Raw genomic sequence first — 174,057 nt, 5'->3', positions numbered from 1 at the left:
TTCTCGCACGTCACCATTTGTGTTTTTTCACAACACCCCCGAATAACCACACAACGCATTTGTAGGGGACGGCGCCCTCGACGTCCCGACCCCTCGACAGCCTTTGTCCCCCTGCATGGCTTGTGAAAAAAATACAAACCTCACTCCTTCGAGCGGGACGCCGAGGGCGTCGTCCCCTACAATCCTGAATTTACAGCAAACTCCAAGCACAGGCGAACAATGTTCTCCCCTACATCTCATTCGGGCAAGTTCCTGCCGCCGCAAAATCGCTCCGCTCTTTGCGTATCTACATTGCGCTTAGGGCTAGAAAGACGGTGCAGATTTAATTCTCCGATATCACTTTCATCTGATATCCTATTTCTATCTGCTTTTGATACTACAATCTGCACCTTGTCGGCTTACGCCGAATGAGGCTCTGCCTCATACTCCGCTAGGGGCTTTGCCCCTAGACCCCACAATGGGTTTCACCCCTTGACCCTGACCAGGGACGTGTCCCTGGACCTTTTGCTCGCTTCGCTCGGTGTTGGGTACTCTACTTTGTGCGGCACTGTCATTCCTCACTCCTCACTCCTCACTTAACTTCACTCCTCATTTAACTCCGCTCCTCACTTAGCCTCGCCCCTGATTTATTCAAATGTAATCGTTTTATACCTATTGCATTAATTTGCTTTTTGTTGTATAATATATTTGTTAATATATACAGCCATTTGGCAAAATCAAGATAAGAAAGGACCTTATTACTATGAAGAAATTCCTTGCGGCGGCTCTTGCTCTTTGCATGACAAGTGCTGCTCTCACAAGCTGCGGTGATTCAAACAGCTCTTCTGCTGCTGACTCAAACTCCGCTGCGGCAAACTCTCAGGCTTCCGATTCAAGTGCGGCTGATACCGAAAGTGTTTCAGACAAGCTTCTTGCTGAATACCCTGCATCTACGGAAAAGATAGATGTTAAAAATGGTGCTACTGAGAACATGATCGCCAGAAGCGTTATCAACGAGGGCGACACTTCCCGTCTTGCGGCTAAGCTCGACTACGCTCTGCAAAATCCTAAGGAGACAACAAAGATCTGTTTCATCGGCGATTCTATCACGGCAGGTTCGGGTGCTAACTCCTCAACTAATCAGTATGTAAACCAGTTCAAGAGCTGGTGGGAGGAAAACATAAGCTTCTATGTTGATGTTACTAATGCCGGTATCGGTGCAACTGACTCATACATAGGTGTTCACAGGGCACAGCGTGACGCTTTGGAGGCTAAGCCTGACATTATCGTTATCGAGTTTATCAATGACGCTGATGATGAATTTTATGAGTCCTGCATGGACAGCCTTGTAAGAATGTGTCTTGAGCAGGACAACAATCCTGCAGTTATGATACTTGAGCCTTCAACTGAGGGGGGTACATCTCCACAGGCTGCACATTTCAAGGTAGCGCAGGCTTACAACATTCCTATGATATCTTATCATGACGCTGTTATGCCTGAGATAGAGGCTGGCAACTTCACATGGGCTGACATTTCACCTGACAACGTTCACCCTAATGATGACGGACACGTTATAATGGCTTCACTGCTCACAAAATTCGTTGGCAACATAAAGGACAATATTGACAGCGTTGACAAGGAAGCAAAGGCATTTGACACAAGCACTGTTGCACCGACGGGCGATGTATTCGCTGACGCTACTATCGGAAGCCGTCAGACAGAGGACATTGTAAAGACAACTGATGAGGGAACATTCACAGATGTTACAACATTCCAGAAGTTCACAGACGGTTGGGGAACGACAACAGGCGGCACTATCAAGTTTGAGATAACTGCAAAGAACATTGGTATGATATACTACATGACAGTTGACGGCAAGTCCGGCGTGGCTGCGGTAAAGGTCGATGGCGAGGACGTTGCGACTATCAACGCTGACTTCACAAGCGGCTGGGGCAACTACGCTAAGGCACAGCAGATATACTCATCTGACGAGGTGGCTACTCACACTGTTGAGGTAACTGTCGTTGATGACGCAAAGCCTAACTTCCAGATACTTAACTGGCTTATTTCATAAGGATCTATAATAATATTTTGGCGGATACGAGAGTTCGTATCCGCCGAAGTTTTGTTTTCATTTATGTTATATGAATTAAATAGGACACAAAATATTTAGTGAAAACTAAGCAGCCAGCTTAACAAAAACGAAAATAGATATGATATAATAAATATGCTGAAAGAAACAAAAACAGCGATAACTTATTGATCCCCTTAATAAGACTTCTCCCGACAGGTTTTCCGACTGTCGGGAGTTTTTTTGCATATTAGTTTTCTTTTTGTTCTGTGATAATATCCGAAAGCTTATTTATCAGATCTTCAGGCACGTTATAGTAACACTTATTTATCTTTACGTTATACGCATCTGCCGTTGTTTGTCTGACAATTATGCTATATTCTTTACCGTCTGATACTTTCCACTGAGCAGTACCCTTTGAAAGCATTCCATTTTTTGCTGTATTTTCATCGACCGCATAGCTTAAACTTTCGTTGAGGAGCTGGCGAAATTCTGTTATAGCCGTTTCATCTGTTATATCCCAGTTTTTCCCCTTTGCATATGGATCGCCATACTCGGCGGACACACCAAAGCCATTTATATTGCTGAAATCAAGTTCTGTGATACTATCATTGTCCACCGAAGCTTCACTTTGTTCAGTGCTTTCACCGAGCACAACAGAGCTGTTTGCAGGCGTTGGGGCGGCACTGCTTTCTGTGGTATTTCCGCAGGCTGTCATTACAGCTATTCCTGACAAGGTGAAAATAAATAATATTTTATATTTCGTTTTGTTCATAATATCGCCTCCTGTAATAATTATACTCGAATTGGATAATTACCACAATTGACAATTTTAACATATTACTTGTTTATGTTTTGTACAATTTACTAAATAAATCTAAATATTATTAAAAATCGTCAAAAAAATCGGCAGCAGGCACATGATAGCGTCTGCTGCCGATAGTTTTATATTGTTTTAAGCATTAAAGCAATTATCCAAGAACAACAACGATGTTTGTCTGCTCTGTCATCTTGCACTCGCATACGAAGTTGCCTTCAACTGCTTCGCCGTTGACTGTCATAGACTTTACGCCGCTCTGAACGTGGTCTGGGTTCTGAATGTCGATAGAAAGGTGCTTGCCACGGAAGTTCTTTTCGATCTTGAAGCCGTCCCATGTGTGTGGGATAGATGGGCTTATTACAAGTCCCTCTGCGTTTGGTCTCATACCGCAGATACCCTCTACGCAGCCTACCATTACTGTTGAGCCTGTACCTGTCAGCCAATGAACGTGTGAACGTCCTGCATATGGTGAACGTGTTGACTCTGTAAACTGACCGTGAACGTATGGCTCAAGTATTCTTACTTCTGCCTTATCGTTCATGTTAGCAGGTGAGGACTCGAGGAAGTACTCGAATGCTCTGTCACCATGACCGAGAAGTGACTCTGCAAGGATAGCCCAGCCCTGTGTCTGTGAGAAGATACCACCGTTCTCCTTTGTATCAGGGTTAAAGATGTGCATAAGTGCACCGTCAAAGTAATGATCTACATAAGGTGGCTCCATGATCTTTACGCCAAATGGAGTATTGAGTATCTCGTGTACCTTTTCCATAGCAGTTTCAGCCTGCTTCTCAGATGCGAAGCCTGAGATAACTGACCAAGACTGTGGGTTGAGCCACATTGAAGCCTCTGGATCCTTCTTAGCGCCAACGATCTCGCCGTTCTCTCTGTAGCCTCTGATAAATCTATCCTCGTCCCAGCAAGCTTCAAGGCTCTTGCCGAGTTCAGGCTGTACCTTGTCGATATAAGCAGCGTACTCATTATCGCCTCTGTCAAGAGCATAGCCCTTGATGATGCTCATTGCATAGTAGAGCTGGAATGCAACGAATGTTGACTCGCCCTTCTTACCAAGTCTGAGGCAGTCGTTCCAGTCAGCATAAAGACCTGCTGGCATTGTATGAGCGCCAAGTCTTTCCATTGAGAAGTTGATAGCTCTCTTAAGATGCTCGTAAACTGTATCTTCGCCGCCGTTTGCGTATACGATAACTTCATCGAGGAACGCCTTGTTTCCGCTCTCGCCGATATACTTATTAACTGTTGGGAAGAGCCAGAGAGCGTCGTCTGCTCTATAGCATGGGTGGCCTGTTTCCTTAGCGTAGATAGAGTTCTCATCGTTCTCGTCCGGGCAAGTTTCATGGCCTGCCTTGTGGTCGAACTTAACAAGTGGAAGTCCGCCGCCGTTATCTACCTGTGCAGAGATCATAAATCTGATCTTTTCAGCAGCAAGCTCAGGATTGATATGGATAATACCCTGGATATCCTGAACTGTATCTCTATAGCCATAGCCGTTTCTCAGACCGCAATAGATGAATGACGCAGCTCTTGACCAGATAAATGTGATGAAGCACTGATAAGCGTTCCATACGTTTACCATGTTATTGAACTCGTCAGAAGGAGTTTCGATCTGGAAGTTATTAAGCTGACCATGCCAGTAAGCGATAAGCTCCTTTACCTCAGCGTCTACCTTGCCAGGCTCGTTATATGCAGCGAGTATCTCGTCTGCTACCTTTGGATTCTTCTGACCAACAACATAGATTATCTCCTTTGTTTCGCCAGGAGCAAGGATAATGTCAGACTGGAGAGCACCGCAAGCGTTTGAGTTATAGTTGAGCTTGTTATCGCAGAAGCCTCTTTCAACTGCAACAGGGTTGCCGTATGTTCTGTAAGAGCCGATAAAGCTGTCCAGATTACCGTTATAAGCGGAAACAGGAGCGCCAACTACGCCGAAAAATCTTTCTCTCCAGTTAGAGCCGTTCTCGTCCTTACCGCTGTTCTCATTGATGTGCTGAACGATCTTGTTGCCCTCAAAGCTTGTTCTTGTGATGAACAGTGTATACTGGAGGTTTACCTGATCCTGCTCGTAGTTGTTCTCATTTGTGAACTCTACAAAGCCGAATGTTGAAAGGTTTCTGTATCTGTCAGAGTTATTTGTGATCTTAGTTCTCCATACCTCATATGTTTTGTTCAGAGGAACATAATATGTAAGCTCAGAGTGGATATCTGCATAGTCAGACTTGATAGTTGTATAAGCTGTACCATGGTGGCACTCTGTCTTATACTGATCGAGAGGCTTGCCTACAGGCTGCCATGTGCATGACCAATAATCCTTGGCGTCGTTATCTCTGATGTAGATATATCTGCCAGGGAGACCGATATTTGAGTTGAAACGGTAACGGATTATTCTTCCGTTAGCACCGCTCTTTACAAAGCTGTATCCGCCGCCGTTGTTGGATACGATAGCACCGTACTCTGGTGAGCCGAGATAGTTAGCCCAAGGTGCAGGTGTGTCAGGTCTTGTGATGACGTATTCCTTGTGTTCAAGGTCAAAATAACCATACTGCATATTTTTTATACGCTCCTTTTCAATATTTTAAAGTTGTAAACGTTTCACCAAAATAGCGTAAACGTTTCCCTCATAGATCCCGTCATTATTCATAACGCTTATATTATTTTAGCATACTTCCGATAGCTTTACAAGGGGGTAAAGCCAAAAAAATGGGCGTATTTTCAAAAAACTTTTTCGGGATTGTAGACTTTTGAAACTTAAACGTTTGAAAATCGTCATGCTTTTTGTCATTGTCCAAAACGCACTAATAACTGATAATTATTTATATATATTGGATATTGACAGCAGTGTCGAAAATATGGTATATTGTGTATATAATAAATTATAGGAGGTTTACCATTATGAACATTAAAGGAAGAGTTTTAGCTATGGTTTCTGCTTGTGTTGTGATTTTCTCACAAAGTTCAATCGCAACGTTTGCTCTTGATAACCAGGAGGTTCTTACATTACCAACTTCTGTTTCAGATTTAACCAGCGCTGAAAACATGGGACAAGTGGTTAAAATTCACAACTTACATGGAGCAGATGAAGTAACCATTGCTTTCTGCGCTGAAATGGAGTCGGGATATGTGATATATGATTTGTCAGGAAATACAATAGAGTATAGTCCTACATCATCATCTCCATATAGCGACTTACAAGGCGATTTATATTATGCTGGTCCACTTGAATACTTGACTAAAACAAGCACTGATTACAAAAATTTGCGAACAGGTGAGATTTTAACAGACGAGCAATTCAACGAAGTTACCGAGAGTTTTACTAATGAGAGCATAAAACTTTCATCAACTAATTTTATGAGTTCAAGTGCTTCCAGGGCTAATTCAGGATTTCGCACAGCAGTTTCAAAAGTATCTGGAACACCTAGAAAACTAAACTACAACACATCTAATCAATGTGGGGCGTTAGCAGCTGTTATCAACTTATGCTATATTGATGACTACAAAGACAACAATTGTTTGAGTGATTCTTATTCTAATAATCCCAGAAGTCTTTTCAACACCCTTAACAATTATATTCCGAGAGAAACAAGCCGAAATGGAATAATAAATGGACTTAGTAACGCAAAAAAGGATAAAATATGTAGTTTTACTTCATCGCCTGATGCTTACTATGGCGGTGATTCATGGGGATTTTGTTTTTACAGGATACTCACGTCAAATTCTCCAACCATATTACTTATTATAAAGCATCCGAATTATGGCGGAAAAAATGATAAAAATCATTGGGTACTAACATATGGCATTGTTCAATGCTTCGATAATAATAATAAATTAGTTGATAAATATTTTATTGTTAACGATGGGTATGGAAAAAATGATATACGGATTCATTACACATATCAGGACGACTGTGTTTACATTTAAGGGTAGGTGACAAAATATGAAAAAGACAGTTTATTTGGTTTTAGCGCTCTCACTGCTTCTTTGCTCATGCTCGCAGAAAACAGACAATGATGACAAAAGCAAGGTCAATGACAGCAGTACAGTTGTGACAACAGCTTCTACAACAATGACAACTACCACAAATTCATCATCAAAGGTTGATGAAAATGCTGAAATTTCGGCATATTATATTCATCACTGGTATGGAGAAGAACCATATGAGATAACAGACAAGGACACTATCGAAAAGATAACTGCGTGGATAGAGAATGCTAAATCGGTATGCAAGGATTATCCTTACATTGACGGCTTAGAATACGGTGGCGCAGACGCTTATGGAATCTCTCTCGAAAAGGATGAATCAAGTGATGCGTATGAGAGCATTTGTGTTATCGATGTTTCACAGTATTCGTGGGACACCTCAGACGGTATGCACTCTGAAAGTAAAATATGCAATTTTAGCATAAAAGATGATGCAGGCGAATTTCAGGATTACAATTTGCCAAAGGAAATGATAGATGAAATAATGCCCCTTATAACAAGACCTAATGTTGAATAGCAAACAACACATACAAAACCGGCGTGTATCTTCGTGATACACGCCGGTCGTTTCTATTATGTTTTTATGATACCTTGAGCCATGCGCAGGCAAAATCAAGTGCTTCATAAAGGCTTGATTTTTCTGCTACCTTAACGATCTGCTTATTCGGAGGCAGTGTGCTGTCTGTTGCAACTTTTCTTATTCTTACCTTATTTGCAACGTCGATACCGCCGACCTTTTCTGTAGAAAGTATTTCTATCATGACTACGAACTCGTCATACATATTTCCAAAATAGATATTATTCCCTTTTCTCACCAGAGGAACGCCCTTATAGGTGAAAAAAGCTTTCTTTTCTTCTGCCATTTATCTCTCCGCCTTTCTCATAATATATTTCTCTTTTTGTTTACTATTTTATTATACCATACTTTTCACATAATTAAAAGAGCTTTTGACAACTTTTTTGCGCAGGTTTTCAGCCTCACTTTATGTGGGATACATATTGTATCACTTATTCTTTGTGAAAGCTGTCGAAACATGACCGTAGGGGCGAACGCTGTTCGCCCGTCAGATCATATGCTTAGCATGGGGTATGCGTTTTAATAGTTATCGTCCACAGCCTCGCCTTTAAGAAGTCTGTCCATATTTGCAACGAACGTATCTACCCAAGTTGACTGTATTCTGAATGAGGTTTCACCATTTAGCTTGACTACAGAACGTCTTGAAGAATCCTTATAAATCTCCATAACGTCCTTTTTGCCGTCCTTGCGGTCGAATGTTACAGTCAGATAGCTTTCGCCCTCAGGGTCTGTGAAGTATATCTCATTTGTCGGGCAACCCATAAGATACTGATAGAAGGTCTTAAAGTTGTCAACGTCAAGCTCCTTGCCGTCTGTTGTGACCTTTGTTACCTGTGCAGTAGTTTTGCCGTCAGAATCTGTATCCGTGCTTGCGCCTGAGCTTTCCACCTCATAGACTGTCTTTTTGCCGTTATATACTACCTCAACGTTCTTAAGGTCAACAAGGTAGTTTGAAGTCATAAGGCTTGTGATAACGTCCTCTGCTTTGATCGTTGCCCATGGGAGGTTATCGGCTGAAACGAGGTATATAGCGTCAACGCCCTTTACGCCCTCAAAGTAGCAATAATATGCAGACACTGTATCTGTTGTTTCACTGCTGTCGCCTGCTGTTGCATAGACAGGGTCGCCTATTTTAAGGGTATAGTCATAGCCGTCTCCCGAGAGTCTTACTGTTGCGAACGGGTCGGAAAGTCCATGCTCCTTCATTGCAGTTTCATCAGGTGCGATGACCTCACAGCTCTGTGCTGTAAGTCCCCACATACCATGGGTAGTTGCTGAAGAATTTGTGATGTTCAGGTATGAGAAGATAGGCTCTGTCATTACCTGACCTGAAAGTCCCTCTATCTCGTTCGGGTTATTTTCAAACGCCATTTCATAGTCCAGATCTTTTCTTGTAACTGTTTCCTTGCCATAGTCAGGCCAATCGTCGTCAGCCGGCTTTGTGAGCAAAGTAAGGTTCGCATATGCGGTCACTGGATCTGTATAGTATGAAAGCTTTGTTCCCATTACCATATAGACGGTCTTTTCATCGTCAAGGCTCACATAGCTGTATCTTTCGTTGCTTGGTGAAACAGAGCCTACATGAAGGGTAGTGGCAGTGCCGTCGCTGTATTCAACTGTGAGATCTGCTGTGGGCTTATCAAGACCGTATTTTGACATATCCTCAACGTTTTCTTCAACGAGCTTTTTCGCCTTGAAGCCGTCAAGATTCGATATCATGGAAGCTTCTGCGGTGGCATTTGCATTGAGAGTGCCAAGCTCAGGTATGCTCCATGTGGATTTACCTGACTCGGACTTATTAACGGAATACTCGCCATGTTCGTTTGAAACCTTTACGCTTGTTATATCGTCGCTTGACTTTGTAAGGATAACAACGCTCTCGTCCTGACTTGAAACTGCCGCTGTTGACGATGAGCTGGAGTCTGCGTCTGATTTGCCTGAGGTGGAGTTGAGAAACGCCATTACTCCCACCAGACAAGCGGCTGTGACTCCGCAGATAATGATACCCTGCAATTTACCATTCATTTGTGATTACCTCTGTGTTTTACTTATTCTTTCTTCTTGCCCAGATAACGATACCCACTATAAGAACTACAACAGGTACGCCAAGGCAGAATGTCCATTTAAGAACTGTTTTCTGCTGCTGAGTGATATCGAAAACATTGCCTGTGATAGTTTTTGGTGTGATAGTGATACCTGCGGTCTTTCCGGTAAGGCCGTTTATAACGCTTATGAAATACTCGCTGTTCTGATACTGTGAATACTGCAAGTAGGTATCAGACAGCATACCCTCTGAACCTACTGCGATAACATTGCTATAGAGAGTTTTGTTATCGTCTGTAAATTTTGCCTTTGAGCCGACAGCCATATAATTCTGCTGACCCTTTACCAGAGCGTCGCCTATATTCACCTGACCTGTGGTCTGTGATATATCAACATTTGCGGTATAGGCAGAATCTGAGGACTTGAGGTAGGCGTCTGTAGACACCATATCCTGCTCGTCAAAGAGTGTGTTTACAGGACGGCAGAGTGCTGAAAGGATAGCTGGGTTCTCTGTAGAAACGTCCTGAGTGAAGTTATCAGACACATCTGACGCAACTGTTACGCAAGGCGAGTTATAATACTTGCCTGAATCGCTTTCGCAGATAACGCCCTTGCCGACAGAAAGTCCATACTCTGACAGGAACTCATCAAGATTCGGTGTGTCCTCCTGACCATAAGAAGCGATATAGAGGAGCTGTTTGCCAAGATTTCCGTCATTATTGAGGAAGTCGCTGACCTTTTTGATATCCTCCGCCAGATAGTCAGTCTTAGGAGCAGGGATAACCACAACGTCTGTATCGGCAGGGATATCCTCGGAGGTTATATCCACTGTGTTCACGTTATAGCCGTTAGCTGTAAGAAGCGTCTGGAAATATGTGAGCTGTGTAAGCTCGCTTCTGCCTGTGAGGATAGAAACATAGACAGGGTTAGGGTCTGTTACTGTCATAAGTGCAGAAGTGAAAGCCTGCTCTGCGTTTGAGGACTCAACATAGCTGCCGTAATAGGACAGGAATGAAAGGTCGCCGCCTGCCTGCTGGGCAAGGGTATCTATGCTGTAGCCTGACTGTGAAAGCTTCTGCTCGAACTCGTCTGTGAATGTAAGGAGGTCGAGCATACCGAGCTTTCTTGTTCGGCTTATCTCTTTGCCGTCAACCTTTGTTTTTGTTTCAAATATCATATCGAACTGGCTAATAGTATCGGTATACTCCTTAACGATCTCAGGGTGTGAGTCGATATCAACGAAACGATATGTGATATGGTGATTGAGCTTACAATAGTTTTTCAAAAGCTCAACAGCCTGCTTATTATAAGAGCTGTAATTTGTATAAGTATTCTCGTCTGCGAAGATAGTTACCTGAACGTCTACGTTCACTTTCTTTACATAATCCTCTGTATCGTTTGAAACTGAATATATCTTATTTGTAGTCAGGTCGATAGTGATAGGATATCTGTCAAAAAGCATTGTTGTGACAACATTCACCAGGACAAGCAGAGCGACAAAAACGCAGGTGAACACTGTTGCCATTGTTCCATGCTTGAGCTTTTTGGCATTGAACTTTTTGCCGTCCTTTGTCTTTTTCTCTTTTTTATCTTTCTTTTTGTCTTTATCTTTTTTATCCTTTTCTGTATCCTTTGGAGCGGTCTTTGCTGCCTTTTCGTCTGCTACAACGTCTTTAAGCAGGTCTGCTCCTGATACAGAGATCTTTTCGTTATTATTCTCTTCCATTTAAACAGCCCTCCTTTAGCCCCAGCGGCGTTTTTCAAGCACTCTCACCGTGAGGAAAAGAAATGCCACTATTGCACTCAGAAAGAACACAACGTTAGAAAAATCAAAAAGTCCATAGGTGAATGAATAATATCTCTCGCCGAATGACACCTTTTCGCACACTGTTGTGAGCCATTCAAAAGGCAGAAGATTGCCTATAGTTGACAGGAACGACACGAAGATAAGTGCGATAAAGCTTATTACTGCGGCAACTATCTGGTTTTCTGTGAAAGATGAGCAGAAGATACCGATAGCGATATAAGCGCCGCCGACAAGTGCCAGAGCGACGATATTGCCCACAACGACGTTCCAGTCAGGCGTACCGAAAGCGGATACGACAACTGCAAAAACGCCTGTGATAGCGATAGCTATGATATAGATAAGGAAAGCGGCAAGGAATTTACCTACAACTATGCTGCCAAGTCCCACAGGGGCGGTGAGCAGACACTGGTCTGTTTTTGTTCGCTTTTCCTCGGATATGGTCCTCATGGTGAGGACAGGTATAAGCACTATTATGATTATAAGAAGCGCACTGAAAACGGAATCAAGTCTTGTATAGCCGCTTTCAAGGCTGTAGTTTGCAAACATTACGCCTGAATAGGCATAGAATGCCGCAAGGAAAATATAACCGATAGGTGAGGTAAAATAGCTTCTTACCTCTCGTCTGAATATTGCGCCCATTAGTCATTTCCCTCCTTATCGGAAGTATTTTCAAGGGCAGGCAAAGCCTCGCCCATTGTGAGCTTGAGGAATATATCTTCAAGTGAAAGCTCAGAGGTCTTAAGTTCAAGCATATACCAGCCGTTTTTAACAACTGTTTCAAAGACGTCACGTCTGATATCCACGCCCTCTTTTGCCTCTATTCTTATATCGTTCACGCCGTCTTTATGGCTTGCGTCGCAGATGACTTTTTCAACGCCCTTTATGCCCTGCATTGCTCTGACGATCTTATCCTTATCGCCCTGTATCTTTGCAGTGAGCTTATGCTCGCCTGAGAGCTTCTGTGAGAGGTGTTCCTCTGTATCGTTTGCGACGACCTTGCCCTCGTTGATGACGATTATCTTATCGCAGACAGCCTGCACCTCAGAAAGGATATGAGAAGAAAGGATAACGGTATGATTTTTGCCGAGCTTTCTTATAAGAGTTCTTATCTCGATTATCTGCTTAGGGTCAAGACCTACTGTAGGCTCGTCCAAGATAAGAACCTTTGGGTTGCCGATAAGAGCCTGAGCAAGACCTACTCTCTGTCTATAACCTTTTGACAGGTTCTTGATTATTCTGTTATAAACATGGTCTATCTTTACAAGTCCGCATATATCTTTAAGATGCGACACCTTTGGAAGCTTACACTTTTTAAGGTCATAGACAAAATAGAGATATTCTTTTACGGTCATATCCATATAAAGGGGCGGAAGCTCAGGGAGATAGCCTATCTGCTTTTTAGCCTTGATAGGGTCTTCAAGGATGTCTACGCCGTCTATAAGGGCTTTGCCGTCTGTACAGGATATGTAGCCTGTAAGGATATTCATGGTGGTGGATTTTCCCGCTCCGTTAGGACCGAGGAAGCCGAGAACTTCGCCGTCCTCCGCTTTAAAAGAGATATTATCGACAGCTTTTTTGTCGCCGTATCTCTTGGTAAGGTTTATAACCTCTATCATTTTATTTCCTCCTCTTAGGAAAAGCATTCATAAGTCTTTACAATTTTATAATACTTATGTGACAGGGGAGTGATAGCTGTACGAAATACAGAGCATTTTAAGTAAATTTAAAGTAGCAAATACTCAAAATGCTCCGCTGTTGAATTATTTATCTGTCTAAAAGCGATGTATCTATGTAATTTGTAGGGGAGCGGTGCAATTTCTGCTTTGCAGAGATCCGACATCCCACTTGTTTGGAAATTATTTCGCCCCTACACTTGTTCAACATTTTCGTAGTTTTTATTATGACAGCTTCTCAATGCCCTTTCTTATTCTTGCAAGAGTATCCTCCTTGCCGATGAGATATGATATCTCAACACCGCCGCCCGGAGTGAACGCCTTACCTGAAACTGCAACTCTAAGAGGCCACAGAACGATACCGTTCTTTACGCCAAGCTTGCCGATAAGGTCAAAGAGTGCGTCATGGATATTTTCCTCTGTCCAGTCCTCAACGCCCTCGAGAACAGGGAGAACTTCTTTGAGAGATTCCAGAGAATTTTCAGGATTCGTTTTCATCTTCTTATGTGTATAGAGAGCTATATCATACTCAGGGAGAGCGTCGATAAAGTCTACCATTTCAGGTATCTCTGTGAAAAGCTCTGTTCTTGCCTGCAAGAGCTTTGCGATCTCGTTAAGGTCAACGTCCTCTCTATGAACGGACTGCTTGATATAAGGGATAGCATACTCAGCAAACTTCTCAGGGGTCATAGCCTTTATATACTTGCCGTTGATAGCTTTAAGCTTAGCAGGGTCGAAGATAGCAGGGGACTTAGAAAGTCCGTGGATATCGAATTCCTTAACAAGCTCTTCAAGTGAGAATATCTCGTTCTCGCCCTTTGGCGCCCAGCCAAGCAGAGCGATATAGTTTATAACAGCTTCTTTAAGATAGCCCTTTTTCATAAGATCCTCATAGGAAGCGTCGCCGTCTCTCTTTGAAAGCTTATGCTGTTTATCTTTCATGATATGCTCAACATGGATATAGGTTGGTATCTCCCAGCCAAAAGCCTTATAGAGCAGGTTATACTTAGGTGCAGAAGCAAGGTACTCGTTACCTCTTACAACGTGGGTGATACCCATAAGGTGGTCGTCAACGACGTTTGCAAAGTTATAGGTAGGCATACCGTCTGTCTTTATAAGTATCTGGTCGTCGAGGGTAGAGCAGTCAACAGTGATATCGCCGTAAAGCTCGTCATGGAAAGTAACTTCGCCCTCTGTAGGTATTTTCTGTCTGATAACATAAGGAACACCTGCGTCAAGCTTTTCCTTTATCTCTTCAGGCGAGAGGTTACGGCAATGTCTGTCATACATTGGAGCGATACCGCTTGCTTCCTGAATGGCTCTTACTTCCTCAAGTCTTTCCTTGTCGCAGAAGCAATAATAAGCCTCGCCCTTTTCAACGAGTTCCTCGGCATATTTCTTAAACATACCCATTCTCTGTGACTGGATATACGGACCTACAGGTCCGCCGATATCAGGGCCTTCGTCCCAATTAAGACCAACGTCTTTAAGTGTTTTATAGATGACCTCAACAGCACCGTCAACATAACGCTCCTGGTCTGTATCCTCGATACGGAGAATAAAGTCTCCTCCGTTCTGCTTTGCAATAAGATAGGTAAAGAGTGCTGTTCTCAGGTTACCTATGTGCATATAACCTGTTGGTGAAGGTGCAAATCTTGTTCTTACCTTGTTCATTTATATCTTCCTTTCAAAATTAGAGTCTTATTTCATATCCTGCTCATCAAATGCAATTTTTACATATTTCGCAGGATTATTTGCAATATACTGCCTTATTTCTGCGTGTTGCTTTCTGTTTTTGATTATCGTATCATAAAAAGATTTTTGCCATATGGAATAACCTAGTTCTTTTGTGACAGCCTCTTTGAAATGTTTTATGACCCTTGAAAGTGTCGGTGTTTCACTTGTAGGGGCGAACAGTGTTCGCCCGTTTTTCGGCTGTTTTTCAATTTTGATTATAATATGCACATGGTCAGGCATGATACAAGACATCTCTACAAAAACGTCGGGATAGTGCTCAGATATCTCTGTGAGTTTTCTCTTTACAAGTTTTCCTGTAACAGAAAGTTTTGGGTGCAGAATTTCATTTGCAGTCAGCGGGCGAACACTGTTCGCCCCTACATTCTCCCACAGGACTTGGTATTTTTTAGTAACACATATCGTCACAAAATACAAGCCGTTCGCAGAATAATCATAACCCTCAAGACGTATTTTCTTTCGTCTTGGCAAATCTTCACTTGTCATATTTTATTTTCCTCAAAATATCTGACCGCCTGCTCTTTGTTTTTTGCTATCTCCTCACGGAGGCTGTCAAAGCTGTCAAACATTTTTTCGGGGCGGAGAAATTCATGCAGTTCAAGTTTTAGCTTTCTGCCGTAAAGATCCCCATGATAATCCATGATGAAGGTTTCTGCAAGGGGAGCTGTTTCAACATGGACGGTAGGCTTTACGCCTATATTTGTCACGCCTGCATACTTATTTCCGTCTATTTCAACAGCGGAGCAATAAACGCCGAATTTCGGCATTACCCTGCCCTTTGGTATCTGCTGATTTATCGTGGGGAAATCCCACGTTCTGCCACGTTGAAAGCCGTGTTCCACTTCAAGGCAGAATCCAAAATGATAACCCAGCATTTCATTTGCTTTGGCTATCTCGCCCTCACGGACGCATCGTCTTATCTCAGTGGAACTTATGACCTCACCGCCCATGAGCAGTGGACTTACTATTTCCACATCTATATCATATTTTTCACCGAGCCTTTTAAGGTCAACAGCCTTGCCCTGTGCGCCTTTGCCGAATGTAAAATCGTTTCCGCACACTGCGCCGCTGCAATTGAGCCTTTCTTTCAGCACCTTTTTCACAAAATCCTCCGGTGACATACCTTTGAACTCTGCAAAATCAGGTGAGAAAAGCACTTCGACCCCAAGCTCTGCCATTTTTTTATGCTTTTCCTCGTCGCTCATAAGCATTTCTATCCTGCCGTCATGACCTTTTGAGGTCACTGTGTCGGTCTTAAAACAGAAAACTGCCGAATGTCCGTCAAGGCTCTGAGCCTTTTTCACAGCCGTTGTTATTATGAGCTGATGTCCTCTGTGGACTCCGTCAAAAAGTCCAAGAGCGCAAACTGTCCTTTTTTCGGGGATAAACCCGCTGTTTGTTATATCCGTCAAAATATCCCTCCGAATAAAACAAATTATCAGAAATTTTTGAAGCTTCTGAAACTGCCCTCATGAAAAGCGCCGATACCGAGGAAGCTGTTATCACTGCCGTAGACACGGTAGAGCTTGTCCTCTGACAGATCTTTTATCCCTGTCTGCTCAGGTCTGAGCTTTACTCCGTTTCTATAAAGCTTTGTTTCCCACTGCCCAAGGGTGGTTTTTTCATAGCTTACAAAGGCTCTGTCAAGTGGGATAAGCATTTGTGACAGCTTATCCTGCTCACAAATTTCGGCTATCTCCTCTATGGTATAACAATCTTTTATATCAACGCCCCCTGAATAGGAACGCTCAAGAGAAGTCATCATTCCGCCACAGCCAAGCTTTTCACCTATGTCGCTGATAACGGAGCGTATATAAGTACCTTTTTCGCAATCAACTTTCATTACGCCCCTGCGTGAAGCTTCGTCATATTCTATTATATCAATGCTGTCGATATGGACAGCTCTCGGCTCACGCTCTATTTCTTTGCCTGCTCTTGCAAGCTCATAGAGCTTTTTGCCGTTCACTTTTATTGCAGAATACATAGGCGGCACCTGCATGATATCGCCTGCAAAACTGCTTTTTGCACATTCAAGGTCGGCTCTGGTAACTGCCTTATCGCTTGTTTTTAACGTCTTTCCTGTGCTGTCTAAGGTATCTGTGCTTACCCCAAGCTGAAAGCCTGCAGTATAGACCTTTCGTCTGTCGGGGATAATATCGCAGGCTTTTGTGGCTCTGCCAACGAAAACAGGCAGAACGCCTGTTGCCATAGGGTCAAGGGTCCCTGAATGACCCAATCTTTTTATCCTTAGAACGCCTCTGAGCTTTGCGATAACGTCAAAAGAAGTCCAGCCCTCGGGCTTTTTTACAGGCAAAATGCCGCAGATATTATCATTGCTGTTATCCAAGCTCATCAGCCCAAGACCTTTTCCGCTTGCTTGAGAAGCTTAGCCTTGACTTCTTCAAGGCTTCCTGTTATCTCACAGCCTGCGGCTCTTATGTGTCCTCCGCCGCCAAACTCACGGCAGAATGCAGAAGCGTCTATCTCATCGTCGCTTCTTACTGATATTTTAAAGACGTTCTCGTGTCTTTGCTTAACTGTTATGCCTATTTTCACGCCCTCAACGGACAATGGTATAGAAGCAAGTCCCTCGAACTCGGCAGCGTCAACGCCACTTTTCTCCATAAGCTCTTTTGTAAGCACTATCATAGAGCATTTGCCACCGCAGTAATACTCCATATTCGCTGTAACGGACTGCTCCACCATAAGTCTGCCCTTGCTTTTTACATCAAACATTTTTCTATTGATATAAGCAAAATCTATGCCATATGACATAAGCTCTGCACAGGCGATGTGAGCCTGCGGAGTTGTGTTTTCATACTTGAAGCAGCCTGTATCCGTTGCAATGCCTGTATAAAGGCATCTCGCTATCTGACGTGATATATTTCTGCCTGAAGCTTTGAATATCTTATACATTATAAGTGCTGCGGCAGAAGCGTCTGCTTCTACATATGACTGCTTTGCAAAATACTTGTTTGAGATGTGGTGGTCGATGCAAAGGTCGATCGCACCCTCCTCGGCATACTTTGAAAGGTTGCTGCCAAGAAGATTTGTGTCTGCGATATCCACTGCGATAACGTACTTCACATCAAATTCCTGAGGGTAATAGCTCTCATAGATAAGATCATATCTTTCGGGAAAGCTGTCGGAATTTACAACGTTAGCCTTTTTCCCCATATCTCTCAGAAAAGCGCACAGGGCAAAGCCTGAACCAAGCGTATCGCCGTCGGGACTTTTATGAGTTAAAATAAGAAAATTGTCGTTTTCTTCAAATATTTTAAGAATATCCTGAAATGTCATAATATCCTTTCTCCTCTATTACTCTTCGCCGTCTTTCTCTTCTTTTTCTTCTTCGGGCAGAACTTCTTTAAGAAGCTTGTTTATCTTTGCTGAATGCTCGATAGAATTATCTGCGATAAATTTAAGCTCAGGGCATTTTTTCAGCTTCAGCACGTTTGATATTTCTCTTTTGAGAAATCCTGTTGCCGACTCAAAGCCTTTAACGGCTTCCTTTGCCTTTTCATAGCCCTCAAAGCTTGAAACATACACTTTACAGAATGAGCCGTCGCCTGCCACGTCGCAGCGGACGATAGTGAGCATATCTCCTCCGTGTATCCTTGGGTCTTTAAGGTCTCTCATTTTGCCCGATATTATTCTTCTTATATCTTCGGACATACGTCCTGCTCTGTAACCTGCCATAATATCTTTATCTCCTGCTTAAATATGCTCTTACGGGGCGGCTGTCCGTCCCGTAAGCATCATTATCAATCTCTGTATTCTTCCATATAGAACGCCTCGAAAATGTCGCCCTCCTTGATATCGGTGAACTTTTCAAGAGTGATACCGCACTCAAAGCCTGCGGCAACTTCCTTGGCGTCGTCCTTAAATCTCTTAAGGCTTGACATCTTATCCTCGGCGATAACGATACCGTCTCTTACGACTCTTATCTCGTTATTTCTGCCCACCTTACCGTCAAGAACGTAAGAACCTGCTACAGTACCAACATTGGATATCTTGTAGACCTGTCTTACTTCGATACGGGCTGTTTCCACCTCTCTGTACTTAGGAGCAAGCATACCCTTCATAGCGTCTGTTATTTCTTCTATTGCATCATAGATTATTCTGTAAAGTCTGATATCAACGCCGCTCTGCTCTGCATTCTGCTTTGCAACAGGGTCAGGACGAACGTTAAATCCAACGATGATAGCGTTTGAAGCGTTTGCGAGCATAACGTCGCTTTCAGATACAGCGCCTACGCCGCCGTGGATGACCTTAACTCTGACCTCGTCATTTGAAAGCTTTTCAAGTGACTGCTTAACGGCTTCAACTGAGCCTTGAACGTCAGCCTTGACGATGATAGGAAGCTCTTTCATTTCTCCCTCAGCTATCTGGCTGAACAGATTGTCGAGAGTTACCTTCTGATGCTGCTGGAACAGTTCTTCCTTAGCTTCATGCTTTCTCTGCTCAACAAGCTCTCTTGCAAGCTTTTCGTCTGCAACTGCGTTGAAAACGTCACCTGCACTTGGAACTTCGCCCAGACCTGTTATCTCAACAGGTGTTGACGGGCCGGCTTCCTTAATGCTTCTGCCCTTATCGTTTGTCATCGTTCTTATACGTCCGACAGAAGTGCCTGCGATTATAACGTCGCCTGACTTCAAAGTACCGTTCTGAACGAGAAGTGTAGCAACAGGGCCTTTACCCTTATCAAGTCTGGCCTCGACAACAGTACCTCTTGCAAGTCTGTCAGGGTTAGCTTTAAGCTCCTTGACCTCTGCAACGAGGAGAATGTTTTCAAGAAGCTCGTCGATACCCATACCGGTCTTTGCGGAAACAGGCACTGCGATAACGTCGCCGCCCCATTCCTCGACAACGAGGGACTGCTCTGTGAGCTGCTGCTTAACTCTGTCAGGATCTGCGCCTTCTTTATCCATTTTATTGATAGCAACGATTATTGAAACGCCTGCTGCCTTTGCGTGGTTGATAGACTCGATAGTCTGCGGCATGATACCGTCATCAGCGGCAACAACGAGGATAGCGATATCTGTAACGTTCGCACCTCTTGCTCTCATGGCTGTGAAAGCTTCATGACCCGGAGTATCCAGGAACGTTATCTTCTTGCCTTGATACTCCACCTGATATGCACCGATATGCTGTGTGATACCGCCTGCCTCAGTGTCAGTAACGTGAGCGTTTCTTATTCTGTCGAGGATAGATGTCTTACCATGGTCAACGTGACCCATAACGACAACGACAGGGCATCTTTCCTGCAGGCTCTCCTCTGGATCTTCGTCAGTTTCGATAAGTCTTTCTTCTATTGTAACGTGTACTTCCTTTTCAACCTTTGCGCCAAACTCTTCTGCAACAAGTGCGGCGGTATCAAAGTCGACCACCTCATTGATAGAAGCCATTACGCCAAGACCCATAAGCTTTTTGATGACCTCGGTAGCTGTTACTTTAAGTCTGCTTGCAAGCTCTGAAACAACGATCTCGTCAGGTATCATGACCTTGAGCTGCTGCTTTCTTGCTCTTTCAAGCTCCAGTCTGCGGAGCTTTTCGCTCTCAGTTTCCTTCTTATGTGAGAACTGCTGTTTCTTTCTCTGCTGAGATTTCTGAGTGAGCTTCTGCTTCTTTGTGAAGTTATCCTTGCTCTTGTTCTGCTTTGAGTTTGCAAGGTTATCATACTTCTCGTTATACTTATCAAGCTCTATATAGCTTCCTCTTGTGTCGATAGTTCTCTGTGTGCCGAACGAATCGTTATCCTCAGAGATAGTATATCCGCCTGAAGCTTCTTTCTTATCAGAAAAACCGCCAAGCTGCTGACGAACGCCATGCTCTTTCTTCTTTGCAGGTTTCTGTGGAGCTGGCTGCTTTTTCTTCTGTTCAGGTGCAGGCTGTTTTGTTTCGACCTTGACCTCCGGCTTCTTTTCCACCTTTGGCTCTGCCTTAGGCTCAGGCTTTGCTTCCGCCTTTGGAGCCGGCTTAGGCTCAGGCTTTGCTTCTGCCTTTGGAGTCGGCTTAGGCTCAGGCTTCTTTTCAGCCTTTTTCTCCTTTTTCTCAGCCTTTACAGGCTTCTTATCTGCCTTCTTTTCTTCCTTGACAGGCTTTACGTTATTTGCATAGAAAGCATCAAAGCTGTCCACCTGATTGTTCTGTGTATAATACTCCAGAACATAAGAGATCTCCTCAGGGGTAAGCACTGACTGTGTTTTCTTTGGCTCTCCGCCGAGCTTGCCAAGACACTCGATAAGGTCGTTATTTGTAACTTTCAGATCCTTAGCCATATCGCTAAGCTTATATTTAGTTGTTTTCATACTCATAGGCTGTAAAATACCTCCTCAATAAATGCTAAATGCTATAAAACTCATTTTCGTCTATAGGGATCTCCTCAAGCCCTTTGGCGCAAGCCTTTGCGAAGCCTCCCTCGCAAATAGCGACAACGCCTGTTCTTTTGCCAAGACCAAAATGGATATCGTCCATTGTCATGCCAAGACTGTAAAGCTTTATCCCGTTTTTGTAGCAGTTGAACTTTATCTCTTTAAGAGATTTAGGTGAAAAATCCGTTGCCGCAAACACTGCGCAGGCTTTGCCTGTATTGCAGGCGTCCTTCACCATATCCATACCCATTACAAGCTTTCCTGCTTTTCTGCACATTGTAACAAGCCCTATTTTATTATTCATTTTCCCTAAGCTCGCCCTCCATGCTGTTATATATATCCTCGCTTATCATGCAGGAAAAGCTTCTTTCAAACTTTCTTGCCTTTCTTGCTTTTTCAAAGCATTCGACGCTTTTGCATATATAAGCGCCTCTGCCTGATTTTTTGCCTGTGAGGTCAAGGGAGATATCCCCCTCTTTTGACTTCACCACTCTGATAAGCTCTCTCTTGGGTTTCATTTCGCCGCACCCAAGACACATTCTCATTGGTATCTTCTTAGTTTTCATCATCGGCAGCCTCAGCCTTTGCAGAGCTTTCGGATACGATATCTATTTTATAGCCTGTCAGACCTGCGGCAAGCTTTGCGTTCTGACCCTTATTACCGATAGCAAGTGAGAGCTGGTTGTCAGGAACAGTAACACGGCACTCTCTTACGCCCTCCTCTTCGCTGAGAACAACGTTTATTACCTCAGCCGGAGCAAGAGCCTTTGCGATAAACTGTGCAGGGTCTTCGCACCAATTGATAACGTCTATCTTCTCGCCCTTAAGCTCGTTCACAACAGAAGTTATTCTTGACTTTCTAGGACCGATACAAGCGCCAACGGCGTCAACATTAGGGTCCTTTGAATAAACCGCTATCTTGCTTCTTGCACCTGCAACTCTTGAAATAGCCTTTACTTCAACAGTGCCGTCTGCTATCTCAGGAACTTCAAGCTCAAAAAGTCTTTTAACAAGCTCTCTGTGAGTTCTTGATATCTTGATAGAAGGCTTTCTGTCAGGATTTGCGATACCCACAACATATACCTTGATGATATCTCCTGCCTTGAGTGTTTCGCCTGGTATCTGCTCGTTTCTTACAAGATAAACTTCGTTCTTGTCGATAGTAAGTATAGCGTTCTGAGTAGCAGGCTCGACCTTCTGGACTGTGGCAGAAACGCACTCATGCTCCTTATCGTGATACTGCTCGATAAGTCTTGCTCTTTCAAAATCCTTGATATCGTGCTTGATAGACTGCTTTGCATTCTGAGCGGCAACTCTGCCGAACTTTGCAGGGTCGAGAGGTATCTCCACCATATCGCCCACCTTGATGTTAGGGTCATAGACCTTTGCTTCGTCAAGGAAGATCTCGTTGTCAGGGTCGTCAACATACATAACGTCCATAACTTCCTTGAGTATCCTTATATCGAGCTTTCCTGTAACAGGGTCGATATCCACTCTGATATTCTCGCAGTAAGGATAATCCTTCTTGATAGCCTTTTCAATACCTGATTTTATTTTCTCAATAAGTATATCGCTGCCAATATTATTTTCCTTTTCCAAATCTGTCAGAGCTTCAAAAAATTTGCTGGTCATTTCCTTATTCATTTTCTGATCAATCCTTTCACACTTGATTCGGGCTTTGCCCATATTTATTAAATTTCTTCATTCAGAACAGGTCTGCGTCATCATTGAGCTTTACATAAGCACAATCTGCAAGCTTAAACTCTACATTCTCCACGCCGTTCATATCCTCGTCCAGCTTCTGACAAAGTATCTTATCCTTGTCATATCCCACAAGACCCACAACGAACTCTTTTTCACCGTTTTCGTCAGGTCTTATGAGCCTTACTCTTATAACGTCGCCTATGCAGACCTCAAAATGCTCGGGCCTTCTAAGCTCTCTGCCAAGTCCGGGACTTCCGCACTCCAGCACATAGCTCTGAGCTATAGGGTCTGCCTCGTCAAGCACCTTGTTCATCGGTCTTGTGAAAGCCTCGCAATCGTCCATATCTATGCCGCCGTCCTTGTCGATAAGCACCCTGAGGTACCACGTTGCTCCCTCCTTTTCAAACCTTACGTCCCAAAGGAAAAAGCCAAGCTCGTCTGCGATAGGCTGTGCAAGCTCTCTTACTTTTTCTACCGTAGTTTTCTTTACTTCCATACAGCACCTCCGTTAATGCTTCCCAAAGCAAAGCCATTAGGCTTTGCCATGAAAAAAAAGCCCCATACAAAACCAAAAGACCGGAAGTCAAGTTCCAGTCTTTCATTAAAAGCCTATTGTGATTATTATACCACACAAAACAGTTTTTTGCAAGGACATTCAAAAGTTTTTAATGAAAAGAATTAAATATTATGTTAATAGTCTGTAAACATTTCGTCAACTGACGTTCTTTTCATTCTCCTCAGGGATATCCTTAGGTTTTGCTTTTTCTTTATCCACGGGTTTCTTCACTGTTCCCTCGACGAAATCCAGCGGAACGGTGAACATTATTCCCGTATTGGGCTGAGATAGATCGCCCACAGTATTATAAACTATCTTTCGTGCGGTATCGAGCTGATTATTTTTTATTACTGAGAGGATAGTTCTGTTATCCTCTTCACCGCTGAAAAGTCCTCGGATAGAGGCGCTGAGAAAGCTGCTGTCAAGTCTTGAAAGGGTCATTGCCATACCTGACGACTCGATTATAGTCGCACCCTTTATGCCTGCTGCTGAAAGTCCCTCCAGCAAATAGTCAAGCACGTCTGTTTTATTAAGGATTATGACCAGAAGTTTCACGTTATATCGCCCCCTGTTAAAATTTCAGCCTTTACGTTTTTACTTCTCCGCTGCTGACGGTGCAGTATCTTTGAGCATTGTCTGAACGCTCTCCTTGAACTTATCAGACACCTTAAAGTGAGAATCGTCCGTCCACTCGCCCTCCGGCACAAGAGCTTCTGCAGGAGTAAGGTTCTGATCCAGCATATCCTTGAGATACGACTTTTCTTCCTTATACTGTGCACTTGTCCAATCGGTATCGCTGTTTGCGGTGAATATATTATAGAAGTTATCAAGATTATCCTTAGTGATATTCGTCTGCTGGAAAGCGTTGTTTATAAGCATTGTCACCGCAGTTCCAAGAAACTTCATATTACCGTTCCTGCCCTCTTTGAAAACAGGATACTGACAGATAAGTCTTATCTGATGACCGCTGAGGTTAGTCAGATCGCCGCTTGGGATAGCGATATCGTTCTCGTCATTATCCTGAGAGAGATAGTAAAGCTCCTCATCAGGAGTATATGTAATTCCGCCCACAATATCCGCCGCATTCTCGAATGCGTCATTTGTGAGAGAAACGTAATTGTCTATAGTGATACCGAAAGTGTCTGCAACGGCTGCTTCAAGCTTCACCATGCCGCCCTCTTCGTGTATCTCACGCATTGTCTGGCTTCCGCTCACTGTGAACGCTGAAACAGGCATTATGATTATCTTCTTTGCGTCCGGTGCAACTCTTATGACTGTTGCGTCTGCAAGAACGCCCTTGCTGTTCACTCTTGCAAAAAGGGTATTATAAACCGGGCTTTTTATGCCTGCGTCGCTGTCGCTGTCATCATTGCCGATAACACCAAACTCTCTGAGGGCATACAGTGCAAGCATGCCGATAACAAAGAGGAATATTATCATCGTTATGAAGTAGACCAGAGCGATAGGAGCCTGAGATCTTCTTTTTTTCTTGTGAGCTTTCGTCTGAGCCATGTTATTGATCTCCTTACTTTCAAATATATACAGGCAGGCATACTGTCCGCCATATTTTCATATATAAACTTTTTCGGAAAAATTCTCGAAAACTATTGAACAATTTGCAATTTAGGTGTAAACTAAATAGGACGGCTGTCTGAGTCTGAGTCGATATAAAAAACAGGATTATCGTCAAGGCATATGATGTTCAGCGTAAGGCCTGCACGCTTTGCCATGTTTATGGTCTGCAAAGTGCCTGAGCCTTTGGCTTTCTCTTTTATGACCCCGATTAAACGAGAGGAATGTTCCACCATAAAGCTGTTTCGCTTTTTATAACAGCCGCTTTCATACTTGGGGCTTGTTATCACGACCGCACTGCAAGAGTTCAGAATAAGCGAATATGTATAGCTGTCCAAGGGTGTTTTCATCTCTGTACGCTGACCTGCATAGGGCAGAACGCACACGAGCTTCATATCCTTATATTCGGGCTGAGCCGAAAGGCTGTGGACTATCTCAGCACAGCGCAGGTCGATACCTTTTGACATACCTGATATAAAAGTACGGCAGCCTTCGCTATATGCTTCCTTTATCATAAGGACGAGCATACTCAGGAGATTTTTCATACCCTGCTTATGGACATCGCCGCCGAAAGGCAGATCCCTGTCCCTATGACCTGTAAAGCAGCAAGAGGTATCTCGGTTGCAGAAAAATTCTTCTGCGGGGACGATATTACTCACATCAAAGCCTCCTGAAAGATTTGGCGACACAATGCCCATGATAAGAACATTATAACACATTGATTTATCTTTTTCAATAGAAAATGACAAATATTTTGTGCAAAGGCACAATTATAAAACCGAAAGGGAAGAAAAATAAAATGGATTTTTTGAAGAGAGCATGGGCTGAGGTAGATCTTGACAGCATTGAATACAATCTGAAAGAATACCGCAGGCTCATAGGGGAAAAAACAGAGATAATGTGCGTTGTAAAGGCGAGCTGCTACGGACATTTTGACAACGGGGTAGTTCCGTTTCTTGAAAACGAAATGGACATTCGCTGGTTTGCGGTATCGAACATACACGAAGCCCACAGGCTCAGGGATATGGGCATAAAGGGCGAGATACTCATTTTGGGCTACACACCTCCTGAGAATGCGAAGTGGCTCACAAGGCTTGACATCATTCAGGCTTGCACAGAGCTTTCATATGCTAAAGCACTTTCAGAAAACGCTGACGGCAAGGTACGCATACATGCCGCTATCGACACGGGCATGACGAGGATAGGTCTTCACGGGGAAACCGACAAGATATACGGTGAGCTTAAAGAGATATCAAAGCTTGAAAACATTGCGCTGGAGGGCATTTTCACCCACTATGCGGTGGCTGACAGCCTGAGAGAGCAGGACGAGAAATACACAAAGGCACAGACGGAGAAGATACTTGCCGTTGCTGACAAGTGCGAAGCAGAGGGACTTCACCTTGACAAGGTGCATTTTCTCAACTCAGCCGGCGGAGTATACTATTATAATGAGAGAAGCTCTCTTGCAAGGCTTGGAATAATACTTTACGGACTTTATCCTGACCCTGCAAAGGCTCTGCCTTTTGAGCCAAAGCCAGCTATGGAATTTAAGGCGGCTGTTGCGCAGGTAAAATACATAGACAAGGGAACTGACGTAAGCTACGGCAGGACTTACACTGCAAATGGCAAAGTAAAGCTCGCAACTGTTACGGCAGGCTATGCAGACGGCTATCCAAGGGCGCTTTCAAACAAGGGATATGTGCTTATCAACGGAAAGAAATGCCCTATCACAGGCAGGATATGTATGGATCAGTTCATGTGTGATGTAACTGAGGTAGAGGACGTAAAGGCAGGGGACGAGGCTGTCCTCATAGGCGCACAGGGAAATGAAAAGATAACCGCCGACGATATCGGCAAAATGACAGGAACGATAGGCTACGAGATAGTTTGCGGAATATCTGCAAGAGTGCCGAGAGTTATCTCACGCCATGGAGAGCAGACGGCTGTTCTTGAAATAGAGTAAGGGAGGATAAAGAGCCATGATAAGATTTTTCGGCGGCAGGGTAATGACCCTTGCCAACGGCATAGAAACGCAGGATATAGAGGTCTGGACGGAAGGCTCAAAGATAGTTTTCGTTGGCAAGCCTAAGGCTGAGGAGCTTGACGGAAAGGTTTTTGAACGTGAATATGACCTCAAGGGAAATCTCCTTATGCCGTCATTCAAAAATGCGCACACTCACTCGGCAATGACTTTTCTGCGATCATATGCTGACGATATGCCTTTGCAGGACTGGCTTTTTAAGCAGATCTTTCCAATGGAAGCAAAGCTTGACGGAGAGAAAGTTTACTGGCTCACAAAGCTTGCTATACTTGAATATCTCACAACAGGCTGTACGGCGGCATTTGATATGTACTTTGAGCTTGACGATTATGTAAAAGCCTGCACGGAAAGCGGTTTCCGCTCTGTGCTTTGCGGTGCGGTGAGCGGTGACAAGTCTAATCTTGAAAGGCTTGAAAACAACTATCTGAAATACAATAATGTTGACCCTCTTATAAGCTTTATGCTTGGCTTCCATGCAGAATACACCTGCGAAAAGGAGCTTATGGAGGGCGTTGGCAAGCTTGCGGCAAAATACAAAGCGCCTGTTGCAATGCACAACTCGGAAACCGCAAAAGAAGTCAGAGAGTGCATAGAGAAATACGGCATGACGCCAACTGAGCTTTTTGACAGCTTCGGAATTTTCGACTTTGGCGGTGCAGGCTTCCACTGCGTTCACATGAGCGACAAGGATCTTGAGATATTCAAAAACAAGGGCGTATGGGCTGTTCACTGTGCAGGCTCTAACGTAAAGCTTGCAAGCGGCATTGCGCCTATCGTAAAAATGCAGGATATGGGCATAAACATTGCTATAGGTACTGACGGCCCTGCAAGCAACAACTGTCTTGATATGTTCAGAGAAATGTTCCTTATGACAGGCTTGCAGAAGATAGCTTGCGATGATGCTTCTGCCTGCCCTGCTGACTCGGTGCTGAAAGCGGCAACTGTAGGCTCTGCAAGGGCAATGGGGCTTTCTGACTGCGACATTATCGCAGAGGGCAAGCAGGCTGACCTTATCGTCATCGACCTTTTTCAGCCTAATATGCAGCCTCTTAACAACATAGGCAAAAACCTTGTTTACAGCGGTTCAAAGCAGAATGTAAAGCTCACGATGTGTGCAGGAAAGGTGCTTTACGAGGACGGCGAGTTCAGGATAGGCGAAGAACCTGCGGTCATTTACAAGAAATCTAACGAGATAATCGAGAGCATGAAAGACTAAAAGTAGGGGCGACCTTGGGTCGCCTTTATCTTTTACGCAAACACTGTGTTGATACACAAAAAAGGGACGCTTTGAAACGTCCCTTTTTACATTATATTCTATTCTTCAAAGAAAAATGCTTCGTTTGCAGGATAGTCAGTTTCGTCCGTGAGAGTTACCACCGCACAGTCATTTGAGCTTTCGTCCTTTTTGCCGAATATCTGATCTCTGAAAAGCCAGAAAACGTCAACGCAGATAACAGCAAGTATAAGAATGATAAGTATTATCGGCACAAGTGCGCCTGCACCCTTTCCAGGTGTAACGCCGTTCATTTGATTCATCTGATTTGGCTGGATAGGCTGTCCACCCTGATTCATCTGTGGCATTGCATTGTTTACAGGCTGAGCAGTCTGCTGATAGCCCTCTGGTGTAAGAACTCTTTCAGGCTGTGGCTGTGGTGCAACGTTTGGAGTTTCCGCAACTGTAGGCGTCTGAGGTATTTCCACAGTTCTTGAAGCCATTGCAACTTCCTCGGCTGTCGGCTGTGCAGGCTGAACAGGCTTTGCAGGCTCTTGTCCTGGCAGATAAACGCTGTCCATAGTCGGCATATCAGGAGTCGTTGGCGGAATAGTTTGATTTTGCACGGGAGTATCGTCAAAATGCAGCTCAGGCACTTCGATAGACTCCATTTCAGGATTTCTCTCGTCCACTACAGGCTCGTCGGCAGGCGTTTCGTCCTGCGGCACAGCTGTTCCGCAGACGTTGCAGAACTTAGCCCCCGCATTAAGTGTATTTCCACACACTGAGCAGACCTTGCTCTTTATAAGCTTCTGCGGCATTCTTGTTCCGCAGGCAGCGCAGAACTTTGCACCGTCGGCAACAGGCAGACCGCATTTTGGACAATTTTCCATATTAATACCCTCTTTTCATATTATTATTGATCCCCTCAGCCCTTTTGGCTGAGATCAAATTTTTCGATAACTTTTCCGAAAATATACCAGTTGTTTTCTATTTTGACCACTGTTATCTCACGGCTGGCAGACAGCTCGCCGCTGTCAGTAGTCTCTGTGAGCTTTGCTGTCATTGTAACAGCTTTTTTGATAGTCACATTTTTGTGATAGCTTTCCTTATAGCTTTTTTCAAGGTCTTTCAAGCCGTCGCTGTCAAGCTCTTTTTTACTGCTGAGCTTATAAGAAAGCTCCGTTTTTTCCTCGCCCCTTGTGAGAAGCGTTTCCGCAAGGGCTTCGTTATAGCTGTCGCTGTTTTTATACTCCGCCTCCGCTTCTGGGGTAAAGCAGGAAAGATATGACTGCGTATCGCTATACTGCGCCGCTGTGATAAGTGTCGCCACGGGCTGTTCATATCCCAGGACAGCTCTTTCTTCCTCTCCGCAGGAGCAAAAGAGCATTGCCACACACAAAAGCATACACAGCACTGATAATTTTTTCATTGTGCAAACACCGCATTTTCAAAAACGGGCGGAAATTTCTCCGCCCGTTACTGATCGTTTATATATCTTAGAAACCTGTGCTTATTGGAAGGTCGCCCTCGTCCAGAAGCACCCATGTACCGTCCATCTTGCCAACAATAACAGTTGTCTTGTCGGTCTTATCAGCGTCTTCACCTTCGATAGTGTACTTGATCTTTACCTTGTAAGCCTTTGTAAGCTTATACTTCTTAGCCTTTTTGCTGCTGAGTATTGACGCAACGTCTGAAACTTCGTTATAGCTGTCGATATCGTCTGAGTCTACCTTAGTCTTTTTAACTACCTCATAGCTTATCTCAGCGTCATCGCCGTATTTCTTTGTAAGTCTATCTCTTTGATTTTCAGCCTCTTCGTCAAAATCTTCGTCGCTTATATCAATGATACCGTCCAGAGCGTCTGCCATATCTTTATAATAAGGAGGCATAAGCTCTTCATAAGCCTTACCGTCACCGTCATTGAGAACGTCCATAACGTTATTGATAGGAGTTTTCCAGCTTCCGCCGCCGAATATCATGCAAAGGATAACAACTACCAGAATAACAAGCACGAGCAGAACTGCCAGAACTGCGATAGTGAGCTTATTAGGCTTGTTTTTCAGATTTTTGATGTTTTCAACAGAAACAGCGTCCTTTATAGCGTTCATGTCGATATTCTTGGCTGCCTGCTGAAGATTTGCCATTGGTGAAGCGGTCTGCTGTGCAGGCTGCTGAGGTGCTACTGTTGCACCGCACTGAGTGCAGAAAGTCGCATTGTCATTAAGCTGAGCTCCGCACTGTCCACAAAATTTTGCCATATGATTATCTCTCCATATTCTTGATATATTTTTTGAAGATACTTACTTCATAATAATATATTAAACTAAAGCGTTAGATTTGTCAATAGTTTTTCACAAAGTTTAGCAAAAAAGTACACATCATCAGCCCTTTTCGCACATTTGTTACATATTATTTTGAAAAAGCTGTTACAAAACCTTAAAGCTGTTTACCTATCCTTATGATGCTTTCAGTGATAAGCTTTTTGAAAAGGGGAGCAGCCTTGTCTGCACATTCCTGAACTTCAGCATGAGTGAGAGGATTTTCCGTCATGCCTGCTGCAAGGTTTGCAACGCAGGATATTCCGCAGACTTTCATGCCTGCATGATTTGCGGCGATAGCCTCGCAGGCTGTTGACATTCCCACTGCGTCAGCACCGATAGTTCTTGCCATTCTTATTTCCGCAGGGGACTCGAAAGACGGTCCGGTGAGCTGGAGATAAACGCCATGACGGAGGGTTATGTCAAAATCTTCTGCCGCACCTGAGATGATATCCCTGAGCTTTTTGTTATATATCTCACTCATATCAGGAAATCTTGTTCCAAGCTCGTCGATGTTCTTGCCAATAAGAGGATTAGGAACAAAGCTTGAGATATGGTCGGTTATAAGCATGAAGTCGCCTGCCTTGAAGCCTGCGTTCACTCCGCCTGATGCGTTTGTAAGGAAAAGCACCTTTGCGCCCAACATTCTCATAAGTCTTGCAGGAAGCACAACGTCCTCCATTGCATAGCCCTCATAATAATGCACTCTGCCCTGCATTATAACAACAGGCACTTCGCCAACATATCCGAAAACGAACTGACCCTTATGACCCTCTACCGTTGATGTAGGGAAGCCCTCTATATCCTTATAGCTGAGGGTGTATTTCACGTCTATGGAATTTGCATAATCGCCAAGACCTGAGCCAAGCACAAGGGCTACCTTTGGCTCAAAGTCTATTTTACTTTTTACGCACTCATAACATTTTGTAAGCTTTTCATAAGCTGTCATAAAATTTCCTCCTATCAATCCTCACCAAGCTTTAACGCCTGACTTATCTTTATCTTCTTTATAAGTCTGCCAAGCACCACAAAGGCTGTGAGCAGCATTACTCCTATAACTGCATAAAGCTTCAGATAGTCGCTGCGTTCAGGTATCACTGCAAACGGCGGCACTGACTGGCTTGCGTCGAAGATGCTCTGGAACAGCGGTACGAAAAGGTCGCTGGTTATGCCACCGATAAAGATAGCGGCGAATATTGCAACGCCTGACACCAAAAGCTGTTCATAGACTATCATCATTATTATCTCTCTGAACTTCATTCCCATTGCTCTTAGGATACCAAACTGCAAAGTCCTGCTCTTTATGGAGAGTATCCAATAGATAAGGAAACCTATTATGCACATCACCATGATGATGATAAAGCCGAGAGTGAGAGCGCCGTTCATGCCCTGGAGCATAGGGTCGTTTTTCTTTTCTATGGTCTGCTGGCTTGCAGATTCAAGGGTGAGGGGTTTAATGCCTGCTTTGTCTATTGAGTCATAAAACTCCTGAACGGAAGCTCCGTCTTTGAGCTTGAACCATACCTCATAAGGCTCCATGCTTGTCTGAACGTTCACATAATCGTAGTTCATAACGGCAAAGTCCATATAACCGCCGTTTTTCGCCTCTTTATAAGGGCTTAGTCCCGGCCAGTAGTCAACAAAGGCAAGGACGGTCACTTCAAAGGGCTCGTTTCCGCCCCACTTACACTCTACAGTATCACCAAGCTCCAGACCGTAGCTCTTGAAGCTTGAAGAGAGGATAACTCCCGGGGTATACTCTGCGAGGGCGTTCAGGTAGTTATTTAACTGAACTGGCAGAAGTCTGTCCTCAAATTTGCAGACCTTTGAGAAATCGCTTGGCACTATGGTCATAAGCTGGACATTGCTTGTTGAGCTTTTGCCTGAGCTTGTGTCAACGCTTTGGTCAAGGAAATCGTCACGGGTCTTTTCCTCATCGTCAGACTTTGTCTGCTGTCTTGGAACGTTCATTTTGTTTGAAGATATGGTCACGTCGTCTTTTCTGAAAACCTTTGTGACATTTTCCACTCCTGCGAGCTTTTCAAATCGCTCAAAAACAGGCTCTACATATTGTATGGTAGTTTCTGTATCTTCTTCGTCGCTTTCCTCGGAAGTCTGCTTTGTGCCTGATTGAGCTGCCTGAGATGCGCTTTGAGGAGTGGTCTGCTGTGCAGATTCTATTTTACTGCTATACCACTGCTCTGTAAGAACAGCGTCGCAGCCAACCCCATAGGCAACGCTTTCCTCGGCATTTCTGTTCAAAGCTCTTGCGGTATTTGCAAAGAACACGCCCAATGATACAGTAAGAACAAGGAACAGCATCAAAAATCTTTCCCTGCCCGTTGAGGAGCGACCGATATTAGTCAGTGAAACATACTGTGCAGGCGACCACACTCTTCTGCCTATTCTTGCGAGAAGCCTTATTATATAAGGATATATCCTTATAAGAAACAGACCAAGGCCAAGTATAAAGGCAGTGGAAGCCACGAACATTATAGGATTTACTGTTGCGGTGGTGTCTGTCACACCCTCTGCAACAAGCTTTTCCTGAGTTTTGTTGTAATAATAAAGCCAGCCAACTGAACCGCCCACAAGGATAAAATCAAGGCAGACCTTTTCCCACAGAGCGTGCTTTTTCTTTTTGGCTTTTGACTGCTTATGCTCAACAATAGTTGTTTTTGTGGCAGGAACGATCGGTATCATAGTTGTGACAAAGAACACTGCCACGGCTATTGCCGCATAGACGACAGCTTCTATTGTCATATGAACAGGGAGCGAACGCCTGTTGACAAACTCCAAGAATCCGTTTGACGCACCAAGCACCTTGCAAAGTCCAAGACCTGCGAAAGGTCCTATTATAACGGTCAAAACGCCAAGTACGAGGGATTCCAGAGCATAAATGCCCATTATCTGCAAGCGGCTTGCTCCACGGCTTTTGAACACCGCTATCTCGTTACGCTCCTGCTCAACGTTGAGCTGTGACACCATAAAGAGATAGAATATTATCATAAGTATGACAGGTATCTGCAAAAGCCACAAAACAAGCTGGAGCTGTGATGAACGGCTCTCATAGTCCTTGAGGATATCTGAGGCAGGCATCGAAAAGCCTATGGAATTTTCACCAAAATAGGTCTTTTGCTTTGCTATCATCTCGTTTGTGCTTGCAAGGTCAGTCATATTCATGGAAGCATAATCCACCGCATAGTTATGGACAGCCTTTGTGATATTCACAACGCCAGTATCAACGCAATCCCCGAGCATTGTGTCATAATCTGTAAAGACAACGGCTGTATACTGAGAATCAAGACCCTCTGCCCAATATGCGTCATTTTCGTCCTTAACGTCAAAAACGCCCACGATCTCTATTTTTATTGACTTGTTATCATCAAACACGTCGGCTATCTCATATACTGTGTCTATAGCAAGCTCTGTGCTTTTCATGGCTTTTTCTGTGGCAACGCACTCGTAAACGCCGTCTGAACGCTTGCCTGCAGTGAACATTCTGCCCTGCTTTATGCTGATATGGTCGGAAATATCCGTCATACCGCCGAGAGTGAATCTTGCCTGCGAATTGCCATCTGAAACGGCAAGTGAACGCACATAGAGATACTCGTCACTTATATACTTCTTATCAAGCTTTTCAGGCAGACCAAGCTCCTTGAACTTAGCCTCCACTTTGTTATTATAATTTTCAACAGCTTTCTGCTGCTCACTGCCTGAGATATCCATTTTCAATCCATAGCTGGTATTATACGCACCTGGATAGATCTCATATTCTGTCTGGAACGACTCAAGATCCTTTACAAGCATTCTTTGCAGAGAAGCGTTCATATAAATAGGGATAGTGCTCATCATGGCAGACGCCATAACAAAGCCTATCAGCAGGCAAAGCACCATCCATTTGGTGTTTCGCATTTTACGGAACAATAAGGTGAACATAAGCTTATCCTTTCAAACCTATCTGATAACAATTTCGTCGCCCTCTTTAAGGCCCGATTTTATCTCGGTCTGAGAGCCTGTAGAAAGTCCTGTTTCCACTTCAACGGCAGTTTTTTCACCGTTTTTCAGCACATAAACTACCTTTGTGCCGTCAACCTTTTTTATCAGATTATTTGAGATAACGATAGCGTCCTTTACGCTGTCAAGGACAAGTATCGTATCTGCAAGCTGACCCACTGTTTCCGCAGGGGCGGTATCCTTGAAACGAACATAGATAGTATCCGCCTGATAATCTATACCTGTATCGTCAACATTATTGTGATCCTCTTTCTGCTCTTCCTGATAATCAGCAAGCTTTTTAGGAGTCATAAAAACAACACCGTCATAATAATCCTCGCCTATCCTTATCTGCACTTCTGTGTCGATATCATACTGGGTGAGGTCGTCAGGCTGTATTGCGATATAAAGAGCCGAAGTATCTATAACAGTTGCGATAGTCTGACCCGGATTTACGTTGTCGCCTGCTCTTACGTCAGAGAGTGACGAAACAACGCCGTCTATAGGTGATTTCAGGCTTGAATCCTCCTTCTGAGCCTGCAATTTTTCAAGCTCTTTTTCAAGGAGCTGAACGTCAACATAAGCAGAGTCTATCTCTGCCTGGGAGCCACCGCCCTCATAAATTATATCAACATTAAGCTTTGCTTTTTCAAGATAAAGCTGTTTTTCTTCTATCTGATAGTCAAGGTCATATGTATCAAGGTCACAGATAACATCACCCTTTTTGACCTTATCGCCTGCTTTTACATAAAATTTTGACACTGTGCCACTCTGCTTTTCATAAGAAAGAGTATACTGATTTTCCGCTGTGACAGTGCCTGTTGCGACTATCTTCTTTTCAAGGTCTTTTTTCTTTGCCGTCACTGTGGAATATGTAACATCGCTTGCCTTCACGGTCGGCGCATCGAGGACTTCCTCCTCGTCAGGAAGCAGATAGCAACCCCCTGCGGAGAGGCACATTATCGCTGAAACTGCGGCAGCAAAAAGCTTTTTTAAATCAACTTTTATATTCATGTTCAGACTCCTAACTGAATATTTTTATAAACAACTTACCATGGGCAATAATACCCAAAGTAATTATATCAAAAAAAAGATGTTTTTTCTATACACGATTGTACTAAATTAACCTGACATTTCAAAGCAATATGCACAATTGCGTTGCTTTATATATGTACAAATTTAATAAGCCTTAAATATATGAACATAAAAAGGGCTTCACGCAAAAAAAAGTCCCGCACCGAAGTGCAGGACTTTTGATAAGCTTATTTGCAAATTAGTTTGCAAGACCTGATCTTTCAACACCCTCGATAAAGTATCTCTGGAGAAATACATACATAATAAGGATAGGTGTGATAGAAAGCAGACAACCTGCTTCAAGCCATACGATTATCTGTCTTACAGATACCGCCTGACCGTCGAAGAGCTGCTGAGTCAGGTTTGTATTCAGGTTCTTCAGCATAAGAGCAACAGTGTCGTTCTGTGTGAAGAATGATGATGATACATAGTAGTCGTTCCAATACCAAACGATAGAGAACAGGAATACTGTCAGGAACGAAGACTTTGCGTTAGGACACATGATAACAAGGAATGTTTTCAGTGGGCTGCAGCCGTCGAGGTATGCAGCATCTTCAAGCTCCTTAGGAAGTCCTCTGAAGAACTGACGGAAGATGAAGATAAACAGACCTGCACGGAGTCCGTTTGCAAACAATGCAGGAAGATACATTGTCCAACCGCTGTTGATAAGCGATGTTGATTTGCCAAGTGTGAATACCTTAGCGAGCCACGCTGGCTTGAAGTAAGCATACTGGAGGTAAAGAGGGATAGTTGTGATCTGTGGTGGTACGATGATCATAAGAACAACGATACCGAACAGGATTCCCTTACCTTTGAACTTAAATCTAGCGAAGCCGTAGCCTGTGATAGAGCAGGTGATAACCTGAAGGACAGATGCCACGAGGTTAAGGATAACTGTGTTTACAACAGTATCTTCAAACTTCATTACTCCCCAAACGTCCTTGATGTTATCAAGTGTGAAGCTCTTAGGGATCCAAACTACTGACGGGTCGTTCATCTGCTCATTTGGTCTGAACGCAGTTGAAAGCATGAATATCAGTGGATAGAGGATTACGAAGCACAGACCAAACAGGATAAGGAACCTGAAGAACGGCCAAACCATTCCGATCGCTCTTCTTCTTCTGTTATAACTGATCTGCTCAGGGGTGAGATATTTCTCAAGACCCTCCTCTTTCATCTTCTTATAACGGGCTTTAATAGCAGCCTTTCGTTCTTTTTCGAACTCTTTTTCTTCTTTTTTAGTTGCCACTTAAATCCCCCCTTATTCTACTTCATAGTAAACGAACTTATTAACAAGTGCTACGACAAGTGCAAGGAATACTGCTACGATAAGGAAGTATGCCCAAGCCATTGCCGCTGAGTAGCCATGCTCCCAGTTGCTTGCCTTGTTAAGAACGATCGTCATAACTTCGTTCTGTGGATCGACGAATGAGTCAACGATTGTATAAACCACGCTTGAAAGTATCATTGGGCTGATATAAGGAATTGTGACTTTCCAGAAGAACTCCCATGAAGTTGCACCCTCGATCTGGGCTGCTTCCTTAGCTGAGAGCGGGATACCCTGAAGTGCTGAAAGCACCAGAAGTATCTGGATACCTGAGTTCCATACAAGGTTCAGGATGTCGGTGGTCAGCGAGTTTATTATCATAGTGAGCTTATCACTGATGTTGTAGATACCGAGGAAGTTCAGCAACTGGTCAACGAGGTCAGCCTCGAACATTGAGCTGAACTGCTCAGATCCGCCTGCGTATCCGCCTGTGCTCATGTTACCGTTGATGATGTCGATAACAGGACCTGTAGCGATGATAACAGGGAGGAAGAATACTGATCTTGCGAATGTTCTTCCCTTGAATTTCTGATTAAGGATAACTGCGATAAAGATAGAGAATATGAGGATAAGAGGAGTTCTCAAAACCGTATTCTCGATCATTGCTACCAGAGCCTTGGAATAATCCTGATCCTTACGGAAAGCGTTTACATAGTTTTTCCAACCGATAAAGGTCATTTTCATTCCGCCCTGAGTTACCTCAGTTTTGTTGAATGAGTAAATGAGAGATTCTATAAGAGGCAGGATAAAGAAGTAGATAGTACCCAGCGCCCAGATCGCTATAAATCCGTAGCCGTAAAGTCCTTTTCTTTTTTCATAAGAAAGTCTGTGCTTCTTTTCCTTCATCACAGGTGCAGGAGCGACTGCCTCAGCGGCAGGCTCTTCTGTGACTATCTCCTCTGTTGAAATATCTTCTGTAACAGCCTCAGCGTCATTTTCCTTTTCGACTGTATCTTCAAGATCCTCAGCCTTAACAGCCTCGATCTCTTCAGGAGTGTTTTTGATCTCTTCGCTCATTATTCTGTCAAACCTCCTTCTATACAATCTGCAAGGTCATAGACCTCTGTGCCTACGGTAGCTGTTGCGTTCTTCTTATCAACACTGATAACAACGTCTGAAGCTCCGTCCTTTGAATAAGTTGTGGTAAGAACGTTCTTGTCATCGCTCAGCTCATACTTTGTGATCGTATAATCTGAAACGCCTGAAAGTATGCTGCTTACCTTTTTGTACTGATTAGCCGCAAGATCTGTCCAGCCTGCATAGTTTGAATAATACAAGTCGTCATATTCTGTATCCTGAAGCGTATCAGCGTCAGCGTATGTCATATCATAGTGTATCTGTGAGCCTGAAGCCAGTGAAAGCAGGAATGTTTCATCTGAATTTGAGCTCTTATTGATAGGTGTTGAAGCGTAGTCAACATATCCGTGAATGACCATCTGATAGAACGGGATATCGAAATCTGTTACGTTGAATCCACTGGAGTAAACAGGAACGTTTGAAACGTTTGTTACATATGGGAGAACGTAAGAGTTCGCACCGTCTGCGAATACTGTACTGATCTTCTCGCTCGCACTCTTATAGCCGTCAACGATAGTATTCATGGTCTTGCTTCTGCTTGAAGGATCCTTCTTTGAATAGTCAGAAACAAGCTTTGTTGAATAATCACCGAAGCCGATAGAAGTGAGCTTTTCATCAGTATAGCTCTCGAGCATTTCTGTGAACACATTCGAGTACTTGTTTGGTGTGAGCAGAGCAGGTGAAACTCCCTTTTCTGCAACACCGAAGGCTGGGCTGTATGATGACTGTCTTGAATAAGCATTTGAAACTCTGATAGCTGTGCTTGTAAGAGTCATATATCCCCATGAACCACTGTCCATCTTGAAGTTGTTCATTGAAGGAACGATCTTCATATTATCGTCCTTTGAGATAAGCTTATCGAATGCGCTTGAACCACCAAGCTTGCCGGACGGAGATACCTCTGTGGATATCTTGTTCTTGATAGAGTCATTTGTCCAGTCGTTATAGTTGACAGTTATGTTGTCAACTCCGCCGTCCTTGAGGATATCAAGTATGTCGGAAGCCTGATCGAAGCCAGTGATCTCTGTTTTAAGATTGAATGGGATACCGAGAATAGAAGTATCCTTCATAACGCCGCCATAAAGGTCAACGTAAAGATCGCTCTTATTTGCCTGAGCCTTAGCTGTAAGACCCTTATTATTGATAAGGTAGTTTCTGTAGACCTCAGCGCAGTCAGCGTAGTTAAGATCCTCGCCGTTGTCTGAATCAACAGGATAATAACGAACTCCAAATCTCTCGGTCTTTATTCCGTTTTTCTCGAACACTGTGATCTTGTTTGAGTTATCACCGCTCATGAAGAATGAGTCTGAGCTTCTTGTTTCAAACTCGAAGTAACAAGTGTTGTAAGCCTGCTTTTCCTGTCCGCATACCTGAGCGTGAGCATAAACGTTTGACTCACCGTCAGAAGCAACGCAAACAAGTCCAGATGAACCGCTTACTGTTGCAAGGACCGGCATATAAGCCTGCTGAGTGGTTCTTGGAGCTGTTATTGGAACGGCTGTATAATCTCTGCCGAATACCTGCTGATTATAGTCAGCGTACTCGGTCTTGCCGTTGTTGTAGTTTATTACAGCACCGCTTCCGTCAGGAACTATCATATAGCCTGTCGCAGTTGAATCAGCAGCGCCGAAGTTAGGGCAGAACTCGATCTTTGTAAGCACCTTTCCGTCTACCTGAGAAGTGTTTTTCTCCTCGATCTCATCTGAATCGCAGTAAACATAGAGGTTATCGTCCTCAAGAACATAGTGTATCTTGAGCTTCACACCATCAGAAACGTAGTTATATGTAGCAACAACGCCGTCTGAATTTTTCTGCCATTTTACTTTTGCCTTGTTGGAGTAAACCGGAGCAGGGGACTCTGTTCTCTTTTCCTGTCTAAGGTCACCGACTCTGATAGCGGCACTTGCAGCGATCTGCTTTCTCTGGGCATTTTTCATTGCTGTGCCCTTAACTGTGTCGATAATTGTCTGGTCAGCCTGAACATTTATAGGCGAAGTCCACCAATACTTACCTGAAGCCTTTACATAAAGACAAAGTCTTTCGTTTTCTTCGTCAAGATAAAGAGCTATCTTGTCGTTCTCTGTTATCTTTTCGCACATTGCAAGAGCTTCTTCGTCAGTTATAGGCTGAACCTCGTCGTCCTTGCTTGCTGTAGTAGTTGTTTTCTCATCGGCTGCCGAGTCTTCAGCAGCTTTATCGCTGCTTTCGTCGGCAGTAGCTGCTGCGTCGGAAGCGTCAGCTGAGCTTGTATCATCAGCCGCTGAATCGACACTGCTGTCAGTATCCTTTACTGCGGCGCTTGAATCAGCCTGGCTTGAACTCTCGTCAGTGGAAGAAACCACCATTGACCCCAGAGGCATCAGCATTGTAAGGCAGATAGCAAAGACAACTGCTTTCTTGTAACTTTTGTTATGCATTTATTATTTACACCACCGTTTCTGTTTTAGCCTCTGATCCTGTACATGATCTCAGTATAAACTGAGTACCCGAATACATATACCTGCTGGAACAATGAAAGGAGAAGTATCGCAAGGAACAATATAAGAAGCATTGCGATGATCGTACCAATAATTGAAGCAAGTGTTTTTCCGAATGAATACTGGTGAACGGCTCTCATTGCCTGCACCATAAGGATAACAGACCAGCCGATGCCAAGATACTGGATTGCTGTGATCCAGATCGACTCGTCCTGTACCAGAACGTTTGAGAAGATCACTGCGATAAATGTGCAAACGATGTAAGGAACAAGAGAATATGCAGAATAGATGCAGATCTTTTTAAGTGTACCTTCACCGTCGAGAAGTGTGCATATTGCCCAGTTGCCGAGTACCCAAGTGAAGAAGTAAACTACAGACTGAACGATAAGCGGAACAACGTTGAATACTTTAACGTAGCTGTCATTGAACTGGAAGCCTGTGAGCTGTCTGTCAACGACCATTGCAATAAAGAGGAAGAGAACTATGAGCATCGATATTTTCATTGAGCCTTGTTTCTTCCATCTCAGGTCCTCAAAGCCCTCAACAGGGTGGAAAACACAATGCTTGAGCCAACCTACCGGAGTAAATTCATACATATCAGTTTCCCTCCTTCTTTTTGCGCTTGATGAGCTTTATGCCCTTTTTCTTAAGAACTGCTTTTACAATGAGAAGGGCGATCAAAACGATAATAACTATCATTATCACTGTGAAGTTATCTCTAAGCCATTCTTCTCTTGCATACTTGAACGCCTTATCGTAGTCGTCCTGATCGTAAGCTGTTTTGAAGTAATCCAGAGCCTTCATATACTCGCCGTCGTTAAGGCAAGCCTTACCAAGTCCGACATAAGCCATTGCATAGCCGCCGTCTCTCTTTATAACTTCTTCCCAGTCAGCTCTTGCGTCTGAATATCTACCCTCGTCATAGAGGAGAACTGCTCTGTGAACGACATTACCGAAAGTTGTTTCAGTATAAACTGTGATATCGTTCTTTGTTCCGTCAAGGATATAGACCTCGTTGCCTCTTGCTTCGATAGCGTTTGGTCCAAGGAAGCTTCCTGCCTGATCAGAAGTGGAGTTCTTTGTACCAAAGATGCAAAGAAGATTACAGAGCTTATCATACTGGAACACTCTACCGTTCTCATAGTCAAGAACATTTATTGTTCCGTTGTCAGAAACGCAGATATCTGTAAGTCTGCACTTATAAGTTTTATTTGTTGTTGAATCATACTCTGAAGCAACGTCACCAAATGAATACTCATCGCCGACTGCGTTATCCCAGATGTTATAACCTGCTGGGTTAAGCTTCTTAACAGCGTCGGTCGTAGTATTTGCAGCCTCAGTAACAGTGTAGATAAATCCGTCTGCGTCGATATCGAAGTTTGCATACTCGACTGGAACGTTTCTTGTCATTGCTGAGATCTGCTCGTTTGAAGCGATCTTTCTCCACAGCTTCTGAGCGATAACGGCAGCTGTTACCTCAACTCGGTTCGCACCGTAGAAGCCCTGGAACTCGCCGTCCTTATTGAACTGAACAGAACCTGTGTTTACTGACTTACAAACAACGTAGATATTCTCTGCCTTATCTGCAAGTATCTTTGAAGGGTTGAATGTTTCGGAATCATAAAGCTTTGTGTCAGGCTTTGTGTATTCCTGCACCAGAGTCATTTCTGTGCCTGACTCAACAGTACACTTAACAGCCCTTGAATTGTCTGTATCTGCGATGTAAACATAAAGCTTATCATCAAAGATGCTCTTTTTGACATATATGCCGTTAGGATTAAGGAAGGTCGATTTTCCGTCCTCGCCTACAGATATTTCTGTAGAGCCTGTGAATCCGGTATAACAGCCTGTTACCTTAAGATCAGTATCAAGACGGAGTATTCTGTTGTTGCCTGAATCGCACACCCAGAAAGTATCGTTGTCCTGATCGTAAAAGAGGTCTTTTGCATCTGAGAGCTTTGCAGGAGCGTCATCGCTTATATAAAGCGGGTCGCTCGGATCTGAAAGCCTGTCAAGACCCATATCTGCACCTGTTACAGTCTTTTCTACACGGTAGGCACTCTGCGATGGGATCGCATCGTCCCAATAGTCGTAGTTATAGGCTGTATAAGGCTCATCTGCGAAAGCAGTCACGGTCATGGTCAGCGCCAGACCTGCTGCAAGTGCCGCAGAGATCATTCGTTTTAGAGAGATTTTATTTCTCGACACTACTTATCACCTTTTTTCCTTTTCTATAATCTAAGTTCAAATTAATCCTTCATACCTGAGTTAGCCATTGTTTCCATGACGTTGCCCTGAGCTACAAGGAATACGATCAGTGGTGGTATCAGAAGTACAACTGCTGCGGCAAATGTAACGCCCTGACGAGCAAGACCTGCTGCTGTGATCTGCTGTACAACTGTAGGTAGTGTTTTGAGCTGCTCGGAGTAGATAAGTGCTCCGCCCTGAATGTTCCATGCTCCCTGGAAAGCGAAGATGATAAGTGTCATCAAAGCTGGCTTTGAGTTTGGAACGACGATCTGCCAACAGATCCTGAACAGACCTGCGCCGTCCACCTTAGCCGCTTCCACCATGGAGTCGTGGATGGTTGTCATGCTCTGACGCATGAGGTAAAGACCCATTGATGTTGAAATGCTTGGGAGGATCAATGCCCAGTATGTATCGATCATATGGAGCTTAGCCATTACGAGGAACTGCATGATCCATGTTGCATTTGAGGAGAACAGGAGGGCAATAACGATGATCTGGTTAATGACCTTGTTTCCTGGGAATTTACACTTTGCAAGAACGAATGCTGCGCAGCAGCAAACGAAAAGGTTGCAGATACAAATTACTATTGTAATAAAGAAGCTGTTGAAGATATATCTTGACAGCGGTACCTGCCATGAGCTTGCGGCTACCTTGAACATATCTGAGAAGTTGTTGGTAGTCGGATTCAGTACATAAAGCTTTGGAGGGAACACGAACAGCTCCTCAACAGGCTTCATAGACTGGATAACTGAGTAATACAGCGGGAACACCATGAATGCACCAAGGAGACAGAGGAATACGAAAATAACTATATCTCCGCCAAGAGAACCATTGACTCTCGCCTTTTTCTCTTTGACCTTCAGCTTTTCAATAGACTGCTGCTTTTTTCTTTTTCTAGCCATTTTATATACTCCCCTCCTTTAGTCAAGATACTTGCCTAAGAGCCAGTTGATACCCTTATTGGCAAGGAGCATTGCAGCGAACAATACGAAACATATTGCTGACGCATAACCCATTTCGTAACGAATGTTACCGTAGTCTGTTGCGTGGTTCATGATTGTGTGAGCTGCATAGTCTGTTGAAGGCAGACCTACGAGGTTCTGACCAACAACACCGACTGTGAATGATGCTGAGATCTGGATAACGGCAGCAAACAGAAGCTGTGGTCCCATTGAAGGGATAGTGATGTAGAAAAGCTCCTGCCATCTGTTCTTGATACCCTCGATAGCACCTGCTTCGTACATTGACTTATCAATGTTCTGGAAGCCTGCACGGATAGCAAGGAAGCCTGCACCCATTGACATCCAAAGCTGAACGATGATAACAACTGTAAGGATATAGTTTGTATCTGTGAGCCACTGTGCAGGTTCGTTCAGGATACCCAGATCGATAAGCACAGCGTTCAGGTAACCGTAGGAGTCACCTGACAGGATAAGCTGCCAGGTAACATATACGGAAGTTGTCATAGAAGGTGCATAGAACACGAATGTGAAGAAGGTTTTGAGGAATGCGTTCATCTCGTTTATCAGCCAAGCAATGATAAAGCTGAGGATATAAGAGAACGGTCCTGTAAATATCGCAAAGATAAGAGTGTTTCTTACTGCGATAAGGAATACGTCGTCGTTAAGGAACAGCGTATAGAAGTTTGAAAGTCCTACGAACTTAGGAGTTTCGATCATGTTAAAGTTTGTAAAGCCCATTGGCAGCGACATTACGACAGGCACTACCGTGAAGATAATGAACAAAGACATGAAAGGCAGGAGCATTGCATAGCAAGCCTTGTTGGTTTTCATCATGTGCCATGTGTACTTCCACTTGCCCTGTTTTATCATAGGCGCTTCAGGATTGGTTTTGGCCATTAGTTACTCCCCTTTCATTAATTGTCGTACAGACCAAGATCTTCAAGCTTACGAGTGATCTCGTCATTGATATCCTTATTGTACCAGAACAGTGTATCACGAGCGTTGTCGTAGTCATTAACTACAGCTCTGAATGCGTTCATAACGTTTCTTGTTACACCGTAAGATGCAGGAATGATCGGGATCTCTACCTGTGAATTAAGCTGGTCAAGAAGAAGATTTACTTCTGAAGTTGTCCAAGACAACTGCTGAAGAGCTTCTTCGTTAGCTGTTGCATATCTACCCATTGTACCAAGGATAGACTCGATGTTGTTACCGTACTTGACCTGAGCGTCAGTTGAGGTGAACCACTTGATGAAGTCCCAAGCGCCCTCCTGATCCGCTGCCTTTGTGAAGATAATAGCACCTGAACCATTGGAGTTTGCTGCGTGGTTGATAGTTCCGTCTTCCTGAACAGTACCAGGAACTGGCTGGAATCCCCAGCAGCCCTTGATCTCAGGAGCGGCTACAGAAAGCTGGTTATAGAATGTGTAGTTCTGGATAACTACTGGCATATCACCTGTTCTGAAACGTGTGAATGCGTCATATGTCTGCTGGAAGCTGTATGTTGTATAGAACTTTGTCCAAGTATCGAAAGCGTTTACAGCCTCCTGAGTATCGAATGTTGTCTTTGTCTGCTCTTCGTTGTAGTAGTTAAGACCCTGCTGGAGAAGGAGCATTGCGAATGTGTTACCAGGCTCTGTGATAGCAGATACCTGAGTTGTTCCGCCTGTACTTGTCATTACAGGGAGGATAAGACCAACTTCAAGGTAGTTTCTCTGAAGTGTTGGCAGACAGTTAAGAAGTCCGTCCCAAGTGTTAAGATCTGTTGCTGGGTCGATATCGTACTCACTGAGGATATCAGAACGATAGAACAGCATTGGGAAGGTCTGGTCACATGGAAGACCGTATGTACCGCCGTTGTACTGATAAAGAACAGTAGCGTCGTCTGCAAAACGTGTCTTTACCTCGTCAAAGTCGCTGAATGTGGTGAGATCTGTAAGAACGCCACGGGCTGCAAGCTGGATAGGGAAGTCGCCGCCCATGAAGAGAGCGAGGTCAGGACCCTTGCCTGCAAATGTAGCCTCAACGATACCACCCTGAACGAGCTTAAGATTGATCTTTGTTTTAGCTGTTGGATTGTATTCACTTGAAATGAGCTGCTGGAGAGCCTCAGCGTTATCACGACCGAGCATTACCCAGCACTCCATAGCGCTTTCGTCCTCATCGGACAGTGCGTTGTAGTCCTCGAAGAAAGAACCGATAAAGCCCTTGAAGCCGAAGCCAAGTGAGCCAAAGAATGACTTGTCACATGAAGTGAAATCCTGATCGGAAGTAGCTACCTCGATCATATCGACCTCAAGAGGCTGCTCACGATACTGGTTTACGAAAGAAGAAACCGATGTGATGTTATCCTTGATCTGTGACATCATCTCAGGGATAAGGTCAGGCTTCTTTATACACTTATCAAGAACGATAGCCATTTTCTCAAGAGTTTCAGCCTCAGTTCCGCCTGAACCTGAAAGCTTCTCGATCTCAGCCTTCTTATCTCTCAATGTCTTAGCATATTCCTTGAAATCAGGAACGATAGACGGGATAGCTGTGTCGATCATGTAGTTGTTGTATTCATCAGGATCAGGACCTGTGATCTGTCTGATCTGTCTATAGTAGCTGTTTATGTTATAAACAAGCTCGTCCAGATCACCCATGATCTCACCGATCTCACCAGGAACTGCTTCCAGAGAAATAGTGTTTGTGCCTGCCTGGAGGTAGAAATAAAGATCGTCGCCATTTTCAGACTTTGGCGTTGTGATGCTCCAGTCTGTATCGTAGTAGAACTTTATCTGATTAGCTTCAAGGCAAGGTACTTCGCCATTGACATAAAGACGTCTGTTGGAGTACATACCTCTCATCTGATCCTGTCTGCCTCTTATACCTATCTTATAGTAGCCAGCCTTGTCAACATTGAACTCCCATGTTACTGTCTGAGTTGACTGCGTCCAGCTTCCTGAACCGATAGTATTATATCTTGTTTTAGTAGGGCTTGAGCCGTTTGCGCTCGATGTGAGATAAGAGCTCTTATCTGCTGTAGGATAAAGAGTTCTTGATGACTTGTAGGCAGCAGTTTCACCCTCAAGAGTGATCTTCTGTCCCTGAGCCTGTGTCAGATCGCTGTCTGATGGTGCTGTGTAAGCAGCAGGTGCTTCATACTGATAGAAAGTAAAGCTCTTGACAGCAAACTCAGCCTTTTCAGATTCAAATGTTATCGTATGTTCGCCAGCCTCCATATAGAACTCCAGCGGCTCGTTAAAAAGTCCGTCGATGTCCTCCAGAGGAGTTTCCTGCCAGCATGGTGTCGATATCTGTCCAGGACGGATATCGTTCTGTCTTGAATCCTGTTTGATCTCAGATTCGTTGATCCATCTCTTGCTCAGCGTGATTCTTGACGCTGTTGCATATGGGCTTTCGCCGTCGATAAGCAACGAAAACTCAACGTCGTTTGTGTTGCTTTCAAGTGCCTCATATATCATCTTGATATTGTAGACGCCTGTTTCAGGAATGTTCACCGTCCAAGAAACTGAACCCTCCTGATTTGCCCACTGCATAACATCATTCTCTCCATCTACTGTAGTTACAGTGATCTGAGCGTCTGTTACTGAAGCAGGATCGTAATCCTTTCCCAAGACCTCGACTGTCTTATCAGGTCTTGCGGCGTCGGTATACTTCTTTACATAGTTAGTATAAGAAGTCTGACGGATCGAATCGGTACTCGTCGTGGCAGCGGAGCTTCCGTCGCCTGTTGCAGAATCATCAGCAGTTGCCTGCGTGCCTAGAGTGCTGTCGTCCGCCGCTTCACTGTCTGCAAATGCTGGAACTGATGCGCTTGCACACAGAGCAAGTGCCAATGCGGAAGCAATAACACGCCTAAACATTGTGTCTTTCACTATGAATCCACCTTTCTAAATAAATTGCTTTTGGTTTTGCGAGAATCAAGCCTACTTAATTACATTCTAATATAAATAGTATAGAACCTCTTCATTATGTGATCCCCCACGGGAAATAAAGAAAATAAAACTTACGTCCCCCCCGATCTGAACAGCACGAGCTTTTCGCCGTTCTCATCAAGTTCGACCTTGACCTTATCGCCGCCTTTTATCTCAAGAGCGTCCATAAAGTCCTTCGGGAGCTGCAGCCGTCCGGATCTGTCGAGGACGATAAGCTCTTCATGAGCCGTTTCCTCGCTTTTCTCAACCAGCACGATATCTCCCATTTCATTAAGCTCCTCCACATAAGAACGCTTTCTCACGATCTCAGAGCTTGTTCTTCCATCTCTGATAGCCACCACTCTGTCGATATGATCGGCAAGCTTAAGGTCATGGGTAACGATCACTATAGTGATCTTCTCATCTTTATTAAGCTCCTTGAATATATCAAGTATCATATTGGAAGTCTTTGTATCCACCGAGCCTGTAGGTTCATCAGCCAACAGTAATCTCGGATCGTTTGCCAATGCAATAGCTATTGCAACTCTTTGCTGTTCGCCTCCCGACATCTGGTCGAGCCTGCTGTTTTTTCTTTTCAGCAGTCCCACTCTGTCAAGCAGCTCCAGTGCTTTCTGCCGTCTTTTATGCTCGCCGTTGAGCAGCATAGGAAGCTCAACATTCTGCACAGCCGTAAGATACGGCACAAGATTTCTTGCATTATTCTGCCACACAAAGCCTACGGTGTTCCTTTTATACTCCATATAATCCTTATCAGTAAACTTCAGAAGATCCTTACCGTCCACATAAAGGTTTCCCGCCGAAGGCTTATCAAGTCCTCCAAGCATATTGAGCAGCGTCGATTTACCACTTCCTGAGTTTCCGACGATTGCCATAAGTTCTCCACGCTCGACATCCAGGTCAAGTCCTTGGAGCGCCACCACCTCAACATCAGAAGTTTTGTAGATCTTCACCAGATTTTCACACCGTATCATATATTTATCATTGTCGGCAGCTACAATAGTATCAAGTTCATCACTCAACTATCTCACCGTCCTCTAATGTATAGACCTTATCAGCTATATCTATCATGCTGGGGTCGTGAGTGGTCATTATGATAGTCATCTCATCTCTCGCCACCAGCTCTTTGAAAAGCTTTACAACATGGAGCGCAGTTGCCGTATCAAGCTCGGCAGTAGGCTCGTCCGCAAAAATTATGTCAGGCTTATGTGCGATAGCTCTTGCTATAGCCACACGCTGCTGTTCACCGCCGGACATTTCCCCCGGTCGGTGGAACATTCGCTTTTCAAGTCCCACGCTTCGCAGACATTCCCTTGTGCGCTTATCCCTTTCTTCATATGGATATTTCGCAAGTCTTAGACCAAAGTCAACGTTTTCATAAGCGGTCATTCCCGACATGAGTGCCACAGATTGGAACACGAACGCCATTTTATACCGTCGTATATCATCTCTGGCTCTTTCAGAAAGCCTTGTAATATCCCGTCCACCAAACATGACCTTGCCCTTTGTTGGCTTGTCAAGCGCTCCAAGAATATTGATAAGAGTAGTCTTACCGCTTCCTGAACGTCCTCTAAGGATCGTCAGCTTGCCCTTTTCTATTTCGATGTTGATATTTTTCAGCGCATTCACAACGCTTCCGTCGCCGATCTTAAAATCACGGCACAGATCTTCAGTTGAAAGTATAGTGTCCATGCCGCATGGCTCCTTTATCACATCAAACAGGATCTTCGCCCTCATCTCATCCACTGTATTGGTCATTTTGACCTATGTAATATACTCAAACAAAGGTTAAAATATTTGTGCATTATTCACATATCGTGTCAGAAGCACACAACGACCACAACATATTGTATTTCTTGTACAATATGTTCAAATTTCGGGCAATAAATTATGCAAATCAGCCCACAATTTTATGTAAAATGCCAAAATGGGTTCATTCAGCTAATCTTAATTATATCAATTTCTCTGTATTTTGTCAAGGATGTTAAACGTTTAAGATAACATAAAAACGAGGCTTGCGGAGGATTTAGTCACCTTAAACAAACTATAAAATCATTTTTTGTGCATTTCGCAATAAATCTTGTCAAAAAAGGTTGAAAACTCTGTAGCCGTCAAGATTTTAGCTTTCAATTAATAATAATTTTACATTTTGAAGAATAAAATCCGAAAAATTTCTACCGATATGCACAAAAAACATTTGATATATTTATTTAAAATATGCAAAAGCAAAACTGTTCTTAACATTATGTAAAAGGAGGCAAAAAAAACTATACAAAAAGGCATTTGTGCAATTTGAACCTATAAAAAAAGCCAAATATGAAAGAAATAAGCCTGCAATATGACGTAATATTCCCGTAAAAAACATTAAACATTGTCCTATTTATCATACAGTTTTCACATAGACAAGTATAATATTAGATAACGAAACAAGAAAGCCCCACAAGGGGCGGTTAAAATTGACTACCACGGCTCACGCCGCTGACATACCAGGAGGTTTTCATCATGAATGAATACAGAAACAACAACTTAAATGATAACAATAATAACAATTTTGAGAATAGCTATACACAGCAAAACGGATATAATCAATATCAGGCTCAGGCAGGCAGCGTGAATGAGTTCACATACAATCCTAATAAGAAAAAGTCAAAGGGCAAGAAGGTGCTTTCAGGCATTATTGCAGTGCTTTGCGTTGCAGCTATCGGAACTACTTCCATTGTAGGCTACAATCTTGTTACAGGAAAGAACGCTGTAGGCTCATCAAACAGCGGCACCGTTGTTTCAAAGGACGACAGCTCATCAAACAGTGCAAAAAGCACTGTTGACCGTTCAAATCTGCCAACTATCCAGCAGCTCTCAACTCCGTCCGACGCACTGACTATCCCTGAGATAGTAGAGAAAGTTTCACCTTCTGTTGTAGGCATCTCCTGTATCCTTTCAAACGGCACTGCAACAGGTTCAGGTATCGTAATGAGCGAGGACGGCTACATCGTAACCAACGCACACGTTGTTGACGGTGCACAGTCTATTTCAGTTGTGCTTCCTGACAGCTACAACGATACTTCAAGCAAATCAGATGACAGCAAATCAAGCTCTGACAGTAGCTCTGATGACGATGAGGACAACCTCACATACACAGCTACCCTTGTAGGCAAAGACACTCAGACTGATATCGCAGTTTTGAAGATAGACGCAAAGGGACTTACAGCCGCTGAGTTCGGCACATCTGCAGATCTTCAGGTAGGTGAAGCTTCTATCGTAATAGGCAACCCACTTGGCTTCTCACTTGCAAACTCTGTAACAGCAGGTATAATCTCCGCAACAGACAGAACGCTCACTGTTGAGGACAGGACAATGAATCTTATCCAGACAGACGCTTCTATCAACAGCGGTAACTCAGGCGGACCACTCATCAACGCATATGGTCAGGTAATAGGCATCACCTCTGCAAAGGTATCATCATCAGTGGGCGAGGGACTTGGGTTTGCTATCCCTATCGACGAGGCGCTCCCTATTGTTGAGGACCTTATGAAGAACGGTTACGTTACAGGCAGACCTAGCCTTGGAATTTCAGGTACAGACATCACAAGCGCATATTCATCTTACTATGGTATCCCACAGGGCTTCCTTGTAAAGAGCGTTACTAAGGGAAGCGGCTCTGAAAAGGCTGGTATTCAGGAAAATGATATCGTTATAGGCATAAACGGAACTGTTATATCAAACATCAGCGAGCTGAATGAGATAAAGAACAAGTGCAAAGTCGGTGACACTGTTCAGCTTACTATATACAGAAACAAGAAAATGATAAATGTTGACGTTGTTCTCGGCGAGTCCACAGAGGACACTTCTGAGTCAAATGACAACGACCAGAACAACAATAACAATAATAATAACAATAACAACGACGACTACAACGATTACTATGGAAACTATGGCAATGGTCTTGGCGGCTATAATTACGGCTACGGTTTCTAAATAACAAAGCTTTCTTCATATTTTTCATATTCTTTTACTTCAGGGAAAGAGCTGTTCCGAGAGATCGGGACAGCTTTTTTCTTGACTTTCTTCTTGACAGAGGGTCAAAGCAGTGTTATTATAATAAGGTATACTATTAAGGCAACACCGCACAAAGCCCACCTGACGGTATTGCCTTAAACGAGTACACTTCTTTATTTTGCAAAGGTCGGTGATTTTATGACAAAAGAAGAATATCTTGACTTTTGCGGTTCTATTGCAGGTGCGACATATGACCAGCCTTTCAACGAGGACTTTCAGTCCACTGCACTGCGCCACTGGGACACGAAAAAGTGGTTCGGGCTTTTGATGCTCCACAATGACAGGTGGATAGTAAACTTAAAGCTAAAACCCGAAGAAGTGCTGTTTTACAGGGATATCTACAAGGGCGTGACGGAAGCTTATCACATGAACAAGGTCCACTGGATAACATTGTATCTCGACAGCGACGTGCCAACAGAGGAGATAGAAGATCTTACCCTCAGAAGCTTTGAGCTTACAAAGAGTAAAGATAAAAAGAAAACCAAAAAGCGAAAGGAAGCTTTATAAAATGAGAACTTTTTCAAAATCAAGCAAGCTTGATAACGTGTGTTATGATATAAGAGGTCCTGTTATGGACGAAGCAAATGAAATGATAGCAAAGGGAGAAAAGATATTCAAGCTCAATATCGGAAACCCTGCTCCGTTTGCATTCAATGCCCCTGACGAGATAATACAGGCAATGACAGACAATCTGAGAAACGCTCAGGGCTATTCCGACTCAAAGGGCATAACAGAAGCAAGACAGGCTATTTATGATTATGCACACTTTAAGGGCATACCTGTTGAAAGTCTTAACGACATCTACACCGGAAACGGTGTTTCCGAGCTTATCACAATGGTAATGCAGGGTCTTCTCAACAACGGCGACGAGGTTCTTGTTCCTGCCCCTGACTATCCGCTGTGGACAGCTTCCGTTACTCTTGCAGGCGGTACTGCCGTTCACTATATTTGTGATGAAAGCTCCGAATGGTATCCTGACCTTGAGGACATGGAAAAGAAGATAACAGACAAGACAAAGGCTATCGTTATCATCAACCCTAACAACCCGACAGGTGCGGTATATCCAAAAGAAATACTTGAAAAGATAGCAGACATGGCAAGACGTCATGAGCTTATCATATTCTCAGACGAGATATATGACAGACTTCTTATGGACGGCGTTGAGCATACTTCTATCGCTTCACTTTGCCCTGACGTTTTCTGCATCACTCTTAACGGACTTTCAAAGTCACATCGTATCGCAGGCTTCCGTGTAGGCTGGATGACCCTTAGCGGTGATAAGAGCAGAGTAAAAGGCTACATAGAGGGTCTTAATATGCTTTCAAGCATGAGGCTTTGTTCAAATGTACCGAGCCAGTATATAATCAAATATGCTCTTGGTGATTACACAAAAACTGACGATCTGCTCCTGCCGGGGGGACGTATCTACGATCAGAGAGAGTATATCTACAACGCACTTAACAGCATTGACGGTCTGTCGGCTGTAAAGCCTAAGGCGGCATTCTATATCTTCCCTAAGATAGACGCAAAGCGTTTCAACATCACAAATGACGAGCAGTTCGTGCTTGATTTTCTCCGTGATAAGAAGATACTTCTTGTTCATGGCGGCGGCTTCCACTGGGAACAGCCTGACCATTTCAGGATAGTTTATCTTCCTAAGCTTGAAGATCTTGAATACTCCATGAATGAAATGAGAGATTTCCTCAAAGACTACAAGCAGAAATAAAACTGTAGAGCGGACAGTGTTCGCCCAATATGCTTTTATGCTCATACCATACATCTACAAACACAGACACGAGGTACAAAAATGTCAAAACTTTGCAAATCATGTGGAAACTATTATGAGGGAGATCACTGCGACAAGTGCGGCTATGGCGACCCAAACTTAAAGACCCACGCCGCCGACAAATACAAAAAGCCCACAAAGCCTGAACGTTTCAGGACGGAGGAGGAAAAAGAGCTTTACGCCGAGTGGGAAAAGGAGAAAAAAGAGGACACTGAGATAAAGCGTCACTATGATCCCAACGCAGGCAAAAAGACCCTTGCCATTGTGGCGGTAGTTGTTATAGGCGTTATCGTGGCTGTGCTATACAAAAGCGGAGTTATTTTCAGCTCCACAAAGACAGAGGTAATAGAAAAATACTTCAAGTCCATACAGACAAGCGATTTCGACTCATTCGTGGAGTGCTTTCCAAAAGAGATGAAGAACGAATACGAACAGCAGCGAACCGAAGGCGGATATGGCAAAGAGCAGGTCATGAAAGAAGTCCTTTACGGTGATTTCATTGAAAGCTATGGTTCTGATTACACTATTGACGTATCTTTCGGAAGAGAAACAAAGCTTAAAAAATCTGAATATGACCTGAGCGAATACAAAAGCTTTTACGGCTCTGCACCGAATGTTTCAGAGGCTTATGAGATAGTAACGAACGTGACTTTCAAAGGCTCAAAGGGCAGTGAGGACGCAAAGCTTTACATCTACGTTGGAAAATGCAGCGGAAAATGGTGTATTTTCAATATCACGCAGGATAACGGCATTGTTGACGAGGACACGGGGCTTAAAACTTCAGAAAATTAAATAGCACAAAGCAAAACCGCCACGGAGAAAGATCCGCAGCGGTTTTTTTGTTTTGCGATAAAACCTATATGGTGGGACGTCGTATTTCTGTAAAACAGAAATTGAGTCGCTCCCCTACATATAAGTAGGGTAATTATACGCTTCTATGTGATATTATCTCTTCTTAAAAGCAAATGACTTTCTTGTTCTCTGCTTTCCGCCTATTGACATTGTGAATATCTTGTCGCTCATGAAGATTTTCAGTGCGACAGTCATGCACACTACAAGAAGTACTATCTGATAGATAAGTCCCCCTGCATAAAAGCTGTAGTTGCCAAACATCACGTTCTCGCTTGCCATAAAAGTATGGGTGAACGGTATAGCATAGACGATATACTTTATAACAGGTGAAAGCGTTCTGATATCAACTACCATTGCAAGAAGATATGGTATCATTGCGGAGAAGGTTATAGGCAAAAGCATTGTCTGGGCAGATTTTGCGTCTTTTGCAAGTGCTCCTAATACCATCGAGAGTGACAATGAGATAAGGATAGACACAAACATCTGTATTCCCACAAGAACATACTGTCCGATGCTCATAGTAAGGCCAAGGTTTTCCATTGCAGATTCATATGCTGAGGTATCTCCCATGCCCTCAGTAAGACCGCCTGTCATTTTGCTCATGCCGAACATATAGACCACAGCCTGCAAAGCCGCAACAACACCTGCGGCAAGCATTTTTGACGCAAGGACTGAAAGTCTTGAAACAGGTGCGGAAAGAAGCGTCTCAAGGGTCTTGTCTATTTTCTCGGTAGAGATCGCGCTAAGTATCATCTGAGCCGAGAACATTATAAGAACGAACATTATTATAGGCACTACCATGCTCTGTGCCGAGCAAAGGGACATCACTACAGAACTGCTCACTTTATCTGCCTTGTCGCCAACAACCGTTGTTTCAGAAAGCAGTACAGGGTCTTCAAGCTGATTCATTTCGTCCTCTGTCATTGCGCCGCTTGAAAGCTTATCCTGATAGATAGTTGATTTTACTGCCTGCTGTATAACTGCAAGGGCAGTGTCCGAGCCTGTGTTTATATTTGACATGGTTGCAAGAGAGGTCATTCTCTGAACATATCCAACGTCTGCCTTTTTATGCTGTTTTACCTGCTCTGTAAAGCCTTTTGGTATTATCACAACGCTGTCCTGATCGAGCCTTTTAAGCTCTGCGGCATAGTCGTCAGACTTTATATCTACAACTGTTATCTTACCGTCACCAGCCTTTGCAGTAGCTTTCAGAGAGTTTAAAACGTTTTCTGTGAACTCTGTTTTGTCAAGGTCGCAGATAGTAAGGTCGGAAGCCTTTTCGGCACTGTCGCTTATTGCCCCTGACATTGCCTGACCCGCCATAACAAGCACCACTACTGTGACTATCATTGTTATAATAGTTTGCAGGCTGAGCATTTCCTTTAATTCCTTGCGGAAAAGACTATAAAACTTCACGGTCAAGCACCACCCTTTCAAAGACTTCTTCAAGGTTCTGAACGCCATATTTTTCAATAAGCTCCGCAGGCTTGCCGACCTCCAGCAACTCGCCCTTTGCAATTATACCCACTCTGTCTGAAACATACTCTATTTCAAGCATATTGTGGGAAGAAAGCAGAAAGCTCATGCCCTCAGAAGCAAGCTTTTTTATCATTCTTCTTATTTCAAGGGCGTTTATAATATCAAGTCCCGAAGTCGGCTCGTCAAGGATAGCCAGTGCAGGCAGTGGCATTATCGCCCTTGCAAGGAGAAGCTTTCTTGCCATACCACGGGAATAATTTGATATTTTATCATTAAGCCTGTCACCAAGCTCGCATATCTCACAGCCACGCTTAACAAACTCGTAAGCCTGTTCTCCGTTGTCGGCATAGATAGAAGCCATGAACTCCAGATATTCTCTGCCTGTCATGGTCTTATACGCACCAGCCTCGTCAGGGAGGTATGTAATGCTTTTTCTTACCATATCAGGTTCGGTGAGAATACTATGTCCTGCCACGATAGCGTCGCCCTCTGTTGCCTGCAAAAGTGTTGATATCATTCTTATGGTCGTGGTCTTTCCTGCACCGTTTGGACCTATCAGCGCAAATATCTCGCCCTTTCCAACGTCAAAAGTGACGTTATGGGAGGCGTAAATGCCTTTTTTGTACTGCTTTGAAAGCCCTTTGACCTGTAAAACGGTTTCCATCGTTTCCCCATTCCTTTCTTTGTCTGTATCATTGTATTTTTTTGTGAATAAATCAAGTATAGCACACCACGTTCCAACTGTCAATTGACATTTGTCATGTACTGCTATGTAAATATGATTTGCTAATAGTATACACTGTCTACGGCACGATGTCAATAGCGGTTTTCACCAAAACAGGCATGATTTTTATTATTTATGCGTTAGAATGTAAAATTCACTTACTTTGTGAGATAAAGTAAACCACGTTACACAATGATTACAAATCAAATAATATTCTGTACATTTTCAACTCTTTCAAGTACGTTTTTTTGGATATCACAATGTAATGATTTGATTACATTTTGGTTACAGACAAGGGTAAAAAAACGGACGATTGTTGAAAACTTTATAATTTTCAACACCAAATTGCTGTTATAGCATGAGTTTTAAACATTTTCAACATAGTTTTCAACATTTTCAAAAGTTTTCAACTGTAGTTTTCAACTGTCCAAAAAAGCTCTTGTTACCGTTTTTTAATCATTTGTAATTTATTCATTTTTCGTACTTCTATAGTAAATAGGGAGGATTTATTACATTTTCACCAATGAACGAATTTAAAATTTGTGAAGTATTTAAGTTTTAAAATAGGCTTTTGCTGTTTACAAATGAATGAAAATATGTTAAACTTATAATAAATATGAATGAAAAGTTACAATATTCATTATAGGAGGAAGATTATGGGAAAATTAATCGACCTGAAGAAAGCCGCCGCTGTGCTGCTGACTTCGGTAACACTCATGTCGGCTGCGGCGGCACTGCCTGTTGTGGACGAAACACCGCTTCTTTCGCAGACGGCGATAACTGTTGAGGCGGCAAGCATCGGAAAAGTCACAGGGCTTACTTCAAAAACACTTAGCAACAGCGAGATAAAGCTTAGCTGGAAAAAGGTCAGCGGAGCTTCGGGATACTCAGTTTGTATGAGAAAAAACGGTAAATATCCGCAGATCGCAGACGTAAAAAGTGGCTCGACCCTCACATACACTGTGAAAAATCTGCCAAATGCTACCCGTGAAAACTTCAAGGTAAGAGCCTACAAGACCGTGAAAGGAAAAAAGGTATACGGTGCATATTCCGACAACTGGAACACCGCCACGAACCCACAGCCTGCAAAGGGTCTTAAAGTATCAAGCGTTTCCTATAACAGCGTAAAGCTTTCATGGACAAAGATAGGATGCACAAATTACAGAGTATTTCAGCTTAAAAATGGTCAGTGGAAAGAGATCGCAAAGACCACAGGCACAAGCTACACTGTAAAAAATCTCAGCCAGAAGACCACATACAAGTTCAAGATAAGAGCCTGCAAGACAGACGACAAGAAAGCCAACCACTACGGAAAATATTCTGCAGAGGTATCGGCTACCACATCTAAAGCTCCTGCTGTTTTGACCCCAGTTTCACAGCATGGTCAGCTTTCTGTAAAGGGTGCGAATATTGTTGACAAGAACGGCAAGGTATTCAAGATAAAGGGTATGTCAACTCACGGCATCATGTGGGAGGATTTTTCCGATATCCTTACAAAGGACTCACTTAAAGTTCTCAGAGATGACTGGAAGGTCAACACCATAAGAATCGCAATGTATACTTATGAATGGGGCGGCTACTGCACCGAGAACGGCAAGTATCAGGCGCAGGCAAAGCAGAAAGTCAAGACAGGCGTTGAGAATGCAAAATCTCTTGGTATGTATGCTATAATCGACTGGCACGTTCTCAACGACAGAAACCCTAACAACCACAAAAATGAAGCTATCAAGTTCTTCACAGAAATGGCTAAGACCTACAAGGACTACAATAACGTTATTTACGAGATCTGCAACGAGCCTAACGGCGGTGTAACATGGACAGGCGGCATAAAAAGTTACTGCCAGAGCGTTGTAAGCGCTATCAGAAAATACGACAGTGACGCTATCATAATTTGCGGTACAGGCACATGGAGTCAGGACATAGATCAGGTACTTGGCAACAAGCTTTCAGACAAAAACTGCGTTTATGCTCTTCACTTCTATGCAAACACTCACACTGATTGGCTGAGAAACAGACTTCAGAACTGCTACAAAAAGGGACTTCCTGTTCTTGTATCTGAGTTCGGAACTTGCGATGCAAGCGGAAACGGCGGATATAACTCAACAGAAAGCACAAAATGGCTCAAGCTTCTCGACTCACTAAAAGTAGGCTACATAAACTGGTCAGCCTGCGGAAAGAGCGAAACGGCTTCCGCATTCAATAGCGGTACGAACCTTAAAGCTATAAAGAGCGGCACTTCACAGCTCACAGCAAGCGGCAAGTTCGTTCGTGATTGGTACAGAAACCACTGATAACACAAAAGACCTCTCTTGGTGGGAGGTCTTTTTTTTGCACAGAAACTAACGATAAGCGGGCGACCCAAGGTCGCCTCTACACTATAAAAACACAGCCGAGGGGCATTTACCTCTCGGCTATTGTTATTTTATATCATATCACAAAGAACAGTGCCGTTCTTATAACTGCTGTAAAAAGCATAGCATAGAACGATGTACCAAGCAAAAGCTGATTTGCCCAGAATATATCGTTAGGCTCGCATGGCTTTAGATTTCTGCCTATAACAGGCTTTCTTACAAGCTGTCCGCCGTAATACTCATCACTGCCAAGCTGTATACCCAATGCACCTGCACACACCGACTGAGTTTGCGCTGAATTAGGACTAGGGGATTTTCTTCTGTCTTTTTTGTATACCTGAGAAGCGTTCTTGCTGTCAAGGTGAAGATAAGAAACGTTCATTTTCATAAGCAGGGCGGCTATTCTTGCAGGTATAAAGCTGAGAACGTCGTCTAGCTTTGCAGGGAATTTGCCGAAGTTTATGTATGTGTCTGTTTTATAGCCCACTGTGTTGTCGATAATATTCACTGTTCTGTAGAGTATTCCGCCCAGACCTCCGAATATCGCAGACCAGAAAATAGGTGCGACCGCCCAATCTGTGGTGTTCTCTGCAACCGACTCCACCGTACTTTTTATAACAGCGTCAATGTTCATATCGTCGGTGTCACGGAAGGTCACTTTTTTTACCTTGCGCTGTGCCGAAGAAAGATTGCCTGCCCTTGCAGCACGCATCACTCCCCCTGCCGCAGTTTTAAGGGACTTTACAGAAAGTGCTGACCAGCACATTATGCCCTCGAGGAAAATGCCAAGTGCGGCATTTAGCTTATAGCCCACAAATAGAAGAAGCAATGCCACAGCGGCAACTATAAGAAGCACTATCACTGTCATCATAAGACCTGCCATGCGCTGTGCTTCAGGAGTATTTTTATAGCTGTTTCTGAAAGACTTATCAAGCTTTGCCACAAGTTTTTTTATAAAATACTGAGGATAGACCACTACTTCAGGGTCGCCAAGGAGCATATCCAGCGCAAAGCCAAGCGCAAGCGCCGCCAGTGAATTTATCAACATATATACATATCCTTTCTTCAGGCAATAATTACTTATGATAATTATATCACAACATTTTCTGATTTTCAATACCTTTATGCTCTGATTTTAAGGGATAAGGCACAAAAAAGGGCGGTCAGAGCCGCCCAAATAAAAGTCTTTCAAAAAAATCATAAACTAAGATGCGAACACTTTTTGCCCCTACACTGAATAGATATATCCATAAGCTTTTGTGATAACTGTATTATTTGCATATCTCCGAAAGCTTTTCAAGCATAAGATCCATTTCCTCGTCTGTGCCGATAGTGATTCTCAGGAAGTTATCTATTCTCGGCTTGTTGAAATATCTCACGAAGATACCATTTTCACGGAGGTATGTGAAGATCTCCTTTGCGGAGAGCTTTTCATGTTGTGCAAAAAGAAAATTCGTTTCGCTGTCAAGGACGTTGAAGCCCATTTCACGCATTTTTTCCGCTGTTCTATCCCTTGTTGCCTTGACCTTTTCAACTGTCGCCTTGAAATAATCCTCGTCAGAAAGGCTTGCAACGGCAGTTTCTATGGCTATCTGGTCGAGAGGATAGGAATTGTATGAGTCCTTTACAGCCCGCATATAGCTGATAAGCTCAGCACTTGCAAAAGCCATGCCCACTCTCATGCCTGCAAGGGAACGTGACTTTGAGAAAGTCTGTGTTACAACGAGATTATCGTACTCTTTCACAAGCTCCACGCAGGAATATCTGCCGAAATCCACATATGCCTCGTCGATTATAACAATGCTGTCCTGATTGTTTTCAAGAAGTTCTCTTATAAATTTCTCACCCACACCAAGGCTTGTCGGAGCATTAGGGTTTGGTATAACAACGCCGCCGTTAGGCTCTTTGAAGTCCTCGATATTTATTACAAAATCATCGTCAACGCTCTTAGTCTTGTATGGTATTTTCAGAAGCTCACACCACACAGGATAGAAAGAGTAAGTTATATCAGGATAAAGTATAGGCTTATCAGAGTTGAAAAATGCTCTGAAAGCTGTGGCAAGCACATCATCTGAGCCGTTTCCGCAGAAAACATTCTCGCTTTTAAGCCCAACACGCTCCGCAAGCGCCGCCCTAAGAACAGACGCGTCAGCACTAGGATATTTTCTAAGCTCCGCTATGGTCTTGCCTTCCAATATCGCCTTTACCTTTGGTGACGGCGGATAAGGGTTTTCATTTGCATTGAGCTTTATTATCTTATCGTTTTTAGGCTGTTCCCCTGCAACGTATGGCTCTATATTTATAAGGTTTTTTCTCCAAAGCTTTTCGCCCATTTTACATTATCCTCTCTATATTTTATCATAGTAAAGTATTAATATAAAATATTATAGCACATACCGCTTATGTTGTCAAATAAAAGCCGCCTAGCTTTCAAAGTAAGCCTGTATAGACTGCAAAACGCCGTCATAGTAATATGCGTTCACGCTCATGGAATCGCTCTTCCAATCAAGAAACTGATCTTTGCCGTTTCTGTCGCTGACCTCAGGTGTGCCGAGAATCGCAGCCATCTCCTCAGGAGTTGAATTTTTTGTTATACCGAATATTGAGCAGTCGCTTTCGGTGGTGAAACTCATTCTTATCTTATGGAGGGTATGATCGCTGTTGAGCCAGAAGTCGAAGATGATGATATTATCCACAGTCGAGCTTGTTTTTCCGTAGCAAAGAGCAGACTCGTATTCATCGTCAGGGGTATCCACCATTTCTGCTCTTACATCATCAATAAGCTCATTGCCTGTGAAAACGTGGTCTATGCCCTTATAGCTTACGCTTATATCCTTAGGCAGAACAGCGTCTGAAGTAAGGTCAAGTGCCTTGAGGTCATCATATACCTTTACTCTGTTCTCATCAGTGTTTACAGTGCTCTCGCCCGGTGTTGTTATGCCTGTATACTCAGATGTGAAAACCGCCTCTCCGTCTTTTTCGTGTATTTCTTCCTGCGGATAGTTTTTGCTGTAGTATGTGAAATCGGAAGCCGAGAAGTAATCAAGCACTACGTCATACTCTTCGTAATTACTATATGTTTCCACCACGCCGAGTGAAATTGTATAGTCAACGTTCTCCCAATACATTGTATAGCATTTATAATCGTCCATGCCGTCATATTCGCTGTCCATATAAATGCTTGTAGGGCAGCCCATTTTGTCGATTATTTTATCAAGATCTTCTTTATTGCTGTAGCAGCCGTAGCTTTCATACTCCCAGTCGGAGGTATCCACAGCCTCTTCTAAAGGTATGGTAATGCTCCAGCTGTTTTCCTTGAGAATGTCAGCCACACTTGCGTCACGGTCAAATGGGTTTGCACCGGTAAGGTCGTAGTTTGTTTGGCTCTCATCTGATGAAACGAAGGTTATCTCAACGTCACTGTTTTCACCTATCATTTTATCAATGCTCATAATATCACTAGATCTGCCAATATCGTCGCCGTACATTTTCATATTGGCATTGCCGCCGTCTATGGCACTAAGGTCAACAGGCACTGATATTTTGTTGCCGAAAATATCCTGCGGCAAAGTATCTGACGGCGTACCACCATTAAATCCGTCTATCCAATATAGATTGCCGTCTTTGTTATCGTTAGCGGTATCAGACAGGGTCTTATCGCCCTTTGAAGCTGTGCTGTCATTTTGTGAAGAAGCAACAACAATATCATTATTATCATCGTCATCACTATTATTTGAACTAAGCATTACCGCCGCTGTGATACCTCCGCCCACAACTGCCACGGCACAAACGCCTGCTATTACTTTTGCTTTTACTGTTGAAAACATTCCTTTTCCTCCCGATATAGTTTTTGTTGATGTTACGCTATCGGGAACTGCATTAGCGGCTGAGGCTGAGCCTGTGAAAACGGTAAGTTTCGGAAGAACGGTGTTTGAAGCCTCTTTATTAAGAAGCTTTGAAAGAATAAATACAGGCACGACAGCATGAAGTCTGTCGTTGTTGTTTTCCTCGTATATAAGCACCGCCTCCTTTATCTTTTTTCTTGCGGCACTAAGACGGGAAGTTACTGTACCTGTGGTGCAGTTCATTACCTCTGCTATCTCAGGCACTGTGAGCATATCAAAATAATACAGTATCACCGAACGCCTTTGCTCCTCTGTGAGAACAGTGTCGATAATATCCATTATTATCTTTCTTTTAGCGTCATTGCTCACATATTCCTCCGGGATAAGCCCTTCGTCAGGGATCTCCTCTATTATCTCCTCTGAGTTGTCCTCAGGGGCGGAATTGTTTCTAAAGTGCATTTTGCAGAGATTTATCCCTATCCTGTTTACCCATGCTGGAAAATTCTCAGGCTGTGCAAGAGTGCCAAGCTTTTGAAGGGCTGTAAGATAAGTTTCCTGAGTGATATCCTCTGCAAGCTGTGGGTCGCCAAGAAGCTTCAGGCAGCTAAAATACACTGTTCTGCCCGTTTCTTCATAAAGCGCACCGAACGCCGCCTTGTTTCCCTGTGCCGCCTGCAATACAAGCTTTTTGATATCATCTTTTTCCATGTTTTTGACCTGCTCTTTCTTTCCGAATTGCCGTTTTCTCGTCCGCTGTTTTATCAGTCCCGACATTAGTTAGATGCAAAACGCAGACGATTTGTTGAGCAAATTCAAAATCTTCATATATAATTTACTTATGGTTAATATTTGTTATTATAATATTACAGAAATAATTATATCACATAACAAAATGCCTGTCAACGAGCAAAAAAATATCCCCCACAGATGTGAGGGATAGGTTTTTTTAGAACATACCTGCAAGATACATTCTGCTTTCATAAAGCTTTTTTGAATTTGTATCGAAGGCAAAATGATATCTGTAGAGAGGTGTAAGCCCTGCGGCATTTTTCTCACCTGCAACATATGCAACGAAAACATCAGGGTCAGTGTCGCTGTTCACACAGTATGTTCCGCTCATTGACATATCGCCCTGTGAGTAAACATAGGAAAGATAGTTTCCTGAAATGCTGTTCTCGCCCTTTGAGATGCCCTGAGAAGCAAGCATATCCTGCACTGATTGTGCTGAATAATCATCTATGTTGTCATATATCTCATCAAGTTTCTTTGTGCTTGTGACATCATAGCAAAGCCTTGTTGGCATAGCGGTCGGTATCCAAGCAGGGGTGTAAATATCGTTTGACATAGGCGTTTCCTCTGCCCATACCACATAGCTGTCTGCAAGAGATACCTGTCCGTCAGGGTTTGTTAGATTTGCAACATAGACCGTTATCTCATCTCCCTGCGGCTCGACCTTTGGGATAAGGGTCATGTAATAGCTATCCCACCATTCACCGCCGAAATAGTTGTCAGCACCTACACGATAATTGAGCATTTCGCCCTTTTTATCCTCATAGTGACCTCCATCGCAGTATACAAAGCTATACTCGTCAGCATATTTTGCATAGAAATCAGACGTCTTTATATATCCGCCCACCTGCATGATGTCACCGTTGAGCTGAACAAGACCTGACGAAAGATCAGCATTTTTTATCTCGTCAGACACAGTGTAAACAGCCATTTCAAGCTCGCTGTTTGAATTTGTACCGCTTGCATCATCGTCAGTAACATTATCTTCATTATCAGCATTTTCATCAAGTTCGTTTAGGTTGTCCTCTATCTCCTGCTCGTTCACTTCCCCCTGTGCGTCTGTCTGAACGGCTGTGTTTGGCTTATCAGCATCTGCTGTCTTATCTCTGTTTGCAAGCACCACCGCTGTGATACCTCCGCCAACTACTGCCACTGCGACCACACCTGCTATTACTTTTGCTTTTACTGTTGAAAACATACCTTTTCCTCCCGATTTACTCATTGTAGTATTTTTATCGGGAACAACTTCCGTGGCTGACGCCTTGCTGAAAACGGATAATTCAGGCAGCTTCAAATGCTGACATTCCTGCATAAATATCTTTGACAGAACAGGTATAGGCATAACAGCATGAAGCCTGTCATTGTTTTTCTTTTCGTAAATAAGCACCGCCTCCCTTATCTTCTTTCTTGCAGCGCTAAGACGGGAAGTGACAGTGCCAACAGAACATTCCATTATCTCTGATATCTCAGCCACGCTCATCATATCAAAATAGTAAAGTATTATTGTCTGACGCTGTTCGTCAGTGAGAGCGATGTCGATAATGTTCATTATTATCCTGCGTTTTTCTTCGCTGTCGGCATAATCGTCAGGGATAAGCTCGCTGTCGGGCGTATCGTCGATTATCTTTTCCGACTCATCCTCCGCAGTGCGGGGATTTTTCCTGAAATACATTTTGCAGTTGTTTATGGCAATGCGGTTTACCCATGCTGAGAAATTCTCAGGCTCTTTAAGGCTGTCAAGCTTTTCAAGAGCTTTCATGAAAGTGTCCTGAGTTATATCCTCTGCCTGCTGAGCATTTCCAATAAGCTTCAGGCAGTTGAAATATACGCTCCTGCCCGTTTCTTCGTAAAGCTCGCCGAAAGCTGCTCTGTCACCCTGTCCTGCCTGCAAAACAAGACGTCTTATCTTTTCCTTTTCCATTTTTTCTACCAAGCTTTCTTTTTATTATCGAACAAAAATATCCGTTTTCAGCACTCGGTTATTGTTCCGACATCACTTAGATGTTTGCTGAAAACGGAATATTGAGCAAATATAAAACTTAATATATTGTTTACAAAATATTAATCAACATATTCTCTGACTCTGAGATGTATACCCACGCTGTCAGCAACCGCTTGAGATTTTTTTATCTCCTCTTCGCCGATTATATCAACCACAGTGAGCATTACCTCAGGCACGAACTCTTTCACTCTTTTTGCAAAAGAGAGCATTTCTTCAAAGCAGTTCACGCCCTTGAATGACGGTCTTGTTATCTCGTCATAAGCCTTTGCGTCAGAAGCGTTAAGGCTTATTGAGATTATATCAACAAGTCCCTTGAACTCAGCAGGAGTTTCACGCTTGTTGATAAGGTCGCTAAGACCATTTGTGTTGATCCTTATAGGTGTCTTTGTAACAGACTTTATATACTTTGCAGTTTCTTTGAGTATTTCAAGCTCACAGGTAGGCTCACCATAGCCGCAGAAAATAATTTCCTTGTAGCTGTCAAGGTCACGCTTTTTGATGTTGTCTATTACCTCTTCGGCAGTAGGCTGATGTTCAAGCCACAGTGGGTCAGAGCCATAAGCACCGTCGCCGTTGTGACGAATACAGAATGTGCAGTTGCATGGACACTTGTTTGTGATGTTGAGATAAAGCTTATCGCCTATCTCATAAGAAATATTCATAGCTTTTATCATTATAATTACCTCTTTTTTGTAATATATCAAAGTATCAGAGCAGACAGGCGACCAAAGGTCGCCCCTACAGAGAAATCATCGCCGCAGGCGATACCTTAATTCCTCATTCCTCACTAATATCTATTCTCTTATCTGTCCGTTGCCTGAGATAAGATACTTTGTGGTGGTCATTTCTCTAAGACCCATAGGACCTCTTGCGTGAAGTTTCTGTGTGGAAATGCCTATCTCAGCACCAAGACCGAACATTCCGCCGTCTGTAAATCTTGTTGAGCAGTTTACATATACTGCCGCTGAGTCAACACGCTTTTGAAATTCCTGTGCCGCAAAAAGGCTTTCCGTAACGATACACTCAGAATGTCCTGTGGAAAATCTGTCGATATGTTCAAGGGCTTCCGCCATGTCGTCAACGACCTTGATAGAGATTATATAGTCAAGAAACTCTGTTGCATAATCGTCATCATCAGCAGGAGTAACGTTTTCAGGACCAAGTATCTGCCTTGTAAGCTCACAGCCTCTTATCTCAACGTGGTGCTTGTCAAGTCTTTCTTTAAGCTTCGGGAGAAAATCCTCTGCGATATCCCTGTGAACAAGACAGCTTTCAACTGCGTTGCATACAGACGGACGTGAGGTCTTGCCGTTATCAACAATGTTCACAGCCATTTTTATATCCGCACTTGCGTCAACATAAACGTGACAGTTTCCTGTGCCGGTCTCGATAACAGGCACAGTGGCAGACTGTACAACAGCCTTTATAAGCTGTGCGCCTCCCCTTGGGATAAGGACATCAATATAATCATTAGCTTTCATCATATCAAGAGCGATGCCTCTGTCAGTATCCTCCACAAGCTGAATGATATCAGGACTGAAGCCTGCCCTTTCGACAGCCTTTCTCATTAGGTCGGCAAGCATTTTGTTTGAGTTTATTGCTTCCTTTCCGCCCCTGAGTATAACAGCGTTTCCACTTTTAAGGCAAAGTATAGCGCCGTCTACAGTAACGTTAGGTCTTGCCTCGAAAATAATTCCGATAACGCCCATTGGCACTCTTACCTTTTCGATCTTCATGCCATTTGGTCTTGTTGAGCCTGAAACTACCTCGCCCACAGGGTCGTCAAGCTGTGCAAGCTCCTCGCAAGCCTTTGCCATGCCCTCTATACGGCTGTCATTGAGTGCAAGTCTGTCAAGCATTGCCTCAGACATTTTCCTCATTCTGCCGTTTTCAAGGTCCACCTTGTTTGCTTCGATAATATCGTCCTTGCAAACTCTCAGGATATGTGCGATTTCAAGAAGTGCGTCATTTTTCTGTGTTGTTGAAGCGAAGGCGATATCCTTTTTGCAAGCTTTTGCTTTCTGTCCCAAAATATCGATATAACTCATTTTTACTATACCTCCCCGTTAGCTGTAAAAAGTGTTCCTATAGGTTTATTTTCAAATACCTTATACAAATGTCTTGGATCACGTCCGTTCATGATGATAAGATCTATTCCGCCATTTTTGCATATCTCAGCGGCTTTTATCTTTGTCGCCATTCCGCCTGTACCAAGTGAAGAACCTGCACCCCCTGCAATAGCCTTTATCTCCTCCGTTATCTCAGGCACAACAGGGATAAGCTCAGCGTCATCATACTTATGAGGATCTTTGTCAAAAAGTCCCTCGATATCAGACATTATTATAAGAAGGTCTGCATTAGCAAGCACCGCAACATTTGCCGCAAGAGAATCGTTCTCGCCCATTTCAAGCTCCAGCTCATCAATAGACACCGTATCGTTCTCGTTCACAATAGGGATAGAACCAAGCTCTATAATGCGGTTAAGGGCGTTCTGCACATTTATGCGTCTGTCCTCAAGAAGAATATACTTTGTAAGCAGAAGCTGAGCCACATTAAGACTGTATTCAGAGAAAAGATTATCGTAAAGATACATAAGCTCACACTGACCCACCGCCGCACAAGCCTGTCTTGTGGGAGTGTCCTTGGGTCTTTCCTTTATGCCCAGCTTTGCTCTGCCAAGACCCACCGCACCGCTTGATACAAGGATTATCTCATGTCCTGCATTTTGCAGATCGGCAAGAGTTTTAACGAGCTGTTCCACACGGCGTATGTTCAAAAGCCCTGTGCTGTGAGTAAGAGTAGAAGTTCCTACCTTTACCACAACTCTTTTCTTTTTTGTCATATCTATCATTTTCATCATGTCCTTATTGTTATTTTCCGTTGACAACGTTCTGCGGCGTACCCTCTATCCACATTTTCAAGTTCTGCGCAACAGTTTCAAGAAGCCTTTCTCTCGTCTGCTTTGGCGCCCACGCTATATGTGGGGTAACAGTGCAGTTTTTCACGTTTCTGAGCGGGCAGTTCTCACTCATTGGCTCGTTTGTGAGAACATCAATTCCTGCCCCTGCAATGACTTCATTTCCAAGAGCCTGTGCAAGAGCCTTTTCGTCCACAAGACCGCCTCTTGCAGTGTTGACGAAAAATGCTGACTTTTTCATCATGCCAAGGCTTTCGGCATTTATCATTTTCTCATTATCCTTTGTAAGAGGACAATGGAGCGTCACTATATCAGAGGTCTTTAGAAGTTCTTCAAGGCTTACCGCAGGCGTGCCGTCAGTTATTTTCTGAGGTGAGCGTGTAAAGGTGATGACCTTCATGCCGAACGCTCTTGCTATCTCAGCAACTTTCTTTCCTATGTCGCCATAGCCTACTATACCAATGGTTTTTCCTGCAAGCTCATAGGTAGGGATACCAAAATATGAAAACAGCTTATAATTCACCCAGCCACCCTCGTCAACTTTCTCGGCATATTCTCTTATCTTGCTGAAATAGTTGAGGATAAGTGCAAAAGTATGCTGAGCAACTGCGTTTGTAGAATATGCAGGCACATTGCAGACCACTGCGTCATGCCTGTCTGCGGCGGAGAGGTCAACATTATTATATCCCGTTGCAAAAAGACCGACGTATTTCAGGTTTTTGCACTTTGAGAATACCTCCTCTGTTATAAGGCACTTGTTACATATAACGGCGTCAGCGTCGCCTATCTTTTCTGCGACCTGTTCATTTGGTGTAAAACCATAAACAATGCTTTCACCAAGGACTGTTATTTCCTCCAGCGACACATCGTTTCTTGAAACTGTTTCAGAGTCAAGTATAACTATTTTCATTCTTCATCTTCCTTTTGAGCAGTTTCCGACTTTTCCTCGGCATTCTCCAAAGCCTTTTGCTTTTTAGCAAACCTATGGGAAATAAAAGCTGTTGCCGCAAGAAGCGCTACCTCTGCACCGAAAAGCATACCGATAACAAAGCTTTTTGTGGTAAACTGAGTAACTATAGTAAGGTCGATAGCTATCATTAATGTAAGATAATGATAAGAACCTTTCCTTATGAACTGAGTTATATATAAAAGCGTAGCGATAACGCAGAATATCATATGCACCTTGAAAGGCAAGGGGGCATAAACGTTCTGCAAGGTCGCAGTTTCCGCCGCCAGTGTTTCTATCACACTATCATCTCCTAAAGCATTTTTTTATCATACTAAGATATTATACCACAGTTTTACGTCATTTGCAATAGATTTGAGCCTTTATAACGGCTTTATAAAACAAAAAGACAGAAGTATTTTTTCAAATACCTCCGCCTTTTTCGGGAAAAATTCGTCGTAATCTTTAATTTATACTATTTTAAGATAAATTACTTGTTAGCGAAATATCTGTCAAGCAGACCCTTGAAGCCGCATCCATGTCTTGCTTCGTCCTTAGCCATTTCATGAACAGTGTCATGGATAGCGTCATAGCCAAGCTCCTTTGCTCTCTTAGCAAGCTTCATCTTGCCCTCACAAGCACCATTCTCAGCCATATATCTCATCTCGAGATTTTTCTTTGTAGAAGGTGTTACTACCTCGCCCAGAAGCTCTGCGAACTTAGCAGCATGCTCAGCCTCTTCATAAGCAGCCTTCTCATAGTACATACCTACCTCAGGATAGCCTTCTCTGTAAGCAACCCTTGCCATTGCAAGATACATACCTACCTCAGAGCACTCGCCGTTGAAGTTCTCTCTAAGACCTGCAACAACTTCCTCATCAAGACCCTCTGCAACGCCTACCTTATGCTCGTCAGCCCATGTGATAGCTGTTTCTTCTACTTTATTGAACTTTTCTGCTGGTGCATGGCAGATAGGACACTCCTTTGGAGCAGCCTCGCCCTCATAAACGTAACCGCATACTGAACATACAAACTTTGACATAATTTTTGTCCTCCTTATTTGAATATCATTTTTTACTTTTCCACAGACCAGCGTTTTCGCTTTATCTGCGTTATTCTTTGCAGCTTTTCCCTTGCTGTGATTAAAGTATACCACATTAGTGTACATTTGTCAATAGGTTAGTTTTGTCTAACAATATAAAAATATTGCAAAATTTTATGGCAATTTTTTATGCAATTTGACGTAGACTATACTAACCAATAATACGTCTTGAAAAAAACTTAAAGCTGTGCTATAATGAAGATCAATATATGACAAAAAAGGAGTTTTTTTAAAATGAATAAGGAAAAAGCAGCGGCAGCAAAGGCTCTTTTCATGGAGGGCTACAACTGTTCACAGGCGGTAGTAGGCGCATGGGCTGAGGATATCGGCCTTGACAGCGAAACTGCATACAAGATAGCTTCGGGCTTTGGCGGCGGAATAGGCAGAATGAGAGAGGTCTGCGGAGCATTTACAGGTGCAGTCATGGTGCTTGGATTGAAATTTGGCAACACCATAGGCAGTGACAGGGCGGCAAAGGGCAAGGATTATGAGCGTGTTCAGCTTTTTGCAAAGCGTTTCAAGGAAGAGCTTGGCTCTGACACTATCATCTGCCGTGAGCTTCTCGGTCTGAGCGGACCTAGTGACCCTGACCCTGCAAAGCGCACAAAAGAATACTATCAGAAGCGTCCATGTCCTGAAACTGTAGCAATTGCAAGTGGTCTTTTGGGAGAATTTATGGAGTAATATTTTTTGCAAAACAACGCAAAAAAGAGCAGAGAAACGAGATCTCTGCTCTTTTTTTGTATATAAATTCTATTAGATACCTGCGGAATAGTTTGGAGCTTCCTTTGTGATATAAATATCGTGTGGGTGTGACTCCTTAAGACCTGCGCCTGTTATCCTGATGAACTTAGCCTTTTCGCCAAGCTCTGCAATAGTATGACAACCGCAATAGCCCATACCTGAACGGATACCGCCAACAAGCTGGAAGATAGTATCTGAAACTGGACCCTTATAAGCCACACGACCCTCAACGCCCTCTGGAACGAGCTTCTTTGAGTTTGTCTGGAAATATCTGTCCTTTGAGCCTTTATTCATAGCGGCAAGAGAACCCATGCCTCTGTATACCTTGAACTGTCTGCCCTGATAGATCTCAGTTTCGCCTGGAGCTTCGTCACAGCCTGCGAGGAGTGAACCAAGCATTACAACGTTTGCACCGGCAGCAAGAGCCTTAACGATATCGCCTGAATACTTGATACCGCCGTCAGCAATAACAGGAATGCCATACTCAGCAGCAGCGCAAGCAGCGTCATAAACTGCAGTGACCTGAGGAACACCTATACCAGCGACTACACGGGTAGTACAGATAGAACCAGGGCCGATACCGACCTTTATAGCGTCAGCACCTGCTTCGCAGAGCGCTCTGGCGGCTTCAGCAGTAGCGATATTACCTGCAATAACCGGTGTATCAGGGAAAGCGGCCTTAACTTTTTTAAGACAATTTATAACGTTCATAGAATGGCCGTGAGCAGAGTCAAGAACGAGGACGTCTACCTGAGCTTCAACGAGAGCGGCAACTCTTTCGAGAATATCGTTAGTCATGCCGATAGTAGCACCGCAAAGAAGTCTGCCCTTTTTATCTCTTGCGGAATTTGGATACTGAACAGCCTTTTCAATATCCTTGATAGTGATAAGACCCTTGAGAATACCGTTTGCGTCAACAAGAGGAAGCTTCTCAATCTTATGCTTCATAAGTATCTTCTGAGCGCCTTCAAGATCCGTATCAACAGGAGCAGTAACGAGGTTTTCCTTAGTCATAACGTCACCGATCTTGATATTTTCAAAATCAGTGATAAATCTAAGATCTCTGTTAGTGAGGATACCCTCGAGCTTGCCATCCTTATCGACTATAGGCACGCCGGAGATCTTATACTTGCCCATGAGCTTATCAGCTTCAGCAACAGTTTTATCGGCTGTAAGAGAGAAAGGATTAACGATAACGCCGTTTTCAGAACGCTTTACCTTATCCACCTCTTCTGCCTGCTGAGCGATAGTCATATTCTTATGGATAATACCGATACCGCCCTCTCTTGCGATAGCGATAGCCATTTTTGACTCTGTGACTGTATCCATAGCAGATGTCATTATAGGTGTATTGAGGACTATATCCTTAGTAAGGTGTGTATGGATATCCACCATATCAGGTGTACAATCCGACTCGCCTGGGATAAGGAGAACGTCATCAAAGGTAAGACCCTCTTTACCAAACTTATTGTTTACATTAGTATCCAGCATAAATTAACCTCCCGCAAACATTTTGAATTCTTAATTTATTATTCTTATAATCATACAACATTTAATTAAACTTGTCAACATCATTATTGAGAACTTTTTTTTAATTTAGTCTTTGCTAATCGGAGTTACGTTGTTTTAGCCAAGGTTTGCAGTGCCGCAAAATCGCTGCGCTCTTTGCGGATTTTACTTTGTATAAAGATATAGTATAAGCGGTGCAGTTTTGTGCTTCGATATTAGCTTTGTATCAGATTGCAACTCTGCAATTTGTCTTTTTCTCTCTGCACCGCTTAGTAGGCTTGCGCCTATTGAGGCTCTGCCTCAAACTCCGACAGGGCTTTGCCCTGTACCCACAATGGGTTTCACCCCTTGACCCTGACCAGGGGCGTGCCCCTGGACCTTTTGCTCGCTTCGCTCGGTGCTTTATTTTACTTTATACTTGTAATTTGTTAGGTTGGCTTTGCCAATTCCTCACTCCTCACTTTGACCGTTTTTCATCACTTTCACTCTCGCAAACACCACTGACAGCACTGTTGACACAAGCCAACCTATCGGCCATGACAGCCATATTCCCGTTGAGCCATATGGTCTTGCCAACACGAACGCAAGCACTACTCTGAGTATCAAGTCCGTAAAAGTTGATATCATAAAATACTGCATTGCACCTTTACCACGGAGTGCTCCGTCTGACATTATTTTTATGCCCACAAACACATAGAAAGGCGATATTATTCTCAAAAATGTTGTGCCTATCTCAACGGCTTTTGTTCCGCCGTCGTCAAGAAACAGATTTATCATAGTTTTTGGCATACAGAAAAAGCAGAGTATAAAAGGCACTGCCACGATAGCCGAGATAACAAGTCCTGCTTTATATCCGCTTTTTATCCTATCGTTCCTGCCTGCACCATAATTCTGTGCAACAAAGCTTGAAAGCCCGTTTGAAAGCGTTGTAAAACTTGTTATAGCAAAGGTATTTAGCTTTATTGCAGAAGAATATCCTGCGATACAAGACGAGCCGAAGCTGTTTACAAGATACTGCACAAAGATATTTCCCACTGAGATAAAACTCTGCTGTAAAATACTAGGTATAGAATAAAGGGTTATCTTTTTAAGTATTTTTCCTGAAAACAGCGGTGGTTTATCCTCTGTTTTAATTTCTGCGGTTTTCTTCACCAAAATAAGCAGTGAGAACACGCAAGCCACTCCCTGAGCGATAAAAGTAGCCCATGCAACGCCTGCCACACCCCATTTAAAGAACTTCACGAACACATAGTCGAGAACAACGTTTCCAACTGATGAGCCGATAAGGAGATACAATGGTGTTTTCGAGTCGCCCATTGCGTTATAAATACCTGTACCCACGTTATAAAGAAACAGGAAGATAAGACCTGCGATATAGATCTTCAGATAAAGCTCACCGTCACGGAAGATGTTATCGGGCGTGTTTATCATTCTCATAAGAGGAGTAGAGAACGCAAGTCCAAAAACTGTAAGCACTGTTGCAAGTATCGTACATGAAATTATAGTAGTAGTTGACGCAGTTTTTACCTTTGAGAACTCTTTTCCACCAAAAAATTGAGATATTACCACACAACAGCCAACATTGCTTCCCACTGCAAACGCCATAAATATCATTGTTATAGGATAAGACGCACCAACTGCCGCAAGAGCGTCTTCGCCTGCGAATTTTCCTGCTATGATACTGTCGAAAATGGAATACATCTGCTGAAATATTACGCTCACGAACATAGGCAGGGAAAATTTCCACAGCACTGTCCACGGTTTTCCCACCGTCAGGTCTGTCATAAAAACATCTCCATAATATAATAGTTACCATTTCATTATATCATAAAAAAACAACCTTTTTCAACGTCATTTCGCACAGACACTTTTGATATTTCTGAAGGTTTTTTTAGCATTTTACGCTATTTGCGATTTATTAATAAAATTTTCTAAATATTATTAGCTTACCCTCTTGCTGAAATTATCTGTAAAGAATAAAGTCACAATGTTTTTTATTGACAAAAAAGTGCGGATATTTTATACTTGTATAAGAGGTGATAAAATGAGCAGTCAAGCAGACCACGGCGGTCACAGAGAGAGAATGAGGAAGCGTTTCAAAGAATCGGGAAATTTCAAAGGCTTTTCCGAGCATGAGATACTTGAAATGCTTTTATTTTACATTGTGCCGAGAAAGAACACCAATGATATTGCGCACGAGCTTATAAAAAAGTTTGGAAGCTTAAACAGCGTTCTTAACGCTTCTGTGGAGGAGCTTTCTTCGGTAAAGGACATGGGCGAAAGCTCTGCAAACTCACTTTTATTTTTCAGAGAGCTTATAAACTACTGCTCCACTGTCACAGACAGCAGGATAGACATTAGAAACATATCTGCGGCGCTGAGTTTTGTAAACAACTGTTTCAGAAACGAAAAGCAGGAGAAGTTCAAGGTAATTTGTATCGACTCTGGCTTTCACATAAAGAGCGTAACAGACATATCCGCAGGCGGTGCGAGATTTACCCCTGTTGATTTTCGTGAGCTTACAAAAGCCGTTCTCAACAGCGGCACTGATATTGTTATCCTTGCCCACAATCACCCTGACTCACCCAACACCCCCTCTCAGGAGGACGTTACTCTCACCCGTGAGGTCATGAGATATATGAGATGTTTAGGTGTGACAGTTCTTGACCATTATATAACAGGCAATAACGGAACTATCTCCATGCGAAACTGCGGACTCATCCATGATATGGAGTGTTAAAAATAGAATATCACAAAAAAAAATGGACGATATGTTTATCATACCGTCCATAAAATTTTATCTTCTTGAAGCCTTTTTCTTTGCGCTGCCTGTTTTTGAACCTGAATGTGACTTCTTTGCCTGATGTTTTTTCCAATGTACCCACAGTGTAGGTGCGATACAGTTAGAAGAATAAACACCTGATATCATACCGATGATAAGTGGGAAAGCAAAGCTCAGGATAGATGTTACTCCGCAGATTATGCAGACGATACAAACTGTAGCCATAGCAAGAACTGTTGTAACAGTTGTATGGATAGAACGTCCCATTGTCTGTGTAATGGAGAGGTTTACAAGATCCTCAAGCTCCATTTTGTTGCCAAGAAGATTTTCATTCTCTCTGATTCTGTCGTAAATGATGATAGTTGCGTTGATAGAATATCCAAGGATAGTCAGCAGAACTGCCATAAAGTTTGCGTTGATGTCAAATCTGCATATTACAAAGCAACCGTATACCATGCACATATCGTGTGCAAGGGCAACTACTGAGAACACACCTGCTGAGATACCGCCTATCTTTTTAAATCTGAATCCGATATAAATGATAGTGATGACCATTGCCAGTGCGCAAGCAGCAAGGCACTTGAAGAAGAAGTTCATACCGCTTGAAGCTGCAACGTCGTTTGACTCATAAACTTCTATGTTATTATCAGGAAAGTCCTTTTCAAGGGCTGTTTTCAGGGTGTTCTGCTTATCATCGCTTATACCCTTTGTTGATGAGAATTTTATCTCTACTGTCTTTCCTGCGTTTCCTGTGTTTTCGCCAAGAGTTACTGTACATTTATCTCCGATACTGTCAGAAACGGTATTTGAAACGTCAGAAGTCTTTATATCGCCCTCATATGTATAAGTCAAAACTGTACCGCCTTTGAACTCGATAGCCACGTTAAGACCTATAACGAATGTAAGAATGATAAAAATTGCGATAAGTGCGCATGATATGGAATAAAATAACTTGCTGTGACCCACAACATTCAGGGTCTTTTTTTCTTTACTCATTTATTTCAGCACCTCCGTAAAGCTTGCGTTTCTTAAAGCACTTGAACTTTGAGAGGGACGAAAGCATAAGTCTTGAACAGAAGATACCGAATACAAAGTTCAGGAGAATACCTACAAGGAGAGTATATCCAAGTGAATAGATAGTACCTGCTGTGCTTGCGCCGAATACTGAGAATACAGGACTGAGAAGTGTTCCGAAAACGCTGTCTGTAGGTCCGAAGGCACCCATAAGGATTATTGCAACGAATACTACTGTGATGTTTCCGTCGAATACTGCGCTCCATGCTCTCTTATAGCCAAGCTCGATAGCTCCGTTAAGGGTCTTGCCGTTGTTAAGCTCTTCCTTTATTCTCTCGGCTGTGATAACGTTAGCGTCAACGCCCATACCGATAGAAAGGATAATACCTGCGATACCAGGGATAGTCAGCGTAAAGCTGTCGATATTTCCAAAGAAGCCTGTGATACAGGCGATAGAACCTATTACCTGACCTATAAGTGCGATAGACGCAACAAAGCCCGGCAGCTTATAGATTACGATGATATATGCAGCAATAACGATAAATGCGATAATTCCTGCAAGCACCATTGCGTTCTTTGCACCCTCACCAAGTGTAGGTGAAATGATGTTTGTGCTTGTTGTTTTAAGGTCGAATGGGATAGAACCTGCATTTATCTTATCTGAAAGAGCTTTTGCAGAATCATATGTGAATTTGCCCTCGATAACGCACTCACCGTCAGTGATAGCTGAATTTACGCTTGGGGCAGAAATGCACTTATCGTCCATCCAGATAGAGATAAAGCCTTTTCCGGCAAGCTCAGTTGTAGCGTCAGCAAAAGCTTTTTTACCGCTGTTATTGAGTGTCAGGCTTACTACATACTTGATATTTCCTGTAGTTTCGTCCTGAGTTTGTCTTACCTCAGCCTTTTTAACGTCATTTCCTGTAAGCACCTGCTCGCCTTTTTCTTCTTTACCCTTTCTGAATACAAGCTTTGCAGTTTCGCCAAGCTCAGAAACGGCAGCCTCAGGGTCAAAGCTTTCTTCGTTAGCCTGCCATGGGAATGAAACCATTACCTTATTTTTCTTATAGTCTACATAGACCTCGCTGTCTGTGATATTAAGGCTTACAAGTCTTTGCTCGATAACAGCCTTTGCAGCGTCCATTTCTTCCTTTGTGGCGTCGTAATTATCGGCAGGTTCAAACGTAGCATTTACGCCACCCTGAATATCGATACCCCAGCGGATATCTTCAACGCCCTTGATATAGCTTGTTTTTATATCTCCGTACTGAGTATGTATTCCTGCATAAGTAAGATATCCAAATGCAATTATACACAAAAGCACGATAAAAAACACGGGTTTTTTAACTTTTCGCACCTTTAATCCTCCTGATAAATTTATTAAGCCCAGAGGCTTTTCTGCCGTCAGGGCACAATACGCCCATAACGAACACATTCACCTTATAATTATAAAACGTTTGATACAAAATGTCAATAGTTTTTATGAAATTCGCACTGTTACTTATATCATGATAGTATTTTATCTATGAAATAATTTCTCTCAAAACCTGTTTCAAAAGCCTGTTTTAAAGGGGCTTTGTCTTGACAAAATCTCCTTTTAGTGATATTATTAAAAGGATAAATATTGCGACGTAAGGAATTTTTTTTGCGTCAGCTAAAAGGAGTATGTAAAATGATAGATATTAAGCTTATCCGTACAAATCCTGAGCTTGTCAAGGAAAACATCAAAAAGAAGTTTCAGGACGAAAAGCTCGTTCTTGTTGACGAGGTAGCTCAGTTTGACGAGGAATACAGAGCAGCTAAGACAAAAGCTGACGAGCTGAGAAATAAAAGAAAGGTAATGAGCAAGCAGATAGGCGGTCTTATGGCTAAGGGTCAGAAGGACGAAGCTGAGAAAGTAAAGGCTGAGGTTTCCGCTATCGGTGCTGAGCTTGACACTATGGCTGAAAAGGAAAAAGAGCTTGAGGGCAAGATCCGTGAGAGAATGCTCGTTATCCCTAACATAATCGACCCAAGCGTTCCTATAGGCAAGGACGACAGCGAGAACGTAGAGATTGAAAAATTCGGAGAGCCTGTTGTTCCTGATTATGAGATCCCATATCACGTTGACATTATGGAAAGCTTTAACGGCATTGATCTTGACAGTGCAAGAAGAACATCAGGAAACGGCTTCTATTATCTTATGGGCGACATTGCAAGACTTCATTCTGCAATTCTTTCATATGCCAGAGATTTCATGATAGACAGAGGTTTCACATATTTCATTCCTCCTTACATGATACGTTCAGACGTTGTTACAGGCGTTATGAGCTTTTCTGAAATGGAAGGCATGATGTACAAGATAGAGGGAGAAGATCTTTATCTCATCGGTACTTCTGAGCATTCAATGATAGGTAGATTTATCGACACTATCATTCCAGAGGGTGAGCTTCCAAAAACTCTCACAAGCTATTCACCATGCTTCAGAAAAGAAGTTGGCGCACACGGCATCGAGGAGAGAGGCGTTTACAGAATACACCAGTTTGAAAAGCAGGAAATGATAGTTGTCTGCAAGCCTGAAGATAGCATGGCATGGTATGACAAGCTGTGGCAGAATTCTGTTGATTTCTTCCGTTCACTCGATATTCCTGTAAGAACACTTGAGTGCTGCTCAGGCGACCTTGCAGACCTTAAGGTAAAGAGCTGTGACGTTGAGGCATGGAGCCCAAGACAGAAGAAGTATTTTGAAGTTGGTTCATGCTCAAATCTTGGCGATGCACAGGCAAGACGTCTTGGCATAAGAATAAAAGCAGAGGACGGCACAAAGTATTTTGCTCACACTCTTAACAACACAGTTGTTGCACCTCCAAGAATGCTTATCGCATTCCTCGAGAACAATCTCAATGCTGACGGAACAGTTAATATCCCTGAGCCACTGAGAATGTACATGGGTGGCAAGGACAAGATAACAAAGTAATTTTGATATGCAAAAAGGTGAACGGTCATGTGCCGCTCACCTTTTTTTGTTGTCTGAAAAATCATATAGATACAAAAAACGGACGGTTTTTAGCCGTCCGTTAATTTTTTAGTCAATGCAGGTGCGAACAGTGTTCGCCCGTTTATTTTGTCTTTACTTGATTTTTATATTATTCTTCCGTGTTTTCAGAATCCTCATTCTCAACGCTTTCGGTATTATCTTCAATGACCTCAGCATTTTCCTCAGCCTGAGCCTCTGCTATCTCCTCGGCAGTAGCCTTTTCCACCTCAGCCGTTTCAACATCATCGTCATGCTCAGTTCTTGTGAATGAAACCACTCTGCCGTCCTCGCCGACTCTCATAAGTCTTACGCCACGGGAGTATCTGCTCATCATGCTGATATCGCAGGCTCTTATTCTGATAACAATGCCGTCTGTGGATATCATGATGATATCATCTTCATCATCAACGACCTTTATTCCGCATACTCCGCCGCTCTTATAGTTCATAAGACCGTAGCCGCCTCTGTTCTGTACCTTATAAGACTCCAGCGGAACACGTCTGCCAAGACCGTTTTCTGCAACAGTGAGAACGCTTGCACCCTCTCTTACTCTTGCCATTGATACAACATAGTCGCTACCCCTGAGTTTTATAGCCTTTACGCCGTGAGCAACTCTTGACATCTCTCTTATGTCAGTTTCTCTTATCCTGATAGCATAACCATTATGCGTTGCAACGATAACCTCATTGTCGCCAAAGGTCATTCTTACTCCTGCTATTTCATCGCCCTCATCAAGACCAATTGCAATAAGACCGTTCTTTCTTACATTTCTGTAGGAAGTCAGCGGAGTTCTCTTTATCTTGCCGTTCTTTGTTACCATGACGATATACTTGCCCTCGTCAAAGTCGGCAGTTTTTATCATTGCGGCTATCTTCTCGCCCTCGCCCAGTTCAAGAAGATTTACTATATTTGTGCCTCTTGAAGCCTTTGAACCCTCAGGCAACTCATAGCATTTGAGCTTATACATTATGCCCTTATTGGAGATAAAGAGTATATTGTCATGTGAAGAACAGGTCTGAAGCTCGTCGATATAATCGTCCTCACGCTGTTTCATACCCGTTACGCCACGTCCGCCACGCTTCTGAGCCTTATACTCTGAAACAGGCATTCTCTTTATATATCCTGCATTTGTATAGGTAACAACGCTTTCCTCAACAGGGATAAGGTCTTCGATATCAACTTCACCGCTGACATTTTCTATCTGAGTTCTTCTCTCGTCGCCGAACTTGTCCTGAATAGCCTCGACCTCTTCAATGATTATATCAAGTATTCTCTGATGATTTGCAAGAATATCTTCAAGGTCAGCTATCTTGACTTCAATCTCAGCCAACTCGTCGATTATCTTCTGTCTTTCCATACCGGTCAGACGTCCGAGGGTCATATTTGCAATATGGTCAGCCTGAATATCTGTAAGACCAAAACGCTGATTAAGTCTTTGCTTAGCCTCAGGGATATTCTTTGAAGTTTTCATTATCTCGATAACTTCATCGATATTGTCAAGTGCGATAACAAGACCCTTTAAGATATGCTCTCTTTCCTTAGCCTTGTTAAGGTCAAACTTAGTTCTTCTTGTGATAACATCGACCTGAAAGTCTATATACTGTTCAAGCATTTCCTTGAGAGTCAGCACCTTAGGAATACCGTTCACAAGTGCGAGCATTATAACGCCCACAGTATCCTGAAGCTGTGTATAGCTGAACAGCTTGTTGAGCACCACCTGCGGATTAGCGTCCTTTTTAAGCTCGATAACGATCCTCATTCCGTCCTTGCCGGATTCATCGTTTATATAATGTATTCCGTCAATACGCTTTTCCTTAACAAGGTCAGCGATAGACTCAACAAGTCTTGCCTTGTTTACCATGTAAGGTATCTCGGTGACAATAATGCAGTTTCTGCCCTTTATCTCCTCGATAGAGGTCTTTGAACGCAGTGTTATCTTTCCTCGGCCTGTACCGTAAGCCGCTCTGATACCGGACCTGCCCATGATGATACCGCCTGTAGGAAAGTCAGGACCCTTTATGCTCTGCATAAGCTCATCAAGTGTGCAGTCAGGGTTTTTCATGACAGTTTTCATTCCCTCGATAACTTCATGGAGGTTATGAGGAGGTATATTCGTTGCCATGCCCACAGCGATACCTACTGAGCCGTTACAAAGAAGATTTGGAAATCTTGACGGCAGCACAACAGGCTCTTTCAGTCTGTCATCATAGTTTGACTGAAAATCAACAGTTGTTTTGTTTATATCTGTCAGCATATTTACTGACATCTTAGCCATTTTAGCCTCAGTATAACGGTAGGCAGCCGGAGGGTCGCCGTCAACGGAACCAAAGTTTCCGTGACCGTCAACAAGAGGATATCTCATTGAAAACTTCTGAGCAAGTCTTACAAGTGCGTCATAAACTGATGCGTCACCGTGTGGGTGATATTTACCGAGCACAGATCCGACCGTATCTGCACATTTTCTGTAAGCTTGATCAGGTGTAAGACCATTTTCATACATGGTATATAAAATTCTTCTGTGAACAGGTTTAAGTCCGTCCCTTACATCAGGTAAGGCTCTGGATACAATTACCGCCATTGAATATTGAATGAAAGATTCTTTCATTATCGCTTCAACATCAGTGTCAATAACGTTATAATCGCTCACTTTATCCACTCCTTTTTAACCTTTCGGTTTACTTTGAAAAGAACATATCCTGTTCTTATTTATTATCTATCATTTCATAATCGCTATCAAGCAGCTCTGAAAAAGTTTTTCTCAGTGTTTCCTGCTGCTGCTCGTTCATAACTCTTTTTGCAAGCACATAAATAGTTTCTTTTTTGAGTATTATAATAAACATCTCGTCATTTTCCAAAACGTTCAGTGAGATATCCTCAAAACCAACTATCCTCGGTGGAACAGGAGTAAAGTCCTCCTCCTGCTTTTCCTCCTCTGTCGGCAGCGTTTCTATTTTGAAGCTGTCGTCATAGAGGGTGAAAACATACTTGTCGTCCTCAAGAGGTTTAAGTGCCTGCATAAGATATTTTCTTATTCTTCTGGTGTTATACCATGTGAGAACGATTATTGCAAGGCATATGAACGCCAGCACCCAGTTAAGATATCCCGAAGGGTTTCTCACTATGGACACTATAAAAAGCACCGCAACAACGCCAAAAGCCGCTGTTATCTTCCAGTTATGCGCATAAACGAATTTCTTCTGAAAGGCTAAAAAAGCTCTTTCCTCTTCCTCGTTTTTCACATCATACTCAAAGCTCAAAACAGGCTCTTTTTCTATCTTTGCTTCTTCCACCTCATCAGCATTATCAACAGCTTTCTCAGCCGTTTCAACAGCTTCCTCTGTCTTTACCTCTTCAAGCTCTGTTTCCTGATTTTTATTTTCGTTGTTATCCAAAGCAGTATCCTTTCTTTAAACGTCAAGATTCTTTACATACTCTGCATTTTTCTCTATAAATTCTTTTCTCGGTGCGACCTTATCGCCCATAAGAATAGTGAATATCTCGTCCGCCTTAACAGCGTCCTCCATTGTCACCTTTATCATAGTTCTTCTTTCAGGATCCATGGTTGTTTCCCAAAGCTGTTCAGGGTCCATCTCACCAAGACCTTTATATCTCTGAACGTTTACCTTCAGGTTGTTCTCTCCTGAAAGCTCAGAAATATACTGATCTCTCTCTGCGTCTGAAAAAGCATATCTGACCTGTTTGCCCCTTGCAACCTTGAAAAGCGGTGGCTGAGCAAGATAGATATGACCATCCTCGATAAGAGGACGCATAAATCTAAAGAAGAATGTAAGCAGAAGTGTTCTGATATGAGAACCGTCCACATCGGCATCGGCCATGATGATAACTTTGCCGTAACGGAGCTTTGATATATCAAAGTCCTCGCCAATCGAAGTTCCTAATGCTGTAACAACAGGCATAAGCTTTTCATTGCCGTATACCTTATCTATCCTAGCTTTTTCTACGTTGAGCATTTTTCCCCACAAAGGAAGTATAGCCTGATATTTTCTATCTCTGCCTTCCTTTGCAGAGCCACCCGCAGAATCTCCCTCGACGATATAGATCTCGGTGAGTGAAGCATCTCTCTCTGAGCAATCTGCAAGCTTGCCAGGCAATGAAGAGGATTCAAGAGCAGATTTTCTTCTTGTAAGCTCTCTTGCTTTCTTTGCGGCTTCTCTTGCCTTTTGTGCCTGAACGGACTTATCAAAAATAGCCTTTGCCACAGTAGGGTTTTCCTCAAAGTAGTTCATAAGCTTTTCGGTAACTATCTTGTCAACGAAAGGTCTTACCTCAGGATTGCCAAGTCTGCCCTTTGTCTGTCCCTCAAACTCACAGTTTGTGAGCTTAACGGATACTATAGCCGTCAGACCTTCTCTTACGTCGTCGCCAAGAAGTTTATCGTCGTCTTTAAGATAGCCGAACTTCTTACCGTAGTTATTTATTACCTTTGTAAGAGCATTTTTAAAGCCTGTTTCATGAGTACCGCCGTCAGGAGTATGGATATTATTAGCAAATGAAAGTATAAGGTCATTATAAGTATCGTTATACTGCAAAGCTATCTCAGCAAAGGTATCGCCCTCCATGCCGTTGACATAGATAACTTCCTCAGAAAGCGGAGTAACGCCTCTTGTTTTGTGGATATGCTCCACAAACTGTCTTATACCGCCCTCATAATGGAGAGTTTCGCCCACAGGCTCTGATTCATTTCTCTTATCAGTGAATATTATCTTTATACCAGCGTTAAGGAATGCCTGTTCTCTAAGTCTTTTAAGCAGTGTTTCATAGTCAAACACTGTTGTTTCCTGAAATATCTCAGGGTCAGGCTTAAAGAGAACGGAAGTACCTGTTTTATCAGTATCGCCGATTATTTTCAGCGGCTCTGAATAATTACCTCTGTCAAACCTCTGAAAATGAATATGTTTTCCGTCATAAACTGTAAGCTCAAGATATTCCGAGAGGGCGTTTACTACAGACGCACCAACGCCGTGGAGTCCGCCTGCTACCTTATATCCGCCGCCGCCGAACTTTCCGCCTGCGTGGAGAATGGTATAAACTACCGTTGCAGCAGATATTTTCTCCTTTGGGTGTATACCTGTAGGGATACCACGTCCGTTATCGGTAACTCTGATAATGTCCCCGGGAAGTATCTCTACTTCTATCTCAGTGCAATATCCTGCCAATGCCTCATCGATAGCGTTGTCAACTATCTCGTAGACAAGGTGGTGAAGTCCCTTAGGACCTGTTGATCCGATATACATACCAGGTCTTTTTCTTACCGCTTCAAGACCCTCCAGCACCTGTATCTGATTTTCATTATAATCATTTTGCTTATCCACCATGGATATTTCCTCGGTGTTCTGGATCTCGATCTCGTTGTTATTTTCCAAAAAATAACCCCCTCATCACTTGTTTTTTATCTTATAATCTTATATCTTTGATTCATCATTCAGGCATTCTTTTGCTTCTTTTCAAAAGTGTGGCACAGCTCATCTGACTTATATACACAGTTTCCGTAAAGTCTTTATCAAGGCACACCACAAAGCTTTTAGGCATTTCATATGTGCAGTTCACAACACGTCTGTTTTTTGCCGCAAAATTAAGAAATTCCTTTGTGTTGGCAGAAACAGAGGTGTTCTCTATATCGAAGATCCCTATGATATCTTTAGTATTGACTAAATAGTTATTTCCTAAATGCAGAAACATCACTTATTCTCCTGAACTATCATTCCGTTTTCTATATTGAATATCTTTCCATGGCTTTTCTCGTCAAAGGGGATATTCCTGTCACAGCAGGTTATAAAGACCTGCATATCGTGTATTTTCGAAATAACGAACTTCTGCCTTGATAGGTCAAGCTCACTCAAAACATCATCGAGAAGTATACACGGGCTGTCATCTATTTCCTCGGCAAGTATATAAGCCTGCGAAAGCTTCAAAATAAGAGCAAGAGAGCGGTGCTGTCCCTGAGAAGCGAATTGTCTAACTGCCAGTCCGTTTATTTTTCCCGCAAGATCGTCTCTGTGAACGCCTTTCTGTGTAAATCCTGCTCTTATATCGTCATCAAGATTATTTTGCAGGCAGCTTAGATACTCTTCAGCCATTTCTCCTGCATAATCTTTTCTGCCCTCCAGATTTGAATACACAGTGGAATAATATTCAAGCTCCAACCTTTCTCTGCCCTCTGATATATCCTCATAAAGCTTTTTTGCGAACATATCGAGCTTTTTGGTATAATTGTATCTTAAAAGCGAAATATAAGCCCCAAGCTGAGCAAGCTGGATATCCCACACTTCAAGCTCTTCTCTTTTTGATCTGCCGTAACAGATATTTTTTAACAATATATTTCTCTGCTCTATAAGATCATCATATTTTGAGATAACAGAGCTGTAGGAATTTTTTATCTGTGACACTGAAAGGTCAAGAAACTGCCGTCTGTTTTCGGGAGAGCCTTTTGAAAGCTCCAGATCCTCAGGAGTAAAGATAACACAATCAAGGCTTCCGAAAAGCTTTGAGGGAGTTTTCAGCTTTACGCCATTCAAGGTGACGTTTTTTTCTCTCACATTAGGTCTAGCCATTGCAAAATGTATATCCTGACTGCGAAAGCTGTTTTTAAATGAAATGTCGATATTCATGAACTGTCCGTTTATATCTATCATTTCTCTGTCTTTTGTGTTGCGAAAAGACCTCACTCCGCTGCAAAGCCATATAGCTTCTATAAGATTTGTTTTGCCCTGAGCATTCTTTCCGCAGAAAATATTCATTTTTTCATGAGGATATATCTCGACTTTTTTGAGATTTTTAAATCCGTCTGCGGAAATTTTGGTTATCACCATTTTATTTTACCACTATCTCTGTAGCTATCTCGTCTATCTGCACCTTATCCCCGGGGCGGATCTTCTTTCCCCTCATTGTACAGACTTCACCGTTTACTTTGATTCTCTCCTCGAGGATTATCTCCTTGCCAATGCCGCCTGTTTCCACAACGCCTGCATATTTAAGCAGAGAATCAAGCTTTATAAACTCTGATTTTATATTTACATCTATCTGCTGATATTTCATATTCTTATTCCTTTGCTAGTCTTACAGGGAGAACGAGGTAAGTATAAGCGTCGCCCTCACACGGAACTATCTTCATAGGCAGCAGACTTCCGCTCATCTGCAATTTGACCTTATCTTCCTTTATGACCTTCAGAGGGTCAAGAAGATATTTGCACTTGAAGCCTATCTCGATAACAGGACCTGCTATATCAGCCTTTATCTCGTCTGTTATCTTTCCAACGCTTGTTGAGCAGTTTATTTTTATAGAATTATTTTCAAAATAGCATCTTGCAGGTGACGGCGTTCTGTCACTTATAAGTATCAAACTTCTTTCAAGAGCGGCAATAAGCTCTTTCCTGTCAACAATGACCTCAGTTGTGCAAGTAGTCGGTATAGCTGACTTATAAGGGTGGAACTCGCCCTCGATAAGTCTTGAATAAACAAGATAGCCGTTTAATTCAAACACAACATGATTTTTTGAGAGATAAACGGAGGCTGTTTCTTCGTCATTATCTCCCAGAAGTGCTGCTATCTCAGAGAGAGTTTTTGCAGGAACGACGAATTTAAGACTTCCGTCATACTTTATAGGCTCATATCTCACAGCAAGTCTATATCCGTCAAGGGCAACAAGAGTAAGAGTACCGTTTTCGATCTCAAAAAGCTCGCCCTTAAGAACAGGCTTAAGGTCTGTAACAGCCACGGCAAACTTTGTCTGATTTATCATATCCTTAAGAACAGGCTGAGAGATAGTTATCTTGTTTTCTTCCTCTTTCTTAGGTAGTGCAGGATATTCCTCTGCTGATGTTGCAGGGATATTGAATGTGGTAACTCCTCCTGAGATCGTCACCTGAAAATTTTCAGAAACCTCTATCAGGATCTCTTCAGAAGGCATTTTCCTTATCATTTCAGCAAAAAGTCTTGCATTAAGTATAAATTCTCCCGAATCGTCGCTCTTTACTGGTATAACAGTTTTTATACCTATCTCAAGGTCATAGCCGGTAAGCTCCAGCATTGAGTTTTCAAGCTTGAATTTTATTCCCTCAAGAGATTTAAGTGCAGCACGTTCTGACACTGCTTTTGAAACATTTGTTACTGCTCCGCAAAGTGAAGCATTATTACACAGAATTTTCATAGCAATTTCCTTTCTAAAAAATTACATTTATCTGACTTTTGTTTTTTCAACATATGAATTTCTCAAATTTATATTTTTTGCTCTGATAATATATAAATAAATCAATATTAAATTAGTATTAGTAGTAGAGTGTGTTGAAATGGTTGAAAAGTCATTCAAAGCCTTTTGCAGACTTGTTTTCCTTTTCAAGTTTATTTTAACATCACTTCAACTGTGTTTTCAAAAACTTTTTTTGTGTTTGAAAAGTTGAAAAAATGTTTGTTGAATGTTTATTATTATCGCAAAAAATGTTGAAACCTGAAAATCGGTGTTTTATTTTATAACACCATTGTTTAAACTTCATTGTGCAAAGTTTTGAAAAACATTCCGCAAAGCTTTATATATCCAAGTCCGGATATTCAACAAAATTGTTGAAAACTATGTTGAAAATGTTGAAATAGTCCGTTTAATTGTCCTTGAGGTTTTTGATTATGTCGTCAACGGTATCTTTTAGCTGTTTGTTCTCTTTAAGATTTTTAACAACGTCCTGATAGTGTATGGTCATAGTTGAATGGTTTTTGTTAAGCTCATTTCCTATCTGTATAAAGGTCATGCCCTTTACGTCCTTGAAGAGATAGATCGCTATTTTTCTTGCAAGGGATACGTTTGCACGTCTGTTTGTTGATTTTATGTCGTCAGCAGTAACGTCAAATGCCGCCGCTACCTCCTGAAGTATCCTGTCAACCGTTATCTCAGCAGGGTGATTTTCAATGATTATTTCCTTGATTATCCTCTGAGCCATAGATATGGACGGGCTTTCATTCGTATAAATGGTAAGAGCCTTTATTTTGTTTACAGTTCCCTCAAGCTGACGTATGTTCGTCTTTATCTTCTCTGCTATTATCCTTACGACATTGTCAGAAAGCTGTAAGTCCAGCATATCAGCCTTTTTCTTTACGATAGCCATTCTTGTTTCAAAATCAGGCGGTGTAACGTCTACCTGAACGCCCAGTGAAAATCTGGTAAGTATCCTATTTTGAAGCTTCGATATCTTTGACGGTGCAATATCCGATGTGAGAACTATCTGCTTGCCTGCATTGTAAAGATCGTTGAAGGTATGGAAAAATTCCTCCTGCATACGCTCCTTGCCTGCAATGGTCTGTATATCGTCTACCATAAGATAGTCGGCATTCCTGTATTTATCATGAAATTTATTAGTTTCCTTTGACTCGATAGCTTTAACGAGCTGGTTTATAAAAGATTCACCTGTGGTGTAAATAATTTTCAGCTCAGGGTGATTTTTCTTTACCTCATGCTCGATAGCTTTCATAAGGTGAGTTTTTCCAAGCCCCGAATCACCGTATATGATGAGAGGGTTGAATATAGTATTTGTGTTAGACGGTGTTTTCTGATCTTCGTCATACTTATGTGCGACAGCCGTGCTGAAAGCATAGGCAAGATCATTCGATTTACCTTTGATAAAGTTATCAAAGGTAAGATTGTTGTTTTCTTCATCAGAAAAGTCAGCCACCTTGACTTCTATATCCTTTTCCTCAGTTTCATTAACTTCTTCTTTGTCTTTAACAAGTATTTTTATATCTACCTCAAAGCCCAAAGTGTTGAGAAAAGCTTCTTTTAAAAGATTCTCATAGGCGTTCATAGTGATATCTCTTGAAAAATCAGAATCAGTGAGAAGATAAGCCACATTGTTTTCAAGCTTCATCGGTTCAAGTATCTTTATCCATTTGTTATATCCCGGCTCGCTGATACTTTTGCAGTTTCGGCAATATTTCAGGACCTCCTGAAATACGTCATTAAAGGAATCCATTGTTTCTCCATAACCTCCTAGAAAATAGCTCTGCCTGTGCGGTGTTTCCGCTGTCCGCCGTGACCCCTGTCAAACAGACGGCAGGTCAGAGTTAAAAAAAAATATAAACAGGCATAATTAATCAATTCTATACTATTATAGCACACTTGACTTAAAATTTCAAGTCCTATATATTATATATAAGGAAAGAAATAAGGATAAAAAGTATGTTTTTCAAAGATAAGAAAAAACACTTAATACAGATAAAATTTATATTTGGCACACAATATATTGTATGCTCATAAAAAATGAGGACGTAAGCGGCAGGTTTTTCGGACAGTAAGCCCTCCAAAGCAAAGAAAAATAATATCAAAAAAAATATAAAAATATTATGAACAGGCTTGACAAATGGTGTGTGAATGAGCTATAATATTAAATTACAAGGGCTTTTTTCATAGCGATATTGTAATTTGCTGTGACCCTATAAGTTTAAACATCTCCGAGGACGTTTTTTTGTATAAAATGACGGAGTGTTGAAAGCGGAAGGAGGAGAATTCGATGAAAAGAACATATCAGCCTAAAAAGCTTCAGAGAAAGAAAGTTCACGGCTTCATGAAGAGAATGTCTACTGCTAACGGCAGAAAGGTACTCGCAAGAAGAAGAGCAAAGGGCAGAGCTAGACTCAGCTACTAAGAGATACAGGCAGTTTCTGATGATAAGTCTGACAGGCATTATTCAGGCGGTTAGTTACGCCTGAATCGATGTCCCTAGGCAGTTGTATTTAAGCGTCGTTGGACGCTGCCTCAGATGACCTATATACCATTCATTGATTTGCATGGTATTGGGTCTTTATCTTTTTTTGGCAAAATTGCCGTGAAAAGGCGAAAAGAGTAAAAACAGTACACAATGGGGAAATGAAGATGCTGTTCACAACGGTTTTAAAGGATAACAAGGCATTTTTAAGGTGCTATAAAAAGGGAAGATTTTGTGCAGACAGTTTTGTAGCAGCATATTTTTATCCCAACGGCAGCCCGTATAACAGGCTTGGCATAACGGCAGGCAAAAAGCAGGGCTGCGCAGTAACGAGAAACAGGATAAAGAGAATAGTTAGAGCCGCCTACAGACTTAACGAGGCGGAATTTCCGCTGGGCTATGATATAGTTTTTGTGGGAAGAAACGATATAGGGGAAAAGAAAACTCAGGATATTGAAAGATTTATAAAAAAAAGACTCATAAAAGAGATGAATAAGCCTGTTCCAAATAATAACAGGTCAGGCAGGGCAAAGAGAAAGTAAAATGAGTAAACTGGCTCAGCTGCTGATAAGGTTTTATCAGCGATTTATAAGTCCTCTTTTCGGACCAAGGTGCAAGTATTATCCAAGCTGTTCGGCATATGCGCTGGAGGCTTACAGAAAACACGGCTTTTTTAAAGGCACGCTGCTCACTGTATGGAGACTGCTTAGGTGCAACCCGTGGAGTCTGGGAGGGGTTGACTATGTTCCTGACAAGCTTACCACTGAGTATTTTAAAATCAGAAAAAAATAAGCCTGAGAGCTTAATCAGATATATAGGTTATCAATATGACAAATAATTGATCTGGAGGATATTAAATGGGTATTATTGCGACCCCTTTGGGCTGGATAATGAAGGGCTGCTATTTTGTATGCAAGAACTACGGAATAGCACTGCTGCTTTTCACTATCCTTACAAGACTTATAGTATTTCCGCTTAACGTCAAGCAGCAGAAGAGCATGGCAAGAATGACCATGCTTCAGCCTGAGCTTGAAAAGATAAAGAAGAAATACGCTAAAAACCAGCAGAAGATGCAGGAAGAGCAGATGAACCTTTACGCCAAGGCTGGCGTAAACCCTATGGCAAGCTGTTTGCCAATGGTCATCACAATGGTAATTCTGTTTGCTCTTATCCCTGTTATTTACGGACCTCTTACCTACGTTTCAAACGCAGATAAAGAGGAGCTTACAGACTCAAACAACATGATATCAAATCTTTATGTTGTCAGTGCTGAGGTAAAAAGCAAGGATACTACAATAGAAAAGCTTATTGAAAAGTTTGAGAAAGACGGTGCTACTGAGGACGAAGCTTATGATAAGCTTGAAAAGCTTTTTACAGATAAGGACAAGTATCCAAAGTCTGCAAAGGCACTTTCTAATGACAACAAGATATCTAACGTTATGGATGCTATCAAGGCTCATAATGATATAGATACTTTTATTCTTAACGAGAATTACTTCTCCACAAACCTCATTCAGTCAAGACCTGAGCTTATGACTTTCGTTTTCACTGAAAAAGAGGGCGGACAGTATGCAGATGTGCTTCCAACAAGCGTAAAGGCTGCGGCTGAAGATTTCAACTACAGCATTTTCGGACTTTTCCTTGGAAAGATACCAACAATGAAGGATCTTTCATGCATTATCCCTATTGTATCAGCACTTTTGCAGCTTATAGTGACATTCGTTTCACAGCATTTTGCAAAGAAGAACAATCCTGACGCCGCTAATATGGGCGGAATGGGAATGAAGATAATGCTTTATGGTATGCCTATCTTCTCACTGTGGATCGGTTTCAGCTATCCGGCAGGTCTTGGTCTTTACTGGTGCTATTCTTCACTGTTTGCACTTGGACAGACTATCGTACTCAATAAGATCTATACACCTGAACACGTTGCAGAGCTTGTTCAGAAGGATATAGCAAAGCAGAAAAAGAAGGGCAAGCCTACTCTTATGGAGAAAATGGCTGAGGCTCAGATGATACAGGCTGGTAAGGATCCTGCTGAGATCAGAAAGTCACTTTCTGACGATGAGGATTACGATGAGCCTAAGAAGAAAACAAAGACGGAGCTTAAAGACGAGCAGAGAAGACGTCTTAACGAAGCCAGAAAGAGAATGGCTGAGAAATATGGCGACGAATATGACGATTCACAGGATTGACCTGTTGTTGACTAAACTTTTTTAGCGAGAGGAGCAGAAAAAAATGAAACAGATCTTTACAGCCGCAACTGTAGACGAAGCAAAGAACAAGGCGGCAGTTGAATTTGGAACAGAAGTAGAAAAGATCACTTTCACAGTTCTTGAAGAGCCTAAAAAGGGCTTTTTCGGAAAGATCAAGGGTGAGGCAAAGGTAGAAGCTGAATATGAGCCTGAAACAAAGGTAGAAACTGTAACTGAAAAAACAGAGGCTGTTGAAGAAAAGGCAGAAGTTCAAGAAGAAGTCAAGGCAGAGGCAGAGTGGAGCGACACTTTGCAGAAAAAGGCTGACTGTGCAAAGGAATATATACTCAATGTTATAAAGGCAATGGGTATAGAAGACACAGAGATCGAGGTAACAAAGCTTGAAAACGGCGCACTTTTTGAGATAAAGAGCGAAGAGTTCGAGAAGCTTATCGGCAAGAAGGGCGATATCCTCGATTCACTTCAGTATCTTGCATCACTTGTATGCAACAGGATAGACAGAGAATATTTCAGAATATCCACAGATTGCAATGGTTTCAGGGCAAGAAGAAAGACCCAGCTCGAAGAGCTTGCAAAAAAGATAGCAAACAACGTAAAGAGAAGCGGTCATTCATCAGCTCTTGAGCCAATGAATCCATATGAGAGAAGAATCATTCACGCTGCTGTATCAGAGATCGAGGGTGTAACATCTCAGTCAAAGGGTGAAGAGCCATGGAGAAAGGTAATAATCAGCTCTACAACACCTAGAAAGTATGACAACAGAGGCGGCTACAAGAAGAACGGCGGCAGAAGAAGAAACAATAACAATCGCCGCTCAAAGGGTTTTGACATCACAACAAGCTTTGAAAAGGACTACAAGAAGCCAAAGCCAGAGGACACAATGAAGGATTCAGGTCTTTACTCAAAGATAGAGTTCTAAATTAAAAATGACAATAAGAAAACACGCTGAACAAAAATTCAGCGTGTTTTTTTGTGCATATATTCGTATTATAATTTTTTCTTTTTCATTTGACCCTTGTTGCGTGGATATTTTTCAGGCGTTTCAGATACTTTTCTTATAAGGATAAGCGTTCTGCCGTCGCCTGTTGGAAGTTCATAGTCAAAGACCTCTTCGACCTTTCCTCCCAGTATCTTAATAGCATTTTTAGCCTCTTTCAGCTCGTCATTTCCTCCTGAGCCTTTCAATGCAACGAAATATCCGCCGACTTTTACAAAAGGCAGGCAATACTCGCATAGGTCGCTGAGGTTTGCCACTGCTCTTGCTGTGGCAATGTCAAATTGTTCACGGCACTCTATGCTTCTGCCAAGCTCCTCTGCTCTGCCGTGTATGCAGGTCGCACCAAGGTCAAGACTGTCTGAAAGCTGTGCAAGAAAATTTATCCTCTTATTAAGGCTATCCAAAAGTGTAAGCTTTATATCGTCACGGACGATTTTCAGTGGACAGGACGGAAATCCTGCTCCTGTGCCGACATCTATTACCGTTGCATTTTCTTTTACCTCGAAAAGTGTGAAAGGATAAACGCTGTCAAAAAAATGCTTTATTGAAATTCCCTCAGGGTCAGTGATAGCAGTAAGATTTATTTTCTCGTTCCATTCACAAAGCAGATCTGCATAAGCTTCAAAGCGTGAATAATCGCTGTCAGATATTGTTATATCATAATTATCAAAAAGCTTTATAAAATCGTCCTTAGAAATAAGCTTTGACATACTATTCCTCCCTATGGTCATTCTTTGATGAGAGCCATACCAAAAGCACACCCACGTCAGCAGGGTTTACTCCGCTGATTCGGCTTGCCTGACCAACTGATACAGGCTTTATCTTATTGAGCTTTTCAATTGCTTCAAGTCTAAGACTTTTTATATCATTATAGTCAATATCAACAGGCAAAGCCTTTTTCTCTAGCTTTCGCATAGCCTCCACCTGTTCAAGCTGTATCTTTATATAGCCGTCATATTTTATCTGCAATTCTACCTGCTCTTTTACCTCTGCTGAAAGCTCAGGTCGTTCCTTATCGAAAGGTGCAAGACCGTCATATGATACCTGTGGTCTGCGGATAAGCTGAGCAAGTTTTATGCCGTTGTTAAGAGGGTCAGTGCCTACAGATTCAAGATAGGCATTTATCTCAGGATCTGGCGCAATATTTATCTTTGAAACACGCTTTATCTCAGCGGCTATCTGTTCATTTTTGTCAAGCAAATGCTGATATCTTTCGTCTGAGATAAGCCCTATCTCATGTCCTATAGGCGTGAGCCTTATGTCAGCGTTATCTTGTCTTAGCAAAAGTCTGTATTCGCTTCTTGATGTGAGCATTCTGTAAGGGTCTGAACAACCCTTTGTAACAAGGTCGTCAATAAGAGTGCCTATGTATGATGACGCTCTGTCAAGAATAAGCTGTTTTCTGCCGAGAATTTTCAGTGCGGCATTTATGCCTGCGATAAGACCTTGTGCGGCGGCTTCTTCATATCCCGAAGTGCCGTTGAACTGACCTGCGCCGTAAAGACCGTCAAAAGCCTTGAACTCCAGCGTAGCAGAAAGCTCTGTAGGGTCGCAGCAATCATATTCTATGGCATAGGCATTTCGCATTATCTCAACGTGTTCAAGTCCTTTTATAGTGTGCAAAAATTGGAGCTGAACGAACTCAGGCAGTGATGACGACATACCTTGCAGATAATATTCGTCAGTGTCAAGACCCATTGGCTCAATAAAAAGCTGATGCCTTGGCTTATCCGAAAATCTCATTATTTTGTCCTCGATAGACGGACAGTATCTAGGACCAATAGCGTGTATCCTACCCGAATATATAGGTGAAAGATGTATGTTATCTCTTATTACCTTGTGTGTTTCTTCATTTGTATAAGCCACATAGCATTTGACTTTATTTTCAAGCTTTTCATGATTATCAAAAGAAAATGGCGTTATATCATCGTCACCGCACTGAACTTCAAGCTTGTCAAAATCTATGGAACGCTTGTGTACACGGGCAGGAGTGCCTGTTTTGAAACGTCTTATGGTCATGCCTGCCTTTTTAAGACATTCTGTCAGACTAAGTGCAGGCAAAGTTGCGTCAGGACCGCTTGAATATGATACCGCACCCACATGGACAGTGCCGCCAAGGTAAGTTCCCGTTGAGATGACAACAGCCTTGCAGTCATACTCAGTGCCAAGCTTTGTACGCACACCACGGACAGTTTTGCCGTCCTCCTCAAATAAAATATCAGTTATCTCAGCCTGCTTCAGATAAAGCCCGTCAGTATCTTCGATAGTTTTTTTCATAAGCTTATGATATTCAACACGGTCTATCTGCGCCCTCAGACTATGAACGGCAGGACCTTTTCCACGGTTGAGTATCCTGCTTTGCAGAAAAGTTTTATCCGCCGCCTTGCCCATTTCTCCGCCCAAAGCGTCTATCTCACGAACAAGATGTCCCTTTGCAGTTCCGCCTATAGAGGGGTTGCATGGCATATTGGCAACACCGTCAAGTGTTATGGTAAAAAGTGCCGTCTTTAGTCCAAGGCGTGCCGCCGCCAAAGCCGCTTCACAGCCTGCGTGACCTGCACCTACCACAATAATATCAAAATATTCCTTTTGCATAATAAAACCACCTGTCTGAAAATAAGACCATATAAATTACTTTCCTACGCAGAATTTTGAAAATACCTCGTCTACCACCGCTTCTGTAGCTTTTTCTCCTGTCAGCTCCAAAAGTGCATTTGCGCCATTGTCTATCATCACAGTAACAGCGTCCAAAGTTTCTCCCATATCAAGGCTTTCAAGAGCCATGGCAAGATATTTTCTTGCACGTTCTGCACAGGCTGTTTGACGCTCGTTTGCAAAAATCGTGCTGTCAGCGTCATATCCGCCAATGCCCAAAAGCTTCTCTGTGGCTTTTTGCAGCTCTTCTCTGCCCTCGTCAAGTTTCGCAGATATCTCTATCACATAGTCTGAATATTTTTCAAGCTGCGACCTTTCAACAACATTTTCAAGGTCAGATTTGTTGAGAACTATGATAACTTCCTTTCCAAGCTTTTTCACATATTCAAGCAGTTCTTTATCCTCCTCGTCAAGCTCTCTTGAAATGTCGAAAACTTCTATCACAAGCATAGCGTTTTTAAGCTTTTTCTTTGCAATATCAACGCCTATTTTTTCAACCTCATCATCAGTTTCATGTATTCCCGCAGTGTCGGAAAGCTTCAAAATAAGCTCGCCAAGCTTTGCACTTTCTTCGATAACATCTCGTGTAGTGCCTGCCACATTTGTGACTATGGAGCGGTCATATCCCAACAGCATATTCATGAGGGTCGATTTTCCAACATTCGGCTTGCCTGCGATAACAGTGTCAACACCGTTTTTCAGTATCATACCGCTGTCATGATCTGCTATTATTTTATCAAGCCCTGCCAAAGCGTTTTTAAGGCTCTCTCTGAGATTATCCTCAGATATCTCAGGCAAGTCCTCCTCTGGATAATCCACCCATGCCGCAAGTTCACCTAGTATTGTGACAAACTTTCTTGACATATCAGAAATAAGCCTGAAAAGCCTGCCCTCTTTTGTAAGATTTGCAGAATTAAGTGCATATTCTCCCTGAGCGGAGATAGTTTCCATTACGCCCTCAGCCTGAGTAAGTGAAAGCTTTCCGTTGAGAAAAGCCCTTTTTGTGAACTCACCCCTCTGAGCAAGCTCTGCACCTTGTTCAATGCAAAGTCTGAGAACTTTTTTTGTAACATATATTCCGCCATGGCATGATATCTCGCAGACGTTTTCACCGGTGTATGACTTAGGCGCACGGAAAACCGTAAGGACACCGTCATCGACTTCTCTGCCGTTTTTGTCAACTATTTTTCCGTATGCACAGGTATAGCCTGCCATGTTTTCAACACTTTTGCATGACAGCGGTTTAAAAACTTTTGCACCTATGCTTACGGCATTATCACCGCTTATTCTTATTACAGATATTCCCCCCTCAGCAAGGGGTGTTGAAACAGCACATATATCTTTCATTTTTACCTCTTTTTACTCCGACAGAGCCTTTCCCTGCCATGAATTTCTTCTTCCCATTTCCTTGTCTATCTCGTTCATAACGCAGAATTTTTTCAAACTCCACAAAGGTGCAACAAGGTCGTCCTTTGCACCGTCACCTGTCACACGCTGTATTACTATCTCCGCAGGCAGAAGCTCCAACTGGTCGCAGACGATATTGACATACTCGTCCATATCCAAAGCCCGAAATTCTCCACGCTTGTACATCTCAGCAAGTGCAGTGCCTTTTAAAACGTGCAGAAGATGTATCTTAATGCTTTGTATATCAAGCTGACCGAGAGTTTTAGCCGTTTCAAGCATCATATCCCTATCCTCACCGGGAAGTCCGTCGATGATATGCACGCACACATTCACATTGCGTTTTCTCAGCATTTCATAGCCTTTGAGAAAATCCGCAAAAGTATGACAGCGGTTCATTTTCAAAGCCGTTTCATCATGGATAGTCTGCAAGCCAAGCTCTACAGTAAGAAAAGTCTTTTCCGCAAGCTCACCGAGCAGGTCGGCTTTTTCTTCGTTGATGCAATCCGCCCTCGTTGCGATAGAAAGCCCTGCCGTATTTTCAAATGACAGGGCTGTATAAAACATTTTTCTCAGCGTTTCAACGTCAGCATAGGTGTTTGAGCCTGCCTGAAAATACGGTATGCACAGACCCTTGCTCCACTTCTTGCTCATTTTCTCCCTTATCTCTCTGTACTGAGTAAGGATATCCTCATGAGGGTCGCCTGCAAAATCTCCGCTCATTTTTGCCGAGCAGAACACACAGCCCCCCACACCTTTTGTGCCGTCTCTGTTCGGACAGCCAAGGTCAATATTAAGCGGTATCTTGAAAACCTTAGTGCCGAACTTGTGCCTTAGATAATAATTGTAGGTATGATATCTTTTATTGTCATCAGAATAGGGAAAAGGGTTATCAAATCTGCTATTCATCTGACGGTCCCTCAGTTTGCTCGGTGGTAGGTTCTGCAGTTTCTGTCGGCTGAGTTGTGGTCTCAGGTGCCTTTGTTGTGGTCGTGGTAGTAGTAGGACCAGGCTGTACTATAGGCTCAGTTTCGGTGACAGTATAGTAAGGCTTGTCATTATTTGTGGTAGTGGAAGCCGTTGAAGTCGTTGTGGTGCTTTTAGTTTCCTCTGGTCTGTCAATAGCAGTGGTAGTTGTTGTTTTTTTCTTGTCCTCTTTTTTCTTTGTGGTAGTTACTTCACCGTCCTGCGGTTTTGCAGTGGTGGTGATAACATTTTCGTCAGGATCATCACTGTCATTATTAGTCGGATGATCGAAGCTGTTGTGGTTAGAATCAGTATTGTCAGGGGTTTCCTTTATAGGGTCAGTGACCTTATTGCCGATACCATAAATAAGAGAGATACGCTCCTCAACAGCTTTCATGGCGTCAGGAAAAGGTATACTATTATTATAAGAGTCCTCCAATGCCTGAGTGTAATCCCCTGAAAAGAAAGTCTTGAATGTTAAAGACAGATTGTTGTCCTCCACAATGTCGCTTCCTGAAACTGAAATAAAGAATATGCAGGCAAATAGCATTATGACCGCTATGGAAAGAAGATTTATAAAGCTGTAATGCTCCTCCAAATTCGTTTTGGCAAGCTCTTCAGCCGCTTCCTCCGCAGCCTCGCATTCCTCCGGTATCTCATATTCATCATCACCGTGAACGATATTGAATCGTGTAGTTTTCTTATCCATTAGTATTTTCCTCTTTTTATGCCGCATATTCCGCCGCAAGTGTTATAACGCTCACTGCAAAAACAAGCACTGTCATTATGGTCTTTGTTATCATAACTCTGCCATAAGCCGCCTGAGACTTCTGTGAAAGCTTTTTAAAAATCTTGCAGAAAGCCCTTTTTGCAGGTGGGCAGACAATAAAGAACGATATTACTATAAGGGTGATATTTTTCAGCACTGCACTTTTTACAGACACGCTCAAGGTGTATTTCACATTTACTCCTGCAAGTGCAAAGAGCCATTTTTTGTAGCCGTAGAAGCTGTCAAAATAAAGTCCGCCAAAAATAACGAGAGCTGTCAGCAAAAGATAAATATACTTCACAAGGTCAGGCAGCTTTGAAAGCGGTCTTTCAAGAAACAGCTTTTCAAGGATACAAAGCACTGCCGCACAAAGTCCGACGATAATGAAATTCACCTTTGCCTGATACCATATAGAAAGTGCCAGACCGCAAAGTATATAGCACACAAAAGTAAAGACCTTGTTCATGTTTTTTTTGCAGCAGAAAACCTCACTGAAAAAGTCAACAACAGTTGTATTGAAGCTTTTTATCATACCAGTGAAAAGTCCGTCAGCTTCAATGTTTGTGTAGTTGTCAGGATAAACAAAGCCGTTTGTAAGACCAAGTCCCATTGCCATATCCGAAAGTCCTGTGAAAAGAAAATAATACTGAGCCAAGAATGACAGCATACCAAGCCAACAGCCAAGGGTAGTTATCTCTTTGCCGTTAAGTCCTGCAAGCTTTATCTGTTCAAAAACACCTGCAAGAAGCACCACCTTGCCAAAACCGAAAACTATCTTATTAAGTCCCTGGTTGAGCTTTGCTCCTGTGATCTCACGATGCCTTATCTGTGGCTCAATATCACCGTATCTCACAAGAGGTCCCACAAGCATGAAATGCAGTGACACCATATAAGTCAAAAGGCAGAAAATGTTTTTTTCTGCTTTGCAGTTGCCCTTGAAAACGTCATAGACATAAGAAATTCCTCTGAGCATATAATAACCCATACCAAGTGGAAGTATGGCGGCGTCAAAACTGAGCTTTTTTACCTTATTATAAAGGATATTCTGACCGAATATTAGCATAAGAGATACATTCATTATAATATCCAGCACTAAAAATATCCTGCAAAGTGCTTTATTTTCACGGTTTTTTGAAATAATAAGACCAAATATCCAATCGAGGATAACTGACAGGAAAATAAGACAGAACACAAAAGGTCTGCCCCAACTGAAAAACAGCAGGGAACAAACTATCAGAATGAGGTTTTTATATTCTGCACTTCTGTCGAAAAGCGAAATAATGGTCATTATCGGGAACATTCCCAGTATAAATATAAGATCGGAATAAACCAAAATAAATTGCTCCTTAATATTTCTATATGTTAAGATATTTTTATATTTCTTTTGCTTATGATTTATACCTATAATTTTATCACAATTCACTAAATATAGCAAGCAAAATTATAAAGAAAATCTAAATTTTTCAGTTTTCTTCAAAAAGTATTTGCAATTAATAAAAACTGTGGTATAATTATAGTAAATAAATGTGCAATTCTACTTGGGGAAGGAGTGGCAGAGTTGGCTTCAATTTTAGTTACAGGAGCAAGCGGAATGATAGGCTTGTACCTTACATCCAGCTTACTGCACAAAAAGCATCGTGTATTCGGTATAGATACACGCAAAAATGAGTTTATTGGAACTGATCCAAACTATACTTTTATCCAGTGTGATATTACAGATAAGGACGCTATTACAAATGTAATCGATAGTAACAAGATCGACGTTGTCGTGCATCTGGCAAATTCTGTAGATAACGATATAGATCCATATGTAACAGACGCTGAGATGAAAAAGAGCAAGATATGTGATAAGTTCATATATGCGGCTGCAAACAAGGCTGAGGTAAGGAGCTTTATCCTGCTCAGCACAACAGCAATATATGGTGTACAGAAAGGCAGAGAACCAATAAGGGAAACTGCTCCTGAAAAGGGAAATTCAAACTATGCAGATCTTAAGATGACATCTGAGAAGATAATGCAGAAGGAATTTAAAAAGTCTGAAACTATACCTGTTATTGCCAGAGTAGCTCCTATTTATGACGCTGAGTATACACAAAATCTGAGAGACAGAGTATTTGACGCAAAGGAAAATGTTGCATACATATTCAATGATGGAGAATACGGTTTTTCATTCTGTTGTGTATTCAATCTTATCGACTTTATAAATGGTATCATCAATGTGCCGACAGGAAGATATGAGGGAATCTACAATCTTGCTGATTCAAGGCTGATAACGGCAAAAGAGATAATTGATTATGAAAAGGAACATCACCGCATAGGTGCAGTTATCCAGAAATCACCTGGAATGGGACTAAGCATCAACAAAGGTAAGATGAAAACTGATTATCGCTATTTTGACCCATCTATCACATTCAACAACTGGAACATAGACAACACAAGGGCAAAGAGAATAGCACCTTTCAGATGGACACTTTCAAACACAAAATAAACTCACAAAGGCAGTCCCAGGGCTGCCTTTTTTGTATTGTTCCATGTGGAACATTTGAAAAAACAGGAGAACTAAGATATCATGGAAAGCAATAGGTTAGTTAAAATATTATGTGTTGTCTGTGCGGCAGGCTGTTGTCTTTCCTCTTGCGGAAGCACAGGGGAAGAAAAGCCCAAAAAGCTTTCAAGCGTCAGCACAGGAGTCACCACAACTGTGACCACAAATAAAAAGTCTGCCGAAACTATCACGGGTTCAGTGACTACTATACAAACAGCAGCGACTTGTACAAAGATAGTTTTTGATGGCGGCTATACCCTTTTTGCAAATGTGCAGGGTGGATATACTCTTATAAACAGTTCAAATGAGATAGTGAACTCTTTTGAGATAACCGATGATAACGGTGATAAGCTTGTACTGACTTGTGACGGAAATACTGTCACTGTCACTAAAAACGGAAAAAAGGTCAACTCGTTCAGTTATAAAGGCACAAGGATAATAATATCAGCCAACGAGGTCTACTATGCAAACACAAAGGTGACATATATTGACGAAAGCTTCAGCAACTTTAACGTAACTGACAAGGTGACTATAAGGTGTATCGCAGAGAATAAGTTTGAGATTGTAAAAGACGGCAAGACAGTAAAGAAAGCTACTGTAAAAGATGTGAACGGCTCAAAGTATGTGCTTGAAGCCATGGATAAGGGCATGGAGATAACGAACACTGATAATGAGCTTATGGAATCCATAGTGGTAGGCAATAACTACATAAGCGTGTCAGGGGATAAGGTTATCATAAACGGAAAGACCATGCGGCCACCTCACAGTGCAGATATAAAAGCTGTGACTACAACTGTTACTACAACAACGACAACGGCTACTACTACCACAACGACTTCAAAGAAAACTGAAAAGAAAACAGAAACGCAAACTGAAACTGTTACCGAGCCTGTGCAGGAAGAACAGCCCTCTGCTCCTCAGCCTGCCGAGCCTACTGAACCTGATTCAAGCACGAATATGTCAAATAGAAATCTTTCTGCTGAAACATCTGAAATGCTTGGCTATGTAAATGAAGTCAGAAAACAGTATGGTTTAAGAGAGCTTGAGGGACTTGAACTTCTCGACTCTGCGGCAGATGTGCGAGCGAACGAACTTCTGGAAAATTATTCTCATGACAGACCTGACGGCAATTCATACATCACAGCTATAGAAGAAACTGACCTTCCTGAATGGCGTGCGGCGGCTGAAAATATCGCATATGGTATGAACAGCATGACCACAGTAAAAGAAGCCTTTGACGCATGGATGGACTCGCCGCCTCATAGAGAAAATATCCTCAACCCTGATGTGCATTACATGGCGTGTGCAAAAGCCACAAAGTCAGAAAACGGGGAATACACCTATTGGGAACAGCTTTTTTACAGCGATATATAAAAAAAATTTGGACAGACTTTTGAGCCTGTCCAATTTTTTTGTTCCATGTGGAACATTTTATTCTGCCTGCTTCTCCGATGGTATCTTTATAATATATTCGATATAATCCTCGTGGTCAATACGTTTTGCGTCAGCGTTCACTCCTGCCATTCTCATAACATCTATCGCCTTATTGACACTGTTGAAAAACAATCTAACATCTTTTAACATAGCCGCTCTTTTGTGATAGCTTGCACGCTTTTCATCATCTTTCAGAAGCTTGGCAATATATTTTTCCAATGTGTCAACTGTCCACCCACTTTCAGCCGCTTTGTTCAACACAGCGAGCCTGCGGTCACTATCTGTGATCTTTAGCAAAGCCCTTGCGTGACGTTCTGACATATTGTTATCGAGAATTATTTTGCGTTCCTCAGTGTTAAGTTTCAGAATACGAAGTTTGTTTGCAACTGTGGATTGAGCAAGTCCCAGACGAATAGCCGCAGATTCCTGAGTCATGCCATATTTTGTGATGAGCTGAGAGATCGCTTCGGCTTCTTCAAAAAAGTTCAGGTCACAACGTTGGATATTCTCTATAAGTGCAATGACCTGCGAACGTTCCTCTGTGGCATTGATAAGTATACACGGCACTGACCTTAGTCCTGCAAGCTTTGCCGCACGCAAACGTCGCTCACCTGACACAAGCTCAAAAGTGCCTTTTACACGCCGCACTGTGAGAGGTTGTATGATACCGTCCTGAGAAATGCTTTTTGCAAGGCTTGTTAGTTCGGCAGGTGAGAAATATCGCCTTGGCTGAACAGGGTTCGGCCTTATCTCTCCTATGGAAATGTCGATTATTTTGCCTAACGTCTGATAGGGTGAAGCCCTTTGTGATTCGTCAGTTTCTTCGCTGAAAGCTTTTGTTAATGTTTTTGGGAAAATGCTCATATTTTATACCTCCGTTTCGTTTTATAATAATCATAACACTTCACGATCCTCAATTCTATATTTTATTCAGAAAACTTTTCTGCTCTTTATGACCTTGATTTTGATATTGATACTTTATTCTTTGTATTATTTTCTAAATTGTCATGGGCTTTGTCGGATAAAGTAAAAATCTGATTTGTTCCATGTGGAACATTTTCAAAAAAATTTGTAAAAGGGTCTTTTCAAAAGTGAAAAATTGTAGTATAATAAATATGATATAATTCTACTAAGAAAAGAGGTCAAGAATATGGGGAAAATAATTGCCGTTTCAAATCAGAAAGGCGGCGTTGGAAAATCTACTACTGTTGTAAATCTTGCAGCGGTTTTTGGACTAAAGGGCAAAAAAGTCCTGATCGTTGACTTTGACCCACAGGGCAATACTACCACAAGCTTTGGTATAAAGAAAAAAAGTATCAGAAATACAGTGTTTGATGTAATATTTGAAGAATGTTCGATATTTGAAGCTGTCGTGCCAACTTCCTGCCGTGGAGTTTCAGTTGTGCCGACAACTCAGGATCTTTCAGGTGCTTCTGTGTCACTTGTGAACGAAAAGGACAGGGCAATGAAGCTTCGCAACGCTCTCATACCTGCAAAAGAATTTTATGACTACATATTTATAGATTGTCCCCCAACTCTCGATATGCTCACAATAAATGCACTTGCGGCGGCTGATTCTGTACTTATCCCTCTCCAATGCGAGTTTCTTTCTTTGGAGGGTCTTGTTGAGCTTCACAATACTATCAACAGAGTAAAAGTTTCTTTCAATCCTGACCTTGATATTGAGGGCATTTTGTTTACAATGTGCGTTGAAAGATACAAGATAACAGGTCAGATAATAAGCGAGGTCAAAAAGCACTTTGCAAAGGAAGTCTTTGAAACTACCATACCGAGAAACGTTGCCTTGTCGGAAGCCCCAAGCTTTGGTGAGCCGGCTATTTATTATGATAAGAAGGCAAAAGGCTCAAAGGCATATGAAAATCTTGCAAAAGAAATAGCTAAAAGAGAAAAGAAAAAAGCGGTAAAGAATAAAGAAAAATAAAGAAAAAATAATGTTCCACATGGAACATTGTATGTTATAATGTGAAAGGAAAATACAATGGCTAAAAAAAGCAAAATGGACAGAGGCTTGGATAGCCTGTTCTTTGATAATTCTATAGATGAGGTCACACGATCTGATAGTGAATCGGTAAAAAATGATGATGGCGATAATGGCATTTTCACAGTAAGAATATCTCTTATTGAGCCTGACAAAAATCAGCCGCGTTCTGAGTTCGATGAGGACGCTCTTAATGAGCTTGCGGAAAATATCAGACAGCATGGTGTTTTGCAGCCTATACTTGTAAGACCTCTTGACAATGGGGGATATAAGATAGTTGCAGGCGAGCGCAGGTGGCGTGCGGCACGTCTGGCTGGACTTGATGAGATACCTGTTTATATAAAGGAGCTTACCGATCTTGAAGCCGCTGAGATATCCCTTATTGAAAATATCCAGCGTAAAGACCTTACACCTCTTGAAGAGGCCGCAGCTTATCAGACTCTTATGGAAACCTATGGTCTTACTCAGCAGCAGGTAGCAGAAGCTGTTGGACGTTCACGTTCCGCTGTGGCAAACTCTATCAGACTTCTTTCCCTTAGCGAAAATGTGCAGAAAATGCTCCGTGACAAAAAGCTCACCGAGGGTCACGCAAAGGTGCTTGCAGGCGTTGCGGATAAGGATACTCAGGAGAAGCTTGCCACAGAGTGTATAGAAAAGGGCTGGACGGTAAGAGAGCTTGAAAAAGCTATCGCCGCTTTGGAAACAAATAAAAAAGCTGAAAAGAAAATAAAGCGTACTATCACAAATCCTATGTATACTGAGTTTGAGATAAGAGTAAATCAAGCTACCGATAAGCTTCGTGTAAGTTTAAGCGAGGATAAAAAAGGCGGCTCAAAGCTTGATGTAAAATTCAGCTCTGATGTTGACGTGGATAAGATACTCAATGCCCTCGCCGAACTTCTTATGAACTGCTAGTTTTATAATTTATATATATAAAAAATGTCTGTTTCGGCAGGCATTTTTTTTATCTCCGTAATACAGCACGTCTGAAATATGAGGAAGTCATAACTAACCGAAAATAGGGGGTTTACAGCGTATAAATCAAGAAAAAATGTGGTAAAAGGTCTTTACAAATTGAAAAATAAGTGGTATACTATAAGAGTTAAAACAGATGTATCCTGAGAAAGTTTGTTATAGCTTACTTTTGAAGAAAATATCTGCTGTCCTTAAACAGACGTGCTTGAAAAAGTACGCTAAAAAGGAAATTTGAGTTTTGAGCTTTTGCTTGAAATATCGAGAAAGGAATGATTCTAAAATGGCAAGAAAAATGAAAACCATGGACGGAAACAACGCTGCTGCTTGGGCGTCATACCCATTTACAGAAGTTGCTGCTATCTATCCAATCACACCATCATCTGTTATGGCAGAAGTAACAGACCAGTGGGCTGCCAAGGGTAAGGAAAACCTGTTTGGCACTCCTGTAAAGCTTGCAGAAATGCAGTCTGAGGCAGGTGCTTCAGGTACAGTACACGGTTCACTTGCAGCCGGTGCGCTCACAACAACATATACAGCATCACAGGGACTTCTTCTTATGATCCCTAACCTGTATAAGATCGCAGGTGAGCTTCTCCCTTGCGTTATCCATGTATCTGCAAGATGTGTAGCTTCACACGCACTTAATATTTTCGGCGACCATTCTGACATCTATGCTTGCCGTCAGACAGGTTTTGCTATGCTTTGTTCTTCAAATGTACAGGAGGTAATGGACCTGGGTACTGTTGCTCACCTTTCAACTATCGAGGGCAGAGTACCATTCATCCACTTCTTTGACGGATTCAGAACATCTCACGAGATCCAGAAGATCGAGACATGGGATATGGAAGACGTAAGAGATATGGTTGACTTCGAGAAGGTGGAGGAGTTCAGAAAGAGAGCTCTTAACCCTGAGCATCCTGTACTTAGAGGTACAGCTCAGAACCCTGATATCTTCTTCCAGGCAAGAGAAGCTTGTAACCCATACTATGACGCTATCCCTGGCATCGTAGAGGATTACATGAACAAGGTAAACGAAAAGATCGGCACAAACTACAAGCTGTTCAACTACTACGGCGCACCAGACGCTACACACGTTATCGTAGCTATGGGTTCTGTTTGTGACACTATCGAAGAAACAATTGATTACCTCAACGAGAAGGAAGGCACAAAGCTCGGTCTTGTTAAGGTTAGACTTTACAGACCTTTCCGTGCTGACAAGCTCGTTGAAGCTATCCCTTCAACTTGTGAGCAGATCTCAGTTCTTGACAGAACTAAGGAGCCAGGTTCTGAGGGCGAGCCTCTTTATCTTGACGTTGTTGCTGCTCTTAAGGGTACACAGTTCCATGATGTAGCTATCGCTTCAGGCAGATATGGTCTTGGTTCTAAGGATACAACTCCTGCACAGATCAAGGCTGTTTACTGGAATGCAAGCTGGAAGGATACATATAAGCCAAGATTTACAATTGGTATCGAAGATGACGTTACAAACCTCTCTCTCGAAACTGAGGGCAAGCTTGACTCTGCTCCAGCAGGCACAACTGCTTGTAAGTTCTGGGGTCTTGGCGCTGACGGTACTGTTGGTGCAAACAAGAACTCTATCAAGATCATTGGTGACCATACAGATCTGTATGCTCAGGCATACTTTGCATATGACTCTAAGAAGTCAGGCGGTGTAACAGTTTCTCACCTGAGATTCGGTAAGACACCTATCAAGTCAACATACCTTATCAATCAAGCTGACTTTGTTGCTTGCCATAACGAGTCTTATATCACTAAGTACAACATGGTACAGGATATCAAGCCAGGCGGAACATTCCTTCTGAACTGCCAGTGGGAGCATGAAGAGCTGGATAAGCACCTCCCAGGTCAGGTAAAGAGATATATCGCTGAGAACAACATCAAGTTCTATACGATCAACGGCGTTAAGATCGGTAAGGAGATCGGTCTGGGCAACAGAATAAACACTGTTCTTCAGTCTGCATTCTTCAAGCTTGCTAACATCATTCCTATCGACGACGCTATCAAGTACATGAAGGACGCTGCTACAGCTTCTTATTCTAAGAAGGGCGACGCTATCGTTAAGATGAACCATGACGCTATCGACGCTGGATGTCAGCAGGTTCACGAAGTTAAGGTTCCTGCATCTTGGAAGAAGTGCAAGGATACTCCAATGGGTATGCCTGCCGCTAAGTGCGCAGATAAGACACTTCAGGACTTCGTAAACAACATTCAGATCCCTTGCAATGCTCAGGAAGGCGACAAGCTCCCTGTTTCAACATTCACAGGTATGGCAGACGGCACATTCCCACAGGGCTCTGCTGCATTTGAGAAGAGAGGTATCGCTGTTGACGTTCCTGCATGGAATGGCGACAACTGTATCCAGTGTAACTTCTGTTCATATGTATGTCCACACGCAGTTATCAGACCTGTTGTAATGACAGACGCTGAGCTGAAGAAGGCTCCTAAGCTTGCTCAGGAGAAGGCAGTAGCTATGACAGGTATGCCTGGTTACAACTTCGTAATGACAATGTCTGCTCTGGACTGCACAGGCTGCGGTTCTTGCGTAAATGTTTGTCCTGGTAAGAAGGGCAACAAGGCTCTCAGCATGATGCCACTTGAAACTCAGCTCGCTGAGCAGGAAGTATTCAACTATGGTCTTACACTTGCTGAAAAGCCAGAAGTATTCGAGAAGTTCAAGGCAACAACAGTTAAGGGCTCACAGTTCAAGCAGCCACTGCTTGAATTCTCAGGCGCTTGCGCAGGCTGCGGTGAAACACCTTATGCTAAGCTCATCACACAGCTCTTTGGTGACAGAATGTACATTGCTAACGCAACAGGCTGCTCATCAATTTGGGGTGGTTCTGCTCCTTCAACTCCATACACAGTAAACAAGGACGGCAAGGGTCCAGCTTGGGCTAACTCACTGTTCGAGGATAACGCTGAGTATGGTTACGGTATGTACCTTGCACAGTCAACTATCAGAAACAGAACTATCGCTAAGGTTCTTGAACTGTCTAAGACAACTAAGGTAGCAGCTCTCAAGAAGGCTTGCGAAGAGTATCTTGAAACAGTAGACGACGGCGAGAAGAACTCACCAGCTACAGATAACCTTATCGCAGCTCTCAAGAAGACAAAGAATAAGGCTACTGAGGAGATCCTTAAGGACGCTGACTATCTGAGAAAGAAGTCAATGTGGATCTTCGGCGGTGACGGCTGGGCTTACGATATCGGATTCTCAGGCGTTGACCACGTTATCGCTCAGGGCGAGGACGTAAACATCTTCGTATTCGATACTGAGGTTTACTCAAATACAGGCGGACAGTCATCTAAGTCAACTCCAACAGGTGCTATCGCTCAGTTCGCAGCAGCTGGTAAGGAAGTTAAGAAGAAGGATCTCGCAGGTATCGCAATGTCTTACGGCTATGTATATGTAGCTCACGTTGCAATGGGTGCTGATTACAATCAGTGCATCAAGGCTATCCACGAGGCAGAGTCTTATCACGGTCCTTCAATCATCATTGGTTATGCTCCATGTATCAACCATGGTATCAAGGGTGGTATGTCAATTGCTCAGACAGAGGAGAAGAAGGCTGTTCAGGCTGGTTACTGGCATCTGTACAGATTCGACCCACGTCTTAAGGCAGAGGGCAAGAATCCATTTATCCTTGATTCTAAGGCTCCAACAGCTGACTATAAGGACTTCATCATGGGCGAGGTACGTTACAACGCACTTGCTAGACAGAATCCTGAGAGAGCTGAGAAGCTCTTTGGTAAGGCTGTTCAGAACGCTAAGGACAGATATGATTATCTGCTCAGATACGCTAAGCTTTACAATACTGAGGAAAAGTAATCTAAGTTACTATAAAAAAGACGCTCATGCACTTCGGTGCGTGGGCGCTCTTTTTTTTCACCACAAAAAAAGGGTACTGCCATGTTGACAGTACCCTTTATATATGCAGTGGCGAACAGCGTTCGACCGTTTCTTTTATCGCATGGTTAAAATATTATGGACTACATATCCTTTTTGATAAGATAAGTTTTCAGTATAGCCGCAGTTGTCTTTGCGTCAGGGAGCTTGTTTTCCATGACCATTTTGTAAGCTTCTTCAAGAGGCATTTTTGTTACATCAAGGAACTCGCCCTCGTCAAGGTGCTGCTCACCGAAATCAAGTCCCTCTGCCATATACATATGGATTATCTCGGTATCATAAGCCACTGTAGGATAAATACAGCCAAGATAAGTCATTTTTTCTGCCGTTGCACCTATCTCCTCTTTAAGCTCACGCTTTCCGCATTCCAAATGATCTTCACCGTATTCAAGCTTTCCTGCAGGTATCTCCATAAGTGCGGTCTTGAAAGGATAGCGGAACTGCTTCACAAAATAAACATTCTCGTCCTCGTCAAGAGCAACGATGCAAACTCCGCCAGGGTGATGAATGACCTCTCTGAGCGTCTTGTAGCCGTTTTCAAGCTCCACTTCATCACAAGTCAGGTGAACGACCCTGCCCTTGTATATCTCTTTTTCACTGATAGTTTTTTCGTTCTGATACATTTTATATCCTCCCTTTCAGGTTTATGCGTTCTTTTCAACAGGCTGAGCTTCTTCTTTTTTCTTTCTGCCTGTAAATCTCACTGCGCCAAGGTAAACGATAAGCGAGCCGAAGCCAACGGCTGTTATTACCTTGCCCCAGAAAAGACCCTTTGTTTCGTAGGTGAACTGGATATCGTTTGAACCCGCAGGACAAAGAACAGCCATAAAGCCGTAATCCACCTTTTCTATTTCCACGTCCTGACCATTCACCTTTGCGCTCCAGCCGTCATCATATGGAACTGAGAAGAACACAAGGTTATCCTTGTCAAGGTCGATCTTGGCGTTGAAGCCGTAAGAATCATAACTGAATGATGAACAACTGTTTGCACGTCTGTCAAGGCAGTTCTGATAATACTGATCTGTTGAGTAGTCAGTACCCTTAAAGCTGTAGTAGCTGAGAATATTATTGTATTTTGCAGCCTGCTCAGGGGTAAGCACAAGGGCTTTCATGAGCATTGATGTCTTGTCTACCTCTGAAGCCTTCTGAATGTCGCTGTCAAGGCAGTAGTAATCATATGTGAAGCCCATTGGTACATAATATTTGTTTTCGTAAATGTTGAAACCGTTCTGAGTATCAACATATTCAAAGCCGTAGAGATTTGCAAGAGTTTCAGGCTTCGATACCTCTGTGATACCTTTTCTCTCACTTTCAGTAAGTTCATTGAAATAGTATTTTACGGAAAACAGGCTTCTTAGCGGATAGACCTTAGTTTCCATTCTTGATGCAACATCTCTCGTTTGTCCGATAGAGCTGTAGAAATCCATGATAGATGTTGAAACAACGCTGTGGAAGCATCTCATTGATGAAAGCTTCCAGAACATACACCAGTTGTCAACATTTTCTGAGGTATCTATTCTGTAGAAATTGTTGTCAGCATTGTAGTTCTCTGATCCAGACTCCAGCTTATCCATGTTGATGTTGTCGCCACCGTTTATTGCTCTGTTGATGTAGTCGGTGTTGTCAGTACCCTGACTTACGCCGTATACGATAGAAGAAGTCATGCAGATGACCACCGCAACCGCCGTCATTGAAGAAGCGATCTTCATGTAGTCGAGCTTCTTCTCTGCGACCACATATATAAGCGTGCCAAGCATTATTATCATTACTATGGTAACGATAGCCTGAATGTAGTAAAGTTCAATATATTCAGGGACTTTGCCATAGGATACAACGCCGTTTTCGCTTGTCGGAAGCAGACCTATGCCAATAAATATCGCACATACTACACAAACAGGCACAAATCCCTTTTTCAAATCGTCCTTGTTTTCTGCGATGACCTTTGCTGTCATAAGGCACATAAGCAGTATAGGCATATAATACCATCTTGCATAATATGACGCATTGAAAAGGACGAAAGAGGAGTTCAATATAGGCACGCAAGCCATTATGCCGAACACGATAATAGCCTTTGTAAGCCAACTGTCTTTGCCTTTCTTTCTCGTTCTCATAAACGCTATAACGCCTGCCATTGAGAACATAGGCAGATAGCCTGCCATTGAAGCCCATCTTGCCTTGTCTGAGTTAAGGATATTAATTCTCGCAGGCATATCGGAAAGCATAAAGAACGATTGGATAATTCTTGGTATTCTTACATTTTCACCGTATATAACAAGGTCAAGTCCATAAAGTCTTTCGTTCACACGGTAGTTGCCCATTACGCTAAGCGCTGACGGCAGGAAGATAACAGCGGATATCATCACACCGATAACAGCCTCAAGGATAAGCAGACCGAACTTCTTCATGTCAATTTCAAAATCCTTGTCAAGGCATCTCAGGAAGAAGTAGATAATAACGAATACGACCTCACAGGCAAAGAAGAAATAGCTTATGGTCGCACATATAGCTACCGCTACCGCAAACGGACCCTTCTTGTTCTTTTGAACCAACAGTTCAAATCCTAAAAGCATGAGAGGGAAGAAAGCAGTTGCGTCGTGGAAGTGGTTGAAGAAAACGTTGTAGGTCTGGAAGCCTGAGAAAGCGTAAAGCAGACCGCCTATAAAGCAGGCGCTTGTGTTGTCAACAAAAAATCTGATGTAAGCGTAGGCTGTTATTGCGGCGATAGCCGTTTTCAGCGCAAGGAGCCATGGTATCAGATAAGGCACTGCACCTGACGGGAAAAGTGTAGTGAGCCAGAAAAATGGCGAGCCAAGGAGATAGAAAGCATATGAGCCAACAAAGCTCGAGCCTAAGTCCGTTCCCCAATCCCAGCCCATGTTTCCGCTGCGAACAGCGTCATGACAGTGCTGATAGAACATCATCTGCTGTGAGTTGAAGTCGCCATAGTAGAGAAAGATGCCCTTGTTCACTATCATAGACGGAATGAACGAGATCATCATGCCGATAAAAGCCACCGCAAACAGCAGCAGATACTTTTCTTTTGGCTTGCTGTCAGGGCTTTTTAGAAGTCCGTTTTTCTTAAACATTGTCTTGTCCTCTTTTTCTTTACTGATAATATATTGGTAAAAAACCATACACAATTCATTATAACACAGCTACATATAAAAATCAACATTTTAAACAGTCTTTAGAACGATTTTGAATAAAAAAGCTCATATGCAATAAGCACATGAGCCAGTCTGTTGCAAAAATGTCAAATCAACGGGCGAACACTGTTCGCCCCTACATACAAACAACGTGAATATGCAAAAGCATATGAGCATAGTTACAATATTATTTATTCCCTTTTCTCTGAACAATAAAGATACCCGAGCATACAAGGATAAGTGCGGCTATCCCCTGAACGCCAAAAATGCCTTTTTCATCAAGCAGGATAGTTGAAAGCAGCACTCCGCACACAGGGTTCATAAAGCCGAAAATCGCCACCTTTGAAACAGGGTTGTGCTTCAAAAGCACTGCCCACAGCGAATATGCCGCCGCTGATACAAAGGCAAGATACAAAAGCATCAAAAAAGCCTTTGCGCTCATGTGACCAAGCCTGCCACCCATTAAAAAGCCTATGACAGTGAGAACTGCTCCACCGAAAACGAACTGCCAGCCGCTAAGCATAACAGGGTCTTCTGTTTCGGAATAGCGCTTCATATACACCGATGAAAAAGCGTATGCACAGGTGCAAAGAAAAATAAATCCGTCCCCGAGAAAATTGAAGCTTACCCCCGAAAGTCCCCCGAGATTTATAACAATGATACCCGAAAAACCAAGTATACAGCCTGCTATTTTCACAGCGGTGAGCTTTTCAAGCTTGTATAAAAGCGATGACACAAGTATCGCAATAAAAACGTTCGCCCCAACTATTATCGCTGCCTTTACCCCCGTTGTGTGGGCTAGACCTATGTAGTAGAAAAAATACTGCAAAATTGTCTGAAAAAGGCTTATTATCATGATCTTTGGTATGGAAGTTTTTGTTGGCAGGAGAATTTTTCTCTCCGCTGTGCTTCCCATGGCAAGAGCCATTAGCCCTGCCACAAAAAATCTTATGCCCCCAAACACAAGCTGAGAGCCGCTGTCATTGGTGGTTATGTTCATAAGGCTGTAGCCTATTTTCACGCAGGAAAATGCACTTCCCCACAGCATACAGCATATGGACGCAAGGACAGCCACTACCCATGTTTTTGTCAGAATATCTTTTTTCTCGTTCATACATTATCCTATCTATAGCAAATTGTGGATCTTCACAGAAAGACCGCAGCGGCGTAAAATGCTGCTGCGGTCGAAAGTTACTTTTTGTCTTTTTTTGCTTTCTTTTCCTTCTTGCGTTTCTTCTTGTTTTCCTTTATTATCTTCAAAGGGTCGCCGAAACGTTCCTTATCGTCCTTGACAGGCTCTATAGTTTCGCTCTTTGTCATGATATCCGTCATTTGCTGTAAAAGCATCGACTCCTCGAACATATCCACAGCTTCCTCGCAGGTGTCAGCCTTGCCGTCCACAAGAAACTGTTTTATCTGCTGAACGTTCTTCATATAGTCAAGTGACATGAAAGGCACTCTCTTTTCAAGAGCCTTGTAGTAATCATCTCTCTGACGTTCTACCTGCTTTATTCTGTCATCAAGCATTATTATCTGTTCGTTTATGCCCTCGTTCACTTCAACCTGCTTCTGTTCAGCAGCAGTAAGTCTGTATTTGTTCAGTGCGATACCGAAAACGCCTGCACCGATAAAAATAAGTGCACCTGCAATAATGCCCACTATAATAAGCTTTGTGCCAAGGAGCAGCCACAGCAGCAGAAAAGCCACCAATCCAATGCCGATGCTTATGCCTAAAGACTTAATTATTTTATTTTTTATATTGAAGTTTTTAACAACATAATCGTTGTCATGGATATAAGTTTTGAGGTATTCTTTATTTTCCTTGCTGACCGTTACAGCGTCCTCAAACTCAAAATATCTTTCAAAGTATTCGGCAGCACGGTCAATTTTTTCAAGCTCAGTTTCGTTAGCCATATATACTCCCTCAGATCACGAAAAAATTTCTAAAAGCAGAACCTTTTAGTCTTTTGCGTGGTGCGTGATAGTGAACACTGCACAAATAACACGCTTTATTTCCCACCATATTACTACAATTATAACACACGGCATGATTTTTGTCAACCATATTAAGCATAGTTTTCGTAAAAATAAGACACGGACTTCTGTAATTAGATTTTTATAGACAGGTAAAAAAAGAGGACGAACACAGTCCATCCTCCGATATGCTTAAGTATCTTACTCTGCTGTTTCGTTGTTTGTAACAGCAATGTCAGGAGCTTCGCCATTTTCAGCAGCTTCTTTAGCCGCCTTGCGCTCCTTTGCTACTCTTATGAGAGTCTGCTTGATAGACTCAAGCATTTCCTGAGTGAAAGGAAGGTTCTCGCCAAATGGGTTTACAACAAATCCCTGTACCTTTGGCGTCTGCTCAGTGAGAGCAGCTATATCCTGAAATCTCATTGCAAAGCTCTGGAATGGCTTGTCATACTGGAGCTTCTTAGCTTCCTCCGGGGAAGTGAAAACAGGGAAAAATGTGCCGTTTGTTTTGTTGTTGTTGAGAAGAATGAACTTAGCCTTGCTCTTGTCCTCAAAATTAACATGGTTTTCAGCGTCGGCAACAAGCTCTGTTGTCTTTTCTACCATTGCAGGCACGAGAAATGTGCAGGCAAGTGCTGTGTTTATTACCTTGTTTTGAGTTTCGGCACAGAAATTCTTTCTCATTTCTGCGATAGCTTCTATAAGCTTAGGGTTGTTGTCGAAATTTGGTTTCTGATTGTTAGCCTTGAGTTCTGCCATTTTTAATTACTCCTTGTCTGTTTCTTCAAGATTTGTTTCGATTATAAATTTAGGTCTAGCCTTTGTTTCCAAATAGATCTTGCCTATATATTCTCCGATAATGCCTATAGCCAAAAGCTGAAGTCCGCCTATCGCCCATATAGACGTGATAGTTGAAGCCCAGCCCTGAACGGTGTGCCCCACTGCCCATGTTATAAGGAAATATATAAGCATTATAAGTGATACTAAAAATACTATTATACCGATAGTGGTGATAAATCTTATAGGCTTTACAGAAAGAGAGGTTATTCCCTCAACTGCAAAAGAAAGCATTTTTTTCAGCGGATATTTAGATTCGCCCGCCACACGCTCGTTTCTTACATACTTAACGATGTCGCTCTTGAAGCCAACCATAGGCACAAGACCTCTCAGAAACAGATTTACTTCCTTAAACTCTGCCAGAGCGTCTATAGCCCTTTTGCTCATAAGTCTGTAATCAGCGTGATTATATGTTATCTCAACGCCCATATGCTCCAAAAGCTTGTAATATGCCTGAGCAGTTCCTCGCTTGAAAGCGGTATCCTTTTCTCTCGATGAACGAACGCCGTAAACAATATCACAGCCCTCTGCCCTCTTATCAAGGAAGCCGTCAATAGCGTTTATATCGTCCTGCAAGTCAGCGTCCATGGAAACAACGATATCAGCATAGTTTCTCGCCGTCATAAGACCAGCCAGCAGTGCGTTCTGATGACCTTTGTTTCTTGAGAGTTTAAGACCTGTGAAAACAGGGCTTGCTTCGTGGAGCTTCTGTATTATCTCCCACGTTTTGTCCTTTGAGCCGTCGTCAACGAACATGACCTTGCTGTTCTGTGCGATACGACCTTCTGCCTTCAGCTCATCGAGCTTTTTTATAAGCGCTTTCGCTGTGATAGGCAACATTTGTTCTTCGTTGTAGCATGGTATCACTACATACATAGTTTCTTTCATTTTGTTCTCTTATCCTTTCTCATATTCGATCCCGAACAGGCGGCAAGCGTTTCTATTTGTAATGTCAAGCACTTCCTGCGGATCGAGTTTTTTTATCTCAGCCACGACCTTTGCCACTTCTTCTATCATAGGGCTTTCGCACCTCTGTCCTCTGTAAGGAGGGGGCGCCATATAAGGACAGTCCGTTTCAAGAAGAAGCCTGTCCATTGGGACAACTTCAAGAGCACGTTTGGCTTTTTTAGCATTTTTAAAAGCAAGCGCACCTGTAAACCCGATATACATACCAAGCCCAAGCACTATCTCTGCGGTCTCCGCCGAGCCTGAAAAGCAGTGAACTACACCTGACGGCGCATATTTGTTCAGCACGTCAAGGCAGTCCTGAGTGGCTTCACGGCAGTGAACTATAACAGGCAGACTTTTCTTCACAGCATATTCCACCTGCTTGTCAAAAAGCTTTATCTGTCTTTCTTTGTCATATCCCTCATAATGATAGTCAAGCCCTATCTCACCAATCGCAACAAGCTTGTGAGTAGAGCAGGCTTTCAAATAAAGCTCGTCAAGCACCTGCATATAATTTTCAGGAAGAGTATCCATACACTCAGGGTGAAAGCCCACAGAGGTATAGAAATTCTCATATTTTTTCGCAGTTTCGATTCCGAACAAAGACGATCTTTCGTCCGTTGCGGCATGGCAGACCTTGTCTACAGGAGAGTCAGGGTCGCAAAGAAGCCTGTCAAGGACTTCGTATCTGTCCTCATCGAAAGCGTGATCGTCATAGTGACAATGTGAGTCAAATATATTTTTTATGGCAAGGACGTCCTTTCGTAAAAATATACAAACATATTATATCACAACTCGCCAATTTTGTAAAGCTTTTTATTGTAAAAACGGGCATAAAAAACGGGCGAACAAACCGTTCGCCCGCAAAGATCTTTATTTTACTAGAAAGCTATCTTCTTTTCGATATAAGCTACCAGCTCGTCGATCTTGACACGCTCCTGCTCCATTGTATCTCTGTCTCTTACTGTTACACAGCCGTCCTCAACAGAATCAAAGTCATATGTGATGCAGAATGGTGTACCGATCTCGTCCTGACGGCGATATCTCTTACCGATAGAACCTGCCTCGTCATAGTCAACAAGGAAGTGCTTTGAAAGCTCTGCATAAAGCTCGCCTGCCTGCTCGCTGAGCTTCTTGGAAAGCGGAAGAACACAAGCCTTGAAAGGAGCAAGTGCAGGGTGGAAACGCATAACAGTTCTAACGTCAGGCTTCTCCTCTGTGCCGATGTTCTCTTCGTCATATGCTTCGCAAACAACTGTCAGGAACAATCTCTCAACGCCAAGGGAAGGCTCGATAACGTATGGAACGTATCTCTCGTTTGTTTCAGGGTCAAAGTAATCAAGGCTCTTGCCGCTTGTCTTGATGTGCTGATTAAGGTCATAATCAGTTCTGTCGGCAACGCCCCAAAGCTCGCCCCAGCCAAATGGGAAGAGATACTCAAAGTCAGTTGTAGCCTTTGAATAGAAGCAAAGCTCCTCAGGTGAATGATCTCTCAGACGAAGGTTTTCTTCCTTGATGTTAAGGCTAAGGAGCCAATCCTTGCAGAAGCCTCTCCAGTAGTTGAACCACTCAAGGTCTGTGCCCGGCTTGCAGAAGAACTCAAGCTCCATCTGCTCAAACTCACGAACACGGAAAATAAAGTTACCCGGAGTGATCTCGTTTCTGAATGACTTACCTACCTGTGCAACACCGAAAGGTACTTTCTTTCTTGTTGTTCTCTGGATATTTGCAAAGTTTACAAAGATACCCTGTGCAGTTTCAGGACGCAGATAAAGCTCAGACTTTGAGTCCTCAGTTACACCCTGAAATGTCTTGAACATAAGGTTGAACTGACGGATATCAGTGAAGTTGTGGCTTCCGCAATCTGGGCATGGGATCTGCTTTTCCTTGATGTAGTCCATCATCTGCTCGTTTGTCCAGCCTGCAACGTTAGTGCCGTCAAAATCTTCGATAAGGTTGTCCGCTCTGTGACGTGTCTTACAGTCCTTGCAGTCCATAAGAGGGTCAGAGAAACCGCCAATGTGACCTGAAGCCACCCAAGTCTGCGGATTCATAAGGATAGCGGAGTCAAGACCAACGTTGTACTTGTTCTCCTGAATGAACTTCTTTCTCCAAGCGTTCTTGATGTTAGTTTTCAGCTCAACGCCAAGCGGACCGTAGTCCCAAGTGTTTGCAAGACCGCCGTAGATCTCGCTTCCAGGGTATACAAAGCCTCTGTTTTTACAGAGAGCCACGATCTTATCCATGGTTTTTTCAGAATTATTCATGAAACATTCTCCTTATACAAAATATAATACTACCATTATATTTTATAGCAAAATTCCGCAAATGTCAAGGCGTTTCAGCGATTTATTACTTTGTGTAGTTATATGGCTTTTTATCGTTGCAAAAAATCACGCATTGTGCTATAATAAAATAGTATCGCTATGACTATTCATGTATTGGAACATATTAGGAGAATTTGACTTGATGAACAGTTTTTTTATCGGAAACGTTGAAATAGAAAAGACCGCCGCATTAGCACCCATGGCGTCGGTGGCAGATAAATCATATCGCCTTATGTGCAAAGAGTATGGTGCGTCATATCTTGTGAGCGAAATGATATCATCGAAGGGTCTGTGCTTTGGTGACAAAAAGACTGCACGTCTTTGCGAGATTGAGAAAGAGGAACGCCCCTATGCTTTGCAGCTTTTCGGGGAAGACCCTTATTATATGGGAAAAGCGGCTTATAAGCTCAACGATTATTCCCCTGATATCATTGATATAAACATGGGCTGTCCTGTGCCTAAGATAGTCGGCAACGGCAGTGGCTCTGCACTTATGAAGCTTCCTGACACAGCGGCAGAGATATGCAGAGAGGTGGTAAAAAACGCAAACTGCCCCGTTACAGTGAAATTTCGTGCAGGCTGGGACGAAAACAGCATAAATGCAGTGGAGTTTGCAAAGCTCATGGAGCAGGCAGGGGCAAGCGCCGTCACCTGTCACGGCAGGACGAGAACGCAGTTTTATTCAGGCAAAGCCGATTGGGATATAATAAAGCAGGTAAAAGGGGCTGTGAAGATACCTGTTATCGGAAACGGTGACGTTGTTGACGGAGAAAGCGCAAAGGCAATGTATGAGCAGACTGGCTGTGACCTTGTGATGATAGGCAGAGGAAGCTATGGCAGACCATGGGTTTTCCGTGACGTGAAGCATTATCTTGAAACAGGGGAAAAGCTTCCTGAGGTGAGCATAGAAGAAAAAATGGCAGTGATGAAAAAGCACTGCGAGCTTATATGCAAATACAAGGGCGAACGTCAGGGCATGAAAGAAGCCAGAAAAAACTGCGCATGGTATGTTAAAGGGCTGAAAGGCTCTGCAAGGCTAAGAGCGCAGTGCGGTGGGCTTAATACCATTTCTGACCTTTATGAGATGATAGACCACATACTTGCAAACGAGTTAGGAGAATAAACAATGGGAATTTTATCCGTAGTAGGAACGCCTATAGGCAACCTTGGAGATATGACATACCGTGCAGTTGAGACCCTAGAAAAGGCTGATTTTATCTGTGCCGAGGACACAAGAGTTACCGCAAAGCTTCTCAATTATTTTGACATAAAAACGCCACTTGTGAGTTATCACGAACACAATGCAAAACAGGTGGGCGAGAGCATTTTGAACAGGATAATGGCAGGCGAGAACGCCGCTATCGTCACAGACGCCGGTATGCCCTGCATTTCAGACCCTGGGGAGCTGCTTGTAAAGCTGTGCGCTGAAAACGGTGTGAAAGTGGAGGTAGTACCAGGTCCGTCAGCGGTGGTATCAGCACTTGCCATAAGCGGACTTGACACTGCAAGATTTCAGTTCGAGGGCTTTTTGTCAACCACCAAGAAGCAAAGATTAAATCATCTTGCCTCGGTAAAAAACTGCACGAACACTCTTATTTTCTATGAAGCGCCCCACAAGCTCATCTACACTTTGAAGGATATGCTGGAATATTTCGGTGACAGAAGAATATCTCTTTGCAGGGAGCTTACAAAGATACACGAAGAAGTTTTCCGCACCACTCTTGCGCAGGCTGTGGAGTATTATGAAGCCAACAAGCCAAAGGGCGAATTTGTGCTTGTTATCGAGGGTGCAAAAGAGGACGAGCTTTGCCCTGCGGAGAATATAGAGGAAGCTTTGGAACAAGTAAGATCCCTTGTGGAAAAGGGTATGCGTGGAGCTGACGCTTGCCGTGAGATAGCAAAGGCGACGGGATTTTCTAAGGGGGAGCTTTACGGACACTTGTTTAAATGAGGAATGAGGAATTAAGGTATCGCCTGCGGCGATTATCATTTCTCGTAGGGGCGAACATTGTTCGCCCGTTGGCTTTCGCAATTTGTATATTATATATTAATTTAGATTTTTTGAGGTGATTTTATGAGCATAAAAGAATACATCGGCGGACAGTGTGCCGACCCAGAGGGATTGGGCGGTATAGCCTGTGCAAAATTCATGAATTTTTTCAATGCAGAGCACTACAGAGCGGTGAAAAAATTTGTCTGCAAGCTTGACGGTGCAAGGATATTGGATATAGGCTTTGGAAACGGTGTGACTATCAAAAAGCTTAGCAAGAATATAAACGCTAAGTTCTATGGAGTCGATATTTCTGCGGATATGGTGGAAAAAGCCAAGCGAGAAAACCGTGACGGAGTGAATACCAACAAGGTGATCTTACAGCAGGGAAAAGCTGAGGAGCTTCCTTATAATGACGATTTTTTTGACACTGTTTACACTGTGAACACCATTTATTTCTGGGAGGACACCGCAAAAGTTCTTGACGAGGTAAGGCGAGTTCTCAAAGACGGCGGCAATTTTATCTGCACATTCTATACAAAGGGCTACCTTGATAAGCTCCCGTACTGCGACACAGGTTTTGACAAGTTCACTCCTCAGCAGGTGCGTTCAATGGCTAGAGAGCGTGGCTTCCATGATGTAAAAGTCAAAATTCTGAGCGACTGCAAAGCGTATTGCCTTATTGGCACGAAAATAGAGGGCGAATAAGGTGGCAGATGTGACCATTGTGCCTCTTTCAGAGGAAAACGTACAGCTTTTTTCACAAACTGCGGCGAAAATTCTGCCCGAAGCTTGGAGTTTTGAAACCTACAAAAAACAGCTTTCAAACCCTGACGATATATCGTTTCTTGCCCTTTGTAATGGCGAAGCCGCAGGCTTTATAAGCGTGTGGTGCGTTTGCGGAGAAGCTGAGATAAACAATATAGGCGTTTTGGAGAAGTTCCGCAGAATGGGCATTGCAAAAGCCCTTTTTGACAGCGCATACAATGCCGCAAAGGCTGAAAAATGGTATCTTGAAGTGCGGGAATCAAACCTTGGGGCTATACAATTTTACGAAAAGCAGGGCTTTGAGAGGGTAGGCATGAGAAAAAATTTCTACACCGCCCCCACGGAAAATGCTGTTTTAATGGCACTTCAACCCACTGAAAATGGAGAAATAAATGACATATAACGATTTTACATTTGAGTCCTTGGGCGAGGGCATTGAGATATGTATATCTGACGAACACCGCTTTGGTACTGACGCTTTTCTGCTTGCGGATTTTTCAGCAGGACGGCACAAGGATATCTGCGCAGACCTTTGCACAGGAAGCGGCATAATAGCGCTTCTTCTGCACAAATTTTACAAGCCACAGAAGATATATGCTGTTGAGATACAGGAAAAGGCTCACGAACAGCTTAAAGTATCTCTTGAGAGGTCGAAAATAGACACTATCCAGCCTGTTTTGGGCGACTTGAATGATTGGCGAAGCGAAAAAGAGCTTGACCTTATCACCTGCAATCCGCCTTACAAGATAAACAACACAGGTGCGAAGAATGACAGAGAAGCGGTTTCTATCGCACGCCATGAAATGCTCTGCACTATTGATGACGTGTGCAGATGTGCAAAGAAAAATCTGAAATTCGGTGGCAGGCTTTGCATATGCAACCGCCCCGAGCGCCTATGCGATATAATGGTGGCAATGAGAGCCAGCGGCATCGAGCCGAAGCGTTTGCGGACAGTTCACAAAAACCCAGAGTGTCCCCCATGGCTTATTCTCGTTGAGGGCAAAAAGGGCGGAAAGCCTTTTGTGCAGATAGAAAAGCCGTTGTATGTGCGTTCGGTTGACGGGGGAAACTCGGCGGAGATGAAGAGAATATACGGACTGGAATAGTGAGGAATGAGGAGTGAGGAATGAGGAATTAAGGTATCGCCTGCGGCGATGATTATTTTTTCGTAGGGGCGACCTTTGTTCGCCTGCTTGTTCCAACACTTTTTGCGATTTTATTTGTAGGGGTGAACACTGTTCGCCCGCTTGCTCCAATTTGTCTGCTTATTAAATGTATATGATATGCTTATATTTACGAAATAAAAAGAGGGTAATATAATGAAGATTTTAGGAATAGAAAGCTCCTGCGATGAAACAGCCTGCTCTGTTGTTGAAGACGGAAAAACGGTGCTTTCAAATATAGTTGCAAGTCAGATAGACGAACACAGGCTTTATGGTGGAGTTGTGCCTGAGATAGCCTCACGCCGCCATGCGGAGAACATAACATGGGTAACAAAAGCCGCTCTTGAAGAAGCAAACTGCACAATGGAGGATATCGACGCTGTTGCAGTGACCTATGCTCCGGGACTTATCGGTGCACTTCTCGTGGGAGTAAGCTTTGCAAAGGGACTTGCCATGAGTGCAGGCAAGCCTCTTGTGCCTGTTCACCATATCGCAGGTCACATTGCCGCAAACTATATCTCTCACCCTGAGCTTAAACCGCCTTATCTTTGCTTGGTCGTGTCGGGAGGACATTCACATATTGTAGAGGTGCTTGATTATTCAAGATATCATGTTATAGGCAGAACAAGAGATGATGCCGCAGGCGAGTGCTTTGACAAGGTAGCGAGAACATTGGGCTTTGAATACCCTGGTGGAAAGTTTATCGACAATGCCGCAAAGTCAGGTGATCCTAATGCCTATAAGCTCCCTCACCCAAAGGTGCAGGGCAGTGAATATGACTTCTCATTCAGCGGACTAAAAACTGCCGTTATAAACCTTGTGCATAATGCCACACAAAAGGGCGAAACTGTCAATGTGAACGATATGGCGGCTTCGTTCCAGAACACCATATCTGACATTCTTGTAGACAAAGCGATGCTTGCCGCAAAAGATCTTGGGTATACTACCATAGGGCTTGCAGGCGGCGTTTCGGCAAACTCAGGGGTAAGAGAGAAGCTTCAAAAAGCCTGTGACAAGCGTGGCTATAAGCTTTATATGCCTGAGTTCAAATACTGCGGCGATAACGGAGCAATGATAGCCTGTCAGGGATATTTTGACTATCTTGCAGGCAGACGAGCAGACGAAAGCCTTAACGGCATTGCAACGCTGTCGCTGGATAAGATTTCGGAATAATTTTATGGATAAACCTGTAAGGAAAATCATAAGACTTGATAATTATGATTATTCCAAAAATGGACTATACTTCATCACCATATGTACTATTGATAAAAACGAGTTGTTGTGGGCAACAGATGTAGGGGACGGCGCCCCCGACGTCCCGTTATGTTGCGCACACGCTGTCGGAAAGGTCTATCTTTCAAGCTTTGGTAAAATTATCAGAGATAATATCCACAGAGCAAACAGTGTCTATGATGACAAAAAGATATTGCAATATGTCATAATGCCAAATCATATCCATTTTATACTGAAAATCGGTGCGGGAGTCAGCGGGACGTCGAGGGCGCCGTCCCCTACAAACGAGATAGTTCCACAGTATGTGTCAATGTTGAAAAGATTTATAAATAAGGATATTGGTTTTAATATTTTTCAGCGTTCATATTATGACCATATCATCAGAAACCAAAAAGAATATATAGCAATTTCAAAATACATACACAATAACCCTTTCAAGTGGGACGTTGACGAGTATAATCCAAGAAATGAGAACAATAAAGCGGAGGTGCTTGGACTAGAATGAAACTACTAGCCATAGACGGAAACAGCATAATGAACAGGGCTTTTTACGGAATAAAGCTGCTGTCAAATTCAAAGGGACAGTTCACGAATGCCCTTACGGGGTTTATGAATATTTACCTCAAGGAGATAGGTGAGGTAAAGCCTGACTGCGTGGCAGTGGCTTTCGACCTTAAAGCCCCTACTTTCAGACACAAGGCGAATGCCGCATACAAAGCCAACCGAAAGGGTATGCCTGAGGAGCTTGCTCAGCAAATGCCTGTGATAAAAGAGCTTTTGGGCGACCTTGGTATAAAGATAGTACAGTGCGAGGGCTATGAAGCAGACGATATTCTCGGTACGCTCTCAAAAGCCGCCGCAGATTCAGGCAACGAGTGCTATATCCTCACTGGTGACAGGGACAGCTTTCAGCTCGTTTCCGACCGTGTGACAGTGCGCCTTGCCACCACAAAGGAAACAAAGATATATACCCCTGACAGGATAATGGAAGAATACGGCGTTACCCCTCGCCAAATGATCGAGGTAAAGGCTCTTATGGGAGATACCTCAGACAATATCTCAGGCGTAAAGGGCATTGGCGAAAAGACCGCACTTTCCCTTATCAAGCAGGAGGGCGATGTCAAGACCCTTTATGAACACCTCGCAGATATCAAGCTTACCCCGTCTGTGCGCACAAAGCTTGAAAATGGTCATCAGGACGCTATAGACAGCCGTTTCCTTGCCGAAATATGTCTTGAAGCCCCTGTTGATAAAGCTACAGAGTTTTATAAGCTGGGCGAGGTTGATACCGAGAAAACAAAGGCTCTCCTTGCCGACCTTGAAATGATGCGCCTTATAGACAGATTGGGTCTTAGCGGAAAAGCTGTGGAAAGCGCTGACAGCGCAGTGCAGGAAAGCAAGCTAAAGCTTTCCGACCTGCCTAAGTTTGAGGTCAAGCCACTTGATGAGAGCGTTATATCTGTTCTCGGCAAGGACAAAACAGTGTATTTTATCTTTGCCGACAATAAGCTTTCTATCCTCTGTAACGATGTTATCTACACCACCGAGGACAATGCAATTATCACAGCTTTCATGGGAACAGCCTGCAAAAAAATAACCTTTGAGGGCAAAACTGCCCATAAGTTTGCGTTCTCAAATGGCACTCACCTTGAAAACCTCACTTTCTGCTGCGACCTTGCAGGATATCTTCTCAATTCACAGTCAAGCGAGTATACAGCGGAAAATCTTTGTCTTTCATATAAGTGCCTTTACCGCTCTGATATGGGGGAATATGCAGACCTTTCAAGCCTGCCTGCTCTTAGTGAAAATCTGAAAAAACAGCTTGAAATGACAGAAATGACAAAGCTATTCGACGATATCGAAATGCCACTTTGCGAAGTGCTTGCTTCAATGGAGTTTTACGGTGTAAAGGCTGACGCAGAGGGCATAAAGGCTTTCGGTGAGGACTTGAAAATAAAGATAGACGAGCTTACCTCGCAGATATATATGTATGCAGGCAAGGAGTTCAATATAGCCTCCACAAAACAGCTTGGGGAGGTGCTTTTCGAGGACTTAGGTCTGCCTGCAAAGAAGAAAACAAAGTCGGGCTATTCCACTAATGCGGACGTTCTTGAAAGCCTTATGGACAAGCACCCTATCGTGCCTCTTATCGTTGAGTACCGCACCCTCACAAAGCTCAATTCCACCTATGTTGACGGACTTTTGAAGCTTATCCACCCTGACGGCAGAGTCCATTCTGTTTTCAAGCAGACCGAAACAAGAACAGGAAGGATATCTTCCACCGAGCCTAATATGCAAAATATCCCCGTGAGAAAAGAGATAGGCAGGAATATGCGTAAATTCTTTGTTGCCGAGGACGGCTATACTCTTCTTGACGCTGACTACAGCCAGATCGAGCTTAGAGTGCTTGCTTCCGTGTGCGGTGACAAAAATATGCAGGAAGCTTTCTCAGAGGGCAGAGATATCCATACCTCAACGGCGGCACAGGTCTTTGATATCCCCGAGGATTTTGTCACACCTGAAATGAGAAGTGCGGCAAAGGCTGTAAACTTTGGTATAATCTATGGCATAGGTGCATTTTCTCTGTCAAAGGATATCGGCGTAACGGTAGCGGAAGCAAAAAGATACATCAAGAATTATCTTGACAACTTCCCGAAAGTATCTGAATTTATGGACAAGACAGTTGATGACGGCATAAAAAACGGCTATGTCACCACCCTTTTCGGCAGAAGAAGATATATCCCTGAGCTTTCTGCTTCAAACAAGGTCTTGCAGGCTTTTGGAAAGAGGGCGGCAATGAACGCACCTATCCAAGGTGCGGCGGCTGATATCATCAAGATAGCAATGGTAAGAGTATACAAAAAGCTCAGAGAAGAAGATCTTGACACAAGACTTATTTTGCAGGTGCATGACGAGCTTATTATAGAAGCGGCTGAAAAAGACAAGGACAGAGCCGAAAAGATACTCAAAGATGAAATGGAAAACGCTGTAAAGCTTGCTGTGCCAATGACAGTGGACGTAAACAGCGGCAGAAGTTGGTATGAGGCGAAAGATTGATTTATTTTAGTGAGGAATGAGGAATTAAGGTATCGCCTGCGGCGATGATCTTGATTTCTATATGTAGGGGCGAACAGCGATCACCTGTTTATCCATATTGCTTATTTTATATGTTTTGCCCTTATTATCTTTGTCACCTTCGTGGTTTGGCTGACAATTTGTTTGTGATTGTTGACGACTTTTTGACGGCTGTCGCAATAATACTTGACTTTTGTGAAATTTGTGGTATAATTCTCTATGTAAAAAGTGTGTAAGAAAGATAGATAAAAAGTAGAATAATAGGAATTTGAAAAACGAAAAGGGGCTGGGAAAATGAAAAAATTGCTTTTTGTGTTCAACCCCCATGCTGGCAAGGGACAGATAAAAGATAACCTTTGCGACATTGTGGATATTTTTACAAAGGGCGGCTATGAGGTAGTCACCTACCCTACGCAGGCTAAGCTTGACGGCTATAACAAGCTTTGCAAGTGCGGTCAGGATTATGATATGATAGTCATATCAGGCGGTGACGGAACATTGTCTGAGGCTGTCAAGGCAATGATGACATTTGATAAGAAAATACCGCTTGGATATATTCCTGCCGGTTCAACAAATGATTGTGCTCAGTCTTTGAGCATACCGAAAAAAATGCTTGACGCCGCAAGGGAGATAGTTGACGGTGTGTATTTTGATTATGACGTTGGTAAGTTCAACGGTCAGTATTTTGTGTATGTAGCAGGCTTTGGCGCTTTCACTGACGTTTCTTATGAAACCTCACAAACGATGAAAAACAAGTTTGGTCATGCCGCATATGTGGCAGAAGGGATAAAAAGGCTTTCAAAGATAACAGGTCAGCAAATGAGAGTGGAGCATGACGGCGAGGTAATAGAAGGAAGCTTTATACTCGGTCTTATCTCAAACACTATCTCAGTGGGCGGAATGAAAAAGCTTATTGCTTCCGGGGTGTGTTTTGACGACGGACTTTTCGAGGTGGTTCTGGTAAAGACCCCTAAGAACGCTATCGAGCTGAGCAACACCATAAATGAAGCAGTGCTTAATAAGCTCAACGATAAGCATTTTGTGACTTTCAAGACCTCAAAGGTCACATTCACAAGCGTGAACGAAGTGCCTTGGACGCTGGACGGAGAGTCAGGCGGAAAGCATACATATGTTGAGATAGAAAACTGCAAGCAGGCAATAAGATTCAAACTCAAACCCAATGACATAACCGCAGAGCAAACGGCTGTTCAGTGCAGTGCAGGAGATATGATAATGACCGAGGACGGTCACCCTGTTGTCATTGAAGATCAGTATGAGATAGAAGATTAAGCTGTTTTGTAGGGGCGGACTTTGATCGCCCGCCTTTCAATAGATATTTGACAAAATAAAAGCGGACGAGTTCTTTTCGTCCGCTTTTTGCATATGCCTATTTTTTGTTTTTTAGCCGAAACTGTGAGGGGGTCATGTTGTATCGCCTTTTGAACTGCCGCATGAAATGCACGTCATTTTCGTATCCGCATACAGCGGCAATGTTTTTCACTGTCATGTCAGTGCTGAGAAGATAGTATTCAGCGTTTTTCATTCTCGCACATAGTATATCCTCATAACAGCTCACACCGAAGCGTGAGGTGTAAAGATACTGAAAGTGTGAGGGGCTTACGCTGAGAGTTTTCGCCATATCGGCAATGTTCCTGCTCCCGGAGGGGGAGCTGTAGATGTCAGCCCTGAGCCGCTCAAGTGCGTCAGCGTAGTGACTGCGCTTTCTTGGCGGCTGACCGCTCTTGCTGAGAGAATATTCCTCTCCAAGTCTTATGAGCAGCATTCTGAGCATAAGCTCGATATAATCCTCACGCCTGCCGCTTTCAGATAAGCTGAGTCTGCTTATGGTGGATAAGATATCCTCAGTTTTCTCTGCGTCTGATAACATAAAAATCGTATCATATGGGAGTGAATAGTCACGGGTGAGCGTATCGTCGCAATCAAAATGAAGCCAGTGGTTTATGTAAAATCCCTTGCAGGCACGGTATATCTGCTCAGTGCCTTTTTTGTATAGTATTGCGCTGTCAGGGGAAACTGAGTATTCCCTGCCGTGCAAACGCACCACCGCAGAGGATTTGAATATAAGCAGAAGATTATCCCCCGAACCGTTTGGACGGCGTATATCAAAAGACCCGTCATGGCTGTAGTTTAGTCCCAAAGCGTGAAGTTCCATAGGTTTTCCCTTTCTAATTTCGTATGATGTATCAGTATAATAATAGGATATATCATTGTTGTTTTTTTGTCAAGTGATAAAATATAATTGAAACTAAAATCATATACATCAAGGAGGTCACAATGAAGAATATTTCAATGCTTATCAATACCGCAGACAAACGTTCCCACATCAACCCGGAGATATACGGACACTTCTCCGAACATCTTGGCAGATGTATCTATAACGGAATGTACGTTGGCGAAAATTCTGAGATACCGAACATAAAAGGCGTAAGAAAAGACGTTATCGAAGCTTTCAAGGAGATAAAAATGCCTGTTCTCCGCTGGCCGGGCGGCTGCTTTGCAGACGAGTATCATTGGAAGGACGGCATAGGCGAAAAAACACAGCGCAAGAAAATGATAAACACCAACTGGGGTGGCGTGACGGAGGATAACTCTTTCGGAACAAATGAGTTCTTTGACTTGTGCGAGGAGATAGGCTGTGAACCGTATCTTGCAGGAAATCTCGGAAGCGGCACTGTTCAGGAGCTTTCCGAGTGGATAGAATATATCACCTTTGACGGTGTTTCGCCTATGGCTGACTTGAGAAGAAAAAACGGCAGAGAAAAGCCTTGGAAGCTTAAATATCTTGGTATAGGCAACGAAAACTGGGGCTGCGGCGGCTCGATGCGCCCTGAGTATTACTGTGATGAATACAGAAGATATCAGAGCTTTTGCAAGAATTTCAGCGGCAATGAGCTTTACAAAATTGCCTGTGGACCAAATTCCAACGATTATAACTGGACGGACGTTGTAATGTCAAACCTTGGGGAGTGGCACACAAAGGCTATCTCTTTGCACTATTACACCGTTCCTACAGGAGATTGGAACAAAAAGGGCAGTGCAACTGAGTTTTCAGACGAGGAGTATTACGAAACCATATCAAAAACTCTATATATGGACGAGCTTATAAAACGTCACAGCGAGATAATGTCACGCCGTGATCCAGAGGGTAAGATAGGTCTTATAGTTGACGAGTGGGGCTGTTGGTATGACGTTGAGGAGGGCACAAACCCAGGTTTCCTCTATCAGCAGAACACAATGCGTGACGCTATCGTGGCGGCTTGCAATTTGAACATCTTCAATAACCACAGCGACAAGGTAGTAATGGCAAACCTTGCGCAGGCAGTGAACGTTTTGCAGGCTCTTATCCTCACAGAGGGCGAGAAAATGGTAAAAACGCCTACATATCACGTCTTTGACCTTTTCAAAACTCATCAGGGCGGCGAGCTTTGCTATAGCCATGCCGACAACTGTCAGGCAGGCGGCAAGATTCCGATGATATCACAGTCTGCCTCAGTAAAGGACGGCGTCCTCACTGTCACTATAGCGAACTGCTCTATAGATGATGACGCTCATATCTGCTGTGATATAGCAGGAGAAAATTATCAGAACATTAAGTGCAGGATACTTGACAATGAAGTAAGGGACTATAATGATTTTGATAATTGTGATAAGGTCGCACCAAAAGAGTACAGTGCGAAAATGACAGAAAAGGGCTTTGAGATAGACCTGCCAAAATGCTCCGTTGTAGTTGTGACAATGAGATAAGGACTATAAGGAGAGTCAAAAATGACAGTAAAAGATAAAATTTTGCAGGGAAGAACATATCTTGGCATAGAACTTGGCTCAACAAGAATAAAGGCTGTTCTTATAGACGATAGCTTTTCTGTTATCGCATCAGGGTCGAAGCAGTGGGAAAACCGCTTTGAGAACGGCTGCTGGACATATTCTCTTGATGATATCCACGGGGGCATACAAGCCTGCTATAAAGACCTTGCAGAAAACGTAAAGGCACAGTATGGCATTTATCCAGAAACATATGGTGCAATGGGTATTTCTGCTATGATGCACGGCTATATGGCTTTTGATAAGAATGACAAGCTTCTTGTGCCTTTCAGAACATGGCGCAATACCATGACAGCTCAGGCGGCAGGAGAGCTTACAAAATTGCTGGGCTTCAGTATCCCGCAGCGTTGGAGCATCGCTCATCTTTATCAGGCGGTGCTTAACAAAGAAGCCCATGTTCCTTATATCGCTTATATCAATACCCTTGCAGGCTATGTGCACAAAAGGCTTACAGACCGCTTTGAAGTTGGCGTTGGCGAAGCTTCAGGTATCTTCCCTGTGGAGGGCATAGGATACAAAAAAGAGTATTGCGAGCCTACAGAAAAAAGCCTTGCTGAAAAAGGCTTTGACCATAAGCTGAAAGATATCCTCCCTGCTGTGAGAAATGCAGGGGAAAAGGGCGCAGTTCTTACAGAGGAGGGCGCAAAGTTCCTTGACCCTGAGGGACGCCTCAAAGCAGGCGTGCCGGTCTGCCCGCCTGAGGGTGACGCAGGCACAGGCATGGTGGCAACGGACAGCGTGCTGAAAAAGACCGGAAACATCTCCGCAGGCACTTCCATATTTGCAATGCTCGTCCTTGAAAAGCCACTTAACGGTGTTTACGAGGAGATAGACGTTGTTACCACCCCTGACGGCTCGCCTGTGGCAATGGTGCATTGCAATAACTGCTGTTCAGAGCTTGACGCATGGGTGAATATGTTCGGTGAGTTCGCAAAGCTCACAGGCAGTGAGATAGACAAGAGCAGGCTTTATGAAACTCTCTATAAAAACGCCATGACAGCCGACAGCTCATGCGGTGGCGTGACAGCCTATAACTGTCTTTCGGGCGAACCTGTTATAAAGCTTGACGAGGGCAGACCGATGTATTTCCGCACTCCCGACAGCACTTTGACCTTGGGCAGCTTTTTCAGAGCACAGCTTTATTCTTCTTTCACCGCACTGAAAATAGGCATGGATATCCTCTTTGACAAAGAGCAGGTAAAAGCTGAAAAGATAACAGGTCACGGTGGACTTTTCAAGGTCAGCGGAGTGGCTTCACAGCTTATGGCAGACGCACTTTCTACCCCTGTTTCAGTAATGAAAACAGCAGGAGAGGGCGGTGCATGGGGCATGGCTATCCTTGCGGCATATATGGAGCTTTCAAATGGCGAAAAGCTTGCAGACTTCCTTGACAAAAAGGTGTTCGCAGATATGGAAGTGACAACTTCTCAGCCTGAGCAGACAGGCTCAGAGGGCTATAAAACATTCCTGGAAAGATATAAAAAGGGATTGGCGGCAGAAAAAAGCGCACAGTTCTGAAAAAAATCATAGAAATTCATAGATAGATCGTAGGGGCAACCTGAGATCGCCAACCAACCAACCGTCTGCTCAGACTGTCGGTGAGCTATTCACTTGGACGGAAAATGGGCAGACAAAAGGTGCATTTACCAAATCAGCGAAAGGAGAATTTTATGCTTGAAGAATTAAAACAGCAGGTGTGCGAAGCAAATCTGCTTCTGCCGAAATATGGACTTGTCACATTCACATGGGGAAATGTTTCTGCTATCGACAGGGAAAAGGGACTTGTAGTCATAAAGCCCTCAGGCGTGCCATATGAGGGCATGACAGCCGATGATATGGTGGTAGTTGATCTTGAAAGCGGCAAGGTTGTAGAGGGAAAATATAAGCCTTCCAGCGATACTCCAACACATTTGGAGCTTTACAAAGCCTTTGATATCGGCGGAATAGTACATACCCACAGTCGCTGGGCAACGTCTTTTGCTCAGGCAGGAAAGGGCATAATACCAATGGGAACAACTCACGCAGATTATTTTTACGGCGAGATACCATGCACAAGAGCAATGACCCCTGAGGAGATAACAGGTGAGTATGAAAAGGAAACAGGCACTGTTATAATCGAGGCTTTCAAAGGCCTTGACGCAACTCAGATACCTGCCGTTCTGGTAAAAAGCCATGGCCCCTTTACATGGGGAAAGGACGCCGCAGAAGCCGTTCATAATGCAGTCGTTCTCGAAGAAGCCGCATTTATGAACTTCCACGCAATGATGCTGAACCCTGAGATAGGTCATATGCAGCAGGAGCTTCTTGACAAGCACTTCCTTAGAAAGCACGGAAAGAACGCATATTACGGACAGAATTGATGTCAATGTCTCAAAAAGCATGATATAAGTCCGTTGAAAAAATGAGTCAAATAACGGGCGAACACTGTTCGCCCCTACATATAAAAGATTTGTTTAGCACATCCTCGATAAAATAGCGCCCCGATTTTCGGGGCGTTTTTTTGCGCCTTTGCTCACATATTGTGCAAAATGTATATTATGTGTACGCTGATTTGTACAAAAGGGTAGTTTTTTGTACTTGTTATAAGTAAATTCTTGACTTATGTTTTAATAATATGTTATAATTAAAATAATGTCACGGTAATATTTATTGTGTCACAGCGGAAATGAATGGAATATAGTATAGATATTACCTCAAGGCAATGCCATGCAAGGTTTGCCTTAGAAACGAGGAACGGAGGCTTGTAATGAAAAAGCAAATTGATTACGGCAGCTATGCGTCCTATAAGGAAACGGTAAAGGGTCTTACAGAGAACCTGAAATCGCTGCTTGGATTGAGCGAGGAGATCGCTCTTGTCAATACTGCGGAATCTATTCGGGAAACATTGGAGAAAACTGCCGAGGAGCATTTTGAGGTCGCTATAGTGGGCGAGTTCAAGAGAGGAAAGAGTACCCTTATCAACGCAATGCTGGGTCAGGAGGTACTTCCTGCTGACGTGCTGCCTGCAACGGCTACCCTTAACAGAGTTACTTATAGCGAAGAGCCGTATGTGCAGGTGGAATACAAAAACGGCAAAAGTGAAAGGGTGGATATAAACAAGCTGGAGGACTATGTAACAAAGCTTACAGCAGAGTCGGAGGAAAGAGCTGAAACTGTCAAGGAAGCCACTGTTTATTATGATACCGAGTTCTGTAAGAACAACGTGGATATCATAGACACTCCGGGTCTTAACGACGACGATCAGATGACCAACGTTACTCTGTCTATCCTGCCAAAAATAGACGCAGCCGTTTTCGTTATCAGTGCAAACTCCCCTTTCTCACAGTTTGAGAAAGAGTTTTTGGAAAAGAAAATGCTCACTTCCGACGTGGGAAGAATTATCTTTGTTGTAAACTGCTTCGGTACTTTCTCACAGGCAGACGAGAACAAGATAGTCGAAACTGTAAGAGGACGTATCGGAAAATACGTTATGGAAAAGGCTAAAAAGGTCATGGGCGAGGATTCCCGTGAGTTTGCGGTCTATAAAAGAAAGATAGGAACTCCGAGAGTTATCGGCGTTTATGCAAAGCAGGCTCTTAATGCCAAGGAAATAGGGGATAAGGAAGCCCTTGAAAAGAGTAACTTCCCTGAGTTTGAAAAGGCTCTTGAAACCATGCTCACAAAAGAGCGTGGCGTTATCGCATTGCAGATACTTGCAAATAAGATAACAAATTCGGGTACTGAGATACTCAGAAGCGTTGTTATGCAGGAAAACGCACTCATGATGGCTAACGATGAGTTCATGGAAAAGTATGACGAGGCTATCAAAGAGATAGGCGAGATAAGAAATAAGAAAAGACAGGAATTTGTCAAGATCAACGACGCCGCAAATCAGGTGTTCAATGACCTGCAGCCGGTTCTGGACAGCTATTGGACAAACATCGAGCAGACAGCTATGGAGGTTATAGACAACTTCCAGATGTCATCTGACGATTTCAAGAAAGACCAGCTCAAGCTCGTTACCGCAAAGCTCACCGAGAAAATAAAGGAGAGTATAGAGGCAAGAGCGCAGATAATCTGCGAGCAGATACAGAACAGCATAAACTTCGCTGTTTCCTGTGAGGCTGAAAGACTTCAGGAATTTGAGGACGAGTTCTTCGAGTCCGTTACAAAGATACAGCAGATGTTTACTATTTCCGACAGAGTTTCAAAGAACGGCGGCGTAATGGATAAGATAATCGGCGTTGCTATCGGCTCTTACGGCGTCGGAGGATTGTTCCTGGGCTTCAGAGAGTCTGGCGTAAAGGGCGCACTTTTGGGCGGAGCAACAGGCTTTGCAGGATTTTATGCTACTTATTATACCGCTATATTCTTTGCAGGCTTCTTTGGCATCACTGCTACCCTGCCAGTGACCCTCTGCCTTATGGCTCTTGCAGGCATTGCAGGTACTTTTACTTCAAACTTTGCCGTTGATAAGATACTTGTTAAGGAAAGAATAGATAAGTATAAGTCAAACTTTAAAACTCAGGTGAGAAAGCAGTTCCACGAAATGAAGCTCAATAATGACTTCACTGAAACTGTCCGCCGTCAGGTATTCTCAGCATTTGAGGGTCTGAAGGGCAAGATCGAGAGCGAAACAGAGATAATCCTCCGTGATACTCAGGAAACACTTGATAATCTTAATGATCTTAAAACAGAAAAGAGCAACATTTCTCAGAAGGAAATGGAACGTCTCCATGATATCGCCGAGAGCGCAAGCGCTATAGTTCAGGAAGCATATCAGGTAAGACGTGTGCTTACCGAAGCTATGGAAAGCTGACGGTCATATAAAAATATTATTTTAGGATCAAGGGAGGACAGGTCATGAGTACAAATACAACGGAAAGGGAAAATCCGCTGCTACAGATTGACACAAGCTTCCGCACATATTTGAACGCTTATACAAGAAGCTATCAGAACCATATAGTTGACGGCGTGCTTGACTATGCTTTTGAGTCCGATTTTGCCGTAAGGCAGAAGATAATGGGACTTGGGGGCTGGGGAAAGCTCGTCAAGGCGGCAGGCTCGCAGGACGTTTCTGCCGAAGCAAAGCACCTGTTTCTTAAGTGCGAGCAGGTTGGCCCGCTTAAATATCCTGATATCTATGACATTGTGAAGAAGTGTGCCGAGCGGCTAGAGCTTGTTGTGCCTATCGTCTTTGTCAGAGGGGATATGGATAAAGCACAGGTCTACTCTGTGGCAAGTGATATCATCGAGCCTTGTATCGTGCTTTCAAAGCAGGTAGTGGAAATGTGCAGCAAGGAGGAGCTTATGTTCCTTATAGGCTGCGAGTGTGGAAGAATACAGAACAATCATTGTGCCTATAATATGGCATTTACATATCTCAATTACAATAAGTATACTTACAGACCAGTTGAAAGGTCATATAAGCAGACCGTGAACAATCAGCTTTATACAGCGCTTGTTCAGTGGGTGAAGTATGCTGATATAACTGCAAACAGAGCAGGCATTATCTGCCTCGATAAGCCGGGAATGTTCATAAGCGTCATAACAGGGCTTTATAACAAGGGCTATATCGACTTTTATGGCAGACAGCAGAAGAATATGGATACCGACGGACTTATCAAAAAGGCTGAGAGCGTCCATGCAGTTTCTTCAAGAAATCTGAAAACAGATAATACTATGAGCGAGCTTGAAAAGCTTGTTGTCGCAGCTACTGAGTTTCTGTATTGCTCGGTTCTTTATGAATGGCGTGGCGACGCAGAGGATTCTGACAGACACCTTGTTTCAGGTCAGATATGTGATGTGCGCAGCAGTATTATAATCGGAAACGGAGGCGTGATAGGTGGATAGTGCTAATATCAATACAGCGGAGCAGAATATTGCACAGGTAAAGACCGCTCTTAAAGCCTTTGTTGAAAATGAAAAGATAGCGAAAATGCTCGGCAAGGATTTTGTCAGCGAAATGAACGATTGGGAAGCTCTTATCGAGAAAAAAAGCGAAGAGCCTTTCACGCTGGTCATACTTGGCGAGTTCAAAAGGGGAAAAAGCACCATTATAAACGCCCTGCTGGGCAAGGAGCTTGCACCTATAAACGTTACACCTGAAACTTATACTATAAACGAGATATCTTTCGGTCATACGCAGTATGTGGAAGCTATCCTTGAAAACGGCATGAGAGTGCCGCTGTCGCTGGAGGATATTACAAGAGAAAAGCTTGAGCAGAGAATGAAGCTTTTCCCTGCAAAAATAAGCTATGTTCAGATAAAGGACAACGCCCCTATACTCAAAGAGATAAGGATAGTGGATACCCCAGGCCTTTCTGACTTGGAGAGCCTTGACAAGCAGGTAATGGATTATATTGTCAATGCCGACGCTATCATGTATGCAGCGTCATGCCTGCTGCCTTTTTCTGAAAGCGAGCAGTTGTTCCTTGCAAGCCATGTCCAGCCTCAGCGATTTGGTATGCTCTATATCCTCGTGAATATGATAGACGCAATGAGCTCTCAGAAGGACGCTGATAAAATACTAAAGCGTGTGAGAAACATATCCGAAAGGATAGTGCCTAACGCTATCGTATACGGCATAAGCGGTGCAGACGAGCTTAGCCGAAAGCTTGGCAGAGAAAGACCGCTGGACAAGGGTACAAGAGAGTTTTACGAAACTCAGTTTTTCCAGTTCGAGCTGTCTTTGCAGCGTGATATAATCATGCAGAAGGACGTTATACGTTCAAAGCGTGTTCTTACAATGCTCTCGCAGATGTGCGACGAAACAGCCGCAAAGCTTAGACTTATAAGCGATATGGCAGAGCTTGACAAGCAGAAGCTTGCCGACAGAGCAAAAGAGTTTGAGGAGCAGTGTGAAAAGCTTTCAAAGGCTCTGGAGGAGAAAAAGCCTGCTTTGCACCTTTCTATTATCGAAATGCAGCAGGAAGCCGAAGCTTGGATGTATGAGTTCTTCTCAAAGTTGAGAGCAAGCATTTTGGATTGCCGTGGAAAAGACGCAGACGGAAACGACCTTTACAGCTCTGAGGATATAGAAAAGCATTTCTATTCGTTCCTTATGGAAAAGGTGGGCGAAGCATATCGAAATTGTATCGAGAGCCATAGAGATAGGATAGCCGAGATAGTGGAAGGCACAGGCAGAGAACTTGCCTCCGCTCTTGGCATAGACGATCTTTCAAAGGCGGCAAAGGCTCCGTCAGTGGAAATGATAATGACTTCCCTGAACAAGAACGTAACACGTTCTGTTATGGGCGTTCAGCTTTTTGGCACCAGCGAAACCTTTCCTCCTGCCACAATGTCAGTTTTCAGCCTTATCCTTAAAAAGAAAAAGCAGACCGATATAATTGATATCGCTCTTGAAAACTATGATGATATAAGAAATAATATCGTCAAGGATATAAAGACAGTTTATCAGGACCTTGAAACAAAGGCAGCCGCAAGGCTCGACAGCCTTTATCAGTATCAGGTGGAAATGGGCAGAGAAGCCCTCAATCAGGCTCAGCAGCTCATGATGGTTTATGATAATGACGAGATAAGGCAGACCCTTGTGGAAGCAAAGCAAATGCTTGCCGAGCCACAGAGGATACTGGCAGAGAGCAAATTATAACAAAAAATAAAAACGTCCCATTAAGTTGGGGCGTTTTTTTGATAATGGCGTAAATATGCTTCTTGACAAAAAAACAGGCTGTTTTTGCAGCCTGTTTGGAATGTCTAAAAAAGTATTAAATCAACGGGCGACCTCAGGTCGCCGCTACATTTTGTATGCGGTAAATTATTTGTCTTTGTATTGCTCAACATTGTTTTCTATCTTGTCAACAGAGTTTCTTTCTGTTATGTCAACACGATAGTTGTACTGAGCGTTCTTTGTGACAGTGTTTTCAGTGAAGTATTCAAGTTCACCGTCTTTATCGAAAAAATAGGTTGTGGAAAAGCCCTTTGTGCCTATCTCCTCAGCGTCCTTTCCTAGCTTTGAAACGTCATAAACATACGTCACAGTAACAGAGCCGTCATCACCGATAATGTCAGAAACAGACTCAACAGCTTTCGGTGCAAACATCAGCATACCCTCGTCAGCTTGTGGGTGCTTTGCCTTTCTTGTGTACTTTGAAAAGCCCTTGTCGCCCTTTACCAAATGTGAGTATTCTCCGTTATCATAAGTGTAGCTCTCGATTCCGTTGTTATACTGAGCGTATTCCTTTCCACCGTTCTTGGCGTAGTAAGAATAGGTCAGCACATCCTTTTCGTCATACTTGAAAGTGAACTCCTGCTCGATATCACCAGTGTCCTCGTTGGTTATAACGACTTTTGCGGAGTCAAGCGCCGCATAGTCCTCCCTTGCCTGATATACCAATGTGTCATGCTTTAGCTCAGGCGTACCGCAGGAAGTGCATAAAAGGCAGACAGCCACTGTCAAAGCTACTGCTGCTGTTTTTAGAAATCTCATTTTAAAATTTACTCTCCTTAAAGCCCCTTGCAGGTCTTTGAGAACACTATAAGCGCCGCAGCAATAGTGAATATCTGCGAGATAGTTGCATGGACCATAAGACCTATATTGAATTTTATCACATACAGGTCTATAGCAAAGCTTTCAATGCCTACATTTTTTCCCCATGCAAGCCAGCCCACATAATCCTTGCCCTCACAGACGTAAGCTATGAACGCACCAAGTATTATTCCTGCCAGCATGAAAAATATAAACGCAAAAGTCTTTTTGAAATTTTTCATGACTGAATATCCTCTGTTTTATGTATCGGTATCTATTTTCTTCTTGACGGAGATTTTCTCTTGTTGTCAATGACTTTTTTCAGATCAGAAAATCTCTCCTCGCTTGACGCCTTGAACTTGCTGAGCATATCCTCAAAATCAGCGTTTCCTGAATTGCTGTCAGCATTGTATACCGGAGGCGGATTTTTAGCAAAATCCTGTGGCGCTCTGTCTCTGTTGTGATCCCTGTTATAGTCGTTTCTAGGTCTGCCCTGAGAATTGCCTCCCTGACGGTTGAAATTTCTCTGACCACCGTTAGGTCTGCCCTCTCTGCCACCTTGGTGACCGTTCTCTCTTGGCTTTCTCTGTGGCGCAGGCTGAGCCTTCTTGATGGAAAGCGAAATCTTTCCGTCGTCGCCTAAATTAAGCACCTTTACCTTGACGGTCTGACCCTCGGTAAGATGATCCTTTATCTCGTTTACGAATGTGTTCGCAACCTCCGAGATGTGGACCATTCCTGTCGTATCCTTGTCAAGCTCCACAAATGCTCCGAATTTTGTGATACCTGTTACTTTTCCTTCATAAATTTTTCCTACTTCAAGCTGCATTTGATTTTTGTGTCCTCTCTGCAATAAAAATTCTGCTATATGAACGGTCAAAAGACCGTGTTTGCCTTAGTCGCTGTTGTTTACAATATAAAATCTGCGCTCATTAGGATAAGCATAGCCCAGCTTTTCAATAGCTATCTTCTCCATATACTCCGCCTCATCGTCAGAACTGAGCAGCCTTGTGTATTCATCATTGAGCTGCTTGGCGGCGGTTATCTTTTTATTTATAGCGTCTGACTCTTTTCTGAGCTGTGCTATCTGCGCCTGCTGTGAGATGATAATCACCCCTGAATAAACAACAAGAGCGGCAACAGCAAAAATAGTCAGAAGCTTAACAAATCTTGATCTTTTCGGCTTTGGATTTTTTTTAGCAGCGTCCTTTTCAGCGTCAGCCGTTTCGGACGTTTTATTTTTAAAACCTAGCATTGCGTACTCCTTTTTTGATTACAAAACCGACCTTTCCATAAGCAATACCCCAATAACTGTCATGAGGCGTTACCTATACTCTTTTCTATTATACACTAATCAAAAGAGAGTTTTCAAGTGCTTTTAGAAGTTTTTTTTCGCAGAGAGGAAATTTTGCACTTTTTCACAAAACAGTCCCTGAAACCGTCTGTTCTTTTGGTAATAAATTTAACCACAGGCGAAAACGTTTTAGCAAATAGTTTTCTGATGATCGAAAAAAGGCTCCTCATCACGGATATAACAGCGTTTCCTACAGTAAGATGTTCTATCACAGAGCCTGTTAGCATACCGACTAAAACAAACCCTCTTATAGCCCCCGTCAGCCCGGTGCAAAATGTGAAAAGTGCAAAGCCGTAAAGAAATGTGTAAATGATATCCTCAAAAAAGGTGAGTATCTTCCCGTGTGGCAAAGCCGCCCTGAATACCCTGAAAATATCATATAAAAGCCCCAGCCCGCAGCCCAGAACCACAGACAGCAGAAAAAGCTCCCTTTCAAGCTCTAGCCCCAGTTGCATTTCTTTCATTTATCTTTCCCCTTTCTCCGACCTCTTGCACTGTGCAATGACATTGCATATACTTTTGGCTTAAAAACCGCCCGAATACACACCCCCCACTTGTAGGGGCGAACAGCGTTCGCCCGCCTGTTCGCAGTTTTTTCGGTGAATAGCTATCCAACAAAAATGCGGATATACCGACCACAATTAGCGGTCAGCCAACGGGTGACCTAAGGTCGCCCTTACATATGTTATCTGAATATCTTCCCTATCGCCGAGAGCTTTTTCTTTCTGTCCTTTTCTCCATAAACCAAAGCCCAGATATCTCCCTCCACGGAAACATCTCCCGATTCAACGCTTATTTCGTTTATGTGCAGGTCTTTGCCTTTTATCGTCAGCTCTCCAAGCTGTGTGAAAAGCCTTATCTCATCCTCGTCAAAGCTGTCAACGTCCGTCACGCCCGAAAGCTGTAAACGCTGTCTGTTTTCAAGAATGGCATTGTGCCTGCCCTGAGTATCATTCATAAAAGCACCCCCTGATATTTTTCTTATCTATGTATATTCGCTCCGTGTAAAAATATTTCTCTGAAAACGTTTTATTGTAGTGCTACAATAGATATTGGACAAAATTAAAAAAAAAGAAAAGAGAGATAGGCAAAAATCTGATAAAATAAAGTTACCACACAAATACAAATCAGAAAGGAAGCCTATCTCTCATGAATAGTATAACACAAGATATGAAGTTTCGTCAATCCTTAATGAATTACGCAAAGAAATATGGGGTGAGCCGAGCAAGCAGAAAATACAATAAATCACGTTCATATATATATTTCTGGCTGAAACGCTGGGACGGAAGTGTGGAGTCCCTCGCAGTTAAATCACGCCGACCGCATCATCATCCCAACGAGCATACCAAGGAAGAAATAGATCTTATCAAAAGGTATCACAAACGAAACCCAACGCTTGAGCTTCCCGAACTATGGCATCGTCTCAGAAAACAAGGGTATACACGCTGTCTTGAAAGTCTTTACAGGGTTATGAAAAAACTAGGAATGCTTCCGAAAAAGCCGAAGAAAGCGACGTATAAACCAAAGCCATACGAGCAGATGACATACCCCGGAGAGCGTATTCAGGTGGACGTAAAGGTAGTTCCGAGAAAGTGTATAGCTGACCCTGAGATGAAGCTGTACCAATACACGGCGATCGATGAGTATACCAGGATAAGATTTTTATACGGATATGAGGAGCAAAGCACCTATTCTTCAGCAGACTTTGTAAACAGGCTGGTGAAATGGTACAAACGCAGAGGAATAACGGTGAAATGTATTCAGACCGACAATGGATTTGAATTTACTAACCGCTTTTCGCCAAGCAAAAGAGACAAGAAAACGCTGTTTGAGAATACGCTCTCACAACTTGGCATTGAACACAAACTCATTCGTCCATATACGCCCAGGCACAATGGCAAAGTAGAGCGCAGTCACCGAGAAGATCACAACAAATTCTATTCGTGCCATAGGTTTTATTCCTGCGACGACTTAAACGTGCAGCTAGCTGCACGTTTAAGTCGAACAAACAACCGTCCTATGCGTCCCCTCAAATGGTTTTCGCCTATCGAATTTCTTAATGATAGTGTCCAATATGATTGACAAACCTACAAAAATATTTCTCTGAAAACGTTTTATATCCTTGACAAAAACGCCTTGAAAAGCTAAAATAAACATATGCAAAAAATCATAGTATCGAAAGGATATGAAAAAATGGCAGAGAATAAAAAGCTTATAACAGCAGACAACAGCTTTCTTACTTATATGGGCAGAATAGACTTTTCCGACAAAACACGCCCTGAGTTTTATTACGCAGGCTCAAATGTAAAAATGACTTTCACAGGCACAAGCGTGTCCGCCGTGATAAAAAACCATAAGTATTTCAACATTCAGGAGCTTGGCTTTGTTATGGACGGCAAAGAGGGCAAGGTGACTTTCGATAAAAATGACGAGGATATCACCCTTGATATCGCTTGTGACCTTGAAAAAGGCACTCATACCGTCACCCTTTTTAAAAGGCAGGACGCTTCCCATTACTTTGAGTTCGTGGGCTTTGAAATAGACCCCGACGGAGAAGTTCTTGAAAATCCTCCTCTCCCTGCAAGAAAAATAGAGTGCTATGGCGACTCTGTTTCTGCAGGCGCAGTGTGCGAGGCAGTTGACTTTGTTGCAAGCTGTGACCCTGAGGATCATCAGGGAGTTTACGATAACGCATGGCATAGCTATGCAATGATAACAGCAAGAAACCTCGGCGCACAGATCCATAATATCGCACAGGGCGGTATCGCAATTTTCGACAACACTGGCTATTATCATGCCCCGAATTATATCGGCATGGAGTCTGTATACAATAAGCTTTGCTATTTCCCAGAGGGTGCAAAGGGCGTAACGCCTTGGGATTTTGAGAATTATACCCCTGACGTTGTGCTTTTTGCAGTGGGTCAGAACGACCCGCATAACGAGGGCCACGAGGATTTCGATATCGCCGATCCCGATTACAGAGCAAAGTGGAAAAATGCCTACAAGAGCATTATCCTTGACCTTAGAAGCAAATATCCAAACGCAACATTCGTGCTTCTGCTGACAGTTCTCTGCCACGGTGAGGAGTGGGATAAAGCCGTTGACGAGATAGCAAACGAGCTTAATGACCAGAAGATAACACACTTCATGTTCACAAGAACAGGCAAGGCGACCCCCGGTCACCCAAGACTTCCTGAGCAGTATGAAATGGCGGAGGAGCTTACAGCTTATCTCTCAAACATGGGCGATAAAATTTGGGGCTAAAAGCCGAAAAAATAATAGGGCGAACATTTCACATTGTTCGCCCGTTTTTTATGCCTGTTTTATCGGCTTTTTTTTGTCGTTCTCAGCTTAGATCCTGCTGTTCCGCCGCCTGCCTGTCAAGCTCCATGCGGTAAGCAGAAAGTATCTCTCCCTCTATCTCATTGCGAAGCTCGCTGTCGATGGGGTGAACGATATCACGGAAAACCCCGTTGTCATCACGGCGGCTGGGCATAGCCACAAAAAGTCGCTCCTCTCCCTGCACTATCTTGATATCATGTACCGCAAAACTGCCGTCAAAGGTCAGGCTCACAACGGCTCTGAGCTTGCCCTCGTTTATAAATCTTCTGAATTTTATCTCTGTTATAGTCATTTTCATGCGTCCTTTCTTGTGATGTAATGCCTGTAGTAATATTTTTGCCTCTTTTTTTGAAAAATAATCAAAAAAGGGGTTTATTTTTTTTTAGAAATGTTATATAATAAAATAAACATACATTCTGAATTATCTATTATTCTAAGGAGTATTACAAAGATGATAACAAATGAGATCTTGAAAAATATAAAGCACGTTCATTTTATCGGTATAGGCGGCTCTGGTATGTACCCTCTGGTGCAGATATTCCATTCAAAGGGATATTTCATCACAGGCTCAGACAATAACGAAACCGAAACTCTTGAAGCCGTAAGAAAGCTTGGCATCGAAGTCTTTCTCGGTCAGAGAGCCGAGAATATCAAGGGTGCAGACCTTATAATCTATACCGCCGCAATAATGGCAGATAACCCTGAGCTTATCGCCGCAAAGGCAAGCGGTGCGATCTGCTGCGAAAGAGCCGAGATACTTGGCCTTGTCACAAGCTGGTATACGAACGCTCTTTGCGTTTCAGGCACTCACGGAAAGACCACAACTTCTTCCATGCTCACACAGATATTCGTTCAGGAGGGTACTGACCTTTCCTGCGTTATAGGTGGAAAGCTCCCAAGCATAGGCGGCTCAGGCAAGGCAGGCTCATCACAAACTATGGTCTGTGAATCCTGTGAGTTCGAGGACCATTTTCTCAGACTTTTCCCTGACGTTTCAATTATCCTGAACGTTGACGCAGACCACCTTGAGTATTTCAAGAATATTGAAAATATCATAAAGTCTTTCCATAAGTTTGCAACCATGGCTTCAAAAGCCGTTATCTATAATGGCGATGACGCAAATACCCTGAAAGCCGTTGAGGGTGTCGACAAGGAAATGATATCTTTTGGCTGGGATAAGAAAAACGATTATTCTGCCGTTATAAAGTCGAAAAAAGGCTTGCAGACACGCTTTGAGCTTTATCATAAGGGCGAGTTCGTCAGAGAGCTTACTATCCACGTTCCTGGCGACCATAACGTCATGAACGCCCTTGCAGCTATCGCTGCCGCAAGATATTCAGGCGTTTCATGGGAGGGTATCGAAAAGGGACTTGATACTTTCTTTGGCGCAATAAGACGTTTCGAGAAGATAGCCGAGGTCAAGGGCGTTACTATCGTTGATGATTACGCTCACCACCCAAAGGAGATCGAGTGTACACTGAAAGCCGCAAAGGGTCTTGATTTCAACAGAGTGTGGGCAGTTTTCCAGCCTTTCACCTATTCAAGAACAAAGATACTCATGAACGATTTTGTGAAAGCGCTTTCTATTGCAGATATTGCCGTTGTAACGGATATCATGGGAAGCCGTGAGAAAAATACCGACGGTGTTTATGCTGAACAGCTTGCAGAGAAGATACCAAATGCAGTTTGGTTCAAGACCGACCACGAGCTTGTTGACAAGCAGACTGCACAGCAGAAGGAATATAACTTCTCACAGTGTATCGACTATATAAAGAAAAACTGCAAGGAGGGCGACCTTGTTATAACTCTTGGCTGCGGAGATGTCTATAAGCTTGCAAAAAGGCTTGCAAAAGAGCTTTAGGCTTAGAAGATAAAGATTTATTGATATAACAGAAAGGACGGAGCTATGAGAAAAGTAACCGAGAACGAGAAAATGGTATTCGAGTTCATAAAGGATCGCATAGAAGAGGGATATCCGCCGACAGTTAGGGAGATATGTGCGGAGTTTGGCTTTAAGTCTACCTCAACAGCCCATAGATATATAAATAATCTCACCGCAAAAGGTCTTCTTGAAAAGGGAAATAACCAGAACAGAGCCATAAGGCTCACAGGCGGCAACGGCATGAAGATCCCCCTTGTGGGAACTGTCACCGCAGGTATCCCTATCACTGCCATTGAGGAGATAACAGACTATATAAGCTTCCAGCCTGCAAGGCATTACAGCAATCCGCTTTTTGCCCTAAAGGTAAGGGGAGAGTCCATGATAAACGCCGCTATCCTTGACGGAGATATGGTAGTTATAGAGCAGACCCCATATGCAGAAAACGGTGATATAGTCTGCGCACTTGTTGACAACGAGTCAGCTACCATAAAGACTTTCTATAAAGAGGACGGCCATTACAGACTGCAGCCTGAAAATGACACCATGGATCCTATCATAGTAGACGAAGTAAGCATACTTGGCAAGGTTGTGGGCGTTGTAAGATATCTGTAAATATAGATAAAGAAGATTTGTAGGGGCGAACAGCGTTCGCCCGTGTCATTAAAGAAAACGGGCGGATAGTCCAACATAGATATAGAAAAAACTTCGACAAACAAAACAGTTCTAAGTGTGTAAAGGATTGGTAATAATGAGCAGACATTGTACATTCTGCGGTTCTAAGCTGGAGGACGGAGCTAAGATATGCACCAACTGCGGAAAAATGGTACCTATCGCCTCATCGACCCAAAGACGTGGCGAGCAGGAGTTTATAGACCGTTCAAGGATACAGGGCATACCGAAGCGTGTTTACGAACACCCGAAAAGAGCCGAAGCAGAGGAAAGAATGCGCCGAGAGCAGGAAGCTCGCAGGGTAAAGCGTGTAAGAGAGACAGACCGAAACAGAGAAATGAGTGCGGCAGACTATAGGCGCACCCCAACTGAACATTCAAGCAGCGGCAAAGAGAATTATGGTAAGGGCAAAAAGATACTAAAGACTCTGTTTAAGATCACAGTGGTAATACTGGTGATATATTTTGTGATCGCTTTTGTGAGAATATTCAGCGTAAGACATTCCACCTACGATTTCGATACCGAAATGAAATTGGCAAGCGAAAATTACGGTGAAGCCGTTGACGCATATTTCAAAGACGGCAAGTGGAAATATAACATCTTTAAAAATCAGGTGTCCTATGAGGGAACTTCCGAAAGCGGCGACGATTATGTTATGATATTCGGCAAGAATGACGGTCAGACTGTCGTAAGGCAAATGACAAAGAACAGCAAGAAGGTCGCTTCTGACAGCATAATGAACGATGTCATGGGAATGTTCATGTTCGAGAAAAAGGTCACAGGATAAAAAAAATAAGCGCATAATTATGTAGTTATTTGTAGTGGCGAACAGTGTTCGCCCGCATTTTGACACGCATTATAAAACGAAACGGACGAAGTAAAAAAGCTTCGTCCGTTTATTGTTTTGTAGGGAATCGTCCCACTTTTTTTGTTGTTTGTGTTTTTTAACAGCCTAATTTACACTATTGTCACGCTTTTCATCAAACATTTTGTAATACTGCACAGTTTCATATTCGTTCAGCGTGTCCTTGTATTTGTCAGCCACATCATTTATAGAATACCATTCTCCGTCAGCCGTCTTGTAGCCGTAAGAGCTTATTATCGGAATGTCACAGCGTATCTTGTCAAGCTCCTGCTGATATCTCGACTTTGGGAGTCCAGCCGCTTCCATGACCTCGTTTGAAAGATAGTTAAGGCTTATATCGTCTATCTTCTCCGCTTCAACGCCCTTGTTGCTCCAAATAAGGAAAGGAGTCTGTCGAAGTCTTGAGTAATCCTCCGTTGAAAGTAAAGCCACGTCCTTGCCATAGAGATATTCCGTGAAGTCTATGATATGCGGATAATGGTCGCCGAACATTACGATTATGACCTCTTCCTGCTTGTGTCGGAAATAGTTTATAAGCTCTCCCAACGCCTTGTCAGACTGATAGATAAGATTTAGATATTCCTGTGCCGCAGGGTCGTTGTAGTCCTCAAAGGTTATCTCATGAATAACACCCTCCGGATGATCATACGGCGCATGGTTCTGCATGGTCGCTGTCCATACAAAATAAGGCGAGCCTGCATGTCTTTCATATTGCTCTTCAATATATCTGAAAATGGTTTCATCTGTGATATTTCCGTTGAAATATTGGATATCGCTCATTCTGTCCTGACAATTGTATATCCTGTCTTTGAATTGAAGCTGTTCATAGGCGTTGCCTATATCCCATAGTCCCTCAGAGCAAGGCGAGATAGCCTGCGTTGTGTAGCCAAGCTCGTTTAGCCAGCTTACAAGACCGTTTTGTTTGTCGTTGAGATATTGGGTGAATACTGCACTTCCCGACGGCAAAAAGCCAAGGGTGTTGCCGGTGAGAAATTCATACTCAGAGTTGCAGGAATAACCGCCATATGCCGAAACGGAAACATATCCGCTTATGCTTTCCTCCTGCAATTTGTGATAGTTGGGCAGATAGTCTTTGTTAGTCTTGAACTGAGCGATATGCTCAAAGTCTGCAAAGGATTCGTTCATGATAGCAATGATAGCAGGCTTTTTGTCAGCCTTTTGTACCTCATACTGAGTTATGATATCCTCAGCCTTTTGAGTGGAGTAGCCATCAGGCTTCGTCACACGGTTAAACATTCCGTCAAAGCAGAACATAAGGTCATAGCCTACGCACCTGTATGTGTCTGCATTTTCTGCACCTGAAAAGTTCAGCCTGATGTATCTGTTCTTTATACCAAGGTCATAGGCAAACCTGCCGCCATATACGAATACGAAACATCCTGCGATAACAGCCACACACGATATTATCCTGCTGCGTATTTTTATCTTCCTTACTTTTGTCGTCACCGTTACAGCGAAAATAAGAATAAGATCACAAAGCACAAACATCACTTTGCTGTCTAAAAACAGTGAGTACATTCCGTTTATCTCACTGACTGACTTTATGTTGGCAAGGTCGGCAAACTGAACAGGATTCCCCCTGAACTCGGTGACATAATACTGTGCCAAAGCATATATGGCAAATATGACGTTCACTCCGCAAAACCAGGCGTGTGGCTTTGGGAATATCACCGCACCTATAAGATATAAAAGCCAGCAGAGCAATATTCCAAGGAGAATGTAAAGCACATTGCTCTTTGGAAAATATGACCCCATTACAAAGTCCGGAAGAAAATAAGAATTTAGTCCAAGCATAAAAGCCGCCGTGAAAGGGTCGATGCAGCCCTTTGTTTCGCTCTTTCTCAGCTTCTTTTGCATTGAGAAAAATTTCGCAATAATAAATATCAGTGCCAGCTCAACAGCACAAGCCCCTATAAGCGCATAATTTCGCTCTTTCGGCAGGAAGTTGTCTTTGTCCATGTATATGCCCAACAAAGCACAGATGACTCCTATCGTTATAACTGCCACTATGGCACTTATAAATCGTAATGTTTGCATTCCGTCAGGCGACGCAAACCATGCTCCTATCTTTTTCAGCAAGCCTTTTTTATCCTTTGCCTGCTGTGTTTGAATGTTTTGTTGTTCTTTCATTACAATATACTCTTTTCTGTTGATTTACACGCATTTTACAATACCTATTCATTATAGCATAGCTATTAGCAAATTACAACAGCTATAATCAACAAATATTTTCCTGCATGATGTCAGGTGTTCACAATTAATTTACCCCATGCTTCAAAGAGTGTGTAAATTGCTCTTGAAAAAGGGACGGCAACGTGTTATAATATTTATGTATTTCAAAAAACATAAGGAAAAGAGGTAAATATATGTCACATGAGAAGATACTGGTGCTTGACTTTGGCGGACAGTACAATCAGCTTATCGCAAGACGTGTGAGAGATCACCACGTTTATGCAGAGATAAAAAGCTTTGAAACTCCACTTGAAGAAATAAAAGCAGCAGGCTATAAGGGCATAATCTTCACAGGCGGACCAAACTCCGTTTATGATATGACTTCCCCGCATTATGACAAGGCTATACTTGACCTTGGCATACCAGTTCTCGGCATCTGCTACGGCTGTCAGCTTATTTCATGGATGAGCGGCGGAAAGGTAGAAAGCTGTAAAAAGAGCGAGTACGGCAAGATAGAGATAACAGCCTCCGCAGAGAGCAAGCTTTTCAAGGACGTTCCTGATAAGAATATCGTATGGATGAGCCATACCGACTATGTCAGCGAAGCACCTGAGGGCTTTGTTATCACTTCCCATTCAGATGATTGCCCATGTGCGTCAATGGAGAATGCAGAGAAGAAGATATATGCCGTTCAGTTCCACCCTGAGGTAACTCACAGTGAGTATGGTAACGTCATTTTGAAAAACTTTCTTTACGAGGTCTGTGGCTGTAAAGGCGATTGGGTAATGGATAACTTTATCGAGAACACAGTTGCAAAGCTTAAAGAGCAGATAGGCGATAAGAAAGTAGTTTTGGGACTTTCAGGCGGAGTTGACTCATCAGTTGCCGCAGGACTTATCAGCCTTGCAGTGGGCAAACAGCTCACCTGCGTGTTCGTAGATCAGGGCCTTATGAGAAAAGACGAGGGCGACTTTGTTGAGGAAACTTTCACAAGACTTTTCGATATGAGATTTGTGAGAGTAAACTGTCAGAAACAGTTCCTCGAAAAGCTTAAAGGCATAACAGACCCTGAGGAAAAGAGAAAAACTATCGGCACAGAGTTCTATAAAGTGTTCTGGGATAAGATAAGAGAAGAGGCAGACGGCGGATTTTTCGCACAGGGTACTATCTATCCTGACCGTATCGAAAGCGGAAAGGGCGACGCTGCCACAATAAAAACCCACCACAATCAGGTAAAAATGCCTGAGGATATCAACTTTGACGGCGTTATAGAGCCTCTTGGCGACCTTTTCAAAGACGAGGTAAGAAAAGTCGGCGAAAAGCTCGGCATACCAAAGGAACTCGTATGGCGTCAGCCGTTCCCAGGTCCAGGACTTGGCGTAAGAATAATCGGTGAGATAACAGAGGATAAGATAAAGGTGTTGCAGGAAGCAGACGCCGTTTTCCGTGACGAGATCAAGAAAAGCGGAATTGAGAGCAGCCTGAGCCAGTTCTTTGCAGTTCTCCCGAACGTCCAGACAGTAGGCGTAATGGGCGACCACAGAACCTATGACCACCTTATAGCTATCAGAGCTGTAACAACAGACGACTTCATGACAGCCGATTGGGCAAAGATACCATACGATGTTCTCGCAAGAATATCCAACAGGATAACAAATGAAGTAGACCATGTAAACAGAGTAGTTTACGATATAACCTCAAAGCCACCGGGAACGGTGGAGTGGGAATGATACGATACCCCAAGGCTGTGAACGCACCTCGTTCACAGCCTTTTTCACACTCACTTTCATTATTCAAATAATTTTACAAAATTACAAATACCCCCTTGACACTTCTCCCGTTCTGCACTATAATACTACACAAGAGAACTTTTTTAGCGTTGTGCATACGTTAAAATGAGCATAATAAAGCTAAGAAAATAAGCTTTTTTGTGAGATGTGCCGCAAAAGTGTCCTGTTATTTGTTAAAGTGTAGACAAACGGCGCATAATATGATATAATGTAGGATGAGAAATGAGCGGTTTAAAACAGGCGGTCAGAAACACCGCCAAGATCATAATGTTCAAAGGAGTATATCCCCTTTGCTATAAAGTGTCAAGCCTTAGACCTTTGAGAAAAAACAAGGTCATCTTTGCCGAGATAAGAAGCGGTACGCTGACGGATAGCTTCCGCTATATCTATGAGGAGATAAAGACCAGAGGACTTGATCCGCAGGTCTATTACGTCCATAATAATAAGGGCGGAATGGGCTATCTGCTGAGATATCTGAAGCTTACTTGGCTAATGGGAAACGTGGGTTGCGTTTTGCTTAACGATACCTGTAATCTGTTCGGCGCTTTTAAGTTCAGAAAAGACACAAAGGTCATTCAAACATGGCATTCCTGCGGAGCTTTCAAAAAGTGGGGAGAAAGTATCACCGACCTCTCTTTCGGCGAGTCGCTGGAAGAATTGAGAAAGTTCCCTGCTCATACAAGCTATACACTTTGTACCGTCAGCAGTAAAGAGTGCATATGGGCTTTCAAGGAAGCTTTCGGCTTTGACCTTGATAATAATAGCGTGCAGGCAATAGGCGTATCTCGTACTGACTTTTTCTTTAAAGAGGAAAATCGTTTGAAAGCCTTTGAAAATCTCTATAAGAATTGCCCGAACGCACAGTATAAAAGAGTCCTGCTCTATGCCCCGACCTATCGTGGGGACGCTGATAAGGCTTATATCCCCGAAAAGCTGGATATAAAAGCCCTTAAAGAGAATTTCGGCAGCGAGTGGGTGCTTCTTGTAAAAAGACACGGCTTTGTTAAAAAGGAGTGGGATATCCCCGAGGATTGTCAGGACTTCGCCTTTGACATAACAGAACATATGCCTATCGAGGATCTTCTTTTTACTGCCGATATGTGCATAACCGATTATTCTTCGCTTATTTTTGAATATTCGCTCTTTGAAAGACCTATGATATTCTACGCTTTTGACCTTGACCAGTTTTATGACTATAGAGGCTTTTATTATCCCTATGACTATAGCTTTCTCCCGGGACCAATAGTTAAGACCAATGAGGAGCTTATAAACGCCATAAAGCAGGGAAAAGCCGACCCTACTGTCATTTCTGATTTCAGAGAAAGATTTATGGGCGCTTGCGATGGCCGTTCTACCGAAAGGATAGCCGATTATATTATGTCACAAAACAGCGAATACTAAGTAGGGGTGAACAGCGTTCGCCCGTTGACTGCCGAAACTTTATCGGCGTATCACAATGATCTATTTGTCAGATACATTATTATAATATAAATATCAGTAAGGAGTTTGTCTATGATTTACGGTGCAATGCTCGCAGGGGGATCAGGTACAAGAGTTAAAAGCTCAAAAATACCAAAGCAGTTTATCGAGATCGGAGGTAAGCCGATCATAATCTATACCCTTGAAAATATGCTCAAGGTAAAGAGATTTGATTATATCTATATCGCCGTCCATAAGGACTATGAGGACTATATGAACGAACAGGTGAAAAAGAATATTCCTGAAAGCGAAAAGGTAAGGGTGATCCTCGGCGGCAAGGAAAGAATGGATACTATAAATAATGTCACCACCGCTATCACAAATGATAACGAACTTCATGATGACGATGTTATCGTTATCCACGATGCCGTAAGACCTTTTGTTACAGAGAAGATACTCAACGATTCCATAGATTGTGCCGCAGAATACGGTGCTTGCGTCTGCGGACTTCCATGTGCAGATACTATCCTCCATTCAAAGGGAGGAGAGTATGTTGAAGACATCCCTGTCAGAAGCGAGCTTTACAGCGGACAAGCTCCCGACAGCTTCCGCCTTGCCCACTTTATCCAAATGCAGGATAACCTCACTGAGGAGCAGAAAAAAGTCATCACAGGCACTTCGCAGATATGCACAATGAATAACCAGCCTATCCACCTTATAGAGGGCGACGCTATTAATTTCAAGATAACAACAGACAGCGACCTGCTTATTGTCAGAACGCTGCTTGGCGGTAAATAGAAAGGACTTTTTTTATGAAAAGCTTAATAAACATACCCGAAAAGATGAAAGCACTTGTGCTTTATGGCGTGGGCGACCTGAGAGTAACTGAGGTAGACGTGCCAAAGCTTGAAAAAGGCACCGTATTGCTGAAAATAAAGGCGTGCGGAATTTGTTCAAGCGATATGCCAAGATGCTTTGTAACAGGAACTTACCACTTCCCGACCATACCTGGTCATGAGTTTTCAGGTCAGATAGTTGCAGTTGGCGATGACGTTGACGAAAGCCTTCTCGGCAAACGTTCCTGCGTGTTCCCAATGCTCCCTTGCAAGCATTGTAAAGCCTGCAAAATGGAGGAATATGCACAATGCTCAGGCTATAGCTATTTCGGTTCAAGACAGGACGGCGCATGGGCTGAGTACCTCGTTGTTCCGGTATGGAACTTAGTTCCCTTCGACGATACCCTCGATTATAAAACTGCAGCGCTCTGCGAGCCTGCCGCTGTTTCAATGCACGCTGTAAATATCGGTGACATCAAAGAGGGTCAGAATGTTGTTATCATAGGCACAGGTACAATAGGCTTTATGATAGCCCTCTTTGCAAAAGAGAGAACAAAGACCGGTAAGGTGGTTATCGCAGGTCGTTCAAAGAATAAGCTTGAGTATGCAAAGAAGCTGGGCTTTGACGTTGTTGATACAAGCGTTGACGATCTCCCTGCACAGGTGAAGAAGATAATAGGTATCGACGGAGCAGACGTAACATTTGAAGCTGTCGGCTCAAACGAAGCCATCGCTTCCGCTATCGAGTCAACAGGCGCTCTTGGCAGTATCGTTCTCGTTGGCAACCCGTCAACAGACCTTATCCTGCCTAAGAATATCTATTGGTCAATACTGAGAAAGCAGATAACAGTCAAAGGCTCATGGAATTCCAGCTATAACAACAGAGTGAACGATTGGAAGAAAGCCCTTGAAGTTTTCGAGCATAGCGACGTAAACTTTGCCGATCTTATCACACATACATTCACAATAGAGGAGAACGAAAAGGCATTCTCCGCTATCAGAAACACAGGCGAGTTCACCTTAAAGGTAATGTTCACATTTGACGATTAAACAGTCTACTGTTTGTAAATTTGAGTAAAAATTTTGTAGTCGCTTTTCAAGACCTGAAATGAAAGTTGAGGGATAGATAAAAGCGGCGGAAAGTAAGGAATAGTTTTAAATGGATAATATGACTCCCGAATTTGAAGAGATATACGGGAACAGAAGAAAGACTATTGAGAGATTAAAAGAGAGAAACAAAAAATTCGCAGAGCTTACAAGAGTAGAGTTCAAGAGAGTTATCCTCCATATCGAGGGCGAGCTTGTGGGCTTTGAAAAAGACGAGCTTGAAAACTTGTCAGCAAGATTTGTCACACATGATAGAACTTGTATGTTCCCTGCCCAGCATTTTGAAGTAAGCGGAACTCATTTTCATCTGACAGTGAATATAATGTCCGCCAATAACGAAGCTCCTATCGCCACAGGCGAATATGCCCTTAAAATATTCACAAAGTATAAGGGCATGAATAAACCGCAGATATCAACAGATACAGTGGATTATGTCCTCAGTGGCAGTACGCTTCTCAAGCTCACCTATGATAACGATGGCAGATGCCTGTCAAAACAGGTGCTTACGAACGAGTATCCTTGTATCATATCCGATAAAGTGGAAACTATAGAGGACGATACAAAGGCGAACCCTATGAACTTCAAGCTCAGACGAGGCGCAGAAAACCTTTTCTATGCCGAGTCTGCAAGCGATATGGATACACTCGAATATAAGCTTGCCGTCACCTATAAAGAGCCTAAGCCTTCCCAGACCTTGCCAAAGCGTATTGAGAAGAAGCTTCAAAACCGTAAGAAGCTTATCATAAGAGATGTTTACGGTTTAAAGATATGGTGCTTTAAAAAGGCTTTCTCGTTCTTTAAGCATTTTGCTAAGAAAAACGGGGATATTATCCTCTTTGCCAGCGGTTCGAGAGCCGAGATAGGCGGAAACGAAAAGGTCATCTATGACCGCATGATAGAAAGAGGACTTGACAGCAAGTATAAGTTCAGATTTGACTTCAAAGCTAGTATCACTGTCAATAGGTCGATACCTGCCATGATAAGGTTCGTCTACTATCTTGCAACCTCCGATATCATTCTTATAGATGATTATTATCCTGACATCTATCTTGTGGATTATCCTAAGAACGTCAAGGTGCTTCAGGTATGGCACGCCTGCGGAGCGTTCAAGTCATTGGGCTTTGAAAGACTGGGCAAGCCGGGCGCACCTCCGTTCAATACAAGGGTGCATAAGTGCTATACCCACGTTCCTGTAAGCTCCTATCATTCTGCACTCCACCATGCAGAGGGCTTCGCTATCGACGAAAAGAAGTTCTATCCTGTGGGTATCCCAAGAACGGATATTTTCTTTGACGACGAATATAAAGCCAAAACAAGAGAGCAGATGCTGGAAGTTTTCCCTGAGTGCAAAACTGCAAAAACAGTTTATATGTATGCACCGACCTTCAGAGGAAATAACGCAAATAATGCTCATTTCCCATTTGATAAGCTTGACCTTACAGCATGGGGCAAATTTCTTGATGAAACGGATTCCGTTCTTATCGTAAAGCTCCACCCGTTTGTAAAAAGGCGTATCGAAATACCTGACGAGTATGCTCACAGAATACTTGACGCCTCCGACTACAGAGAGGTAAATGATATCCTCTTTATAGTTGACGTGCTTATCACAGACTACAGCTCTATCATATATGAGATGTCACTGCTTAAAAAGCCGATGCTTTTCTTTGCTTTCGACCAAAAGTATTATGAAGCAACAAGAGATTTCTATGAGCCGTATGAGGAGCTTGTTCCTGGTAAGATCGTCCACGATTTTGATGAGCTTATGACCGCTCTCAGAGATAAGGATTACGAGTTTGAAAAAATGGAGGGCTTCATAAAGAAGAACTTCAAATATACAGACGGCAAGTCTACCGACAGAGTAATAGACCAGCTTATCATGGGCATTGAGCCTGAAGATAACAGCATAAGATAAAAAAGATGAATAGAAACAGGAGGATCAGTATGGACAATGGTATGATATCAGTCTCAATGATGTGCGTCCATCTGGGACAGATAAAGGAATATCTTGACGCTTTTAAGCGCAACAATATCGAATATCTCCATATAGACGTAATGGACGGCTCATTTGTGCCGAATTTCACACTTTATCCTGATTATGTAAAACAGCTCCGTGATCTGACGGATATCCCATTTGATTTTCATTTCATGATAGAAAAGCCAGAGGAAAGGCTCCAGTGGTTTGATATCAGAGAGGGCGATTATGCGGCAGTGCATTATGAAAGCACAAAGCATATCGCAAAGTGCCTGCAATATCTCCGTTCTATCGGTGCAAAGCCTATCCTGGCTATCAATCCCGGCACACCTATCTGCGTGGTAGAGGAAGCCGTAGACTTCATAGACGGTGTGCTTGTCATGACAGTAAACCCTGGCTTTGCAGGACAGAAGCTCGTGCCTAACACGGTGGATAAGGCAAGACGTCTTAGAAAGTGGCTTGACGAAAACGGCCACGAGGACATCATCATAGAAACTGACGGCAATATGTCAAACGAGAACTGCCGCAAGCTTTACGAAGCAGGTGCAAGAATGTTTGTCGCAGGAACATCGAGCCTTGTTAAGCCGCAGGTAGAGGGTATAGACGAAAGGATAGCCGAAAACCGCAAAAATATTTGTCCTATGGAATAAAAAAATTGAAAAAATGCAGCCGCTCTGTATACATTGTGCAGGGCGGTTTTTTACATTGTTTATGAGAATACGAAAAAGCGGTGCAGAGTTTCCACTCCGACACCGCTTTGCTTATATCTTTACTTTATTTTTCTCTATAAAGTCCACATTCACTATCATGGGAATATATCACTCCCACCGCCTGCAAAAACGAATATATTATCACGCTTCCCACGAACTTCATTCCACGCTTTTTCAAGTCTGCAGATATCCTGTCGGACCATTCGTTGGTAGTTTTATCGCACTCATACAATATTTCTCCGTCAGTAAACTTGCAAAGATAATCATAAAAGCTCCCCTGCTTCTTCACAATATCCCGAAATATTCTTGCATTAGAAATACTCGCCCTAATTTTCAGCTTATTTCGCACAATAGAACTGTCAGAGCAAAGCTCTGCGATCTTCTCTTCGTCATATCCACAGACCCTATCAAGGTCAAATTCATCATAAGCCCTGCGGAAATTCTCACGCTTGTTCAGTATGCACTCCCACGAAAGCCCAGCCTGAAAAGACTCCAGCACAAGCATCTCAAACAAATAGCTGTCATCAGTCCTGAGAACGCCCCATTCCTTGTCATGATATTCCACATACTTTGGATTTTTAAGGTCGCACCATTTGCACCTGTTCATATAAGCTTCGTACCCTCGTTGTCAATGTGAAATTCCTTTACCTGCCAGCCTTTAAGCCCTGCGTTGTCAAGAGAAAATTTCATCTTGCCTGCGAAATATTGATTGCTCTCGTCCACAATAGCCATGATAGTTGGACCTGCACCGCTTATGTATGCCGCATATGCACCGTGAGTGTACGCAATGTCAAAAACGTCCTTGCAGTGGGGTATAAGCGCCATTCTGTAAGGCTGGTGAAGCCTGTCATCAACTGCCGTTTTCAGATTTTCAAACTTGCCCGTAAGAAGCGAAGCCGAGAAAAGCGCCGCACGGGAAAGGTTGTAAACTGCGTCCTTGTGTGAAACTTCCTTAGGCAGACAAGCCCTCGCTTCCTCAGTTTTCAGCTCAAAATCAGGTATTATCGCCACGAATTTCAGCTTTGTGAAAACCTCCTGCTTTACCCAGTGTACCTTTCTTCCGTCAAATACCGCCGTAACGATTCCGCCCAGCAGTGCAGGCGCAGTGTTGTCAGGGTGACCCTCTATCTGAGCAGCAAGGTCAACAAGATCGTCCTTTGTGAGGGGATCTCCAAGCATTTTGTTTGCTCCCACAAGTCCTGCGATTATGCAGGCAGAAGACGAGCCAAGACCTCTCGCCATAGGAATATTACTTGTCTGTATGAGCTTTAGTCCCTCAAGTTTTTTTCCGCATACCGCAAAAAGGTCTTTGGCAGAAATGTAAATAAGGTTTCTCTCGTCCGTAGGAATGTCAAGCCCGTCCGCCGCCGTTATGTCTATCTTGTCGCACTCCTCCATTTCAATGTAGTTGTAGTAAGTGAGCGCAAGCCCCAGTGCGTCAAAACCGGCGCCAAGGTTAGCCGACGTGGCAGGTATCTGTATTTTTATCATGGTGAAAACTCCTTTATAAAAAAGGCGGACATCAAGTCCGCCCCATATTGCTTTTGTGTAATGGCAAACAGTGTCCGCCGCTTTTTTATCAGTATATCCTTATCTTGCTTGCGATCTCAGCGGAGTGTGAAAGGATAGTCAGGTTAGCGTCAATGTCAGCCTCTTTCATGTTCGGCGTGATAAACGCAAGCTCGTTCTCTGTCCTGCCCGAACGCTCTATATACATGAGCTTTCCGAACATCTCAGAAATAGAAGACTTGAGAGCCTCAGCATTTTCAGCCTTTATGCGAACATACATTGAAACGTCCATGTCCTTGTATGGCGCAACAAAGTTCTTGTCATCACAATCTTCCCATGTAAGAGCAAGCACTCTGTGATGATGCTTCAGACAATCGATAATGTCGCCTACTACCGCTGAAGCTGTAGGAAGCTTGCCTGCACCCTGTCCGTAGAACATAACGTCGCCAACACCGTCGCCTGTTACGCTGATAGCATTGTATACATCGTCAACAGACGCAAGAAGATTTGACTTTGGCACAAGTCTTGGACAAACGATAGCACTCACTCTGCCGTCATCAAGCTTCTTTACAGAACCTATAAGCTTTATAACATATCCTGCGTTTGCAGCATATTCAACATCATCAAGTGTGATCTTTGTTATGCCTGAGCAGTGTACCATTTCAGGATAAATGTGCTTGCCGTATGCAAGTGAGCCAAGTATACAGATCTTTCTGCAAGCGTCCTCGCCCTCAACGTCAGCCGTAGGGTCAGCCTCAGCGTAACCAAGCTTCTGAGCCATTTTCAGCGCATCGTCGAATGACATCTGCTCTTTTATCATCTTTGTAAGAATGAAGTTTGTTGTGCCGTTGAGAATACCCGATATCTGAAGTATCTCGTTTCCTGCCAGACACTTGTTAAGCGGTCTGATGATAGGTATACCGCCGCCAACGCTTGCCTCGAACAGATAGTTGCAGTTGTGTTCCCTTGCTATTTTAAGAAGCTCTGCACCCTTTTCCGCAACTAGCGCCTTGTTTGATGTAACAACGCTCTTGCCGTGTTCAAGAAGCTTCTTTGTGTAGTCATAAGCGAAAGTCGTTCCGCCTACTACCTCGGCTACTACTTCTACCTCGGCATCATTGAGAATGATGTTGAAGTCCTTTATCATTTTGTCTGCAAATGGAGAATCAGGGAAATCCCTCAGATCAAGAATGTACTTGATGTCACATTCCTTGCCGACCTTTTTTGAGATAGATTCACGGTTTTTCATAAAAAGCTCTACCGTACCAGAGCCTACAACGCCATAACCGATAACTGCTACTTTACACATAAAAAATCCTCATTCCTAATAAATTATATATTGTTAAAATCTTATTTTACCCTTACTCTCCCGATATTATCTTGACTTCCACAACGCCGTGAACTTTAGAAAGCTCCTCCGTAAGCACGTTGGTGCTAAGTGCGTCATGCTCAAATCTTACCGAGAATGTCACCGTCGCCACCGAGTCGATAGGGATATTCTGGTTTATGGTCAGAATATTCGTGTTCAACTCGTAAAGCCGTGATATAATGGAGGAAAGCACTCCCTTTTCATCTCTCAGTATGCAGTATACCGAAACGATGTTGTTTGTGAGCTGTTCTTCATAATTGAATACGGAGTCCTTGTATTTGTAGTATGCGCTCCTCGATATCCCCACCTTGCGGCAGGCTTCCGATGAAGTGGAAACTTCGCCCCTTGCCCTCATGCGCTTTGCGGCAAGCACCTTTAGCACAATGTCAGGAAGCACCTCAGAGCTTACGATAACAAGTTTGTTTTGCCCGTTCTCCAATTTTAGTCCACCTCCAAAGTACAGATGTGTGCGTGATAAATACAAGTTTACCACTTTTGTCCCCTTTTGTCAAGTGACATGACCGCAGATATTCAACTAATTTTTCAAATTCAGGGTAAAATAAAATGTGTATTCTGACTAAAATCATTACACATAGAGCAATTTGTCCAAAGAAAAGTCATATAGATAGTGCAAAATATATAAAAAGTATGGCTTTGTACCCCTTCAAACTTGCTATTTAAGACAAAAAGGTGTACAATTAATGTTATGAAACTATCCTGCCTGAAAGGGGAGAATAATATGGATATGATAGCAGAAATACTGCAAACAGATAAAGCCGCTGCAGGCAAGCTTGAAAAAGCAGATATGGAAAGCGGCGAACTGCTGGAGCGCACAGTGAAAGAAGCACAGGAGCTGAAAGAAAACGCCCTGAAAGAAGCCGAAGCCTATAAAACGCAGAAAGCCAAAGAGGTCACAGAGCGTATAAATACCGAAAGCGAAAAGATAACTTCCGCACAGAACGAGAAAACAACAGTTCTCAATAAAATATTTGAAGAAAAACATACTCAGTGGGAGAAGGAGATATTTGATAATATCATCTCTCCGAAGTAGAGCAAAAATTCTCCGTGAAAGGGGCTGAAAAAATATGCTTGACAGTTGGTCTGCCAACGGAACAGTGGCGAAAATAAAATATATCCACGGCAGAATGTTTACTAAAGAGAACTATCATGAAATGCTCATGCGAAGAACAGTCCCCGAAGCCGCAGACTATCTTGCACATTCAGCCAGATATAAAGACGCCTTCCGTGACGTTGACCCAAATACCGTCCATAGAGGTTTTGTGGAGGCGCTTCTCCAAAGAGAGAATTTCAATACCTATATGCGCCTGTGCAGATTTCAGGAGCTTGATAAACTGCCTTTTTATGACTTCCTTATAAAAAGCAAGGAGATAGAATGTATTCTGTCCATGATAAACAATATAAATTCAGGGCTTGATAATTCTTACCTTAACGACCTTCCCGGCTATGTCATAAAACATTCAAAGGTGAGCCTTCTTGAAATGAGCCGAGCCGAGAACTATGAACAGCTTCTTAAAATACTAAGAAATACACCGTATTATAAGATACTGGTGAAAATACCGCCTTTGGAGGACGGCTCAGCGGATTATACCGAGTGCGAGCTAAGGCTGAGAACAGCCTATTATACCGAGCTTTTAAATACCGCAAAGCATGATTTTTCCGAAATGCAAAGCAAACAGCTCTCAGAAATGATAAGCCGAGAGATAGATTGCCTTAACATAATAAACGCCTACCGTATGAAAGCTTTTTTTGGCTACTCCTCCGAGGAGATAAAAAAACGGCAGATAAGAATAAAAACAGGCACAGGCTCAGTTAAAAGACTTGATAAGTATTATGAGCTTGAAAGCCCCGAAGATATGCTCGAATGGGTGAAAAGATCAAAGTATTCAAAGGGTTGCAAACAGACCTCTGAATATATCGAAAGTATAGTCCGAAGTTCACAGTTTGCCTATCTTTCTCATATCCTCGCCCAAAGCACCGCCGCACCGGTTTCACTCTATGCCTTTATGAAACTGTGCAGTACGGAAGCCTTGAACATCGTGCATATAATCGAAGCGATAAGATATAATGCCGACCCCTCGGCAGTTGAAAAGGATCTTATCATCACCGCCTGAGCGGTAAATTCTCAGGAAAGGAGATAATGTGATTGGCTATAGAAAAAATGTCCCTTGTGAATATAGCAGGTCTTATGGACGAGCTTGATGCGACCTTGAAAAGGTGCTGTGAAAGCGGCTGTTTTCATATTGAGCCTGCGGGCAATTCTCCTGACAGCGCAATGAAGCCCCTCAGCGAGAAAAATGAGTATGACCGACCTCTGAAAGAGCTTGCCCAGCTTTCTGCACAGCTTGGTATAACTCTAAAGGAAACTGATTTTACTGACTGTGACCTGTCAGCTCCGCAGGATTTTAACTCCCTGTTTGAAAAGTATAATACCCCTTTCAGCGAGCTTAATACAAAGCGGCTGGAGCTTACTCAGCGTATCTCAGAGCTTGGAGGGGCGGTCAGACAAATAGACCACCTGAAAGGTATGCACAGCGACTTTCAGCAGCTTTTCTCAATGAAGTATGTTTCCGTCCGTATCGGAAAGCTGCCTGTGGATAATCTGCCGAAGCTTGACTATTATAACGAGAATTTCTTCTTTGTCCCCTTTGAAACGGGAAAAAGCTTCTGCTGGGGAATGTATTTCGTCCCTGAACGTGATAAACAGCGTGTTGATGATATCTTCCACTCAATGTATTTTGAAAGGATACGGATACCGTCCTATGTATCAGGTGACGCAGACGAAGCCTTGGAAAAGCTAAAACAAACTATAGACGCAGATACAGTTGAGAACGCAAAGATAAACGAGCAGATAAACGAGCTTGCCGCAAAAGCAGAGCCTGAACTGCAAAAAGCTTTTTCAAAACTAAGGTTTATCCACGATACCTTTGACCTGCGGCGAAATGCCGCCGCACTAAACGATAAGTTTTATCTTAAAGGCTTTATCCCCGAAAAGGAAAAAGACCGTTTTGATAAGCTTTTCGAGGATATGCGTTCAGTGTCAGTGGTCTATCTCCCACCTGACGCAGACGCCTCATGTGAGCCGCCTACAGTGCTTAAAAACAACTTTTTGACCCGACCTTTCACAATGCTTGTGGAAATGTATGGTCTGCCTGAGTATAAAGGCTATAACCCGACAGCCTTCGTGGCAATAACCTATACTCTGCTTTTCGGTATAATGTTCGGCGACTTGGGACAAGGACTTCTTATCGTTCTAGGCGGACTTGCCTTGAAGAAAAAGCTGGGAGCAAAAATAAGCGGTCTTGTCACACGCCTTGGCATATCAAGTATGATATTCGGTACTCTCTATGGCTCGTTCTTCGGTTATGAAGAGCTTTTAGACCCTGTGTTTGAGAATATAGGACTTGACTTCCTGCCCCTAAAGGTTTTCAAGCAAACGAACTTTATCCTCATAACTGCCGTTGCCATAGGTGTGGCACTTATCGTTATCTCAATGATACTCAATATCTATATCGGCTTTAAAAATAAGGATTACGAAAAAGCCATTTTCGGCTGTAACGGTATCGCAGGACTTGTGTTCTACAGCTCCGTTGCGGCAGGACTTGTTGGAACGCTCATGTTCGATGTAAAAGTCATGTCCACTCCGTTTGTCATTTTCCTTATCGTAATACCATTGGTGTGCATATTCTGCCGAACACCTTTCTCTATCGCCGTGAAGTATAAACAGTGGCGCTTGTCCGAGGACGAGGAAAAAATGACCGTGGGCAACTTTATAGTTGAGAACTTCTTTGAAATGTTTGAGTTCCTGCTGAGCTATGTTTCAAATACTATGTCATTTCTCCGTGTGGGCGGATTTGTCCTTTCCCACGCAGGCATGATGCTAGTGGTAATGACCCTTATGGAAATGTGTTCCGCCGCCGCACAGCCATTTGTGCTTGTGCTTGGCAACCTGTTTGTAATGGTAATGGAGGGCATGATAGTTGCCATTCAGATAATCAGACTTGAATTTTATGAGATATTCTCCCGCTTCTATGAGGGCGGCGGAAAACCATTCGAGCCTGTTGGTGTAAAATTTACTGCACAAACAGAATGATATCAAATTTGTGGTATTGTTTTGCAGGGGCGAACATCGTTCGGTCACTTGCCGTGACGGGCATTTTACCCCGACCATTATCCATACCCGTACAATGTAATTCGTAAAATCTAAAGTAAAAATAATTTTTTTGGAGGAATCAACTATGCTTATCTATTTCCTGCTCCCACTTATAGCAGTCGCACTTCTTTGCGTACCATTCATTTTCACCGCAAAGAAAATAAAGAACGGAAGATCGCCAAAGGGTGCTTTTATCGGCAATCTCTGTACATTTGCAGGCATAATGCTATGCGCTCTTATCGTCCCTGTAGGTAACTTTGTTTCAGCCGCAAGCGAGGAGGGCGTTAAGGCAGCCCTTTCAACAGGCGCAGGCCTTGGCTACCTTGCAGCAGCCCTTGCCGTTGGACTTTCCTGCGTAGGTTCAGGCATAGCTGTTGCCGCAGGCGCTCCAGCCGCTATCGGTGCAACCTCAGAAGACCCTAAGAACTTTGTAAAGGCTCTTATCTTCGTTGTTCTTGGCGAAGGTATCGCCCTCTATGGACTTCTTATCGCTATCCTTATAATCTCAAACGTAGGCACTGCACTGGGCATCTAACATGAGATTTTATCTTATCAGCGATAATATAGATACCCAAATGGGCATGAGACTTTCAGGTATCGAGGGCGTTGTGGTGCATACCTCCGAGGAGGTGTCAAACGCACTTGATAAGGCTATGGAAATGAAGGACGTGGGCGTTGTGCTTATGACAGAGCTTGCAGTCAAGCAGTGCAGAGAAAAGGTCTATGACTATAAGCTCACAAGAGAAACGCCCCTCATAGTTGAAATACCAGACCGCCATGCCACATCAAAGATATCTGATACCATTTCCCACTATCTCGCAGAAGCAGTGGGAATAAAGCTGTGATTTTGATAGGAGTTTAGTAATGGAAAATCAGACGATAAAACTTGAACGCTTCAAGCAGGCTGTCTTTGAGGACGCTGAAAAACAGGCAAAGCTCATAACCGAATCCGCTGATAAACAGCGTGAAAACGAGCTTGCTCAGGCGAAAATAGAAGCACAAAGCCTCGCAGACTCAAAAAAAGCCGCCACAGATAAGACCGAGGAGGCAAGAGCCGTAAGGGAAATATCTTCAAAACAGCTTGAAGCTAAAAGAAACGTGCTTTGCCATAGAGAAAAGCTTATAGACAGCGTTTTTGACAACGTAAAAAGCAGGCTTGCGACTTTCAAAGCAAGCAGAGATTATAAGTCTTGGCTAAAAGAAAAAGCCGAAAAATGCAAACAGACCTATCCCGAGCATAAGGGCGTTATCTACCTCTCACCTGAGGATATGAAATACGCCTCTGACCTTGCAGACTTTGAAGTAAAAAGCCGAGATTCCATAGAGCTTGGCGGTATGCTCATGGTCTATGAGGATATTGGTATAGCACTTGATTATACCTTTGATTCAGCATTTGAGGGGCAGCGTTCAGCCTTTACTGAAAAAGCCGAGCTTGTGCTTGGGTAATAAGGAGTTTTTTATGGATAAAATATATTCGGTAAACGGACCTGTAGTAAAGGTTGCAGATACGAAAAGCTTTGCCATGCAGGAAATGGTCTATGTGGGCAAAAAGCGTCTTATCGGCGAGGTCATAAGAGTGCAGTCCGATTTTACCACCATTCAGGTCTATGAGGGCACAACAGGGCTTATGCCTGACGAGCCTGTTATCTCAACAGGCGCACCAATGTCCGCAACCCTCGGCCCCGGTATAATAAATAACATCTTCGACGGCATAGAAAGACCGCTTAAAAAGCTTGAGGAAGTCTCAGGCGCATTTATCGCTGACGGTGCAGACATAAGCTCGCTTGATACAGAGAAAAAGTATCCCGTTACAATGACAGTGAAAACAGGGGATAAGCTTTCCGCAGGGGATATTTATTGCACCTGCCCCGAAACGCCACTTATCACACATAAGTGTATGCTTTCCCCTCTGTCAAAAGGCGGAGAGGTCATATGGACTGCCGAAAACGGCGACTATACAATAAATGACGTTGTGGCAAAAATAAAAGCCCCTAACGGAGCAGTAGAGGAGCTTACCCTCTGCCAGAAATGGCCTATCAGAACATCAAGACCATGCAAAAACCGCCTGCCTATCACAAAGCCGTTGGTAACAGGTCAGCGTATCGTTGATACTATCCTGCCGGTTGCAAAGGGCGGAACAGCCGCTATCCCTGGGGGCTTCGGCACAGGCAAGACCATGACCCAGCACCAGCTTGCTAAATGGTGTGACGCAGATATAATCGTCTATATAGGCTGCGGCGAGCGTGGAAATGAAATGACGCAGGTGCTTGAGGAGTTCTCAGAGCTTATCGACCCGAAAACACAAAGACCGCTTACCGACCGAACAGTGCTTATCGCAAATACCTCAAATATGCCTGTTGCCGCCCGTGAAGCTTCTATCTATACGGGCATAACCCTTGCCGAGTATTACCGTGATATGGGTTATCATATCGCAATTATGGCAGACTCTACCTCACGTTGGGCAGAAGCTCTCCGTGAGATATCAGGCAGACTTGAAGAAATGCCTGCCGAGGAAGGTTTTCCTGCCTATCTGCCGTCACGAATTTCCGAGTTCTATGAGCGTGCAGGCTATGTTGAAACTCTGGGAGGCAAGGAAGGCTCTGTTACTATAATCGGAGCAGTTTCGCCCCAAGGCTCTGACTTTTCCGAGCCTGTCACACAGAACACAAAGCGGTTTGTACGTTGCTTCTGGGCACTTGATAAATCCCTCGCCTATGCAAGACATTATCCTGCAATAAACTGGAACACAAGCTATTCCGAGTATACAGAAGACCTTGCAGATTATTATAATAAAAACGTCAATGAGAACTTCATGAAAGTCAGACAGGAGATATCAAATATCCTCGTTGAGGAAAATACCCTTATGGAGATAGTTAAGCTCATGGGTACAGACGTCCTCCCTGACGATCAAAAGCTTCTTATCGAAACCGCAAGAGCCGTAAGAGTAGGCTTTTTACAGCAAAACGCCTATCATAAGGACGATACCTACGTCCCCCTTGATAAGCAGTACCGCATGATGAAACTTATCACAGATTTCTATGCCCTTGCAAAGAAATCACTTTCACAGGGCGTGAACGTTGATAAAATAATAGGCTGCGGCTGGATAGAAAAGCTTATCAAAGTCAAGTATGATATACCGAACGATAAAATAGAGCTTTTTGACGAATACGAAAAGAATATGAAAGCCGATATGGAGGCTTTGACAGGAGGTGCAGGAGCGTGAACGTAAAATATATCGGCCTTAGCGAAATAAACGGACCGCTCGTTGCACTTGACCATGTAAGCGGCATTTCCTATGACGAAATGGCAGAAATAAAACTTGATGACGGCACACGCCGCCTTGCAAGAGTTGTAGAGGTGGAAAAAGACAGAGCCGTTTTGCAGGTTTTCGAGGGAACAAAAGGACTTTCCCTTGTTAATACCACCACAAGCTTTCAGGGCAAGCCTATGGAGCTTGCATTGTCTACCGAAATGCTGGGCAGGATATTCAGCGGAGCAGGCAAGCCTATCGACGGTCTGGGGGAGATCTTCCCCGAAAAATACCGTGACATAAACGGCTCGCCCCTTAACCCCGTTTCAAGAACATATCCTCGAAACTATATAAACACAGGAATATCCTCCATAGACGCCCTTACTACCCTTATAAGAGGTCAGAAACTCCCTATCTTCTCAGGTTCGGGACTTTCCCATAATAAGCTCGCCGTGCAGATAGTAAGGCAAGCGAAAATCGCCGACGAAAACGGACAGGATTTCGCAATAGTTTTCGGAGCAATGGGCGTAAAAAACGACGTTGCAGATTATTTCAAACGCTGTTTCGAGGAAACAGGCGTTTTGCAAAGGGTCGCAATGTTTTTGAATCTTTCAAACGACCCTATCATAGAGCGTATCCTCACTCCAAGATGCGCCCTCACTTGTGCCGAATATCTTGCCTTTGAGCATGATATGCACATTCTCGTTATCCTCACAGATATGACTTCCTATGCCGAAGCCTTGCGAGAGTTCTCATCATCAAAGGGCGAGATACCGGGAAGAAAAGGCTATCCGGGCTATCTCTATTCCGACCTTGCCTCTATCTATGAAAGAGCAGGCATTGTAAAGGGTGCAAAAGGCTCTGTTACGCAGATACCGATACTCACCATGCCGAATGACGATATCACCCACCCTGTCCCTGACCTTACAGGCTATATAACCGAGGGGCAGATTGTTCTTGACAGAAACCTCGACCAAACAGGCGTTTATCCTGCTGTTTCTATCCTGCCGAGCCTTTCAAGACTTATGAAAGACGGCATAGGCGAGGGCTATACAAGGGAAGACCACCAAATGGTGTCAAACCAGCTTTTTGCAGCCTATGCAAAGGTGCAGGACGCAAGAAGCCTTGCCTCCGTTATCGGTGAGGAGGAGCTTTCCGATACCGATAAAGCCTATCTGAAATTCGGTACGCTTTTTGAGAAGCATTTTATCGACCAAGGCTTTGACGTGAACCGTTCCATAGACGAAACTCTCGACCTAGGCTGGAGCTTGCTCTCCACCCTGCCGAAATCAGAGCTTGACCGTGTTGACGAAGAACATCTGGAGCATTATTACAGTGCCGAAAAAGCTAAGGCACTTTTTGCAGAGGACTAAAATTCAGTGCCGCACAAATAATTATGTAGGGGCGAACATTGTTCGCCCGTTATTCCACAATATTGCGGTTATTTATGATATTGCCGTCACTCACAATATTGTTGTTTGCGATTTTGAAATTATTTGCAACATCACTATTCCAATGCTGAATAAAACGGCTCACAAAGAAAAAATCGGGCGAACAATGTTCGCCCCTACTGGACTTTATTTATATACAGTGATATAATAGAAAGAGGGTGTGACCAATGGCTGAACAGCAGGTCTTTGCCACAAAGGGAAATCTTATACTTTATAAAAAGGCTCTGAAGCTTGCCGCATTGGGCTATGAGCTTCTGGACAGAAAAAGAAATATCCTTATAAGAGAGCTTATGAGCCTTGTTGACAAAGCAGGGGAGCTTAGAGGAAGCATTGAGGACACCTACAAGGAAGCCTACAGCGCACTCCAGCTTGCAAATATCTCCATGGGTCTTGTTACACCTTATGCAAATTGTATCCCTGTTGAAACAGGCGTTGAGATAAGCACAAGAAGCGTCATGGGCGTTGAGCTGCCAAAGGTCACCCTTAAAGAACGCCCTCTGAAAGTCACATACGGCTTTTCTCAGACCGATTCTCAGCTTGACAGAGCCTATCTTGCCTTTGAAAAGGTAAAACAGACCACAGCAGTCCTCGCAGAGGTGGAAAACAGTATCTACAGACTGTCCGTAGCCATAAAAAAGACACAGCGCAGAGCAAACGCCCTGCAAAACATAATCATTCCAAGAAATGAACGCATAGTGAAATTCATTACTGACTCTCTTGAAGAAAAGGACAGAGAGGAGTTCTCACGAATGAAAGTAATAAAGGCGGCAAAGCTAAAGTCGGCAAAATGACATTTGTAATGGCGCGGCGTAATTTCTGCAATGTTATTGTAGGGGCGGTCACTCTCCGTGACGGGCATTTCACGCTGTGCATTTATTAATGCAACACCCTTGTACTGCACAAATAAATTGTAGGGGCGACCTGAGGTCGCACGTCTAGTCGCCAGCTTGCAGCATTATAAAAACATGAAAGGAAAGATAAAAATGGAATATATCAAAAAAGTATTCAGAAGCTATTGGATATTGTCTATATTCTGCGTAGTGCTGGGCATTGCGCTCATAATCGACCCTAATTTCTTCACCGCCGCCATAGGCTATGTTATTGGTGGACTTTTCACCGCATTCGGTGCAGTGGAGCTTATAAGATACTTCGCCATGGGCAAAGACGACCAGAGCTATTCTTCAAGCCTTGTGAGAGGGATCATCCTCGCCGCCATAGGCATTTTCATTATCATAAGACCTGATTTTATCCCGAAAGTCATTGCCGTTGTCTGCGGACTTTATATGCTCATAAGCGGCATCGTGAACATTCAGGACTCCCTTAACCTTAGACGTGCAGGTGTAGAAAGCTGGAACGTAAGCTGTATCTCAGCCGCTGTTACCACTCTCGTTGGTATACTTCTCCTCTTTGACCCTCTTATTTTAGGCGAAACCGCAATGATAGTCCTTGGTATCGCTCTGCTCGTTTCAGGTGTGACGAATATCTTCGGCTGTTTTACCGCAGGCTCAAAGCTCAAAAAGGTAAATAAGCTTATGAAAAAAGAGCTGAAAGACAGACCTGATAAGGATCATTATATAGATATTTAGGATATTATCGCAGGGGCGACCTAGGGTCGCCCACTTTTTTTCACTATTTTAGCAGTTTGATGTATTTCTTTACAAAAATATGTGCATTTTATTGACATGGGATGTGATTTCACAAGTTTCAACAAATATTTTTGCGTCAATTTGTAAAAGTCTATAAAAATAAAAAAAAGCCTTGACAAATGAGGTCAAAAGGTATATACTCATAATTGTAAACAGCAAAGGCGCTGTGAACCACTTAGGTTCGCAGTGTCTTTTTTATTTTTTTAGACTATAATTTATAATAGGAGGAATTCAATATGGCAAACGTTCCTGAATATTTCGGCTCAGACGTATTCAATGAATCAGTGATGAAAGAAAGACTTCCAAAGGCTACATATAAGGCTTTGAAGAAGACTATCGACAACGGCGATCCACTTGATATCGAGGTTGCAAACATCGTTGCTAACGCAATGAAGGATTGGGCAGTTGAAAAGGGCTGCACACATTACACTCACTGGTTCCAGCCAATGACAGGTCTTACAGCAGAAAAGCTCGACAGCTTTATCTCACCAACTGAGGACGGTCACGTTATCATGGAGTTCTCAGGCAAGGAGCTTGTTAAGGGCGAACCTGACGCTTCTTCTTTCCCATCAGGCGGATTGAGAGCAACATTCGAGGCAAGAGGCTATACAGCTTGGGATCCAACTTCATACGCATTCATTAAGGAAAAAGCACTTTGTATTCCTACTGCTTTCTGTTCATACAATGGCGAAGCGCTTGATAAGAAAACTCCGCTTCTCCGTTCAATGGAAGCTATCAATAAGTCAGCTCTCAGAATTCTGAAGTTGTTCGGCTCAGACGCAACAAGAGTTACAGCAAACGTTGGTCCTGAGCAGGAATACTTCCTTGTAGACAGAGAGATGTATGCAAAGAGAGAGGACCTTATCCTTGCAGGCAGATCGCTTTACGGCGCACCTGCTCCAAAGGGTCAGGAACTTGAAGATCACTATTTCGGTACTATCAAGACAAGAGTTCAGGCTTACATGAAAGATCTTGACGAGCAGCTCTGGAGGCTTGGTATTTACGCTAAAACAAAGCATAACGAGGTAGCGCCTGCTCAGCACGAGCTTGCTCCTATCTATGGCACAACAAATATCGCGACCGACCACAACCAGCTCACAATGGAGATCATGAAGAGAACAGCTAGAAAGCACGGCTTCAAGTGCCTGCTTCATGAGAAGCCATTCGCTGGCATCAACGGTTCCGGTAAGCATAACAACTGGTCTATCTCAACAAACACAGGTGTAAACCTCCTCGATCCTGGTAAAACACCTGCTGAGAACGCTCAGTTCCTCCTGTTCCTTACAGCAGTTATCAAGGCTGTAAATGATTATCAGGATATTCTGAGAGCTTCAGTTGCTTCTGCTGGTAACGACCATAGACTTGGCGCTAACGAAGCTCCTCCGGCTATTATTTCTATCTTCCTTGGCGACGAGCTTACAGGCGTTCTCGATGCTATCGTAAACGGCGTTAAGTATGAGGACAAGAGAGTTGAGATGGAGATCGGTGTTGACGTTCTGCCACACTTCCCTAAGGATACAACAGATCGTAACAGAACTTCACCATTTGCATTCACAGGCAATAAGTTTGAGTTCAGAATGCCTGGTTCAAAGCTTTCAGTAGCAGGCCCTAACACAGTTCTTAACACTATCGTTGCTGACGTTCTCGATCAGTTTGCTGACGAGCTTGAAAAGGCTGACAACTTCCAGGACGCTCTTGACGATCTTATCAAGAGAACTATCAAGGAAAATCAGAACATCATCTTCAACGGCAATGGTTATTCAGACGAGTGGCCTGTTGAAGCTGAAAAGAGAGGACTTCTTAACCTTAAGTCAACTCCTGAAGCTGTTCCAACATTCCTTGCACAAAAGAATGTTGACGTATTCTCTAAGTACGGAGTTTATACAGAAGCTGAGCTTCAGTCAAGAGTTGAGATTCTCCTCGACGAGTATTGCAAGACACTCAATATCGAGGCTCTTACAATGATCGACATGGCTAAGAAGGAGATCCTTCCTGCTGCCGCTAAGTATATCAAGGATATCGCAAAGACTGCTGAGCTTGCAAAGAGCTGCGGTGCTGAAACTGTATTTGAGGAAGAGACCGTTAAGGAAATTTCAGCTCTCGTAACTGAGATGTACAAGGCACTTGGCACACTGGAAGCTGATGTACAGAAAGTACACTCTATCGAGGACACACAGGAAATGGCAAACTTCTTCCACGATACTATCTTTGCAGATATGGGTGCTCTCAGAGTTCCGGCTGATAAGATCGAAACACTGGTAGGCAAGGATTACTGGCCTTATCCAACATACAGCGATCTGCTGTTCTACGTTAAGTAAGGGACAATTCAAATTTTCAATATAACACGGACTTTATAACAAACTAACCACAGATCTACTACTTTGTTCCCCTACAGCTACAATAATATACAGAATGCACAATGAAGTGTATGACAGACCGAGCCGAATGGCTTTGGTCGTCATACACTTTTTTGTATTTTAGGAGGAAAAAGATATGACAAACACTGTAACAGTATTGGCTGAAAGCACAGGCTTCAGTGCCGTCAATACTATATGGGTACTGTTGGGAGCTGCACTTGTATTCTTTATGCAGGCAGGCTTCGCAATGGTTGAAACGGGCTTCACCCGTGCGAAAAACGCAGGTAAC

At 43.1% G+C, this 174,057-nt stretch carries 150 protein-coding genes (1 of these 150 cut by a window edge); 61 read left to right on the top strand and 89 right to left on the bottom strand.

What is annotated here, in order from left to right; translation table 11 throughout:
• The first annotated feature begins 742 nt into the window (after positions 1-742).
• The gene (locus AB5627_RS01390) at positions 743-2,053 is read left to right on the top strand and encodes an SGNH/GDSL hydrolase family protein (protein WP_287286887.1); all 1,311 of its coding nucleotides are present in this window, start codon (positions 743-745) and stop codon (positions 2,051-2,053) included.
• 247 nt (positions 2,054-2,300) lie between these two features.
• Here AB5627_RS01390 and AB5627_RS01385 read toward each other — a convergent pair whose 3' ends face one another.
• A complete protein-coding gene (locus AB5627_RS01385) occupies positions 2,301-2,825 on the bottom strand; it encodes a hypothetical protein (RefSeq protein ID WP_022287202.1) in 525 nt (174 codons plus the stop codon).
• Between the two features lie 196 nt (positions 2,826-3,021).
• Complete coding sequence (locus tag AB5627_RS01380; protein ID WP_022287201.1) at positions 3,022-5,430, bottom strand: glycosyl hydrolase family 65 protein; 2,409 nt, start codon at positions 5,428-5,430, stop codon at positions 3,022-3,024.
• 344 nt (positions 5,431-5,774) lie between these two features.
• Between AB5627_RS01380 and AB5627_RS01375 the strand changes: the two genes are divergently transcribed.
• Together AB5627_RS01375 and AB5627_RS01370 are read left to right on the top strand one after the other, a co-directional pair.
• Complete coding sequence (locus AB5627_RS01375; protein ID WP_368369626.1) at positions 5,775-6,800, top strand: hypothetical protein; 1,026 nt, start codon at positions 5,775-5,777, stop codon at positions 6,798-6,800.
• Between the two features lie 16 nt (positions 6,801-6,816).
• Positions 6,817-7,377, top strand: coding sequence for a hypothetical protein (locus tag AB5627_RS01370; protein WP_195246945.1), 561 nt, complete (start codon positions 6,817-6,819; stop codon positions 7,375-7,377).
• 64 nt (positions 7,378-7,441) lie between these two features.
• Here the strand turns inward: AB5627_RS01370 and AB5627_RS01365 are convergent, their stop codons facing one another.
• From AB5627_RS01365 to AB5627_RS01275, 19 genes are all read right to left on the bottom strand, one after another.
• Complete coding sequence (locus AB5627_RS01365) at positions 7,442-7,723, bottom strand: hypothetical protein (RefSeq protein WP_038670225.1); 282 nt, start codon at positions 7,721-7,723, stop codon at positions 7,442-7,444.
• 233 nt (positions 7,724-7,956) lie between these two features.
• On the bottom strand, positions 7,957-9,462 hold the full coding sequence (locus AB5627_RS01360; RefSeq protein ID WP_195246949.1) for a DUF4340 domain-containing protein: 1,506 nt from the start codon (positions 9,460-9,462) through the stop codon (positions 7,957-7,959).
• 19 nt (positions 9,463-9,481) lie between these two features.
• Positions 9,482-11,206 carry a GldG family protein gene (locus AB5627_RS01355; protein ID WP_118053476.1) on the bottom strand — a complete coding sequence of 575 codons (1,725 nt, stop codon included), beginning with the start codon at positions 11,204-11,206 and terminating at the stop codon, positions 9,482-9,484.
• Positions 11,207-11,221: 15 nt separating this feature from the next.
• Positions 11,222-11,926, bottom strand: coding sequence for an ABC transporter permease (locus tag AB5627_RS01350; protein WP_022287265.1), 705 nt, complete (start codon positions 11,924-11,926; stop codon positions 11,222-11,224).
• Positions 11,926-12,903, bottom strand: a complete 978-nt coding sequence (locus AB5627_RS01345) for an ABC transporter ATP-binding protein (protein WP_022287264.1) — start codon at positions 12,901-12,903, stop codon at positions 11,926-11,928. The genes AB5627_RS01350 and AB5627_RS01345 overlap by 1 nt, the downstream gene beginning before the upstream one ends.
• Before the next feature lie 282 nt (positions 12,904-13,185).
• On the bottom strand, positions 13,186-14,634 hold the full coding sequence (gene gltX, locus AB5627_RS01340) for a glutamate--tRNA ligase (RefSeq protein WP_022287263.1): 1,449 nt from the start codon (positions 14,632-14,634) through the stop codon (positions 13,186-13,188).
• A 27-nt stretch (positions 14,635-14,661) separates the two neighbouring features.
• Entirely contained in the window at positions 14,662-15,201 is a 540-nt protein-coding gene (locus tag AB5627_RS01335; RefSeq protein WP_022287262.1) for a transposase, read from the bottom strand.
• A complete protein-coding gene (gene ribF, locus AB5627_RS01330) occupies positions 15,198-16,127 on the bottom strand; it encodes a riboflavin biosynthesis protein RibF (protein WP_022287261.1) in 930 nt (309 codons plus the stop codon). The genes AB5627_RS01335 and ribF overlap by 4 nt, the downstream gene beginning before the upstream one ends.
• Before the next feature lie 26 nt (positions 16,128-16,153).
• Positions 16,154-17,068 carry a tRNA pseudouridine(55) synthase TruB gene (truB, locus tag AB5627_RS01325; RefSeq protein ID WP_022287260.1) on the bottom strand — a complete coding sequence of 305 codons (915 nt, stop codon included), beginning with the start codon at positions 17,066-17,068 and terminating at the stop codon, positions 16,154-16,156.
• Positions 17,068-18,015, bottom strand: a complete 948-nt coding sequence (locus AB5627_RS01320; RefSeq protein ID WP_022287259.1) for a bifunctional oligoribonuclease/PAP phosphatase NrnA — start codon at positions 18,013-18,015, stop codon at positions 17,068-17,070. Before AB5627_RS01320 ends, truB begins: the two co-directional genes overlap by 1 nt.
• An 18-nt stretch (positions 18,016-18,033) precedes the next feature.
• On the bottom strand, positions 18,034-18,414 hold the full coding sequence (gene rbfA, locus AB5627_RS01315; RefSeq protein WP_038670210.1) for a 30S ribosome-binding factor RbfA: 381 nt from the start codon (positions 18,412-18,414) through the stop codon (positions 18,034-18,036).
• Between the two features lie 65 nt (positions 18,415-18,479).
• Positions 18,480-21,032, bottom strand: coding sequence for a translation initiation factor IF-2 (infB, locus tag AB5627_RS01310; RefSeq protein ID WP_022287257.1), 2,553 nt, complete (start codon positions 21,030-21,032; stop codon positions 18,480-18,482).
• 28 nt (positions 21,033-21,060) lie between these two features.
• Positions 21,061-21,393 carry a ribosomal L7Ae/L30e/S12e/Gadd45 family protein gene (locus AB5627_RS01305; protein WP_022287256.1) on the bottom strand — a complete coding sequence of 111 codons (333 nt, stop codon included), beginning with the start codon at positions 21,391-21,393 and terminating at the stop codon, positions 21,061-21,063.
• Positions 21,386-21,655, bottom strand: coding sequence for an RNase P modulator RnpM (locus AB5627_RS01300; RefSeq protein ID WP_038672821.1), 270 nt, complete (start codon positions 21,653-21,655; stop codon positions 21,386-21,388). The genes AB5627_RS01305 and AB5627_RS01300 overlap by 8 nt, the downstream gene beginning before the upstream one ends.
• Positions 21,645-22,733, bottom strand: a complete 1,089-nt coding sequence (nusA, locus tag AB5627_RS01295) for a transcription termination factor NusA (RefSeq protein WP_022287254.1) — start codon at positions 22,731-22,733, stop codon at positions 21,645-21,647. Before nusA ends, AB5627_RS01300 begins: the two co-directional genes overlap by 11 nt.
• A 61-nt stretch (positions 22,734-22,794) precedes the next feature.
• Positions 22,795-23,289: a ribosome maturation factor RimP gene (gene rimP / locus AB5627_RS01290; RefSeq protein ID WP_022287253.1), complete on the bottom strand. Its 495-nt coding sequence runs from the start codon at positions 23,287-23,289 to the stop codon at positions 22,795-22,797.
• Positions 23,290-23,505: 216 nt separating this feature from the next.
• Entirely contained in the window at positions 23,506-23,904 is a 399-nt protein-coding gene (locus tag AB5627_RS01285) for a hypothetical protein (protein WP_022287252.1), read from the bottom strand.
• Between the two features lie 39 nt (positions 23,905-23,943).
• Entirely contained in the window at positions 23,944-24,861 is a 918-nt protein-coding gene (locus tag AB5627_RS01280; protein WP_022287251.1) for an LCP family protein, read from the bottom strand.
• A 122-nt stretch (positions 24,862-24,983) separates the two neighbouring features.
• A complete protein-coding gene (locus AB5627_RS01275; protein WP_242993225.1) occupies positions 24,984-25,580 on the bottom strand; it encodes an SLOG family protein in 597 nt (198 codons plus the stop codon).
• Positions 25,581-25,720: 140 nt separating this feature from the next.
• Between AB5627_RS01275 and alr the strand changes: the two genes are divergently transcribed.
• Both alr and AB5627_RS01265 read left to right on the top strand, forming a co-directional pair.
• A complete protein-coding gene (alr, locus tag AB5627_RS01270; protein WP_265290325.1) occupies positions 25,721-26,884 on the top strand; it encodes an alanine racemase in 1,164 nt (387 codons plus the stop codon).
• A 16-nt stretch (positions 26,885-26,900) separates the two neighbouring features.
• Complete coding sequence (locus AB5627_RS01265) at positions 26,901-28,178, top strand: amidohydrolase (RefSeq protein ID WP_265290326.1); 1,278 nt, start codon at positions 26,901-26,903, stop codon at positions 28,176-28,178.
• Positions 28,179-28,276: 98 nt separating this feature from the next.
• Here the strand turns inward: AB5627_RS01265 and AB5627_RS01260 are convergent, their stop codons facing one another.
• The 16 genes from AB5627_RS01260 to AB5627_RS01185 form a co-directional block, all read right to left on the bottom strand.
• The gene (locus tag AB5627_RS01260; RefSeq protein WP_265290327.1) at positions 28,277-29,068 is read right to left on the bottom strand and encodes a zinc ribbon domain-containing protein; all 792 of its coding nucleotides are present in this window, start codon (positions 29,066-29,068) and stop codon (positions 28,277-28,279) included.
• A 35-nt stretch (positions 29,069-29,103) separates the two neighbouring features.
• Complete coding sequence (locus tag AB5627_RS01255) at positions 29,104-29,607, bottom strand: hypothetical protein (RefSeq protein ID WP_195249120.1); 504 nt, start codon at positions 29,605-29,607, stop codon at positions 29,104-29,106.
• A gap of 67 nt (positions 29,608-29,674) precedes the next feature.
• The gene (locus tag AB5627_RS01250; RefSeq protein ID WP_265290329.1) at positions 29,675-30,436 is read right to left on the bottom strand and encodes a zinc ribbon domain-containing protein; all 762 of its coding nucleotides are present in this window, start codon (positions 30,434-30,436) and stop codon (positions 29,675-29,677) included.
• 178 nt (positions 30,437-30,614) lie between these two features.
• Entirely contained in the window at positions 30,615-31,445 is an 831-nt protein-coding gene (locus tag AB5627_RS01245) for a purine-nucleoside phosphorylase (protein WP_265290330.1), read from the bottom strand.
• Positions 31,446-31,459: 14 nt separating this feature from the next.
• Positions 31,460-34,435 (bottom strand): ABC transporter permease, encoded by a 2,976-nt coding sequence (locus AB5627_RS01240; protein WP_207741342.1) that lies wholly within the window; start codon positions 34,433-34,435, stop codon positions 31,460-31,462.
• Positions 34,436-34,453: 18 nt separating this feature from the next.
• A complete protein-coding gene (locus AB5627_RS01235) occupies positions 34,454-35,506 on the bottom strand; it encodes an efflux RND transporter periplasmic adaptor subunit (RefSeq protein ID WP_022287242.1) in 1,053 nt (350 codons plus the stop codon).
• A gap of 259 nt (positions 35,507-35,765) precedes the next feature.
• Positions 35,766-36,815, bottom strand: a complete 1,050-nt coding sequence (locus tag AB5627_RS01230) for a carbohydrate ABC transporter permease (protein WP_038670186.1) — start codon at positions 36,813-36,815, stop codon at positions 35,766-35,768.
• A gap of 12 nt (positions 36,816-36,827) precedes the next feature.
• Positions 36,828-37,910 (bottom strand): carbohydrate ABC transporter permease, encoded by a 1,083-nt coding sequence (locus AB5627_RS01225; RefSeq protein WP_368369625.1) that lies wholly within the window; start codon positions 37,908-37,910, stop codon positions 36,828-36,830.
• A complete protein-coding gene (locus AB5627_RS01220) occupies positions 37,910-40,387 on the bottom strand; it encodes a DUF5696 domain-containing protein (protein ID WP_022287239.1) in 2,478 nt (825 codons plus the stop codon). The genes AB5627_RS01225 and AB5627_RS01220 overlap by 1 nt, the downstream gene beginning before the upstream one ends.
• A 26-nt stretch (positions 40,388-40,413) precedes the next feature.
• Positions 40,414-41,043: a Yip1 family protein gene (locus AB5627_RS01215; protein WP_022287238.1), complete on the bottom strand. Its 630-nt coding sequence runs from the start codon at positions 41,041-41,043 to the stop codon at positions 40,414-40,416.
• 1 nt (position 41,044) lies between these two features.
• Positions 41,045-42,655 carry a tetratricopeptide repeat protein gene (locus AB5627_RS01210; RefSeq protein WP_148303533.1) on the bottom strand — a complete coding sequence of 537 codons (1,611 nt, stop codon included), beginning with the start codon at positions 42,653-42,655 and terminating at the stop codon, positions 41,045-41,047.
• Between the two features lie 41 nt (positions 42,656-42,696).
• On the bottom strand, positions 42,697-43,599 hold the full coding sequence (locus AB5627_RS01205; protein ID WP_022287236.1) for a carbohydrate ABC transporter permease: 903 nt from the start codon (positions 43,597-43,599) through the stop codon (positions 42,697-42,699).
• 18 nt (positions 43,600-43,617) lie between these two features.
• Positions 43,618-44,556: a carbohydrate ABC transporter permease gene (locus AB5627_RS01200; protein WP_022287235.1), complete on the bottom strand. Its 939-nt coding sequence runs from the start codon at positions 44,554-44,556 to the stop codon at positions 43,618-43,620.
• A 17-nt stretch (positions 44,557-44,573) separates the two neighbouring features.
• The gene (locus AB5627_RS01195; RefSeq protein WP_368369624.1) at positions 44,574-47,540 is read right to left on the bottom strand and encodes an extracellular solute-binding protein; all 2,967 of its coding nucleotides are present in this window, start codon (positions 47,538-47,540) and stop codon (positions 44,574-44,576) included.
• Positions 47,541-47,671: 131 nt separating this feature from the next.
• Positions 47,672-48,619 carry an ATP-binding cassette domain-containing protein gene (locus tag AB5627_RS01190; RefSeq protein WP_368369623.1) on the bottom strand — a complete coding sequence of 316 codons (948 nt, stop codon included), beginning with the start codon at positions 48,617-48,619 and terminating at the stop codon, positions 47,672-47,674.
• Complete coding sequence (locus tag AB5627_RS01185; RefSeq protein WP_117896617.1) at positions 48,612-49,289, bottom strand: ABC transporter ATP-binding protein; 678 nt, start codon at positions 49,287-49,289, stop codon at positions 48,612-48,614. Before AB5627_RS01185 ends, AB5627_RS01190 begins: the two co-directional genes overlap by 8 nt.
• A gap of 810 nt (positions 49,290-50,099) precedes the next feature.
• Between AB5627_RS01185 and AB5627_RS01180 the strand changes: the two genes are divergently transcribed.
• From AB5627_RS01180 to AB5627_RS01165, 4 genes are all read left to right on the top strand, one after another.
• On the top strand, positions 50,100-51,572 hold the full coding sequence (locus AB5627_RS01180; RefSeq protein ID WP_022287231.1) for a S1C family serine protease: 1,473 nt from the start codon (positions 50,100-50,102) through the stop codon (positions 51,570-51,572).
• Positions 51,573-51,791: 219 nt separating this feature from the next.
• Positions 51,792-52,160, top strand: a complete 369-nt coding sequence (locus tag AB5627_RS01175) for an MmcQ/YjbR family DNA-binding protein (protein WP_022287230.1) — start codon at positions 51,792-51,794, stop codon at positions 52,158-52,160.
• A gap of 1 nt (position 52,161) precedes the next feature.
• Positions 52,162-53,379, top strand: a complete 1,218-nt coding sequence (locus tag AB5627_RS01170; RefSeq protein WP_195249125.1) for a pyridoxal phosphate-dependent aminotransferase — start codon at positions 52,162-52,164, stop codon at positions 53,377-53,379.
• A gap of 81 nt (positions 53,380-53,460) precedes the next feature.
• The gene (locus tag AB5627_RS01165; RefSeq protein ID WP_195246969.1) at positions 53,461-54,231 is read left to right on the top strand and encodes a hypothetical protein; all 771 of its coding nucleotides are present in this window, start codon (positions 53,461-53,463) and stop codon (positions 54,229-54,231) included.
• Between the two features lie 153 nt (positions 54,232-54,384).
• On the opposite strand, the gene AB5627_RS01160 is transcribed toward AB5627_RS01165, so the two are convergent.
• Both AB5627_RS01160 and AB5627_RS01155 read right to left on the bottom strand, forming a co-directional pair.
• On the bottom strand, positions 54,385-55,707 hold the full coding sequence (locus AB5627_RS01160) for an ABC transporter permease (RefSeq protein ID WP_368369622.1): 1,323 nt from the start codon (positions 55,705-55,707) through the stop codon (positions 54,385-54,387).
• On the bottom strand, positions 55,694-56,434 hold the full coding sequence (locus AB5627_RS01155) for an ABC transporter ATP-binding protein (RefSeq protein ID WP_368369621.1): 741 nt from the start codon (positions 56,432-56,434) through the stop codon (positions 55,694-55,696). Before AB5627_RS01155 ends, AB5627_RS01160 begins: the two co-directional genes overlap by 14 nt.
• Before the next feature lie 716 nt (positions 56,435-57,150).
• Between AB5627_RS01155 and AB5627_RS01150 the strand changes: the two genes are divergently transcribed.
• Positions 57,151-58,785, top strand: a complete 1,635-nt coding sequence (locus AB5627_RS01150) for a cellulase family glycosylhydrolase (RefSeq protein ID WP_368369620.1) — start codon at positions 57,151-57,153, stop codon at positions 58,783-58,785.
• A gap of 136 nt (positions 58,786-58,921) precedes the next feature.
• Here AB5627_RS01150 and cbiB read toward each other — a convergent pair whose 3' ends face one another.
• The 10 genes from cbiB to AB5627_RS01100 form a co-directional block, all read right to left on the bottom strand.
• Positions 58,922-59,893, bottom strand: coding sequence for an adenosylcobinamide-phosphate synthase CbiB (cbiB, locus tag AB5627_RS01145; RefSeq protein WP_022287224.1), 972 nt, complete (start codon positions 59,891-59,893; stop codon positions 58,922-58,924).
• 223 nt (positions 59,894-60,116) lie between these two features.
• The gene (gene hisC / locus AB5627_RS01140; protein ID WP_022287223.1) at positions 60,117-61,178 is read right to left on the bottom strand and encodes a histidinol-phosphate transaminase; all 1,062 of its coding nucleotides are present in this window, start codon (positions 61,176-61,178) and stop codon (positions 60,117-60,119) included.
• Positions 61,179-61,268: 90 nt separating this feature from the next.
• Positions 61,269-63,398, bottom strand: a complete 2,130-nt coding sequence (locus AB5627_RS01135) for an RNA polymerase sigma factor (protein ID WP_022287222.1) — start codon at positions 63,396-63,398, stop codon at positions 61,269-61,271.
• A gap of 238 nt (positions 63,399-63,636) precedes the next feature.
• Positions 63,637-65,400, bottom strand: a complete 1,764-nt coding sequence (locus tag AB5627_RS01130; protein ID WP_368369619.1) for an RNA polymerase sigma factor — start codon at positions 65,398-65,400, stop codon at positions 63,637-63,639.
• 140 nt (positions 65,401-65,540) lie between these two features.
• A complete protein-coding gene (locus AB5627_RS01125) occupies positions 65,541-66,155 on the bottom strand; it encodes a TIGR04100 family radical SAM protein (RefSeq protein ID WP_022287220.1) in 615 nt (204 codons plus the stop codon).
• A 120-nt stretch (positions 66,156-66,275) separates the two neighbouring features.
• Positions 66,276-67,529, bottom strand: a complete 1,254-nt coding sequence (locus AB5627_RS01120) for a glutamate-5-semialdehyde dehydrogenase (RefSeq protein WP_022287219.1) — start codon at positions 67,527-67,529, stop codon at positions 66,276-66,278.
• 5 nt (positions 67,530-67,534) lie between these two features.
• Entirely contained in the window at positions 67,535-68,332 is a 798-nt protein-coding gene (gene proB / locus AB5627_RS01115; protein ID WP_022287218.1) for a glutamate 5-kinase, read from the bottom strand.
• 19 nt (positions 68,333-68,351) lie between these two features.
• Complete coding sequence (locus AB5627_RS01110; protein WP_022287217.1) at positions 68,352-69,308, bottom strand: D-2-hydroxyacid dehydrogenase; 957 nt, start codon at positions 69,306-69,308, stop codon at positions 68,352-68,354.
• Complete coding sequence (locus tag AB5627_RS01105) at positions 69,305-69,646, bottom strand: hypothetical protein (protein ID WP_022287216.1); 342 nt, start codon at positions 69,644-69,646, stop codon at positions 69,305-69,307. The genes AB5627_RS01110 and AB5627_RS01105 overlap by 4 nt, the downstream gene beginning before the upstream one ends.
• Positions 69,647-69,834: 188 nt before the next feature.
• On the bottom strand, positions 69,835-70,386 hold the full coding sequence (locus AB5627_RS01100; RefSeq protein ID WP_022287215.1) for an NADH peroxidase: 552 nt from the start codon (positions 70,384-70,386) through the stop codon (positions 69,835-69,837).
• 294 nt (positions 70,387-70,680) lie between these two features.
• Between AB5627_RS01100 and AB5627_RS01095 the strand changes: the two genes are divergently transcribed.
• Positions 70,681-71,130 carry a C-GCAxxG-C-C family protein gene (locus tag AB5627_RS01095; RefSeq protein WP_022287214.1) on the top strand — a complete coding sequence of 150 codons (450 nt, stop codon included), beginning with the start codon at positions 70,681-70,683 and terminating at the stop codon, positions 71,128-71,130.
• A gap of 72 nt (positions 71,131-71,202) precedes the next feature.
• Here the strand turns inward: AB5627_RS01095 and guaB are convergent, their stop codons facing one another.
• Positions 71,203-72,681, bottom strand: coding sequence for an IMP dehydrogenase (gene guaB, locus AB5627_RS01090; RefSeq protein WP_022287213.1), 1,479 nt, complete (start codon positions 72,679-72,681; stop codon positions 71,203-71,205).
• A gap of 468 nt (positions 72,682-73,149) precedes the next feature.
• Positions 73,150-74,484 (bottom strand): MATE family efflux transporter, encoded by a 1,335-nt coding sequence (locus AB5627_RS01085; protein WP_022287200.1) that lies wholly within the window; start codon positions 74,482-74,484, stop codon positions 73,150-73,152.
• 259 nt (positions 74,485-74,743) lie between these two features.
• On the opposite strand from AB5627_RS01085, the gene AB5627_RS01080 reads away from it, so the two are divergent.
• Entirely contained in the window at positions 74,744-75,439 is a 696-nt protein-coding gene (locus AB5627_RS01080) for a RadC family protein (RefSeq protein ID WP_022287199.1), read from the top strand.
• A gap of 57 nt (positions 75,440-75,496) precedes the next feature.
• Here the strand turns inward: AB5627_RS01080 and secF are convergent, their stop codons facing one another.
• Entirely contained in the window at positions 75,497-76,477 is a 981-nt protein-coding gene (secF, locus tag AB5627_RS01075; RefSeq protein WP_022287198.1) for a protein translocase subunit SecF, read from the bottom strand.
• Entirely contained in the window at positions 76,470-77,852 is a 1,383-nt protein-coding gene (gene secD / locus AB5627_RS01070; RefSeq protein ID WP_265290336.1) for a preprotein translocase subunit SecD, read from the bottom strand. The genes secF and secD overlap by 8 nt, the downstream gene beginning before the upstream one ends.
• A 315-nt stretch (positions 77,853-78,167) precedes the next feature.
• Between secD and serS the strand changes: the two genes are divergently transcribed.
• A complete protein-coding gene (gene serS / locus AB5627_RS01065) occupies positions 78,168-79,451 on the top strand; it encodes a serine--tRNA ligase (protein ID WP_022287196.1) in 1,284 nt (427 codons plus the stop codon).
• A 169-nt stretch (positions 79,452-79,620) separates the two neighbouring features.
• On the opposite strand, the gene gyrA is transcribed toward serS, so the two are convergent.
• The 8 genes from gyrA to dnaA all read right to left on the bottom strand — a co-directional run bounded on the left by gyrA (position 79,621) and on the right by dnaA (position 89,485).
• Complete coding sequence (gene gyrA / locus AB5627_RS01060) at positions 79,621-82,167, bottom strand: DNA gyrase subunit A (protein WP_215650041.1); 2,547 nt, start codon at positions 82,165-82,167, stop codon at positions 79,621-79,623.
• 46 nt (positions 82,168-82,213) lie between these two features.
• Positions 82,214-82,903 carry a YcxB family protein gene (locus AB5627_RS01055; RefSeq protein ID WP_022287194.1) on the bottom strand — a complete coding sequence of 230 codons (690 nt, stop codon included), beginning with the start codon at positions 82,901-82,903 and terminating at the stop codon, positions 82,214-82,216.
• 15 nt (positions 82,904-82,918) lie between these two features.
• Entirely contained in the window at positions 82,919-84,847 is a 1,929-nt protein-coding gene (gene gyrB, locus AB5627_RS01050; protein ID WP_265290371.1) for a DNA topoisomerase (ATP-hydrolyzing) subunit B, read from the bottom strand.
• A gap of 103 nt (positions 84,848-84,950) precedes the next feature.
• Positions 84,951-85,211, bottom strand: coding sequence for an extracellular matrix regulator RemB (remB, locus tag AB5627_RS01045; RefSeq protein ID WP_022287192.1), 261 nt, complete (start codon positions 85,209-85,211; stop codon positions 84,951-84,953).
• A complete protein-coding gene (gene recF / locus AB5627_RS01040) occupies positions 85,211-86,341 on the bottom strand; it encodes a DNA replication/repair protein RecF (RefSeq protein ID WP_022287191.1) in 1,131 nt (376 codons plus the stop codon). The genes remB and recF overlap by 1 nt, the downstream gene beginning before the upstream one ends.
• Before the next feature lies 1 nt (position 86,342).
• Entirely contained in the window at positions 86,343-86,567 is a 225-nt protein-coding gene (locus AB5627_RS01035) for an RNA-binding S4 domain-containing protein (protein WP_022287190.1), read from the bottom strand.
• Between the two features lie 4 nt (positions 86,568-86,571).
• Positions 86,572-87,678 (bottom strand): DNA polymerase III subunit beta, encoded by a 1,107-nt coding sequence (dnaN, locus tag AB5627_RS01030; protein WP_022287189.1) that lies wholly within the window; start codon positions 87,676-87,678, stop codon positions 86,572-86,574.
• Between the two features lie 445 nt (positions 87,679-88,123).
• Positions 88,124-89,485 carry a chromosomal replication initiator protein DnaA gene (gene dnaA / locus AB5627_RS01025; RefSeq protein ID WP_022287188.1) on the bottom strand — a complete coding sequence of 454 codons (1,362 nt, stop codon included), beginning with the start codon at positions 89,483-89,485 and terminating at the stop codon, positions 88,124-88,126.
• Between the two features lie 537 nt (positions 89,486-90,022).
• Between dnaA and rpmH the strand changes: the two genes are divergently transcribed.
• The 5 genes from rpmH (at position 90,023) to jag (ending at position 93,352) form a co-directional block, all read left to right on the top strand.
• Positions 90,023-90,157, top strand: a complete 135-nt coding sequence (gene rpmH / locus AB5627_RS01020; RefSeq protein ID WP_022287187.1) for a 50S ribosomal protein L34 — start codon at positions 90,023-90,025, stop codon at positions 90,155-90,157.
• 227 nt (positions 90,158-90,384) lie between these two features.
• Positions 90,385-90,759, top strand: a complete 375-nt coding sequence (rnpA, locus tag AB5627_RS01015; RefSeq protein ID WP_022287186.1) for a ribonuclease P protein component — start codon at positions 90,385-90,387, stop codon at positions 90,757-90,759.
• A gap of 1 nt (position 90,760) precedes the next feature.
• Complete coding sequence (gene yidD / locus AB5627_RS01010; protein ID WP_022287185.1) at positions 90,761-91,009, top strand: membrane protein insertion efficiency factor YidD; 249 nt, start codon at positions 90,761-90,763, stop codon at positions 91,007-91,009.
• 65 nt (positions 91,010-91,074) lie between these two features.
• Positions 91,075-92,412, top strand: a complete 1,338-nt coding sequence (locus tag AB5627_RS01005; protein WP_022287184.1) for a YidC/Oxa1 family membrane protein insertase — start codon at positions 91,075-91,077, stop codon at positions 92,410-92,412.
• A 43-nt stretch (positions 92,413-92,455) separates the two neighbouring features.
• On the top strand, positions 92,456-93,352 hold the full coding sequence (gene jag, locus AB5627_RS01000; protein ID WP_022287183.1) for an RNA-binding cell elongation regulator Jag/EloR: 897 nt from the start codon (positions 92,456-92,458) through the stop codon (positions 93,350-93,352).
• Positions 93,353-93,420: 68 nt separating this feature from the next.
• Here the strand turns inward: jag and rsmG are convergent, their stop codons facing one another.
• From rsmG to AB5627_RS00970, 6 genes are read right to left on the bottom strand one after another with little or no spacing between them, the layout of a single operon-like run.
• Positions 93,421-94,140 (bottom strand): 16S rRNA (guanine(527)-N(7))-methyltransferase RsmG, encoded by a 720-nt coding sequence (gene rsmG / locus AB5627_RS00995; protein WP_022287182.1) that lies wholly within the window; start codon positions 94,138-94,140, stop codon positions 93,421-93,423.
• A gap of 1 nt (position 94,141) precedes the next feature.
• A complete protein-coding gene (mnmG, locus tag AB5627_RS00990; protein ID WP_022287181.1) occupies positions 94,142-96,025 on the bottom strand; it encodes a tRNA uridine-5-carboxymethylaminomethyl(34) synthesis enzyme MnmG in 1,884 nt (627 codons plus the stop codon).
• A 36-nt stretch (positions 96,026-96,061) separates the two neighbouring features.
• Positions 96,062-97,432, bottom strand: coding sequence for a tRNA uridine-5-carboxymethylaminomethyl(34) synthesis GTPase MnmE (mnmE, locus tag AB5627_RS00985; RefSeq protein ID WP_022287180.1), 1,371 nt, complete (start codon positions 97,430-97,432; stop codon positions 96,062-96,064).
• A gap of 12 nt (positions 97,433-97,444) precedes the next feature.
• Positions 97,445-98,398 (bottom strand): TIGR01212 family radical SAM protein, encoded by a 954-nt coding sequence (locus AB5627_RS00980; RefSeq protein WP_022287179.1) that lies wholly within the window; start codon positions 98,396-98,398, stop codon positions 97,445-97,447.
• Positions 98,391-99,164, bottom strand: coding sequence for a hypothetical protein (locus AB5627_RS00975; protein ID WP_022287178.1), 774 nt, complete (start codon positions 99,162-99,164; stop codon positions 98,391-98,393). Before AB5627_RS00975 ends, AB5627_RS00980 begins: the two co-directional genes overlap by 8 nt.
• Before the next feature lie 16 nt (positions 99,165-99,180).
• On the bottom strand, positions 99,181-100,557 hold the full coding sequence (locus AB5627_RS00970; protein ID WP_022287177.1) for an O-acyl transferase: 1,377 nt from the start codon (positions 100,555-100,557) through the stop codon (positions 99,181-99,183).
• A 225-nt stretch (positions 100,558-100,782) separates the two neighbouring features.
• Between AB5627_RS00970 and AB5627_RS00965 the strand changes: the two genes are divergently transcribed.
• Entirely contained in the window at positions 100,783-101,712 is a 930-nt protein-coding gene (locus AB5627_RS00965) for an NAD(P)-dependent oxidoreductase (protein WP_147338148.1), read from the top strand.
• 81 nt (positions 101,713-101,793) lie between these two features.
• Complete coding sequence (locus tag AB5627_RS00960; protein ID WP_302837534.1) at positions 101,794-103,143, top strand: CAP domain-containing protein; 1,350 nt, start codon at positions 101,794-101,796, stop codon at positions 103,141-103,143.
• A 57-nt stretch (positions 103,144-103,200) separates the two neighbouring features.
• Here the strand turns inward: AB5627_RS00960 and AB5627_RS00955 are convergent, their stop codons facing one another.
• Entirely contained in the window at positions 103,201-104,067 is an 867-nt protein-coding gene (locus AB5627_RS00955; RefSeq protein WP_022287174.1) for a ParB/RepB/Spo0J family partition protein, read from the bottom strand.
• A gap of 286 nt (positions 104,068-104,353) precedes the next feature.
• On the opposite strand from AB5627_RS00955, the gene AB5627_RS00950 reads away from it, so the two are divergent.
• From AB5627_RS00950 to nifJ, 3 genes are all read left to right on the top strand, one after another.
• Positions 104,354-105,145 carry a ParA family protein gene (locus tag AB5627_RS00950; RefSeq protein ID WP_265290338.1) on the top strand — a complete coding sequence of 264 codons (792 nt, stop codon included), beginning with the start codon at positions 104,354-104,356 and terminating at the stop codon, positions 105,143-105,145.
• Between the two features lie 57 nt (positions 105,146-105,202).
• On the top strand, positions 105,203-106,117 hold the full coding sequence (locus tag AB5627_RS00945) for a ParB/RepB/Spo0J family partition protein (protein ID WP_022287172.1): 915 nt from the start codon (positions 105,203-105,205) through the stop codon (positions 106,115-106,117).
• 340 nt (positions 106,118-106,457) lie between these two features.
• Positions 106,458-110,027, top strand: a complete 3,570-nt coding sequence (gene nifJ, locus AB5627_RS00940; RefSeq protein ID WP_265290339.1) for a pyruvate:ferredoxin (flavodoxin) oxidoreductase — start codon at positions 106,458-106,460, stop codon at positions 110,025-110,027.
• A gap of 161 nt (positions 110,028-110,188) precedes the next feature.
• Here the strand turns inward: nifJ and AB5627_RS00935 are convergent, their stop codons facing one another.
• The 8 genes from AB5627_RS00935 to AB5627_RS00900 all read right to left on the bottom strand — a co-directional run bounded on the left by AB5627_RS00935 (position 110,189) and on the right by AB5627_RS00900 (position 119,277).
• Positions 110,189-110,728: an NUDIX domain-containing protein gene (locus AB5627_RS00935; protein WP_038672772.1), complete on the bottom strand. Its 540-nt coding sequence runs from the start codon at positions 110,726-110,728 to the stop codon at positions 110,189-110,191.
• Between the two features lie 21 nt (positions 110,729-110,749).
• Entirely contained in the window at positions 110,750-113,191 is a 2,442-nt protein-coding gene (locus tag AB5627_RS00930; protein ID WP_302836153.1) for a YfhO family protein, read from the bottom strand.
• Between the two features lie 247 nt (positions 113,192-113,438).
• Complete coding sequence (locus AB5627_RS00925) at positions 113,439-114,365, bottom strand: DMT family transporter (protein WP_038672769.1); 927 nt, start codon at positions 114,363-114,365, stop codon at positions 113,439-113,441.
• 77 nt (positions 114,366-114,442) lie between these two features.
• Entirely contained in the window at positions 114,443-115,165 is a 723-nt protein-coding gene (locus AB5627_RS00920; protein WP_117863662.1) for a hypothetical protein, read from the bottom strand.
• Positions 115,166-115,426: 261 nt separating this feature from the next.
• Positions 115,427-115,984, bottom strand: a complete 558-nt coding sequence (locus AB5627_RS00915) for an SseB family protein (RefSeq protein WP_022287165.1) — start codon at positions 115,982-115,984, stop codon at positions 115,427-115,429.
• 6 nt (positions 115,985-115,990) lie between these two features.
• The gene (locus AB5627_RS00910; protein ID WP_022287164.1) at positions 115,991-116,950 is read right to left on the bottom strand and encodes a glycosyltransferase family 2 protein; all 960 of its coding nucleotides are present in this window, start codon (positions 116,948-116,950) and stop codon (positions 115,991-115,993) included.
• A gap of 9 nt (positions 116,951-116,959) precedes the next feature.
• Positions 116,960-117,748: a TatD family hydrolase gene (locus tag AB5627_RS00905; RefSeq protein ID WP_333634963.1), complete on the bottom strand. Its 789-nt coding sequence runs from the start codon at positions 117,746-117,748 to the stop codon at positions 116,960-116,962.
• 143 nt (positions 117,749-117,891) lie between these two features.
• Entirely contained in the window at positions 117,892-119,277 is a 1,386-nt protein-coding gene (locus tag AB5627_RS00900) for a glycine--tRNA ligase (RefSeq protein ID WP_022287162.1), read from the bottom strand.
• 202 nt (positions 119,278-119,479) lie between these two features.
• Here AB5627_RS00900 and dusB point away from each other — a divergent pair, with 202 nt between their 5' ends.
• The 9 genes from dusB to AB5627_RS00855 all read left to right on the top strand — a co-directional run bounded on the left by dusB (position 119,480) and on the right by AB5627_RS00855 (position 128,856).
• Positions 119,480-120,460: a tRNA dihydrouridine synthase DusB gene (dusB, locus tag AB5627_RS00895; protein ID WP_022287161.1), complete on the top strand. Its 981-nt coding sequence runs from the start codon at positions 119,480-119,482 to the stop codon at positions 120,458-120,460.
• Positions 120,461-120,463: 3 nt separating this feature from the next.
• Positions 120,464-121,288 carry a 16S rRNA (cytidine(1402)-2'-O)-methyltransferase gene (rsmI, locus tag AB5627_RS00890; protein WP_022287160.1) on the top strand — a complete coding sequence of 275 codons (825 nt, stop codon included), beginning with the start codon at positions 120,464-120,466 and terminating at the stop codon, positions 121,286-121,288.
• A gap of 123 nt (positions 121,289-121,411) precedes the next feature.
• Entirely contained in the window at positions 121,412-122,035 is a 624-nt protein-coding gene (locus tag AB5627_RS00885) for a class I SAM-dependent methyltransferase (RefSeq protein ID WP_022287159.1), read from the top strand.
• Between the two features lie 10 nt (positions 122,036-122,045).
• Entirely contained in the window at positions 122,046-122,498 is a 453-nt protein-coding gene (gene rimI / locus AB5627_RS00880) for a ribosomal protein S18-alanine N-acetyltransferase (RefSeq protein ID WP_022287158.1), read from the top strand.
• Positions 122,488-123,201: a tRNA1(Val) (adenine(37)-N6)-methyltransferase gene (locus AB5627_RS00875; protein WP_265290341.1), complete on the top strand. Its 714-nt coding sequence runs from the start codon at positions 122,488-122,490 to the stop codon at positions 123,199-123,201. Before rimI ends, AB5627_RS00875 begins: the two co-directional genes overlap by 11 nt.
• 213 nt (positions 123,202-123,414) lie before the next feature.
• Positions 123,415-124,431, top strand: a complete 1,017-nt coding sequence (tsaD, locus tag AB5627_RS00870; protein ID WP_022287128.1) for a tRNA (adenosine(37)-N6)-threonylcarbamoyltransferase complex transferase subunit TsaD — start codon at positions 123,415-123,417, stop codon at positions 124,429-124,431.
• A 4-nt stretch (positions 124,432-124,435) separates the two neighbouring features.
• A complete protein-coding gene (locus AB5627_RS00865) occupies positions 124,436-124,996 on the top strand; it encodes a transposase (RefSeq protein WP_287209310.1) in 561 nt (186 codons plus the stop codon).
• Positions 124,993-127,548: a DNA polymerase I gene (gene polA / locus AB5627_RS00860; protein WP_368369618.1), complete on the top strand. Its 2,556-nt coding sequence runs from the start codon at positions 124,993-124,995 to the stop codon at positions 127,546-127,548. The genes AB5627_RS00865 and polA overlap by 4 nt, the downstream gene beginning before the upstream one ends.
• A 312-nt stretch (positions 127,549-127,860) precedes the next feature.
• Complete coding sequence (locus AB5627_RS00855; protein WP_302837488.1) at positions 127,861-128,856, top strand: diacylglycerol kinase family protein; 996 nt, start codon at positions 127,861-127,863, stop codon at positions 128,854-128,856.
• A gap of 97 nt (positions 128,857-128,953) precedes the next feature.
• On the opposite strand, the gene AB5627_RS00850 is transcribed toward AB5627_RS00855, so the two are convergent.
• Positions 128,954-129,739, bottom strand: coding sequence for an AraC family transcriptional regulator (locus AB5627_RS00850; protein ID WP_022287153.1), 786 nt, complete (start codon positions 129,737-129,739; stop codon positions 128,954-128,956).
• A gap of 122 nt (positions 129,740-129,861) precedes the next feature.
• Here AB5627_RS00850 and AB5627_RS00845 point away from each other — a divergent pair, with 122 nt between their 5' ends.
• From AB5627_RS00845 to AB5627_RS00820, 6 genes are all read left to right on the top strand, one after another.
• On the top strand, positions 129,862-131,331 hold the full coding sequence (locus AB5627_RS00845; protein ID WP_022287152.1) for an alpha-N-arabinofuranosidase: 1,470 nt from the start codon (positions 129,862-129,864) through the stop codon (positions 131,329-131,331).
• Positions 131,332-131,352: 21 nt separating this feature from the next.
• Positions 131,353-132,927, top strand: coding sequence for a xylulokinase (locus AB5627_RS00840; protein ID WP_022287151.1), 1,575 nt, complete (start codon positions 131,353-131,355; stop codon positions 132,925-132,927).
• 152 nt (positions 132,928-133,079) lie between these two features.
• On the top strand, positions 133,080-133,769 hold the full coding sequence (araD, locus tag AB5627_RS00835) for an L-ribulose-5-phosphate 4-epimerase (RefSeq protein WP_022287150.1): 690 nt from the start codon (positions 133,080-133,082) through the stop codon (positions 133,767-133,769).
• A 386-nt stretch (positions 133,770-134,155) separates the two neighbouring features.
• Positions 134,156-136,207 carry a dynamin family protein gene (locus AB5627_RS00830; protein WP_256321992.1) on the top strand — a complete coding sequence of 684 codons (2,052 nt, stop codon included), beginning with the start codon at positions 134,156-134,158 and terminating at the stop codon, positions 136,205-136,207.
• A 44-nt stretch (positions 136,208-136,251) separates the two neighbouring features.
• Complete coding sequence (locus AB5627_RS00825; RefSeq protein ID WP_022287149.1) at positions 136,252-137,241, top strand: M48 family metalloprotease; 990 nt, start codon at positions 136,252-136,254, stop codon at positions 137,239-137,241.
• Positions 137,234-139,000 (top strand): dynamin family protein, encoded by a 1,767-nt coding sequence (locus tag AB5627_RS00820; protein ID WP_022287148.1) that lies wholly within the window; start codon positions 137,234-137,236, stop codon positions 138,998-139,000. Before AB5627_RS00825 ends, AB5627_RS00820 begins: the two co-directional genes overlap by 8 nt.
• 165 nt (positions 139,001-139,165) lie before the next feature.
• On the opposite strand, the gene AB5627_RS00815 is transcribed toward AB5627_RS00820, so the two are convergent.
• The 6 genes from AB5627_RS00815 to yabP form a co-directional block, all read right to left on the bottom strand.
• Positions 139,166-139,837: a hypothetical protein gene (locus AB5627_RS00815; protein ID WP_022287147.1), complete on the bottom strand. Its 672-nt coding sequence runs from the start codon at positions 139,835-139,837 to the stop codon at positions 139,166-139,168.
• Positions 139,838-139,854: 17 nt separating this feature from the next.
• A complete protein-coding gene (locus AB5627_RS00810; protein ID WP_022287146.1) occupies positions 139,855-140,118 on the bottom strand; it encodes a DUF4321 domain-containing protein in 264 nt (87 codons plus the stop codon).
• A 32-nt stretch (positions 140,119-140,150) separates the two neighbouring features.
• Entirely contained in the window at positions 140,151-140,705 is a 555-nt protein-coding gene (locus AB5627_RS00805) for a S1 RNA-binding domain-containing protein (protein WP_022287145.1), read from the bottom strand.
• 66 nt (positions 140,706-140,771) lie between these two features.
• Positions 140,772-141,131, bottom strand: coding sequence for a septum formation initiator family protein (locus tag AB5627_RS00800; RefSeq protein ID WP_022287144.1), 360 nt, complete (start codon positions 141,129-141,131; stop codon positions 140,772-140,774).
• Between the two features lie 113 nt (positions 141,132-141,244).
• Positions 141,245-141,694, bottom strand: coding sequence for a spore cortex biosynthesis protein YabQ (yabQ, locus tag AB5627_RS00795; protein ID WP_022287143.1), 450 nt, complete (start codon positions 141,692-141,694; stop codon positions 141,245-141,247).
• Positions 141,695-141,915: 221 nt separating this feature from the next.
• Positions 141,916-142,188, bottom strand: coding sequence for a sporulation protein YabP (gene yabP / locus AB5627_RS00790; protein ID WP_022287142.1), 273 nt, complete (start codon positions 142,186-142,188; stop codon positions 141,916-141,918).
• Between the two features lie 191 nt (positions 142,189-142,379).
• Here yabP and AB5627_RS00785 point away from each other — a divergent pair, with 191 nt between their 5' ends.
• On the top strand, positions 142,380-143,312 hold the full coding sequence (locus AB5627_RS00785; RefSeq protein ID WP_368369617.1) for a DDE-type integrase/transposase/recombinase: 933 nt from the start codon (positions 142,380-142,382) through the stop codon (positions 143,310-143,312).
• Positions 143,313-143,423: 111 nt separating this feature from the next.
• Positions 143,424-144,494, top strand: a complete 1,071-nt coding sequence (locus AB5627_RS00780; protein ID WP_022287049.1) for a GDSL-type esterase/lipase family protein — start codon at positions 143,424-143,426, stop codon at positions 144,492-144,494.
• A gap of 82 nt (positions 144,495-144,576) precedes the next feature.
• Here AB5627_RS00780 and spoVG read toward each other — a convergent pair whose 3' ends face one another.
• Positions 144,577-144,864, bottom strand: a complete 288-nt coding sequence (gene spoVG, locus AB5627_RS00775; protein WP_022287048.1) for a septation regulator SpoVG — start codon at positions 144,862-144,864, stop codon at positions 144,577-144,579.
• Positions 144,865-145,023: 159 nt separating this feature from the next.
• Here spoVG and murC point away from each other — a divergent pair, with 159 nt between their 5' ends.
• The 3 genes from murC (at position 145,024) to AB5627_RS00760 (ending at position 147,910) form a co-directional block, all read left to right on the top strand.
• The gene (murC, locus tag AB5627_RS00770; RefSeq protein WP_022287047.1) at positions 145,024-146,433 is read left to right on the top strand and encodes a UDP-N-acetylmuramate--L-alanine ligase; all 1,410 of its coding nucleotides are present in this window, start codon (positions 145,024-145,026) and stop codon (positions 146,431-146,433) included.
• Between the two features lie 45 nt (positions 146,434-146,478).
• On the top strand, positions 146,479-147,066 hold the full coding sequence (gene lexA, locus AB5627_RS00765; protein ID WP_022287046.1) for a transcriptional repressor LexA: 588 nt from the start codon (positions 146,479-146,481) through the stop codon (positions 147,064-147,066).
• A gap of 136 nt (positions 147,067-147,202) precedes the next feature.
• On the top strand, positions 147,203-147,910 hold the full coding sequence (locus AB5627_RS00760) for a zinc ribbon domain-containing protein (RefSeq protein ID WP_022287045.1): 708 nt from the start codon (positions 147,203-147,205) through the stop codon (positions 147,908-147,910).
• Between the two features lie 165 nt (positions 147,911-148,075).
• On the opposite strand, the gene AB5627_RS00755 is transcribed toward AB5627_RS00760, so the two are convergent.
• Positions 148,076-150,139 (bottom strand): LTA synthase family protein, encoded by a 2,064-nt coding sequence (locus AB5627_RS00755; protein WP_022287044.1) that lies wholly within the window; start codon positions 150,137-150,139, stop codon positions 148,076-148,078.
• Positions 150,140-150,375: 236 nt separating this feature from the next.
• Here AB5627_RS00755 and guaA point away from each other — a divergent pair, with 236 nt between their 5' ends.
• From guaA to AB5627_RS00725, 6 genes are all read left to right on the top strand, one after another.
• On the top strand, positions 150,376-151,911 hold the full coding sequence (gene guaA / locus AB5627_RS00750; RefSeq protein WP_117957440.1) for a glutamine-hydrolyzing GMP synthase: 1,536 nt from the start codon (positions 150,376-150,378) through the stop codon (positions 151,909-151,911).
• 282 nt (positions 151,912-152,193) lie between these two features.
• Complete coding sequence (locus AB5627_RS00745; RefSeq protein WP_022287042.1) at positions 152,194-153,372, top strand: CDP-glycerol glycerophosphotransferase family protein; 1,179 nt, start codon at positions 152,194-152,196, stop codon at positions 153,370-153,372.
• Between the two features lie 111 nt (positions 153,373-153,483).
• Positions 153,484-154,188, top strand: coding sequence for an IspD/TarI family cytidylyltransferase (locus AB5627_RS00740; RefSeq protein WP_022287041.1), 705 nt, complete (start codon positions 153,484-153,486; stop codon positions 154,186-154,188).
• A 14-nt stretch (positions 154,189-154,202) separates the two neighbouring features.
• Positions 154,203-155,276: a galactitol-1-phosphate 5-dehydrogenase gene (locus AB5627_RS00735; RefSeq protein WP_278642717.1), complete on the top strand. Its 1,074-nt coding sequence runs from the start codon at positions 154,203-154,205 to the stop codon at positions 155,274-155,276.
• 109 nt (positions 155,277-155,385) lie between these two features.
• On the top strand, positions 155,386-157,245 hold the full coding sequence (locus AB5627_RS00730) for a CDP-glycerol glycerophosphotransferase family protein (protein ID WP_022287039.1): 1,860 nt from the start codon (positions 155,386-155,388) through the stop codon (positions 157,243-157,245).
• Positions 157,246-157,274: 29 nt separating this feature from the next.
• The gene (locus AB5627_RS00725) at positions 157,275-157,955 is read left to right on the top strand and encodes a ribulose-phosphate 3-epimerase (RefSeq protein WP_022287038.1); all 681 of its coding nucleotides are present in this window, start codon (positions 157,275-157,277) and stop codon (positions 157,953-157,955) included.
• A gap of 124 nt (positions 157,956-158,079) precedes the next feature.
• Here AB5627_RS00725 and AB5627_RS00720 read toward each other — a convergent pair whose 3' ends face one another.
• The 4 genes from AB5627_RS00720 to AB5627_RS00705 all read right to left on the bottom strand — a co-directional run bounded on the left by AB5627_RS00720 (position 158,080) and on the right by AB5627_RS00705 (position 161,332).
• Positions 158,080-158,622 (bottom strand): DNA-3-methyladenine glycosylase I, encoded by a 543-nt coding sequence (locus AB5627_RS00720; RefSeq protein WP_022287037.1) that lies wholly within the window; start codon positions 158,620-158,622, stop codon positions 158,080-158,082.
• Positions 158,619-159,506: a homoserine kinase gene (gene thrB / locus AB5627_RS00715; protein ID WP_022287036.1), complete on the bottom strand. Its 888-nt coding sequence runs from the start codon at positions 159,504-159,506 to the stop codon at positions 158,619-158,621. The genes AB5627_RS00720 and thrB overlap by 4 nt, the downstream gene beginning before the upstream one ends.
• Positions 159,507-159,594: 88 nt before the next feature.
• Positions 159,595-160,833 carry a homoserine dehydrogenase gene (locus AB5627_RS00710; RefSeq protein WP_022287035.1) on the bottom strand — a complete coding sequence of 413 codons (1,239 nt, stop codon included), beginning with the start codon at positions 160,831-160,833 and terminating at the stop codon, positions 159,595-159,597.
• Between the two features lie 52 nt (positions 160,834-160,885).
• Entirely contained in the window at positions 160,886-161,332 is a 447-nt protein-coding gene (locus AB5627_RS00705) for an ACT domain-containing protein (RefSeq protein ID WP_022287034.1), read from the bottom strand.
• A gap of 300 nt (positions 161,333-161,632) precedes the next feature.
• Between AB5627_RS00705 and AB5627_RS00700 the strand changes: the two genes are divergently transcribed.
• From AB5627_RS00700 to AB5627_RS00645, 12 genes are all read left to right on the top strand, one after another.
• On the top strand, positions 161,633-161,944 hold the full coding sequence (locus AB5627_RS00700) for a hypothetical protein (RefSeq protein ID WP_022287033.1): 312 nt from the start codon (positions 161,633-161,635) through the stop codon (positions 161,942-161,944).
• Between the two features lie 34 nt (positions 161,945-161,978).
• Entirely contained in the window at positions 161,979-163,025 is a 1,047-nt protein-coding gene (locus AB5627_RS00695; protein ID WP_117857115.1) for a V-type ATPase subunit, read from the top strand.
• A gap of 32 nt (positions 163,026-163,057) precedes the next feature.
• Complete coding sequence (locus AB5627_RS00690) at positions 163,058-165,004, top strand: V-type ATP synthase subunit I (RefSeq protein WP_118053387.1); 1,947 nt, start codon at positions 163,058-163,060, stop codon at positions 165,002-165,004.
• A gap of 145 nt (positions 165,005-165,149) precedes the next feature.
• Positions 165,150-165,599, top strand: a complete 450-nt coding sequence (locus AB5627_RS00685) for an ATP synthase subunit C (RefSeq protein ID WP_022287030.1) — start codon at positions 165,150-165,152, stop codon at positions 165,597-165,599.
• 1 nt (position 165,600) lies between these two features.
• Positions 165,601-165,909 (top strand): V-type ATP synthase subunit F, encoded by a 309-nt coding sequence (locus AB5627_RS00680; protein ID WP_022287029.1) that lies wholly within the window; start codon positions 165,601-165,603, stop codon positions 165,907-165,909.
• A 19-nt stretch (positions 165,910-165,928) separates the two neighbouring features.
• Entirely contained in the window at positions 165,929-166,510 is a 582-nt protein-coding gene (locus tag AB5627_RS00675) for a V-type ATP synthase subunit E (RefSeq protein WP_022287028.1), read from the top strand.
• 13 nt (positions 166,511-166,523) lie between these two features.
• Entirely contained in the window at positions 166,524-168,287 is a 1,764-nt protein-coding gene (locus AB5627_RS00670) for a V-type ATP synthase subunit A (protein WP_333634937.1), read from the top strand.
• Positions 168,284-169,687, top strand: a complete 1,404-nt coding sequence (locus AB5627_RS00665; RefSeq protein WP_038672666.1) for a V-type ATP synthase subunit B — start codon at positions 168,284-168,286, stop codon at positions 169,685-169,687. The genes AB5627_RS00670 and AB5627_RS00665 overlap by 4 nt, the downstream gene beginning before the upstream one ends.
• 245 nt (positions 169,688-169,932) lie before the next feature.
• Positions 169,933-170,556, top strand: a complete 624-nt coding sequence (locus tag AB5627_RS00660; protein ID WP_117857125.1) for a V-type ATP synthase subunit D — start codon at positions 169,933-169,935, stop codon at positions 170,554-170,556.
• A 192-nt stretch (positions 170,557-170,748) separates the two neighbouring features.
• On the top strand, positions 170,749-171,351 hold the full coding sequence (locus AB5627_RS00655) for an HdeD family acid-resistance protein (protein ID WP_022287023.1): 603 nt from the start codon (positions 170,749-170,751) through the stop codon (positions 171,349-171,351).
• A 296-nt stretch (positions 171,352-171,647) separates the two neighbouring features.
• Positions 171,648-173,729 (top strand): glutamine synthetase III, encoded by a 2,082-nt coding sequence (locus tag AB5627_RS00650; protein ID WP_022287022.1) that lies wholly within the window; start codon positions 171,648-171,650, stop codon positions 173,727-173,729.
• A 175-nt stretch (positions 173,730-173,904) separates the two neighbouring features.
• Positions 173,905-174,057 carry the 5' portion of an ammonium transporter gene (locus AB5627_RS00645; protein WP_117857132.1) on the top strand. 1,620 nt of this gene lie beyond the right edge of the window, so 153 of the gene's 1,773 nt are visible here — the first part of the coding sequence; the start codon lies at positions 173,905-173,907; the stop codon falls past the right edge of the window.

It is taken from the genome of Ruminococcus sp. RTP21198st1_G1_RTP21198_201120 (assembly GCF_040924265.1).
In the GTDB taxonomy this organism is placed as follows: Bacteria; Bacillota; Clostridia; order Oscillospirales; family Ruminococcaceae; genus Hominimerdicola; species Hominimerdicola aceti.
The sequence above is the reverse complement of the archived record's forward strand: the minus strand, read 5'-3'. Positions and strand labels throughout refer to the sequence as shown.

Bases quoted from the DNA above. Each gene is read 5' to 3' on its own strand.
- AB5627_RS01390 (WP_287286887.1), top strand. From the start codon at position 743: ATGAAGAAATTCCTTGCGGCGGCTCTTGCTCTTTGCATGACAAGTGCT.
- AB5627_RS01385 (WP_022287202.1), bottom strand. From the start codon at position 2,825: ATGAACAAAACGAAATATAAAATATTATTTATTTTCACCTTGTCAGGA.
- AB5627_RS01380 (WP_022287201.1), bottom strand. From the start codon at position 5,430: ATGCAGTATGGTTATTTTGACCTTGAACACAAGGAATACGTCATCACA.
- AB5627_RS01375 (WP_368369626.1), top strand. From the start codon at position 5,775: ATGAACATTAAAGGAAGAGTTTTAGCTATGGTTTCTGCTTGTGTTGTG.
- AB5627_RS01370 (WP_195246945.1), top strand. From the start codon at position 6,817: ATGAAAAAGACAGTTTATTTGGTTTTAGCGCTCTCACTGCTTCTTTGC.
- AB5627_RS01365 (WP_038670225.1), bottom strand. From the start codon at position 7,723: ATGGCAGAAGAAAAGAAAGCTTTTTTCACCTATAAGGGCGTTCCTCTG.
- AB5627_RS01360 (WP_195246949.1), bottom strand. From the start codon at position 9,462: ATGAATGGTAAATTGCAGGGTATCATTATCTGCGGAGTCACAGCCGCT.
- AB5627_RS01355 (WP_118053476.1), bottom strand. From the start codon at position 11,206: ATGGAAGAGAATAATAACGAAAAGATCTCTGTATCAGGAGCAGACCTG.
- AB5627_RS01350 (WP_022287265.1), bottom strand. From the start codon at position 11,926: ATGGGCGCAATATTCAGACGAGAGGTAAGAAGCTATTTTACCTCACCT.
- AB5627_RS01345 (WP_022287264.1), bottom strand. From the start codon at position 12,903: ATGATAGAGGTTATAAACCTTACCAAGAGATACGGCGACAAAAAAGCT.
- gltX (WP_022287263.1), bottom strand. From the start codon at position 14,634: ATGAACAAGGTAAGAACAAGATTTGCACCTTCACCAACAGGTTATATG.
- AB5627_RS01335 (WP_022287262.1), bottom strand. From the start codon at position 15,201: ATGACAAGTGAAGATTTGCCAAGACGAAAGAAAATACGTCTTGAGGGT.
- truB (WP_022287260.1), bottom strand. From the start codon at position 17,068: ATGAGCTTGGATAACAGCAATGATAATATCTGCGGCATTTTGCCTGTA.
- AB5627_RS01320 (WP_022287259.1), bottom strand. From the start codon at position 18,015: ATGACATTTCAGGATATTCTTAAAATATTTGAAGAAAACGACAATTTT.
- rbfA (WP_038670210.1), bottom strand. From the start codon at position 18,414: ATGGCAGGTTACAGAGCAGGACGTATGTCCGAAGATATAAGAAGAATA.
- infB (WP_022287257.1), bottom strand. From the start codon at position 21,032: ATGAGTATGAAAACAACTAAATATAAGCTTAGCGATATGGCTAAGGAT.
- AB5627_RS01305 (WP_022287256.1), bottom strand. From the start codon at position 21,393: ATGAATAATAAAATAGGGCTTGTTACAATGTGCAGAAAAGCAGGAAAG.
- AB5627_RS01300 (WP_038672821.1), bottom strand. From the start codon at position 21,655: ATGAAAACTAAGAAGATACCAATGAGAATGTGTCTTGGGTGCGGCGAA.
- nusA (WP_022287254.1), bottom strand. From the start codon at position 22,733: ATGAATAAGGAAATGACCAGCAAATTTTTTGAAGCTCTGACAGATTTG.
- rimP (WP_022287253.1), bottom strand. From the start codon at position 23,289: ATGGAAGTAAAGAAAACTACGGTAGAAAAAGTAAGAGAGCTTGCACAG.
- AB5627_RS01280 (WP_022287251.1), bottom strand. From the start codon at position 24,861: ATGGCTCAGACGAAAGCTCACAAGAAAAAAAGAAGATCTCAGGCTCCT.
- alr (WP_265290325.1), top strand. From the start codon at position 25,721: ATGGATTTTTTGAAGAGAGCATGGGCTGAGGTAGATCTTGACAGCATT.
- AB5627_RS01265 (WP_265290326.1), top strand. From the start codon at position 26,901: ATGATAAGATTTTTCGGCGGCAGGGTAATGACCCTTGCCAACGGCATA.
- AB5627_RS01260 (WP_265290327.1), bottom strand. From the start codon at position 29,068: ATGGAAAATTGTCCAAAATGCGGTCTGCCTGTTGCCGACGGTGCAAAG.
- AB5627_RS01255 (WP_195249120.1), bottom strand. From the start codon at position 29,607: ATGAAAAAATTATCAGTGCTGTGTATGCTTTTGTGTGTGGCAATGCTC.
- AB5627_RS01250 (WP_265290329.1), bottom strand. From the start codon at position 30,436: ATGGCAAAATTTTGTGGACAGTGCGGAGCTCAGCTTAATGACAATGCG.
- AB5627_RS01245 (WP_265290330.1), bottom strand. From the start codon at position 31,445: ATGACAGCTTATGAAAAGCTTACAAAATGTTATGAGTGCGTAAAAAGT.
- AB5627_RS01240 (WP_207741342.1), bottom strand. From the start codon at position 34,435: ATGTTCACCTTATTGTTCCGTAAAATGCGAAACACCAAATGGATGGTG.
- AB5627_RS01235 (WP_022287242.1), bottom strand. From the start codon at position 35,506: ATGAATATAAAAGTTGATTTAAAAAAGCTTTTTGCTGCCGCAGTTTCA.
- AB5627_RS01225 (WP_368369625.1), bottom strand. From the start codon at position 37,910: ATGAGCGAAGAGATCAAAAACACTCCTGAAGAGATCGAGGCTGTTAAG.
- AB5627_RS01220 (WP_022287239.1), bottom strand. From the start codon at position 40,387: ATGCATAACAAAAGTTACAAGAAAGCAGTTGTCTTTGCTATCTGCCTT.
- AB5627_RS01215 (WP_022287238.1), bottom strand. From the start codon at position 41,043: ATGTATGAATTTACTCCGGTAGGTTGGCTCAAGCATTGTGTTTTCCAC.
- AB5627_RS01205 (WP_022287236.1), bottom strand. From the start codon at position 43,599: ATGGCTAGAAAAAGAAAAAAGCAGCAGTCTATTGAAAAGCTGAAGGTC.
- AB5627_RS01200 (WP_022287235.1), bottom strand. From the start codon at position 44,556: ATGGCCAAAACCAATCCTGAAGCGCCTATGATAAAACAGGGCAAGTGG.
- AB5627_RS01185 (WP_117896617.1), bottom strand. From the start codon at position 49,289: ATGGACACTATACTTTCAACTGAAGATCTGTGCCGTGATTTTAAGATC.
- AB5627_RS01180 (WP_022287231.1), top strand. From the start codon at position 50,100: ATGAATGAATACAGAAACAACAACTTAAATGATAACAATAATAACAAT.
- AB5627_RS01175 (WP_022287230.1), top strand. From the start codon at position 51,792: ATGACAAAAGAAGAATATCTTGACTTTTGCGGTTCTATTGCAGGTGCG.
- AB5627_RS01170 (WP_195249125.1), top strand. From the start codon at position 52,162: ATGAGAACTTTTTCAAAATCAAGCAAGCTTGATAACGTGTGTTATGAT.
- AB5627_RS01165 (WP_195246969.1), top strand. From the start codon at position 53,461: ATGTCAAAACTTTGCAAATCATGTGGAAACTATTATGAGGGAGATCAC.
- AB5627_RS01155 (WP_368369621.1), bottom strand. From the start codon at position 56,434: ATGGAAACCGTTTTACAGGTCAAAGGGCTTTCAAAGCAGTACAAAAAA.
- AB5627_RS01150 (WP_368369620.1), top strand. From the start codon at position 57,151: ATGGGAAAATTAATCGACCTGAAGAAAGCCGCCGCTGTGCTGCTGACT.
- cbiB (WP_022287224.1), bottom strand. From the start codon at position 59,893: ATGTTGATAAATTCACTGGCGGCGCTTGCGCTTGGCTTTGCGCTGGAT.
- hisC (WP_022287223.1), bottom strand. From the start codon at position 61,178: ATGGGCGAAAAGCTTTGGAGAAAAAACCTTATAAATATAGAGCCATAC.
- AB5627_RS01135 (WP_022287222.1), bottom strand. From the start codon at position 63,398: ATGGAAAAAGATGATATCAAAAAGCTTGTATTGCAGGCGGCACAGGGA.
- AB5627_RS01130 (WP_368369619.1), bottom strand. From the start codon at position 65,400: ATGGAAAAGGAAAAGATAAGACGTCTTGTTTTGCAGGCAGGACAGGGT.
- AB5627_RS01125 (WP_022287220.1), bottom strand. From the start codon at position 66,155: ATGATAAAAGCTATGAATATTTCTTATGAGATAGGCGATAAGCTTTAT.
- AB5627_RS01120 (WP_022287219.1), bottom strand. From the start codon at position 67,529: ATGAGTTATATCGATATTTTGGGACAGAAAGCAAAAGCTTGCAAAAAG.
- proB (WP_022287218.1), bottom strand. From the start codon at position 68,332: ATGATAGATATGACAAAAAAGAAAAGAGTTGTGGTAAAGGTAGGAACT.
- AB5627_RS01110 (WP_022287217.1), bottom strand. From the start codon at position 69,308: ATGAAAATAGTTATACTTGACTCTGAAACAGTTTCAAGAAACGATGTG.
- AB5627_RS01100 (WP_022287215.1), bottom strand. From the start codon at position 70,386: ATGTCAAAGTTTGTATGTTCAGTATGCGGTTACGTTTATGAGGGCGAG.
- AB5627_RS01095 (WP_022287214.1), top strand. From the start codon at position 70,681: ATGAATAAGGAAAAAGCAGCGGCAGCAAAGGCTCTTTTCATGGAGGGC.
- guaB (WP_022287213.1), bottom strand. From the start codon at position 72,681: ATGCTGGATACTAATGTAAACAATAAGTTTGGTAAAGAGGGTCTTACC.
- AB5627_RS01085 (WP_022287200.1), bottom strand. From the start codon at position 74,484: ATGACAGACCTGACGGTGGGAAAACCGTGGACAGTGCTGTGGAAATTT.
- AB5627_RS01080 (WP_022287199.1), top strand. From the start codon at position 74,744: ATGAGCAGTCAAGCAGACCACGGCGGTCACAGAGAGAGAATGAGGAAG.
- secF (WP_022287198.1), bottom strand. From the start codon at position 76,477: ATGAGTAAAGAAAAAAAGACCCTGAATGTTGTGGGTCACAGCAAGTTA.
- serS (WP_022287196.1), top strand. From the start codon at position 78,168: ATGATAGATATTAAGCTTATCCGTACAAATCCTGAGCTTGTCAAGGAA.
- gyrB (WP_265290371.1), bottom strand. From the start codon at position 84,847: ATGGTGGATAAGCAAAATGATTATAATGAAAATCAGATACAGGTGCTG.
- remB (WP_022287192.1), bottom strand. From the start codon at position 85,211: ATGTTTCTGCATTTAGGAAATAACTATTTAGTCAATACTAAAGATATC.
- recF (WP_022287191.1), bottom strand. From the start codon at position 86,341: ATGGTGATAACCAAAATTTCCGCAGACGGATTTAAAAATCTCAAAAAA.
- AB5627_RS01035 (WP_022287190.1), bottom strand. From the start codon at position 86,567: ATGAAATATCAGCAGATAGATGTAAATATAAAATCAGAGTTTATAAAG.
- dnaN (WP_022287189.1), bottom strand. From the start codon at position 87,678: ATGAAAATTCTGTGTAATAATGCTTCACTTTGCGGAGCAGTAACAAAT.
- dnaA (WP_022287188.1), bottom strand. From the start codon at position 89,485: ATGGATTCCTTTAATGACGTATTTCAGGAGGTCCTGAAATATTGCCGA.
- rpmH (WP_022287187.1), top strand. From the start codon at position 90,023: ATGAAAAGAACATATCAGCCTAAAAAGCTTCAGAGAAAGAAAGTTCAC.
- rnpA (WP_022287186.1), top strand. From the start codon at position 90,385: ATGCTGTTCACAACGGTTTTAAAGGATAACAAGGCATTTTTAAGGTGC.
- yidD (WP_022287185.1), top strand. From the start codon at position 90,761: ATGAGTAAACTGGCTCAGCTGCTGATAAGGTTTTATCAGCGATTTATA.
- AB5627_RS01005 (WP_022287184.1), top strand. From the start codon at position 91,075: ATGGGTATTATTGCGACCCCTTTGGGCTGGATAATGAAGGGCTGCTAT.
- jag (WP_022287183.1), top strand. From the start codon at position 92,456: ATGAAACAGATCTTTACAGCCGCAACTGTAGACGAAGCAAAGAACAAG.
- rsmG (WP_022287182.1), bottom strand. From the start codon at position 94,140: ATGTCAAAGCTTATTTCTAAGGACGATTTTATAAAGCTTTTTGATAAT.
- mnmG (WP_022287181.1), bottom strand. From the start codon at position 96,025: ATGCAAAAGGAATATTTTGATATTATTGTGGTAGGTGCAGGTCACGCA.
- mnmE (WP_022287180.1), bottom strand. From the start codon at position 97,432: ATGAAAGATATATGTGCTGTTTCAACACCCCTTGCTGAGGGGGGAATA.
- AB5627_RS00980 (WP_022287179.1), bottom strand. From the start codon at position 98,398: ATGAATAGCAGATTTGATAACCCTTTTCCCTATTCTGATGACAATAAA.
- AB5627_RS00975 (WP_022287178.1), bottom strand. From the start codon at position 99,164: ATGGATAAGAAAACTACACGATTCAATATCGTTCACGGTGATGATGAA.
- AB5627_RS00960 (WP_302837534.1), top strand. From the start codon at position 101,794: ATGGAAAGCAATAGGTTAGTTAAAATATTATGTGTTGTCTGTGCGGCA.
- AB5627_RS00955 (WP_022287174.1), bottom strand. From the start codon at position 104,067: ATGAGCATTTTCCCAAAAACATTAACAAAAGCTTTCAGCGAAGAAACT.
- AB5627_RS00950 (WP_265290338.1), top strand. From the start codon at position 104,354: ATGGGGAAAATAATTGCCGTTTCAAATCAGAAAGGCGGCGTTGGAAAA.
- AB5627_RS00945 (WP_022287172.1), top strand. From the start codon at position 105,203: ATGGCTAAAAAAAGCAAAATGGACAGAGGCTTGGATAGCCTGTTCTTT.
- nifJ (WP_265290339.1), top strand. From the start codon at position 106,458: ATGGCAAGAAAAATGAAAACCATGGACGGAAACAACGCTGCTGCTTGG.
- AB5627_RS00935 (WP_038672772.1), bottom strand. From the start codon at position 110,728: ATGTATCAGAACGAAAAAACTATCAGTGAAAAAGAGATATACAAGGGC.
- AB5627_RS00930 (WP_302836153.1), bottom strand. From the start codon at position 113,191: ATGTTTAAGAAAAACGGACTTCTAAAAAGCCCTGACAGCAAGCCAAAA.
- AB5627_RS00925 (WP_038672769.1), bottom strand. From the start codon at position 114,365: ATGAACGAGAAAAAAGATATTCTGACAAAAACATGGGTAGTGGCTGTC.
- AB5627_RS00920 (WP_117863662.1), bottom strand. From the start codon at position 115,165: ATGGCTAACGAAACTGAGCTTGAAAAAATTGACCGTGCTGCCGAATAC.
- AB5627_RS00915 (WP_022287165.1), bottom strand. From the start codon at position 115,984: ATGGCAGAACTCAAGGCTAACAATCAGAAACCAAATTTCGACAACAAC.
- AB5627_RS00910 (WP_022287164.1), bottom strand. From the start codon at position 116,950: ATGAAAGAAACTATGTATGTAGTGATACCATGCTACAACGAAGAACAA.
- AB5627_RS00900 (WP_022287162.1), bottom strand. From the start codon at position 119,277: ATGAATAATTCTGAAAAAACCATGGATAAGATCGTGGCTCTCTGTAAA.
- dusB (WP_022287161.1), top strand. From the start codon at position 119,480: ATGAACAGTTTTTTTATCGGAAACGTTGAAATAGAAAAGACCGCCGCA.
- rsmI (WP_022287160.1), top strand. From the start codon at position 120,464: ATGGGAATTTTATCCGTAGTAGGAACGCCTATAGGCAACCTTGGAGAT.
- AB5627_RS00885 (WP_022287159.1), top strand. From the start codon at position 121,412: ATGAGCATAAAAGAATACATCGGCGGACAGTGTGCCGACCCAGAGGGA.
- AB5627_RS00875 (WP_265290341.1), top strand. From the start codon at position 122,488: ATGACATATAACGATTTTACATTTGAGTCCTTGGGCGAGGGCATTGAG.
- tsaD (WP_022287128.1), top strand. From the start codon at position 123,415: ATGAAGATTTTAGGAATAGAAAGCTCCTGCGATGAAACAGCCTGCTCT.
- AB5627_RS00865 (WP_287209310.1), top strand. From the start codon at position 124,436: ATGGATAAACCTGTAAGGAAAATCATAAGACTTGATAATTATGATTAT.
- polA (WP_368369618.1), top strand. From the start codon at position 124,993: ATGAAACTACTAGCCATAGACGGAAACAGCATAATGAACAGGGCTTTT.
- AB5627_RS00855 (WP_302837488.1), top strand. From the start codon at position 127,861: ATGAAAAAATTGCTTTTTGTGTTCAACCCCCATGCTGGCAAGGGACAG.
- AB5627_RS00850 (WP_022287153.1), bottom strand. From the start codon at position 129,739: ATGGAACTTCACGCTTTGGGACTAAACTACAGCCATGACGGGTCTTTT.
- AB5627_RS00845 (WP_022287152.1), top strand. From the start codon at position 129,862: ATGAAGAATATTTCAATGCTTATCAATACCGCAGACAAACGTTCCCAC.
- AB5627_RS00840 (WP_022287151.1), top strand. From the start codon at position 131,353: ATGACAGTAAAAGATAAAATTTTGCAGGGAAGAACATATCTTGGCATA.
- araD (WP_022287150.1), top strand. From the start codon at position 133,080: ATGCTTGAAGAATTAAAACAGCAGGTGTGCGAAGCAAATCTGCTTCTG.
- AB5627_RS00830 (WP_256321992.1), top strand. From the start codon at position 134,156: ATGAAAAAGCAAATTGATTACGGCAGCTATGCGTCCTATAAGGAAACG.
- AB5627_RS00825 (WP_022287149.1), top strand. From the start codon at position 136,252: ATGAGTACAAATACAACGGAAAGGGAAAATCCGCTGCTACAGATTGAC.
- AB5627_RS00815 (WP_022287147.1), bottom strand. From the start codon at position 139,837: ATGAGATTTCTAAAAACAGCAGCAGTAGCTTTGACAGTGGCTGTCTGC.
- AB5627_RS00810 (WP_022287146.1), bottom strand. From the start codon at position 140,118: ATGAAAAATTTCAAAAAGACTTTTGCGTTTATATTTTTCATGCTGGCA.
- AB5627_RS00805 (WP_022287145.1), bottom strand. From the start codon at position 140,705: ATGCAGCTTGAAGTAGGAAAAATTTATGAAGGAAAAGTAACAGGTATC.
- AB5627_RS00800 (WP_022287144.1), bottom strand. From the start codon at position 141,131: ATGCTAGGTTTTAAAAATAAAACGTCCGAAACGGCTGACGCTGAAAAG.
- yabQ (WP_022287143.1), bottom strand. From the start codon at position 141,694: ATGAAAGAAATGCAACTGGGGCTAGAGCTTGAAAGGGAGCTTTTTCTG.
- yabP (WP_022287142.1), bottom strand. From the start codon at position 142,188: ATGAATGATACTCAGGGCAGGCACAATGCCATTCTTGAAAACAGACAG.
- AB5627_RS00785 (WP_368369617.1), top strand. From the start codon at position 142,380: ATGAATAGTATAACACAAGATATGAAGTTTCGTCAATCCTTAATGAAT.
- AB5627_RS00780 (WP_022287049.1), top strand. From the start codon at position 143,424: ATGGCAGAGAATAAAAAGCTTATAACAGCAGACAACAGCTTTCTTACT.
- spoVG (WP_022287048.1), bottom strand. From the start codon at position 144,864: ATGACTATAACAGAGATAAAATTCAGAAGATTTATAAACGAGGGCAAG.
- murC (WP_022287047.1), top strand. From the start codon at position 145,024: ATGATAACAAATGAGATCTTGAAAAATATAAAGCACGTTCATTTTATC.
- lexA (WP_022287046.1), top strand. From the start codon at position 146,479: ATGAGAAAAGTAACCGAGAACGAGAAAATGGTATTCGAGTTCATAAAG.
- AB5627_RS00760 (WP_022287045.1), top strand. From the start codon at position 147,203: ATGAGCAGACATTGTACATTCTGCGGTTCTAAGCTGGAGGACGGAGCT.
- AB5627_RS00755 (WP_022287044.1), bottom strand. From the start codon at position 150,139: ATGAAAGAACAACAAAACATTCAAACACAGCAGGCAAAGGATAAAAAA.
- guaA (WP_117957440.1), top strand. From the start codon at position 150,376: ATGTCACATGAGAAGATACTGGTGCTTGACTTTGGCGGACAGTACAAT.
- AB5627_RS00745 (WP_022287042.1), top strand. From the start codon at position 152,194: ATGAGCGGTTTAAAACAGGCGGTCAGAAACACCGCCAAGATCATAATG.
- AB5627_RS00740 (WP_022287041.1), top strand. From the start codon at position 153,484: ATGATTTACGGTGCAATGCTCGCAGGGGGATCAGGTACAAGAGTTAAA.
- AB5627_RS00735 (WP_278642717.1), top strand. From the start codon at position 154,203: ATGAAAAGCTTAATAAACATACCCGAAAAGATGAAAGCACTTGTGCTT.
- AB5627_RS00730 (WP_022287039.1), top strand. From the start codon at position 155,386: ATGGATAATATGACTCCCGAATTTGAAGAGATATACGGGAACAGAAGA.
- AB5627_RS00725 (WP_022287038.1), top strand. From the start codon at position 157,275: ATGGACAATGGTATGATATCAGTCTCAATGATGTGCGTCCATCTGGGA.
- AB5627_RS00720 (WP_022287037.1), bottom strand. From the start codon at position 158,622: ATGAACAGGTGCAAATGGTGCGACCTTAAAAATCCAAAGTATGTGGAA.
- thrB (WP_022287036.1), bottom strand. From the start codon at position 159,506: ATGATAAAAATACAGATACCTGCCACGTCGGCTAACCTTGGCGCCGGT.
- AB5627_RS00710 (WP_022287035.1), bottom strand. From the start codon at position 160,833: ATGTGTAAAGTAGCAGTTATCGGTTATGGCGTTGTAGGCTCTGGTACG.
- AB5627_RS00700 (WP_022287033.1), top strand. From the start codon at position 161,633: ATGGATATGATAGCAGAAATACTGCAAACAGATAAAGCCGCTGCAGGC.
- AB5627_RS00695 (WP_117857115.1), top strand. From the start codon at position 161,979: ATGCTTGACAGTTGGTCTGCCAACGGAACAGTGGCGAAAATAAAATAT.
- AB5627_RS00685 (WP_022287030.1), top strand. From the start codon at position 165,150: ATGCTTATCTATTTCCTGCTCCCACTTATAGCAGTCGCACTTCTTTGC.
- AB5627_RS00680 (WP_022287029.1), top strand. From the start codon at position 165,601: ATGAGATTTTATCTTATCAGCGATAATATAGATACCCAAATGGGCATG.
- AB5627_RS00675 (WP_022287028.1), top strand. From the start codon at position 165,929: ATGGAAAATCAGACGATAAAACTTGAACGCTTCAAGCAGGCTGTCTTT.
- AB5627_RS00670 (WP_333634937.1), top strand. From the start codon at position 166,524: ATGGATAAAATATATTCGGTAAACGGACCTGTAGTAAAGGTTGCAGAT.
- AB5627_RS00660 (WP_117857125.1), top strand. From the start codon at position 169,933: ATGGCTGAACAGCAGGTCTTTGCCACAAAGGGAAATCTTATACTTTAT.
- AB5627_RS00655 (WP_022287023.1), top strand. From the start codon at position 170,749: ATGGAATATATCAAAAAAGTATTCAGAAGCTATTGGATATTGTCTATA.
- AB5627_RS00650 (WP_022287022.1), top strand. From the start codon at position 171,648: ATGGCAAACGTTCCTGAATATTTCGGCTCAGACGTATTCAATGAATCA.